Origin of the sequence: Hyalangium gracile, from assembly GCF_020103725.1 — a bacterium.
Lineage (GTDB): Bacteria > Myxococcota > Myxococcia > Myxococcales > Myxococcaceae > Hyalangium > Hyalangium gracile.
Map to the genome: position 1 here is coordinate 1 of NZ_JAHXBG010000014.1, position 230,686 is coordinate 230,686.

Here is a 230,686-nt window from a genome sequence, read left to right on the forward strand (position 1 = left end):
TCGAGCCCCGTCACCGGGAAGCCGGCCTCGGCGAACGCCATGCCCAGCGGCAGCCCCACGTAGCCCAGACCCACCACACCCACCTTCGCCTCCCGCTTGCGAATCATGTCGACCAGCGGGCTCACCATCACGCGCATTGCCACACCCTCCCAATGAGACGCCGCGATTCACGGACCGCCTCAAGCCGTTCAACAACCCTCAAAGAAAGACGACCACCCACCGCAGCCAGGCCGGGGGCACACGCCGTGCCCCGTAGATGACCACGCACGCCTGCTTCACCTGCCCGTACCCGGGTGAGTACGAGGACGACTCCAACCGAGGCGCCAGCCCCGAGGCGAAGAGCACCAGCGCTCGCGCCTCGCCCTCTGGCCCCAGCTCCACCGCGAGCGGCTCGAAGGCCCGCGGCGCATCCGGCACCCGCAGGGCTCGCGTGACTTCGTCGCGCTCGGGAGCCCGAAGCCGCGCGTACGTGTCCGGCAGGTGCAGCCGGCCCACCACGTCATGCGCGCCCGTCCCGACGAGCCGATCCGTCACCGCGAGCGCCCGCTCGCGCTTGTCCAGAAAGAAGGTCCGCTCCACACCCACCGGCGAGGACAGCAGCCGGTAGCCGTCATGCCGCACCGTGAGCCGATCCAGCTGCGTGCCGGGCTGGAACACCTCCACCCGGGCGCGCGCCTCCTCGGGCAGCGCGAAGAGCCGCTCCCGCGAGAAGGGCACCTGCTCCACCCCATCCACCTGCAGCGTGTTGTGCGCGGCGGTGCCACGGAAGGTGTTTCGCAGCGACGCGTTCCGCGTATACGTGCCCGTCCCTGGATCCACGATGAGCGGCTGTCCTCTCAGGTGCAGCTCGAAGGACAGCTTGTCGTTGTGGCTGTGCCCGCCCACCCCGCGCTGTCCCTGCCGACCCGCGCTGACGGTGACCACGGCCTCGGCTCCGCGCAACACGTGGAAGCCACCTTCCGGAAAGCTGACCGAGGAAGGAGGCGCGGCGGGAGGCAGCGACTGGAACCGCTCCAGCCCCGGCCGCCCCAGCAGCCACGCCGCCTCGTCCGGGAAGTCCCCTCCCGCCAGCGACGGCTCGCCGAAGAGCGCCGCCCCGAGCGGACTCAGGTAGCCATGCTCCAGATCCGCGCGCTCCCTCAACGGGAAGACACGGCCGGAGTCGTTGTCGCCAATCTGCGGCGCCAGCCCCTGCTCGGAGCACCACGCGCGCGTGGCCTGGAACATCCGCACCAGCCGCTCCGAATAGCCCTTCCCCAGGTCCACGCCCGCCCCGAGCGCCACCACCTGCGCCAGGGTGAACAGCTCCACCGCGAGCCGGTGGTACGGCGTGGAGCCCTCGAACGAGGTGCCCTCCGCGTGCACCTGCGCCTCCATCTGCGCGCGCAGGCCCTTCACCGCGAGCCCCACCTGACGCGGCGCGCCCGGCAGCTCCGGGAAGAGCAGACCCACCAACAGCAGGCCCACGTAGTTGGAGACGAGGTGGTTGTTGGGCACGGCGCCCCGATCCTCGAGGTGCGCCTCCACCCAGTCCGCGTGCTCGGCGAGCGCGCTCAGCACGGGCACGAGGAACTCGGGGCGCTGGATCTCCGGCGCCTCCGCGAACATGGCGAGCGCCTGCGCGAGGTTGGCCGCACGCAGCGCCACCTCCATGGGACACGCCCACTGCACCCCGTGCCCCAGCGGGTTGGCCTGGAGGAAGTCGAGCGTCTGCAGCACGAAGCCCCGCGCGTAGCGGGCCCGCGCCGCCGGCTCCTGCTCCACCCAGTAGCCCTGGGCCAGCGCCACCAGGCTGTCGAGCCGCCCCAGCACCCACGGGTACTTCGGATCCGAGCCGGGCCGCAGCAGCCGCAGCTGCTCCACCGGCTCCAGCGGATAGCGGTAGCCACTCAGTGGATCCAGCGACCAGTCCACCGGCCGCCCCTCACCGAAGGCCACACGCGTACCGAAGACCATGAACTCCTGGAAGAGCGCCGCCTGGGCCCGCTCGAGGGCCCGCTCCCGCGCGCCCGGCACCGCCTCGAGCGCCTGGAGCACGGACCGTCGCTGCTGACCCTCACACCAGATGCCGGTGTTGCGCGTCTCCAGGAACCGGCTCGCCAGCTCCTGGGCGGAGGTGGCGCCGTACGCCTGGAGCAGCCGCAGCTCGTCCACCGGATACCGGCGACGGTAGAGAGCCTGCCTCGCCACGCCCTGCACCCGCCGCACCGCGCTGCGAGCCACCGCCGCGGGAGCGAGTCGAACCAGCGCTGTGTAGTAATCGAAAGTCCCCATCCGCCCCTTCCACCGTCCTGCCCACCCGTTAGCAATCGCCCGGCCACCCAGAACCCATTGATGTTGCTGGAGTCCGCTCAGCCACCGGTCGCGGATGACAGTAAAAAGTCCAGCGCTCGCGGTACCTGATGGGTAAGTCGCTTCTTTGTAGGGTGGAGATCACTCCAGAGCGTGGGAAGCGTTGCGCCCGTGAAGAGGCATGCGCATTCCTGTCGCCGTGCGTGGCCAAGCGTTGAGTGGACGGCATCCCGAGAAAATTCCAGGGACCGTAGAGGCGGAGCGGGTGATGTCGGCGGTGGCCGAGCATGCCCTCAGGGACGGTGCGCTCGCGGGGCTGGAGGCGCTGATGAACGAAGCGCTGCGGCTCACGGGCGTAGCGGGCATCGCGCTGCATGAGGGGCGCGTGCGGATCGCGGAGGCGGGCCTGCGGCCTCCTCCTCCTTCCAGGTCCCGAGCCGTTCAAGCGCTCCCCGTGGGGGACGGGCGCGCGACGCTCGCCATCCTCTCTGAGAGGATCAGCGCGGAGCAGCAGGAGCTGCTGACGCGGATCGCCCGTCTCGCGGGCACGCTCCTGGTGGCGCGCCGGCGCGAGGTCGCCACACAGACACGACAGCTCCAGCTCTGCCAGGAGCGGCGGAAGCTCGAGCGGGAGCTGACGTATCGCGAGTGCGCTCGCTCACGGGCCTCTCACGATCTCCGGACGCCGCTGCTCGTCATCAAGGGCTACCTGGAGATGATGCGCAAGGGCATGGCGGGTCCGCTCTCGCCCACCATGGAGCGCTACGCCGAGCGCATGGCCAGCTCGGCCCAGGACATGAACACGCTCATCGTGCAGCAGCTCTCGCGAGGGGGCGCTCCCGAGGACCTGCTCTGCCTGCTGACGGATGCCTTCGAGCCGCTGAAGAAGACCCAGAACATCTCCCTGAGCCTGGAGTGCGCGGCGCAGTCGGTGCCCGTGCGAGGCCCCGGCCCCGTGCTGGCGCAGCTGGCGAGGATGCTGGCACGGGATGTGAGCGCCACGCGCGCACGGGCAGTGAGCGTGAAGCTCGACCCGCAGGAGAAGCTGGGGATGTGGCGGCTGCGAGTGTCCACCGACAAGCACCGGGCCCTGCCGGCCCGGAAGGTGGCGCGGCTGGAGCACCTCGTCCTCCGCCTGGGAGGCACCCTGTCGATCCAGGACGAGACCCCGTTCGAGCTGCGGGTGCACCTGCCCGCCGTGGGCTTCACCTCGGTCCATCGCTAGCCGGCGCGGCGGCGCTCGGTGGCTGTCGAGCTGCCCTGAGCAGGTCGAGCCTCAGTCCCGGTAGCGCTCGGCCACGCGGTAGAGCTGGGTGAGGGAGCAGTCCAGCAGGGACTGGCACGAGCGCAGGTATTTGTAGGCGCGCACGAAGGGGAGCCAGACCCGCTGGCCCACGCGCACCTGGGCCTCCTCCAGCTTCTTGCGTGGAATCCACTGGCCGCCCAGGTGGCGCACCAGCACCTGCCCCAGGTAGGCGCCCACGCTGGGCACCGCGCGCTGATCGATGAGCTGGCGCTCGAAGATGCGGGGGAAGTCCTCGAACCAGAACTGGAAGTCCAGGTCGGTGAGCGACTCGGGGGTCTGTTTGAAGAGAGCGGGCACCTCGACGTGCCGCATGGCCACCATGTACTCGGCCAGTAGCGCGTAGTGCTCCAGCGCGGCCTGGGGGTCCGGCACGTCCGAGGGCAGAGCGGCGTGCGCGGGCAGCCACTCCTCCGGCTCGGGGGGCGGGTGGGCGTTGAGCTCGGCAATCATCCGCTGGCGCCTGGCCACACTCCTGTGAGCCACCAGGCGCGAGAACAGCGGAGCCACGTCTGGAGAGAAGCGCGGCTCCACCGGGACGAGGGCGGCGTCGCGCGCGTGCAACGAGCGCAGCACGGCGTCGAAGTCCAGCTCCGGGCGTAGGTGTACCAGGGCGCGCGCCTGAGCCTGTCGGGATTCCTCGCTCGTGAAGTCCGCGGCGATGGGCCAGGTCACCAGCAGGATGGAGCCGTTGGGAAGTTCCTCCACCCGGTGGGCCGGCGTGGACAGCATGCGCTCGCGCCCCACCGTCTCTATCAACTGCGGACCGAACACGTTCAGCCAGCACACCTCGTAGATCTTGTCGAACCCATCGCGCCGTGCGGTCTGCTGGTCACGGCCGTAGTAGGGCGCATCCGCCAGTTGCGCATCCGCCCCGCTGTGGGCCGTGCCATGGGACACGGGGTAGTGCGAGGACCAGGCACGCACGAGCTCCACGAACTTCCGGCAATGTTCCTCCTTGCTGAAGAAGGTGAGCGGCTGCACATGGAGGACGACACTCAGCTCCCGCGGCGACGGCTGAACCAAGCAATCGATCGTCATCGCCGCATACGGAGGCGTCGCGTGATTGAGCCCGATGAGCGTCCCGTATTTGTCGCTCTTCTCCGCCCAGGACTTCCAGAGGGCAGCGCGGGTGTACCTGCGGCGGCGCTTGCCCTTGACGAAGTCCGGCATCCACTCCCCGGCGTACTCCTCGAGCGTCTCGAGGAAAGGCGTCAACGCGCGCTCGACATCCATCTGGGAGTCGAAGGTCCCGTTCCAGAAGAGGTCGAGGGTGTCCTCCGTCTCCAGGTCTTTCATCGTCAGAAACTTCATTGAATCCGCGCCTCCACGCCACGAACCTTCGCCGGCAATTGCTTCAGGGCCTTGTCCAAAACCCCGCGTTTCTCCGGCAAGAGTTTCCCACCCTCATAGATGAGGTGGACGCGCTGTACCGCCACACGCTGCCTGAGCGAAGGCCGCCGAATGTCTACCGTCCCCCCGTAAGAGTCCAGGGCTGCCTGGGCATCCGTCCTCACCTGTTCGCCCAGAGGCTCTTCCTCCAACAGGCTGAGGTTGCGGCTCTTGAAGCTGAAGGTGTCCACACGAGGAGCCTGGCCAGCGGGGGGCCGCTCCTCAATGACGAGCACGTCCGCGTAGCGCAGGCCCGGCACGTCTGGCTTGGACACACCCACGTGTGTCTCGATGCGCGGCTGGTGGAAATTCTGGAGCCACTGACGCCGCGCCCGCGGCAGGCGAGCATCCGCGCGCAGCAGTTCCACCATGGCACGCTCGAAGGCCAGCCCCCGGGCGAACGCCCCACGCATCCGCTCGTAGGATTCCCACCGCAGCGGCCCTTTCGTGGCCTGGACCTGCTCCAACTCGACCAGCCGTGACTGGCGGTAGGCTCGGTAGTCCTCCCACAGCGCGTAGCCCTCGGGCACTCCCGGTGGCGGTGAGGACAGTGTGGCGTGCAGTCTCTTCAACAGCGCCACGTCTGCCGGCAGGCGCGGGCCGGAGGCTTCCAGCTCGGCTTCGCGCAGCTTCGCTTCCAGCACCTCCACTCTGAGCCCAGCGGCCTCGTCCACCAGCGAGGCCACTCCGCTCAGAGTTCCACCCGCGGTTCGCTTCGGCTCGGGGGCTGCCGGGTGCTCGGGCCGAGCCTCGGACAGCCACGCCTGCGCCCTGGCCACGTTGCCCTTCGCCTCGTACAGCGCCACTGCGGCTCGCTCGCCCCCGGCTCCCACCAGCACCCCCGCTTCCCGGCTGGCGCGCATGTAGCGAGCCAGCTCTCCCACCCCCTCCCGTCCCAGCCGCTCCGTCAGCTGCCACGCGACGTTCCGCAGTACCTCCAGTCTCAGCTCTGGCAGAGACAGCCGCGCTCCGGCTCCTTCCGTCCGAGCCAGGAACCGGGCTCCCTTGCCACCGGCGTACAGCGCCGCCAGCAGTGCCGCTGGCGCCAGCTCCCGCGTGGCCTGCTCGTACTGCCCCTTCACCAGCTCGCCCAGCCCGTGCGCCGTGCCCGCCGCCAGGTGGTAGAAGCCCAGCGGCACTCCGAAGCTCAGCTGATCGAAGGCGCCCAGCGCCACGTTGCCTGGAGCAAAGTGCTCTCGTGCCAGCACGCGTTCCAGCTCCCACTGCGCCTGCTGGTACGAGGGCGGCAACTGCTGGAGCTGCTCGGACATGGTGGCGTAGCGAGCCCCATCACTGCTCTGGGTGCCGTTGAGCGCGTCCGTGGCGGCCAGCCTCAGCCCTCGCAGCACGTCCGAGCCCTGCTCATGGCGCTCCGGGTAGTCGGAGAGCCTCAGGCCGCGCCGCTCCAACTCCTGGCACACTGCCTCCATGCGCCCCAGTGTCTGGCCCAGCTGCTTGTCCCGAGCCAGCAGCCGCAGTAGCGCGTCCAGCTCATCATCGAAGCTGGTGTGGACGATGAAGAGGGCGAACACCTGGGCGTAGGCGCCGTAGTCCCGCGTGGCCTTCAGCAGGAAGGAGGCCCGCCTGGCGACGAGGACCTGCGAGGCCTTGGCATCCACCAGCGGTCCCAGCGCGCCCAGCCGCACCGCGCCCCAGTCCCCCAGCCGCTCCACCAGCCGCGCCATGCCCACGCCGCGCTGCAGCGCCAGGTACTCCCTCAACGAGGGGCACGCCAACAGCGGCGCGAGCAGTTCCTCATCCCCGTCTGCCTCCCGTGGCCAGCCCTCGGGCACGAGCGCACAGCTCTGGGCCTCAGCCTCCTCCGGCTCAGCCGCCAGCGGAGCCCTTGAGGTTGCTGACCGCTGCACCGCCCCCCAGGAGAGGGCCAGTTCGCGGCGCTGGGCCCGCTGCCGGTAGAAGTCTCCCGAGCCGGGAAACGCCGGCACCGTGGCGCAGCCGGTGGCCAGCACCAACGCAAACAGCCCCAGCGCCCCCATGACGCGCCCCAGGCGCGGTAGGGCCCAGACCCGACTCATCCACATGAGAAGCCCCCCCTCACTCCGTGGAGGACCTCACGTTAGAGCAGCGCAGCCCTCAGCGGCGACGACGCTCCATGTCGGTCAGGCTGCCTCGAGCGAAACCCGGGCGCCATGCCCGGGCGCCGGGCTCACCCAGGCAGCAGCTGGCGGACGAGCTCCAGCAGCTTGCCGCGCTCCACCTCGCGCTTGACGATGTAGCCGTCCGCGCCAGCCTCGAGGCCCTCGGCCCGCTCCTCGGGGCTGTCGAGCGAGGTGACGAGGATGACGGGCGTCCGGTTGAGCGTCGGGTGCGCGCGGATGCGCCGCGTGAGCCCCACGCCATCCAGCCGCGGCATCTGCCAGTCGCTGACCACGAGCTGGCAGGGCGTGCGCTCCAGCACCTCCCAGGCCTCCTCGCCGTCCGAGGCGGTGACCACCGGATAGCCGGCGATCTCCAGCAGGGACTTCATGGCGAAGCGCGTGGTGAGCGCGTCGTCCGTCACCAGGATGCGCGGGCGGCGGATCTCGCCCGTGACGGAGCGCGTGCTCGGCGAGGCGGCGCGCAACAGCTCGGGCGCGTTGAGCACCGGCACCAGGCGGCCATCGTCCAGCACGGCCGCTCCGGCCAGGTGCGCCACACCCTTGAGGTGCGGCCCCAGCGCGCGGACGACGATCTCCTGCTGCCCCACCACCTCGTCGATGGCGAAGAGCACCCGGTCCTTACCGAGCGTCAGCAGCATCACCGTCTGCATCTTCCCGTTCTCGAGCGCCAGCGGCAGCCGGGGCAGACCGATGGCCTCCGCCAGCGAGAGGAAGACGAGCTGTTCGTCATCCACCCGCGCCATCACGCGGCCCGCCACCGTGCCCACGGCATCCGGGGCCAGGCGGAACACGCGCTGCACCATGTCCGAGGGGACGGCGACGATGGAGGTGCCCACGCGCACCAGCAGCCCCAGCGCGGAGGCCAGCGAGAGCGGCAGATCGACGACGAAGCGCGTGCCCTGCCCCGGCGTATACGTGACGTCCACCGCGCCCTGGAGGCGCTGGGCCGTGGCCAGCACCACGTCCAGGCCCACGCCGCGTCCGGACGTCTCCGTCACCTGATCGCGGGTGGAGAAGCCGGGCTGGAAGATGAGCCGCGCCGCCTGCGCGTCCGTGAGCTTGGCCGCGGCGTCCGCCGTCAGCAGCCCGCGCTTGACGGCCGTGGCCCGCACCCGATCCGGGCTCAGCCCCCCGCCGTCATCCTCCACGATGACCGCGACGCGGGTGCCCCGGGACTCCACGCGCACCCACAGCCGGCCCTTCTCGGACTTGCCCGCCTGACGCCGGTCCTGCGGCGACTCGATGCCGTGGTCGATGGCGTTGCGCACCAGGTGGAGCAGCGGATCCTTCAGCGCGTCCAGGATGCGGCGATCCAGCCGCACGTCTCCGCCCACGACGAACAGATCCACCTGCTTGCTCAGCCGCGCGCTCACCTCGCGCACCGTGCGCCGCAGCGGCTCGAGCACCTGGAGGGCCGGCACCATGCGCAGATCGCGCAGATCGTCGCGCACCACCTGGGCCACCAGGTTGAGCTGCTCACCCTCGCGAGTGCTGTCCTTCAGCAGCTCCACCAGTCGCTTCTGCATGCCGCGCAGATTGACGACGCCGGCCCGCAGCGGCTCCAGCGCCTCGCCGCCGCCCGTCAGGGACAGCTGCGACGCGGAGCGCTCCAGGTGCACGATGGTGTCGTGCGTGTTGTCGAGCAGATCCCTCAGGGCGTCGGTCCGGCGCGCCTGCAGGGCACGGCCCGCGATCAGGTGCTCCACCTGGAGCCCCAGCGACTCCAGCGTCTTCACCGAGACGCGCACCGCCTGATCGACGCCACCCTTGGCCTCGGCCGCCGCCGCGGGCGCTCCGGCCGCCTCACTGGCCGCGCGCAGCGCATTGGCCGCCTTCTTCGTCGGCTCGGGGACGGGCTCGGGCTCCGGCTCCCGGGGCGGGGGCTCGGGCGCCTTGGGCGCGGCGGCGGGAGGCTCGGGCGTCGCCGGGGTGAGCGCGCCCCGCAGCTCCACCAGCAGGCCGGTGAGATCCGACGCCGCGATGCTCGCGCCATCCCCCGGCTGCTCCATCTTCGCGAAGCCCGCCACCATCCGGTCGGCGAGCGGCGAGATGTGTGTCTCCTGGGCCGCCTCGGCGGTGATCTTGATCGAGCGCGCCAGCGCCACCGCCGTCCGCACGGTGTCCTCGCGGTCCGGCACGTTCGGCGAGCACAGCGCGATCAGCGCCGCCTCGAGCTTCTCCAGCACGCCCAGCGCGTCCTTGCGGAAGCGCTCGCCCGGCGACGGCTTCGTCTTGCCACTGGCCTGGTGCCCGAGCGCGGCCAGCAGCGACTCCAGGCCGTCGATGGCCGGCTCCTCGCCCGCGTCCCCCAGCCCCAGCGCCAGCTCGATGGAGGACAGCCCGCGCAGGGTGACTTCCACCACCTCGCGCGGCAGCCGATCGTCCGGGCGATACTTCGCCAGCCCATCCTCGATGGCGTGGACGACCTGCTCGATCTCCGAGAGGCCCAGGCTCGCGGCGGAGCCCTTCAGGCTGTGCACCAGCCGCTTCAGCGACGGGAGCAGATCCGGGTCCCGCCCGTCTGGCTCTTCCTCGAGCCCGAGCACCTTCGTGCCGATGGCCTGGATCTGCTCTCGCGTCTCCGCGGAGAAGATGGGCCAGATGCTCTTGAGCACCTGCGGGTCCATACGCCGTGCCTATCCTCGCCTCTCGGCGGACGGAGTGCCGAGCTGGGCCACATCGAGCACCGTCAGCCGGTCCGGAGTGAGGTGGAGGAAGGGGCCCGCGGGAGGCGCGGACAGCGTGGCGCGCAGCAGCTCCTGCCGCCCGTCCACCTGCTCCGCGGCGATGCCAAAGGCATCCCCCAGCAGATCCACCACCACCACCTTGCCCAGGTCGGACATGCCGCCGCCTTCCAGCCCGAGCAGCTGGCGCAGATCCAGCACCGGCACCACGCGCGAGCGAGAGACGAGCGCCCCCATCACGTGGCGGGGCGCGCCGGGCAGCGCGCACAGCCCGCGCGACTCCAGCACGTGATCCACCTGCTCGATGGGCACCGCGTAGCGCTCGCCACCCACGCGGAAGGTGAGCACGGTGATGACCGCGGGGCGAACCTCGTCGCGAGAGCTCGCCAGCCCGCGCGCGCGGGCCGACAGCACCTCGCGGCGCTTCTCGGGCGACACCTGCGCGTTCTCGATGAGCGCGCGCGCGTCATCCAGCCGCTGGAGGAGGCCGGAGTAGTCGATCTCGACCTTGGCGTCTTCCGTGGACATCCGTCGCTCAGCGGCCCGAGGGGCTCTTCACGGGGAGTTTCAGCAGCTCGCGCACCCGCTCACGCAGCTCGTCCACCGAGACGGGCTTGTTGAGGAAGGCGCTGGCGCCCACCAGCCGTCCGCGCTGCCGGCTGGCCTCGTCCTTGAGCGAGGTGAGCAGGAGGAAGGGCGTGGCGTGCAGCGTGGAGTCGGCCCGCACCGCCGCGCACAGCGCGAAGCCGTCCATCTCCGGCATCTGCACGTCGGAGATGACCAGATCCGGCTTGATCTCGCGCGCCTTGGACAGGCCCTGCACGCCGTTGCCCGCTTCGAAGAACTGGAGCCCCCACCCCATCAGGTACACCTGCAGGAGGTTCGTGATCGTCTTGGTGTCCTCGACGATCAAGACCTTCAGTGGTGCTCCCTTGGTCCCGGCCGTGTTCATACTCATAGCTGATATCTACCTACGAGCTCCGAGAACTTCTTGGAGAGGTTCGAGAGGTTACCCGCAACCTGTTCAATCTGACGCGTCCCATTGACGCTGTCAGCCATGGCCACCGACAGCTCGCTCATCGCCGTGGCGATCTGTTCGACGCCGATCGTCTGCTGCCGCGTGTTGCCCGCGATCTGCCGGGCGGCCGCGGAGGACTCCTTGATGACCTCGGCCAGGCCGAGGATGGCAGAGCCCGCGCTCTGCGCCAGCGCCATGGCGGCCTGGGCCCTGCGGCTGCCCTCGTCGGTGGCCGCCACCGCCGCCTTGGTGCCCTTCTGCACCTCGCCCAGCAGGCCGCGCACCTGGTTGGCGGCCACCTTGGACTGCTCGGCCAGCGCGCGCATCTCCATGGCCACCACCGCGAAGCCGCGGCCATGCTCGCCCGCCTTGGCCGCCTCGATGGAGGCGTTGAGCGCCAGCAGGTTGGACTGCTCGGCCACGTCCCTCACCGTGGTGATGATGTCGCCGATCTGCAGGGTGCGCTCGTTCAGCTCGGTGATGGCCACGGCGATGGCGCGCACCTGCTCACCCAGCTTCTCCATGCCGGCCACGCTCTCGGCCACCACCTTCTGGCCCTCGGTGGACAGCGCCTCGGAGCGCTGGGTGCCGCTGATCACCGAGTCCGCGTAGCTGGTGGCCTGCTTGGCCGTCTGGGCGATCTCCGCCACCGTAGTGCTCGTCTCGCTGATGGCGGAGGCCTGCTCGTGCGCCATGGCGGACTGCTGCGAGGAGGTGGTGAGCGCGCTGTTGGCCTCGCGCTCGATGTCCGCCGCCGCGGCGCGCAGGTCCGCCACCAGGTGCGTCACCGTCTGCGCCATCTGCCCGAAGCTCAGCGCCACCTCGCCGATCTCGTCGCTGGAGCGCACGTCGATCTGCTGGCGGAGATCTCCCGAGGCGATGCCCGCGGCCGCCTGCGTCAGCCGCTCCAGCGGCACCGTCACCAGCCGCGACAGCAGGGCCGCGGCGATCATGCACACCACCAGGGCCAGCACCCCGATGCCCACGGCCCGCAGCGCGCTCTGGCGCACCGACAGGGCCAGCGTGTCCATCTGGATGCCCACCTGGACCGTGCCCACCTGCGTCTGGCTCGCGCCCGCCGCGGGCTGGCGCGGATCCTCGGCGCGGCCGAAGAAGATGGGCGCCGAGGTCTCCAGCACCAGCCGGCCGCCGACCGTCTGCTCGCGCTCCACGGCCTGCAGCCCCTTGGCGGGGGCCACCTTCTCGGCCGCCGCGTAGGTCTTCCCGGTGGCGATCGCCAGCACCTCGCCCTGGGCGTCGCGCACCACCACGTACGCCACCTCCGGCACGTCGCGCAGCGTGGCGTCCGCGGCCTGCTGCAGGCTGACCTGGGAGTTGGCGGCGGTGTGGGCCGCCAGGTTGGTGGCCAGCTGGATGCTGACCACGCGTGCCCGCGAGGCCAGCTCCTGACGCAGGGCGCCTCTCATCTGCACGGTGAAAACGGCCGTGAGCAGGCCTGCCACCAGGCCGCCCGTCAGCCCGGTGATCAGCAGAATCTTCGTGCGCAGGCTGAGCCGTCCCACCGACCGACGCCCCGGCATGGACAGCTTGGTGCCTTGGACTTCCACATTGCCTCCCAGCTATCGCGAGCGCCCTACTGCGCCCCCTGCCAGCCCATCCGGTTCCTCGCGGCCAGCGCCTGACGCAGGCCTCCCGCCGTCATCGTCTCCACTCCCCGGAGCTGATGCTCGTCATCCAGTCCATCCAGCGCGCGCAGCGCGTTCTGCCGAGCCCGCTCCGCCTCCTCCCGCCGATTCAACCGCGTATAGAGCGTGACCAACGTAGCGTGGCCGAGCGCCATCTGCGGATCCAGATACAGTGCCTTTCGCACCAAATCCACCGCCCCGTTGAGGTTGCCCTTCGCCTCGGCGACCATCGCCAGCAGCAGGTAGGCCTCGGGCGACAGCTTGCGCGCCGCTTCCCGGGCCAGCTCCTCCGCCTTGTCGAACTTGCCCTCCCGCGCCGCCACCAGCGCCTGACGCAGCACGTCATCACCGCCCGTGGAGGGAGTGGGACTGGGGGCGGGAGGAGGCTCGGGCGCCCTGGCCGGGGGAGCCGGCGCGGGCCGGGGCGGAGGCGGCGCCGGCTTGAGCTTGCGCAGCAGCTCCAGCTTCGCGCTCGACGTGGGCTCGGCGGGCAGCTCCGGGGCCGGCGCCGGCTTGACACGGGGGACACGCAGGACGGGAGAGCCCTGCACGTCGATCTGCTCCAGGCCCATGCCGTTGGTGAGGGGGATCTCCGCGGGCGCCAGGAAGAGCAGCCCGCCCGGGACGAGCGCGCTGATGAGCTTGGCCAGCACCTGCCGCACCAGCTCATGGGGGAAGTAGATGAGGACGTTGCGGCAGAAGACGGCGTCCTGCTCGCCCACCGGCGCCGCGTCGAGCACCAGGTTGTGGCGCTGGAACTCCACCGGCCGGCGCGCCTGGGAGTTGACCATCACCAGATCGCCCTGCGGCGTCAGGAAGCGCCGCTCCATGGAGGGCTCGATGCGCCGCACCGACCAGGGGCCATAGGTGGCGGCGCGAGCGCGCTGCAGCGAGCGCGCGGAGATGTCGCTGGCCGTCACCCGGATACGCTCCACCGGCAGGCCCGCGGCCAGCAGCGTCATCGCGATGCTGTAGGCCTCCTCGCCCGTGGCGCAGCCGGCGCTCCACACCCGGAACAGCCCGTCTTCCTTCTGGGCGGCGGCGCGCGCCAGCTCGCGCAGGTGCTCGGGGTGGCGGAAAAAGTACGTCTCTCCGATGACGGCGTACTCGATGAACGACTCGACGATGGCCGCCTCGCGCGCCAGCAGCTTCTGGAGGAAGGCGGCGATCTCCATCCCCCGAGCCTCGGCCGCCCGGGTGAGCGCGGTGCTCAGCGAGCGCCGCACACTGGAGGCCAGCGTCATGCCGCTGGCCTCGCGCAGCACGTTCTCGACCCGGCTGAGCGTGGCCTCATCGAGCGCGTCCGCTCGCGCTACCTCGCTCACGTCTCCTCCGAGATCGCCAGGATGGCCGAGGTGCGCAGCAGCGGCCGCAGCCCGCCATCCGCCGTGCGACACAGGCCCGCCATCAGGCCCGTCGTGTCCCACGGGGAGCGCTCCTCGCCCTCGGCCCGATCCACCAGCAGCGGCGCCTCGACGATGTCCTGGACGTGGTCCACCAGCAGCGCCACCGTCCGGCTGCCGGAGCAGACCACCAGGTGCGCGTCCAGCGAGGGCTCGCGGCGCACGCCCATCAGCACCGCCAGATCCACGGCCAGGGCGGACACGCCCCGGTAGGTGAAGGCCCCCATCACCTGGGGAGGCGCGCCCGGCAGGGGCTGCATCTCCACCAGGCGGACCACCTCCTGCACGGAGTCGGAGGGCAACAGCACTTGTGTGCCAGCCACCTCCACGGTGAGGAAGAGCCCGGGGAGCCGGTGCTCACCTCCCAGGTGGACCAGTTCACGCCGCAGGCGCGTCAGCTCGTTCTCCAGCGAGAGCAGCCGCTGCTGGACCGACGCACGACGCGCCAGGGCTTCCGCCGGAGTTGTAGGAGTTTCTGCCATCGGGGAGACCCCCCGGCGCACACGCACGGGTTGGCTCGAAACGTAGTCTGCCCGAAGGAGGACCGTCAATGCGGGCGAGAGGGCCTCTCTGCTTCCTCGCCTGCTCCAACCCCCCCGTCCGACCTGTTACGGTGGGTCCGCGAGCCCGATCGCGGAGTGCTCGCGGTTGTGGTTTGATGGGACGTGGGACAGCGGATGGAGGCCAGATGTCGTTTGGAGTCAGGGGGATGGAATGATCAAGAGTGATGCTCCAGGCCCTGAGGCATCCGGGACACCGGGGGTGGATCCCCTCATCGGTCGTACCCTCAATGGTCGCTTCAGCATCACCGAGCCTATCGGCGTCGGCGGCATGGGCAAGGTGTACCGCGCCATGCAGGCCCCGCTGGATCGCGTCGTGGCCCTCAAGGTCCTCAACCCCAGCTTCCCGAGCACCAGGGACCCGGGCTTCCAGCAGCGCTTCCTGCGCGAGGCCTCCCTCACCTCCAAGTTGCGTCACCCCAACACGGTGACGGTGATCGACTACGGGCAGACCGACGACGGCATCTTCTACATCGCCATGGAGTACCTGGAGGGTAGGACGCTGGCCCAGGTGCTCGCCCAGACCGGTCCCCTGCCCTGGAGCCGGGTGATCGCGATCGTCCAGCAGGTGTGCCGCTCGCTGCGCGAGGCCCACGCCATGGGCATCGTCCACCGGGACCTGAAGCCGGCCAACATCATGCTGCTCAACGAGGCCGATCAGGATCTGGTGAAGGTCCTCGACTTCGGCCTGGTGAAGTCCATCGGCCCGGGGGCGGAGGGCGAGAACGCCCCGCTCAGCCCGGAGATCACCCAGAGCGGCACCTTCCTGGGCTCGCCGCAGTACATGGCGCCGGAGCAGGCGCGCAACGTGGCGGACGTGCGCAGCGACATCTACTCGCTGGGCGTGGTGATGTACCAGATGCTGCAGGGGCGCCCGCCGTTCGTCGCCCGCGATCACCTGGAGCTGATCTTCTCGCACTGCAAGGAGCCGCCTCCGCCCTTCAACTCGCTGCGGCCGCACATCCCCGTGCCGCACGACATCGAGGCGGTGGTGATGCGCTGCCTGGAGAAGGATCCGGCGCGGCGCTTCCAGTCGATGGACGAGATGCTGGAGGCGATGCGCACGGCCAACATGGCGGCCGGCGGCCACAGCGGCCTCTTCAAGCGCCCGGGCGGAGGCACGACGGGGCCGCACGCCTCGCCCCTGTTCGCCAGCGCTGGCGCGCCCGACACCAACGCCTCCACCCTGGCGCTGGACATCAGCGTGGAGGTGCCCGAGGCGGTGGCCAAGGCCCGCCGTCGCAGGCTGATGGGCATGGGGGCTCTCGCCGTCGGCGCGGTGGTCGTCGGGCTGACGGCGACCGTGCTGCTGCTGAAGTCGCGAGATGCGGCGGTGCCGGCGCCGGTGACCGAGACCGTGGCGGTGGCTCCGGCCCCCGCGACGCCTCCGCCCGCCACGCCCGAGCCCGCGCAGGCCGCGCCGCAGCAGGTCCGCTTCCGCCTGATGAGCGAGCCCACCGGCGCGCGCGTCTACTACCAGGGCAAGGAGCGCGGCACGACGCCGTTCGTGCTGGAGATCCCCGCGGGCGGAGACGGCACCGTCACCGCCGAGCTCACCTTCGCGCTCGAGGGCTACCAGACCGAGAAGGTCATCACCGGTGGCTCGGGGGACGTGGTGCTCTCGCAGAAGCTCCAGAAGCGCCGGGGCGGCTCGGGCGGAGGCTCGTCCAAGGTCGAGTTCGCCAGCGCGCGCGGCACCGACAGCCTGGAGCCCGCCACCGCGATGCTGGATCCGGCCGAGTCCCTCGTCCCCTCGAGCCCTCCTCCGGGGAAGGCCTCGGCGTCGCCGGGGAAGGCCTCGGCGGCGGATGATGGCGCGGACTCGGGTGGAAAGCTCACGGTGCCAGGGCTGCCGGCGGGCGTACTGGCCGCGGCGAACAGCAACATGCCCATGCCCTACGGCCAGGGTATGAGCCGTCCGGAGCAGCTCGAGGGCAAGGAGATCACCTATACCCGCGAGGCGCTCGCGGCGAAGGTGCAGGGCATGATGGTGGTGAAGTGCACCATCACCCGCCAGGGCCGGGTGGAGAACTGCCGCACCATCAAGCCGGTGCCGCACATGGAGACGGCCGTGCTGGATGCGCTGAGGTCGCGCGTCTACAAGCCCATCCTCTACAAGGGCCAGCCGGTCGCCGTGGACTACGTCTTCAACATCAAGCTGCAGCTGCCGCGGCGCTGATCGCCGTGAGCCCGGCGCCGGCTCACCTCGCCTGACTCAGGGCGAGGGGGACGAGCCGGCGGCCGGGATGCCCGCGGAGGGCACGCCCCAGTCCACCACCGGCCAGCCCCTGCGCACCGCCTCGCGGCGCAGGCGGTAGTCGGGGTGGACGACGACGGGCCGCCCCACCACCTCCAGCACCGGCAGATCCGAGTACGAGTCCGTATAGAAGGAGCACGCGGACAGGAGCACTCCTGCCTCGCGCGCATAGGCCTCCGCGTGGGTGCGCTTGCCGGCCCCAAAGCACACCGCGCCCAGCGGCCGGCCGGTGTGCAGCCCCCGCTCATCCACCTCGAAGCGGTTGCAGAGGATGGCGTCCAGGCGCAGCTCCCGGGACACCAGCTCGGAGAGGTAGCCCGAGGAGGACGTGAGGAGCACGAGCCGATCTCCCGCGCCGCGGTGCTCCTCGAGCGCGCGCAGGGCCCCCGGGCGGTAGAGCGGGCGCACCTGCTCCTCATAGAAGGTGGCGGTGCGCTCCTGGAGCGCCTGGGCTGGAGTGCCCGCCAGGTGGCCGATGGCCGCGAGCACCGCGTCCTCCATGGAGACGAAGCCCAGGTGGTAGCGGGCGATCCACAGGCTGGCGCGGAGCGCCTGGAGCCGGGTGATGTGGCCCAGGGCCAGCTCCCGGCGGATCCACAGCGTCCCGGAGTTCACCGCGAGGAGCGTCTTGTCGAGATCGAAGAACGCGACGCTCATGGAGCTCTCCTCACGTACGGCAGGCCCGGGCCCGCCGCCGCGCCCGGAACATCCACATGGACAGCAGCACGCCGGGCAGGAACGAGCCAGGGGCCGCCGCGCAGTTCGTCCCCGCGCTCTGGCCGGACAGGTTCTTGCTGGACACGCCGATCTCGGTGCACTGGGTGGGCGGAAGGCCCCGCGGATAGGTGTCGCAGAAGCCCGCGGCGCTGCCGGCGTCGATGACGCGCTTCTGGGTCTCTCCGATGGGCGCGGAGGCCTCCATGGTGGACAGCGGCTCGAACACGTGGTCCAGCCCCATGGCGTGGCCGATCTCGTGGGTCATCGTGTTCTGGATGTCCGTGGCCACGCACTCCGTCGAGGGCAGCCCCTCGCAGATCGGCGAGCTGACGACGGTGAAGAGGAAGCCCAGGTTGCCGCCCGGCTGCGAGGCGTTGAGCTCGATGTCCGCGTCCAGGATGATGCCGTTCTTGAAGCTGAACGTGGTGGTGGTGAGCCCGATCGTCAGGTCGCCGTGCTCCCAGCAGGAGTAGTCATTGGCGCACGTCTCGGCCTCGATGCAGGGATCGTCATAGGGGACGACGTCCGAGCAGGCCGTCTCCCGGAAGGTGACGACGTTCTGGTTCTCCCCGTCCACGACGTAGCCCACGGCGGGGCGGCTCACGTCCGGGCCACGGACGAAGGTGAAGTCGCTGCACGTGGCCGACAGCGTGCGCCACGTGTCGAAGGAGGCGTCGATCGCGGGGAACTCGGTGTCCCGCGGCGTGCGGAGGCTGCCGGCCGAGTCGATGTGGTAGACGAACTCTCGACTGAGCCAGTTGAGGCACAGGGGCTTTCCGGGGACCACGGTGCGCCGGTACACCTGGGCGCTCGCGGCGGGCGCCACGAACAGGACGGCCAGCAGGAGCAGCCCGCGCGGGCTCACGAGCGCCCTCCCCGACGGCGACGGGCGAGCAGCAGCGCCCACCCGGCCAGCGCTGGCAGCCACGCCTCGGCCCCGACGGAGGCGCACCCGACCTGGGCCTTGCGGCCGAGGTTCGCGTCCGACGTGGGATGGACGCAGGCCTGGCTGGCCATGCCCTTCGGGTAGGCCTCCGAGCACACGAAGTCGCGCGAGCCCGGGTCGATGCTCCGCTTGGAGATCTCACCTGTCTGCGCCCGAGGGTTCATCGTGGAGCCCACGGCGTTGGTGTGGTCCAGGCCGACGAAGTGGCCGATCTCGTGCGTCATGGTGTTCTGCACGTCCGTGGACACGCAGTTGGTGGTCAGCGCCGGCGGGTTGCAGAGCGGACCATCCGAGGTGGTGAAGTAGAAGGCCACCGAGTTCAGCTCGATGTCCGAGTCGTAGATGATGCCGGACTTCTCGTCGTAGGTGGTGAGGGTGACGGCGATCGTCCCGAGATCGTTGTCCCAGCAGTCATACTCGTTGGCGCACGACTCCTCTTCCCAGCACGGATCATTGGCCGGCACGATGTTGGTGTCGCCGCAGCGCCGGGTGCGGAAGAGCACCAGGTTCCGGTTGTCGCCGTTGACCACGTAGCCCACCTTGCGGTCGTCGACGACGCCCCCCTCCTCGAGGGACAGGTTGCCGCACTGGTCGAAGATCGTCCGCCAGCCCTGGAACGAGCGCCGGACGGCGTCGAACTCGGAGGCCTGGGGCCTCGTCTGCGGGTTGCCCGCGCTGCTCTGGTACCAGGTGATCTTCGGCACCGTCCAATAGAGGCACTGCGTCGAGGGATCTCCCGCCTCGACGCGGCTGCGGACATAGGGAGCCGACTGGCCCAGCGAGAGGGCCAGCATCAACGCCGCGATCTTCACTGGCGCTTCTCCTTGCCCGGCTGCTGGAGGGCATTCCGGATGGCGGCCTTCAGCTCATCCAGCGGGAGCGTCCGCGCGGTGGAGGCGGTGGGCTTGCGCGTCGTCGGCTCCAGCAGGAGCACATCCCCCGTGCTCTCCGGCACCGCGAGCGCCGAGCGGGTGTCCGCCGAGCGCTGCACCTGGTACTTGCCCTGCGCCATGCCCGTCACCCGAAAGGCGCTCGGGCCCTTGCGCTCCAGGAAGACCACCACCTCCTCGCCCGGCGTGAAGGTGGCAAGGCCGTGGACCATCTGTCCGATATCCCCCACCCGACCACCGGGCTGGACGATGACGACGGTGCTGCCCGCCTGGCCCTTGAGTGTCTCCGTCACCTCGATCTCCACGTCGGTGACGATGCGGCGGCGGTCGCCGCTCCACCGGCTCTCGGCGCGGCGGACGGTGCCGTGCACCACGGTGTCGGCCGTCTGGGCCAGCCCGGTCAGGTCGAATCGGAGCATCGTCGTGGCGGCGGCCGGCAGCCCGATCAGCAAGGCAGCGGCCAGGACAGCGGAGAGCGCGGAGCGCAGTGTCATCAGGTCACCTCGGTTCCCCTCAGTGTAGCCCACGGGCCCCAGAGGTGCTCGAAGCACTGCGGGCTCACGTTGACCACCTATCCGCTGCTTGCTATCCGCGCCCCTCTCATGGCCTCCGCACCCCGAGTCCGTTTCGCACCCTCTCCCACCGGCTACCTCCATATCGGCGGTGCCCGGACGGCGCTCTTCAACTACCTCTATGCCCGGCGCTTCGGCGGCACCTTCATCCTGCGCATCGAGGACACGGATCTGGAGCGCTCCACCGAGGCCTCGCTGCAGGCCATCCTCGACGGCCTGAAGTGGCTGGACATCGACTGGGACGAGGGCCCCGGGAAGGGCGGGCCCTTCACCCCGTACTTCCAGACGCAGCGGCTGGACACGTACCGCCAGCACGCCGAGCAGCTCATCGCCGCGGGCAAGGCCTACCGCTGCTACTGCACGCCCGAGGAGATCAAGGAGCGCCGGGCCCGCGCCGAGAAGGAAGCCGGCGTGGCCGGCGTCTACAAGTACGAGGGCACCTGCCGGGACCGGAAGGACATCCCCGAGGGCCGGCAGTCCGTCGTGCGCTTCAAGATGCCGTCCAAGGAGGGCTCCGTCTCCTTCGACGACTTCGTGCTCGGGAAGATCACCAAGGAGTACTCGGACCTGGATGACTGGGTCATGCTCCGGGCGGACGGCATCCCGCTCTACAACTTCGGCTGCGTCATCGATGACCACCTGATGGACATCACCCTGGTGGCGCGCGGGCAGGAGCACGTCAACTCCACCTTCCCGCAGCTGATGCTCTACCAGGCGTTCGGCTGGGAGCCGCCGCGCTTCGCCCACCTGCCGCTCATCCTCGGGCCGGACCGCGAGAAGCTGTCCAAGCGCAAGCACAAGGAGGCGGACGTCATGCTGCACAAGGCCAACGGGATCCTCCCGGAGGCCCTGCTCAACTTCGTCATCCGCCTGGGCTGGAGCCACGGCAACGACGAGGTCATCTCCCGCCAGCAGATGATCGAGTGGTTCGACTTCAAGGACGTGGGCAGCACCTCCGGCGTGTGGAACCCGGAGAAGCTGCTGTGGCTCAACCAGCACTACCTGAAGACGCTGCCCCCAGCCGACATCGCCCGGCGCCTGGGGCCCTTCCTCGCGGACAAGGGGCACGCACTGCCCGCGGGCGACTCGCGCCTGGAGCGCTTCGTCGTCGCCTTCCGCGAGCGCGCCAAGACACTCGAGGAGATGGCCACCATGGCCGTGCCGTACCTCGCCTCGGGCGTGACGCTCGACGAGAAGGCCGCCGCCAAGCACCTCACGGCGGACTCCCTGAAGCTCGTCCGGCAGGTGCGGGACGACGCGGCCGCCCTGCCCGAGTGGAGCGTGCCGGCCCTGGATGCGGTCATCAAGACGGTGAGCGAGCGGGCAGGCGTGGGCATGGGCAAGGTGGCCCAGCCCGTCCGGGTGGCCATCACCGGGAACACCACGAGCCCGGGCATCGGCGAGACGCTCCTCCTGATGGGCAAGGACGAGGCGCTGCGCCGCCTGGATGCCGCCCTGGCTCGCGGCTGACACACGCCCCGGGCCCTCGCGAAGTCGGTGGACGACACCGCGCCAGGGCCCTATCTTGTCGCCCCATGACGCGAGCGCTTGACAGCCTGAGAGGCCATTTCTATAAGGCGCGCCCGCTCTGGGCGGCGGTGGCGGTGTTGTGGGTGACGGCGGCGGGGGCAGAGACGGTCAGCGGAGCACAGCTGCCCGATGGCGCACAGAAGGTGGGCGAGAATCGGTACCGGGCGCCACGCGACTTCGAGGAGACGCTGAAGTACTACCGGACGGTGTACCCGGTTCAGGCGTATCCTCGGAAGTCGATCGTCAACCAGCCGGGCGTGAAGGCCGTGCACATCACCAACCCCTCTGGGAAGAACTTCGAGGGGTTGAACATTTATGAAGCAAACGACGAGGTCCGTATCTACGTCGTTCCGGTTCCGGCTCCCGCCAAGCCCGTCAGGAAGGCGCCCGAGCCCAAGTCGGGGAAGAAAACTCGGTAGTTCACGAGCCCCAGCGAGTTGTGGTAGTAGAAGTCCCGAAGTCAGCAGCACGCAGCACGGCGGTTCTTGGGGAATCGTCTAACGGCAGGACAGCAGACTCTGACTCTGCTTATCTAGGTTCGAATCCTAGTTCCCCAGCTTGAAATCTTCGGTTGACGTGAGCACACCGAAGAGATACTTGAAGTCGCAGTCGCAACGGCCCTGTCGTCTAGTGGTTAGGACGGTGCCCTCTCACGGCACAAACTCGGGTTCGAATCCCGGCAGGGTCACTGAGACGCCCGCTCTCCTCACGGAGGGCGGGCGTTTCGCTTTTGCGTGCTCGAGCGCCCCGAACAGGCGGCGCCCCGGCTCGGCGACTCCCCCACTCAGCGGCGGGTGATGCTCCGGTGGAAGAGCAGCAGCGCGTTGGCCAGCCGCGTCTGCGCCCGCTGGATCGTCCGGCGCACCAGCAGCATCCGCACGCGCTCCGGCAGGCTCTGCGTCCCCGAGGAGGAGCCGAAGCCCACCAGGTCCAGCCTCAGGCCGATGGCCTCCAGCAGGTCCGCGAGATCCGCCTGCGGGTTGGCCAGCAGCAGCACGTCCGGCGCCCGGGACTGGAGGATCTCCGCCAGCATCCGCCAGCGCGGCTCGCCCGTCTCCAGGATGACGACGTCGCAGTGCTCCAGCTCCGGAGAGGTGGCCGGCAGCTCCACCACCTGGAAGCCCTCGGAGTTGAGCACCTGCACGGCCTCGGGGCTGCCGACCACGGCCACGCGGCCCGTCATCGCCCCGCTCTTCACCGCCTGCTCGTAGTTGCGCAGCTCGTCCTCGAGCGCCTGGTGCGCCGGCTCGGGCGCGTCCTGTCCGCTCTCCAGCAGCGCGGCGGCCTGCCGGGCCACATCCCGGGCCTGCTCTCGGCCCTTGATGCGCTCGGAGCGCCGCTCGAGCGCGGCCCTCACCTTGGCCCGCAGCACGCGCAGATCATCGAAGGGCTTGAGGATGTAGTCGCTCGCCCCCGCCGCGAAGGCGGCGATCACCGACTCCGAGCTGGCATAGCCGGTGATCATCATCGCCTCGAGCGCGGGTTGCAGGCGCCGCGCCTCGGCGATGAGCTCGATGCCGCTCATCTGCGGCAGGTTCTTGTCGGTGATGAGCACGTCGATGCGCTGGTTCTGCAGCAACGGCAGGGCCTCCTCGGCGCTGGTGGCCTGGATGACGACCAGGTCCGCCTCACGCGCCAGGAGCCGACCGCATACGTCCAGCACGACGGGCTCGTCGTCCACTACCAGCAGGGTCGAGGCGAGCGTTCCCCCCGTTCCTCCCTCGCTCTCCTCGGTCTCGAACGGCAGATCCATTGGACGGGAGGATCTCACAGCTCGAAGGTAACTTCGAGCGAAGCGAAGAGCCGACCTATGCTGTAGGCTGTGAGCTTCGCCGACGCCTTGGTGGAGAACCGTATCCCCCCCCCGGGTTGGAGACGTGCGCCTGAGGTATGACGAGGGGCGCATGGTCGGGGAGTCCCTCCCCCCCACCTTCGGGCAGCGCCTGGTCCCGGAGCTGTGCCTGCTCCTGGCCGCCGCCTGCGGTCTGGGTAGCCTGTCACTCCTGGTGCTCACCCCCAGCCACTATGGCACCCCCGCCGCCCTGGCCCTGGCGGCGGCGGCCTTCATCGGGTACGCCCTGCGGACGGAGGCCCGGCTGGGGCGCCGGCGCTTCGTCCTCCACTTCTCCACCGAGACGTTCCGGCTGGAGCGCCTGAGCTGGGCGCCCTCGGCCACCCGCACCGAGACGGTCCCCTTCGACGACGTGACGGCCGTCGAGGTGGTCCAGCGCCCCTCGGGGCACTACGCCATCGTCGTCGTCTGGAAGGCCGGCCCCCCGGACAAGCGCCAGGAGCGACGCGCGGCGGTGGTGGAGCACGTCCGCCCCAGCGAGGCGGAGACGCTCCACCGCGTCTGGCGCATGCTCCACAACGCCTTCGGACTCAAGGCATCGGCGCCCGAAGCAGGGTGATCTCGATGTCCGTGCCCTCGCCCGGCACGGAGGACAGCTTGAGCTTGCCTCCGTACTGCGTGACGAGATCCTTGCAGATGGACAGCCCCAGCCCCGTGCCGATGCCCACCGGCTTGGTGGTGAAGAGCGGCTGGAAGACCTTCTCCTGCAGCTCGACGGGGATGCCGCAGCCGTTGTCCGAGACGGTGAGGATCACGTTGTGGTCCTGCATCGTCCAGCGCACGTCGATCTTCCCCTGGCGGCCGATGCCCTCCATGGCCTGCGCGGCGTTGACGATGAGGTTGAGCACCACCTGGCAGAGCTTCACCGGCCCGAACAGCACCCGCGCCGCCTCGCCGCTGCTCGTCAGGCGCGCCCTGTCCCGCACCTCGGCGCGCGCGAGCTTCACCGCGAAGGAGACCACTTCGGAGATCTCCGCCGCCTGCTCCGTCTCGTCGCCGCGCGCCTGCGCCTTCAGGCCGTGCGCCACCTGCCGCAGGTGCTCGGTGCCCGTGGACAGATCGCCGATCAGCGAGGGCAGATCCTTCACCGTCTCGGCCACCGCACGGTCCGGATCACTCGCCAGGTGCTTGTTCACGTACTCGATGACCTGATCGATGTCCCGGCGCAGCGCGGACACGTTCTGCGAGAGGTAGCCCACCGGCCCCATCAGCTCGTGGGCGATGCCGGCCGTCACCTGTCCCAGGGTGGCCAGACGCTCGGCCTTCATCATCCGGCTCTCGACTTCGCGGATCTTCAGCTCCAGGCGCGCGATCTTCAGCGCGTCCTCGAGCGCGGCCAGCATCTCCGCGCGATCCCACGGCTTGACGAAGTAGCGCGTCACCTGGCCGCGGTTGACGGCGTCCACCACCGCCTGCAGGTCCGCGTAGGCGGTGACGAGCATGCGCTTGGCGTCGGGCGCCAGCGTGCGGGCGCGCTCCAGCAGCTCCACGCCGCTCATGCCCGGCATGCGCTGATCGGAGATGACGACGCCGATCTCTCCGCGCCGCTGCTCCAGCAGGGCCAGCGCCTCGTTGGGCGAGGAGCAGCGGAAGATGCGGAAGCGCTGGCCGAAGTTGGCGTCGAACACCCGGAGGTTCAGGGCGTCGTCGTCACAGTAGAGGACTGCGGGAAGATCGTACGGGCTCATGAAGGGGATCCAGGCCGAGGAGGGAGGCGTCCTGGAATGACCCCAGGATAACGCCACCCGCCGCCACCGCATCTTCATCCCGAGCAAAGCCGCTCAGAGAGCGAGCGCACTCGTGACGCACCGCGTCTCAAGACCTGCATACCCTGTCGGGTTCGCGCGGAGTTCCTATCTCGCGCGAGCCCTGTCCTGCGCTTCTCCCTCGAGGGCGAACTCCACCGCGTCGAGCGAGCGGAACTCTCCGCGAGGCAGGCCGCTCAACAAGGTGAGGACCTCCGCCGGAGCGGCGTTTTCCCGAGCCACACGGCTCAGCTGCTCCATGGAGAGCGGGTAGACCGCGCCCTGGAGCGCCTGCCGCAGCAGGGATGCGAGCGAGAGAGGCGGCTTCGCACGTGCCTCCGGCCCACCATCGCCGAGGGTGGACCGGGCTCGTGTCATGTCGTCGTTCATTTGAGGAGAAGTTAAGCAGGCGACGGGGACATTGCGGGCTTTTTTCATCGTCCGCTGAGCGAGCAAGAAGCCAGGCGCCCTCCTGCTCAGCCTATGGCTACCTCCACCTCCACACCTCACCGTATCTCCACGGACACGAAGAGGAGGCAGAGGATGGAGAAGAAGGACAAGGGCTACGTGGAGCACATCGAGCACGCGCAGGACACCCGGCCGGAGCCGTGGCCCGGCATCCAGGGCCGCTCGAAGGAGCACGAGGAGGAGCTGCCCACCGGCACCCCGCGCGAGGCGCAGGCCGAAGTCACCGAGGCCCAGCGCCGGCTCGAGCAGGACATGGACGAGGAGAAGGAGTGAGTCTCCCGGCCTCGCCCTCGTTCATCGGGGGCGAGGCCTGGGGCTCGCGAGGCGACTAGAACAGCAGCCGCATCGGGTGCTCGAGCAGCGTCTTGAACTCGCGCAGGTACTCCGCGCCGATGGCACCGTCGATCACCCGGTGATCGCACGAGAGCGTCACCGTGAGGATCTTCCGCGCGACGATCTGTCCGTCGCGCACCACCGCCTTGTCCGCCACCGAGCCCACCGCGAGGATGGACGCCTGCGGCGGGTTGATGACGGCGACGAACTGGTCGATGCCGTACATGCCCAGGTTGGACACCGTGAGCGAGCCGCCCGTGTACTCGTCCGGCTTGAGGGCCCGCTTGCGCGCGCGCTCGGCCAGCTCGCGGGACTCGGCGGAGATGGCCGCCAGCCCCTTCTGATCCGCGTCCCGGATGATGGGCGTGATGAGCCCCTCCTCCAGCGCCACGGCGATGCCCACGTCCGCCGTCGCGTACTGCAGGATGTGATCGCCCTGCAGCGACACGTTGATCTTCGGGTAGCGCCGCAGCGCGATGGCCGCCGCCTTCACGATGATGTCGTTGACGGAGACCTTGGACTCCAGCGCCTTGGCCTCCTCGCGGATCTTCATCGCCGCGTCCATCTCCACGTCCACCGTCAGGTAGAAGTGGGGCACGCCCGGCTTCACCTCCGTCATGCGCTGGGCGATCACCCGGCGCATCGACGAGATGGGCACCGACTGGGGCTCGGGCCTGACACCCGCCCGGGCCGCCGCCGCAGGAGCCTTCGCGGGCTTCTGGGCCGCGGGCGGCCCCTTGGCCAGCGCCGCCTCGATGTCGCGCTTCACCACGCGGCCGAGCGGACCGGAGCCCTGCAGCGCCGAGAGATCCAGGCCTCGGTCCCGCGCCATCCGCTTCGCCAGCGGGCTGGCACGGACACGGCCTCCAGCGGGCGCGGCGGCCTTGGGAGCCTCCGCCTTCGGAGCGGAAGGAGCCGGCGCCGGAGCAGCGGCCTTGGGAGCCTCCGCCTTCGGAGCGGAAGGAGCCGGCGCGGGAGCCGCCTTGCCTGCCTTGCCGGCGATGTACGCGATGGGAGCCCCCACCGTCGCCACCTGGCCCTCGCCCACGACGATCTTCGACAGCGTGCCGTCGTCGTAGGCCTCGATCTCGAGGTTGGACTTGTCCGTCTCCACCTCGGCGATGGGCTCACCGGAGGAGACCTTGTCCCCCTCCTTCTTGAGCCACTTGACGATCTTCCCCTCCTTCATGGTCGGGGAGAGCGAGGGCATGGGGATGGCGATCCCCTCCCCTCCTCCCGCGGCCGGAGCGGCGGCGGGAGCCGGAGCGGGCGCGGCGGCCTTCGGAGCCTCGGCCTTCGGAGCCTCGGCCTTCGGAGCCTCGGCCTTCGGAGCGGAGGGAGCCGGCGCGGCGGCCTTGCCGGCCTGGACCTTCTCCCCCTTGGCGCCGATATGGGCGATGGGAGCGCCCACCTGGGCCATCTCTCCCTCGCCGACGACGATCTCCAGCAGGACGCCGTCGTCGTAGGCCTCGATCTCGAGGTTGGACTTGTCGGTCTCGACCTCGGCGATCGCTTCACCGGACGAGACCTTGTCCCCTACCTTCTTCAGCCACTTGATGATCTTGCCCTCCTTCATGGTCGGGGAGAGCGAAGGCATCGGGATGGGCGTGGACATACGGCTCAGGCTCCCTCGCGGTAGAGGACCTTCTTCACGGCGTCGATGATCTTGGGCGCGTCCGGCTGGGTCGCGTTCTCCAGGTTGGCCGCGTAGGACATGTTCACGTCGAGCCCCGTCACGCGCACCACCGGCGCGTCCAGGTCGTCGAACGCCTTGGACTGGATGATGTCCACCACCGAGGCGCCCACACCCGCCAGCGCCCAGCCCTCCTCCACGATGACGACGCGGTTCGTCTTGCGCACCGTGGCCAGGATGGCCTCCTCGTCGAGCGGCCGCAGCGTGCGCAGGTCCAGGATCTCCACCGAGATGCCCTCCTGCTCCAGCTGCTTCGCGGCCTCCTCGCAGAAGTAGTACATGCGGCTCCACGTGATGATGGAGACGTCCTTGCCCTCGCGCTTCACGTCCGCCTTGCCGATGGGGACGACGTGCTCACCCTCGGGCACCTCGCCCTTGATGGCATAGAGCCGCTCGCCCTCGAACATGATGACGGGGTTCTCGTCGCGGATGGCCGACTTGAGCATGCCCTTGGCGTCCGCGGGCGTGGCCGGCGCGATCACCTTCAGGCCCGGGAAGTGGGCGTAGTTGGCCTCGAGCGCCTGGCTGTGCTGGCTGGAGAGCCGGCCGCCCGCGCCACCCGGGCCGCGAAACACGATGGGGCAGCGCAGCTGGCCGCCGGACATGTGCCGCAGCTTGGCCGCGTTGTTGACGATCTGGTCCATCGCCAGGATGGCGAAGTTCCACGTCATCATCTCCACCACCGGACGCAGGCCCACCATCGCCGCGCCCACGCCCAGGCCCGCGAAGCCCAGCTCGGAGATGGGCGCGTCGATGATGCGCGCGCTCCCGAACCTGTCCAGCAGCCCCAGCGACACCTTGAACGCGCCGTTGTAGCGGCCCACTTCCTCACCAATCAGGAAGACGTTGGCGTCGCGCTCCATCTCCTCGGCGAGCGCCTGGTTCAGCGCCTCGCGGTACATCAACTCGGCCATGATTTTGGCTCCGACTCTCTCAGTAAAGGGTTGCGAGGCGGCTCGCTAGCGAGCCAGACCGGCCTTCTTGTCCTCTCGCTCGGCGTGCTCGCGAGGCTCCAGATCCCACGTCACCTTCAGCTCCTGGCCGGAGGGGTACGAGGGCCACTTCACCTTCATGCCCAGCACGCGCTCGCGCGGGCGCACGTCCTCCTCGCCCGGCTCCACGATGGTGTCGCGCCACAGCTCGTCCAGGCTGGGCTCGGGCGACTCGTCGGCGAACTTCACCGCCGCGTCCACCTGCGCCTTCACCTCCTCGTCGATGGCCTCGAACTCCGCCTCCGTGGCCAGCTTCTTCTTGAGCGTGTACTCGCGCAGCTTCGGGATGGGGTCGTTCTTGCGCTCCTCCTCGACCTCCTCCTTCTTGCGGTAGCTGGCCGGGTCCACCACCGAGTGGCCGCGGAAGCGGTAGGTGTTGGCCTCCAGCAGCACCGGGCCCTTGCCCGCGCGGCAGTACTCGGCCGCGTCCTTCACCGCCTCGTACATCTTCAGGCAGTCCATGCCGTCCACGGCCTCGCCGCGCATGTTGTAGGCCGCCGCGCGCTTGTGGATCTCCGGCACCGCCGCCACGCGGCCGATGGCCGTGCCCATGCCGTAGCGGTTGTTCTCGCAGATGTAGATGACCGGCAGCTTCCACTTGGCCGCCATGTTGAACGTCTCGTGGAAGGAGCCCTGGTTGGCCGCCGCGTCGCCGAAGTAGCAGACGGTGACGCGATCCTCGTTGCGGTAGCGGCTGGCGAACGCCATGCCGGCCGCCAGCGGGATCTGCGCGCCGACGATGCCGTAGCCTCCGTAGAAGTGGTGCTCGATGTCGAAGATGTGCATCGAGCCGCCCTTGCCCTTGCTGTAGCCGGTGCTGCGGCCGAACAGCTCCGCCATCACCATGCCCGGGTCCGAGCCACGCGCCAGCGGCTGACCGTGATCGCGGTACGCCGAGAGCATGTAGTCATCCGGCCGGATGGCCTCGTTGGGGCCCACCGCCACGGCCTCCTGGCCGATGTAGAGGTGGCAGAAGCCGGCGATCTTCCCCTGCTTGTACTGCTGGTCCGTGCGCTCCTCGAAACGGCGGATGAGGTACATCTTCCGGTACATCGTCAACAGCAGTTCCTTCGAGTACTGGCTGGCCACCGCGAGCTGCCTCCTGAAGAGGTCGCCCCGCCCTGTGCCGGCGAGGCGTCAAACGCCGTGCGCCTCATAGCGCGCGGCTGGGGGACTTCAAAGCCAAACTGTTGCCTGGCCGCACTGCGTCAAGACACGCCCGTGAAGTGAGGAATGGAGATCACGGCCTCCAACAGTTCCACCGGCCGGCCCGAGTGATCGGTGGCCAGGTGGATGACTGTCGCCTGGGGGAAATTTCGCTGATAGTCATTGACGTGGGTGGGCTCGTTGTCGAACGCGGCGATCACCTGCCCCAGCATCCCCAGCCGCGCGTGGGCCTCGCGCTTGAAAGCGTCATCGCTCTCGCGCGGCGTGGGCTTCATGAGGAGCTGGGTGGAGCGCTCGCCCGGGAGCGCCAGGCCGCAGCGCTGCATGGCCTCCACCGTGCCGGCCCGCATGCCCTCGTGGCGGCCCGTCACGTAGACGAGCTGGGCGCCGGTGCCCACCACGGCGTGCGTGAAGGCGGCCGCCCCCTCGATGGCAATGTCTTCCACGCAGTACTCGCTGGTGAAGAAGCGCTCCAGCCAGAACGCGCGGGCCTCCGGGTAGTGGGCCTCCACCTGCTCGGGGTCCAGGCCGCAGTTGCGCATGGCCGTCTTCATGTCCCACCCGCTGCTCCAGTGGGCCACCACGCACTGTCCGAGCGGCGTCAACCCACGCGCCGCTCCGAACTCCCGGAGGATGCGCACCTGGCGCGGGCGGTTGTCGAAGAGCGTGGAGTCCAGGTCGAACGCCAGCACGGCCTCCGTCCCGAGCGAGCGGGCTCGCTCCAGGATGTCACGCAGGGTGTCCTGCCAGCCTTCCCGGATGCGGCTCTTGAGGTCGTCGTAGGCCATGGGGGACGCGAGGATATACGCGGCCCTCGCATACCAGGACAGGGGATGACATGGATGTGGCACCACCGCCTACATCCACAACGAAATTTTGACGTCCGGTTGACGCAACTCCGCGAGTGAAACCCCGAAAATCCAGACGTCAATTCCCTTTCTGGAAAATCACACCATGGCCAAGATCACCTCTTCCGTCGCGAGCCCCCCCCCTGCCCGCCACGACTGCGACCCCGGCGCAGCCGAAGCCCGCCCTGACCCTGCCCAAGCCGCAGGTGCCGGTGAAGCCGGGCGCCCTGGACAAGTTCCTCACCCCGGTGCGCTCCGAGAAGATCGCCAGCACCCAGGCCCGGCAGCTCGACACCATCCAGAAGGGCATCAAGAGCGGCGCCGTCACCGAGACGGAGGCCGCCAAGCTCCTGGCCCAGCAGGCGAAGATCGCCGAGGCCACCAGCAAGGCGTCCGCGGACGGCGTGATCTCCGCCCGCGAGGCCCTCAGCATCCAGCTCCAGCAGGCCAAGGCCGGCCTCGACGTGTTCCTGGCCAGCCACAACCGCACGCAGGCCTCCCCCCGCGATCCGGCCGTCGCCAAGGCGCAGGCCTCGCAGATCGGCAGCATCGCCCAGGGCATCCGCAACGGCTCGCTCACCGGCGCCGAGGCGAACACGGTGCTCGCCGATCAGGCCGACATCGCCCAGACCGTGGCTGACGCCCAGGCCGATGGCGAGGTGGACTTCATCGAGCAGCAGATGGTGAACATCCGCCAGGACGCGGCCTCCTTCGAGATCGGCCTGGAGAAGGGCGACGCCGAGAAGGCCCCGCACGCCAGGCGCTCCAGCTTCCCGGTCGTCTACTGACGCGTCCGGCGGTCCCCGCGCACCACGAGGCCATCCTCGCTCCGAGCGGGGGTGGCCTTCGTCGCTTCAGGGCTTGATGCGTGAGCGCCAGCCGGAGTCGATCTCCCGCTCGACCCACAGGATGCTCTTCACGTCCTCACGGGCGGCCAGCTCGGCCTCCGCGCGCGGCAGCCCGCCCAGGAACTCGCGGATGGCCGCGCGCTCCTCGAAGAGCGCCTGCTCGACCTCGGACGAGGGCAGGTCCATCGCGGGACGTGGCTTCTTGTGGCCCATGCAGCCCCTGGTCTAGCCCGAGGGTCTGACAGCCGGGAAGCCACGCGGGGAGCGCATCCACCCTCGCGGCGGCCATGCTCCGGGTCCGTGGACCTGACGCGTCCTCCCGCGGATTCCCATCTCGCGGGTAGTCCCGCCACGCTCAGCGCCGGAAGCGAGCGCTGGCCTCCGCCTCGAAGGCCGCGACATCGCGGTAGTAGCGCTCCACCTCGGCCTGGGTGATCGGGTTGGTGTAGGCCTCGGGCCGAGGCTGCTCGATGACGTCGACGATGGCCTTCGTGGCGTCCTCGACGCCCTGCGCCCCGGGCAGCACCCGCGAGTCGGGGCCCCCGCCCAGCGCGTTGCTGCCGAACTCGGTGGCCACCACGCCCGGCATCACCACCGTCACCATGATGCCCGGATGCGTCTGCCGCAGCTCCATGCGCAGACACGCACTGAGCGCGTTGAGCGCGTGCTTGGCCGCGCTGTACGCCGAGCGGAAGGCCACCAGGGGCACCCGCCCCAGCCCGCTGGAGATGTTGACGAGCTGCCCGGCGTTGCGCGACTTGAAGTGCGGCAGCACGGCCTGCATGCCGTAGAGCGCGCTCTTCACGTTGTCCCGCATCATCACGTCGAGCTCCTCGTCCGTGAGCTCCGACACCGAGCGGGTGATGCCTCGCCCGGCGTTGTTCACCCAGACGTCGATGCGGCCGAAGCGCTGGAGCGCGGCGTCCCGCAGCTTCTCCATGTCACCGCGCACCGTGGCATCCGCGACGACCGCGATCGCCTCCGTCCCCGAGCGGGCCGCCACGGCCTCCAGCTCCGGCTTCCGGCGCGCCGACAGCACCAGCTTCGCGCCCTTGCCTCCCAGCTGGCGCGCCAGCTCCGCCCCGATGCCCGCGCTCGCTCCCGTAATCACGATGACCTTGTCCATGCACGCTCCCCGTCAGGCCCGTCGCGCGCTGCGCGAGGGCTCGGTCCTCTTCCTCCAACGCCTGCCGCCGCACGCCCAGTCCCCGCCGACGAATGTGTCTCCGAGGGGACACGGCGTCACAGGGGCTCGAGCGTGAAGCGCTGCACCACCTCGGGCGGGATGCGGAGGGGCCGCCCGGTGGTCGTGGAGACATACGCCCACTGCGTCTGCGCCTGCACCAGCACCTGCCGGTCCGACGCCCGCCGGATGAAGTTCTGCCGCGTCGCCGTCACCGCGCTCAGCCCCACCACCCGCGTCTCCACCTCGATGTCCTCGCCGAGGAGCGCCGGCCGCAGGTAGTCCACCTCGTGGCGGCGCACCATGAAGACGCCGCCCAGCTGCCGATAGGCCTCCAGCGTCAACCCCACCGAGATGGAGTGCGCCACGGCCACATCCTGGATCCACCGGATGTAGACGATGTTGCTCACGTGGTGGAGCTCATCGAGCTCCTGCGCGGTGACCTGCACTCGGATGGTGAATGGCACGGCGGCACCTCCCCACCGGGAGCATAGGAAATCCCATGCCCCCGAAGGGAGAGGTCTGTCAGTCACCCCGCTCGGCGACTCAGGGCTTGAAGCGACCGGTCACCGCCATCGCGGTGTGGTGCACCGGCCCGCTCATGTACGGCTTGTTCGGATCCGACACGGGATCGAAGATCGCCGTCACCTGGAGGTAGTAGCTCTTGCCCTGCACCACCAGCCCGGGCGGCAGCCGGAGCTGCGTCTGGGTCGTCGTGAGGTTCGTCAGCTGGAGCCGGTTGGTGCCGCCGCTGCTCGTGATGACCAGCTCGTACAGGCGCAGCGAGTAGGAGGTCGGCACGCCCAGGCTCGGCGGCGTCCAGCTCACCAGCGGCGCCAGCCCCACGTTCGCCAGGTTCCCCGTGGCCACCACCCCGTTGATCCGCAGCTCCCTCGGCGGTCCCACCCGAGGAATGACCGGCTGGCTCGACAGCGGCTCCTGGGCGAACGTGAAGACCGAGAACGCGCGAGGCGTGGTCGTGCTGCCATCCTCGCGCTCCACCGAGTAGCTGACCCGGGAGGACGTCTGGGCGGTGACGAACCGCGGCCACGTCGCCGGGTAGGGGTTGCCGTACGTGAACATGGGAACCAGGTCCCCCTGCCCCGCCACGCTGCGCGCGCCGGCGAGATCCGGCCAGCCCGCGTACTCACCGTACTGCCCGTGGCCCGGCAGGGTGCCGATGTACAGCAGGGTGTCGTACGCCGTCGCGGTGGGGTGCGCGGCCATCGACAGGGCCTCGAACGAGGAGGCGCGGTAGTCCACCGGCTGGGTTGTGGTGGGCAGCGGCTCCAGCGTTCCGCTCAGCAGCAGCGAGCCGTCCTCCGACGTCGCGCCGTTCAGGGTGTTGGTCTGGAAGCTCCGGCGCAGTTCCCGGATCTGCATCCCCACCGGGTCGGTCCGGGACACCATCTGGGAGGCGTAGAACACGTCTCCCCGGTTCGGGTCGATCCGGGCCGGTGGGGACCCGCAGTTCCGCATGGAGGTCACGTAGTCCATGGAGCCCACGAAGCTCGTGTCGCCCATCTGCGGCGCCTCGAAGACGGGCGCAGCGCAGTCCCAGGCGGAGAAGTAGCCGATGCCCGTGCTCGGCGAGTGGAACTCGAGGTCATCGGTGTCCTGCCAGGGAGCCAGGCCGCTGATCTGCACGGCGAGCTGGGTGCCCGTCGGCTCGCTCTCCACATCCGGACGGCCTAGCTCGGCGCGGCTCAGATCGAGCGACCGGCTGGTGGCCCACAGGTACGCGTTGCCGAACTTGAGCAGGTACGGAGTGCTCTCCACGTTGGGAATCGTGAACGAGCCGTTGCTCTGGCCGCTCCCCGGACGCCAGCTGTAGCTCAGGCCATCCGCGGTGGGCACCCAGGCGCCGATCGACACCGCGCTCAGATCGGCCGGAACCATGAAGACGGACCCGTCCGCCTGGACGCGGTGGGAGAGGCGCGTGCCGGTCACCGCCAGCCCGCCGCACGCGGCGCCCCCGCGTGGAGCGATGGAGAACTGCTGGCGCGTGGTGGCCCCGCCCCCGTCGGTGATGACCGCCGTGAGGACGACCGTGCCGTCGATGCAGGCCGGCGCCCGCCAGTCGATCTCGCTCGAGGTGCTCGTGCTCCGCGTGGTGAGGATGACGCCCTGGTTCGCGCTCCAGGTGAAGGTCAGCGGCGTCGACTCCGGATCATGCGCCGTGAGGCCCACCGTGGCGACCTCGCTGCCGCCCACCTGCTCGGAGCTCTTGAAGGTGCTGTCGACCTGGGGCGCCACATTGGCGCTCGGGTCGGACCCCACCAGGAGCGAGAGCGTGCCCGTGGTCTGCCCCCCGCGCCCATCCGTGACGGTGACGGTGAGGTTGCAGCGGTTGCCAGAGGCCGGCTGCGCCAGCACGGCGAACGAGGGCGTGGCCGTGTTGCTCCGGCCGAACACGCCCTGGCAGTTGGAGGTCCAGGAGAAGCTCAGCGTGTCCGCGTCCGGATCGAAGACCACCGCGGCGATCTGGGAGTCCCGGTTGGGGACGAGGACGGACGGCGCCGCCATCATGGCGGTGATGCGGGGCCACGTGTTGAAGCCCACCGTCACCGTGGCATTGCCCGTCGAGCCGGAGCGCTGCACGCTGATGTCGACCGTCAGGGTGGCGCTCGTGCCCTTCGAGTCCGTCACCTCGAGCCGCAGCACCTGCACGCCCTCGGTGGTGGGAGCCACCCAGTTCGTCACCGCCGCGGTCGACGCGCTGAAGCTGCCCGCGGACGAGGTCCACGCGTAGGTGATCGTGTCCTCCGGGTTGTCGTCATGCGCGGTGGCCGTCAGCGTGATCGTGCCCCCGGGCGACACCTGGTTGGAGGACACCACGACCGAGTCGATCGTCGGCGCCACGTTGTTGTACTGCGGCGGAGGGTTCACCTGCTGCAGCAGGATGAGGATGTTGACCGTGCTGCCCGCCGCGACCGTCGTCGGCCCCGCCTGCCCCTGGTAGAGGAGCGTCGAGGCCGCGTCGAAGGCCTGGGCCTCGAAGACGCGATCCAGCCCCGCCGGAATGTCGGCCAGGGTGCCCTGCCAGGTGCCGCCCTGCAGCGTCAGCTCCGTGCCGATGGGCGTGGGGATGCCAGGCCCCCGCACCGCCACATGGACCCGAGCCACCCCCTCGGCCGCCAGCTCCCGCGGGAGCATGACCTTGATCTCCGCGCGACCTGGCTGCGGAGCGTTGTTCCCATTGCCGCCACAGCCGGCGAGCACCACCATGGCCAGCGCCGCGATGGCATGCGCCACCGCCCGCCGGCTCCCATTCAGAAATGACACGAAGCAACCTCCCCCACTGCGTGGAATCGATTTCGCCGAAGCGTAACGAGACGCCCGACACGCCCCGGGAGCACACGGCCCATCCCGGAGACAGAGGACTCTCCGGTGCGCTCACTGGGGACGCGGCGCGCACCCTACCATGCTCAGGGCCGGAGCGTCGCCACCAGCCGCGCCTCGTGCCGTCCTTCCTCGGTCCAGCCCTCGGTGTAGGAGACGACTTCCAGTCCTCGGAGCAGCCCGGGCAGCTCGCCGTCCTCGAGCAGGAACCGCGCGGACGGGTGCGGGTTGCGCTGGAGGTTGCTGCGCGTCGGCTGGGCGAACACGAGCAGCCCGCCCGGCGCGAGCACCCTCGGGAACGCCGCGAACAGCGGGCGCCAGAGGAAGTTCAGGCAGAGCACGAGCGCATGAGGCCCGCTCGGCAGCGGCTCCGTCTCCAGATCCACCCGCTCGCACCGCAGCGGGAGTCCTGCCTCTCGCGCGACGGCCGCGGCGCGCTCCAGCGCCACGTCCGAGACATCCACCAGCGTCACCTCCAGGCCGCGCCTCGCGAGCCACAGGGAGTCATGCCCCGGCCCTCCCGCCACGTCGAGCGCCCGGCCGCCACTCGGGAGCCGGTCCGCGAGCGACTGGAGGAAGCGCGAGGGCTCCGAGGCCCCCGCCTGCTCCCGGTAGCGGCCATTCCACCTCTCACGATCGGCTTGGGACATTCCGCCTGCTCTCCGCTCACGGGCGCCGGGTGGTGGCGCTGAACTGCTGGTCCAGCCAGCGGGAGACTTCCTGGCTCCGAGGCTTGTTGCCGATGGAGCGGTAGTGCTCCAACGCCTCCCGGGCCAGGCGCTGAGCCTGTTCCCCCGACTGGCCCGCGGCCACGAGCGCGCGCGCCAGGGTGAACTGGAGCTCCGCGGGCTCGGGGGGCCGCACCTCCTCCAGGGCTCGCCGCAGCGGGGCCAGGGCCTCCCCGGGCCGGCCTCGCGCCAGGGCCACCTCGGCCAGGCCCAGCAGCGACTCGGCGACCTGATGGTGTTTGTTGCCCAGCGCCTTCTCCGAGATGGTCAGCCCTCGGAGCAGGTGGCGCTCGGCATCATCCAGCGCCCCCACCCGCACCAGCGCGCGGCCCAGGCCGGTGAGCGTGTTGCCCATCTCCGGATGCTCGGGCCCCAGCGCCTTCTGCGTCATGAGCAGGGCGCGCTCGTAGCTGGTGCGCGCCTCCTCGAAGCGCCCGAGCTCCGTGAGCACCACCCCCATATTGTTGTGCATGGCAGCCACGAAGGGGTGCCCGGGCCCCAGCACCTTCTCCATGTGGACCGCGGCCTGCTGGAAGCGGCTGAGCGCATCCTCGAGCCGCCCCACCTTGTAGAACATGCCTCCCAGGATGTGGAGCGACTCGGCCCGCGCCAGCGCGTCCCCTGAGCGCTCGACGGCCGTCTCCAGGAGCACCGTCTCGGTGGACAGCGCGTCCGGAGGCCTCGACATGCGGACCTCCGCGTTCCAGATGAGCATGTTCCACAGCCGGGCCATCAGCACGTCATCCTTCGAGCGGGCGGCCTGCACCAGCGCCTGACGCAGCAGCGCGTCCGCCTGCTCGAAGTGGCCCATCGCCCCGTTCAGCCTTCCCAGGTGGTACAGCGCCTGGGCGCGCAGCGGCGCATGGTCCAGCGCCTCCACCTCCGGGAGCACCTCGCGGCCCAGCACCACGCCCTCCTGGTACTTGCCCGCCATCCACATGGACTCCAGGCGGTCCACCTTCGCCTGCAGCGCCTCGGCCCGGGCGCGCGCCGCGGGCTCCCGGGGCAGGGGCACCGCCGCGGTGAGCGCCTGCGTGTTCGCGCACTCCTCCAGCGGCGGCAGCAGGCCCACGGCCTGGAGGGACTGGGACACCATCTCCGGGTTGGAGTCCGCCGAGAGCAGCTTCACCACCGCGCCGAGCTGGGCGCGGCGGCGCTCCAGGCAGGACACCTGCAGCGTGATGAGCTCGAGCTGCCCCTCGTCGCTGCCCCGGCCAGCCTCGCACACCTCGGTGCGCAGCCGGCTCCACTCGCCGGCATAGCCGTCCAGCGCCGCCTGCACGCGCTCCGCGGTGCCCTCCGCGTACGAGAGGCCCGTGGCCAGCAGTGCCTTGCGCAGCTGCTGGCGCAGCGGCGCGTCCCACACCCCGGACAGCCGACGCTCCATCTGCTGGCAGTCCACCCGCTCCCGCGTCCCCCAGGTGAACGCCAGCGCCACCAGCGCGCCCGTGCCCACCACCAGCCCCGCCACGCGCAGCCGGGCCCGCCGCTTCTGCTCGGGGTCCGCCTCCAGCGCGGCGATGAGCTCCTGCATGGAGGCGGGCCGCTGCAGTGGATCCGCGCTCAGGCCCCGGCACACCACCGCCCTCACCCAGGCGGGCACCGGGGAGGACTCGGGCGGAGGGTTGATGCGGCCCTGGCGCTGCGCCTCCCAGCGCTCGGAGATGCCCTCGCCCGGGAAGGCGGGCTGCTGATAGAGGGCCTCGTAGAGCGCCACGCAGAAGGAGAACAGATCGCTGCGCGTGTCCACCGGCTGCCCCGACAGCACCTCCGGAGCCATGTAGAGCGGGGTGCCCACCAGCAGGCCGTGATCGGTGTCCGGGCCGTTGACCTGCTGCCCCACCGAGGCGGGATCCACGCCTCGAGGCGCGGCCGCCCGGGCCAGGCCGAAGTCCGTCACCCGCGGCCGGCCCTCCTTGCCCACCAGCACGTTCTCCGGCTTGAAGTCGCGGTGCACCAGCCCGGCCGCGTGGGCGGCCGACAGCCCGCGCGCCGCCGCCAGGAACATCCCCAGCACCTCACGCCACGGGCGCGAGCCATGGCACCACTGGCGCAGGGTCTGCCCCTCCACCAGCTCCATGGCGATGAAGACGGTGCCGTCATCCAGCGTGCCCGCGTCGTAGACGGCCACCACGTTGGGGTGGCTCAGGCGCGCCATGGACTGCGCCTCGCGCAGCATGCGCACGTGGAGCGAGGAGCCGCGCTCGTCCTGCTCCAGGCGCATCAGCTTGAGGGCCACCCGCCTGTCCAGCCGCGTGTCATAGGCGGCCCGCACCGTGCCCATACCGCCCCGGCCCAGCTCGTCCAGGACGATGTAGCGGCTGGCCAGCGAGCGCCACTCGGGCGTCGCGGCGATGGCGGGCACGCTCCCGGGGGTCTTCAGCTCCACGACAGGCAGCTGGCCATCAGGCCCCCGCCGGGCGACGAGCGTATCGTCGAGCGACTCGGGGACCTGCTCCGCGCTGGTGCCACTGCTGCTCTTCGGGTCGCCGCTCACGTCCGCTCATTCTAGGCGAATGAAGCGGCCTGTCCCCAGCGACACCACGGCAGGCGCGAGCGCCCGTCAGCGGCAGGGGCCGCAGTCGATGCCGCAGTTGTCGGGCCGGCGCGCCACGCCTGCCCCCTGGCCGCAGTGCTCGGTCGCCTGGCAGATGCCATCGCCACAGACATGCAGGGCCGCCGGCTGGATGCGTGTGGTCACCGGGCGGTACCGCACCCCATTGTAGGTACACTCGCTGTAGTAGAGGCCCGACGCATCCAACGTGCAGTGATGGTGCTCACACGCACCGACCCGGAGGATGGGCTCGCACTCGGGGTTCGTCCCGATCTGCGTCCTCGACAGCCCGCAGCCCCGCACGGAGCTCTCGTCACAGGCCAGCATGTTGCGATCGTTGCCGGCGTACAGCCCCTCGTTCCGGAAGAGGTTGCCGAAGAAGCACGCCTCCCTCACACCGTAGTCCGAGAGCTCCTGCGCCGTGTAGGGGATCTCCGCGCCCAGGGCGTCGCGCCCCAGCAGCGAGAAGTTCACGTGCAGTCCGTACGGGTTGGCGTGAGCGGCCAGGCACGCCGAGACGAGCTGCTCCTCCAGCTCGGTGGCGGCCTGCCCCGACGCCCAGCCGGGAGCCAGCCCCACCTGGCCGTACCACGTGTGCGTCACCCCCGTGCCGGGGATCGAAAAGGTGCGCGTCTCACCGGCCGGCACCGCGCAGGCGACGATGTACTTCATCAGCTCGGCGCGCACCTGGGGATCGGCGTTGAGCCAGGTGGCGAAGGCGCCATTGGTGGCCAGCCCGTTGGTGGCCAGCCCGTTGGTGGCCAGCCCGTTGGTGGCCAGCCCGTTGGTGGCCAGCCCGTTGGGATCCTCCAGCGCCTGGGTGTGCTGGCCCAGCGAGGACTCCTCAGGGAGCACAGCGTCACACATGCTCCCCAGCCCCTCAGCCTCATCCGAGAGCGAGGAGCCGCCGCACGCGCTCCCCAGCAAGGTGATTCCCAGCAGCCCTACCGCCCATGCCGCCCTCTTGCCTACGCAGTGCGTGCTTCCGCCCCAGGACAAGCTCATGGAATCACCCCCACCTCGGTTGTTTTTTTCCAGTGTACTCAAACTCACAAGGTATGACACTGGTTTTTTGTCGAAAGGGGGACATCCAGAGTTGCTTTGAGTCCCTCGCCTGGAGGGGAATTCCGGGCCTCAGGCGGCGGTGCGGTAGGGCTCGGGGCGCGGGGGCATCCCCGGCGCATCCGGCACTACCCGCAGCATCCGCTTGATGCCGTTGCGGTCCAGCACCAGCCGCACCATCTGCACGGAGACCTTCTCCTGGTCTGCCTCGTCGGTGGTGAAGCGGAAGGCCAGATCGATCTGGTAGCTCTTGGTGGCCTTCACCCGGCCCACGGTGAAGTCCTCCAGGTCCACGTACTCCAGCGCCAGCTCCGGGTCGTCCATGTCGCGCAGGAAGCGCTCCACGTTGAAGCGGATGATGTCCGTGACGCCCTCCAGCCCGCGCTGCGTCTGCGGCAGCAGCTCCGCGTCCAGGACGATCTCCTTCTGGTAGCGGATGACCGTCTCGGCCAGCTCGCCCTGGGACACGGTGATGAAGTCATCCAGCCGGCGCAGGGCGGCGATCTCGGGCGGCACCTTCACCGTGCGCCCGTAGTCCACGCGCTCCTCGAGCGTACCCAGGCACTTCTTCGTCACCGGATCGACGATCTCCGCCATGCGATCGAACAGGTGCATGGAGGCGAACTTGCTGAAGATGCGGCGCAGGCCCTCCTTGATGCGGTCCTTCACCATGTAGCCGACCACGGCGATGAGGAAGAAGTTGAGGCTCACCTGGGTGAAGCGCGCCTGCGCCCAGATGGCCACCGCGGTGGCGAACGCCATGGCCAGGCCCGCGGCGATGGCGAACAGCACCTCCTCCCAGCCCTGGCGCTTCTGCTTCCGGCGCGCCGAGAGGAAGAGGATGTTCATGCAGAACTTCTTCAGGAAGCCGATCCGGAAGATGTACTCCTCGTTGTCTCCGGTGGGGCTCAGCACGCTGCGCAGCTGGTTCTCCTTGCGGTAGGACTCCTCGCGGATGACGGTGCCCATCAGCGCCTTGCGCGGCTCGATGTAGACGCCCGAGCGCGGCAGCGAGTCCATGTCCGCCACGGCCTTGCGGAAGTACTGCTCCACCGTGAGGCTCATGTACTCGTCCACCAGGCGCAGCGAGGCGCGCGTCTTCTCCTGGAGCCGCTGCACGGCGTCGGCCTTGGCCCACGCGCGGAAGCGCCCCAGCACCTGGACCACCGCCTCCTGGGTGCCGAGCACCAGCCGCTGCAATTCGGCGCAGTCGGCCTCGCTGAGCGTGGAGGCGGCGGGCGGCTCGCACCGCCCATCCACCAGCTTGCCGAAGCGGCGCAGCGCCCCGCGGAAGATGCAGCACAGGAGCTTGGCCTGGTAGACGAGCTCCGCCTCCGTCCCCTCCCCCGTGCGCAGCCACGCCTCCAGCTTCGCCAGCGGAGAGGTGTCCGAGCTGAGCACCTCCTCCAGGCCCATCACCGGCGTGGTGAAGCGCACGTAGTTGTGGATGTCCGCGTAGAAGTCCGCCCGCGGGTACGTCTCCGCGTCGATGTTCAGGCTGTTGGGCAGGAACAGGAACATCTCCACGAGATAGCGCGTCTCGTCGTCGGCACCCGACGGCTGATACTCGAGCTTGATCTCGAACTGCTTCCGGTCGTGGACCTCCAACCGGTTCTGAAGCAGTGGAGCGGGTTCCTGACGCACACCCGCAGTCTACGTCACACGACTGTCACAAATGAAGCCAGGGGCCAGCCCCCCGGGCGCCGGGGAGGAACGCCGTCCACCGATGAACGGCGTCTCTTCCCTCAGGTGCTATCCGTGGGTGCCGGTCCGTGGAGCCCCAACTTCCGTGGGCGGCTGGGCCGGGGGGCCTCCCGCCTTGTCGCGCGAGGGCCCGACGTGGGCCTTGGGGCGCGCGTTCCAGAGCACCAGCATCAGCACGGCGCCGATGGCGGAGAAGCCGATCATGCTCGGGCCCCAGACGCCCCAGCCGAAGCGGTCCAGCAGCGAGCCCATGCCCGCGCCCACCGCCGCGCCGCCCACGTACTGCATGCCGTCGAACATGCCCGCCGCCGTGGCCGCGGCCTTCTTCCCGCCGAAGTCCATGGAGGCGGTGCCCGACAGCATGGAGTGGACGATGCTGATGGCGAACGAGTTGAGGACGAAGGCAATCACCACCGCGTTGAGGCTGGGGGCCATCCACACCACGCCCAGGCACGCCACCTGGATGAGATAGCCCAGGAAGGCCACCGGCGGCCGGCGCGACTTGAAGAGCAGGTCCGACAGCAGGCCGGCGGCGAAGGCGCCCAGGATGCCGGCGATGACCACCGCCATGGCGCCCTTCTTGAAGACGGCGCTGTCCAGCGACAGCTTCTGCGCCTCCTGCATGTAGCGGGGGAACCACTGCTCGAAGCCGTGGCGCACGAAGCCGGTGCAGAACTCCGCCACGGCGATCGTCAGCGTGACGGGGTTGGTGAAGACCACCTTCGCCACGTACTTGAGGTCCACCTTGCCGGTGTAGCCGGAGGAGGCATCCCCGGTGTCCAGCGCGGGCAGGCCCGCCTCGTCCGGCCCGTCGCGGACCACGAGCCACGTCAGCAAGCCCATGCCCGCGATGATGAGGGCGGGCACGAAGAAGACCCACTGCCAGGGCAGCGCCAGCACCACCAGCGGGCCGATGGCGTAGATGAGCGCGCGGCCGCTCTGGATCATCGAGCCGAAGATGGCGGAGAACACGCCGCGCTCGCCCACGTGGAACCAGCCCGAGTTCACCTTGATGAGCGCCAGGGCCGAGTAGGACTGGAAGTACATGTTGAGCGACCAGACCGTGGCCAGGTAGCCCAGCAGCACCGTGCCGGTGCCCACCATGCCCAGGTAGGCGCCCAGGCCGAAGGCGAAGTTGAACACCACCGAGCCCACCGCGCCCACCAGCATGGCCTTGCGGCCGCCGATGCGATCGGCGATGGGGCCGTTGAAGAGCGCCGACAGGCCGTAGATGAGGGTGGCCGCGCTGATGATGGCGCCCACCTCCGTCTTCGTCCAACCGTACGTCTCCGACAGCTTGGCGTTGGCGAAGGAGAAGTTGTAGCGGCCCATGTACATCGCCGCGTAGGTGAAGCCGAGCGTCAGCCAGTTCTGCGCCCGGCGGAAGCGGAAGGCCCGGGAGTGCTCGGGCCGAGGCACCGGGGATGAAGTCGGGGCGTCGTGCATGCGGGGCGCACCCTACCCGGTCCCTCTCCGCTGGCCAACCTGCGCGGTGTGGCTACGGCTGCTCGGCCAGCAGCCGGGTGATGGCGATCTCCAGCTTCGCGTCCGGCACCTCGCCCCGCCGGCACGCGGCGAGCACCTCGGGCAGCGGGCGCCACCGCAGCCGCGTCCCCTCCTCCAGGGGCGAGCCATCTCCCCGCGGCTCGTGGGCCGGCTTGCCCGTCACATCCACCGCCGTGGGGAACACCTTCTCCGACAGGATGCCGGGCGCCACGAAGAAGGCGCCGCCCAGCAGGCGGATCTCCTCGGGGCGCACCTCGTAGCCGGCCTCCTCGCGCACCTCCTCCACCGCGCGGCGCCGCAGGCCCTCCTCCCCCTTGTCCTCCACCTCCATCACCCCCGCGACGAGCTCCTCCACCAGCAGGTAGCTCACCGGGTCCGGCACCACCATCTCCTTGCCCTTGCGGAAGTAGGCCGCGGGCCGGAGGTTCTGCCGCGTGAGCACCTCGAGCCCCGACGCACCGCGGCGATAGACGAGCACCGCCACCGCGTCCAGCCGGGGGCGATCCACCACGTCCACCCGATACACCGGCGATGTGGTTCCATCCGCACGCCGGTTGCGACAGCGCAGCCGCCGCAGCCTCAGAAAGCCCTCGTCACAGCGGGCGGTTGCCGAGAAATCCTCGATGATCTCGATATCCGTCACGGTGGTCTGCTCCGTGCGCATGCCTGCCTCCCTGGCGGGTGAGTTCTCCACTCCTGCGTCGCTTGCCCGTGATTCCCTGATCCCGTACCTTGCGCCGTCTCCTGCTGAGTTCCTTCACATCAGCCCCCCGGAACCACCTGATGAGTCGTGCCCTGATCGGCCTCCTGTGCGCCCTGGTTTCCGCCTCGTGCATGCCCGTGCTGGACGGCGAGGAATACAACCTGGCGGGCCAGGAAGTTCGCCTCTCCCTGCTGCATACCGCGGACATCCACTCGCGGCTCGTTCCTTATGACTTCGCGCCGCTGAAGACGGACACGGACCTGGGGCTCATCCCCGAGGCCGGCCCCTTCGGAGGCGCCACGCGCATCGCGGCGATCATCAAGCGCGAGCGCGCCAAGGCCGACCGCATGATCCACCTGGACTCGGGAGACTGCTTCCAGGGCGCGCCCATCTTCAACACCAACCTGGGCGAGGTGGAGTTCCGCTTCCTCTCGGACGTGCGGCTGGACGCGGCGGTGATCGGCAACCACGAGTTCGACGCGGGCGCGCCCAACTTCGTGCAGAAGGCGCGCGACTTCGCCACCTTCCCCCTGCTGGCCGCCAACTACGCCTGGGACGTGCCCGCCGACAGCAGCAACAACGGCGCCGCCCAGGTGTCCTCGCCCTACACCATGCGCGTCATCAAGGGCCTGCGGGTGGCCATCATCGGCATGGCCAACCTCTCCTCGCTCAACTCGCTGGTGGAGGGCGGCAACTCCCTGCAGGCCACGCCGCTGGAGCAGAACGAGGTGGCGCGCGCCTACGTGGATCTGCTGCGCCCCGTCTCGGATCTGATCCTCATCACCAGCCACCTGGGCCTCGTGGAGGATCAGCAGATCCTCCTGGGCTACGAGGCCTTCTACGAGTACGAGCGTGCCAGGCCCTTCATCGAGCGCGAGAAGAACCCGTGGAAGATCCTCGAGTGGTCCGGCGAGGAGGGCAACCCCAAGTCCGTGGTCCGCGTGCAGATCCCCGGCGTGTCCGGCATCGACGCCATCTTCGGTGGCCACCTGCACGTGGTGCTCAACCCGCCGCAGCAGGTGACGGACCCCAGCGGCCGCAAGGTGCTGCTGGTCCACTCCGGCGCGTTCGCCAAGTACGTGGGCCGCGTGGACCTGGTGGTGAAGGTGCCCGAGGAGCCCCAGCTGGACGGCGCGGAGCTCGTCACCCACGACTTCCGCGTCTTCCCGCTGGACTCGCTCTGGTGCGATGACGCCATGCGCTCCTACTACACCTCGCGGTTCTGGGACGCGGGCCAGTTCTCCTCGCTGCCGCAGGTGCGCGCGGCCATCGAGGCGTGCCGCAACCAGGAGGACCGCAGGACGACGGGCCTGCTCCAGGAGTACATCCTGGGCATGGACTTCAACCTCCAGCTGACGTCCATCTTCTCGTACGCGCCGCAGGACGTGGCGCGCCGCAACAACTCCACGGGCGGAGACTCGCCGCTGGGCAACGTCGCCGCGGACTCCATGCGCAAGCGCCGCCGCGTGGAGGCGGAGATGGCCATCACCAACTCGCTGGGCATCCGCGACAACCTCTACGCCGGCGTCATCACCCAGGAGTCCATGTTCAACGTGTTCCCCTTCGAGAACACGATCAACATCATGTACCTGTCCGGCGTGGAGATGCAGGAGATGTTCGACTTCGTCGCCGAGCGCTCCGCCGAGCGCGGCTGCGTCAGCCAGGCGCAGATCTCCGGCGCGCGCTTCACCATGGACTGCGCCCAGGTGCAGCTCAACGAGCTGCGCATCCCCTGCGATCCGGACGATGGCGGCGCCGAGAAGTGGTGCCCCAAGGAGGGCCGCGAAGGCCACGCCCCCTACCAGTGCCTGGAGGACATCAACGGCAGCCGCTGCTGGGCCCACCCGGCCATCGACATCGAGGTCAACGGCAAGCCGCTGGACTCCAACGGCACCTACCGCATCGCCGTCAACGACTACATCGCCAAGGGCGGCTCGGGCTTCCGGGTGCTCAAGCGCAACACCACGCGCATCGAGACGGGCATCAGCCTGAGAGACTCGCTCATCGGCTACATGCAGGGCTTCTGCACCTGCGACGACATCAACAACCCGGACATCCCCGACGAGCAGAAGGTCTCCAGCACGGGCGAGTACTGCGGCTCCCTGGTCAACGGCCGGCGGGTGATCGACGAGCAGCTGAAGGGCTTCTGCCGACAGGCGGCCGCCTTCAAGACGATGCTGACGGAAGGGACGTTCGGCACCTGCGCCTGCCGCGACCTGCTGGACAAGCCCCTGAACGACACGCTCGCGAAGAGCTGCGACACGTCGAACAGGGCCGTCACCGAGAAGGTCAAGGAGCTGCAGGCGACGTGCGGCGCGGTCGGCCCCTACACGGGCCGCTGCAGCTGTCGTGACGCCCTGGCGGGCACCAACCCCATCTGCGGCACCATCACGCCGCAGCTCCGCAGCTTCTGCGAGAACCCCACCTCCCGGGCTATCGCCAACGCGAACGAGGACGGCCGCATCGGCCGGAGGGTGAAGTGATGAAGCGCCTGCTCCTGGTGACGGCCCTGGCGGCCGCTGGCTGCTACTCCGAGGATGGGAGGATTGGCACCACGGGGAACACCTCGGGGATCAGCACCTTCCGCGTCGAGGCCCGGGAGCTCATCGGCGTGGAGTACGAGAAGAACTCCGCCGGAGACGTGATCGGAGAGATCCGCTCGCCGCTGAGCGTGGTGAGCGCCTGCCTGGCGAAGTACGGCAACGACGCGGCCAAGGTGCCCGCCGCGGTGAAGGGGACGACGGAGTGCCCCTACTCCATCCCCAAGCACATGGTGGACGTCACCCTGGCCATCACCGCGCTGGACGGGCAGGGCAAGCCGCTCGAGTCCTTCAATGGCCCGGTCTCCTATCGCGTCACGCCGGGCGACATCACCGGCATCTACCCCCTGCGGTGGACCCAGCTCACCCACGGCGTGGGCACGGGCACCGTCCGGGTGGCCCACATCTACGGCCCGGTCCGCATCTGGGTGCAGGACGAGCCGCCCCAGGTGGAGTTCTCCGACGGCGGGGTGAAGGACGCAGGCGCGCTGCCGCCCTCGAGCAGCGGCCCGTACAGCTACGCCACGGGCCTCACGGCGCCCATCTACTTCGAGGAGCCCACGCTCGGGCGCGTGCAGGAGCCGGAGGCCTACAACAACAACCGCCTGTCGCCCTTCGCCGGCCAGTTCCTCACCGTCGGCCGGCCCCCCGAGTCCGGCCCACCGCTCGTGCAGAGCTGCCCGCCGGGGTACACCGCGAGCGACGGGGGCGTGGACGGAGGGGTGGACGGAGGGATGAAGGATCCCAATGACGGCAAGCTCGTCACCATGGTGGTGACGGGGCTGGATCCGGGCGGCTTCTTCGTCACGGACATGACGGCCTGCCGCGTGAGGGAGTTCACCGGCACCGGCGCCAACGTCCGCACACCCGAGCCGGACGGCTACCTGCCCGGCACGTATGCCTCGCTGTACGTCTACAACTACTCGTTCCCCGAGGGGCTCTACCCCGGGGATCTGCTCTGGTCGCTGTCCGGCTCGGTGCAGGAGTTCACGGGCACCACGCAGCTGACGTTCCCGGCGTGGATCATCCGCGAGCGGGTGCGCGAGGGGCCGCCCGAGACGTGGGGCAAGTACCTCGATCAGGTGCCGGTGCCGGAGCTGAACCTGCGCCACTGCGGCCTGGACAACGTGGTGACGCCCTACGTCACCGACGCGCTGTGCGGCCAGAGCTACGGCAACATGAAGATGGAGAGCCTGGAGTCCGCGCTGGTGAAGCTGCGGCGGGTGCGCTTTCCCCAGGCCTTCAAGAGCTGTGACGCCAACGGCAACGGCGCCGTCCCCTTCTTCTGCCAGGGCCCCAGCGGTGGCGCGTGGCAGAGCTGCGCCGACGAGCCCCCCAGCGCCGCGGACGCGGCCGAGATGCAGTGCAACATCGACTGCACGGTGGGCCTGGGCGAGTTCGCGGGCAAGGTCTGCGCCGAGCGCACCTCGTACCTGGGCTTCGGCCAGTTCCCCGTGGAGCTGTCCGGCCCGGGTCCGCGCGTGGCGGGGCTGGATGAGGCGCTGGACAAGCGGACCCAGATCATCAAGGTCTCCGACATCAGCGCGCGGACGACCACGGCGCTCACCACGGGCGTCAACGGCCAGGGCCAGGTGCGCGTGTGGTGCGACACGCCGGTGCGGGTGAAGTTCGGCCCCTCCAGCGTGGAGGCCACCACCGCGGATCAGCCGCTGGCGGCCCGGGCGCGCCTGGATCACGTGCTGACGGGCAACGAGGTGCACGTGGCCTTCCTCGCGGACGGCCCCCTCCAGGGCAAGGGCGAGTGCCACGTGGCGCTCAACAGCCGCACCCGCGTCAACATCATCACCCGGGACGCGGTGCCGGAGCTCCGGGTGGACTGCAGCGAGACGGACCCGGACGCCGAGCGCGCCCGGCAGTGCCGGCTGCTGCGCGCGGCCACCTACAACGTGACGGGCCACGTGCGGCAGGTCACGGCCGCCCGCCCGCGGTGGATGATCATGCCGCGAGACGCGGATGACATCTGCTGCTTCCCGGGGCCGGAGGCCGAGTGCCCCCGTCCCATCAAGCAGTGCCCGCCGGAACCGCAGCCGTAGTAGAGAAGCTCGCCCCGGCGACGGGGCATTGGGAGGCGCGGCCCCCGCCGCGTCCTTGGAGGGTAGTTTGAAAACGTTGCGCACCCTGGCCCTGACCGGGCTGTTGTCCCTCTCCGCGCCCGCGTGGGCCGGGGACTACGTCGACACCCGCCTCTCCTTCGTCTTCGCGGACGACAACGTGCTGGCCGGCGCGGGAGAGACGACGCCCAACAGCCCCAATGCCCGCTTCGGCGCGGGCAACCAGAACACCCAGTTCTACGACAACTTCAACACCCGGTTCTCCGGCTTCGAGACGCTGTCGAACGTGGTGCTGTACAAGCGGATGCCCGCTTTCTTCGAGGGGCTCACCACGGAGGCGGCCCTCACCATCCTGGTGCTGGAGCAGCCCTCGGGTGGCGTGACGCTGCGGGACAACTCCAGCTACATCCGGCTCAACTACCAGCCGCCGGGCTGGGGCGAGCGCGAGGGCATCTCGCTCACGGGCTTCCCGGTGTCGGCGGACCGCTTCCGGCTGGGCTACGCCTACCGCATCTCCTGGGGCGGCAGCGGCGTCTTCACCAACCGCGCCAACGCGGCCGGTGTGCCGGGCGTGAAGCTGCAGGTGACGCGGGACCGGTGGTACGCGTACCTGGGCGGCAAGACGTCGCTGGTGCTCAACGATCTGATCCTCGAGCAGGAGACGCTGTATGGTGCCATGGCGGGCGCGGGCGTGGACGTGCTGGAGACGCTGCGGCTGGAGGTGGGCGGCGGCTTCTTCCAGAAGGGCCTCATCCCGGGCCTGGCGAACCAGGGCATCCGCGCGCCGGTGAACTCGGCGGGCGCGTCCGCGCAGGCCGTGTACCACGTGGGTCTGCCGGTGGGCACGAGCATCGACTTCCGGCTGTACCGGAATGATCCGGACGTGTACCAGCGCTTCTTCGCTCCGGAGACGTACCCGGGCGGGCTCAGCTACTCGGTGTCGCTCGAGGGCAGCTACCTGGTGCAGACCCTGGAGGATCCGGACGTGTTCGCCCAGACGGTGCAGCAGAGCGCCACGGCGGTGGCGCTGCAGGCGCGGGCGAAGCTGAACTACTGGCGCTTCCACCTGCTGGGGCTCTACCGCAGCCTGTCCTTCATCCAGTTCGAGGTGCCGGGCCTGCCGCCGTTCCGCGACTTCCCGGACGGCACGGAGCTCAAGCCGGAGATGTTCATCGCGGCCGGCGTGGACTACTACCTGCCCAGGCTGCACCTGACGCCGGGCTTCATCATCGGCGTGCAGCAGCCGGCCTCGTACCGCAGCCCCGAGTTCACCGGCGGAGGCAACAACCCGCCGCCTGGCCTGACGGGCACGCGCACGGTGGTGGTGCGCGACGTGAACCAGCTCAGCATCCTGCCGACGACGTGCGGCGGCTCCACCACCACGTGCAATCCGGAGCCCATCCTCTCCGCCAAGGCCACCTTCCGGTGGGATCTCTCGGAGACGGTGGCCGCGGTGGGCGAGGTCTATTACACGTTCGACAACAACCGGACGACGTTCCGGGACGACGTGACGGGCGTGGCGCAGCCGCGCTTCGAGGAGCCCAACGCCTTGGGCTTCAACACGCTGCTCCAGGCGCGCTTCTGAGCCCCGAAGTCCTCGAGGAGCCCGGCCCGCTCAGGCGCCGGCCACGGGCTCCCGAGGCAGCCGCACGGTGAAGGTGGTGCCGCGCTCCGCGGTGGACTCGAAGGTGACGGTGCCTCCGTGGGCCGTCACGATCTCCCGGACGATGTAGAGCCCCAGGCCCAGGCCTTCCCTCGCATGGGCCCGCGCCTGCTCCCCTCCCCGGAACGGCTTGAAGAGCTGGGCCTGCACCGCCTCGGGGATGGGCGCGCCCTCGTTGTGCACCTCGAACGTCACCGCGCCCTCCTCGCCCTGGCAGCTCACCCTCACGGGCGCCTCCGGCTGGCCGTGGCGCAGCGCATTGGTGAGCAGGTTGCCCATCACCTGCATCAGCCGCCCCGGATCCCACGCTCCCCTCGTGTCCCCCGTGACGGTGAGCTCCACCCGGGCCCGAGGCGAGGCCCCGCGCACCTCGTCACAGACCTGCTCCGCCAGCGTGCCCAGCACCACGCGCTCGTACTGGAGCGGCAGGGGCTGACCGAACTGCACGCGGGTAAAGTCCAGCAGGGTGGCGACGAGCTTCTCGATCCGATCCGCGCTGCTGGCGATGCGCTGCAGGGGGCGCAGGTAGCCCTGCGGCAGTCCCTCCTGCTTGAGCAGCGTGACGGCGCTCAGGCTGATGGCGGAGATGGGGTTGCGGATGTCGTGCCCCACGATGCCCAGCAGCCGCTGCTGGAAGTCCTGGGTGCGCTTGCGCTCCGTCACATCCAGCGTCAGCCCCATGGCCCCTTCCACCACTCCCGCCGCGCTCCGGTGGGGAATGTAGTGGACCTCGAACCAGCGGCCCTCGCCCTCCTCCTCGGCGACGAACTCCTCGCCGGCCAGCGCCCTGCGCACGTTGGTGACGACCCAGGACATGCCCTGGAACAGCTCGAAGAGCGACTGCCCCACGAAGGTGTCGGCCTTCAAGCCCGCCCGCTCCACCCCCTTGCCCTCCATCAGGGTGACGACGCCCCGCGCATCGATGGCCCAGAGGATGACGGGCAGGTGGCTCAGCACCGTGCGGAGCCGCTGCTGCGTCTCTCGCAGCGCCTGCTGCGCCTGGATGCGCTCGGTGATGTCGGTGGAGATGCCGCCCACGGCGTTGGGCCTCCCCTCGGCATCGTGGAGCGGGAACTTCAGGGAGATGTACGTATGCAGGCCGTCCGCCTGGGGAATCACCTCCTCCACCTGCAGGGGCCGGTTCTCCGCCAGCACGCGCCGGTCATTGCCCCGGGTGACGTCCGCTACCTCCTTCGGGAGGCGCTCGTAGTCCGTCCTGCCCAGGATGGCCTCCTTGGACAGGCCGAAGATGCTCTCCAGCCGGCGGTTGGCCACCAGGCAGCGCCCCTCCACGTCCGTCACGTAGATGGCGGCCGGGGCGTTGTCGATGATGGCCTGGAGCCGCTCCTCGCCCTCGCGCTGGCGGCCCTGGCTGTAGGCCACGTACTGCGTCACCGAGTCGGCGGTGGCGGCGGACACGCAGTCCGAGAGGATGCGCAGTTCCCGGAGTGAGGGCATCACCCCCTGCTCCTCGAGCAGCTCGAAGATGCAGTCGCGCAGCAGGCCGTACTCGCGGGTGAGCGCGTCCAGGTCGAAGCCCACCCGCAAGCGCTGGCGCCCATGCTGTTCCGCCGTGGCGTCGTGGGCGAAGACTCGCGCCGGAGGCCAGGCGTCGTCCCGGATGGCCTCGGTGACCGCCTCCAGGAAGTCGGGCAGGTGGTCCTCCAGCTCGCTCGAGGAGAGCCCTCGCGGCGCCAGCGTCTGCTCCACGCGCGCCTTGAAGCGCTCCACGAGCGCGTCTCTGTGGACCGACAGGAAGTCAGCCAGGGATGTCATCAGCCGCATCGTCGGGAGCGTGCCTCACAGCCCTCCCTGAGTCCCGCTCGATCCACCCTGTGAGTCCGCCACGAAGACTCGCCTCGGCACCTCCGGCGCACCGGACGCCATGGCCGTCGGCTTGCTCGCCATCACGTCCGGCATCAGGGCCGGCAGGCTGATGCGGAAGGTGCTGCCCTTGCCCGGTGTGCTCCGGGCCGTAAGGCTGCCGCCGTACCCCTCGATGATGTTGCGGGAGGTGGACAGGCCCAGCCCCGTGCCCTGCCCCACGGGCCGGGTGGTGAAGAAGGGCTCGAAGATGCGCTGGAGCACCTCCGGAGGCATCCCCGTGCCCGTGTCGCTCACCTCGATCACCACGAAGCCGACCGTCCCCGAGCGGTTCGTCCCCATGGACGTGGTGATGCGGACCTCGTTCTCGTGGGCGTGCCCCTCCGGCATGGCCTGCGCCGCGTTGACGAGCAGGTTGATGAAGACCTGGACCAGCCGGGCCTCGTTGGCCAGCACCGCGGCCGTCTGCTGGAAGTCACAGGTGACGCGCGCCCGATGCCGCAGCGTGTTGGAGACGATCTTCAGGGCCGTCTCGATGACGGGGCGGATCGACAGCGCCTGCTTCTCCTCCTGATGATCGGAGCGGGCGAAGGCGCGCAGCTCCTTGACGATCCGGCCCACGCGCTCGGCCCCATCCTGCGCCTCCTCGAGCGCCTGGGAGACCTCCTGGAGCCGCGCTGTCACCTCGAGAGGCAGGGGCTGCGCGGGCGCGCTCTCCGCCGTGCCGCTCAGCTCCGCGAGCGTCTCGCGGGCGAAGGTGATGTTGGCCCCCACGTAGGACAGCGGATTGTTGATCTCGTGCCCCACCCCGGCGGCGAGCTGACCGATGGCGGCCATCTTCTCCGAGTGCGAGAGCTGGAGCTGCGTCTCCCTCAGCTTCTCCACCATCACGTTGAAGTCATGGGAGAGCTGGCCCAGCTCGTCCTTGCGCTTCACGGGGAGCTCGCACTCCAGGTCCCCCTCCGCCACCCGAGCCGTCATCTCCCCGAGCATCGCGATGGGCTTCATGAAGCTGTTGACGAGCCTCCAGACGATGAACCCCAGGAATGGCAGCAGCAGCAGGCAGCTGAAGGCGATCATCGTCAGCGTGCTGTAGAACGCCCCGATGTCCAGCGTCTCCGAGGGCACGAGGAGCACGGCCCGGACAGGCACCTCGGGCTGACTCGCGAGCAGCGGGACGACATACAGGTAGCTGGAAACCACGGACTCGCCCACCGCCAGCGGCTGGCTGCCAGCCAGGTAGCCCCGGTAGCCAGGCACGCCCACCCGGTACTTGCCGAAGTGGCCGGCCTCGGCCCACAGCCGCTCGGCGGGCACCGCCCCGAGATCGGGCGTGAGGCGCTGGCCCTTGGAGTCCAGGAAGGTGCTGACCAGCGTCCCCTGCCGGTCGATGAGCACCACCTCCGCCCCGCCCGCGGAGTAGTAGGCATCCGCGTAGGCCTCGTTGGCCGGGGCGCCCAGGACGAGCCAGCCCTCGAACCTCTCCCCCGCCATCACCGGCGCCGTCACCGCGAACACCGGGACGCGGCCACACATCAGCACCCGCCGCACGGGCTTGACGGTGGAGTCGGGCCTGCCGCGCACTCCCGTCAGGATGCAGGAGGGGTGGCTGGTGGCGATCACCGCGCCGTCCTCGCCCACCACGGCCCAGAAGTCCTCCTCCTGGAGCCCTCCGAGCACCTCCAGCTGCGACTGCAGCTCCAGCAGGTGCCGGGTCGAGATGGCCTCCTGGACGGCGGGCACGCGCGCCAGGAGCCGGGCCTGCGCATCCAGCCGCTCGAAGAGCTGCCGGTGGAAGGAGCCGATGGCGTTGCGGTAGATGCCGTCCAGCCACTCGTAGGCGCCTCTCGAGGCGCCATAGAAGCTGATCCGGGAGCTGGCCAGGGTGATGATGGCCATGCCGACGAACACCACCCCCAGCATGCTTGCGAGCCACCGTGCCTTGAGCGACATGCTCGAGTCTCGTTTCACGGCCCAGACACCGGCCCGTCAGTCACGAGCTCGATTCTAGGGTTCCTCCCTGTCCCGGGAATACAGGAGATGACGGACGATGATGTTTCACGCGTCCACACGGGGGGGAGGAGGGCGTGAAGGGGACGACACTTCACACCGAGGTCATCCTCATCACCTCGTCAAACGTGGTAAGGCCCTGGGCCAGCTTGCGCACCCCGGCTTCACGCAGTGTGCGCATTCCCGCACGGCGGGCGGCCTCCACCAGCTCGTGATGAGGGGCCTGCTGGGTGATGAGCTCCTTGAGCTCCTGCCCGATGCTGACGATCTCGAACACGCCGGTGCGGCCGAAGTAGCCCGTGCCGCGGCAGCGCACGCACCCGGTGCCCTTGCGCAGCTTCACCCCGCCAGGCAGCAGCGGGATGGGCACCATCAGCGCCGTGAGCTCGTCCGGGGTGAGCGAGGCCTCCTGCGCGCAGTGCACGCAGATGCGCCGCAGCAGGCGCTGGGCCATCAGCCCCACCAGGCTCTGCGAGAGCAGGAAGGGCGGCACGCTCAGGTCCTTCATGCGGGCCACCGCGCCGATGGCATCGTTGGTGTGCAGCGTGGAGAGCACCAGGTGGCCGGTGAGCGCGGACTGGATGGCGTTCTCCGCCGTCTCCGAGTCGCGGATCTCGCCCACCATGATGACGTCCGGGTCCTGGCGCAGGATGTGGCGCAGCGCCCCGGCGAAGTCCAGCCCCACCTTGGGCTGCACCTGCACCTGGTTGAAGCCCTCCCACACCATCTCGATCGGATCCTCGATGGTGGTGACGTTCACGTCCGGGCCGGCCACCGCCTTGAGCGCCGAGTACAGCGTCGTCGTCTTGCCGCTGCCCGTGGGGCCCGTCACCAGGATGAGCCCGTGCGGCTGGTCGATCCAGGACTCGAAGGCGTCCTTCTCGTCTGGCTCGAAGCCCAGCTGGGCGATGTCCTGCACCAGCGTGTCCGGATCGAAGATACGGATGACCACCTTCTCGCCGAAGGCGGTGGGCAGGGTGGACACACGCAGCTCCACCTCGCGGCTCTCGCGCTCCGTCTTGATGCGCCCGTCCTGCGGCTTGCGCTTCTCGGAGATGTCCATGCGCGAGAGCATCTTCACGCGCGAGACGATGGGCGGGTGCACACCGGCCGGCAGCGTGTAGACGGTGTGCAGCACGCCATCGATGCGCAGGCGCACGTGGGACTGGGCGCGCTTGGGCTCGATGTGGATGTCCGAGGCGCGGTTGTCGAAGGCGTAGCGCAGCAGGTAGTCCACCGCCTGCACCACGGGCTTGTCCGCGGCATCCAGCTCCTGGGTGCCGCTGAGCGACACCAATTGCTCGAAGTTGGTGAGCTGCGGCGAGGCGGCGAAGTCGTCCGCGGCCCGGGCCAGCGTCTTCTTGAAGCCGTAGATCTCCGCGATGGACTTGAGGATGTCCGACTTGGCCGACAGCACCGGCTCGATGGGCAGGCCCGCCAGCCGGTAGAGGTTCTCGAACAGCTCGCGATCGAACGGGTTGGCCACCGCCACCACGAGCCGCCCCTGCTGCGTGCGCTCCAGCGGCAGCAGCGCGTGCTTCAGCGCGAAGGGGCGGGACACGGTGCGCGTGGCCAGCGCCATGTCCAGCTTGAGCGGGTCGATCTTCCGGTACGGCATACCGGCGGCGCGCGCGGCGGCCTCCGTCACCCGGTCCTCGTCGAGCACGCCCCGGTTCTCCGGCATCGGCACCTGGAAGGCCGCGACGATCTCCACCGGCGACACGTCATAACGTGCCGCCTCCTTGGAGCCGGCCTGGGACTTCGCCTTGAGGACGCGCGCGCGAGCGGCCGGCTCGCGCGCCAGGATCTCCTGGGCCTGCTGCGGGTTGAGCAGGCCCTGGGCCACCAGGGCCTCGAGCACGAAGGTGGTGCTGAAGTCCGACTGGCTCCGGGTGACGTTGCTTACGGGCGCTGCCAAGTGTCCCGCCTCCGGGAGAAGAAGACCAACGCGAGCACGCCGAAGAGCACCAGGGCCGTGGCCGGCGCCTGGCCGCAGCCGCACCCGCTCGGCTCACCGTTACCGCCTCCGCCGCTGCCACCGTCGGTGGGAGGAGGAGGAGGCGGCGGCGGGGTGCCGCCATCGTTGCAGAGCGAGCAACCCCCGTCCGGACGGTTCAGGGGATCCTCGCAGCGACCGCCGTAGCACTCGGTGCCGCTGGGGCAGTCCGCGCGGTTGCGGCAGGCCGGCGTGCACGAGTAGGTCTCCCCCACCGGGTTGCACTGGAGCGGCGAGGAGCAGGTGCCGGCGGCGCAGTTCTTCATGCACACGCTCTGGGCGCCCACCCGCTTGCAGGAGCTGCCCGGCGGGCAGCCGCACTGAGCCGTGGTGCACGGCTCCGCGCAGACGCCCTGCGGGTGGTCATTGAGGAAGAGGCAGATCTGCCCCGTGCCGCACTGCGAGGCGTTGGAGCAGGGCTCGCCCACCGCGCCTCCGGCCGGCCGCTTCTCGACGCAGACGCGATCGCACACGCGGCAGGTGAAGGCGGAGGAGCTGGGCTCATTGCAGTCCGCGTCCGAGTAGCAGCTGGGGACGCAGACGTTGCCCTCGGGGAGCGGGGAGCAGGTGTAGCCATCGCGGCAGTCACCCGAGCCCGGACGGCAGGGTTTGAAGCACCGGTCCGAGGCCCCCAGCTCCACGCACACCGAGCCCGCGGGGCACGAGGAGGCCGAGGGGCCGGCGACGCACTCCTCCTGGCAGTAGCCCCCCACCCAGGCCGTCCCGCCCGAGGGCAGCGCCACGGGCCCCTGGCAGAGGGAGCGCGGCGAGCCGCAGTCCACGCCCGCGTCGATGGTGCTGTCGCAGGGCTTGCCCACCTGGGTGATGGCCTCGCCGGGCACCGCCAGACAGGCCTTGGTGAAGCCGGAGATCAGGGTGGAGTCCCGGCACACGAAGGGGCTGGGGCACTCGCCGTTGGTGATGCCGGCGCAGCCCTTCGAGCAGTAGTCGTAGAGCTTGATGCCGTTCGCGTTCCGGAAGGGGATGCAGCTCAGCCCTCCCGTGCAGGGATCACTCGCCGAGCAGGGCGAGCCAACCGCGCCATTCTCCGGGTAGTAGGTGCACAACTGCTCCACGTCCGACGGGTCCAACACGCGCCGGCTGCCGCCCACCGGGAAGTTGGTGTCCATCACCGCCGTGTCGGGGAAGTAGGCATCCCCGAGGCCCAGGCAGTGGCCCACCTCGTGGGTGAGCACCGTCTGGAGATCGCGCAGCTTCTCGCGCTCCGGTGTGTCCGGCAGCGTGGTCCAGCTGACGTTCACCGCGTTCACGAAGATGTCGCACTGGTAGAGGTAGCCGGCGTACGTGAGCGGGATGGTGCCCGCCAGCGCCTGCCCGGACTCGAGCGCCAGCTTGAAGTACGGATCGGCCGGGTTGGTGACCCAGACGGTGCTCACATTGAAGGCGTCGTAGGGGTTGCCCACGTTGCTGGGATCGATCGCGGAGTTGGTGTTGGTCCGCCCCGCGTACACGAAGTCCGGGTACGCGCAGCTCTGGTCCTCCCACGTCTGGAACGCCGCGTTGGTGGCCTTCTCCACCTCCGAGATGGCGATGCCCGCCGGGGCGTTCGAGCGCCCATCCAGGTAGTAGCGGAACGGGTAGTCCCGCGTGTTGAGCATCTTGAAGCCCAGGTACGTGTAGTTGTTGCTCTGCGCGGAGGCCGTGGCACCGAGCACCATCAGCACGAGCCCCGCGGTCCACTGCATGCTGCGGTTCATCGCTTGCCCCTCTCCTGCTGCGCCGGGGGCGGAGTCGCCCGCCGGATCTCCTCGAGGACTTCATCGAGCGGCCGCCGGACCGGTCCGCCCTTCACCTGGTGGGGCAGCTGCACCTCGCGCCGCCCGTCTGCTCCGGTCGTCACCGTCTGCTTCCCCGCGCCCTGCCCGACCAGGACACACTTGTCCGCCGCCTTCGCGTCCGGGCACCGCAGGAACATGAGCGCCGTCTCTCCCACCGTGAGCGTCGCATCCCCCGCCAGGCGGGACTCCCACTGCCCGCTGCGCCCGCCGAGCTGCACCACTTCTAGCGCGCGGGGCCCCTTGCCACGGTACTCCTCCAGCACCTCCAGCCGGGAGACGGTGGTCATCTGTCTGACGTCGCCTCCGGGCACATTGACACGCTGGTCCGCGATGCGCGCAAGGACGACGCGATCGGCGGCGAGGGTGAGCTGGGAGAGCGTCTGTCGAGGCAGGGAGCCCCAGGCGAGCGCGGGCACACAGAGCGCGAGCAGGAGCCCCAGGAGGCGGAGGGAATTCATCGGGGGCACAGCTTACCCGTGAATCGCTCGAATCGCGGCGTCCACGAGCCCTTCGGGGGTGGGACGTTCGGCCACCGCCGCTACCTCGATGCCCAGTCGAGCCAGCGCGCCGGCGGTGGTGGGGCCGATGGCCACCACGCGGGACTGCCCCAGCCGCTCGCGGCCCGCGGACTCCAGGAAGACTTCAGCGGTACGCGGCGAGGCGAAGAGCACCACGTCTGGCGGTGAAGTCCGCAGCAGCTCCCGAGCCTCCGCCGACAGCTCGGCGGGAGAGGTGCGATAGGCCGTCACCCGGGTGACGCGCACGCCCTGCTCGCGCAGCGCCAGCTCCAGCTCTCGGCGGCCCTCCTCGGCGGCGGGCAGGAGCACCTCGTCGTCCGGGTGCAGCTCGGGGCGGAGCACCTCGTAGAGCCCCAGGCCGGTGGACTCGGCGGGCTCGGCGACCACCTTGAGGCCATAGCCCTCGGCGGTCCGCGCCGTGCGAGGCCCCACCGCGGCCACGCGGACATGGCTCAGGTGCTCCACCGTCCCGGCCTCCCGGAGCGCCTCCATGAGCGCCTCCACGGCCGAGGGGCTGGCGAACACCACCCACCGGTAGCGCTGGATGGACTCCGCCGCGGCCGCCAGGGGCCGGGGATCCTCCGGGGGCTGCAGTTCCAGCAGCGGGAGGCTGAGCACCTCCGCGCCCTCGTCCTCCAGGAGGAAGCACAGCTCCTCCACCCGCTCCTTCGGGCGGGTCACCAGCACACGCTTGCCTTCGAGTCGCTTTTCCACGGGCGCGGACTCTAGTCCAGTTCTACGCGCCGCGTCCCACCCATGAGGTATGGCGCGCGCGGGGGAACGTCCGCCTCAGGAGTTCGGCGTGTACCCGGTGCGTCCGAAGTCGCGGAGGATCTCCTGGGCGCCGCGCGAGAGCAGATCGTCCGCGAGCGCCTCCCCCAGCGCGTGGGCCTTCTCCACCGGGCCGCGGACCTCGCCCCGCACCACCTTGGAGCCGTCGGGCCGGCCCACCAGGCCGCGCAGGTGCACCACGCCGTCCGTCACCGTGGCGTGGCCCGCCAGGGGCACCGTGCAGCCGCCCTCCAGCTTCGCCAGCAGCGCGCGCTCGGCCGTCACCGCCACGCGCGTCTTCGCGTCCTCGAGCGGCGCGAGCAGGGCCCGCACCTCGGCATCGTCCACCCGGCACTGGATGGCGAGCACGCCCTGCCCCACCGCCGGCAGGCTCACGTCGGGCGACAGCACCTCGGTGATCTCCCGCTCCAGGCCCAGGCGCTTGAGGCCCGCGGAGGCCAGCATCGCGCCCGCCAGCCCCAGGTCCCGCGTCTTCTGGAGCCGCGTCTGCACGTTGCCGCGCAGGCTGACGATCTCCAGGTCCGGCCGCCGCGAGCGCAGGATGCAGCTGCGGCGCAGCGAGGAGGTGCCCACCCGCGCGCCCTTCGGCAGCGAGTCCAGCGTGAGCCCCGAGGGGCTGCAGAACGCGTCACGCGGATCCTCGCGCTCCGGCACCGTCGCGAGCATCAGGCCCTCGGGCATCACGGACGTCATGTCCTTGAGGCTGTGCACGGCGATGTCCGCGCGCCCGTCGATCAGCGCCTGCTCGATCTCCTTGACGAACAGCCCCTTGCCGCCCACGGCGGACAGGGGCGCCGAGAGGAACCGGTCCCCCTCGGTGGTCATCTCCACCAGCGCCACCTCGAGGCCCGCGTGGCGCGAGGACAGCAGCGCGCCCACGTGACGGGCCTGCCAGAGCGCCAGGGGGCTCTGCCGGGTGGCGATCCGCACGGTCCTGCTCATCGCTTGCCTCCGCTCGCGGCGGTGGCCGCGGCGCTCTCGGGCTCGGCTCCCGCGGCGGGCTCCTCCGCCAGGCCGAAGAGCTCGGCGGCGGCACCCGCCAGCCGGTGGCTCTCCTCCTTCTCGGAGCCCACGGCGCGCAGCCGCGCGGTGGGCTCGTGCAGCAGCTTGTTCACGATGGCGCGCCCCATGGCCTCGATGCTCTTGCGCTGCTTCTCGGTGAGCCCCTCGCCCATCGCCGCCAGCGTCTTCTCCACCTCGGCCTTGGCGATCTGCTCGGCCCGCTGACGCAGCCGCGCCAGCACCGGCACCCCGTCGCGCACCGCCCGGTCCCGCATGAAGCGAGACACCTCCTGGATGACCAGGACGCCCGCCTTCTGCGCCTCCTCGGCCCGCGCCGCCTCGTTCTCCGCGACGAACTTCTGGATGTCGTCCACGTCGTAGGCCGTCACCCAGTCCAGCGCGGACACGTCCGGATCGATGTCCCGCGGCACCGCCAGGTCCACCATGAACAGCGGCCGGAAGCGGCGCGCCTTGCCCACCGCGCCCACGTTCTCCTTGGTGAACAGGGCCACCGGCGAGGCCGTGGAGCACACCACCACGTCCGCCTCCTTCAGCAGCGCGTTCAGCTCCTCGAAGGGCCGGGCCGTGCCACCCACCTCCGCCGCCAGCGCCTCGGCGCGAGCCAGCGTGCGGTTGGTGACGATGAGCCGCCCCACCTTCGCCTGCTTCAGGTTCCTGGCGGCCAGCTCGCCCATCTCGCCCGCGCCCACCACCAGCGCCGTCTTGTCCGACAGCTCGTCGAACACCTTGGTGGCCAGCGCCACCGCCGCCGACGCCATGGAGGTCGCCGCCCGGCCGATGGCCGTCTCGGTGCGCACGCGCTTGGCGCAGCTGAAGGCCGCCGCGCACACCCGCGTGAGCCCGCCTCTGACCGCGCCCGCGCCCTGCCCCAGCTCGAAGGACTCCTTCACCTGGCCCAGGATCTGCGCCTCGCCCACCACCATGGAGTCCAGGCTGGAGGCCACGCGGAACAGGTGCTCCAGCGCCCCGGCGCCGTGGTGCTCATAGAGGTGATCGAGCGTCTCCGGGCCGCCCAGGTGGCTCAGCTCCTCCCGGGCGCGGGTGGCCGCCTGGGCCAGGTCCGGCGACGTGAGGTACAGCTCCACCCGGTTGCAGGTGGAGACGAGCAGCGCCTCGGTGGGCGCCTGCGCCAGCCGCTGGAGCACCTCCACCTGCCGAGGCTCCGGCAGCGCGAGCCGCTCGCGCACCGACAAGGGCGCCGTCCGGTGAGACAGGCCGATGCAGATCAGCTCCATGACTAGCGCATCCCCCCGGCGGTGAAGTCATACGACGAGAGGAACGACACCAGCACCAGCCCGAAGCCCGCCATCGTCAGCAGCGCCACCCTCCGCCCTCGCCAGCCCACGAAGACGCGCGCCGCCGCCAGTCCGGCGAACAGCCCCCACGCCACCCCGGTGGCCACCACCTTCGCGTCCATCATCCACGTGAGCCCCTGGCTGGAGCCGGCGATGAAGAAGGCGCCCGTGGCCAGGGTGATGGACAGCGCGATGAAGCCCACCACCACCAGCCGGCGGTTAAGCGTGTCCAGGAACTCCAGCGAGGGCAGCCGGGAGAAGAGCAGCCCGAAGCGCTTGCCCTTCACCTGCCGCTCCATCAGCAGGTACATGACGCCCACCCCCGCCGCGACGGCGAAGGCCGCCATCCCCACCAGCGCGATGGAGATGTGCATGCGCAGCAGCGGCTGGCGCAGCGTGGGAGACAGCGGCGTCTGGCCCGCCCGCAGCAGCAGCCCGGGCACCAGCGTGGCCACCGCCAGCGGGGTGATGAAGGCGCCAATGACGGGCTTGCGGTAGCGCAGATCCAGGATGAGCCCCAGCGCCAGCAGCAGGAAGGCCAGCGTGGAGAACCCTTGCGCCGCGCCCACCGGCATCCCACCTTGTGCGACGAGCAGCGGGAGCAGCGCCACCCCATGGAGGACCAGGCCCAGCCCCACCAGGACGCGCCCCGCCACCGCGAGCGCGTTCCACTGGCGCGCCAGGTAGGTGAGGTACACCAGCGCGGCAAAGCCGTATGCGTGGCAGGCGAGCGAGACCAGGCTTTCGTTCATGGCGGCAGCCAGATAACTCCGGGCGACCGTGCGGTCAGCCCATCTTGTTGAGGATGAAGGCGGCCAGCAGGTCCGTCTCGTTGCTCGGCTTCTTGTCGGACGAGCGTGGGGCCGTGGGGACCTCCGTGACGTAGCCGGGCACCACCTCGTAGGCCGACTCCCCGACGATGACCGAGTCCGCCATCTGCTCGGCCCCCAGGCTGGCCAGCTGGCTCTCCGTCTTCACCTTGGCCACCAGCTTGTGGGTGTCCTCGCCGGAGACGATCTGGACGAAGTGCACCGCGGGCACCGTCGGATAGCTGCCGCCACCCTCCGCCATCACCACCAGCTTGCCGTCCTTGAGATCGGCTTGGTCTCCCAGGGCCCACTCCTCCAGCTGGGTCTGGGGCAGAAAGAGCTTCATCACGTCCACCAGCTTACATCACCCCTGGCAACGAGGTCTGTCTCTCGTGGCGCCTGCCTGCTTGAAACCCCCACTGTCCGTCCGCATCTCACCGGTTGGGAACGGTCTGGACGACCGGTCCTTGCAGGCCATTGCGGTGCGTACTAGACGACGCGCCAGAGCCAGGCCCGTAGACGGCCTGTGAAGGAGTGACCCATGGCAGGACCTGAGGTGATGAACATCGGGGACGGAGACTTCTCCAAGGAAGTGCTCCAGTCCGACAAGCCAGTGCTCGTGGACTTCTGGGCCACCTGGTGCGCCCCGTGCCGGGCGATTGCCCCGGCCGTCGAGGATCTGGCCAGGCAGTACGAGGGCAAGGTGAAGTTCACCAAGCTCAACATCGACGACAACCAGGACACCCCGCAGCAGTACGGCATCCGCTCCATCCCCACGCTGCTCGTCTTCAAGGGCGGCAAGGTCGTCGGGCAGATCGTCGGCGCGGTGCCCAAGACGAAGATCGAGGACGCCATCAGCAAGGCCCTCTAGTGTGGTGCCTCCACCCGAGCGGGGCCATGCGCCTCACTCGGGTGGAGCCGTTGTAACGACAGGAACGTCCGGCCCGACGTTCGGAGTGCTCGAGCAGCCCTGGCTCGCTCTCCTGGTAGCGATCGTGTGCCTCTCCTGGTCGATGTGGATGACGACTGTACAAACACGTCATCCTCGGTGAGCCTCTACCCCCGCGGGGTGCTTGCTTCTGGCAGGTACGTGGTTCAATCCGCTCCTACACGTCTTCTCCTCCATTCGGGGGAGAGTCCCCGCTATACGAGCACGAACGAACCTGGCAGGTAGGTACCAGACACACGGTCGATACACCTGTCAGTCCCGCGGAGCAGAGTCAGGATTAACCCACCAACCGCGTGTTGACAGACTTCACGTTAAAGGCCAAATAAGCAGTTCAACTTTGTATCCAAGCTTAAACCGGCATCTAAGACTTTTAGGAGTTGTCATGAACCGTCAACGCAAGCCCGCCGTGTCCATGTCCTCTTCCGCCCTGCCCCCCGCGCTCAACCAGTGGGCGGAGGCCATCGGCGATGCCATCGGTCGAGGTGTGATGCGCGCGCTCCACAACGGTGGGCTGAGCTCCGCGTCCGGTGTGGCCGCGGCACCCATGCGGCGTCGCGGGCGGCCACCCAAGTCGGCAACGGGAGGAGCCGTCCCTCCGGAGCGGATGTGCACCGTGCCCGGCTGCGGTCGCGAGTCGCGCTCCAAGGGCCTGTGCTCGGCGCACTACCAGGCCGAGCGGCGGCGCGCGCTCGCCGCCAACAAGAACTCCTGAGGGCCGCTCACTCCCCGCGCCAGGGGTCGCCGGGGGAGGTTGCCTTGAGCAGCCCCCACGCGGCGAGCACATCCACCACCCGCTCGAGCTCGCTGGGCAGCGAGCGGGCCCGCCGCGACTGAAGGTCCTCCTCGGAGAACGTCCTCAGTCGCATGCCCAGGAAGAGCCGGGCCAGCGAGACCTCCGGCTGGCCGGTGAACTCCACGAAGCGCAGGCCGAAGCCCGAGCGCCCGCCCCCCCCGCCCGCTGCCTTCTGGCCCCTTCCCCTGCATCATCGCCGCCGCGGCTTCTCGAAAGAATCCCGTACCGGAACCGGCGCGATTCATACACCATGCGCCCGCGCCATCGCGCGCGGAGAGTGTGATGCTGGGAAACCTCCTCAAGCCCGAGTTCGACGAGCTCGTTCGAGCTCGCGACTGGAACGCCTTGCGCGAGGCGTTCACGGAGATGGATCCGGCGGACATCGCCGAGATGATCGAGGATCTGCCCGCCAAGGACAGCGGGGTGCTCTTCCGGCTGCTGCCGCGAGACATGGCGGCGCTGGCCTTCGAGTACCTGCCGCCGCACCAGCAGTCGGAGCTGGTGAGCATCCTGGGCAACGAGGAGCTCAAGAACGTCCTCAACGAGATGGCGCCGGACGACCGCACGCGCCTGCTGGAGGAGCTGCCCGCGGAGGTCACGCGCCGGGTGCTCACCACGCTGTCGCCCGCGGAGCTGAAGGTGGCCCGCGAGCTGCTGGGCTACCCGGAGCGCAGCGCCGGCCGCTACATGACGCCGGAGTTCCTCACGCTCCCGGCGAACCTCACCGCCGCCGCCGCGCTCGACTTCGTGCGCACCCACGGCCAGGGGCGCGAGACGCTCAACGTCCTCTACATCGTCGACGAGAAGGGCCGGCTGCTGGACGACGTGCGCCTGGCCTCGCTGGTGCTGGCGAAGCCGGACACGCGCCTGCCGGACATCCATGATCGGCAGCTCGTCAGCATCCCGGCCACCGCGGACCGCGAGGAGATCATCAGCTTCTTCGAGAAGTACGACCGGGTGGCGCTGCCGGTGACGGACTCGCAGGGGGTGCTGCTGGGCATCATCACCGTGGACGACGTGCTCGACGTGGCCGAGGAGGAGGCCACCGAGGACATCCAGCGCATGGGCGGCATGGAGGCCCTCGAGGCGCCCTACCTGGACATCAGCCTCGCGGAGATGCTGCGCAAGCGCGTGGGCTGGCTGACGGTGCTCTTCGTGGGGCAGATGTTCACCGCCACGGCCATGGCGCACTACCAGGACGCCATCGCCCAGGCCGTCTTCCTGGGCAGCTTCGTGCCGCTCATCATCTCCTCGGGCGGCAACTCGGGCTCGCAGGCCACCTCGCTCATCATCCGCGCGCTGGCGGTGCGGGACGTGTCGCTGGCGGACTGGTGGCGCGTGGCCATGCGCGAGAGCACCAGCGGCATCGCCCTGGGCGTGTTCCTGGGGGTGCTGGGCACGCTGCGCATCATCCTCTGGCCCGGGCGCGAGACGCTCTATGGCCCCCACTTCGTGTGGGTGGGCATCGCGGTGGGCCTCAGCGTGGTGGGCGTGGTGATGTTCGGCACGCTGTGCGGCTCCATGCTGCCGTTCCTGCTGCGCCGCCTGGGGCTGGATCCCGCCACCGCGTCCGCGCCCTTCGTGGCCACGCTGGTGGACGTCACCGGCGTGGTCATCTACTTCACCGTGGCGACCACCATCCTCACCGGCCGCGCCTTCTGAGGCCGGCTCAGAACATGTGGCGGCGCATGCTGATGTTCACCAGCAGCCCCACGCTGATCATGACGGACATCATGGAGGAGCCGCCGTAGCTCATCAGCGGCAGGGTGATGCCCGTCACCGGCAGCACGCCGATGACCATGCCGATGTTCTCGAACACCTGCCAGAAGATCATCGCGGTGATGCCCACGGCCACGAAGGCGCCGAACCTGTCTCGGGCGCTGAACCCCACCGCCAGGGACAGCGAGAAGAGCCCTCCGTAGAGCGCCAGGAGCAGCAGGCAGAACGTGAAGCCGTGCTCCTCGGCCCACACGGAGAAGATGAAGTCCGTGTGCTGCTCGGGCAGGAAGGACAGGCCCGTCTGCGTGCCCTCGCGCCAGCCCTTGCCCGTCATGCCGCCGCTGCCCACGGCGATCTTCGACTGGGCCGCGTGGTAGCCGCTGCCCTTCAGGTCCGCCTCCGGATCCAGCCACCCGGAGATGCGCTGGCTCTGGTGCTTCTTCAGGTGGTGGCGCAGCACCGTGAAGCGGGGCTCGGGCGCCTCGCGCACGTAGTCGTTCCAGATGATGCCGCCCACGGCCACCACCCCCGCCAGCATCACCGCCACCAGGTACCAGCGCACCTTGCCGAAGAGGATGACCGTCATCGACGACAGCAGGATCATCATCGCCGTGCCCAGGTCCGGCTGCACCAGCACGAGCCCGGCGGGCACCGCCACCACCAGCACCGGCTTCCACAGCCGCAGCAGCCCGTAGGACTCCTGATTGGGCCGGAAGTCGTCGTGGTAGATCTTCGCCAGCATGAGGATCACGGCGATCTTCATGAACTCGGCGGGCTGCAGGCGCAGCGGCCCCAGCACGAACCAGCTCTCGGCGCCCTTGGCCTTGTGCCCCAGGAAGCGCAGGGCAATCAGCGCCAGGATGTTGAGCACGTAGATGGGCACCGTCATCCGCTGGATCCAGCGGTAGTCCACCAGGCACACCACCAGGGCGACGACGAGCCCCACCGCCAGGTAGATGGCCTGGCTGGACCACGCGTTGGCGTGCGGCGGCCGGGCCGCCGAGGCCAGGTTCCAGATGCCCAGCCCGGAGATGGCCAGGACGCAGAAGATCAGGCCCCACGGGACGTGGGGCACCATGCGACGTTCAATGCTGAGCTGCATTCGGAGAGCCTGCGGGCGGGACGCCGCGAGTGAGCATGACGTCCTCCAGCTTCGGCGCCGGAGGCAGGGTCAGGACGTAGGGCTGGTTGGCGCGCGGCGGGGGTGAGTTGGCGTCCTGCCGCTTGAGCTCGAAGTACCTGGCGAAGACGGCCATGCCCGTGGGCGCCGCGTCCGTGCCGCCGTGGCCGCCGTGCTCGTTGAGCACCACCACCGCGATCTCCGGCTTGTCGGCCGGCGCGAAGCCGGCGAACCACGCATGGTCTCTGGTGAAGTAGTCCATCTGGTGCGTCTTGAGGCGCACCGCGCCGATGGCCACCACCTGGGCCGTGCCCGTCTTGCCCGCCACCACGACGTCCTGCAGCCCCTCCTTGTAGGTCTGCCGCGCCCGGAACGCGGTGCCACCCGGCGCGTTCGTCACCGCCACCAGTCCGTCCACGATGACCTTGCGATGCTCGGGGTTCATCTCCGTGGTGCGCACCACCTGCGGCGAGAACGCCTCGACCACCTGGCCATCGAGGTCCTCGATGCGCTGCACCAGTTGCGGCTTGTACAGCGTGCCGCCGTTGGCGATGGCCGCGTACACCCCCGCAAGCTGCAGCGGCGTCACGTTGTCGTCGCCCTGGCCGATGGCGCTGTTGAGCGCCATGCCCTTGGTGTAGCCGCCCGGCGAGAGCCGATCGTGGTACTCGGAGGTGGGCATGATGCCGGGCACCTCGCCCAGCACGCCGATGCCGGTGGGGCTGCCCAGCCCGAGCTCGCGGCCCATCTCCGCGATGGGATCGATCCCCAGGGTGTCCGCCACCTTGAAGAACCAGGTGTCGCAGGAGTACGCCATCGCCTGGTTGGCGTTCACCGGGCCGTGGCCGCTGTCCTTGTGGCAGCGCCAGGTGCGCGCGCCCAGCTTGTAGCCGCCGGGGCAGTTGATGGTCGTCTCCGGCCGGAACTGCTTGGACTTGAAGGCCGCCAGCTGGGTGATGACCTTGAAGGTGGAGCCCGGGCTGTAGTGCGCCGCGGCCACGCGGTTGATCATCGGCTGGAGCGGATCCCTCACCAGCGACGCCATCTGCGCCGGGGTGACGCGGCCCGTGAGCAGGTTCGGATCGAAGCCCGGCCGAGACACCAGCGCCTTGATGAAGCCCGTGTTCACGTCGATGGCCACCACCGCGCCGGCCACGCCGGGGAACACCCGCTCGGCCTCCTCCTGGAGCCGCATGTCGATGGAGAGCACCAGGTTGCTGCCCGCCTGGGGCTCCACGACGGAGTTCTCCCCCAGCTTGTCGTTCAGCTCCTCGATGGTCCGGCCGCGCGCGTTCACCACTTCCTTGCGCACCCCGTCCACCCCGCGCAGCTTCTGCTCGAAGTAGCGCTCCAGGCCGCGCCGGCCGATGTAGTCGCCCAGCGCGTACTTCGCCCCGTCCGCGTTGAGCCGGTCCAGCTCGTCCTGGGTGATCTCGTTCATGTAGCCCAGCACGTGCGAGAGCACCGTCTCCGAGCGGTAGTTGCGGTGCGGCACCGGCACCACTTCCACGCCATCCAGGATGTCCCGCCGCGCGCTGATGCGGTCCAGCTCGTCCCGCGTGAGATCGATGCGCACCGGCAGCGGCTGGAACGGCGCGTTGCGCTTGGCCCCGCGCACCTGCTCGTCCACCTTCTGGCGCTGATCGGCGTCCCAGCCGAGCAGCTCGGCCAGCTTGGGGATGACCACCTTGGAGCAGTCGGTGCAGAACGCCGGGGTGATGAAGGCGTCGAACGAGGGGCGGCTGTCCACCAGGATGGTGCCGCGCGCGTCCTTGATGACGCCGCGGTCGGCGCGCAGGCGAACCTCCTTGACGAAGTTGGCCACGCTCTTGGCGGCGTACTCCTCGCCGCGGATGATCTGCAGCCGGTACAGCTGCGTGGCCAGCACGGCCAGGCCGCCCACCATGGCCAGACCCAGCCAGAGGAAGCGCCGCTTGAGATCGCGGCCCGGAGTGGAGTTGCCCAGCGTCGGAGGCGTCACAGCAGCCCTCCCACCTGCGAGCGCTCCTGGCGAGCCTCGAGCTTGCGCAGGAGCGGATAGAGCGCCAGCGCGGCGACTCCCGTGAGCGCCACCTGCAGCGGCAGCCCGGGCAGCACCGCCGTCGCCGAGCCATCCTTCACCGTGAGCCAGCCGAAGAAGGCCGCCAGCAGGCCGTGGCCCACGTCCGCGCCCATGGTGAAGAGCACGAAGGCCACCGGGCCGCGCACGTCCACCAGCGAGTGCACCAGCCGCCCCACCAGGAAGGTGAAGACGCCCAGGAAGGTGAACAGGCCCGTGGGCTGGCCGCTCATCAAGTCGAGCAGGTAGCCCACCGCGAAGGCGGACAAGGCGCCCTCCATCAGCGAGGCGCGCAGCGCCAGGAAGGCCAGCAGCACCACCGTCACGTCGATGCGCGAGAGCACCAGCCCCGCCCGCTGCACCACCACGGACTCCAGCGTGAGCAGCAGCAGCGCAAGCCCCACGGTGACGAGGAACTTCATCGCGTCCCCTCCACCATCGGCGCCGCCTCCTGGTACGGACTGCCCACCACGAGCACCTCCTCCAGCTTCGTCGTGTCCACCGCGGGGATGATGTCCGCGGCCTGGAACATGCCGTGCTCTCGCTTCTGGAGATTGGCCACCCGCCCGACGATGAGGCCCGGCGGGTACACCCCGTCCGTGCCCGCGGTGATGATCAGATCGCCGTCCTCCACGTCCTCGGTGCGCAGCATGTTCTCCAGCTTGAGCGGCCCGCTGCCCGCTCCGGCCGCCGTGCCGCGCGCCCGCGAGCGCTGCACGCGCACGCCCACCCGGCTCTGGGGATCCGTCACCAACGCCACGTCCGCGTAACCTCCCGTCGTCCTGATCACCTGGCCGACGATGCCATCCGGCGTCACCACGGACATGCCCTGGAACACGCCCTGTCGCTCTCCACTGCTGATCCGCACCGACAACAGCTTCGCCACCGGGTTCACCCCCACCACTCGCGCGGGAATTTCCGGCCCGGGTGCCTTCTCGGCGTACTGCAACAGCTGCTTGAGCCGGTCATTCTCCGCCCGAGCCTCTCCGAGCGCCTGCACGGCCGCTCGCAGCTGCATGTTCTCCAGCCGCAGCGCGTCATTCTCCTGCCGCACGCCGCGCAGGTCCACGTAGTGGTTCACCGCCCCCACTGCGCTGTCGATGACGCGGTTGAGCAGCGACTGCAGGGGTGACGTCATGCCGATGAGGGCGCGATCGAGCAGGTTCGGCTCGCGGCCCCGCCGGCCGGTCACCAGGAAGGCGAACAGCGGGTAGAGCAGCAGCACGCTCACGAAGAGAAAGCGGCGGTACCGCTTGAGGAGCGACAGCACTGGGGCGAGGTCCCCGTGTAGGGAAAGAGGGGCAGGAAGGAGAGGGAGCGGCTAAACACTGTAAATCGCTTGCATTTTCTGGGGCCTTGTCCTAGGCAGTCAAGGCCCTGAATGGGGGGTGGTGCGGAACTGTCCACCCACCGACCGGGCATCCAACAAACCCGCGCCGCGAGTCCTTCCACGAAGGCAGCTTCTGCGGCGCCTTGCACGAAGAAACGACAGCAACATGGAAGGTCTGAACCTCCGGAAGGTCGTCTCGCTGGTGTTCATCATCGGCATCGCCGTCGTGTTCACGCTGAACTTCGGTCCCGGAAGCTTCAGCAAATCGAGCGGCCAGCTGACGGAGGCGAGCGCCGCGGCGGTGGTCAACGGCAAGGAGATCCCCCTGCGGGACTTCAGCCGGGCCTACGCCATGCAGATCAACAGCCTGCGCAACCGCGGCAACCCCATCCCCGAGTCCGCCGCGCGCCAGTTCCTGGCCCCGCAGGTGCTCCAGCAGCTGGTGGATGTGGAGCTGCTGGCCCAGGCGGCCAACCGCAACGGCATCGTCCCCGCGGACTCCGAGCTGGTGGACATCATCCACCGCAACACGGACTTCCAGAAGGACGGCGACTTCGACTTCGAGCGCTACCGCCAGGTGCTGCGCGACTTCTACCGGCTGACCGAGGCCCAGTATGAGGAGGACCTGCGCCACCAGCTGGCCGCCCAGAAGATGCTCGAGGTGGTGCGCAACGGCGCCGTCGTCTCCGAGGACGAGGTGCGCGCCCGCTACGACAAGGACGCCAACCAGGCCAAGCTCGTCTTCGCCCGCTTCCTGCCCACCATGTACGCGGACAAGGTGCCGGCCCCCACGCCCGCGCAGCTGGACGAGTTCAAGAAGGCGCACGCCAAGGAGATCTCGGACTATTACGAGACCAACCGCTTCATGTACCAGCAGCCCGAGCGCGTCCGGGCGCGGCAGATCCTCGTGACGCTGCCGGCGGACGCCACCGCGGCGCAGAAGGAAGAGGCGAAGAAGCGCGCCAGCGCCATCCGCGATGAGGTCACCTCGGGCGCGAAGGACTTCGCGGCGGTGGCCCGGGAGAAGAGCGAGGATCCGGGCACCAAGGCGGCGGGTGGAGACCTGGGCCTGGTGGAGCGCGGCAGCCTGGATCCGGCGCTGGCGGACGCCATGTTCGCCCTTTCGCCCAACAGCGTGTCGGAGCCCATCGAGACGAAGCTGGGCTACCACGTGGTGAAGGTGGAGGAGAAGCAGGCGGCGTCCGACAAGAAGCTGGCGGACGCGGAGAACGAGATCGCCACCACGCTCTACAAGCAGCAGCAGGCCAAGGAGCTGGCGAAGGCGGAGGCGGAGAAGGCGCTGGCCGAGCTCAAGGGCGGCAAGACGATCGCGACGCTCTTCCCGCCGGAGAAGGAGGGCCAGCCGGCGCTGCAGCGCTTCGAGACGGAGACGCGCCCGGAGGCGGTGGAGACGGGCAGCTTCACGGCCGGTGGCGAGTCGGTGCCCTACCTGGGCCCGGCGCCCCAGCTCATCTCCGCGGCCTTCGCCGCGCAGGCCCCGCAGGCGCTGGACCAGGTGTTCCCGGTGGGCGAGGGCTTCGTGGTGGCCCAGGTCACCGAGCGCCAGAAGCCCAGCGACGAGGAGTTCACCAAGAAGAAGGACGAGCTGCGCGAGCAGGCCCGCCGCGCCAAGCAGATCGAGCTCGAGGACTCCTTCATCAAGGCGCTGCGCAAGCAGGGCACGGTGGTGACCAACAACGAGGCCGTGCAGACGGTGATCGGCACCGGGTGAGCCCGGTCCGCCCAGGACTCTGGCTCCCCTCCTTCCGGGAGCCAGGGTCCTCCCCCTGATTCACCCACCGAGCGCCGAGGCGGGCCTCAGGCCTGATCGCCCTCGGTGGGCATCTGGTCCGGATAGACGATCGACTGACGCAGGCTCCGGGCGACCCCGGGGACGAGCTCGTCGACGCTGTCAGCGGACTGCTCCGCCAGGGCGCTCTCTCCGCCGATGCTCTGCTCGAAGTTGAAGACGGACGTCGGATCGTACTTCCGCTTCACGAACACCAGGACGGGGTAGTACTCGGCCCAGTACCGCCGCTGCCAGTGGGTGATGTAGGGCTTGGGGTAGTTCTGGTACGCCTCCTGGTTGGTCCACGGCTCGCCGATCTCGAGCCAGCGGTTCATGAAGGCGAAGGCCTTGGGCTTCTCCTCCTCACTGTCCCAGTAGGTGTTGAGGTAGGTGTTGAAGTCGGCGCGACGGTGGATGTACGCGTTCTCGCCGCGGTGCTTCTCGTTGATGGCCGCGCCCGCCGCCTCGATGACCATCTGCGGGCCGATCTTCATCACCGTCGGCGCGCCGCGGATGTGGTCCACCATCTGGCGCCACCCGGCCACGCCCAGGTGCTTGTCGAAGTAGCGCGTGTTCTTCTCCTGGCGCGGCGCCAGGGCCAGCGGCGTCATCAGCGCCGGCAGGATGTCCGGCTCCTGCGCGTAGCCCATGAGCTTGTTGTTCATCGAGTAGTAGGAGCCCATGTCCTCCCACTGCACCTGGCAGCCGGGGGTGGCGATGAGCTCGGCGAGCAGCTGCTGCCACAGGCCGCGCTGCCCGCGGTACATGGCGCGGACGATGAGGAAGGGGCCGTCGAAGTTCGCCCCATGCTGGATGAGCGCCAGGTAGCCCAGGCGCCGGTCGTGGTTGGAGCCCATGTAGCGCCGCTGCAGGATGTCGAGCGCGTGAGCCCCCTGCGCCGCCTCCGCGTCGGTCCCCAGCCGCCACTGCATGACGACGGCGCCGACCTCCTGGAGCGGATAGAGCTTGTAGGTGGCCCGCGTGAGGATGCCGAACTGGTTGCCCGTGCCGCCGCGTACGGCCCAGTAGAGGTCGGCGTTGTGGATGGCGTTGGCGACCACCTGCCGGCCGTTGGCCAGCACCATCTCCACCTCGGTCACGGCGTCGCAGCTCATCCCGAACATGCGCGAGCCGAAGCCGAAGCCACCGCCCTGCATCATCCCGCCGATGCGGACGTCCGGGCAGATGGCGGCCGGAGCGAACAGGCCGTAGTCGTCGATGGTGCGGTAGAAGTCGCGCATCTGGACGCCGGGGCCCACGTGGACGAGCCGGCGCTGGGGCTCGACGAAGATGTTGTCCAGGCCGCGCACGTCCAGCATCAGCCCGCCCTCGACGGTGGAGTAGCCGGCGGTGCTGTGTCCGCCCGCGCGAGGCACCCAGCGGAACGCGGGGTTGGTCTCCCGCTGCCTGCGGATGAAGCGCATGAAGGTGCGCACGTCGTGCAGGGACTCGCAGACGCCAATCGCGGACGGACGGACGTCCTCGAAGTTCGCGTAGGCCACGCGGCGCAGGGCGTCGTAGTCCGCGTCCCAGGGGAAGACGAGCCGGCCACTGGTGTCCCACAGGAGCTGGGTGGCCTGCTCGCGAGTCATCTGAAACCGCTCGAAGTCCGCATCCGGCCGCTTGGCCCACCCCGCGAGGCGTTGAACGATCTCGATTCTCTTGGCGTCGTAGTTGAGTTCCATGGAGGAGCGCCCCTGCTCACGGCCGGGGTCGATCCCAGGCCTGAGAGACATCGTACCCAGCACTCCTGACGCCTTTGTTGGCTGGACGACAAGTAGGGAAAATGACGTGCCAGGCCCCCTGCTGCTCAGGAAGCCGAGGCATCGACGCAGCGCGACACCGTCCGCTTGACGCGGAGGGACAACGCGTCAGCGCGCCGGCGGAGCCACGTTGGGATCGGGAGGCATGCGCTCGGCGAGGCAGACCTCATCGCGGCCCTGGGCCTTGGCGGCGTACATGGCGAAGTCCGCGGCACGGACGAGATCCGTGGCGGTGCGCGCGTGGTCCGGGAAGGTGGCCACGCCCAGGCTGGCGGTGAGGCGCAGCTCGAGCCCATGGCTCTGCATGAAGCGCCGGGCGCGGAAGGCGTCGCGGATGCGCCGGGCGATGGTCATCGCGCCGTCGGGGTCGGTCTCCACCAGCATCAGCGCGAACTCGTCGCCGCCGTAGCGGAACACCATGTCGAGCTGGCGGCTGGAGGCAATGAGCAGCTCACCCACCTCCTTGAGCAGCGCGCTGCCCACCAGGTGGCCGTGCGTGTCGTTGACGTTCTTGAAGCGGTCCAGGTCCAGGAACACCAGGGACAGCGGGTGGTGGAAGCGCTGCGAGCGCCGCACCTCGTGCTCGAGCTGCGAGCGCATGTGCCGGGCATTGAAGCAGCCGGTGTGCTCGTCGGTGATGGTCAGCTCCTGCACCCGGCGGAAGTTGCGCGCGTTCTCGATGGCGATGGCCGCGTAGTCCGCGATGGCCGTCAGCGTGGTGAGGTCGTCCTGGGTGAAGGGCGGATCCTTGGGTCCGTTCACCAGCTCGATGATGCCCAGCACCCGCCCGCGGGCGATCAGCGGCACGGCCAGGATGGAGCGCGTGCGGAAGGCGGAGGCCTGATCGAAGCGCGGCGCGAACGCCGGGTCGCCGCCCACGTCATCCACCAGCCGCGCCGAGGCCGTGGAGAACACCGTGCCGGCGATGCCCTCGCCCGGGAGGATCTGCAGCGACTTGAGGGCCTCGGCCCCATCTCCCACCGCCACCTCGAAGTAGAGCTTCCCGGTGCGCTCGTCCTGGAGGATGAGGGACCAGTTTCGAGGGTGGAGCAGATCGCTCACCTTCTGCATCACGAGGTTGAGGACCTCCTTCAGCTCCAGGGTGGAGGTGAGCGCCTTCGCCATCTCGTTGAACGCGGCCAGCTGCTCCACCGTCCGCTTCATGGCCGACAGGAGATCCGCGGGATTCATCCGAGGTCCACTCCGAGACGCAGTTCTGCTAAGGGCTTCCGACCTTTCACCATGCGCACTCTAGAGGATCCCTCGTCCCTCGTCCTTGCTTCTGCCTCGCCCCGGCGGCGCGATCTGCTTTCGCAGCTCGGGATGCGATTTACCGTGGCCGCCGCCGACATCGATGAGTCTCCCTTCTCCGCCGAGGTGGCGGACGCCTACGTGCTGCGGCTGGCCCGCACCAAGGCCCAGACGGTGGCCGGGCGCTTCCCGGGCGCCTGGGTGCTGGCGGCCGACACCACCGTGGCCCTGGGCTCGCAGCTGCTCGGCAAGCCGAGCGGACCGGAGGAGGCCCGGGACATGCTCACCCGCCTCTCCGGCCGCAAGCACTCCGTCTACACCGGTGTAGCGGTCGCCGGCCGTGCCGAGGTGTCCGCGGTGGTCCACACCAGCGTCACGTTCCGAACACTCTCCGCGGGAGAGATCGACTGGTACGTGTCCACGGGTGAGCCGCTGGACAAGGCGGGGGCCTACGGCATGCAGGGCAAGGGCAGCTTCCTCGTCTCCGCGATAGAGGGCAGCCCCACCAACGTCATCGGCCTGCCGCTGGGGGAGACCCTGGAGCTCCTGACGCGCGCGGGCGTTCCTCTTCCCTGGAGGGCAGCATGAGCGAGGTGGCCGAGCGACTGGCGGGAATCCGAGCCCGGGTGGCCGCGGCGTGCGCGCGAGCGGGCCGTCCGGTGGAGTCGGTGACGCTGCTGGCGGTGTCCAAGCTCAAGCCGGCGGAGCTCATCCGCGAGGCGTACGCGGCCGGCCAGCGCGACTTCGGAGAGAACTACGCGCAGGAGCTGAGGGACAAGGCGGCCGAGCTGGCCGGGCTGGAGGGCCTGCGCTGGCACGCCATCGGGCCGCTGCAGACGAACAAGGTGAAGTACGTGGCGAAGGCGGCGCACGCCTTCCACGCCCTGGACAGGCTGGACGTGGCGCGCGAGCTGTCCAAGCGGAGGGCGGACGCGCCCCTGCCCTGCTACGTCGAGGTGAACATCGGCGGCGAGCAGAGCAAGAGCGGGCTGGCGCCAGCGGCGCTCGCGAGCTTCCTGGAGGAGGTGCGCACCCTGCCGGGACTGAAGGTGGAGGGGCTGATGGCGCTGCCCCCGCCCACCGAGGAGGTGGAGCAGGCGCGAGGCCACTTCCGACAGCTGCGCGAGCTGGCCCGCGCGCAGGGACTCGCGGGCCTCTCCATGGGGACGACACACGACTTCGAGCTGGCCATCGAGGAGGGCGCCACCGTCGTCCGCGTGGGCACGGCCATCTTCGGCGAGCGGGCCTGAGCCCCCGGGCGGCTACAGCTCCTTGAGCCTCATCTTGCCCGACTCGTTGAAGGACACCGCGAACTCGTTGCCGCAGTAGTTGCAGCGGACCTCGAAGCCGTTGGAGAGGGGCTCCTCCGTGGGGTTGTTGGCCTCGCACGTCGGACAGTCGAACTCCTTGATGGCCTTGCCCGACTTGGTCTTGGCCTTCTTCCCACCGTCGTCGTCATCATTGAAGTCGTAGCTCTGCATGGCCTCGAATCTCCTCTGACTGGCTGCGGCGCGCACCGGACGTCGCCGGGCCGCAGGCTAGCAGCGGTACCTCGGCCACGCTCGGACTCGTTCACACCTGGGGCCTGGAGCCTGGGGCGCGGGAGCCTGTGCTGTCCCGCCGCTCGGTGTGCAGGGGTGTAGGCAAGCCCTGGTGCCTCTCTGCCACCCCTGCCTACCCACGGGAGTGCCCACCGTTGAATGATGGTTTCCCCGCCTCGTCCAGGGAAGTGAACGCCAGCGGTGAGGAAGTGGCCGGAGCGGTTGGCGGCGCGGAAACTGGCTACCTACATTGGCCCGATCTTTCACCGAGGGAGGGCAGGACCCCGAGTCCAGGAGCGCAAGATGCACACGCGGTTCAACGTGGCGATCGTTGGCCTGATGTCGGCGATGCTGTCCTCCAGCGTGGCCCTGGCCCAGGAGTCGAAGGCGGCCTTCGGCCCCGGCGAGCAGTCGCTCTACCGCGTGCAGTACCTGGGAGTGACGGCGGGCACCGCGCAGATCACCGTCGGCGCGCCGATGAAGCAGTGGGGCGAGCAGGTGTGGCCCATCGTCTCGCTGGCGAAGTCGGACCCGGTGATCGGCGTGTGGCCCATCAAGGACAAGTTCGTGTCGTACTGGAACGACGCGGCGCAGCGCTCGCTGGGCAGTGACTTCTTCGTGGACGAGAACAACAAGCGGCGCCGCCAGCGTGTGCAGCTGAAGGAGGCGGGCCGCGTCGCGCACGTCGTCCGGCAGCGGGAGGGCGCCGCGCCCACCGAGGCCACCCACGAGCTGCCCGAGGGCTCGATGGATCTGGCGAGCGCCACGTTCGCGCTGCGCAACCGCGGCATCGCGGACGGCCAGGAGTACACCTACCCGGTCTTCACTGGCTCGAAGTCCTTCATGCTGCGCGCCACGGTGGACGGCCGCCAGCGCATGAAGACGGCGCTGGGCGAGCGCGAGGTGTTCCGGGTGAAGCTCCAGACGCAGTTCTCCGAGAAGCTGCAGGCCCGGCGCGACATCATCGCGTACTTCACGACGGACCCCAGCCACGTGCCGGTGCGCGTGGAGGCGGACCTGGCGCTGGGCTCCATCGTGGCGGAGCTGGCCGAGTACAAGCAGGGTCGCCTGATGGCGATGAACGACTAACGCGCGGCGAGGCCGCGGAAGGTGGTGGCATGGGAGCGGGCTGGGCGTGGGCGGTCACGGCGATGCTGGCGGCATCCCCCGGGCCGAAGGTGGTGTCATCGCTGGTGAAGGTGAGGCCGGGCGTCTCGGTGCAGGGCGCCTCCGAGGCCCGGCTGAGCGTGGCGCGCGGCGAGTGCGAGGCCGCGCAGGTGGTGCTCCCCGGCAAGGTCCGCCAGGTGACGGCGGGCCCGCTGGCGCTGAAGGGGCCGGGAGCGGCGCTGTCCGCCTCGCTGTGGCGCGAGGGCTTCCTGGACGTGAAGACGCCGTCCAACAGCCAGGGCGAGAAGGGCCCGTGGCCGGATCCGCTGCTGCCGGTGGACACGCCGGCAGAGCCCTCGCTGCCCGCGGTCCTCTACGTGGAGGTCTGCGCGCCGGAGAAGCAGGAGCCGGGAACGTACCGGGGCGAGCTGCGCGCGAAGGCGGACGGAGCGGCGGTGGCCCCGGTACCCTTCACGGTGGAGGTGCAGCCCTTCACCCTGCCGGCGACGGCCTCGCTGCCGACGAGCTTCGGCCTGTCGCTCTACAGCATGGCGCGCGGGCACGGGGTGTCCCCGGAGTCCGCCGAGGCCCGCTCGCTGCTGCGCTCCTACGCTCGCGTGCTGCTGGAGCACCGCGTCAGCGCGCATGGCATGAGCATGACGCCGCCGCCGGTGCGCTTCGAGGGCGGCCGCGCGGTGGTGGACTTCCGCACCTATGAGGAGGAGATGGCGCCCTTCTTCGAGGGGAGCCTGCTGCCCTCTGGCGCCCGCTTCACCACGGCGGAGGTGCGCGACTTCCGCCAGGCGAGCACCGAGGCGGAGAAGGTGGCGTACTACCGCGCCTTCGCCGAGCACTTCCGGAGCAAGGGCTGGTCCGCGCAGCTCTTCTTCTACGCGAAGGACGAGCCGAAGCCGGAGGATGTGCCGCTCGTGAAGGCGCAGTCCTCGCGGGTGCGCGCGGCGGGCCGCATCCCCGTGCTCGTCACCTCGCCGTTGGATGATGCGCTGCGTGGCACCGCGGACATCCTCACTCCGACGCTCAACTGCTTCTTCCCCCGGTCCGGGCCGCAGACGTGCAAGAACGTGCTGCCCATCGACAAGCTGCGCTCGCGGCTCCCGCGGGGCGCGAAGGTGTGGTGGTACCAGAGCTGCAACTCGCACGGCTGCACGGGAGGCCCGGCAGCGGATGCCTCGGTGGAGACAGTGTACAGCGGCTGGGCGTCCTATATGGTGGACCACCCTGCCCCGCTCAACCGGGCCATGGGGCCGCTGGCCTTCCTCACCGGGGTGGACGGCGAGCTCTACTTCGACACCGTCTACGCCTACAACACGAAGGATCCCTGGAAGGACATCTTCGAGTTTGGTGGCAACGGAGACGGCACCCTCTTCTATCCTGGGACTCCGGCGAGGCTGGGGACGAAGGAGCACCAGCCCGTCCTGTCGCTGCGGCTCAAGCACATCCGCGACGGCCTGGAGGATTATGAGTACCTGCACCTGCTGGCGAAGCTGGGCGACAAGGATGCCGCCCGGACGTTGGCGCGCCAGCTCGCCCGCTCGGGCTATGAGATCGAGCGGGACCCTGCGAAGTGGATACAGGTCCGACAGGACCTGACAACCCGCCTGAACCAGCGCTGGGAGTCGTCCGAATATGCGAAGCGTCCTGGCGTCCGACCGTGAAACCCGTACCCCCGCCCTTCCTGGAAGAAGGATGACCCACATGCGCTCCGTTCTCGTGGCCAGCCTCGTTCTCCTCGCCAGCGCCGCCCAGGCCCAGGCACCCGCCGCCGCGGCCGCAGCCCCGGCGCAGGAGTCCGCGGGCGCCGAGGCCCCTGACAAGGACGTCCCTCCGGCCCAGGACATGGCTCCGCCAGAGACGCCCGCCACTCCCGTGCCCACCTGCCCCAGCGCGCTGCCTCCGCTGCGCTCGCCCATCGCCTTCATGCCCGGCGAGCTGCTCGAGTTCGACCTGGACGCCATGGGCGCGCAGGCGGGGAAGATGACCATGCGCGTGCAGCGCCCCGACAACGGCGCGCTGCCGGTCCAGATCGAGGCGCAGACCAACACCTTCTTCTCCAAGGTGCGGCGGGTGAAGGGCACGGCGGTGAGCTATCTGCACCCGCGCACGCTGCGGCCCTCGCGCTACACCGAGGAGGCCACGGAGAACGAGGTGCGCCGCACCGCGGACGTGGCCTTCGTCGCCAAGGACCGCTCCGTCAAGGTGGACTATGTCGTCGGCAAGAGGCCGGGCCAGTACAACTACACCTACGACAAGGACGGGCTGGATGTGGCCGGCGCCATCTACCTGATGCGCCAGCTGCCGATGAAGGAGGGCCTGCCCGTGTGCTTCGACGTGTACGGCATCCGCCGGCTGTGGCGGCTGACGGGCACCGTGGTGAAGCGCGAGCACGTCTCGCTGCCCGTGGGCGAGTTCGATGCGTGGTACCTCACCGGCACCGCGGTGCGCCTGGACAAGCCCAAGCAGAAGCGAGAGATCCACGTGTGGATCTCCGACGACGCGCGCCGCCTGCCGCTGGTGGCCGTGGGCACCCTGGACCTCGGAGCCGTGCGCGCCACCCTCACCGCCTACACGAGGCCCGGTGAGAAGGAGAAACGCGCCAAGAAGGGCAAGGAAGAGCTCAAGTGGTAGCTGGCGGCGAGCGCTGACCGGTGGAGGACCCACTCCCCCTCACGGGGGAGCTTTTTGGCCCTCCAATTGATTTCGATTTGCAAAATCAAAAGCAGGTAGTCTAGGGTGCGCGCCATTCCGATGCGTCACCTCCGCCTGGTCTCCGTTCTGTTGTGCGCCGTCGCCGTCCTTGCCGCCTGCCCTGCTCGAGCCCAGGAGAAGGAAGAGGAGAAGGAGGCCGAGAAGAAGCGACCGGCGCTGGACGTGGAGATCGGCGGGTACGCGGATCTGCAGTTCACCTACTACAACCACGGGCTGAACCAGAACCGCGAGGGGGGCGCGCAGCGCGACTCGCGGATGACGTTCGACACCACCCGGCTGGTGCTGGAGCTGGAGGCGGAGCTGCCCGACTACGGGCTCGAGGCCGAGGTGGAGGTGGAGTTCGAGCACGGCGGCACGGGCTCCGCGCTGGAGCTGGAGTACGAGGAGTTCGGCGAGTTCGAGCAGGAGGTGGAGAAGGGCGGCGAGGTGCTGGTGGAGGAGCTCTACCTGAAGAAGGAGTTCGGGGAGCGCTTCTCGCTGTCCGTGGGGCGCTTCTACGTGGCGGTAGGCACGCTGAGCGCGTACTACCGGCCCACCGACTACCTGGCCACCATCCGCTCCGAGTCGGAGACGCTGATCATCCCCAACACGTGGGATGAGATGGGGCTGCAGGCGCAGGTGAAGCTGGACGGCGGGCTGAGCCTGACGGCGCAGGTGATCAACGGGCTGGACTCCACGGCCTTCAGCTCGCAGTTCTGGGTGGCGCGAGGGCACCAGCGCCGCTTCGAGCTGACCCGCGCGACGGACATGGCCGCGGTGCTGCGAGCGGACGTCACGCGCTTCGATGGGCTCGTGTTCGGCCTCTCCGCCTACTACGGGGACACGACGCGCAACCGCCCCAAGCCGGATCTGGTGAAGGCGTGCGAGGAGGTGAACGATCGCGAGGTGGCGCCCTGCGGCTACGTCTCCGCGCCGCTGCTGCTCACGGACGTGCACCTGTCGCTGGCGCGGGGGCCGTGGCGCGCCAAGGCGCTGGCCATGTGGGGCTACCTGCAGAACGCGGATGACATCTCCGCGCGCAACACGCGCCTGTCCAACTTCCTGAACGTGCTGCGCACGCCCGTGGCCGAGCACGCCTTGGCGCTGTGGGCCGAGCTGGGCTTCGACGTGGCCTCCCGGGTCGGGCTCGGCAGCGACCACCGGATCGAGCCCTACGTGCGCTTCGACTACGCGGACACGGTGTTCCACCCGCGCACGGAGCTCTTCGACAACCCGCGCTTCGCCCGCTCCATCTACACGGCGGGCGCGGCCTACACGCTGGCCGGGATTGCCTTCGGCAAGCTCGACTTCAGCCACCGCCGCCTCGGCGATTCCTCCCGCTTCCGTCCGGAGAACACGGTCCGTTTCTCCACCGGCTTCTCGTACTGACTCACTCCCCCAGGATGAACCTCATGACGCTCCCTCGCTTCTTCTTCCGTTCCCTTCTGCTCACCGGCGCGCTGGCCCTGGCGTCCTGTGGCGACGACGACGACAACGGCCCGACCCAGCCCACCTTCGACTCGGAGATCATCACCCACTTCGCCGACGACGTGGTGGTGCCCACCTACCAGAACCTCGCCACGCGGCTGACGGAGCTGGACAGCGCGGTGAACGCGCTCGCGACGCAGCCCACGGCCGCGAGGCTCACGGCGGCGCAGGACGCCTGGTTCGCCGCTCGTGTTCCGTGGGAGCAGAGCGAGGGCTTCCTGTTCGGCCCGGTGGACTCCTTCGGGTACGATCCGGCCCTGGACAGCTGGCCGGTGAACCGCTCGGATCTCGACGCGGTGCTTGCCAGCAGCGACGCCTTCACGCCCACGTACGTGGCCACGCTCCAGGAGACGCAGAAGGGGTTCCACACGGTGGAGTACCTCATCTTCGGCGACGGCCGCACGAAGAAGGCGGAGGACTTCACGCAGCGCGAGTTCGACTACCTCAAGGCCATCTCCGCGGAGCTGAAGAACATCGGCAGCGCGCTGGCCGACTCCTGGACGAAGGCGCAGAACGGCCGTCAGCCGTACCGCGACGTGCTGGCCAACGCCGGGCAGGCGGGCAACAGCGGCTACCCCTCCGTGGAGTCCGCGGCGCAGGAGATGGTGGGCGGCATCATCAACATCCTGGATGAGGTGGCGAACGGGAAGATCGCCGACCCCTACGACGCGAAGGATCCGCAGCTGGTGGAGAGCCAGTTCGCCTATAACTCCCTGTCCGACTTCACCAACAACATCCGGAGCGTGGAGAACGTGTACCTGGGGCACCTGCCGGGGCAGACGGCCAAGGGGCGCTCGCTGGCGGTTCTCGTGAAGGATGAGAACGCCGAGCTGGACGCGCGCATCCGCCAGGAGATCGCCGACTCGATCGCGGCGCTGGCCCGCATCCCGGAGCCCTTCCGCGCGTCGATCACGGATCCGGCCTCCGCGGATGAGATCGAGGCAGCGCAGGCCGCCATCCGCAAGCTCCAGGCGACCTTCGAGACCAACGTCAAGCCGCTCACCTCTCGCTGAGCGGGAGCGAAGGAGGCCATGCGATGCGACGGGTTCTCACGCTAGGCGCCACCACCCTGGCGCTCATGTCGGGCTGCGGTGAGGAGGAGGGGCCTCCGCGGGCGGGAGGCTCCACCACGATCGACGATCGCACCTCGCTGGCCTTCGCCCAGCCCGCGCCGAATCTCTCCGCGGAGGGGATCGCGTTCCACCGCGCGGGGGATGCGGCGTTCGCGGCGCAGTTCGTGCCCGCGCCCGCGCCCGTGAACCCCGGGCTCGGGCCGCTGTACAACAACAACTCCTGCAACGGCTGCCACCTGCGCAACGGGCGCGGCATGCCGGTGATGGGGCCTGGCCCGCAGCGCACGCAGCTCCTGGTGCGCGTCAGCCTGCCGGACGGCACGCCGAGCCACCCCAACGGAGCGGTGCCGGTGCCCGGCCTTGGCACGCAGATCGCGGACCAGGCCGTCTATGGCGCCACGCCGGAGGCCTCCGTGGTGCTGTCCTGGGAGGAGAGCGGCGGCACCTACGCTGACGGCACCGCCTACAGCCTGCGGGAGCCGCGCATCCAGATAACGCCGAGCGACGGCGCTCCCCTGTCCTCGGGGATGCTCACCTCGCTGCGCCTGCCGCCCCCCGTCTTTGGCCTGGGGCTGCTCGAGGCGGTGACGGACTCCACGCTGCGCGCGATGGAGGACCCGAGCGATCGCAACAAGGATGGCATCTCCGGTCGGCTGAACATCGTCTGGGACACCCAGGCGGGCGCCCTCGTCCCCGGGCGCTTCGGGTTGAAGGCCAATAGCCCCAGCCTGCTCCAGCAGTCGGCCGACGCCTACTTCAACGACATGGGGGTCACGAGCCCGCTCAACCCCGAGCCGGATGGCACGTACGATCTGCCGAGAGAGACGCTGGAGGCCGCCGTCTTCTACTCCCAGTCGCTGGCGGTGCCGGCGCGCGCGGCCCTCGAGGACGCGGAGGTCCAGCGCGGCGAGGAGCTCTTCAGGTCCCTGGGCTGCGAGCACTGCCACCGCGAGACGCTGGAGACCGGAATGCATGCCGTGGCGGAGCTGGCCCACCAGACGATCCACCCGTACACGGACCTGCTGTTGCACGACATGGGCGAAGGGCTCGCGGATGGGCGGCCGGATGGAGCGGCGGATGGCCAGGAGTGGAGGACTGCGCCGCTGTGGGGACTCGGGCTGACGCAGACGGTGCTGCCGTATGCGGGCTATCTCCACGATGGCCGAGCCCGGACGCTGGAGGAGGCCATCCTCTGGCATGGGGGCGAGGCGGAGCGCTCGCGGGAGCGTTTCCGGAAGCTCTCGAGCCCAGAGCGTGCCGCACTGGTGAAGTTCCTGGGCTCGCTCTGAGCGGCCGTGTCACGGAGAGAACCGGAGGCGCCGCGGACGAACCTGTAGGACAAGTCTACCGGTTCGCCCCAAGCACGCCTGGGGTGCACCTTGCGTAGCCTGGGTACGCTGGAGGCCGTGGTCAGAGGGAGAGCGGGACGCCGGGGCGGGCGGACCCGTCAGTGACGGGGGGACCCGCCCCGCAGCGAGGGACCCGCGACCTGTGTCCCCGAGCTGTGTGTCTGAGAGAGCGCTGAGCTGCCCGAGCCCCGCTCAGCTGTCGCCAAGAGGGAGCGGCAGTTGGCGCATCATCCCCGCGGCCTGGGAGAGCCGGCGGCGGACCTGGGACACCACGCCCACCAGGACCTCGAGCCGCTCGAGTACGAGCTGATCATCGCCCAGTGAGATGAGGGCGATGGGCGAAGGCCGCTCCATGCGCATCGCATCGAGCACGTCGGCGAAGTGACACTCCACGTCTCCCAGGGCATCCAGCCCCTCGCGGAGATCATCTCCCAGGAGGTCCACGAGCACCGCCGCATCCGTACGCGCGGGCAGCACGCGAGCCAGGTTCTCCATCGCCTCGCGCAGAGGATCCTCACTGGCGGAGCGCGAAGTCGCGGGGACGGCAAAGGCTGCAACGGACGTCGACATGGGCTGAACGCTACAGGCACGTAGCGAACGGTCAATTTTTCGCTCGCTACGTGCCTGGCCTCGCCTCCGCCCTCAGATCGAAGGGGGGACGCCCGTACCACCCGGCGAAGGAGAAGGCACCGCCGGAGCCGCTCCCGGAGTCACCGGAGTCGAGGTGGTGGCGCCAGGCGTGGCGTTGAGCGGAGCGGGAGTCCCGATCAGCGCAGGCGGGGGCGCGATGTTGAGCGGCGCGGGCGTGCCGAGCAGCGGCGGCGCGGGCGCGGCGGTGAGCGGCGCGGGCGAGCCCAGCAGCGGCGGCGTCGGCACCGTGCGATCCGTCCCAAGCGGAGGCGCGGTGGCGATGATGCCCGGGCTCACCTGCCCGGTCCCCGCGAAGTTGCTGAAGTTCGGCGGAGAGATCGGCACGGTGAAGCTCCCCGGAGGCAGGGACGCGGTCGGCTTTCCGAGCGACACGCCCGACTCCGCGCCACCACCGGGAGGCGGTGCGCCCGGGGGCAGCGGTGCATCGAGCGCGAGCGCGGAGCCGGGAGCCGGAGTCCCCGGGATGAAGCCCGAGATGTTCGCAGGGGGCGTCGGCGCACCCGTCGTGGGGAACGTGCCGCTGATCGTATCCGGCGTCACGGCTCCTGGCCCCACACTGCCTCCCGTCGTCACCGGCCCCGCGCCAGGCGTGCCCGGCACCCCCGGCACACCGGGAGCCGCCGTACCGCCCTGCGTGCCCTCGTTACCGACGCTCACGCCCGGAATGGCGAGCGGATCAAGAGAAGCAGGTCCGCCCAGCGTCCCAGGGCTCACCGGCGTCACCGGCCCGCCGGGAGTTCCCGTCACGGGCGCCGCCGTGAAGTCGAAGCCGCTACCACCCACGCCCTGGCTCGGCGGCGGGCCCTGCGGAGTCTGCACGAAGGTGCCACCTTGCCCGAAGCCTCCGGTCGTCGGCATGACGCCGCCCGACTCCAGGCCGAGCACGTTCGGCACCACGGCCACGGCCCTCACGGGCTGCCCCGCGAAGTCGATCTCCACATCGTCGAAGGCGAACTGGATGAAGCCGCGCGGCTCGGCGCTCAGCGGCAGGTTCCACACGAGCACCTCGAGCTCCGTGTCACCCGCTCGCGCCAGCGCGAGGGGCTGGTGCGACTCGTCATCCGCGTGCGCGCCGTGGGACAGCGCAGCCACCTGGATCACCGCGCTGTCGGTGAGCAGCTGCCCGTTGCGCCAGACGCTGCCCACCCCCCACACGGCGACGGCCGCGTGCACCTGCGTCGTAGCGGGCCAGCCCAGGCCGCTGCCTCCATGGAGGCCCCGATCCAGGATCACGCCGCCTTCGACGAAGTGGCCCGGCCGGGGAACGGCCGAGCGAGCCGCCGAGCCCCCTGCCCCCTGCGCGGGCGGGAAGCCGGGCTGGGTGAGCTCCACCCGGTATTCCACCTGTCCCAGTCGGAACTGCGCCTCCAGGCGCGCCTTGTCCCCGTACGTGGCCCCCATCGCGGAGACCCGATCCTGGCCCGTCAGGGTCGCTGACCCGAAGCCTCGCTCATACAGGTTGGGGTACGGGGTAACCCCCTGGGCGAAGAAGCCCGCCGGGGAAGTCGTCCGAGCGCTCGCCTCGCGGCCCTCGAACGAGAAGTCTCCCGCCGGCGCTGCGGCCAGGAGACCTGACACCATGATGCCTAGTAGTGAACCCGCCATCGCTGCCTCCCTTCCACACAAGGTAGGCAGCGGTGCGGGGGAATGCAGGCCCCGCTAGATGAGGCCGCGTGCTCGGCGGATCTGCTCCACCGTCTTGTTGTACTCGATGTCGAAGGCGCTGGTGCCCTCCTGCAGGTGCTTCAGGCGGGAGCGGGCCTCCTTGTCGATCTCGTCGTCCACGTCCAGGTGCTTCTTCATCACGCTGTGGATCTTCGAGCGCAGGACATTGTCGGCGGCGAACACTTCCTCGACGTTCCGGCTGATCAGCAGGAACTCGATCATCTGGTTGATGACGTACTCGATGCCCTCGTCCCCCATCTTGAAGCCGCGGACATCCGCCATCTCGCGCTTCACCTGGTTGAACTTGGAGTAGTCATAGCCGCGACGCTCGAGGGCCTCGCGCGTGGCCTGGTTCACGCGCTCCTCGTTGGCCAGGTACTCGCGCATGATGGCCGAGAGGTCCATTTCCGCGTCCGCCACCCGCATCGGCTCCACCTCGATATCCCCGTCCTGCATCAACAGCTGGATGCACTCACGCGAGATGATCGGGATCACCTTCGGATAGAGCCTCATGTGTCGCTCCCTCACCCTTTTTTGCGTAGTACTGAACGCGATCGCTATAAAACAGCGTCGCGCCCAGCCGCAATGAAAAACCCTTGGAACCTCATGGTTCCGGCGTACTTTTTCCCTCGAAATTCCCGAGCAGAAAATTAATCACGCCGAACCGGCTGGCGACCCTCCTTCGGAGGATTTTTCGTCCACGTCCGCGCCAGCGTCAGCCAGAGACGCCTCCCGGATGGGGTCTGGTTCCTCCTCTTCGGGGTGCCCGTGCAGGGCGGAATGGACCCGCTCGGCAACCGAGGGACCGACCACCTCGGCCAAGTCCTCGATGGAGGCCTCCTGGACTCGCTTGAGTGATCCGAAATGACGCAGGAGCATCTTGCGGCGGGCCTCTCCCACCCCCGGAATGTCCTCCAGGGCGGAGCGGATACGACTCTTGCGCAGATCCTTGGCCTGGTAGGTGATGGCGAAGCGGTGGGCCTCGTCCCGCATGCGGGTGAGCATGAACATCTCGGCGGAGTTCTGGGTGAGGATGATCGGATCCTTGCGCCCCAGGACGAAGACGCGCTCGGGGCTGCGGGCGCTCTCCTCGTCGCGGTCGAACACCTCCTGGTCGCGACTCTTGGCCAGACCTATGACGTCCACCTTCTCGATGCCCAGGTCCTTCATGGCGGCGTGGGCGCTGGCGAGCTGCCCCTTGCCGCCGTCGATGACGAGCAGGTCCGGCAGATCCTTCTCCTCCAGGCCGCGCTTGAGGCGGCGGGAGAGCACCTCGTACATGCTGGCGAAGTCGTCCTGCTTCTCCAGCGTCTTGATCTTGAAGCGGCGGTAGCGGGACTTGTCCGTCTCGCCATCGGTGACGGCCACCTGCGAGGCGACGATGCTCGAGCCCTGGAAGTGCGAGATGTCGAAGCACTCCATGCGGCGCGGGTAGTTGCGCAGGTTCAGCTTCTGCTGGAGCCGGGAGAGCACGGCGTCCGTCTCGTCCTTGGTGCGCTTGCGCTCGATGAAGGCCTGCTCGGCGTTCTTGGCGGCCATGAGCACCAGATCGTGCTTCTCGCCACGCTTGGGCACCATCACGCGGACCTTCTCGCCCTTGCGCTCGGACAGCAGTAACTCCAGGCCCTCCAGGCTCTCCGGCTCCAGGGGCAGGAGGACTTCCTCGGGCACGAAGCTGCCCTGGTCGTAGTAGAGGTTGACGAAGGAAGGCAGCAGTTCCTCGTCGGGGAACTCCTGGCTACCGAAGGGGAAGGCCTGGCCGCCGTTGAGCCGGCCCTGCCGCACCCAGAGGACGTAGAAGAGGATGCGATCGCCCTCGCGGTGGAAGGCGAAGACGTCCTGGTCCTTGAAGTCGGTGGTGGCCACCTTCTGGCGCTCCAGGCTGCGCTCGATGGCCAGGAGCTGATCGCGCAGGCGCGCTGCCTCCTCGAACTTCAGCTCCGAGGCGGCGCGCTTCATGCGGCCCTTGATGCCATCCACCAGCTCGCTCCCCTTGCCCTCCAGGAACAGCACCACCTCGTCCACGCTGCGGCGGTACTCCTCGGGCGGCACCGGGTAGACGCACGGCGCCGGGCAGCGGCCGATCTGGTGTAGCAGGCAGGGCCGCTTGCGGTTGGCCATCACGTGGTCGGTGCACGTGCGCAGGTGGAAGTAGCGGTTGATGAGGCGCAGCGTCTCGCGGATGGCGCCGGCGCTCGAGTAGGGCCCGAAGTAGCGCGCCCCGTCCCGCTCGTACTTTCGTACGACATCCAGCCGCGGATAGGTCTGCGTCCTATCCAGCCGCAGGGAGATGAACTGCTTGTCGTCCTTGAGCAGGACGTTGAAGCGCGGCTTGTGCTTCTTGATGAGCTCGTTCTCGAGGAGGAGCGCTTCCTTCTCGTTGTGGACGAGCACCGTCTCGATGTCCCCCAGAATGGAGTCGAGCATCGAGACGAAGACGCGCGTGTCCCCGGTCCGGGTGAAGTACGAGCGCACCCGGTTGCGCAGACTGATGGCCTTGCCCACGTAGATGACCTGACCGCGGCGGTCCTTCATCAGGTACACGCCGGGCTCGGTGGGCAGAGCGTCCAGCTTCTCCTGGAGCCGGGCGTCCATGGTGGGCTAGCGCCTCCTCCGTCCCTTGGCCGCGTGGCCCTTGCGGCCCTTCATCGGCACATCCTTCTCGGCGGGCTTCACCGGGGCGGCCAGGAGCGCGCGGCTGGGCGGCTTGAGGCCCAGGTCCATGTCCTTGAGCAGGAGGATGCGGTCGCGGAACTGAGCCGCCTTCTCGAACTCCATCTCGTCGGCGGCGCGCTGCATGTCCTTGGTGAACTCCTCGATGAGGCGCTTGATCTCCTTGGGGATGAGCAGATCGTTCGCGGCATCGGCGGCCATGGGCAGGGCCATGGGGTCGGCGTCGTAGAACTGCGCGGACAGGTCCAGGATGGCGCTCTTCACCGAGCGCGGAGTAATTCCGTGCTTCTCGTTGTAGGCGCGCTGCACCTCGCGGCGGCGGTTCGTCTCCTCGATGGCCAGCTTCATCGAGTCGGTCATCTGGTCCGAGTACATGATGACGCGGCCGTTCAGGTTGCGCGCCGCGCGGCCAATGGTCTGGATGAGCGAGACGTGGCTGCGCAGGAAGCCCTCCTTGTCCGCGTCGAGGATGGCCACCAGGGACACCTCGGGGATGTCCAGGCCCTCGCGCAGCAGGTTGATGCCCACCAGCACGTCGAAGACGCCCTTGCGCAGGTCCCGGATGATGGCGGTGCGCTCGATGGCGTCGATGTCCGAGTGCAGGTAGCGCACCTTGACGCCCACGTCCGTGAAGTACTCGGTGAGGTCCTCCGCCATGCGCTTGGTGAGCGTCGTGACGAGGACGCGCTCCTGCCGGTTGACGCGGAGGCGGACCTCCTCCAGCAGATCGTCCACCTGGTTGGCGGCGGGACGGACCTCCACGGGCGGATCCATGAGGCCGGTCGGGCGGATGATCTGCTCCACGACCACGCCCTTGCTCTTCTGCAATTCGTACTCGGCCGGAGTGGCGGAGACGAAGACGGCCTGCTGCACCATGCCCTCGAACTCGGAGAACTTGAGCGGCCGGTTGTCCAGGGCGCTGGGCAGGCGGAAGCCGAACTCCACCAGCGTCTCCTTGCGCGAGCGGTCGCCGCGGTACATGGCGCCGATCTGCGGGATGGTCTGGTGGCTCTCATCGATGAGGATGAGCATGTTGCGCGGGAAGTAGTCGATGAGGCACGGCGGCGGCTCGCCGGGGGCACGGCCCGAGAAGTGGCGCGAGTAGTTCTCGATGCCGTTGCAGAAACCCACCTGCTCGATCATCTCGAGATCGAACATCGTGCGCTGCTCCAGGCGCTGGGCCTCCAGCAGCTTGCCCTCCTTCTTGAAGAGGCTGAGGCGCTCGGCCAGCTCGTCGCGGATGGTCTGGAGCGCGCGCTTGCGGGTGTCCACCTCCGTTACGTAGTGGCTGGCGGGGAAGATGACGATCTTCTCCAGCGCGCCCAGGGTGAGGCCACGCAGCGGGTCGAACTCGGTGATCTTCTCCACCTCGTCGCCGAAGAAGCTGATGCGGACGGCGCGCTCCTCCTCGTAGGCGGGGAACACTTCCACGGTGTCTCCGCGAGCGCGGAAGGTGCCGCGATGGAAGTCGAAGTCGTTGCGCTCGTACTGGGCCTCCACCAGCCGGCGCATGAGCGCGTCACGGCCCAGCTCGGCGCCCATGTTCACGGTGATGGCCATGTCCACGTAGGAGCGCGCGGTGCCCAGGCCGTAGATGCAGGACACGCTGGCGACGATGATCACGTCATCGCGGATGCGCAGGCTGTGGGTGGCCGAGTGGCGCATGCGCTCGATCTCGTCGTTGATGGACGAGTCCTTCTCGATGAAGGTGTCCGACGAGGGGACGTAGGCCTCGGGCTGGTAGTAGTCGTAGTAGGAGACGAAGTACTCGACGGCGTTCTCCGGGAAGACTTCCTTGAACTCGCCGTAGAGCTGGGCCGCCAGGGTCTTGTTGTGGGCGATGATGAGCGTGGGCCGCTTCACGTTGGCGATGACGTTCGCCATGGTGAACGTCTTGCCCGACCCGGTGACGCCGAGCAGGGTCTGGTACTGGTCCCCGCGCAGCACCCCCTCGGTCAGCTCGCCGATGGCCCTCGGCTGGTCGCCCTGCGGCGCGTATTCGCTGTGGATCTTGAAGTCCGCCATGAGGCGGACATTTAACACCCTGCAACGAAGCAGGCTGGCACTTCCTGCATGCCTGCTCGACAGCGGACGGAGGCGGGGCTACTTCGCCCCCTTTGCCTCCAGGGCCTTGGTTGCCTTGAGGGACTCCAGCCGCGCGGCCTCGAACTCGTCCCCCTTGTTCCAGCGGGGCATCTCCGGCGCGCGAGCCACGTGAGCGCCCAGCAGGAAGCTCAGCCGCACGTCCTCCACGGCCCCGCTGAGATCCCAATCCGGGCGCAGCTCGTCGGAGGGCTGGTGGTAGTGCTTCGCCTCCCACAATTCGCGCTGCTGCTTGCCCCACCCCTCCGGCCGGCCAATGAAGTCCATGCCGCTGCCGAAGTAGGCCGCGGGGATGCCAAGCTTGGCGAAGTTGAACTGATCCGAGCGGTAGAAGAAGCCGCGATCGGAGAGCTGGTCCGCCTTCACGCTACGGCTCTGCGTCTTCGCCAGGCCGACGATGGTGGCATCCAAGGTGGACTTGCCCAGGCCGATGACGGTGACGTCCCGCGTGCGCCCGAGGATGTTGATGCCGTCGATGTTGATGTTGGCGGCGATGTGGCCCGCGGGCACGGGCAGGTGGCTGGAGAGGTACAGCGAGCCCAGCAGCCCCTGCTCCTCCGCGGCCACGGCGGCGAAGAGGATGGAGCGGCGCGGGGGCTTGGGCAGCGCGTGGAAGGCGCGCGCCGCGGAGAGCAGGGCCGCCACGCCCGCCGCGTTGTCGACCGCGCCGTTGTAGATGGCGTCCTCGCCGGGCTTCGGGTTCTCCTTCATGCCCAGGTGGTCGTGGTGCGCGGTGTAGAGCACCACCTCGTGAGCCAGCTTCGGATCGCTGCCGGGCAGCAGCCCCAGCACGTTGGCCGTGGGGCGGCGACGAACCTGGTTCGCGAAGCGCGTGGACACCTTCACCCCGAGCGGCACGGGCTTGAAGTCGCGCTTCTGCGCGGCGGCGATGAGCGTGTCGAGCTCCTGCCCTCCGAGGCGGACGATGCGCCGCGTGGCCTCCTCGGTGGTCCAGCCCTTGACCTGGACACGAGAGCCGGACGTGGCGGGCAGCTCGAACTGCTCGCCCGTCCACGAGGTCTGCACCACCTGCCAGGGGTAGCCGGCGCTCGGCGTGGTGTGGAGGATGATGGCTCCGGCGGCGCCCACCTTCGCCGCCTCCTCGTACTTGTAGTCCCAGCGGCCGTACCAGAGCCGCGTCCGGCCCGCGAAGAGGTTCGGATCGTCCGACGGATCGTTGTTGAGGATGAGGAGCGTCTTGCCCCGCAGGTCCATCCCCTTGAAGTCGTCCCAGGAGTGCTCGGGCGCGACGATGCCGTAGCCCACGAAGACCAGCTCCGAGTTGTCCAGCCGCGCCTCCGGCTCCTGCACTCCAGACACGGCGATGAAGTCGTCGTGGAACTGGAGCTCCACACGCCCGGACGCCGTGGCGAACGTCATCGTGTCGGGGTGGCCGTTGATGCCCACGAGCTCGAAGGGCTGAAACCACGTGCCGTCCGTGCCCGCTGGCTTCAGCCCGAGCCCCTCGAGCTCAGCGGCGATGTACGCCTGCGCCAGCGCGTCCCCGCGAGTGCCAGGACCGCGGCCCTCGAGGAGATCGTGCGCCAGGAAGCGCACGTGGCCTCGCAGCTGGTGGGCGTCGATGGTCTGTGCCGCGGCCTTCTCCGCGGGGGTGCTGAGAGGCACCGCCTGCGCGAAGACCGGGAGGGGCATGAGGAACAGCAGGGCCAGCAGGCGCTTCATGAGGCAGAGCCCTAACACGAAGCTCCGCTCCTCGGCAGGGCGAATCGAGACGCTGGTGGTCGGGCACGAAGGAGGGGCCCTGCCTGGGCGAATGCCAGGCGGGCGACCCGTCGCTCAGGCGGACTCCGTCGGGGGCGCCGCCACCTTCCAGGTGGTGCCTCCAGGCGTGTCCATGATCTCCACGCCCTTGGCCTTCAGCTCCGCGCGCACCCGGTCCGCCTCGGCGAAGTTCTTCGCCTTGCGCGCCTCGTTGCGCTGGACGATGAGCTGCTCCACCTGCGCCACGTCGATGCCGCGCTCACGCACCGCCCGGTCGCGCCGACGCAGCAGCCACTGCGCCGGCTCGTCCTCGAACAGTCCGAGCACGCCCGACACCTTGCCCACCACCTCCCGCAGCGCCTGCAGCGTCCGCCCCACCAGCGCCTTGTCCTTCACCGGCGGCTTGTCCACCAGCTCGTTCATCAGCGCGAACAGGCCCGACAGCCCTCCCAGCGCTCCGGCGAAGTTGAAGTCGTCGTCCATCGCCGTCTCGAACTCGCGCAGGAAGCGCTCGGGCTCGCCGTGCACGGGGCCCTTGCCGAAGTCCTTGCCCGCCACGCGCTCGTCCACCTTGCGCAGCGTCTCGTAGAAGTACTCCATGCGCTGCTCGGAGTCCGCGATCGCCTTGTCCGAGAAGTTCAGCGGGTGCCGGTAGTGCGTGGACAGGAAGAAGAAGCGCAGCGCCTCCGCGTCCACCTTCGCCAGCGCGTCGCGCAGCCGCACCACGTTGCCCAGCGACTTGGACATCTTCGCGCCTTCCATGTCCAGGAAGCCGCAGTGCATCCAGTACTTCGACAGCGTCTTGCCGCTCGCCGCCTCGCTCTGGGCGATCTCGTTCTCGTGGTGGGGGAAGATCAAATCGAGCGCGCCGCCGTGGATGTCGAACGACTCACCCAGGAAGCGCGCGCTCATCGCCGAGCACTCGATGTGCCAGCCCGGACGCCCCTTGCCCCACGGGCTGTCCCACGACGGCTCTCCGGGCTTGGCCGCCTTCCACAGCGCGAAGTCCAGCGGCTCGCGCTTCTGCTCGCCCGGCTGCACCCGCTCGCCCGCGCGCAAGTCATCCAGGTTGCGCTTGGACAGCTTCGCGTACTCCGGGTAGCGGCTCACCTGGAAGTACACGTCGCCCTGGGACTCGTACGCCACGCCCCGGGCCACCAGCTTCTCGATGATGCCGATGATCTCCGGGATCGTCTCGCTCACTTTCGGCGAGACGTCCGGCTCCTTCATGTGCAGCGCCCGAGCGTCCTCCCGGAACGCCTCCACGAAGCGCGCCGCCAGCGCCACCGGCTCCTCGCCCGTCTCGTGCGCGGCCTTGATGATCTTGTCGTCCACGTCCGTGTAGTTGCGCACGTACGTGACGCGGTACCCCCGGTACCTCAGGTACCGGACCACCACGTCGAAGGAGGTAAAGGTACGAGCATTCCCGACATGAATGTAGCTATAGACGGTCGGCCCACAGACGTAGATGCGGATGGCCCCCGGCTCGAGTGGAACCAGCGGTTCCTTCTGCATCGTCAGCGTGTTGAAGAGCGTGATCGACGGCTGAGCCACGGTAGGGGTTCCTCCCATCAGTGAACGGACGGTAGCCACTCTAGGCACCTGAAGGTGGCACAGTCAGCCACCAATCTGGGAGAATGGGCTCAGGAATGGCCCCCTCCAACCCCAAACGCCCGCCGCGCCCCCCACGCCCCCCTGGCGCGTCGGCGTCCAAGAAGGAGGACGTGGAGCTACCCTTCGACGACGACGAGGTGGCGCCGCTGCAGGAGGACGATCCGCGTCCGCAGCGCGTTCCCCAGTACCCCGCCGGCCCGCGCCGCTCGACGCGCGGTACCCGAGGCCCGCGCGAGAGCACGAAGGACCGCGAGCTGACCACGCGGTTCGACACGAACGAGTACTCGGACCCGGGCTACACGCCCGTCTTCCTCTATGTGGAGAAGGGGCCGGGCGCCGGGCAGCTGATGCCCGTGAAGCAGGGTCCGCTGGTCATCGGCCGGGCGTCCGCGTGTGACTTGCGGCTGCAGCACCCGTCCATCAGCCGCCGCCATGCCCAGATCATGCGCCAGGGCGAGCGCTTCGTCCTACGAGACCTGGGCAGCCAGAACGGCACCTTCGTCAACCGGGTGAAGATCACCTCGGATCACGACATCAAGGTCGGGGACGAGCTGTCGCTGGGCAACGCGGTGATGCGGCTGCGAGGCTCGGGAGGCCCCCTCGACAAGCTCCCCGAGGTGACCGACCCGGGCGGCGTGCCCCTGCGCAAGGGCACGAGCATGGCGCGCGTGGCCATCATCGCGGGGACCGTGGGCTCGGCGGTGGCGGCCCTGCTGACGCTGGCCTTCCTGAAGTTCTCGGGTGCGGACCAGCCGGCCCCCACCTCCCCTGCTCCCTCGACCCGGAGTGCCACTCCCGCCACGGACGAGCCCGCCCAGAAGGCCGACGACGCCTACGAGCCGCCTCCTCCCGCTGACGCGGAGGAGAGCCAGGCCGCGGACTCGGACTCGGAGCCAACGGAAGAGTCCGAGCGCGCCGTGAAGCCGATCCAGCCCTCCACGGAGACGTCGGCTCCTGGGGACGCCAAGGCCTCTGGCCCTCGGGCCGGTGCCGTCAGCGCGAAGTCCTTCGCCTCTCGCAAGGAATCCAGCTCGAAGGCGGGCGGCAGCAAGGGCTCGGCTCGCCAGGAGGCCCTCGCGGGCAACGTGGACCGCGCCGACATCCTCGCCGTCTATGAGAAGGGGGATGTGGACGGCGCGTTGAAGCTGGCGCGAGCGGCCCAGGCCGAGCCGCTCGCGGCGAAGATCTCCCAGTTCCAGGCGGCCAAGGCCGCGGGGGAGCAGGCCATCAAGGCTCAGGACACCGCCATCGCCATCCGGCAGCTCACCATGGCGCTCCTGGTGGACCAGGACCTGTCCCAGGGCTGGAGCGTGCAGGGGCGCCATCTCCGCAAGCAGCTCGGCAGGCTCTACGCCCAGTCCGGTCAGCAGCAGCTGAAGACGGGGAACAAGGGCGCGGCCCGCATCGCCTTCGAAGCGGCGCTCAAGCACGACCCGGCCAATACCGCGGCCAAGGCGGAGCTCCAGAAGCTCGATGGCAAGAAGTAGCGCTCGGCGTGAGGCTCGGGTGATGAGGCCTCACTCCTGAGCAGGCTCGATCGGCGCGGGAGCCCTGCGCAGCCCTCGCACCAGGAGCCAGCCGTTCATCGCGATGATGAACACCAGCAGCAGCGCCACCGCCAGCCGTCCGAAGTCCTCTCCCGGCCGCTGGCCCTCGATCACGATCCACAGCCGGCCCTTCAGCGGCTGCACCTCTCCCTTCGAGCGCAGCAGCTCGAACGCATCGCCGTAGCGCGACGCCTCCTCCTCGGCCAGCAGCCGTCCCCTCACCGCGAAGGGACGCTGGTTCGGCGGTGGAGGCTTCCGCCCCGGAGCCCACTCCTCCCCCGGCAGCGAGGGGCGGCGCACCACGAACGGCGAGTCCTTGAGCCCCACCAGGACGAACACCGCACTCCCGTCCCGCTCGTAGGCGGCGTGGCTCGTGGGGATGCCGTGCAGCTGCACGTAGCGGTTGGAGACCAGCTCCTCGTAGCGGTAGTCGCCCTCGGCCCCCAGCGACAGCGGCGTACGGGACGAGAAGAAGTACTGGACCTCTCGCCACTGCATCGTGAAGAGCGCCGCCGCCACGCCGATGGCCACCAGCGACACCGGCGCCCTCAGCGGGCTGCGCGGCCGCCGGGCCTGCCGGGCCTCCAGCTCCGCGATGCGCCGCTCCCGCTCCTCCCGAACGAGCTGTTCTTCGGACATGAAAAAGCCCCGGGTTCCTCTCGAGGAGCCCGGGGCCAGCATGCGCCAGCGGCGCAGCGAGTGCTAGGCGGTGATGTTGAAGATCTTCTTCAGGTCCGACTCGATCTCTTCCTCGGAGCAGTCCTTGGCCAGCGACAGCTCCTTGATGAGCAGCGAGCGCGCCGTGTCCAGCATCTTGCGCTCACCGAACGAGAGGTCCTTGTCGCCCTTCAGGAGGTAGAGGTCGCGCAGCACCTCGGCGATCTCGAAGACGGAGCCCGTCTTGATCTTCTCCATGTACTCCCGGTAGCGACGGTTCCACGTCGTGGAGTCGACCGAGATGTCCTTCTCCTTGAGGATGGAGTAGACCTGCTTGACGTCCTCCTCGCTGATGATCTCTCGGAGGCCGACCGATCCCACCTTGTTGATCGGGATCATGATTCGCATCCCGTTCTCCAGGATGCGCAGCACGTAGAACGACTGGCGCTGCCCGGCAACCTCGGTGTGCTCGATGCCCATCACCTCGCCCACGCCCTGCCCCGGGTAAACCGCCTTGTCACCAGTCTTGAAGCTGGTCTGCACTCGTTACCGCCTCCTTGAATGATCCGGCTCCGGCCTACGGAAGCACGGCACTACTACCACAAACCACACCTCCCGGCAACATTTCCCACCGGGAGTTCTTGACCGTCCCTGAACCGTCAAACTACCGTGTCGGATTTCATGCGTGCTTCCCGCTGCTGTGGGTGGCACGCCGGGGATAGGACGGGCGGGGTGGGGTTGGATCGATATCTGTGGCGCGACCTTGGAGCGCGCCCTCTCTTCTTTCCTGCATTAGGCGTGATGCTGGGCGCGGCCGCGCACGCCGAGGGAACCGTCCCTCTCAGCGGGAAATTCCTGATCATCGCAGCTGTCTTGAGTGCGGCCGTGCTGGCGCTCGCTCGCCTGCCTGGTGCCCATCTGGCGCTGCTGCTCTCGCTGGGGCTGACGGGTGCCGGGCTCGCGGGGCTCGAGGCTCGGGTGGATGTACCGCCGGAGTTGGTCCGCGGCGGCACCGCCGTGCTCGAGGGCGAAGTCGAGAGAGTGGATCATTTCGAGGATTCCACGCGCCTGCAGCTCGCCGTGGCGCGGGCCGGGCTGAAAGCGGAATCCACGGTGGAGGCGCGCTTCCGCGCCAGTGTCTACCTGCGCGGTTCGCCGGAGCTGCTCCTGCCCGGACAACGCGTCCGGGTGGAGGCGAAGCTCCAACCCCTGGAGCCTCCCAGCAATCCGGGGGAGAAGAACTTCACGGCCATCCGCAAGCGGCAGGCGTTTGCCTTCTCCGGCAGCATCACGGCGGGGCGGGTGCTGGTGCTGTCCTCCGCGTCCGGGTGGCAGCGGTACATCGCGCGAACCCAGGCGGAGCTCTCGGCGGCGGTGCGGCGCGTGGCTCCCTCGGAGGATGCCGCGGCGTTCTTCCTCACGCTCGCCGCCGGGCAGCGTGCCGCGCTCGATGACGAGCTGGAGGAGGCGTTCTCTCGCAGCGGGCTGGCGCATGTCCTGAGCGTGAGCGGGCTGCACGTGGCGGCGCTGGCGCTGATGACGCTGGCGCTGCTGCGGCGGGTGCTCGTCCGCGGCGGTGGGCGCTTTCGCGGGCTGGAGGCACGCCGGGTGGCGGCTCCCGCGTCCGTGCCCTTCGTCTGGGCCTATGTCGTCTTCACGGGCAACCAGGCTCCGGCGGTGCGCTCGGCGGTGATGGCCACCGTGGTGCTCCTGGGTCTGGCGCTGTGGCGGCGAGCCGATGGCCTCAACAGCCTGTCCACCGCCGCCCTGGTGCTCGTCATCTGGAGCCCCTCCAGCGTCGTGGACCTGTCGCTGCAGCTCTCCTTCCTCGCCGTGCTGAGCCTCCTGCTGCTCACGCCCGCGTTCCGGGCGGCCCTCCCCATCGCACCGCCGGATCCCCAGGAGGAGCGGCTGCTGATGCGCTGGCTCGGCAAGGGACGGGAGACCATCCTCGAAACGCTCTGCGCGAGCGCTGCCGTGACACTGGCCAGTGTGCCCCTCGTCGCCAGCTCCTTCGGGCGCGCGAGCCTCGCGGGCTTCGTGTCCAACATCGTGTGCCTGCCCCTGTGCGGGCTGCTCACGGGCTTCGCCGCGGGCGGCGCGGCGCTCTTCACGGTCTCTCCGCTCCTGGCCACTCCGGTGCTTTGGGGCGGTGCCTGGGTATCCGAGCTGCTGCTGATCCTCACCCGCTTCTTCGCCGCGGTGCCGTTCGCCACGGTGAAGCTGCCGCTCTTCGGGCCCTGGCTCACGGCGCTGTTTGCCATCGGCCTCGCGACCTGGGGGCTCGGCGTCGGACGCTGGCGCCTCGGTGGGCTGCTCGCGCCCCTGGCCCTGGTGGCGGCCATGCTGGTGCCGGTGTTCGCGCCCCAGGCGCCCCTGCGCATCACCTTCCTCTCCGTGGGGCAGGGGGACTCCGTGGTCCTCAGTTCGCGAGGCCATCACGCGCTCGTGGACGGCGGCGGTGCACCCGGCGGCGCCGATACGGGCACCCGCTACGTCCTTCCCTTCCTGAACCACGAGCACATCGATCGGCTGGAGCTCGCCGTCCTGTCCCATCCCCACCCGGACCATGCGCTGGGGATGATCTCCACGCTGGGCCAGGTCCCCACGCAGCGACTGTGGCTGCCCGCGGGCACCACGGAGGGAGACCTGTCCCGGAAGCTCATCGCCGCGGCGGCGGGTGCGAAGGTCGAGGAGGTCCAGGTGGGCTGGCCCACCTTCACGCTGGGCGAGGCCACCCTGGAGGTGCTGGGCCCTCCCCTCCCCGAGGATCGCGAGCTGCTCGAGGGCGTGAACGATCGCAGCATCGTGGTGCTCGTGCGCCATGGCGCCGTCACCGTGTTGCTCACCGGAGACGTGGAGGAGGCCGGTGAGGAGATGCTGCTCGATCGCCTGGGGCCCGTGACGGTGCTCAAGGCGCCCCACCATGGCTCTCGAACGTCCTCCACCGAGCCTTTCCTGGAGCGGACCCGTCCCCGATACGTCGTCTTCTGCGTGGGGCGCCGCAACCGGTTCGGCTTTCCCCATCCGGAGATCTTCGAGCGCTACCGGGAGCGCGGCACGGAGTGCTTCCGCACGGATCTGGACGGCGCCGTCACCCTTGAGAGTGATGGCCGCGACGTCCGCCTGCACGGCTACCTGCCGCGTGAGGAGGGGCCTTCTGAACCCACCCTTGCCCCTGTCGCCCGTCATCCCCAGCCTTGAAGGGATGATCTCGGAAGATCTTGACCTAAGGCAGCTGACCCAGGACCTGAAGGCCGCGTTTGCTCACGCCGAGCCCGTCGGCTACCTCCGTGGCAAATCCTTGATGCGGGACATGCTCGTGGGGATGAAGGGCTTCTCCGAGCTCGAAGCCGAAGAGCTCATCGATACCCTCGAGCTGCGCGGCTTCCTCCGCTTCCTCGGCGACCCCTCCGAACGGTCCGTCGCGGACGCTCCGTGGGAGATCACTCCCCACGCGTAGCCATCCCGGCCCGCTCGCTACTCGAAGGTGAGCCAGCCGAAGCGCGGCAGGGCGTGGAAGTCCCCCACGAAGAGCGGGGAGAAGGCCTGGCCCTCCACGTCACGCCGGTTGAGGTGCTCCAGCCGGTACAGGTTGAAGCGCCAGCGGTCGCCCTTCTTCGGCGCCACGTTCGGCACCTCCGCCAGCCGCGCGAAGGGGATCTGCATCTCCACCGTCCAGCGCTCGTCGCGGTCCGACGGGTTGTCGAGCGTCCCGCGCACCTTCACCGCCGTCTTCATCCCCGAGTCCCAGCCCGTGTCCATGCCCTGGCGCCGCGCGGGGAAGTACGCGTCGAAGATGACGTTGTGCGGAGAGACCTGCAGCTCGTTGTAGGTCCGCCCATCCGCGTTGGCGTCGAGGAACACCTCCACCACCTCTTCGTTGTAGATGGGATCGTCCCGCTTGAGCAGCGTGCCCCAGATGTCCGGGTCCTCCGCGTCGAACGAGACGTAGAGGTTCGCGTCGTCGTAGGCCAGGCGCGCCTCGGTGCGCAGGTTGACGGCCCGGCCGTCGAAGCTGCCCTGCAGCACCACCGCCGTGGCCTCCTTCCACGCCTCGTCGTCGAGCACCCCGTCCAGCACCGGCGCCTTCTTCGCGCGGTGGGCCTTGTACTCGGGCAGCTCGGGCCCCGCGCCGAGCGTTGGCCCCAGCACCCGGTTCGAGCCGTCCTGGTGGCGCGAGTCGTCCACGGCAAGGCGCTCGTCCCCTCGCCAGAAGCCGAGCACCACCCGCGCCTCCGTGCCCGGCATCGGGACGGTGTGCGTGTCCTCGAGCACCTTGCCCACCGGCCAGGCCGAGAGTGGCGCCACGCCACCCTGGAACTCGTGGTCCGCGTTCATGAGCATCTGCCCGCTGGCCGGATCGATGATGTGGACGAAGAACTGGAAGTCCGGCGGCGGCGGGCGCACCGCCTGGAAGTAGTGAGCCAGCACCACCGGCTGCCCGGCCTTGGCCTGCGCCGGAGTGACTCGCGAGCCCAGGTACACCACCGCGCCGCCTCCCAGCGTGGCCCCGCTGCGGTACGTGAGCTCGGCCGGCGCGGCGTCCAGGGTGCGCAGCTGCGTCTGCTCGGCGGGAGGCAGGCGCTGGGTGCGTGGGCGTGGGCCGGCCTGCTCGTCCCGACAGGCCACGAGGGACAGGGTCAACGTCAACAGCGCAACGGCGAATGGGCGGAAGGGGCGCATCGGCGCGGCGAATCCTAGGGAGGTCTCCCGGCAAAGTCTCGGAATGGAGACGGGCCGTCCACGGACGTGGACTGTCCGCGGAGGAGGGGCGGGAGCTGCGCGGTCCTCTGCCCTTGAAAACCGCAGAGGCGGGATTCGGCATCGCGGTTGCTCTACGTCCGCGCATGCACTTCGAATTCGAGCACCTGGGGACGACGACGCCGTTCGAGCTCGCGGAAGGCCAGCACCTGCTTGGGGGCGGCCCCGAGGATCAGGTGAGGCTGGAAGCCCTGCCCCCGGGCTTCCTGACGCTGCGCATCGAAGGTTCCCGCCTGACCGTGGAGGCGGCGCGGACCTTCACCGTGAACGACGTGCTCGTTCCCCCGGGAGTGCCTCGGCTGGTGCTCCCGGGAGAGGTGGTGGGGTTGCCTGAGGAGATGCGCCTCAAGGTCCTCCAGCCGCCTGATGGCGGGACTCGCGGCGTGGGGACCGTGGCCGTGCTCAAGCACCTGCTCACCGAGCAGGCTGGCGAGCTCCCCTCCCGCGCCCCCACCCTCACCTGCCTCACCGGCCTGGACGTGGGCCGCACCTTCCCGCTGGCCGAGGCGAAGACGGACATCGGCCGGGGCACCCAGGTGGACTTCCGCCTGAGGGATCGCGCCGTGTCCCGCTCTCACGCCCGCATCCTCCGCGAGGGCTCCGCGTTCACGCTCGTGGACCTGGACAGCCCCAATGGCGTCTACCTCAACGGCCGGCGGCTCCAGGCCACCGCGCCGCTCGCCGAGGGCGATGTCATCGAGCTGGGGAAGACGCTCCTGCGCTTCCAGGCCGCGGTGGAGGAGCCTGCGGCGCCTGCTCCCGAGCCTGCCGCGCCTGCTGCTCCCTCCGAGTCCACCCCGCCCCCTTCCGAGGCTCAGGACGCGGCCCTGCCCTCGCCAGTGGAGCCGGCTCGGGTGAAGTCCCGCGCGGAGGGGTGGTTCATCGGGCTGGGCGTGGCGACGGCCCTCGGTGGGGTCCTCATCACCTACGCCCTGCTGAGCTGAGGGCTCACGAGGTCATCGGCCGGAGCCCGGCGCGCTCCACGAGCAGCGCCGCGAGCCTGCGGTGGTGCTGGAAGAAGCTGGTGAAGTGGACGAACCCGCCGCCGGTGTCCCGGATGGCGTACACCGTCACTGGCCCCGGCAGCACATCCACCTTGCGGATGTCCTCGAAGGTGTAGCGCCGCGTGCGCACCATGCCGCGGTAGGTGATGCCTCGCGCGTCCACCACGATGCGGGTGCGCGCGTAGTACGTCAGCGACACCGCGAAGAAGACCACGAAGAAGATCACCGCCAGGAACGTCTTGACGGGGACGTCGTCGAAGCGCAGCAGGTACACCAGGACCGTCACCCAGAGCACACCCGCGGCGGCCATCAATGCCGCGAGGACCCGTCGAGGACGAAAGATCTGCCGGCTGCCCGCTTTCGAAGTGCGCCCGTCCATGCAGACAAGCTAAGGCGGGGGTGTGACATCCGCCAGCCATCCGCAGGGAATACGGACTGCATATTCACCGCAGTCGCTCGGCATTCTGGCGAGCCTCGGCCTGGAGCTCCGGCCTCACGTCCTTGGCGGTAGACGTGGCGTAGCGCTGGTAATAGGCGCGCGCCTCGGCGTTGCGGCCGAGCATCCGGTAGGACTCTCCGAGCCCGTACAGGGGTGACGCCGAGTCCGGGGCCAGACGCAGCGCGTAGTCGTAGTCCACGGCGGCCTCGGCAAAGCGGCGCAGGCCGATGTAGGCGCTGCCCCGCGCCGTGTAGGCCACCGCCAGCGTCGGCTCGAGCAGGATCGTCTGCGTAAGGCTCTGCAGCGCGCCGGCGTAGTCGCGGGCATGGATGCGCTGGACGCCCTGCTCGTAGGCGCGACGGGCCTGGGCGCGCGTGGTGTCCGCCAGCGGCCCGAAGCCCGGGGCCACCCCCTGCGCCTGCGGAGAGCCCCCCTGCTGCGCGATGCGGCCCTGCGCCTTGGCCACGTTGTCCAGCGCGCTCTGGCGGATGGTGGCGTCCGGGGTGAGCTGCGCCACGCGGTTCCAGCGCTCCACGGCCTGCGAGTAGTACCCGAGCACCGCCAGCGCGTTGCCCAGCTTGAACAGCGCCTCCACGTTGCCAGGATCCGCGTGCGTGGCATCCAGGTAGGCGAAGGTCGCCTCGCGGTACCGACGCTCCTTCATCAGCGCGTCTCCATCCCGGACGCGGGTGATGGAGAGCGTCGAGTGGGGCGTGCCTCCCGGGGACAGTGTCCCCACATTGGAGGTGGCTGGAGCCACGGGGGCGGGAGCCAGGGTGGACGCGGCGGAGGTGACAGGCGCGGGGGTGGCAGCAGCGGGCGGAGCGCCAGCGGGGGCGCGCAGGGAGGCGACCTGCTCGCGAGCCCTGGCCACCCACTTCTGCTCGCTGGGCCGCTTCTCCTTGGCGATATAGGTCTCGTAGGCGGCGATGGCCGGGGCGGACTGGCCGAGCTGCCGGAGGCTCTCCCCGAGCCCGTAGAAGCCATCCGGATCATTCGGATCGAGCTGGGTGTAGCGCTCGTAGGCCCGCGCCGCGGTGGCGTAGTCCCCGGACTTGCGCGCGGCATAGCCGAGGTTGAACCAGGCCAGCTTGAGCTCCGGGTCGGCCTCGGTGGCGGACTTGAAGAGGGCGATGGCCTCGACGGACTGGCCCTTCTTGAAGAGCGCGCTGCCCAGCCCGTTGAGCGCCGGAGCCCAGTTCGGGGTGGCCTCCAGGGCCTTGCGGTAGGCCGCGGCGGCGTCATCCAGCTTGTTCGCCGCCAGCGCCTTCTCGCCGCGCTCGAAGGCCGCCTGCGCTGGAGCGGACGGCGTCGCCGCCCCCAGGAGCGCGGCAGTGAGACCGATGAGGATGCAGCGAACCACCATGGCAGCTCCCGGACGAGTCACTGGGGAGTGCCGTAGCAGAAAACCCCCTCGGCGCGCGAGGGGCTTCCCGCGCCTCAGCTGCGGAAGGGGTTCTGCAGCAGGACCGTCTCGCCCCGGTCCGCGCCCACGGAGATGCACGTCACCGGCACGCCGCTGATCTCCTCCACGCGGCGGACGTAGCGCTTGGCGTTCTCCGGCAGCTCGTCGAAGGTGCGCACCCCGGCGAGCTTCTCGTCCCAGCCCGGCAGCGTCTCGTAGACGGGCTTGACGCGGGCCAGGTCCTCGTAGTCGCCCGGCAGCTCGGTGACGCGCTGGCCATCCAGCTCATAGGCGTTGCAGAGCTGGAGCGACTTGATCCCCGAGAGCACGTCCATCTTCGTCAGGGCCAGGCTGCTCAGGCCGTTGACGCGCACCGCGTAGCGCAGCACCACGCCGTCCAGCCAACCACAGCGCCGCGGGCGGCCCGTGGTGGCGCCGTACTCGTCTCCCACCTTGCGCAGCTGGTCGCCCAGCGCGTCGGTGAGCTCGGTGGGGAACGGGCCGCCGCCCACGCGCGTGGTGTAGGCCTTGCTGATGCCCATCACCCGGTCGATCGTCGTGGGCCCCAGCCCCGAGCCCACCGCCGCGTTGCCCGCCACGCAGTTGGAGCTGGTGACGTACGGGTAGGTGCCGTGATCCACGTCCAGCAGCGTGCCCTGGGCGCCCTCGAAGAGGATGCGCGCGCCGCGAGCCACCTGCCCGGCCAGGAAGAGCGAGGCGTCCCCCACGTGGGGCCGCAGGCGCTCGCCCAGCGCGGAGAAGTCGGAGACGAGCTTGGCGGCCTCCAGCGTGGGCACCGGCTCGTTGGCCTGCCGGCACAGCTCGCGCAGCTCCTCGAGCGCCACGGGCAGCCGCTCGTCGATGCGCTTCCGCAGGCGCTCGGGCTGGAGCAGATCCCTCACGCGGATGCCCCGCCGGGCCACCTTGTCCTCGTACGCCGGGCCGATGCCCCGGCCCGTGGTGCCGATGGCGCTGCCGCCTCGGGCCTTCTCACGGAACGAGTCCAGCAGCTTGTGCCACGGGAAGATGACGTGTGCGTTGTCCGAGATGAGCAGGTGCGAGTCATCCTTGAGGAAGCCCCGCGTCTTCAGCGCGTCGATCTCCCCGACGAGCACCGCCGGGTCCACCACCACGCCATTGCCGATGACGCAGGTCTTCCCCGGATGCAGGATGCCCGAGGGAATCAGGTGCAGGACGGTCTTCTGGCCCCCCACCACCAGGGTATGGCCGGCGTTGTTGCCGCCCTGAAAACGCACCACGACCTGGGCATGCTCGGTGAGCAGGTCGACGACCTTGCCCTTGCCCTCATCTCCCCACTGCGCTCCCACCACGACGACGTTCGGCATGGCGTCGCCTTAGCACGCACCGGGGGAGGCGTGACAGTGTTCCGCGAAGCCACAATGCAGTGCCTGGCAGGTTGGCCTCTCCCGCCCCGGCCACTCCCTCCGCAGATCGCCCTGGACGAGGGCTCGCACGGCCTCTCCCAGCCGCCCGGTGGGCTCCTCCAGCCCTCCGGGAACAGTGAGGAACTCCGGCTCCGGGGCGGGCTCACCGAGGAAGACGATTCCTACCCGTACGGTCACGCCCTCGCGCACCAGGCGCCTGGCCGCGAGCCCGTGGACCACCAGCTCATGCGCGGCGGAGGCCACGCCCAGGGGGTGACGCTTCCCCGGCCTCCAGGCCACTACCCAGGCCTCCCCTTCGGGCGTCTCCCACAACAGGTCCAGCTCTCCGCTGACCGCCGTGCGACCCTTGCCTGCCCCCGCGGGCAGCTCCAGCACGAAGGACAGCTCCCGGTGGATGTTCGCGGCCGGACTCGAGGCCAGCCCGCGGGCGAACGCAGAGGCGAGGAAGCGCTCCACCATCCCCAGGGCCTCCTCCATGCCCTCTTCGTCGGGCATCCGCCCCATGTTCCGCAGCAGCTTCTCCAGGTGCGCGCGCCGCTCCGTCGCGGGGGCCTCCGCCACGCGCAGATCCACATCCCGGAGCAGCAGCGGGACGAGCTGCGCGGAGCCTCGGGTCTCCAGCCAGGACTCGGGCTCCACCCAGGGCGGCATGGCCCGCGCGGGCAGCTCCCACGGCCGAGGGCCGCACAGCCCGAGCTGGTGCACGTAGCGGTAGCGCCGGGGGCACGCCATGAAGTCCTGGAGCGCGGCGGCCGAGGCGACGGCTTCCTCCGGCTCGGGCAGGAACTCCCGGCCGCGGACACGCTGCACGGCGGCCTCCACGCGCTCCTCCGCCTCCACGAGCTCCTCCGCGCTCGGAGGCATCGGATCCGCGGGCGGAGGGAACGCCTCCACGTCCACGTCCAGCACCCGCTCCCGGAGCGCGGCGTCCACGCCCAGCCGCTCGTCGAGCATGTGCCACCAGGAGTCCGAGGCCCCCCGCTCCGCCGAGCCGGAGAGGATGAGCAGATCCCTGGCTCGGGTGAGCGCCACATAGAGGAGGCGGCGGTACTCGGCGAACTCCCGGGACTTGAGCTCCTCCTTCACCTGCTCGAAGCGCCGCGAGCGGAAGTCCTCCAGCCGGTCCGGGAGCCAGGGCCGCAGCGCGAGCCCGTGGGTGCGCTCGAAGTGGGCGCGAGCGCTCGTGGAGCGGCGCTTGCCTCCGAGCGCGGGCACCACCACCACCGGCCACTCGAGCCCCTTGGCGCGGTGGATGGTGAGGATCTGCACCGCGCGAGGATCTCCCGCGTCCAGCAGGTCCGCCTGGGCCTCGGTGGGATCCGAGTCGGCCAGCATCCGCAGCTCCCGAGCGAACGCCGTGCACCCGCCCGTCCCGCGCTCATCGCGCCGGCCCGCGAGCGCCAGCAGCTTGTCGATGTTGGCGCTGGCCTGCTCCGCGTAGGGCGTGCCCGCCATGGCCTCGCGATAGCCCGTCACCTCCAGCGCCACCTGGAGCAAGGCGCGCACGCCGAGCCGATCCCGCTCGCGCTTCAACGAAGGCAGTGCCGCGAGGAAGCGCTCCAGCCGGACCCGCTCCCGGGGAGGAAGCTCGCAGGCGGCCAGATCCTGCCGCACCACCCCCGCCAGCGTCAGCCCGTGCTTCTCGTCGTGCCGGGCCAGCCGGAAGAGCGACGCGTCCGACAGGCCCACCAGCGGCGAGCGCAGCACGGCGGTCAAGGCCAGCGTGTCCTCCGAGTCCGACAGCAGGGCCAGCAGCGAGGCCAGATCCAGCACCTCCTGCGCGCCGTAGAAGCCGCGCCCGCGCAGCACCCGGTGGGGAACGCCGTGACGGATGAGCGCCTGCCGATACACCTCGAGGTGGGTGAAGGTTCGCAGGAGGATGGCCACCTCCCCACCCCGAGCCGGGCGCAGGCGCTGTCCATCCTCGTCCATCACGCTGGGCGCCGCGCCCGGAGCGAGCATCACCCGCAGGCGCCGGGCCACCGCATCCGCATCCTTGTTGCGCGCCTCCGCCGTGGACTCCGCCTCCCCCAGGACCAGCCGCTCCACCGCGGCCTCCTCCGAGACGGAGCGCCGCACCGGCGAGAGATCATCCTCCGCCGGGACGTACTCCACCTCGTAGGGCCGAGGCGGCTGGCTCGTCACCAGCACGCCCGCGAAGGCGCGGTTGAAGAAGTCCAGCAGCGCCGGCACCGAGCGGCGGTTGTGGCGGAGGAAGTCCTTCGCTCCGCCCTCGGACTCGAGCTTGTTCGCCAGCAGCGTGAAGACGGAGACGTCCGCGCCGCGGAACTCGTAGATGGACTGCTTCCGGTCACCCACCGCGCACAGGAACGCGGGCTCCAGCGGGAGCACGGCCCGGAGCTCCTCGTCCGGACGCACCGTCCGGGGGCCGCCCTCGCGCCGCTCCGCGAGCAGGAGCACCAGCTCGAGCTGCAGGCGGTTGGTGTCCTGGAACTCGTCCACGAGCAGCGCGCCCATGCGCTCCTGCACCTGGCGGCGGAAGCCCGGGTGGTCGCGCAGCAGATCCCTCGCCTTCACCAGCAGGGCCGTGAAGTCGAAGACGTTGCGGCGGGCGAACTCGGTCTCGTGGCGCGCCTCCACCCGGCCGAGCAGCTCGCGGAAGGTGGCCTCGAAGGGCGCGGTCCTCCACGCGGCGTACCCATCCTCCAGCCGCAGCACCGAGCCGTCGCTCTTGCCGAACACCAGCCAGTACAGCGAGCGGATGGGCCCGGCGGCGCCCTTGCTCAGCCTCGCGAAGTTGCGGCCGTCCGCCAGGAACGCGGCCTTGAGCGAGGGCAGCCGATCCGCCTCGAAGAGGTTCTCCGGCGTCATGCCCTCCAGCGCCCGCTCGCAGGCGGCGCGCAGGCGGCTCCACTCGCCCTTGGCATCCAGCTCGCGTGCCGCCGCGCAGTGCCGCAGCCCCTCCTGGAAGAGCGCCTCCAGCTCCGCGCGGGCCTCCTCCGGATTCGAGAGGGCGGCGGAGGCCGCGCGCAGGCCTTCCTCGCGCAGTTTCGCGTAGACCTGCCGCAGCGAGGCCACGAGGCCATCCGAGAACCCCGTGCCCGAGAACGTCAGCTCCTGGCACAGCTCGCGGACATTCGCATCCTCGGCCTCCAGGGCATCCAGCACCACGCGCTCGCACACATCCAGCACCAGCCCGAGCGCCTCCAGCTCATCGAGCACCTCGAAGGCGGGATCGATGCCCAGCCCTGGTGGGGCGCGACGCAGGAGCTGGCCACAGAGCGAGTGGAAGGTGCCCACCGTGGCCGCGCCCAGCTCCTCGCGCAGCGCGCGCCACATGTCCTGCGAGGGGAACGGCCGCCCGAGCCGCTCCAGCGAGGCGCGCAGCTCCGGCTCCTGGGCCTCGCCCTGCGCCAGCGCATCGAGACGGGAGCGCGTCCGCGCGCGCATCTCCGCGGCGGCCTTGTCCGTGAACGTGAGCATGCACAGCCGCGAGGGCTTGAGCGGCGCGGCCGCCTCGCGCGCTCCCGCGAACAGGTGCAGCACCATCGTCACCAGGCTGTACGTCTTGCCCGCTCCGGCGCCCGCCATGAGCGCGAGGTTGCGCTCCAGCGCCAGGGGCGACACCGCACTCATGCGATCTCCTCCACCACCCTCCGCTCCGAGATGCGGCACACCGCGCGATAGCCGCACCCGCCACAGTCCTTCGGACGCATGCCGAACCTCCCCTCACGCGTCGCCTGCACCAGCCCCTCCACCGCGTTGGCCAGGTTGAGCCCGCCCTCCTCCGCCAGCTTCGAGCGCACCACCGGATCCGTGGACAACATGCCCTCGACCTCGGCCTCGGACAGCACCTCCGTCAGGCTGATCGTCGTCCCCGTGCGCAGCGAGAACCAGGCCGCGTTCCGCGCCTCCTTGTGGCCGCTGGCGCGCGCCGCGTACAGGTAGAGCGGGAGCTGGAAGTCCGAGGACAGCAGCCGCTCACGCAGCGCCCGCTTGTCCAGCCGGCCCGACTTGTAGTCGATGACGCCCACGTCACCCGCGCCCTTGTCCAGCCGGTCGATCTTCCCCTCGAAGTAGATGGCCTCCTTGCCCGCGTAGAGGAACACGTCCTGCCATGGATCCTCGTCCGCGCCGGGGCCGAACTTCAGCTCGAAGCCCTCGGGCATGTACTGCTCGAAGGGCAGGCCGCGCCGCTCGTCCGCCAGGATGCGCCTCACCATGGCGCGCGCGCGCTCCTTCGCCAGCTGCCAGAGCACCGGGTGCCCCACGTGGTAGCGCTCCTCGAAGGAGTGCACCGCCTCATCGAGCGCCTTCTTCAGCAGCTCCTCGGGGATCTCCTCCAGCCCCTTGCCCAGCAGCCCCTGCTCTCGGAGCTTCTTGAAGACCTCCTCCACCACGCGGTGCCAGAACGTCCCGCGTCCCCGCGCGTCGAACTCCTCGCCTGGAGACTCCGGCTCGGCCACCTTCAGCCCGTACGTGAGGAAGCCCTGGAAGCCGCAGTTGCCGAAGCGCGCCAGCGCCGAGGCCGACAGCGGCTTCGTGATGTCGAAGCGGAACGTCTCTCGCAACGCCTCCCGCAGCCCCGGACCATCCACCTCGCCCGTGTAGGGCCCCACTCGGGACGACGGGTTGCTGAAGAAGTGCAGGCGCTCGTACTCCACGTGCGCCAGCTCCTTCGCGGCGGAGAACCACTCCTCGCTCTCGAAGCGCCGCCGGAGAATCGCTCCCGCCACATCCGGCTCGGTGACGCGCAGCCGCGCGGGCGCCATCGTCTCCAGCGCCACCCGCTGCCGGAGCTCGGCCTCCGTGAGCACGTCGTCCAGCGGAGGCACCGCCATCAGCGAGCGCGCCTCCCACGTCATGCCCGTGAGCCGCCGCACCTCCTCCAGGAACGCGGAGGGCACCTGCTCCTGCCCACCCACGCCCGCCACCGCGTAGGACAGGCTCACCTGCCGCTCGGCCGCCACGAGCGCGCTCGCGAAGAGCAGCCGGTCCTCGGTGAGCCGCCACGGAGACCGGTCCTCGAACTCGCCACCGGTGAGGCGGAAGGCCTCCCGCCCCAGGCGCTTGTTGAGCTCGGCGCGGTCGGCATCTCCGAGCAGCGGGTTCGGCTCCTCGTGGCCAGGCAAGCGCCCCTCCGTCATGCCCGCGAGGAAGAGGTAGTCGAACGTCCTGCCGGGCAGCTCGCGGACATCGAGCACCTCCACGGCGCCCGAGTCCGGCCCACGGGCCGGCAGGTACGTGTCCCGCATCGCGTCCGCCAGCCAGCGTCCGAAGATGCGGCGCGACATCCTCGGGCCTCCCCCTACCCTCCTCAACGCCCGCTCCAGCTCTCCCACCCGGAGTCGCAGCGCGTGACGCGCGGCATCGTCCCGGGCCCGAGCCTCCAGCGCATGCGCGCTCAGCGAGCCCTCCACGCGAGGCTCCAGCGGACCTTCCGTGTCCTGCAGCCCGAGCTGCTTCACCACCCGCCACCAGGCCCCGAGCAGCTCCAACGCGCTCCCCGACTCGGGGATGCGGCGGCACCACTCCATCAGCCTCAGGCACCGCTCGCGCAGCACGCGCACGCCATGGGCATGCTCGTCCTTGGCCACCACCATCCGCCGCGCCAGCGCCTCCAGCCGCACGTCGTACGCGCCGCGCCCCTTCTGGGCCCCGAGCCGATCGTCCCGGATAGCGGCCAGCGTGAAGAGCGTCGCCGGTGCCTCCGGAGCCCCTCGGGACAGCGAGGGCGCGTAGCGGCTGGCCACCACCTCCGCTACCCGCCGGGCCGGGAAGGCATCCTCGACGAGCAGCGGCAAATCGAGCGCCAGCCGGACCGGCCCCGTCAGCGCGAGCGGCTCGCCCCACGGCAGGCGCACCGGCACCCCCAGCTCCTCGAGCGCCTCGGCCAGCCACCGCGCCTCCGCCCCGGGCTCGCGCCAGGCGACGGCGATGCGCCCCGGAGAGACACCCTCCGTCACGAGCCGGCGCACGTCCCGGGCCAGCTGCCGGGCCTCGTCCTGGGCCGTGCCCACGCTCCACATCCGCAGCGTGCCCGCGGCCGTGGCGGACAGGGCCCCGCGCTTCACCTGCGGCGAGAAGAGGTGCCGCCCCAGCTCGGACAGGGGGCGCTTCTCGAAGGTGAGGTCCGCCTTGAAGAGGTCCACGTGGCCCACGGTCTCACCGCGGCTCTCGAAGGCCCGGAAGAGCGCCGCCAGCGCCGCGTCCGCCACCGGGGAGCCCCCCACCGGCGTCTCCATGCGCAGGGAGATCCGCCGCGCCTCGCACACCATCGCCAGCGCGAGGAGCAGGCCCAGCCCGGAGGGGCGGACGTCATACACCCCGTGGATGACGATGGACTGCACGTCCTCCCAGGCCGCCGGCCACTGCCCGCGCCCGAGCGCCTCACGCGAGCCGCGCAGCACATCCTCGCGATCCGCGAGCCCCAGCTCGGCCATGCGGCGCTCATACGTGTCGTACAGGCCCGCGAGCACGCGCGCCTTGACCCGACGCTCTGGCGGGAGCGACTCGGAGGCATCCTGCAGTTCACGCGGGGTGAGCCGCCCGGCCTTCATGTCGAGCACGAGCTCCAGGGCGGCGCGCGCGAAGGCCGGCTCGCTGACGAAGTCTCCGAAGGGCGTGTCCGCCAGGCCCTGCGCCAGCGAGGCCATGAGGACGCGGCAGGTGGGGGCCGAGCAGGGGCGTCGATTGAGCTCGCCTGCTCCACCCAGGGCGTTGACGAACTCGTCCCACGTCAGCCAACCCGAGCCCAGCACGAGGCCGCGCTTTTCCCGTGCGGCGCGCAGCACTTGCTGGCGACGCTCTGCATCGGGGAAGACCTGGAGGGTGCGGCCGGGACGCGACATTCCGTAGGTGGAGTGTAGAACGTCCGAGGTGCCGGAGTTTATGCTTCCTTCCGTGCTGCCCTCTCCCTGTGTCCTGGCGGTCGCCACCCTGCTCGCTGCATCTCCCGTGCCTCCGGCTGCTCTCCCAGCGGCCGAGGGAGCTCCCGTCGTCCGGAACCTCCGGTTCGACTGGACCCGCGACAGTGTCATCACCGGTGTGGGTGCGGTCCTCTGGATAAGCAGCGAGGCCCTCTTCAAGGAGCAGCTGGCTCCGGAGCCGTGCCGCTGGTGTGACCGGAGCGCGGACGGCACGGACACGCTCAACGGGCTGGACAAGTGGGGGCGAGGCCTCGCCGGCACCACGGAGGTCCAGCGCAAGCGCGCGGACACCTGGAGCAACATCGTGGACTTCGGGCTGCTGCCCGTGGGGGTGCTGGGGGCGCAGTACGCGCTCGTTCAGGGGAACGGAGCGCCCCGGAGCGTCTTCTTCCAGGATGCGGGCATCATCGTCGAGACGGCCGTGCTGTCGGCCGTGCTCAACCAGACGGTGAAGTTCATCGTCGGCCGCGAGCGCCCCTTCGTCCACGTGCTGCCCGAGGACCAGAAGCTCCTCACGGCCCATCCGGACGACAACAACCTCTCCTTCTATAGCGGGCACACGAACCTGGCCTTCGCGCTCGTGGTCTCCGCAGGCACGGTGGCCGAGCTACGCGGCTACAAGCACCGCATGTGGATCTGGGTGGCGGGCCTGCCCCTGGCCACCAGCGTGGGCCTGCTACGCATGGCGGCGGACAAGCACTACCTCACCGACGTGGCCACGGGCGCGGTGCTGGGCACGGCGTTCGGCCTCGCGGTTCCACTGCTCCTGCACGGGCGCGTGGACGAGGCCCCGGGCGCGGTCTCCCTCCGTGTATCGGGAGGGCCTCGCGGCGCGGTGATCTCGGGCCGCTTCTAGCCGTCCTCGCGGGACACATTGCTCGGAGCCAGACCGCGCCGCAGGGAGGCAGGGCTTCATGACCAGCACTGTCGTTCCCGAAGTCAGACCACCGCCCCCTGAAGCTCCCAGCCCTCCCCCCCCACGCTCACGGCTGATCGAATGGTTCGTGGCTCGGCTGGACTCGCTGCTCTCGAAGGAGCTGCGCCAGGGCTCCCCCTCGGAGCTCGCACGCTACCGGGTGCTGGCCGGGGCCTGCGCCCTGGTGCTCCTGTTCAGCCTCGTGGTGGTCGTGATGTTCCCGCTCTCGCGGTTCACGCTCGCCGTGGGGGGTGTCAGCCTGGGCTATGTGGCGGCCCTGGTGCTTCTCCGGCGCGTCACCACGCACACGCTGCCCGCCATGCTCCTGTGCACGACGATGGCGTTCGGCAGCACCGTCATCATCTTCTCCACGGAGGATCTCCCCCAGATCGGCACGCACGCCACGCACATGCTGGTGCCCGCGCTCTCCGTGTACCTGCTGGGGCCTCGCCGGGGCTTCGTCCCCACCCTCATCATCTGCATCAGCAGCGGCGTGCTCTACCCCCTCTACCAGGCCCATGTCCGCGCGGGCCCTCTCGGAGTTCCGAGCCCGTTCTTCTGGCCCCTCTATGTGCTCGCCGTCATCTCCTTCATCGGCGCGTGGGCGCTGGACTCGCTCCACAGCGCCTCCCGAGACGCGGCGCAGACGTCTCTCGAGCAGGCGCTGACGACCCTCCGCGACAGCGAGGAAAAGCTCAGCAGCCTCATCGAGAGCACCGACGATCTGGTGGCCTCGCTCGACACCGAGGGGCGGCTGCTCGCGCTCAACTCCGCGATGAAGCAGGCCTTCGTCCGAGCCCAGGGCCGCGAGCCCACCTTGGGAGAGCCCTTCTTCTCCGAGTCGAATCCTCAGCTGCGCGCCACCTGGATGCCGCGTCTGGCCCTCGCGCTGGCAGGACAGCGCCAACGCTACGAGGAGCCCTACGCGCGCAACGAGACCGTGCTCACGTTCGACGTCAGCGTCAATCCCTCGCACGGCACGGGCGGCCGCATCACCGGCATGACGATCTTCGCCCGCGACATCACGTCGAGGAAGCAGGCCGAGGCCCGCCTGGGAGAGCTGCACCGGACGCTGGTCGATGTCTCCCGCCAGGCGGGCATGGCCGAGATCGCCACCGGCGTGCTCCACAACGTGGGCAACACCCTCAACAGCGTCAACGTCTCCACCTCGCTCGTCATCGATCTGCTGCGCAAGTCCCGCCTCTCGGGCCTGGGCAGGGCGACCAGCCTGATGCAGCAGCACGCGGCCCACCTCTCCTCCTTCCTCACCGAGGATCCTCGAGGACAGAAGCTGCCGGACTACCTCTCGGCCCTCTTCACCCAGCTCCAGCAGGAGCACGACGCCCTGCTCCAGGAGATGCACTCGCTGAGCACCAGCGTGGACCACATCAAGTCCATCGTCAGCATGCAGCAGAAGCACGCGCGCATCGCCGGAGCCGTGGAGGAGGTGCCCGTGCCGCAACTCATCGACGAGGCGCTGCGCCTGCATGCCTCCTCCTTCGAGCGCCTGAACATCCAGATCGAGCGCGACTACGCCGACACGCCCTCCCTCCTCGTCGATCGGCACCGGCTGCTGCAGATCCTCGTCAACCTGCTCAGCAACGCCCGAGATGCCTTGATGGCCAGCGATGTCCAGGACAAGCGCCTGCGCATCTCCGTCCACCCCGTCTCGGAAGGCGAAGCCCTGCGCATCCAGGTGACCGACAACGGCAGGGGCATCGCCCCGGAGCACATGCCCCGCATGTTCTCCCAGGGCTTCACGACGAAGAAGCAGGGCCACGGCTTCGGCCTGCACATCAGCGCCCTGTCCGCCATGGAGATGAAGGGGCAGCTCACCTGCTCCAGCCCCGGTCCGGGACAGGGCGCCACCTTCACGCTCGAGCTCCCCATGCGAGACACGGGGCGCTGAGCCCCGGGGACCGCGTCTCAGTCCGAGGAGCGCGTCGCACCACGAGCCCCCTCGCGACTCGCCTCGCGTGAGGCGTGTCTCGAGGCGAGCTGCTCCGCCGCGGGCTCGGCGAGCAGCGCCGCGCCGATGGCCCCCGACAGCTCGCCCAGCTCCGAGAGCCGCACGTCCGGGGGCCGCTGGGACACGAAGAGGTGGGGGTGCATCGCCTGGGAGATGCGCTCCACATAGGGCTGGCCCAGCCGCGTGCCCAGCCCTCCGCCGATGATCACCGCCTCCACGTCGATCAGGTTCACCGCCGAGGCGATCCCCGCCCCCAGCATCCGGACAGCCCGGGCGATGAGGCGCTCGGCCAGACCGTCCTCCTGCTTCAGCGCCCGCATCCAGATGCCGCTGGTGAGCCGCTCCTTGCCGTGCGTCTCCATCAGCTCGAACAGCTTCGTCTTCTCGCCACGGCTGACGGCCTTGCGCGCCTTGCGCTCCATCGCCCCCCGTCCCGCATACGCCTCCATGCAGCCCCGCCGGCCACAGGAGCAGCGCGCGCCTCCCCGGCGCACGACGATGTGGCCGATCTCCCCCGCCGCGCCACGCCCCGTCCAGCGCCTGCCGTCCAGGAAGAGGCCGCCGCCCACGCCCGTCCCCCACCACACCCCCAGCAGCGAGCGGTACGCCCGCCCTGCTCCCAGCCGCGCCTCGGCCGCCACCGCCACCTGCACGTCATTGCCCAGGAACACCGGCACCTTCACCTGCTTCGAGAGCGCCTCGGCCAGCGGATAGGGCCCGTCCCAGCCGGGGAGATTGCCCGCCTGCAGCAGCACGCCCGCCACCGGATCCACCGCGCCCGGTGCTCCCACCCCCACTCCCGCCAGGGCCGAGGGCTCCAGCTTCAGCATCTTCGCCGCGTCCTGCAGCGTGCCGAACAGCGCGTCGACGATGGCCGGAGGGCCTCCCTTCTGCGGAGTGACGCGGCGGGCCTGGCTCACCACGTTGCCCTCCTCGTCCAGCACCACGGCCTGGATCTTCGTCCCGCCCAGATCGAGCCCTCCAAACACCTGCTTCCTGCCGCCGCCTCGCATCAGGTCTCTCTCCTCGCCGTGGCCCGAGCGCTCCGGGCGACAGGCCCCCAATCAGCACTGCGTCCCGGGCCGCCGCGACGTTAACCTGCCCCCCGAGGCGCTCGGGGCGGTGAGCCCTCGCTGTCCACCGCCGGCTGTCAGATGCCTGACCTCGCCCCGCCTGGATTGAAGAGGACCCATCATGAGCAACCTGAGCTTCATCGAGATCGCCCGCCTCGTGGAGAGCAAGCAGGCCAGGGCCGCGGCGGAGCTGGCGCGGGAGTCACACCCCTTCGCCGAGGGCTGGCTGGCCTTCGGAGGCAAGGGCTCCTACGTGAACAAGGCCTGCGGGTTCGGGCTCGGGCGGGCCATCGCGGATGACGAGCTGGATGAGCTCGTCGAGTTCTTCACCTCGCGCGGCGTGGAGCCCCGGGTGGAGCTCAGCCCCTTCGTGCAGGCCTCCGTGCTCGAAGGGCTCGACCGGCGCGGGTTCGCGCTCCAGCGGTTCGGCAACGTCCTCGCCCGGCCGCTCTCCGCCGGCGAGGCGCTCCGGGCGAGCCTGCCCCGGGGCTGGCCGAAGGAGGTCACGGTCGAGCGCGTCGATCCCCGAGACGACGCCGCGGTCCGGGAGTACGTCGAGGTCTCCGAGAGCGGCTTCCTCGCCGAGGGAGAGCCACTGCCCACCGAGTTCCTGGAGCTCGGCATCAAGGCCGTGCGAAGGCCGGTGCAGGACGCGTATGTGGCGCGCATCCGTGGCGAGGCCGTCGGCGCCGGAGGCTGCGAGTCCAGTGACGGCGTCACGGCCCTGTTCGGCACCTCGGTGAAGCCGGCCTTTCGCGGGCGAGGCATCCAGCAGGCGCTCATCGTCGCGCGGCTGGAGCGAGGGCTGGAGCGAGGCAGTCGGCTGGCCGTCATCATCTCGGGGCCAGGCATTCCTACCGAGCGGAACGCGGCGCGCCTGGGCTTCTTCATGGCCTACTCCCGCGTCTGCCTGGTGCTGCACGGCGAGGGCCTCACCCCGTCCAGCTAGGCGGCCATGTGGGGAGCAGGGCCACAGCCCTGAGCCCGCTCTCGAAGACTGGGAAAAGCAGATTCTCAGGGACTCCCCTTGAGTCCTACCAAACGCCTCCCGTACAGTGATCTCCACTTTTGCTGCTGAGGATGTGCCCAACCAGCGCAGAAGCCACCGGCCTGCTGGCCTGCTCGGGGGTTGTCGATGATCAACAAGAAGGTGCTTGGTGGCGTAGTCGGGGCTGTCGTTGCACTGAGCGCACTGCCAGCGCTCGCGCAGAGCCGCACTCCCTGGCAGATGCACAACGGGAACGAGGTGACGGCCTCCAACCCGCTGGGCCTGCTCAAGTTCAACTGCTCGCCCTCGCGGCACGGTGACATCTGCGAGTACGACGTGGCCAGCGTCCCGGCCGCCTCGGATCCGGACTGGGTGGCCGCGCCCAACGGCGAGACGATCGCATTTTCCGTCTACCCCTCGCGTGTGTGTCAGGCGCCGAATACCTGCATGGGCTACGGCGACTTCACCTACTTCCAGACCTTCGTGAACGTGCCCTCGAACGTGGCGGTGACGACGTTCACCATCACCTTCAACGGCATGGACGACGGCTCGCGGGTGACGATCTACAACTCGGCGCACCCCGGCGGCCTCGTCATCCCCGGCAGCTACGTGTACCTGGGCGGCTCGGGCACCGCCAACCTGGCGGCCTACGTGAAGTCGGGCGAGAACAACCGCGTGGTCATCACCCAGGTGGATGACTGCTGCATCGAGAACCACCTGCAGAGCGCGAAGGTGGTGCTCAACGGCGAGGTGGTGGACACCGCCTGCAGCACCTCGGCGGACTGCGAGGACGGCGATCCGTGCACCTCGGACGTGTGCCACACCGACGGCTCCTGCAGCCACCCGGCGCTGGCGTGCGTGAACAGCCAGGTGTGCGGCAACCCGAACCTGAACGCCAACACCTCCACGGCCAACTACAGCTCCGCCGCGTGCACGCCGAACCCCTCCGGCGAGCCCACCCTGCTGGCCAACGGCAGCCTGGACATGGTGCTGGAGTGCGGCGAGACGACCTGGGTGGATCCGGGCGCCGAGGCGTTCGACGCCACCTGCGCGCCCATCACGGTGCACTACTACAACTCGGGCCATGACGCGTACGGCCCCGGGCCGGCCACCTGCGCCGAGGGCCTCTACTACGTGCAGTACATCGCCTGGGACGCCATGGGTAAGACGGTCAGCGCCATCCGCAACGTGACGGTGAACGACACCAAGGCGCCCACGCTCACGCTCAAGGGCCCCACGCACATGGTCCACCAGTGCGGCTCGCAGTGGGTGGATCCGGGTTGGGCCGCCTTCGACACCTGCTACGGCGACATCACCCCCGAGGTCCACTGGACGGGCTTCCCGAACGCCTGGGTCGAGGGTGTCTACACGGTCACCTACACGCTGACGGACAGCGGCGGCAACAGCGCCGCGCCGCTCACCCGCACGGTGGAAGTGGTCAACTGCCCCTGGTAGTCGGCCCGCCGCACCGCGGCACTTGAACAGCACGGGGCCGGGCGAGCCAACGAGGGCCGCCCGGCCCTTCTGTTTTCGCGTGGAAGGCATGTGGGGAGCCGAGCCCATTGACTTGATCCAGCCCTCGGTGTCCCGCTGCGGGACATGGCCCCGGCCCGCCGCCATGTCCGCCCACCTCGCCCCGCCCCGAGCCCCTCCCGTCCGGAGCGGGCCTCGCGGGGTGCGCTCCTGCGCGTGCGGTGGCTCGCGGCGCTCGTGCTCGGGCTCGGCCTGGCCTGGGAGGCCTCGGCGCTGGACCCGGACAAAGCCCTGATCCAGTTCCCCCACCGCGCATGGCAGACGGCGGACGGGCTGCCCCAGAACAGCGTCCTGAACCTGGCGCAGACACCGGATGGCTACCTCTGGGGCGGCACCTGGGAAGGCCTGGTGCGCTTCGACGGAGTGCGCTTCACCACCTACGACAAGACGAACACCCCGGCCCTCCCCGGCCGCTCGGTCCGCGGGCTGACGACGGGCCCGGACGGCACGCTGTGGATCGCAATGACCGAGGGCATCGCGGGCTGGCGCCAGGGCGCCTTCTTCCCGGTCGTGCCACCTCCCGGGACGCTCCTGGCCGAGCCCCGGGATCTGCTGGCGGCACGGGACGGAAGCCTCTGGATCGCCACCTACGGCTTCGGCGTCTCGCGGATGTTCCAGGGCCGGTTCCAGACCTGGAGAGCCGCCGACGGGCTTGGCAGCGACAAGGTCGTCGCGCTCGCCGATGACGCGGCGGGCGCCATCTGGGCGGGCAGCGACAGCGGACTGCAGCGGTGGAATGGAAGGAGCTGGGAGGCCCCCATCTCCTTCGAGGGCCAGGAGCGAGTGTCGGTGCAGTCGCTGATGCGGGCCCCGGACGGCACGCTCTGGGCCGGCACCGAGAAGGGCGACGTCTATCGCCTCGAGGGTGGGAGCATGCGGCGGGTGCCCGAGGCGAGCATTCCGGGGGCGCCGGTCGTCTCGATTTTGGTGGACCGCGCGGGCAGCCTCTGGGTCGGCAGCCTGGGGCTGGGAGTGGTCCGACTGGCCGGCGGTCGGCGCTCGGTGCTGGACTCGAAGAACTCGCTGGCGGGCGACCAGGTGAGCGATCTGCTCGAGGACGCCGAGGGCAACCTCTGGATCGGCACCGATGCCCGGGGCCTGCATCGGCTCAAGGATGCGCCCTTCACCTCCTACGGGGCTCCGGAGGGCCTGGCGAGCGAGATGGTGCTGACCATCCGCGAGACGCGGGACGGCAGCATCTGGTTCGGCATGGTGGGCGGCGGCGTCACCCGCCTGCGCGACGGGAAGATGACGTCCTGGTCGGAGCGGGACGGGCTCATCCTGGACCGCGTCCGCGCCATCGCGGAGGGCCCCGACGGCAGCGTCTGGCTCGGGACGCGGGACGGGCTCAGCCGCTGGCAGGCCGGCAGGTTCACCTCCTATGGCACCGCCCAGGGGCTGAGCGACACGCGGGCCTACCTGCTCGACGTGGACACCCAGGGCACGCTCTGGGTGGGCACTCCGACCGGGCTCACCCGCTGGACCGGAGAGCGCTTCGAGCCGTTCACTCCGCGCGGAGGCCTGCCCGGCCAGAACCTCTCCGCGCTGCTCGCCAGCGCGCGGGGCGGCCTCTGGGTGGGCACCAACGGCGGCGGACTGGCCCGCCTCCGTGACGGGCAGAGCACCGTGCTGGCACCCGAGGGCGGTCAGCTGAACAGCCGCATCATGGCGCTCCACGAGGACGAGGCCGGCACGCTCTGGGCAGGCACCAACGACGGCCTCTTCCGGTGGAAGGACGGCCACGTCCACCGCTTCTCGGTGGCGGAGGGGCTCTTCGACAACCGCATCTTCCAGATCCTCCCCGATGAGCGCGGCCACCTGTGGATGAGCAGCAACAAGGGCATCTCCCGCGTGGCCGTGAAGGACCTGGAGGCCGTGGCCGACGGCCGCCTCCCGCGCGTCACCGCCCGCGTCTACGGCGCGGAGGATGGGATGCGCTCGGAGGAGTGCAACGCGCTCGGCTCTCCCGCAGGGTGGAGGGACCACAACGGCCGGCTCTGGTTCCCCACCATCCGAGGCGCCGTGGCCTACACGCCGGGCCCCGAGGCCACGCGTGCGCCCCCACCTCCCGTGACCATCGAGGAGCTCCGGGTGGACGACCGGACCATCCCCCGCTCGGAGCTGGACCACATCCCCCGAGGCGAGGGCAAGGTCGAGTTCCACTACACCTCCGCTGGCCTGCGCGCTCCGCAGCAGCTCCACTTCCGCTACCAGCTGGAGGGCGTGGACACGGACTGGGTGCAGGCCGGCCCCCGGCGCGAGGCCTACTACACGCGCCTGCCGCCCGGCAGCTACCGGTTCCGCGTGGCCGCCGAGTACCTGGACGGCGGAGGCGCCGCCCCCGGCGCGGAGCTGACGTTCTACCTGAAGCCCCGCCTCCACCAGACGTGGGCGTTCCGGGTGGCGTGCGCGCTGCTCGCCGTGCTGCTGGTGGCCGGCGGCGTGTGGCTGCGCCTGCACCAGGCCCGCGGGCGCGAGCAGGAGCTGCAGGCCCGCGTCGATCAGCGCACCGCCGAGCTGGCCACCGTCAATGCCGACCTGCAGGTCCGGCTCCAGGAGCTGCAGTCCACCCGCGAGCAGCTCGTCCACGCGGAGAAGATGGCGGCGGTGGGCACCCTGGCCGCGGGCGTGGGGCACGAGCTCAACAACCCCCTGGCCTTCATCATCTCCAACCTCCACTTCGTGGCCGGGGAGGTGCGCGACTCCGGCGTGCAGGCCGCGGATCCCCCGCGCTGGAAGGAGGTGCAGCAGGCGCTCTCGGACACGCTGCAGGGCACCGAGCGCATGCGCCGCATCATCCAGGATCTCAAGACGTTCTCCCGCGCGAAGCCGCGGCAGCTGAAGCCCGTGGAGCTGCACACGGTGCTGGATCTGGCGATCACCATGGCGGACGTGGAGATCCGCCACCGCGCCCGCAGGGTGAAGGACTACGGCACGCCGCCCATCGTGCTTGGGGACGAGACCCAGCTGGGCCAGGTGTTCCTCAACCTGCTGATCAACGCCGCCCAGGCCCTGCCCCAAGGCCAGGTGGATCGGCACGAGATCCGCGTCACCACCCGGAAGGACGAGCGCGGCCATGCGGTGGTGGCGGTGAGCGACACCGGCCAGGGCATCCCTCCCGAAGTCCTCCCCCGCATCTTCGAGCCCTTCTTCACCACCAAGCCGGTGGGCGTGGGCACCGGGCTGGGGCTCGCCCTCTGTCACTCGTACGTCCACGACATGGGCGGAGAGATCCGCGTGCGCAGCGAGCTGGGACGCGGCACCACGTTCGAGGTCTGCCTGCCTCCGGCGCCCCGGCACCTGCTGGGCGTCCCTTCCACCGAGCCCGGGTCCACGAGCTCGCCCTCCGGGCCGATGAGCCGGCTGATGGTCATCGACAACGAGCCCCTCATCCTCACCGCCCTCTCGCGCACGCTCGCGCCCGAGCACGAGGTAGTGCCCTTCACCAGCGCGCGCCAGGCCCTGGAGCGGCTCCGAGCCGGAGAGCACTTCGAGCTCATCCTCTGCGATCTGATGATGCCGGACATGACGGGCATGGAGCTGTACGACACGCTGGTCCGCGAGATGCCCCGGCTGGCCGAGTGCCTGGTCTTCCTGACCGGCGTCGCCTTCACCGAGGGCGCGCGCGCGTTCCTGGATCGCACGCACCTGCCCTGCCTGGAGAAGCCCTTCGAGCCCGAGGCGCTGCGCACCCGCATCCGCGAGCTGCTCATCCAGCGAGCGCACCCCGCGGCCTGAGCTCAGCCCGGCTCCATCTCCTCCATCTCACCGTCCTGCTCGGCCCCCGCGGGGCGGACGGCCGGCAGGCGCAGCAGGGACCACTGCTCCCCGGCCTTCCACGCCACCTCGCCGGACAGGCCCCAGCCGGCGCGCACGGGCTCCCGGCCCTCGTACTCCAGCCAGAACACCGCCTCGTCCGGGCGGGCGGCCTGATCCAGACAGGCGATGCGGGACACCGGACGGTGGCCCTCGCCTCCCAGCGTCACCGCGAACCCCTTGTGCGAGTGCCCACACAGCACCCAGCGCGGCCGGAGGGTGTCCACCAGCCGCCGCGTGATGGGGTTGCCAATCCAGTAGGACGGCAGGGGCCTGCCGGTGGACAGCCCCTCGTCCCGGGCGCGCTGGACGATTCCGCGCGGCCACTCGTGCACCAGCAGGATGTCCACGTCCCGGACACCGGAGATCTTCTCCACCTCGGGCGCGCGGAAGTAGCCGGCCTGCTTCGCCGTGTCCAACGACGCCGGCCGCTTCAGCGGCTGCTCGAAGAAGCGCGGCGCGTGGATGCCCGACAGGTAGGCGATGCGCAGCCCCTTCACCTGCCGCAGCCCCGCACGCCCCAGGTAGTGCACGTTGGGCGCCAGCTCGCAGCCCTCGGGCGTGTCGTGCAGCGCCTCGAAGTCCTCGTTGTTGCCGCCAATGAAGTACAGCGGCCGCTTCATCCGCTTCAGCCCGTCCGCGTACTCGGCGAACTCGGCCGGCATGGCGCGCTTGGCCGCCTTGCGCCGGTGGTCATCCGCGCGCCGGAAGGCCTCCACGTCCCCCACCGCCAGCACCAGATCCACGGGCCTACCGCGCGCCGCTTCCAGCGCATCCATCCACGCCTCCACCCGGTGGAAGCGCCCATGGATGTCTCCCACGCCGACCACGAGCTGGGATTCTGGAGGCATCGTCCGCCCTTGAACCTGCCGCGCGCGAACTCCCATGTCGAGCGGGAATTCCCTCAGGTGTACAGAAACAGTGAAAAGCGAAAATAACGATGGGGACGCCCCGGTTGGGACGCCCCCACCTCACCGCCCGTTCCAGACCCGCGCTAGCAACCCAGCGGGTAGTTCACCTCGACGAAGGCCCCCGGCGGGGGCGCGGCCCCCATGTCGAAGAGGACGGAGTTGGTGGCCGCGTCGTAGCGCCACTGGGAGGCGACCTCCACGCCGTTCACCCGCACCGTGATGGCCGCCGGGTCCGCCGGCACGTCCGAGAGCGGGAAGCTGCGCTTGGGGCCGAAGGTGCTGTCCGACAGCTTCTTGAGCGAGCTGGCCCAGTTCGGCGTGCAGATGCTCTCCACGACGCCGCCAGTGGCCTCGGCCAGCTGGATGTAGCGGCTGCCCGAGCTGCTCGCGGTGGCGCAGGAGGACAGGTCCCGAGGACCGACGATGGCGGAGACGCTCAGCTTGCTGGAGTCATTGTCCTTCAGCGACTTGAAGTACGTCTCGTAGAAGGACACCGGCTGCGAGGAGAAGTCCTCCTCGTCCGACACGAAGATGAGGGCCAGGCGCGCGTCCGAGCGGAGGAAGCCGCCGTTGCCGTCCGAGGCCTGCGGCGTGCGCGGATCATCGACGCTGTGCATCAGCGGCTCCGAGAGGGCGCGGTAGGCGCCGTCCAGGCCCTGCTCGTTCCAGTGGCACACGCCCACCTGGGTGTTGTGCGCGAAGACGCTGGCCGCGTTCGCGGTGAGCGGGGTGATGACGCGCGGCGCCGAGCCGTTCACCGGGAAGAGCCGGCCGTTCTCGCCGCCCTCCGCGCCCCCCGGGCACTGGGACCAGCCGCCCGAGGAGGGGTCCAGGCCCGTGGTGGTGACGCCGATGTGGTAGTCCACGTCGGACTCGAGCGCCGAGCTCATGAAGGCCGCGAAGTTGGCACCCAGGCTCTGCTGCTCCTCCATCATGGAGCCCGAGTTGTCGATGACGAAGAGCACGTCGACCTTGGCCCCGGACTCCTGGAGGAAGGTGTCCGTCTTGTCGGTGTTCTCGGAGGCCTCGCCCACCAGGCTGGCCGTGTAGAGGGAGCCCTGGCCCAGATCGAAGCGCAGCGCCGCCAGGTCCACGCCCTCATCCACGGGGTCGTACTTCGCCGTCACGCGGAACTGCGCCCCGGCCGCCAGCGTCAGCGGGAACGCGGGAGCGTCGGTCACCTGGAACTCCTGGCTGACGCGCTCCACCGTCATGCCGTGCACCGTGACGGGGCCCACGCAGTTGTTGTAGGCGACGAGCTCCCGGGTGCGCGGCTCGCACGTGAGCTTGGTGAGGCCGAACGCCAGGTGGGTGGGCTGCACGGCGAAGCAGCCCTGCACGCCCTTGCCCTGCACGACGACCGTGGGGTGGCCGTAGGTCGGGTGGTTCACCCACGTCTCCGCCAGGCCCCCGTAGGAAGCCTCCGCCTCCGGCTTGAAGCGCACGAGCATCGTGGCGTGCTGCCCCGGCTGGAGCACCCGGTTCTCCACCCGCGAGGAGGTGAACACCTCATCCGTGCCCGTCGCCAGCTGCATGGAGGCCAGGTAGCAGGCCGAGGAGCCGGTGTTGCGCAGGGACACCCCGAGCACCACCTCCGCGCCCACCGGCACCTGGCCGAAGTCGAGCGCCTGCGGCGACAGCGCGTACTGGCACGGCGGGAAGACCTTGCCCACCCCGGACAGCGCCACCCCGTCCGTCGCGACGGCGGTGCCCAGGCGCGTCGTCACCGCCAGCTGGCCCACGGCCTCGCCGGCCCCGGAGCGCGGGGTGAAGGTGATGCCCACGAGGGTGGAACTGCCCGGCTCGAGCGGCTGGCTGGCCGGCGCCTGCGCCAGCGTGAAGAAGCCACCGCGCGTGGTGTTGAGGTTGAGATCGCTCAGCAGCACCTGCTCACGGCAGCGGTTGATGACCTCCACCTGACGGGTGGCCGACATGCCCTCGGCCACCTCGCCGAAGTTGACGAGCCGCGGCTGCACCGCGATGCAGGACGAGCCACCGGCCCCCACCATGGCCACCTTGGGCCCGGGCGCCGTGGAGTTGGCGGCGCGGACCTGGATCTCCACGCGACCCTCGGGCACCTGGCCCTGGGCCAGCGGCGAGAAGGCCACCCGGACCTCGGCGGACTCGCCCGGCTTCAGGGTGTTGTTCGGCGGCACCTGCGCGCTCACCACCCGGAAGGTGCCGTTGCCGTTGGCGATGAGGTTGGCCCCCGTGTAGCTCATCGGCTCGGTGCCCTGGTTGCGCACCATGATGCGCTCCTCGGCGGTGGCGCCCACGGCCACCCGGCCGAAGTCCACGCGCACCGGAGAGATCTCCAGCTGGGACGCGATGCCCATGCCCGTGAGCGCGACGACGGCGGGCGCACAGCCCTCGCACACCGCCACGCGCACCTCCGCCATCGCCGTGCCCAGCCGCGTCGGCTTGAAGGCGAAGGGAATGGCCCAGTCCTGGCCCGCTTCCAGCATCACGTCCTTGTGGCTCACGCTCGAGGAGAACAGGTCGGCGTCCGCCCCCACCACCTCCAGGCGCACCGGGCTGGCCACCTTCGTGGGGTTGTGCAACACCAGGTTGCGGATCTCCACGGTGTCCAGCTGCACGTTGCCGAACTCGAGCGCCTGGCTCTTCACCTCGACCCAGGCCTTCACCCCCTGGCCCGAGAAGGCCACCTGCGAGCCCTTCCCGTCCGACTCCGCGTCGGTGAAGATCTCCACCACGCCCTGGACCGCACCCTCCACGTCGGGAGAGAAGCGCACCTCCACCTCATGCTCGCCACCCGCGCTCAGCGTGAAGGGCTCGAAGGGCAGCACCTCCACGTTGGGGACGCTGACCGTGGCGCCCTCCACCCGCAGGGTGGCGCGGCCCTCGTTGGCCAGCTTCAGCTTCACCGTCTTGGCGGAGCCCAACGCCGCCGGGCCAAACTCGAGCACCTCGGGGCGCGCCGCGAACGCGGTCCGTGCGCCTCGGTTGCTCGAGCTCGGCCGATCACACCCCGCCGCCGCCGCCGCCACGCACGCCCACGCCGCCAGGAAACACCACCGCCGTCCCCACATAAGCTCCGCCTCCCAGGACATCGACGGAGGCGACCTCTGCAACCGGAGTGCCCAGCCTGAGAAGCCGAGGAGTCAACGGGGCAAACACGCCGGCCGACGTGGGCAAAAACCCGGACTTGGGGTGGAAAGAAAGTGCCCTGTACGGAGGTCTCTGAAATTTCTTCCGGAGTGCCCGGAGGAGCACGGAAGAAAGCGCCCCTGTTTTACGGGATGGGCCGCCCTGACGGCTTGGGTGCCGCGCTGCCCCATCGCCCGAGGATCCCCGTTCCCCAGAGCACACCCACCACGCACACCACCGCACCGAGCAGGGCCAGCGGCGCCACCGGCTCCGCGAGGAAGAGGGCCCCCAGCACCCAGGAGAAGGCCGGCGTCAGCTGCGAGCCCACCCCCCCCATGGCGGTGGTGACGTAGCCCATGGCGTAGGTGAACAGCATCTGGCCGGCCACCGAGGCCAGCCCCACGCCGACCAGGAGCAGCCCCGTATGCGGGGTGAGGGGCCGCCAGTCGGCCAGTGCGAAGGGCAGGCCGAACAGCAGCCCGAAGGCGCAGAAGGAGAGGAAGACGGTGGCCGCGTCCGTGTGGTGGCGCAGGGCACGCATGGCCACCACGGCCGCGCCGCTGAAGACGGCGGACAGCATGCCCGCCCACGCGCCCACTCCAAAGGAGAGCGCCGGCGTCTCCATCGAGGTGCCCCAGATGACGAGCCCCGCGCCCACCGTGGCGGCGATGAGCCCGCCCAGCAGGTGTCCGCTGACGCGCTCGTTCAGGAAGAAGAAGCCGAGCACGGATCCATAGATGGGCCAGCACGCGTTGAGCAGCACGGCGGGCCCCACGGCGAGCCGATCGATGCAGACGAAGTAGAGGTAGACGGAGGCCCCACCGAAGATGCCGCGCATGGCCCACAGACTGAAGCTGCCGAAGCGGGGCTTGCGGCGCAGGAGGGGGAAGTAGCCAGCCAGGAACACCAGGCCCACGGCGAACCGGCCGCACACCACCTGGCCCACGGACAGCTGGCCCGAGAGCATCCGGGCGAACAGCGCCATCAGCGCGAACATCAGACTGGCGAGCAGCAGCAGCGGCATGCCCCGCCAGCGCTCGGGGAGGATGAAGCCCTTCATCGAAGTGGGCGGCACCGTAATGCAGAACGGCCCGGCACCCCAGCACCCCTTGTAAGGGCGGCCTGCCTGGCCCCTCGGGGTGGAAATCACCTTGAAATCCAGGATGTTCAGGAACACTCACGCCACAAAGGGCAGAAAGTCCGCTACCGGAACGCCCTTTCAGTGCTAGACCGCGCGCCCATTATGTCCGAGCCCGACGTCATCACCATTCGCGGAGCCAAGGAGCACAACCTCAAGAACGTCTCGCTGGAGATCCCGAAGAAGAAGCTCGTGGTCTTCACCGGGGTGTCCGGTTCGGGGAAGAGCTCGTTGGCGTTCGATACCCTCTACGCCGAGGGCCAGCGTCGCTACGTGGAGAGCCTCTCGGCCTATGCCCGGCAGTTCCTGGGGCAGATGGAGAAGCCCAAGTACGACACGCTGAGGGGACTGTCTCCCACCATCTCCATCGAGCAGAAGGCGGCCAGCAACAACCCGCGCTCGACGGTAGGCACCGTCACCGAGGTGCATGACTACCTGCGCGTGCTCTACGCCTCGGTGGGCGTGCAGCACTGCCCCAACTGCGGGCGCAAGGTGGGCAAGCAGAGCGCGCAGCAGATCGTCGACGAGATCCTCAAGGCCCCGGCCGGCTCCAAGGTGCAGCTGCTGGCGCCGCTGGTGATCAACCGCAAGGGCGAGCACAAGGATCTGCTCACCGAGGCGCAGAAGAAAGGATTCTCCCGCGCGCGCATCGACGGGAAGCTGAAGAACCTCGAGGAGAAGATCGAGCTGGACAAGAAGTCCAAGCACGACATCGCGCTGATCATCGATCGCCTGGTGCTGAAGGCGGACCTGCGCAACCGGCTGACGGACTCGGTGGAGACGGCGCTGCGCGAGGGCAAGGGCACGCTGATCGTCACCGAGGATCCGGAGACGCTCAGCGCGGACCGGGTGATGAGCGAGCTGAACGCGTGCCACGCCTGCGGCCTGTCGTTCGGCGAGCTGACGCCGGCCTCGTTCTCCTTCAACAACCCGCTGGGCATGTGCACGGACTGCAACGGCCTGGGGACGAAGGCGGAGATGGACCCGGACCGCATCGTCCCGGATCCGGGGCGGAGCGTGCGGGACGGGGCCATCGAGCCGTGGGCCAGCGGGATGAACAAGGGCGAGGGCTGGACGGCGGACTTCGTGGAGAGCCTGGCCAAGGCGTTCAAGATCGACCTGGACGTGCCCTACGGGAAGCTGTCCGAGCGGGAGAAGAAGACGCTGATGTACGGCTCGGACGGGAAGACGTTCACCGTCGAGTGGGGCGAGGGCGGCAAGTACAAGATGGAGTGGGAGGGGCTGGTCCACAAGCTGATGCGCAGCTTCAAGACGACCACCTCCGAGTCCATGCGGACGTACTACCAGAAGTTCTTCAGCGACAAGCCGTGCCCCACGTGCAAGGGCGATCGCCTGAAGCCGGAGAGCCGTGCGGTGAAGGTGCACGGGAACTCGCTGGTGGAGCTGAGCAAGCAGACCATCTCCGAGGCGCTGCGCTTCCTGTCCGAGCTGAAGCTGTCGGAGAACGAGCGGAAGATCGCCACGGAGCTGCTGAAGGAGATCCGCAGTCGGCTGTCGTTCCTGGTGGACGTGGGGCTGGGGTACCTGACGTTGGACCGGACGGCGTCCACGCTGTCGGGCGGAGAGAGCCAGCGCATCCGGCTGGCCTCGCAGATGGGCAGCGAGCTGACGGGCGTCATCTACATCCTGGACGAGCCCTCCATCGGCCTGCACCAGCGAGACAACGGCAAGCTGCTGGGCACGCTCAAGCGGCTGCGAGACCTGGGTAACTCCGTCATCGTCGTGGAGCACGACGAGGAGACGATGGAGGAGGCGGACTGGCTGGTGGACTTCGGGCCTGGGGCGGGCGAGCTGGGCGGCCAGGTGGTGGCGCAGGGCACTCCGGCGCAGGTGATGAAGGACGAGCACAGCCTCACGGGGGCGTACCTGTCCGGGCGCAAGGAGATCGAGATCCCGGAGCAGCGGCGCAAGCCTGGCAAGCAGAAGATCGTCATCCAGGGGGCTCGGGAGAACAACCTGAAGGACCTGGACGTGGACATCCCGCTGGGCGTGCTGACGGCGGTGACGGGGGTGTCGGGGGCGGGCAAGTCGACGCTGATCAACGAGATCCTCTACCCGGCGCTGGCGCGGCACCTGTACGAGAGCCGGGAGATTCCAGGCCGGCACAAGTCGATCCAGGGGATGGAGCACCTGGACAAGGTGATCGACATCGACCAGCGGCCGATCGGGAGGACGCCGCGGAGCAACCCGGCGACGTACACGAAGGTGTTCGACTCGATCCGCGAGGTGTTCGCGCTGACGCAGGAGGCGCGAGCGTTCGGCTACACGTCGGGGCGCTTCTCGTTCAACATCAAGGGCGGGCGCTGCGAGTCGTGCGAGGGCGACGGCGTGAAGCTGGTGGAGATGCACTTCCTGGCGGACGTGTACGTGCCGTGCGAGGTGTGCCAGGGCAAGCGCTTCAACGAGGCGACGCTGCGGGTGCGCTACAAGGGGAAGAACATCGCCGAGGTGCTGGAGATGAGCGTGCGCGAGGCGATCCAGCACTTCGGGGCGCACAAGGACATCATGCGCGTGCTCCAGACGCTGGAGGACGTGGGGCTGGGGTACATCCGGCTGGGGCAGAGCTCGCCGACGCTGTCGGGCGGCGAGGCGCAGCGCATCAAGCTGGCGAGAGAGCTGGCGCGAGTGGCCACGGGGCGCACGCTGTACATCCTGGACGAGCCGACGACGGGCCTGCACTTCGAGGACATCCGCAAGCTGCTGCTGGTGCTGAACCGGCTGGTGGAGGCGGGAAACTCGGTGCTGGTGATCGAGCACAACCTGGACGTGATCAAGAGCGCGGACTGGGTGATCGATCTGGGGCCGGAGGGAGGCTCGGGCGGCGGCAAGCTGCTGGCGGTGGGCACGCCGGAGGAAGTGGCCAAGGTGGAGGCGAGCCACACCGGGCGCTACCTGGCGCACGTGCTGAAGAAGGCACGGCGGCAGCGAGTGGGTCAGCGGGTGGAGACGGTGAGCCCCCTGCCCTCCTGGAGCGCGGACGGGGCGACGGCGTAGGAGGGCTAGCTCAGGCGAAGAGCTCAGCCACCTGCAGGGCCAGGCCGGGCAGAGCGGGCGACCCCAGGGGCTCGCCCGCGGCGACCGTGCGGATGCCGAGGTAGCGGCCCTGGGAGGTATCGGGCGCGATGTAGACCTCGACCGCGCGACCGGCCACATCCACCACCCAGTACTCGGGGATGCCGGCGCGGGCATACAGCCGGCCCTTGAGCATCCGGTCCACGCGCAGCGAGTCCACCGCCACCTCCACGACCAGCAGGGCGGTGCTCGGATGCTCCTGGGCGTGCTCCTCTTCCTCGCGAGTCACCACCGCGAGATCCGGCTCGGGCTCGCTGTCGGTGCCGAGCGAGAGCGGGAGCTGGACACGCACCCGGCAATCGGGCCTGCGCGCGGCCATGAAGGACTCGGACATGCGTGAAATCACCAGCGCGTGAGGCCGGCCCTGCGGTGCCATGTCGACGATGAGCCCCTCCAACAGCTCGACGTGCTCATCCTCCCCGAGCACTCCGACATGAAGCAGGCGGCGGTACTCCTCGAGCGTGAAGCGCCTTGGGACGATCAGGCTGGACTCGAGCGCATCCAGGGAACGCATGGCGGGACTCCTCGCTCGAAGAACGTAGCCCTGGGCCTTGGGCCGGGTCCATCTCGTCGGCTGACCGCTGAGGAGTAGCTGGCAACCAGGCAAGCCCGTGTTCCCCTGCCCTTTGTCAAAGGGGAATAGATGCGAGAGACACGATTCCTGCCCTCTTGTTCAGGAGACGAGATGCCGTTCTCGCTGCTCCGCTGGAGCATCGCGATCCTCATGCTGTGCCTGCTCGTCCCGTCGGTCTCGGTGGGAGCGGAGCTGCGGAAGCGTGCCGCCAAGGTGGCGAAGAAGAAGGCGCCGCCGAGGCGGCTCATCAATCCGAAGAAGCTCGTCCGCATCTCGGGTGGGAAGCAGCTTCGCCACGACGCTGCGGCAGCCTTCGAGCGGATGTACTCGGAGGCGCGTGACGCGGGGCTGTGGCTCTGGGTGATCAGCGGGCACCGCTCGTGGAAGCAGCAGAAGTACCTGTACCGCCTCTACCGGAAGGGGCTGGGTGCGCGGGCGGCACGACCTGGCAGGTCGAACCACCAGCGGGGCACAGCGGTGGACATCTCCGTGGGCAGCATGAACACGCTGACGTACGAGTGGCTCGCGGCGAACGCGTGCCGGTTCGGATTCCGGCGCACGGTGCCCTCGGAGCCGTGGCACTGGGAGTACCGGCCGCGCACCACTCGGGCACCAGACCTGGGAGAGGACTGCCTGGGTCGGCCTGTGGAGCCCGCGAACGGGGCGTCTCCAGGAGTCGCCACGCCCAGCCCGAGCTGAGCATTCTTCGCTACTGTGTCGAAGCTGGTGACGAAGGTCCCTGACAGACGCCTTCGACACACGCGAGGCCTGGAGCACAATCAGCACCCACCGTGCACCCAGAGTCCAGTGGACAGTCTCCTGCTCTTCCTCCTGCCATCCCCGCGAAGAGGAATGTGCCATGGCCGATGAATTCGCGTATGGCCTTGTTGCCCAAAGACGTAGAGAAGTCATGCTCAAGCCTGACTAGATCATCTTCCTCCTCATCAACCTTAGCGTTGATGGTAAGGTAAACTTGGGCATTGATCTTCTCCTTGATGGCGATGGCAAGATCAGAGGCTGTTCCAGTGATGCGAATGAACTTGCGATCTTCCTCGTCAGACCTTGTCCAATTGGCCGGAACAAATTCGAAGATGATGGGGGAGTTGATACCATCATTGAGAATGAACCTCTCTCCGCTGTCCAAATCGCCTGGGGCGCCAATCTCGATCCTTCCCGTGGCCTTCGCCGCGCTGCGCTCAGCAGTGCACCATGCATTGCAACTGCCGCAAGCGCTGGCATTTCTATCGTCACAGACTTCGCCTGCCTTGGCATTGATGTAGCCATCGCCACATCGCGAAATGCGGCACAGTTTTGTGCACTTGGCGGTCTCGCCCCTCGTGTCGCACTCCTCTCCAGCGGAGGCATTCACGAGTCCATCACCACACTCACGCAACGTACAGTCAAGGTCGCAGGTTGCTGACTCGCCCCCGGTATCGCACTGCTCAGGACGTGAGGCCTGTGTGGCAACGACTCCGTCCCCACACCGCGCCCGCTTACAAGTATTCAGACAATCATCTGCATCGTCGACATTGCCGTCATCACACTCCTCGCGTGGATCCAATTGACCGTCCCCACAGTCATCGTCCGTGGCAGTACAGTCGGCACTGCACCCATCGCCGCCCGTGCGATTTCCATCATCGCACTTTTCGCCTGGGTCCCGAATTCCGTTGCCACACGTCTCATCAGAACGACAATTCGCGCTACAGCCATCCCCACCCATCGCATTGCCATCGTCACACACCTCACCCTCGGTGATGTCGATATAGCTATTGCCACACACCTCTACTGACTTGCAGTCTCCACTGCAGCCGTCCCCACTGGAGGTGTTACCGTCGTCACAGACCTCGCCCTTGGCAACGTCCACATATCTGTTACCGCAGTCTTCCGTCGACTTGCAATCCGCGCTACAGCCGTCTGCGCTGACGTTGTTACCGTCGTCGCACTGCTCACCCTTGACGGCATCTAAATACTTGTTGCCGCAGACCTCTGTCGACTTACAATCAACGCTACAGCCATCCCCGCTAATTGCGTTACCATCGTCACAGACCTCACTCGAGACAACATCTTGGTATTTATTTCCACACACTTCAGTCGACTTACAGTCCGCGCTGCATCGATCTCCGCTCGCGTTATTGCCATCGTCACATTCTTCACCCGAGTCCAGCGTGTTGTTGCCGCAACGCTCGTCAGAAGTGCAGTCCTCGCTGCACCCATCATCACCTTCGACATTCCCGTCATCGCACGACTCTCCCCTGTCGACGACTCCGTCGCCACATGAAGTGCTGATGCAGATGTCCTGAGCGAGAGCACACCTCAGTCCGGGAGGGCAGATACGCCCCAGAGAGCAGATCTCGCTTTCCGCCTCGACACAGGACACGAGAGGAAAAACCATCAACGCAAGCATGGACAGAATGCGGGGGCCGCGAGCACTTAGAATCATCATTTCTCGTCTCATCCGGAACCTCAAAACTGGATAGACATCACGAGTTCAGTCGTCCCACGCCCCAAATGGATCGCGACACGACTCTCCTGATCACATTCATCAGGGGTAAGCCGATATGGCTGGGCACGGTTGATGAAGGCAAACACCCCCCCTGCGACTGCCAGCGCTCCTCCCGCACCGGAGATAACTATTCCCACCTTCTGAAGGCGCTCCCCTCGACTGCTCAGTTTAGCGAACGTAGGAGTCCCTGTGCAGCCACCAGAACCGCACTCCTTAGCTCGCGTATCGAAGGCGTGAATATCCCTGCGCCCTAGCAGAGTCATCGCGGCCCCCCCAGCTACGAGCCCCGCTCCTGCGCTAAACGCCGCCCACGGCTTCCACGTCGGCCACTTCCGGCGATACCGAGTGAGCGCACTGTCGTCATACAGATTGGAGATGTGGAGTCGGATCTCCTCGCCCTCACGAGGCGTTCGGATCCTCTCGTTGGGAGGGTACCCCTCCTTAACGACGACGAAGACATGCGAGCCCGGTAGCACCCAGCCCTTGAAGTGGTCCGGCCCCGTGAACAGCACCCGCCCATCCATCATTACCGAGGCCCCAGGGACATCGCAGGAGACGTCGACCCGAACAAGTTGCTTCTCGATGAAGGCCCTGAGCTTGCTGGCATGTTCCAGCATCTTCTTGTCCAGCGGCGCTTCTCCGTAGCGCATGGCCGCTTCCAGATGCTCACGAAGTTCCAGCTTCAAGCCAGAGTCCATCAACGCCAGCGAGAGATTGTAGTGAATGGCAGGGTGATCCCAGCGTTTGAGCGATCTCCGATACAGGTCGGCGGCCTTCAGGAAGAGGCCCTGCTCGTAATATCCGTTGCCCTCCTGGAACAGCGCAGCAGCTGCGCCCTGGTCTTCCTGAGAGACTCCCTGGGACCAAGGGCTACGAGTGCTGGTGTTGAGTTGCTGATGCAGCGGCTGCGCGGCGGCCAGAGGGGCAATGAGCAGTAGCCCAAGCGCGATGCCGAATATGGTCCGAGACATTCCCATGCGATTCCTCCCTACTCCTTCAGCTCTGTGGCATGGGTGCCGCGCTTCTTGAGTTCTTCGATCAACTTCAAGTCCTCGTCTCGTTTCTTCGTCAGCTGCTCCAAGGCCTTGCTCAATTCCTGTTGTGCTTTCATTGCTTTCGCGGCGTGCCGGTCCGACATCCACCGCATGAACTTCGCGCGTTTGTTCGCCAGCGCTTCCTTGTGCAATGTCTCTACCAACTCGTCGTTCGTTCCCTGGAGCCGGGCGTACGCAGCCTCGAGCTCCGTGCTTGCCTTCGTCTCTCGCGTCAGTGCGTCCTCGAGCTGCTTCTGGACGGCCGTCACCTCGGCAAGACTCTTCTGCGCCTTGGCCTCAGAGCTGCGCGCATGCCGCGCCTGCTGTTCCGCCTCCTCCTTGGCCATCACCGCTTCCGCCCGTGCTTTCTCGGCCGTCACCTGCGAGGTCCGAATCACCACCATCGCCACCGCGGATGCGGCCACCAGCAGCACCAGGAACACCGCCGAGCCCACCAACAGGACGCGTCTGCGCCGAACCGTTCGCGCCGCTTGGGCGAGGACCGCCTCGAGGAAGTCCTGCTGCACCTGGGGAAGTTCGTCTCGATTGCGGCGCTGAAAACGCTGCGCTTCCTCCACCATCTCACCACCCCACAGCAGCCCGCTGTCGTACTCCTTGGCTTGCCACTGCCGGGCCGCGTTGCGGAGCTGCTCCAGGAAGACCGCATCCTCCTGGTTCTCGTCCAGCCAGCGCTTCAACGTCGGCCAGCCGTGGATCAGCGACTCGTGGACGATCTCCACCGTCGCCCCGTTGGCGTCTCCGCCCGTTTGCACCACCAGCAGTCGTGCCTGCACCAGGTAGTCCGTCAGCCGCTGGAGCTCCGCAGCATCCCGTGTCAGCGCCCGCAGCTCTTCCATGGAGGCAATGGCACGGGTGCGCTCCGCCGACACCAGCCGCAGGAAGATGGACCGCACCAGGGCCAGTGCCTGCGGAGAGAGTTTGTCCAGAACGGTGTCGGCGTGCCGGGCCAGCGCGCCCTCGATGCCTCCCATGGCGTTGTAGCCCTGCACCGTGAGCAGCTTGCGCGCCGGGTCCCGCTGCTCCCAGAGTTGCGTGGCGGCGAATTGCAGCAGCGGCAGCGCTCCCTGTGCCGTCTCCAGGTGCTGGAGGATGGTCTCCACCATCTCTGGCGTCTCGAACGAGTAGCCTGCCATCTCCGCGGGCTGCACCAGCGCGTCACGTAGGCCCTCACGGCTCGGGGGTGGGAGGAAGAACAACCCCTGCCCCAGCTCGGCCATGAAGCGCTCGTCCTCGGGCACCCGGTCCAGGAAGTCGGACCGGATGGAGAGCACCACCCGGATGGGTGACGTGGCGTCGTCCGCGATGCCGGACAGGCACGCCGTGAACGCCCGGCGCTCCTGCTCGTCGGGCACCTGCGTGTAGAGCTCCTCGAACTGATCGACGAAGAGGAGGATCCTCCGCCGCTGGTGCCGAGCCCGGCTGCGCAGCACCGAGCCCACGTACCCTGGCTCGGCGCGCACCTGCTCCACCAGTTGGTGGTACTCCTTCAGGTCCTGCGCCAGCGACGCCGACGTCATCAGCGGCGCGACGAGGCTGGCCAATGCCGCCAACGGCTGCCGGCCCGGACGGACCACGAGCGTTTCCCACGCCTCGCCCGAGCGCTTGAGCACCGGCGCCACACCCGCCCGGACGAAGGAGGACTTACCCGCGCCAGAGGGCCCTACCACCGCCATCAGCGGCCGCTCATGGATCCGATGCACCAGGGCCGCGATCTCGCGAGAGCGCCCGAAGAAGCGATCGGCATCCTCCTCCTGGAACGCGCTGAGCCCGGCATAGGGCACCTCGTCGATCCGCAGCTCCCGGTTGTAACGGCCCGGTAGGAACGGCTCCAGGGCCCGGATCAGCGACACCGCATCCGGGAACCGCTCCTCCTTCCGCTTGAGCAGACACCGGTCCACCACGTCCGCCAGCGCCTGCGGCACATCCGGAGCCACCGCGCGCAACCGGGGCATCGGCTCATCCAGGAAGGCCGTCACCGCCAGCTGCGGCCCTCGCAGCGGATCGAGCGGATGCTTCCCCGCCAGCATCCGGAACAGGAGGATGCCGACTGCCCAGATGTCCGTCCGTGCGTCGACCTCCGCGCCCCCGCGCCACTGCTCCGGGGACATATAGGCCAGCGTCCCCACCAGGACGCCGCTGCGCGTGAGGTTGGACAGCTCATCCGCGCTCACGCCCGTCACCGTGGGCATCCGAGTGACACCCGTGCTCTCGGGCGAGAGGTCCGGCCCCTGGAGCACCTTCGCTATCCCGAAGTCCAGCACCTTGATGGTGCCCGAGTCCGTCACCAGGATGTTCTCCGGCTTGAGGTCCCGGTGGACGATGCCGTTCTCATGCGCCGTGGACAGCGCTCGCACCACCGGCAACATCAGCTCCACGGCCCGCGCGGGCGGCAGCCGCTGCGCACCCACCAGCTTGTGCAGCGGCTGGCCCTGCACGTACTCGAGCACCATGAACGGGCTGCCCTGGTACTCACCCACCTCGTAGATGATGACGATGTTCTCGTGGCTGCAGCGAGCCGTCGCCCGGGCCTCCAGGATGAAGCGCCGCGTGGTGTCCGAGTCCGTGCTGTGCAGGAACTTGATGGCCACGCGCCGCCCCAGCCGCGTGTCTCGCGCCAGGAAGACCGCTCCCATTCCCCCCGCCCCAACCTGGCGGATGAGCTCGTACTGATGGATTCGAGTCCCGGGCAGCAGCGCCGGGCCTGGGCCCTGCACCCCTGCGGTGGACTCGCCCCCTCCACGGGTGGTGGGCGAGGGAACTGGCTGGAGCTTGCTCATTTCCGCTTCGTCTCTGGACGCAATGGCTTCCCAATTCAGGGAAAGCGCGAACGTCCAATCAGATACATCCACGCGCGCAGACGCGGCTGTACCCCTCCAGGCGACTACCCCGACGCGGGCAGCCAGGAGTCATCCCAGGTTGTCTTGAGCCTCATCCATGCGGTAGGGACAGAGGGCTGATCGTTGGAGTCCCACCCTCCCGCCGAGACGCCCCCGAATGGCCGAGACCACCCCCGCGTCGAACAACCGCTTCCCTCCGCAGATCCCCTTCATCATCGGCAACGAGATCTGCGAGCGCTTCAGCTTCTACGGGATGCGCAACATCCTCATGGTGTTCCTCATGGACTACCTCCTGAGGAACGTGAACCCGGACCCGGCCATCCGGGAGGCGACCGCCAAGTCGCACTTCCACCTGTTCATGTCCGGGGTCTACTTCTTCCCCCTCTTCGGCGGGTACCTGGCGGACCGCTTCCTCGGCAAGTACCGCGTCATCCTCTGGCTGAGCCTCCTGTACTGCGTGGGCCAGTTCTCCCTCGCCCTCTTCGTGGACAACAAGTACGGCTTCTACACCGGCCTGCTGCTCATCTCGCTGGGCTCGGGCGGCATCAAGCCGTGCGTCTCCGCCATGGTGGGCGATCAGTTCACCGCCGAGAACAAGCACCTGGTGAAGAAGGTCTTCGCCATCTTCTACTGGTCCATCAACTTCGGCTCGTTCTTCGCCTCTCTCTTCATCCCGCTGGCGCTCAAGCACCTGGGCCCCGCCATCGCCTTTGGCATCCCGGGCGTGCTGATGCTCATCGCCACCATCATCTACTGGGCCGGCCGGCGCCACTACGTCATGGTCCCCCCCACGGGCCAGAACCCGCACTCGTTCCTCAAGGTCGTCTTCTCCGCGCTGGGCAACCTCAAGGAGCGCAAGCCTGGCGAAGGCTGGCTCTCCGCCGCCCGCAAGCAGCACCCCGAGGAGGCCATCGAGGGCGTGCGCGCCGTCTTCCGCATCAACCTGCTGCTGATGCCCACCATCCCCTTCTTCTGGATGCTCTTCGATCAGAAGGCTTCCACCTGGGTGGTGCAGGCCAAGGCCATGGATCCCCAGGTGGGCTCGTTCACCTTCCAGGCCAGCCAGATGCAGTTCGTCAACCCGGCCCTGGTGATGATCCTCATCCCGGTGCTCGCCGCCGTCGTCTACCCCGCCTTCCAGAAGGGCGGCTGGGAGCTCACCCCGCTGCGCCGCATGCCGCTGGGCCTGGTGATCGGCGCGCTCTCGTACGTCGTCGCCGGCTACTACCAGGTGGTCATCGAGGGCGGCACCCAGCTCAACATCGCCTGGCAGATCCTCCCGTACATCGTGCTCACCATCGCGGAGATCCTCGTGTCCACCACGGGGCTGGAGTTCGCCTACACCCAGGCCCCCCGCGAGATGAAGAGCGTGGTGCAGAGCCTGTGGCTGCTCAACTCCACCCTGGCCAACGTGGCGGTGGCCATCGCCGCCCAGCTCAACATCTTCACCGGCTCGGCCCAGTTCTTCTTCTACGCGGGCCTGGCAGCCCTGGCCGGCGTGGGCATGGCCCTCATGGCGCGCGGCTACAAGGTGCGCGACTACTACCAGGAGACGCAGCCGCCCATCCCCGTGGGCGAGCACGCCGCGCCCAAGCTGGCCACCGTCACCAAGAGCGCCTGAGCGGCCGCGCACTCGGAGTGCGCGTGGCGTGGCGAGCAGCGCTTGACAGGGGTGTGAGCGGACCGATTCGATGCGGCATCCATGTCCGCTTCCCCCTCCGGCGTCGAGACGCCCCCTTCGGCCTCCCCCACGGTTGAAGCGGCTCCGCCTGCCTCCCAGCCCTCGCGGGGCCACCCCAAAGGGCTCTACATCCTCTTCTTCACCGAGATGTGGGAGCGCTTCAGCTACTACGGCATGCGCGCCCTGCTCGTGCTGTACCTGCTGAACTACCTGCAGTTCCAGCCCGAGGACTCCTCGGCCGTGTACAAGTGGTACACGAGCCTCGTCTACCTGACGCCGCTGCTCGGCGGCTTCCTGGCGGACCGGTTCCTGGGCATGCGCGCCTCCATCATCCTGGGCTCGGCGCTGATGGCCGTGGGCCACTTCCTCATGGCCTTCGAGCCCCTGCCCTTCTTCTACTCGGCCCTGGCCTTCCTCATCATCGGCAACGGCTTCTTCAAGCCCAACATGTCCACCATGGTGGGCAAGCTGTACCGGCCCGGCGACGCGCGGCGAGACGGCGCCTTCACCATCTTCTACATGGGCATCAACCTGGGGGCCTTCATGGCGCCGCTCATCTGCGGCTGGCTGCGCCAGAACATGGGTCCCACCCCGGGCATGGGCTTTCACTACGGCTTCGCCGCCGCTGGCGTGGGGATGGTGCTCGGCCTGGTCATCTTCGTGCTCGGCCAGAAGCACGTGATGCGCGCCGTGGAGGAGGCCGGCAACCTGCACGAGGTGATGCCCCAGAAGCGCTCGGGTGGCGCGGGCTCCTCCTCCGCCGCCCTGGAGCCGGGCGAGAAGGTGCCGGGCATCGCCGGCCTGGGCGGGGCCATCACCCGGCTGCTGCCCCCGCTCCTCTTCGTGATCGCGGCGGCGCTGCCCGCCCGCTTCCTCTACCTGGCCGCCACGAAGCAGGCGCCGTGGACGACGGTCATCATGCCCCTGGCCTTCGCGGCGGTCAGCGCGTGGATGGGCTTCACGCTGCGCACGGTGAAGGGGGCCTCGCGAGACAAGAGCACCGTCATCTTCGTGTTCTTCGCCTTCTCCGTGCTCTTCTGGATGGCCTACGAGCAGGCCGGCAACGCGCTCAACGTCTGGGCCGAGTACAACACCCGCAAGGCGGACGCGGGCGTGGAGATCTCCGCCGAGTACTTCCAGTCCCTGCCCGCCATCTTCATCATCCTCTTCGCGCCTCCGTTCGCGCTGATGTGGACGGCGCTGGCCCGCCGGGGCTGGGAGGTCCCCACCGTGGCCAAGCTGCTGGTGGCCCTGCTGCTCATCACCGCCTCGGATGTGGTGATGGTGGGCGCCGCGACGGCGGAGGACGCCACCATCTCCCGCGTCTCGCTGGCGGGCGTGCCGCGGGAGATCAAGCTCGAGCAGCTGAACGCGGGCCGCTTCAGCTACGATCCGGCCACCCAGGAGCTGTCCGTGCGCGGCGTGCTGGCGCCCTTCGCCGTCACCAGCGCGCTGCGGCCCACGGTGGACCCGACCTACCTGAAGCAGGTGGACGCCCTGGAGGCCGCCTCGGTGGCCGCCGCTCCGGAGCACCCCGTCACCTTCCAGTTCGAGAGCCTGCCCTCCGGCTACACCTTCCCGCTCACGGGCGAGGCGGCCCAGAACCTCGTGAGCGGCTGGGACGAGCGGACACGCACGCTGACGCTGGTGGACAAGCTCAGCCCCGTGGCCAAGTCACGGCTCGTGGGCGCCGGAGCGCAGCCCGAGTGGCGCCAGGCCATCACCGCCCTCGCCGAGAAGAGCCAGGCGGCCCGCGTCAGCGGCCTGTGGCTGGTGTTCAGCTACCTGCTGGCCGTCTTCGGGGAGCTGTGCCTGTCCCCCGTGGGCCTCTCCATGGTGACCAAGCTGGCGCCGGCCCGCTTCGCCTCGCTCTTCATGGGCGTGTTCCTCATGAGCAACGCCGTCGCCCAGTACGTGGGCGGCAGCCTGGGCGAGATGTGGGGCCGCATCGTCCCCACCAGCTACTTCGCCATCTTCGTGTACGCCTCGCTGGTGGGCGCGGTGCTGCTGCTGCTGCTGCTGCGCCCGCTGCGGCGGCTCATGCACGAGGTGAAATAGCCGCCCGCCGCGCGGCGGCTCAGGCCAGCTTGCGCGTGCGGTCCGCCTGGGTGCTCTCGGCGCTCTTGAGCGGCAGGCGCACCTCGCACCGGGTGCCCTTGCCGTACTCGCTGCTCAGGTGGATCTGCCCGCCGTGGCGCAGGATGATGCGCCGGCAGAGCGCCAGCCCCAGTCCCGTGCCCTCTCCCGCGGCGCGCGTGGAGAAGAAGGGCTGGAAGAGCTTGTCCATGTCCTCCGGCTTGATGCCCACGCCCGAGTCCGACACGGACACCACCGCCATGTCCCCGTCGCGCTCGGTGGCCACCTTCACCCGCCCGCTCACGCCCACCGCGCGCAGCGCGTTGTCCAGCAGGTTCACCCACACCTGGTTGAGCGAGCCCGGATCTCCCATCACCGGCGCGTCGCACCGGTAGTCCCGCTCCACCACCACGCCGGTGGGCACCCGCCACGCCAGCACGTTGAGCGTGGAGTCCAGCGACAGATCCAGGTTCACGGGGATGGGCTTGTCGCTGGAGCGCACGAAGGACAGCAGCGACTCGGCCAGGTAGCGGATGCGCGTGCCGCACTCCTCGATGACCTCGATCATCGCCTTCGAGGTGTCCAGATCCGGCGGGCTGCCCAGGACGCTGTCCTTCAGGGGCAGCAGCGCGTTCATCAGCCCGTTGAGCGGGTTGCGCACCTCGTGGGCGAAGCCGGAGGTGAGCAGGCCCGTGGCCGCCAGCCGCTCGTTCTCCGCGGCGCGCACCGCCGCCTCGCGAAGCCGCAATTGCGCCTCGATGCGGGCCAGCAGCTCGCGCGGAGAGAAGGGCTTGCCCAGGTAGTCGTTCGCCCCGACGCCCAGGCCCTCCACCTTCTCGGACACCTCCTGCCGGGCGGTGAGGAGGATGACGGGGATGTCCGCCGTCTCCGGCATGCCGCGCAGTTGCACCAGCATCTGCAGACCCGACATCACCGGCATCATCACGTCCGAGACGATCAGATCCGGCCGCTCCTTGATGGCGCGCTCGCAGCCCTCCTCGCCGTTGACGGCCTCCAGCACCCGGTAGTCCGAGCGCAGCACGCTGGTGACGAAGGCGCGGATCTCCGGATCGTCCTCCACCACCAGCACGCGCGCCGCGTTGGGCGGAGCGTCCTCCAGCGCCGGCATCCCCGCCTCCGAGGGGACGGAGCCCGGACGGACCGCGGGCAGGCCACCCGGGTAGGAGCGCCGATCGCGGCGCACCGGCAGCTCCACCAGGCGGCGGTCGCGCAGGTCCTCGCGGATGTGAGCGGTGCCCTTGGGCAGCTGCACGTGGAAGGTGGAGCCGCGGCCCACCACGCTCCTCACGCCGATGCGGCCCGCGTGCAGATCCACCGTCTCCTTCACCAGCGCCAGCCCGATGCCCGTGCCGCCGAAGCGGCGCGTGCCGGTGGAGTCCGCCTGGGCGAAGCGGTCGAAGATGACGGGGATGTCCTGGGGCGCGATGCCGAGGCCGGTGTCCACCACCTCCACGTGCACCGACGTCTCGTCCTCCGTCAGGCGAACGGTGACGGAGCCCTCCTGGGTGAACTTGAGCGCGTTGGAGATGAGGTTCTGGAAGACGATCTCGATGCGCTCCACGTCCGCGTGGATGGCGGTGACAGTCTTGCCCTCCAGCGCCAGGCGGATGCCCTTCTTCTCCGCCATCACCTTGAAGGGCGCCAGCAGCGTGCCCAGCAGGCCGTACAGCTCCACCGGCTGGTAGCGCAGCCGCGTCTTGCCGGCCTCCATCTGCGCCAGGTCCAGCAGGTTGTTGATGAGCTTGAGCAGGCGCTGGGCGCTGCGGTCCATCGTCGCCAGGTGCTGGCGCACGGCGCCGGGGATGGTGGCCGGATCTCGCTGCAGCAGCGACTCCAGCGACAGGAGGATCAGCGTGAGCGGCGTGCGCAGCTCGTGGCTCACGTTGTCGAAGAACTCGCTCTTGAGCCGCGTCAGCTCTTTCTGCGTGTTGAGCGCCGTCTCCAGCTTGGCGTTCGCCTCGGTCAGCTCGCGGGTGCGCTCGGAGACGCGATCCTCCAGGGCCACGTTGCTCTGGAAGACTTCGTCGTAGCGCCGCTCGAGATCCCGGAGCGACTGCTCGAGGCCCTCGTTCTGCGCGGCCAGGTACTCGTCCTTGCGCTTCACCTCCTGGCGCGCGTCCATCCACGCGCCGAAGAAGGCGGTGCCCAGCGCCACCGAGGGCACCAGCACCGGCAGCGGCCCCAGGCCCATCAGCCCCATGCCCGTGCCCACCGCCACGCCGGCCAGCAGGCCCGCGCCCATGCGCCAGCCGCGCACCGGCTCGTGCCAGGTGAGCTCGTAGCGGCAGCAGTCCGCGCCGCGCACCTGGCACTGCAGCTCGATCACCCGCGCCGGAGGGATGTTCCAGATCGTCGGCAGGTAGGCGAACTGGGCCATGCGGCCCTCGCACAGGTTGCGGTTCCGCTCGGGCAAGGTGCTCTGGTACGCGAGCACCATGTGGCTGTTGCTCAGCACCTCGATGCTGAACTGGCCCACCCGGTTGAACGTGGCCCCCAGCTCCACCATCTTCCGGTAGCAGCTGGCCGGCGTGCCGAACGTGCGGAAGATGTGGAACAGGAACCCGAGCGCGTCGGGCGTGGCGATCAGCATGCTCGCCTTGCGCGGCAAGGCGGGATCCCCCGACTCGATGACGAGCGCCTCGACCAGTCGCTCCAGGAAGTCGAGCGACACGAAGTTGGTCATCGTCGAGACGTACTCGAGCGAGAGCTTGAACCCCTGCCGTGCCCAGAACTCGCGCAGGCGCTGCTCGCCATAGTGCCGCCGGAAGTACAGCAGCACGAAGGCCAGCGCGCGCACTCCGATCTGCGGGGCGTCGTCTGGGATCACCTCCGGCGGCGCGGCCAGGGCCGCTTCAGTCGCCTGAGAGGGAGGAGTGGGGTTCATTACTGCTTTTGCCCTTCCGTGATCAGAAGGACAGAATACTTCAGAGTGTCTGGATCGCCCAGCATCGCCAGGTAGCGGCGGGCGAACTCCTGGTAGGCAGCCAGGCTCCCGAAAGCGGGCGCGGCGATGGGCTCCAGCGCCTTGAAGCGGGTCGCCCAGTCCTCCATCTGCCGGGCGTCCGCCGCTCCAGCCACCACATACAGCGGCGCCAGGTGCACGCGGATCTGGCTCAGGCCCGCGCGCCGGAACAGGTGGAACATCTTCCGGCCCACCTGCACGTCCACCCCCGCGGCGGCCTTGGCGGCGGCGGCGAGCTTCTGGATGCCTTCGCGGAGCTCCTCCGGAAACGGCCAACCCAGATCTCCCGGACCATCCACGTCCGCCACCACCACCCGCCCACCGGGGCGCGTCACCCGCAGCAGCTCCGCCAGGCCTTCCTCGGGAGCCGGCAGATACTCGAAGACGAACTGGCTCCACACGTAGTCAAACGCGTTCGCCGGCAGCTCCGTCTTGCGCACATCCGCCTGCACGAAGCGACACTGCTTCAGTCCCGAGCACAACGAGCGGGCCTCGGCCAGGCGTTTGTCGCTCGAGTCCAGGCCCACGACGCTCCCACCTGGGCCTACCACGTCGGCCATCACGGCGGTGATGAGCCCGGGTCCGCAGCCGGCATCGAGCGCCGCCATGCCTGGGGCCAGCCCGGTGTTCAGCAGGTGGCCGCGGACGGGCAAGGCGCGGGCCTGCTCCAGCAGCCGCCGCGTCTCCCCCTCGGACTCCATCACGTAGGCGCTCACGCCGCCGCGTCCTCTTCCTCCTGCTGGGACAGGCGCACCGAGCGCGTCTGGAGGCGCTCGAAGACGGCGGCCATCAGCATCTGCCAGGTCCGGGCGGTGCTGCGGTGGAAGGTGTGCTCGCAGACGCGGCCGAACCAGGCGAAGCCCATGGAGATGAGGGCCTCCACCTCGTCATCCTGCACGAGCGCCAGCGCCGAGGGCTTGCCCTGCTCCCAGGCGAGCTCGATGCAGCGGGCGGCGAGCGCCTCACGCGCCGCGGCGGCCTGGGGGTGGAGGGGATCCGGCACGATGAAGCAGAAGGCGTTGTTCATCTCCGGCCAGCTCAGGCCCCGGGTGGCATCCTCGGCGAGCGCGATGGCCAGCGGCCCGTGCTCTCCATCCACCACGAAGATGGAGCGCTCGCGCTTGAGCCCGTAGTTGGCGAAGCGAGCGCCGATCGTGGGCATCCGCGCCTCGGAGGCCACCAGATCATCCGCCATCAGCCGCACCACCTCGCCGCGCGAGCGCAGGTAGCCCTCGATCCACTGGAGATCCGCCTCCACCGCGGGCCGCACCGGCAGCAGCCCACGCCGCGGCCGTGGCGCCTCGGAGAGCGGCAGGCGCATGTAGTTCAGCGTCCGCAGGCTCGTGAGGCCGTCCAGGTGCATGCTGCGGGCGATCCAGCCGAAGACGCGATCCGGCCACTTGTTCTGGATGCGCCAGTAGACGCGCACGTAGTTCACGTCCTCGAGGGACTCGGCGTAGTCCACGCTGAGCGCGGACAGGTCCCGCGAGATGCTCTCGCCCCGGCGCACCGAGGGCAGCACCATGAGGTGCTGGAGCATCCAGGTGCGCGAGTACGTCCGCACCCCGGACGCGTGGCCGATGAGCTGCAGCCCGTCGCGGTAGACGAACGAGCGGGCGATCTCGTCGCTGGCGGCGGCCAGCTTGCGGTGGGTGTCCTCCAGCACGTCCAGGTGCGGCCCATCCTCGAACGGGTAGTCGGGATAGACGTGGCGCACCGTGCGGACGATCTCCCAGATGTTCCGGAAGGGCTCGTTGGAGCCGTCCCACACCTGCGGGCAGCGGGCCTGGACGAAGGCGTTGGTGACGGCCTGGCGCGCCTCGGGCTGCACGTGGAGCAGCCGCACCCCACAGCGGAAGGGCCGGGCCATGCCGCCGGCGGTGTGATCCAGCAGCGGCGCGTTGTCGCGCACCTCGGCGCTGCAGGGCGCTCGCATCCCATCCGGCAGCACGAGGGTGAAGTCATGGATGGCCAGCCCGACCGGGAGCACCTCGCGGGCCGCGTCGTAGACGAAGGACAGCCCCACCGCGTTCAGGTCCATCACCGGGTGCTCGAGGCGCTCGCCGGTGATGGGGGACACGAAGGAGATGGCGAAGGGCTGCTCCTCTCCCGCGCGGAACCGCGCGCTGTTGCGCCGGTGGTACATGGAGAGGCTGCGCGGCACCGACAGGACCATCCCCCCATCCTCGATGCGAAGGACGGAGGCCCAGCCGCTGTAGCTCTTGCCGCTCAGATCGAAGGCCACCCGAACCACGTCTCCCCTGTTGGGGGACCAGTGCTGGGGGAGCGAGCAGCGCAGCTCGGGGTGGTAGTGCTCGCCATCCTCCACGAGCGTTGCCGTCAGCTCCTCCTGCGTCCGCACGCCCTGCACCAGGGAGCACTGGAGCACCGCGTGCTGACGCAGCGCGCGCCGCAGCACCGCGAGCACACGGACGATGTCATCCAGCGTGGCCAGCTCCACGTAGCCGATGCTGGCGCCCGCGCGCTCGATCTGGACGCCGACGCGGAAGAAGGCATCTTCCCGCGTGCGCTCCAGCCCGATGTGCCGCACGAAGCCGCCGCCGGCGCGCAGGATGACCTGGCCGGCGCGCTCCAGCCGGAAGTCGAAGAGCCGGGTGCCGGGCGGTAGCCGCTCGATGGGGGCATCCACCGGCAGCCTCAGCAGGAAGCCCTCATTGCCCACATTCAGGCACCGGGTATGCAGCTGCTGCCCGTCCACGGTGAACGAGGCCTCCAGCCCCACCGTGGGGACGCGGCGGGAGGAGCGCTGACGCATCAGCTCGCCCAGGCTTCGCGTCATCTCCTCCACGGGGATGGTGGGGTCCACGGTGTGGAACTCGTGGCCCTCGGCCGCAACGTCCACCAGTTCACGCATGGCCTCCGTCTGGGACTTGGGACACAGGAAGACGCGAAGCGCCCGTGGCGCCAGCCGATCGAGATCCCGGATGAACCGCCGCGCCTCCATGGCATCCGCGAGCACCACATCCGGCACCCGCTCCGCCAGGGTGCGCGCCGCGTCATCCCGGGAGGACACCGCGACGATCTGCCGGGGGGACAATGCCGCCACCAGCCCGGCGCGCAGCACCGGATCCGGATGGACGATCAACACCGACTGCTCTTGCGCGACCATCAGCACCTCCTGCAGCGCGCGCCTTCGGTGCTCTGCCGGGCCTGCATCATCACAGCCTCTCCATGCGCGCCAGGGAGCGCCCCGACCGCTGCCAGAGGCGCGAGCCAGGGAGCGAAGTCAGCGAAACAAAAAGGTAACCGCTTTCCTGAGTGAAGAAAAGTTGCCCCGATGGGTTCTGCCATGGAGCGGAATGAACGGAGTTGTTCCGGCTCACCCGCCTAGACGCGTCTTCCTGAAACAACCGGAGGTGTCGGTTCGTCAGAGAGAGCCCCGCTTACGGACGTTGGCCACATCCCGAAGGACCGATTAAATGAATCATGTGAGGAGGGCCGATGGGCGACGAAACCGACTACGAGGCCAGGATCCAGGAGCTGAAGAAGTCTCTCAACGCTGTCATCCTGGCGCACTATTACCAGGAGAGTGAAATACAGGACGTTGCGGACTTCGTGGGGGACAGCCTGGCGCTGGCCCAGGCGGCGGCGAAGACGACGGCGGACGTCATCGTCTTCTGCGGCGTGCACTTCATGGCGGAGACGGCGAAGATCCTCAACCCGACGAAGCAGGTGCTGCTGCCGGATCTGAAGGCGGGGTGCTCGCTGTCGGACCGGTGCCCGCCGGCGGCCTTCAAGGCCTTCAAGGAGAAGCACCCGGACGCCTTCGTGGTGAGCTACGTGAACAGCTCGGCGGCGGTGAAGGCGATGAGCGACGTCATCTGCACGTCCTCCAACGCGGTGAAGATCGTCAACCAGGCGCCCAGGGATCGGCAGATCCTCTTCGCGCCGGATCAGCACCTGGGCCGGCACGTGATGAAGCAGACGGGCCGGGACATGGTGCTGTGGCCGGGCAGCTGCATCGTCCACGAGATCTTCAGCGAGAAGAAGCTGGTGCAGCTCAAGGTGGAGCACCCGGACGCGGAGGTGGTCGCCCACCCGGAGTGCGAGCAGGCGGTGCTGCGGCACGCCGACTTCATCGGCTCCACCAAGGGCATCCTGGACTACGTGGTGGCCAGCCCGAAGCAGAAGTTCATCGTGGTGACGGAGGCGGGCATCATCCACCAGATGGAGCTCAAGGCGCCGGGCAAGACGTACATCCCGGCTCCGCCGGACAACGGGTGCGCGTGCAACGAGTGCCCGTACATGCGGCTCAACACGATGGAGAAGCTCTACCGCTGCATGAGGGACCGGACGCCGGAGCTCATCCTTCCGCTGGATCTCCAGGCGGCCGCGCGAGCGCCACTCCAGCGCATGCTGGAGTGGTCCTGACGCGCGGCGTCGACGCGCCCGGAGTGTCAGCCAGCGCAGCAAAGCCGAACTCGCAGCTTGCACCGGGAAGGCCGGGGTGAGATGGAGCACACGTGGGCTTTCGATTCCTAGCCGTCCCCGGTCACCGCCTCGTTGATCACCCGCGTGCGCTGCCGGATGAAGATCGCCTCGAGCCGGAGCTTCCTCCCATCCCGGAGGCCGTGGAGCGCGCCCTCGCGAGCGCCGAGTTCCGCGACATCCGCGCCCGAGACAAGCTGCGCTCGCTGCTGCAGAGTGACCGGCCGCCGAAGCTGGGCTCGCCGGGCGCGGGCTTTGGCCCCTCGGCCGTCTTCGCGCAGCCGCCGCAGGATCTGCCGGCGCTGCTGCGGCTGGCGGACGAGCTGGAGACGCTCGCGCGCCGCGAGGCGGGTGAGCGCGCGCTGGTGTGGAAGTGCACCGAGTGCGGTGCGCGCTACGCCGTGCCCGTGGCGCTGGTGAGGCCGGTGTCCATCCGCTGCGAGCGGTGTGGCAGCCCGGTGGAGCTCAGCGCCCCGCGCAGCCTGGGCGAGGAGGCGCTGATCGATCCGTTCCTCGGAGCGGTGAACCAGTGCCGCCGGGAGCTGGCGGCGTTCTTCCGCGAGGCGATGGCGCGCGGCTGGCCCGTGCTGGTGGCCGCGGGAGAGCGGCCGTCCATGGCGGGCGGCGAGCCGGCGCGAGAGTGACAGCCGTCCGCGGGTGCTTCAGATGAAGACGCCGGCGGACGCGTCGTAGCGCGCGTCCTCCAGCTTGAGCGCCGGGGCCTGCTTGCGCAGGGCATCCATCACCTGGCGCTTGCCGCCCTTGCACTTGGAGCACTCGCACTGGCCCTTCTTGCAGGTGCAGTCGGCCTTGCTGTCGCACTGGCACTTGGCCGTGAGCAGCTCGTCCACTTCCTTGAGCGGGTTCTGCGCCGGGCGCGCCTGGGTGTCCCCGTCCTTCTTAGCGGGGGGAGTGGACGCCTGGCCCTTGGCGGCGTGGCCATGGGCCTCGCAGGCCTGCCCCACGCTCGGTGCCAGCAGCACGCCGCCCGCCATGCACAGGGCAGCCACCGTCATACCGATGCGCTTCATCTGCTTCCTCCTTCGGGCACAGCCTGCAACAGCCCGCGACAACATGAACACACGAGTCGGGGGCGCCTATACCCCAGCCCCTCGTCTCTGCCAAGCACCTTATCACACTTCCGCCCACCCCGCAGCGTATACCCTGGCGGACTGGTAGCGGTTGCTCGCGGTGGAGAGGCGTGCCGCATACAGTCCGCCGGCGCCTGTGCCCGAACGAACCGACCGCGTCCTGTATGCCGTGGCCCTGCTGCTGGGAGTGGCGCCGCTCTGGGTAGCGCGCTCGCTGCCCATGGTGGATCTGCCGCAGCACCTCCACCTGATCTCCGTGCTGCACCGGTTGGAGGATCCGACCACGCTGTACCCGGAGTTCTTCGCGGCTCGGGGCGGGTTCACGCCGTACCTGGGCTACTACTACCTGGTCAGCGCGTTGAACTGGCTGCTGCCGCTGGAGCTGGCCAACCGCGTCTTCCTCAGCGCCTACGTGGTGGGGCTGCCGCTGTCGCTCGCCTTCCTGCTGCGCGCGCTGGGGAGGCCCGCCTGGCCGTCACTGCTCGCGCTGCCGTTCGCCTATGGGGACAGCTTCGCGTGGGGCTTCGTGAACTACTGCGCGTCGCTGCCGCTGGCCATCCTGTGCTGCGGCCTCTTCGTGCGGACGCTGACCGATGCGCCCCGGCGTCGTTCCTGGGCAGCGGGACTGGCGGTGTGCCTCGTGGGAGTGCTCGTCTTCCATGTGCAGGCCTTCTTCTTCCTGGCGCTGGGGCTGCCCTGGCTGCTGCTCACCACGCGCGTGCCCGAGGACGGTGACGCTCGGAGCTTCCGGGCCCGGCTGAGCCCGCGGCTGCCGGCGCTGGCGGGGGTGGCGCCGGGCGTGGCCCTCTTCCTGGGGTGGGCGGCGCTGCGACTGGGCCAGCCCTCGGAGATCGCGCCCGGGCAGCCGTGGAAGGCGTGGGGACCGCTCTTTTCTCCAGAGAACCTGGCCTACAAGTCCTTCGAGCAGAACCGTGACGAGTTCCTCCAGGTGCTCGCCAACCTCTTCCACGATGGCTCGGACCGGTGGCCGCTCTACGCGGTGGGTGCCGTAGCTGTCGCGGGGTTGGTGCTGGGCCTGGCGTCCGGTGGGCTTCGACCCGAGGGGCCCGTGGCCCGGTTCCGGATGCTCGGGCTGGGGCTGATCGCGCTCGCCCTGTTCTTCGCGCTGCCGTTCGACATCCGCGGCTACATCTATTACCTCAACACGCGCTACGCGCACCTGGCGGCCGCGCTCCTCATCGCCAGCGTGCCTGTCACGAAGCGTGAGCACCATCGCGTGCTGCTGTGGGCGAGCGTCGGGTGCGCGCTGCTGCTCGGTGGGGTGCTGGGCCGAGGCTTCCGCGCCTTCTCCCGCGAAGCCGCGGAGTGGGACAAGCTCGTGGCGGCCACCGCCCCGAAGCCTCGGGTGATGGGCCTTATCTTCGAGACGCGCTCCTTCGTGGTGCGCTTCCCGGTGTTCCTCCACGGCGCCGCGGTGCTCGCGAGGGCGCGAGGTGGGGTGACCAACTTCAGCTTCGCCCTGACGCCCCACTCTCCCCTGCGGTACGTGGACACGCCGCCCCCGACGTTTCCCTCCGAGTGGCGACCGCAGGAGTTCCACTACGCCTCGATGGGTGCCTTCTACGATCACTTCCTGCTGAGAGGCGTCCACCCCACCCAGGTCTTCGGGGCCCGCCTCGAGACGGAATTGGCAGTGGTGGCCCACGTAGGTGACAGCTGGCTCGTGCGGCGGCGCTGACGCGGGCCAACCTGTCCGACCAGCATACCGGTTCGGCCGAAGAGAGCCCGGAGTCCCTCCCGTAGGTCGGCGAATCCGAGCCGTGGATCCCGAGAGAGCGGGACGGCCGGCGCGGGAGGACCCATCCGCTGATGGGGGGACCCGCGCCGAGACGAGGGACCCGCGACCTGCGTCCCCAGAACGTGGACCCGTGCACAGAGCGCCCCCGTCACCCGGTCCCATTCGCGCGTCCCGCTGACGGTGAGCTAGAAGGAGCGCCCTATGCCCAATGCCCACGAGGCCCGTCCCCTGCTGGACGCACTCCGCTCCGGCGCGCCGCTCACCGGCTTCGCTCCTGAAGCCGTGGACCAGGCCCGCGCCCTGGCGAAGGACCCGGCCGCCGCCACGCTCGCCGCCGTCGAGTCCCTCCCCGCCCCGCTCGCCGAGGCCATCCTCGAGGGCGCCGTCCTCGCCGGTAGCCCCACGCTGGCCGAGGCCCTCTCCCAGTCGAGCGTGAAGCCGCTGGCCAAGGCGGCGAAGAAGGCGCTCTACCGCCTGCGCTCCAAGGGAGTCGCCGTCGCCGAGGCCCCGCGCCCCGCTCCAGAGCCCCTCCGCGTGCCCGAGCCCGAGGCCGTGTCCAGCCTCATCACCAGCGTCACGGGAGAGGGCAAGCGCGGCCTGATCATCGGCCGTCCCCTCCGTGGCGGAGGCATCGAGACGGCCCAGATCATCTTCTCGGACGAACAGGGCGTGCTGGAGGTCACCCTCAATGAGGTGACGCGTGGCACCTACCGCCGGCGCATCAAGGAAGCAACCGAGCCCCGGTATGCCATCGAGATCTCCCGCGAGGAGGCAGCGACCCTGCTCAGCGAGGCGGCCGCCCTCAACCTGAGCTCGCGCACCCCGTTCCCCAAGGATCTGGAGCCGGCCATGCGCCACCACGGCGTGCGGCCCGCCACCACCCAGCCCTCCGTGCCCGCGCCCGAGCCCGACGACGTGAAGGGAGTTCTGGAGGGCCACACCCTCCACGAGACGGAGGAGATCGGCGACTGGATGCCGCCCGAGGCCGAGCTGCGCAAGCTCGTGCAGAAGGTGGACGAGATCGCCCACAGCCCCCTGGCCCTCTCGGGTGCCCAGCGCGAGGAGCAGACCCTGCAGGCCGTGCGTGCCCAGGCCCGCGCCTTCTTCACTCCCGAGCGGCGCCGGCTCTATGCCCTGCGGCTCTGGAGGATGGCGGACTTCTTCGAGCGGACCGACCGGGCCTCCGCCGCCCGCGTGGCCCGCGCCGAGGCCCGCAGGCTCTTCCACGGACCCGAGGAGCCCTTCTCCCGGTTCGCCGAAGCCTTCTTCGAGAAGGCCCTCCGGCTCTCAGCCGCCCCGGCCCCGGCGCCAGGGGCTCCCAGTGGAGCCCACTCCGCCCAGCCTAGCTCGCCTGCTCCCGCCGCCACGGAGCGGCGCAGCCCCGGCGGCCTCATCCTCCCGTGATCCGAGGCTGACGCCCCGCGTCACGACTCGATGCGGGCGCGCAGCAGCAGATCCAGGTTCTCGTCCTCCCAGGCCTGAGCGCGCTTGAAGTCGTGGAAGCGCCGCTCGTGCTCCACGAACTCGGGCGGGTGCACGCACCGCCGCCCGTCCTCGCCCCGCCGCGCCCGGTACACGTGGTGCAGCATCTCGTGGAAGACGATCCACTCGACGAAGTAGCGCGGCACCACCGGCTGATCCAGCGCCGGGTGGATCCGGATCACCTTCGAGTCCGCCGAGTACGAGCCCATCTTGATGCTCTTGCGCGGCCCCTTCACCCGGGGCGCCGGCCCGTACGTGATCGCCGCGGTGATCCGACTCTGGAAGTAGCGCTCGTTCAGCCGCTCGAAGATCCGCCCCAGGTCGTGGTGGCGCCCCACCGGCTCCAGCCGCAGGCGCTTGCGCATCTGCGCCGGAGACACCCGGCGGATATACGCCTTGTTGCGCTCGATGAACCTGTCCAGCCGCACGCTGGCGTCCGCATCACCCATGCGCACGAAGTCCGCCAGCGCCTGGAGCACATCGTCCGGCGCCGCCAGGAACATGTGGTGCAGCCTCAGCCGGAACAACGCCCGCTGACGCTGGAACGTGAGCATCGTGTGCGTGTTGTCGTGGATCTCGATCGCTACCTTCGCCCGCAGCCGCGTGCGCAGACGCCGCTCCAACACGCGACGCCACACCTTGAGCAACCGGTTCGGCTCCGCATCCACCGGCTGCTGCCGCGCAAGCCGCGGGTAACTCCGCCTGCTGACTACGTTTTTCTTGTTCTGGCGCGCCATAGGTCAGCGCGGGATTCTAAGAGCCGGTCTGACACCGTGTAAACGGAAGGTGCGGAGCGGAAATCCTAGGAATTCCAACGACTTAGAGCCACTCAAACGCACCAGGGCCCACTTGTCCGGCGCTGGGGCAGCCCGGCAGATACGCGTGCAAGTCCGCGTTATCTGGTGCTTTTCCTACATCGGATCTCGTAGACGTACGGTTCCTTCCGTCCGGCCTTCAGGCGCTTGATGTCGCTCCCTTCCCTCCTCCTCTTGGGTGGACACGACCACTCGACCGTGATCCTGCCCGGGGGAAAGGTCAGCACCTTGTTGGGCTCGATCTTCGTACCGTCCACCCGGATCGAAGCGGTGGTCGTCTTGAAGATGACCTCCACCTCCGGGCCCTTGGGAGGATCCTCGGCCGCGGCTGTCTTCGTCGACGGCGGCGGATCCGGGTAGGCCAGCGTCCCCGTGTCATCCTCTTCCCCGGCGGCTCCAGCAGGAGCCGGCGTCCCGACCGCGTTCGCCGCGACAGCCGTCTCCCCCGTGCCGGCCGCCCCACCCGGGGAGTTGCCCGGCGGCGTCTCGGCGGTAGGACCTGGCGCCTCCGGCTTGCCCGTCTCGGCAGCGGCATTCTCGCCACCGGCCGCGGCCACCACCTCCGAGCCGTTGGCCGGCGGGGGCGCGGGGGGCGGAGGCGCGGGAGGCGGAGGCTCGACCTTGGGCGCGGGGGGGACGACCTGCGTGGGAGTCGCGCCCTTGGGAGGAAGGATGGGACCGTCCGGCTGCGTGGGCGCCACGGGCTCGCCGGAGCTCAGCGCCCAGAACAGCCCCAACCCGAGCACGAGCAGCACCGCCACCGCCACCACGGCCATGATCAGCCCGCGGTTGGGCATGGTGGAGGCCGGGGCCTCCTGCTCGTAGCCGGCGGTGGACTCATCGTCCTCCGCATCCGTCCGGATGCCCTCCGTGGGATCGGCATCCTCGTCGAGCTCGGAGAGCAGCCCGGAGTCGGTCTGGACCGGCGGATCCTCGTCCTGCACGGCCTTGCGCTGCCGGGAGGAGCGCTGATTCACCGTGGGCTGCGTCAGCGAGGGGGACTCGGAGGGCTCTTCCACGAAGCGCCGCCGCTGCCCCGTCGTGGAGGGGGCCACGGCGGGCGACGGGACGGGCGGCTCCGAGTAGCGCCGCCGCTGGCCCGTGGTGGGAGGCGTCACCGAGACGGACTCGGCCGCCTCGTCGCCCTCACCCTCATCGAACGCCTCTTCTTCCTCCTCCTCCTCGCGGCGCGGGCGCTGGTTGAGCGTCGGCTGCGTCAACGAGATGGACTGGGAGGAATCATCGTCCTCGGTGAGCGGACGGCGCGACGGCGGCGTGTGCGGCCGGCGAGCGCGCGGCTCGGTGTCCCGATCGAGAGGAGGCGCGGGAGGCGTGGCGCGCCGCGCCGGGAGCGCCGTCGACGCAGGAGAGGACGGAACACGCCCGCGGCCTCGCTCCTGCACCGTGGACTCGCCGGGCTCGGGCCGGAAGCCGGCAGGCATGGTGCCGACCGCGGTGCGCTCCTCGAACTCTTCCTCCTCCTCCACCTCGTGCGTCCGGTCGGCCTCCTCGGTATCGACGGGCTCCGTCACCCGGGTGGGCAGCTCCCGCGGACGGGCCATCTGCGTGGGCGGCTCCGGCTCGCTGGCGTAGTCCGGCGCCGCGGCCGCGCCCTCGCCCGTGGGGCGACGCGTGGGCCGGGCCGTGAGCCCCGGAGACATCGCCAGCGTGGCCTCCTTGCGCCCGGCCGGCTTGGCCACGGGGATGTGGAGGACGGTGCGCTCCTCCTCCTCGCCCATGAGCCGCGCGATGTACTCCGGAATGTCCGTGCTCTGCCTGATGACTCCGGAGGCGAGGAAGACCTCCAGGTCCGCCTGCACCTCCGAGGCGCGCTGGTAGCGCAGCGAGCGGTCCTTCACCAGGCAGCGCATGATGATGCGCGACAGCTCGGTGGGGTAGTCGTCCTTGAGCAGGTGCGGCGGCGACGGATCCTCCGAGCGAATGGCGTAGAGGATGCCCTCCGTCGTGGGCTTGGCGAACGGGCTCTTCCCGGTGGTGATCTCGTACATCATCGTGCCGAGCGCGAAGATGTCGGCGCGGTGATCCAGCTTCTCCTGCGCCACCTGCTCCGGGGACAGGTAGAGGAACTTGCCCTTGATGACGCCGGGCTTGCTGCGGTTGACGAGCGCGCCGGCCTTGGCGATGCCGAAGTCGACGATCTTCACCCGCCCGTCGTAGGCGATCATCACGTTCTGCGGGCTGATGTCGCGGTGGATGAGCTCGAGCGGACGGCCGTCCACGCCCTTGGAGAAGTGCGCGTAGTCCAGCCCCGCGGACACCTGCGAGCAGATGGCGGCGGCGACGCCATAGGGCACGGTGGCGCCGAACTTGGACTCCTCCTGCATCACCCGACGCAGGTCCACGCCCTCGACGAACTCCATCGCGATGAAGATGGTGTTGTCGAGCTTCCCCAGCTCGTACACCTGCACGATGTTGGGGTGGTGCATCTGCGCGGCGATGCGCGCCTCGTCCAGGAACATCTGGAGGAACTCCGGCTCCTCCGAGAGGTAAGGCAGGATGCGCTTGAGGACCACCAGCTCCGGCTTGGGCGGCTCCTGCGCGAGGAAGAGCTCCGCCATTCCCCCCACCGCGAGCCGCTTGATGAGGAGGTACTTGCCGAACGGGATGGCAGTCTGGGGAGAGGTGGTGGAAATGGGCGTCTCGCCGTGGCTGGATCGAGAAGGTTGGCTCAGGTCTCATCCGACCCGAGGTTTCCGGAGCTTACCCGCAAAAACGAGCTTCGTGGAGCCACTGAGGAGAAGGTGGGAGATCAGCCGTGGCCACCGGCGGGACAGGCCCCCTCCCCAGGTTGGGGAGGGGGGTGAGACAAGGTAACCCCTGGGGAGCTACGGAGTCGCCACACCCGGCAGGTCGTTCGCGCAGTCCTGCGGGTAGAGGATGTAGGTGTAGGGGTTGTTGGTGCCGGGGATGGCGCCGGCGTCCCGGGACGAGAAGGTGCAGCTGGAGTAGGTGCCGCCATCGTTCGGGTTGGTGAAGCCGCCATCCGCGCAGCCCACGAGGCTGTAGGTATCCCACACGCCGCGGATGCCGTTGGGGAAGCTGACGGTGCCGCCGTCATTGACGACGTTGCGCCAGTCGCAGCGCGGGGTGCCGCCGTCGAACGTCACGCCGAAGGTCTTGTAGTTGCTGACCAGGACGCCGCCCGACACCTCGAAGCCCAGGTGGATGGAGCTGTCCGGGTTCTCAGGGCGCTGCTTGAGGGCCGGCGGGTTGGCGTTGGTGATGGTGAGGGGGCCCGGGATGTGGATGCGGGCGCCGCCGTACTCGGGGTTGGGCTGGGCCGTGCCGCCGGCCGCGTTGCCGAAGCCCGCCGGGACGGTGCTGTCCGGCGGAACCGGCGCGGTGCCCGTCTTGGTGACGATCAGGCTGCCCTTGATGTTGGGATCACCGATCTGGAAGGCGCTCTTGAGGGACGGGCGGTACGCGTTGCGCGTCTTCTCCTGGGCGTTCGAGCTGGTGGTGTTGACGTCCGAGCCGATGGGGTTGATGCGGCGGAAGAGGCCCTCGATCGACACCGTGTCACCCACGGCCGCCGCGTAGTTCTTGGTGACGTCCGTGTAGTACTTGTCGACCCAGATGCCCTCCTTCGGGAAGCACGGATCCACCACCCAGAACTGGGAGATGTAGTCGCCCTGGCCGCCCCGGGTGTTGTCATCCACCGCGGTGACGACCACGTAGTCCAGCTTCACCGCGTCGCCCTGCTTCCCGTTGGCGCGCAGCTGCCCGATGGGGCCTCGGCCCTGGCTGTCCGCCGCCGGGCAGACGCGCGGACCGGCATCCGCCCCACCGTCCGTGCCGCCATCGTTCTGGTTGCACACGCCGGTGCAACCGTTGGGGCCGCCGTCCGGCGTGGGCTCCTCGTCGCGACCGGAACACCCCACCACCGCGACGGCCATCAGGGCCACCGCGCCCAGTGTCTTGCGCAGATGCATCACCTTTTCTCCTATGGATCTTCTGGCACCGGGCTCCGTAGAGTCCGGCACCTCCGGCCTGATACTTGATATCGGGCCTTATACCGGGGGGGTACGCGGGCCGGCAAGGAAGCCCGACCGTCCCACCGGTGACACACTCGTGAAATCCGAGGCGCGCATGAAGGCGGTGGTGTTCCACCAGCACGGAGACGAGGGAGTCCTGCAACTCGCGGAGCACCCCGAGCCCACCGTAGGCGCACGGGATGTGTTGGTGCGGGTGAAGGCCGTGGCCCTCAATCACCTGGACATCTGGACGCGCAAGGGCTGGCCGGGGCTGAAGCTGGAGTTGCCCCACATCCTGGGCAGCGACGTGGCGGGCGTGGTGGAGCGCGTGGGCGCCGAGGTGAAGGACCTGGCTCCCGGTACCGAGGTCGTCGTGAACCCGGGCCTGTCCTGCGGGGCGTGCGCGCGCTGCCTGAGCGGTGAGGACAACCTCTGCCGGAGCTACCGGATCATCGGCGAGCACGTGCGCGGGGGCTACGCGGAGCTGCTCTCCGTGCCCCGGCAGAACATCCTGCCCAAGCCCTCGCGAATCACCTTCGCCGAGGCGGCCTGCCTGCCCCTCACCTACCTCACGGCGTGGACGATGCTGGTGCGCCGCGCGGACGTGAAGCCGGGCGAGACGGTGCTGGTGCACGCGGCGGGCTCGGGCGTGGGCAGCGCGGCGGTGCAGATCTGCAAGCTGCTGGGGGCCACCGTCATCGCCACCGCGTCCACCGAGGACAAGCTCCAGCGCGCCCGGCAGCTCGGGGCCGACCACACCATCAACTACGTGGAGAAGGACTTCCTGGAGGAGGTGAAGCGCATCACCCAGCGCAAGCTGGTGGATGTCGTCTTCGAGCACGTGGGCGCCGCCACCTTCGAGAAGAGCGTGGCCTGCCTGCCCTACGGCGGGCGGCTCGTCACCTGCGGGGCCACCACGGGCCACGAGGTGAAGCTGGACCTGCGGGTCCTCTTCTACAAGCGCATCTCCCTGCTGGGCTCCACCATGGGCAGCAAGGGGGACCTGTTCCGCGTCCTCCAACTGGTGGAAGAAGGCAGGCTCAAGCCGGTGTTGGATCGGACGCTGCCGCTGGCGGACGCGGCCCTGGCCCACCGGCTGCTCAAGGATCGAGCGCAGTTCGGCAACGTCGTGCTGATTCCGTGATCGCGATGCTCCCCAGGTTCCTTCAAGGCCTCCAGCCCACCCTCCACATCTCCCACCGCGGCGGCGCCCTGCTGGCGCCGGAGAACACCCTCCCCGCCTTCCGCATGGCCGTGGAGCGCTACCGCACGCAGATGCTGGAGCTGGACGTCCACCTCACCCGCGACGGCGAGGTCGTCGTCGCCCACGACTCCACCCTTGAGCGCTGCACCGACGCCACCGGCCCCATCGCCGCCCTCTCCCTGGCCGAGCTGCGGCGCGTCAACGCCGGCTTCCGCTTCACCCCCGACGCGGGCCGCACCTTCCCCTTCCGGGATCAACACGTCTCCATCCCCACCCTGCGCGAGGTGCTGCGCGCCTTCCCCGGCCTGCGCATCAACCTGGAGATGAAGCCAGAGGCGCCCGGCACCGAGGACGTCCTCCACCAGGTGCTGCGCGAGGAGGGCGCCCTCGACCACGTGTGCATGGGCAGCGAGCACGACTCCGTGGCCGAGCGGCTCGTGGCCCGCATGCCGGACGCCTGCCACTTCTACCCGCGCGATGCCCTCACCGCGTACGTACTCTCCGTGCGAGGCGGTGAAACACCCCCGGTGGATCCGCGCTACACCGTCATCGACATGCCCCTGTACTTCGGCGAGGTGCGGCTGGTGGACGAGGAATTCCTGCGCGCCACCGCCCACCACGGCAAGTGGGTCAATGTCTGGACCGTGGATGATCCAGAGGAGATGCGGCGCCTCGTGTCCGAGCGCGTCGGCGGTATCATGACGGACCGTCCGGATCTGCTGCGTCGGATCCTGGATGAGGCCCCTCACGCGCAGTAGTCCGAGAGCCCATGCCCCGCCACGTCTCGCGCAAGCGCCCCACGCCCGCCGCTCCCGCCTCCGAGCCCGTCGCCCCCGTCACGGAGCCCGCCGCCGCTCCGGATCCCGTCCAGGCCTCCCCTGCCACCGGCTCCAAGGCCTCGCGCAACACGCTGCGCGCCCGCCTGCCCAAGGCCAAGCGCTTCGTGGCCCTGGCCGGCAACATCGGCGCCGGGAAGACGACGGCCGCCAAGCTCATCAGCCAGGCCTTCGGCTTCGAGCTCTTCGACGAGCCCGTCATCGACAACCGCTTCCTCAAGGACTACTACGCCGACATGCGGCGCTGGAGCTTCACCCTCCAGCTCGAGTTCCTCATCCGCCGCGTGGAGCACCACGAGCTCATCCACTCGGTGAAGAAGAGCTGCGTGCAGGACCGCACCCTCTACGAGGACCCGGAGATCTTCGCCAAGTACCTGCACGGCCTGGGGCACATGTCGAACAAGGAGCTGGACCTCTACTACGAGTACTTCCAGCGCCTGACCCGCAGCATCAACCCGCCGGACAAGGTCATCTGCTTCTCGGTGGGCTCGGTGGAAGTGCTGCTCGATCGCATCCGCACGCGCGGCCGCCAGGAGGAGCGCGGCATCCAGAGCCAGTTCCTCCTCGGCCTCAACGGCTACTACACCAGCTTCCCGCACGTCCTTCAGGAGAAGTACGGCGTGGACTGCCTCACCCTGGACGTCTCCAGCCAGGACATCCGCCGCGGCCGGGGACGCGAGGAGTTCCTCGATCGCATCTCCACCTTCCTGGCCTGAGCCGCCCCTGGCCCCAAGGGCTCAGCGGTCGGCCTTCGGCGGCGGCGTCACCGACGTCTGCGAGATGAGCACCCACACCGAGTCCGTCTTCTCGCTGTAGAACAGGGTGATGGCCACGTTGCGCCAGCCATGGTCGAACTTGAAGACGAAGCCGAACGTCTCGTAGAGCGAGCGCTCGCGCAGCCCCTGCACGAAGCGGCCGTAGAACTCCTTCACCTTCGTGCAGGGCGCCACTTCGTCGAAGAAGTTGAGGCCGATCTGCCGCTCGCGGTTGATCCGCGCCAGCCGCGCCTCGGTCTGGTTGAACTTCAGGATGCGCCCCGAGCGGTCCAGCTGGATGAGCCCGAACGGCAGCGTGTCCAGGTCCTGCTCCATCAGCTGGTCGACCTGCCGCAGCAGCTCATCGGGAGTCTGTGTCGGGGAAAGAGCGCTCTGCGGCAGTGGAGCGGCGAAAGGGGGCGCCATGGGTCCTCCAAGGGGGCAATCAGGCTCACAGACTGATAGGGAGTCAGCACGCACCAGGCAACCTGTAACCCGAAAACCCCGACCAAAGGGTCATCCTCAGTATCCAGCGGCGGACACATGCCCCCGCCCACCCCACCCGAGCACAGGAGCGTTGCAGTGGAAGACACAGCGGCCAAGAACCCTCGAGACTCCGAAGTGGTGATGACCCAGCTCATCCTGCCGTCGGATGCCAACAACCTGAACTCAGCCTTCGGCGGCAAGGTGATGGAGTGGATCGACATCTGCGGCGCCGTGGCCGCCCAGCGGCACTGCCGCCAGGTGGTGGTGACGGCCTCGATCGACGATCTGCACTTCCACTCACCCATCCGCGTGGGGTGGATCGCCCAGCTGCGCGCGCGCGTGCTGGCGGCCTTCCGCACCTCCATGGAGGTGGGCGTCACGGTGCACGCGGAGAACCCGCTGACGGGCGAGCGCTCCCTCACCACGAGCGCGGTGATGACGTTCGTGGCGCTCAACAAGGACGGGGGCCGGGTGATGGTGCCCCCGCTCAAGCTGGAGACGGAGGCGGAGCGCGGCGCGGCGCGCGAGGCCGAGGAGCGGCGCGGTCAGCGCCTGGCTCGCCGCAAGGAGGCCCAGGCCTGGCTGCGCGTCATGCCCGACTGAGCCGCCCGGCGCCTGGCGCCCTCACCTATGCGGCTCCGAGCGTCACCTCCGGCCCCATGGCCGACAGGGAGCCCGGGCGCTTGAACAGCACCGCGTGGTCTCGCGCGAACTGGCTGAAGGTGCGCGGGGTCCTGCCCAGCAGAGCCCCCGTCTCGCCCCGAACCTCCGAGGCGACGCCCTTGTCCACGAGATCGAAGAAGCGCACCGCGTCCAGCGCCTGCCAGGGCGGAACCCCCGACGCCAGCAGCCCCTCCTGGTACTCGGAGTAGGAGCGGGTCAAGAAGCGCACGCGGCGGTTGATGGCCAGCGAGAGCTGCTCCGCCGCGTCGTGGAAGGTGAGCGCCTCCGCGCCGCTGAGGGTGTACGCGCACCCGAGGTGGTTGCCCTGGGTGAGCACCCGCGCCGCGACGGTGGCCACATCCCGCGCATCGATCATGGAGAGCCGTGCTCCGCCCACCGGCGCGGAGAAGCTGCTGTACGCGCGGATGTCCGCAGCGAAGCGCAGCATGTTCTGCATGAAGAACAGCGGCCGCAGGAACGTGAACGGAACCCTGGAGCCGCGAATCATCTCCTCGGACTCCCAGTGCCAGCGAGAGCCCGTCAGCCCCCACATCGGCCCGATCAGCGACGTCGACAGCTTCACGATGTGCTGGACGCCCGAGGCCGCCGCCGCGGCCACCATGTTCCGATCCTTCTCCACCATCCCCTGCTCGAGCGGACTCGAGAGGAACACCCGCTCGACGCCGTCCATGGCCGCCAACACCTGATGCCGGTCGGAGGGGTCACCCTGGACGAGCTCGACTCCCAGTGCCTCCAGGTGGGCCATCCGTCCAGGGTCCCTCACGAACAGGCGCACGGGTGCTCTCAGCATCCGCAGCTCCTGCACAAGGGTGTAGCCAACGGCGCTCGTGGCCCCCGTAACCAGAATCATGTCTGCCCCCAGCCGCGGGTATGGACTGCGAGCCGGCCCCGACGCCGGCTCAACCCAGAGCGTAGAGCTTTCTCGGGCAAAGGAACATCTCGCCGTGTCGACTTCGTCGCGTGGCGGGTGGCAGCGGTTACCGCTGCAGCGAAGATACTTGGGTCCACTACAGCGCGGGGCCAGCAATGCCCTCACACGGCTGTAGTGGACGAAGCACTACAGAGGCACGGTACGTCAGGTCGTGAACGAGGTGCCGCAGCCGCAGGAGGACTTGGCGTTCGGGTTCTCGAACTTGAAGCCCGCGCCCGTCACCGTCGTGACGTAGTCCACCGTGGTGCCCAGCAGGTACTTGCTGCTCAGCGCGTCCGTGGTGATGCGCACCCCGTCCTGCTCCCACGTGAGATCGTTCTGCTTCGACTCCTTCACGAGGTTCAAGTCGTAGCCCAGGCCGCTGCAGCCGGCGGGGACCACGCGGATGGAGAAGGAGTAGCCCTCGAAGCCCTGGGCCTTGATGACCTCCTTCACCTGCTTCACGGCGGCCTCACTGAGGCGAACGGGGATGTGCGGCGTGGCCTCCCAGGCCGGAGCGGTCGTGGTAGCAGGCGTCTGGGGGGTCGTCGTGGTGTCCATGTGCGTCTGTCTCCTTGCTCGGGGCCTTATAACGCCGACCCTGTCAAAATCCATCAGAGCCCACTGTCGGGCAAGCCTCCGAGGCAACAAACCGGCCGGCACCGGGTTATACCCAGGCCTACATGGCCACCACCTTCCGAGAGCTGCTGTCGAGCGTGAAGCAGGAGATCCGGGAGATCTCCACCGAGGAGCTCAAGCGCCTGCTGGACGCTCGCTCCCCGGTGAAGCTCATCGATGTGCGTGAGGCGGACGAGCATGCGGCCGGCCGGCTCCCCGGCGCCCTGCACATCCCCCGCGGCTACCTGGAGCTGCGCATCGAGGAGCGGGCCCAGCGAGAGGAGGAGCTCGTCGTCTATTGCGCGGGCGGCACCCGCTCGGCGCTGGCGGTCCGGACGCTGCGGGAGATGGGCTACACACGCGTGGCCTCCCTGGCGGGCGGCTACAACCGGTGGAGCGACGCGGCCTACCCCGTGGAGAAGCCCTTCGTGCTCACCGCCGAGCAGAAGGAGCGCTACCGCCGCCACCTCATCATCCCCGAGGTGGGCGAGGCCGGGCAGGAGAAGCTGCTCGAGGCCCGGGTGCTGCTGCTGGGGGCGGGCGGGCTCGGCTCGCCGGCGGCGCTGTACCTGGCCGCCGCGGGCGTGGGCACGCTGGGCATCGTCGACATGGACGTGGTGGACCTGAGCAACCTCCAGCGCCAGGTCATCCACACCCGCGAGCGCCAGGGCCAGCCCAAGGTGGAGAGCGCCCGGGCCACCATCGAGGCCCTCAACCCCGACGTGAAGGTGGTGCCCTTCGCCGAGCGCCTCACGTCCCAGAACGTCCTGCGCATCCTCGAGGGCTTCGACATGGTGCTGGACGGCGGGGACAACTTCCCCACCCGCTACCTGCTCAACGACGCGTGCGTGGTGACACGCAAGCCCAACATCCACGGCTCCATCTTCCGCTTCGAGGGCCAGGTCACCACCTTCGTCCCCGGCCAGGGCCCCTGCTACCGCTGCCTCTACCCTGCTCCGCCCCCGCCGGAGCTGGCGCCCTCGTGCGCGGAGGCCGGCGTGCTGGGCGTGCTCCCCGGCATCATCGGGCTCATGCAGGCCAACGAGGCCCTCAAGCTCATCCTCGGCAAGGGCGAGCCGCTCATCGGCCGGCTGCTCACCTTCGACGCGCTCGGCACGCGCTTCCAGGAGCTCAAGCTGCGCCGCGATCCCAAGTGCCCCGTGTGCGCGGACGGCGCGAAGGTGGAGTTCATCGACTACGAGCAGTTCTGCGGCACCGCCGCCTGAGAGGCTCCGCCATGCCCGTCCCGGAGATCTCCCCCGAGGAACTCGCCGACCTGCTCGCGGGCCCCGCCGAGTCGCGCCCCGTCCTGCTCGACGTGCGCTACCCCGATGAGAACGCCTACGTGGCGCTGCCGGACTCGGTGCTCATCCCCCTGCCCGAGCTGGAGGAGCGCGCCGACGAGCTGGAGGCCTTCCGCGGCCGCCCCGTCGTCGTCTACTGCCACCACGGCGTGCGCAGCCTGCACGGCGCGGCCTGGCTGCGCTCGCTGGGGCTGGAGGCGTCATCGCTCCAGGGCGGCATCGATCTGTACTCGCGGCTCGTGGATCCGAGCCTGCCGCAGTACTGACGCGACTACTGCGCCAGCTCCTTGGAGACGTCCACCACCGTCTCCACGGTGTTGCCGGCCTTCACGGTGACCTCGACGGGCACCGGGCCCTTGAGCTGATCGCCCCGGAGCTCGAGGGTGTGGGTGCCCTCCATCAGCTCCAGGTTGATCCCCGTCCCGCCCAGCTCCTGGCCTTCACGTAGGACCTTCAGCTGGCTGGTACGCGCGGGCTTCACCTTGAGCTTGACGTAGCCCATCCTGAACTCGCGCTTGATGATCTTCGTCTCGCCGGGCTCGCCGAAGCGCAGCGCCTCCTCCTCCTCGGCGTAGACGCCCTGCTCCTTGTTCTCGAGGATGAGGGTGTCCTGGATGTGCGCGCCCGCCATGCCGCGGATCGGCGTCATGCCCAGCTCGGTGAAGGGCTCGGGGCTGCCGCACTTGTCGCTGTGGCGCACCCGCACGTTCACCTTCGGGTTGGTGTCCACCGTCACGAAGACGCCCATGCCGTCGATGGGCTTCTTCGAGAGGTTGGGCCAGAAGAGCACCATCAGGACAGCCACCGTGACGGCGGCCAGCCCCATGACGACCTTCTTGATGAGCTCCGCCTTGTTGACCGGCGCGCGCATGCGCGGCTGCGGCCGGCTCTCCACCTCGTCGTCGTCGTCCGGCTCCTCGCGCACCTGTCGCGAAACCGTGGACGCCCTGGGAGGCGGCGCCTCCTTCATCTCCACGCGGCTGGAGGTGCGCCGACGCGGAGCGGGGGCTGGCGCCTGCTCGGCGGCGGGCTGGATCCGACTGATGTGGCCCGTGCGCCGCCGAGGCGGCTGCGGCAACGTCTCGTCGAGCGAGGAATCCCGCTCCCGGGGAGGCAGCCGGGTGCGCTCGGGATCGGCGTAGGGATCCTCGTCCGGCCGTGCCCGCGCGTTCACCGCGAGCGCGCCGGTGCGCGAGGCACGGGCCCGCGTCAGCGAGGGCGGCTCATCCTCGGGCTCCACCTGGAGCGCTCGCGCCGAGGACCGACGCGGCGGCGGAGGAGGCGGATCCTCCACCTCTTCCTCCTGCTCCTCGTGGTGGATGAACTCCTCGTCGGGATCCGGCTCGGGAGCCCGGCGCATGTCCGAGCGCGAGCTGGTGCGGCCCACCGCGGTGTTCCCGGCGCTGGTGGCCCGGCGCGGAGACTCCCCGGTGCGGCGGCGCGCCACCTGCGTCCCACCGCCCGCGGGAGCGGCGTACTCCGCCATCTCCTCGGCCAGTGACATCTGCGGAGAGCCCTGCTCGCGCCCCTTGCCAGCCGCGCGCATGGCGGTGGCGGTGCCCCGGCGCTCGTTGCGCTGGGAGATCTCTCCCGGAGGCGCCTCCCACTCCATGTCCACCGCGGGCGCCCGACCGGGCCGCTCCTCGGGAGCCGGCGGAGACGAGTTGCCCGAGTGGGCCTCGGCGTCGGTGTTGGGCTGGAGGTTGCCCGTCTTCTTCTCCTCGGCGAGCCGGTCGGCGAAGAGCGTCTCCATCAGCTCGGAGATCTGCACCGAGCTGGCCACCCAGCGCTGGGCGACGAGCGTCTCCTCCAGGGCGATCTGGAACTGGCGCGCGTCCCGGTAGCGATCATCCGCCGCCTTGGCCAGCGCGCTCATCACCACCGGATCCAGCTCCGACGGCACGTCGGCCACCTCGGAGGGCGTCTGGATGGCGCACTCGAGCGCCGCCTGGAGCGTGGCCAGCTCCGAGTCCCGCTTGAGCGGGCGCACGCCGGTGAGCAGCTCGTAGAGCACCAGCCCGATGGCGAAGATGTCCGCGCGGTGGTCCAGCGGCTTGCCCGCGGCCTGCTCGGGCGCCATGTACGCGAACTTGCCCTTGATGGCGCCCGACTTCGTCAACCCCACCTGATCGGCCGCCTTGGCGATGCCGAAGTCCACCAGCTTCACCGACCCGTCGAAGCTGATCAGGATGTTCTGCGGGGAGATGTCGCGGTGGACCACCTTGAGGGGCTTGCCGTTCCCGTCGGTGCGCGTGTGCGCGTAGAACAGGCCCTCGCAGGCGCTGGCGACGATGCGGATGGCCAGGGGCCGGGCGATCCACTGCCCCGCGCTCCAGGCCTTGCGCATCACCCGGCCCAGGTCCTCGCCGTGGATGTACTCCATGGCGATGTAGTAGGTGCCGTTGGCCTCACCGAACTCGTAGACCTGGGCGATGTTCGGGTGGTTGAAGTTCGCGGCGATCAGCGCCTCGTTGCGGAACATCTCCACGAACTCGCGATCCTCCGCCAGGTGCGGAAGGATGCGCTTGACGACCACGCTCTTGGCGAAGCCCTCGATTCCGGACTGGCGCGCAAGCCACACCTCGGCCATGCCGCCCGTGGCGAGCTTCTTCAGAAGCTGGTATTTGCCGAAGGGCTGAGGGTTCGGGTTCATCCCGGGGACAGACGCCGGGGGGAGAATGCTCGAGTGGTAGGCGTCAGTACAAACCATCTTAGGCGACGGACCCTGCCGAGGCAAAGCAGTCTCCGCGCCCTCTGGACGCTCGCCCTCTGTGCCAGTCTGCTCGCTGGGCGGACGGCCGGAGCCGATGATCACTCGCTCTTCGGTCAGGCGGATCGGATCCGGGTCGAGCGGCGCAATGACGTGCTGGAGCTGGCCTGGTCCGACACCGAGGAGCGCCTGCAGGGCAGCCTGCACCCTGACACACCGCGTGAGGGCGTTCCCCTCCGGGTCCGCGTCCACGTGGGGAGCTTCGCCGGAGAGGACTTCGAGGGTCCCGTCACCCTCACCTTGCGCGAGGTGGGCGCCACGCACGGGCAGACGGCGACGGTGACGCGGGCCAAGGGCGAGGTGAACTGGGTAGCCGAGTTCACCCCCGAGAAGACGGGCCCCCACCAGCTGGACGTGAGCTTCCGCACCACCCGGCTCAAGGTGCTCCACGCGGACATCGACGTGGTGGACCGCCCCATCCCCCGCTTCTTCCTGTGGGCAATCGTAGGCCTGGCTGCGACGCTGGCGCTGGCGTACGGAATCCGGAGCGTGGTGCGCAAGGAAGCGCCCGCCGCGCCCCACCCGATCCTGGACGAGGAGCCCACGGTACCGCAGGCCGCCCCTTCGGCCCTGACCGAGGACACGAGCCCGAACAGTGCGCCCACGGACACGCCGTCCTCCACCCCGCCGGAGAAGCCGTCGACGCTGTAACCCTGTAAGGAGGGGTGCCTCCCCGGTGAGGAAAATTCCTTCCCTCGGAAGGAAAAGAACGTCCCGTTGACAGCGGCTCCCGAGCGAGCGCCTCCGCCGCTGCGTCCTGTTCCGGACACCCTCCCCCCGGGCATCCTCGTTGCAGAAGCTCCACGCGGGCTGCGGCGTGGAGGCGGGGCATGGGCGGATGGCATGGGGCGGAATGGAATTGGCGGGGCCTCCTCGCCGCGGTCCTATTGAGCGCGCCAGCACTGGCGCAGCAGCAGGTGGCGGAAGCGGAGGCGGACACCTCCTCCGAGGATCCCGTGGTGGCCACGGCCTCGACGGGGATCTCCACGGCTGGAATCTCCGCGGCTGGCGTCTCGGCGCCCGCGGTGCCCGCGCCTGGGGCTGCCGCCGAGGCCCCGGCCAAGAAGGAGAAGAAGAAGGCCAAGGCCGAGCCGCTGGGCGAGAACCCCGACGCGGTGGACGACAACACGGAGGAGGAGCGCTCGCTGCGCGTCTTCGGCCGTGTCTTCGCGCGGGCCAGCGCGGACGGGCGTGAGGAGTACTCGCGCTCGCTGTCGCTGCCGTCGGCGCGCCTGGGCGTGCAGGCGGAGTTCGGCTACGTCGAGGCGGAGGTGACCGCGGACCTCTCGTCGAGGTCGATGCTCAAGGACGCCTTCGTCCGGCTCGCGGATGCCGACAAGCGCCTGCGGCTGTACGCCGGCCAGTTCAAGGCGCCCTTCCTGGCGCGCGAGCTGGAGTCCGCGTGGGACCTGCCGCTGATGCGCCGGGGCCTGGTGAACGACTACGTGACGGAGACGCACCAGCTGGGCGGCCGGCGGATGGGCCTCATGGGCGAGGTGCGGCTCAAGGAGACGTGGAACCTGAAGGTGGCCGGCGGCCTGTTCGAGGGCGGCGAGGACGAGCTGGGCCAGCGCACCAGCGAGGACGCCTCGGCGCGCGTGTCCATGCGTCCCTTCAAGGCGCTCACGGTGGGCGCCAGCACCTACCTCACGCAGGTGATGGAGGGCACCCGGCAGTACGCGGTGGCGACGGATGGGACGCTGAAGCTGGGCGGGCTGGAGCTGACGGGTGAGCTCGTCACGGGCCAGCTGGGCGTCGGGCCCTTCACCGCGCAGCTCGGGCTGGCCAGCTACCTGCTGCCGCTCGGCAACGAGTGGGCGCTGCAGCCCGTCGCCGGCGCCGAGGCGATGCAGCTTCGTGGCGAGATGGCCGGGCGCGGCTGGGCGGCCGTGGGGGGCTTCAACCTCCTGTTCTCGGACACCTTCAAGGCGCAGCTGCAGGTCGAGCGCGCCCTGCGTCCGGGGGACGAGGGCCCGGGGACCGAGTACCTGCTGCAGCTCGCCACCCGCTTCTAGGCACGGAGATTCGACGATGCTCTCGTTCGCCGAAGGAGAAGTCACCAAGCTCCGACGTGAGTTCAAGCTCGTGCTCGACGCGGAGGCCCTGGCGGAGCTGTGCGCACGACTGTCCGCGGAGCTGGGCGGGTACCTTCCTCCGCCCACGCGCATCGTGTCCGTCTACTTCGACAAGCCGGGCTTCCCGCTGGCCCAGCGCGCCATGCACACGCCGGAGGACTGCCTCAAGATCCGCACCAAGGAGTACTCGCCGGACCTGGGCGCCGCCGGAGTCGAGCGCGTGGTGCTGGAGGTGAAGCGCGAGCGCAACGGCGTGACGCAGAAGCGCCGGGTGTGGGTGCCCCGCGCGCAGCTGCGCGGCGTGATCCACCGGAGCGCGGGGCTGCTGCCGCTGATCGCGGGAGGCCGCCTGTTGCCGGTGCTGGCAGTGACTTATCGGCGCCACGTGTACCAGGCCACGCACGCCTGGCGGGTGACGGTGGACCGGGACATCGGCTTCCACCCCGTCACCCCGCAGCTGGCGCTGTCGGAAGAGACGCTCACCGCCGAGCGGCTGGGGCCGCCGCTGTTCACGGATCGGCGCGTGGTGGTCGAGGTGAAGCACCTGGGTGAGCAGCTGCCGGCGTGGCTGGCGACGCTGCACCCTGGTGGCAGGAAGCCGGCGTACAGCAAGTTCGCCGAGGGGATGGCGAGGGTTCACACCTTCGCCGCGGATGGGGTTCTTGGGGGTTAGGGCACCGTGTTCATCGACTTCGAAGGCATCGACGGCAGCGGCAAGACAACGCTCTCCAACCTCCTGGCCGCGCGGCTGCGCCGGCTGGGCTACAAGGTGGCGCACGCGCGCGAGGGAGGCGAGCTGCAGGCACCCATCGCGCGGCGCATTCGCGAGCTGACGCGCGACTCGAAGCTGCTGGAGATGGGGGCGCGCACCGAGTTCTTCCTCAACGTGGCGCGGGACGCGCAGCAGCTCGAGGAGGTCATCGCGCCCGCGCTCTCGCGAGGCGAGGTGTGCATCAGCGATCGCTACCTGTACTCGCAGCTGGCGCTCAGCGGCGGGGGCCGCGGCCTGCCCATGGCGGAGCTGGAGCCCGTGTGCAACCTGGCCTCGCACGGCATCTGGCCGGACCTCGTGGTGCTGGTGGACGTGGAGCCGGACCTGGCGCGGCTGCGCAAGCGGCTGGGCAAGCTCAAGGAGGGGCGCACCTCGGACAGCGACAGCCGCAAGGGGCTGGCGGGCGCGGGGCTCGCGGTGCGGGTGCGCGAGGCGTTCCTGGCCATGGCGCGCAAGGATCCGACGCGCTGGCTCATCATCGAGAACAATGATCAGCCGCTGTGGGTGCTCGAGCAGCGCATCGTGGACGCGGTGGTGGCGCGGCTGCAGGGGCGCGAGCCGCAGGTGCAGCGCATCGTCCCGCAGAGCGCCGCGACGGTTCCGAGCACCGTGACGGTGGACAGCGTGGAGGAGCGCTTCTTCCAGGGGCTGGACTCGCTGGAGGCGCGCGAGCCGGCCCTGGCGGTGTGGATGCTGGGAGGCCTGCCCGGACTGGCCGCGCACCAGCGGCGGCTGGCGGCCGTGGAGCGCTTCCCCGGGCTGGCCGTGCGCACCCTCGTGGGGCTGGAGGACGAGGCCTCGTGGGCGCTGCGCGAGCTGCTGGCGAAGGTGGTGCCGGTGGACGTGGCGGCGAGCCTCGGGACGAGCCCGTCTCCGCGTGCCATGGCGCTGCGCACCCACTTGTACGCCCAGGCGCCCGCGGAGGTGCTGGCGGGCCTCAAGCGCAACGACAGCGCTGCGGCCTGGGCCCTGCGCCAGCAGGCCCTGAGGGACCGGCGGCTGGGGGACGTGCTGCTGAGCCTGGCGGGCGTGGACGACGACACGGCGTGGTCCATCCGCGAGCTGGGCGTGCAGAAGAAGCTGTACTCGGAGGTGGCGCGCAGCCTCACGGGCCTGAGCGGCGAGCGTACGGATGCGCTGCGCGAGGCGCTCCTGAAGCACGATCGGCTCGCGGTGCTGCGCAGCGTCACCGGGCTGGACTCGCCGTTCGCCAACGGCCTGCGCGAGCAGCTGGCGGACAAGGCGATGAAGCTGGTGCTGCGCTCGCTCACCGGCCTCACCACGGACGAGGCCTTCGCGCTGCGCGAGCGGGGCGCCACCCTGACCAAGGAGGCCATCGACTCGCTGGACGGGCTGGATGAGCCCCGCGCCTGGGAGCTGCGCGAGGCCTTCGCGGAGCGCTGGCCGGCCACCGTGCTGTCCTCGCTCAAGGGGCTGCCGATGACGGCTCGGGCCGAGGCCCTCATCACGCGCATCCTGAGCGCCGCGCCCGGCCGGCTGCCGCTGCTGCGCAACGCCTACTGCGTCATCGCCACGGCCCAGGAGGCCCCCGCGGAGCGGAGCGTGCGTCCGGTGGCCAGCGCCGAGTCCCAGGTCTCGCTCTAGGAACGCGCCATGGAGGCTACCTTCACGGGCATCTTCAGCGGGGTGGAAGAGGAGCTGACCACCCTGCACATGGGCGCCATCGTGCCGCGGATGCTGGCGGCGGTGCTCATCGGCGCGGCGCTGTCGCTGAGGCCCTGGCGCCTGCTCATGGGCCGCGCCCTGCCCAAGTCGGAGATGATCCAGGCCCAGGTGCTGCTGTGCGCCGCGGCCGCCGTCATCACCGTCGTCATCGGCAACAGCGTGGCCAAGGCCTTCGGGCTGGTGGGCCTGGGCGGCTTCGTGCGCTTCCGCTCGGGGCTCAAGGATCCGCGCGACGCGGCGATCCTCTTCCTGGTGATCGGCCTGGGCATGGCCTGCGGGCACGGCAGCCTGGGGGTCGCGGCCGTGGGCACGGCGTTCGTCGCGGCGCTGCTGCTGGTCATGGATCTGGTCAACAAGGACGAGGAGAAGGCGCCCAAGCAGCGCATGGTGCTGTCGGCGCAGGCCGATGACCTGGTGGGGGCGGAGGCCTCGCTGCGCAAGGCGCTCAAGGAGCGCAACGTGATGGTGAAGGGCTGCGCGCTCGACTTCGACGGGCGCCGGCTGGAGTTGGAAGTGGAGGAGAAGGAACCCGGCTCGCTCGTCTCGGCGCTGAGCAAGACGGAGGGAGCGCCCCTGCGGGGGTTGAGGTGGACGGCGGTCAGCCCCAAGGGGGCACGGGAGGATCTGGTATGAAGCGAGTGGTCGTGGCCGCGCTGGCGGCCGTGGTGTGGCTGGTGGGCTGTGGCGGAGGCGCGAGCCTGCCCACGGAGCCGGGACCTCAGAACCCGCAGCTGCCGGAGGAGCCCCTGCAGCCGGGCAATCCGAGCGGCGCCTCGACGCTCTGGCCTCTCACGCAGGGCTCGACGTGGACCTACCGCATCGATGATCCGCAGAAGGGCGTCTTCGACAAGCGCGTGGAGGTGGTCGGCCAGCAGACGGTGCCGGGCACGACGATGACGGCCACCGCGGTGCGCAGCGTCCAGCCGTATCTCGAGGAGCTGTCCTGGCAGGTCGAGCTCCAGAGCGGCCTGGTGGTGCGCCTGCGCGAGGAGGACCTCAAGGACGGCAAGGTCGTCCGGTCGACGACGTGGTCTCCCGCGACGGTGAAGTCGCTCGCGCAGCCCCAGAACGTCGGCTGGTCCTACTCGTCCTCCATCCAGGAGACCGTGCGGATGGACGACGGCACGGTGGATGAGAAGGACCGGACCTACGTGTGGCGCGTCGTCGCGGTGAATGAGACGGTGGTCGTCCCCGCCGGCACCTTCACCAACGCCATCAAGGTCCTGCGCGATCGGCCCGACAAGGCGGGCAAGGAGCGCGTCTACTGGCTCGTGCCGGGCATCGGGAAGGTGAAGGAGGATGGCGAGCGGCTCGAGGAGCTCACCTCCTACGACGTGAGGAAGTAGCCAGCCAGGGGGGCGCGCTCCTGCGGGAGCGCTCCTCCCCTCGTACGCACGGCGAGGGGCCCGGCTGAATGGGGCCACGCCGTGAACAGTTGAGCCACCGGGCCCGGGATTGTCCGGGTCGGGAGGCTCCATGCTTTTTTCGAAGTTACCCGCGCCAGGCGCCCTGCTGGCTGCCGCGCTCATGCTGACCGCGGGCGCGGCCCAGGCGGCGACCCTCACGCGTACTCCTTATCTGCAGCGCGTAGGCCCGGACACGGCAACGATCGCCTTCCGGCTGGACGCCAACTGCGCCGCCGAGGTGCGCTACGGCGCTCGAGGCGCCACGGATCAGGTGGCCCGCTCGACGGACAGTGGCCGCATCCACGCCGTGGTGCTCGAGGGCCTCACGCCGGGCACCGAGTACAGCTACGAGGTCAGCGCCTGTGGCGGCCGGACGCCCATCAAGAGCTTCAGCACCGCCCCGGTCCCGGGGACGCGGTATGTGCACTTCGCGGCCGTGGGAGACTTCGGCACCGGTGGCAATGACGAGAAGCGGGTCGCCGCCGCCATGCGCGCCGCGCAGCCCGAGCTGTTCATCGCGCTCGGAGACAATGCCTACACGTCCGGCACCGAGGCGGAGATCCAGAACAACCTCTTCGCGCCCCTGGCGGAGGTGCTCGCCGAGGTGCCCTTCTTCCCCGTGGCCGGCAACCACGAGTACGTCACCAACCAGTCGCAGCCGTACCTGGACAACTTCTACCTGCCCACCAGCCCCAGCGGCGGCGAGCGCTACTACTCCTTCGACTGGGGCCACGTGCACTTCGTCGGGCTGGACTCCAGCTGCGCCATCGGCCTGGCCTCGAAGGAGCGCTGCACGCTTGCGGCGCAGAAGGCCTGGCTGCAGCAGGATCTGGCCGCGAGCAAGGCCCCCTGGAAGGTCGTCTACTTCCACCACCCACCCTGGTCGAGCGGCTCTCACGGCTCCCAGCTCCTCATGCGCCGCGAGTTCGGCCCCCTCTTCGAGCAGTACGGGGTGGATCTCGTCCTGACGGGGCATGACCACAACTACGAGCGCAGCAAGCCCATGCTCGGGGATGCGGTCGCCCCCACGGGCAAGAAGGGCATCCCCTACCTCGTGGTCGGCGGCGGCGGCGCGAGCCTGCGCGCCTTCAGCGGGGGGGCGCCGGCCTGGAGCGCCTACCGCAACGCCACCGCGCACGGCTTCCTGGACGTCGTGGTCGATGGAGGAACCCTCACCGCGAAGCTCCTGGGGACCGACGGCAAGACGCTGGACTCCCTCACCCTGAAGAAGGAGCTCGCGCCGCAGGAGCCTCCACCCACCCTGAGCGTGATCGTGGAGGGTGAGCGGGGCACGGCTCCGCTCCAGGCCTTCTTCCGCGCCACGCCCCCCTCCGCCGACTACACCGTCCGCTGGGACTTCGGGGATGGACAGAGCGCCGAGGGCACCGAGGTGCGGCACGTCTACGCCCAGCCGGGCGATTACACGGTGACGGCCACCGCCACGTCCGGGGCCTCGAGCGTCACCACCACGAAGCAGGTCTCCGTCTCGGCGCAGGGGACCGTGGAGACGCCCGGTGAGCCCGTGACGGAGGTGCCTCAGACTCCCGGCTCCCCGGGTGTCTCGCCTGGCCTGCCGGGCGAGGACGATGCGTCCCCCAGCGCGGGCTGCTCGACCGTGCCTCCGGGCGCCCTCCTCCCGTTCGCCGCGCTGACGCTGGCCGCGCTGCTGCGGCGCCGTCGACGCTGAGCCGGACTCCCGGCTCCCCCCGGCCAGGGGCAGGCTCCGCTCTGGAGGTGTCCAGGGAACCCCACCCTGGCCCTTCTCCGCGCTTGCCACGGGGCTGCCGGGATGCGATGGGCGCCTGCACCGCAGGTTCCCCTCCCTCCCGGGGCCCTGGAGCCCGCCATGAAACGATCCGACCGTCAGGCCTCGAAGAAGTCGCCCTCGAAGAAGTCGCCCTCGAAGAACAAACCCTCCGCGAAGCCCTCGCGCCCGAAAGACTCCGCCGAGCGGGGCTCTCGCGAGAGCGCCCGGGCCCACAGCATGCGCCCGCTGCGTGAGGACCTCGTCCTCCAGGCCAGCCTCGAGGCCTACGGCATGGTGCGCCACGAGGGCCGCCTGTCCGATCGGGCGCTCGACTTCACCCTGCGGCGCAAGGCGCACCTGTACTCGACCGAGCGTCGCGCCGTCGCGGAGCGCGTCTACGCCCTGCTGCGCCGCCAGCGCACGGTGGACTATCTGCTCTCCCACGCGCGCCCCGGCTTCGAGCAGCTGCAGACCACCCGGCAGGACGTGCTGCGGCTGGCCGCCTCGCGCATCCTCCACGGCGAGGCCGCGCGGCAGGTGGCCCGGGACTCCGCGCTGACGGGCGCGGATGCCGCGGCGCTGGACGCCCTGCCGGAGGCGGCCGCCGCGCTGGACTCGCTGCCCGCGAACCAGCGCTTCCCCCTGGCGGCCTCCCTGCCCGACTTCCTGGCGGAGAAGTTCCGGGAGACCTTCGGCGAGGACGCCGAGCGCGCCGCCGAGGCGATGAACGAGCGCGCTCCCCTGACCGCCCGCGTCAACCTGCTCAAGACCACGCGCGAGGCCCTGCTGGAGCGCCTGAAGGCCGAGGGCGTCGAGTGCCAGCCCACGCCGCTGTCCCCCATGGGCGTGTGGCTGGAGACGCGCGTCAACGCCTTCTCGCTGGAGAGCTTCCGGGAGGGGCTCTTCGAGCTGCAGGACGAGGGCAGCCAGCTGCTCGGCATGCTGGTGGACGCGCCGCCCACGCGGGTGGTGGATGCCTGCGCGGGCGCGGGCGGCAAGACGCTGCAGCTCGCCGCGCAGATGAAGAACCGGGGCGATCTGCACGCGCTGGACGTGGATGAGGGCCGCATCGACGAGCTGCGCAAGCGCGCCCGCCGCGACGGCGTCCACAACGTCCGCACCCAGGTCATCCCGCCCGAGGGCCCCACCGCGGACGAGGCCCTGGTACCGCTGAAGGACAAGGCGGACCGGGTGCTGGTGGACGCCCCGTGCAGCGGCACCGGCACCTACCGCCGCAAGCCAGACGCGCGCTACCGGCTGGGGCCCGACGAGCTGGCGAACCACGTGGCCCGGCAGAAGGCGCTGCTGGAGCGCTTCTCCACCCTGGTGAAGCCGGGCGGCCGGCTCATCTACGGCACGTGCAGCATCCTCAGGGAGGAGAACGAGGCGGTGGTGGAGGACTTCCTGGCGCGCCACCCGGACTTCTCCGTGCGCCCGGTGACGGAGGAGCTGGGCCCGGAGCTGGGGGCGAAGGTGAGCCGTGGCCCCTTCCTGCGGCTGGCCCCTCATCTGCACGGGACGGACGGGTTCTTCGGGGCCATCCTGGTCCGGGCGAAGTAGTCTCTCGCAACCCGCACCACGGAGCCTTCGTAATGCCGGAAGCCGTCCAGTATCGCGTCTCGATGCCCCGCCCGCATTCGCACCTGTTCGAGGTGACGGCCGTCTTCCCCGCGGGCCCCGAGGTACTCGACGCCGTGCTGCCCGTGTGGACGCCGGGCAGCTACCTGGTCAGGGAGTACGCGCGCCACATCCAGGACGTGACGGCCACGGACTCGCAGGGCGAGCCGCTCCCGGTGCAGCGCGCGGACAAGCGCACCTTCCGCGTCCGCGCCGGCGGCGAGTCGGTGACGCTGCGCTACCGCGTCTACGCCAACGAGCTGACGGTGCGCACCAGCCACCTGGACGGCTCGCACGGCTACTTCAACGGCGCCACCCTCTTCCTCTACACGGAGGCCACCCGCAACCTGGAGCACCGTGTCCAGGTGACGGCTCCCGAGGGCTGGCGGGCGTTCAGCGCGTTGGATCAGAAGAACGGCACCTTCGTGGCGCCGGACTACGACACGCTGGTGGACAGCCCCTTCGAGGTCGGCCCCCACACGCCGCTGACCTTCGTCGCCGCGGGCGTGCCGCACGAGGTGATCGTCTGGGGCGACACGGTGCCGGATCCGGAGAAGCTGACGGCGGACCTGCAGCGCGTCTGCGAGACGGAGGCGCGGCTGTTCGGCGGGCTGCCGATGCGGCGCTACGTGTTCCTGGTGTACCTGGCGGACAAGGGGCGCGGCGGGCTGGAGCACCAGGCCTCCACGGCGCTGCTCTTCCCCCGCTCGGCGCTGCAGAGCACCCGCGGCTGGGAGGACTTCCTCACCCTGGCGGCGCACGAGTACTTCCACCTGTGGAACATCAAGCGCATCAAGCCCCGCGCGCTGGTGCCCTTCGACTACTCGCAGGAGAACTACACCACCCTGCTCTGGGCCTTCGAGGGGATGACGTCGTACTACGACAACCTCTTCGTGCGCCGGGCGGGCCTCATGTCCGCCCAGCGCTACCTCACGCGGCTGGGCGAGACGCTCACCACCCTGCACGGCACGCCGGGCCGCCGGGTGCAGACGCTGGCGGACGCGTCGCTGATGAGCTGGATCAAGCACTACCGGCCGGACGAGAACTCGGCCAACAGCGCCATCTCCTACTACCTCAAGGGCGAGGTGGTGTGCGCGCTGCTGGATCTGGAGATCCGCCGCGCCACCGGAGACGCCAAGGGCCTGGACGACGTGGTGCGCCTGCTGTGGCAGCGCTACGGGGACGGCTCGGGCGTGCCGGAGAACGGCGTGGAGGCGGCCGTCAGCGAGGTGGCGGGCAGGGACATGACGGCCTTCTTCGATCGCGCGGTGCGCTCCACGGAGGAGCTGGACTACTCCGTCTTCTCGCACGTGGGCCTCGAGGTGGGCTTCCGGGTGCGCGAGTCCACCAGCGACAAGGGCGGCACGCCTCCGCCATCCCGGAAGAGCACCGAGAAGCCCAAGGGCTGGCTCGGCCTGGGCCTCAAGGGCAGCGCCACGGTGGCCTCGGTGGCGGAAGGCTCGCCCGCGATGGAGGCCGGGCTCTACCCCGAGGACGAGGTGGTGGCGCTGGACGGCTACAAGGTGGACGGGGCGGGCCTGGTGAGCCGGTGCGAGGACCGACGCCCGGGTGAGACGGTCCGGGTGACGCTGTTCCGCCGCGACAAGCTGATGGAGCTCGTCGTGGTGCTGGGCCAGAAACCGGCGGACGTGGCGTACCTGACGCGCGCCGACAAGCCCACCGAGGCGCAGAAGGCCGCCTTCCAGGCCTGGCTGGGCACGGCGTGGGACGACGCAGTCGGTTAGAATCCCCTCTCCATGAGGGGGACCATGGAGAAGCCCACACCCACCCACTGCCAACGACACCCCGACGCCGTGGCGGGTTGGAGCTGCGACAACTGCCAGGCCTTGCTGTGCCCGGACTGCGTCGCGACGCGGCGCTCGCTGTCCACGGAGTACCTCTCCTGCGGCCTGTGCCAGGGCCGGGCGATGCCCAGGGTCGTCCACCGCTCGCGCACCCCGCTGGCCCAGCGGCTGCGCAAGGCGTGGCGCTATCCGTTCAACCAGACCGGGATGGCGGTGCTCATCGGGCTCAGCTTCCTGCTGACCGTCTGCCGGTGGGCCGCCGAAGCCACCTTCCTGCTGCTCAAGTTCCTGCCCATGGTGATCGGGCTGGGGATCTTCTGGGGCGCCTTCTTCCACATCGTCCGCACCACGGCCCGTGGCGAGCACGAGATGGACACGCCGGACTACTCGGAGGTCTTCTCCGACTGCGTGGTCCCCGCCATGCGCGGGCTGGTGGGCACGTCGCTGCTGTGGGTGCCCGGGCTGCTCTACCTGCGCTACGTCCGCCGCTGGGACGTGAGCAAGCCGATGGATGATCTGCTCTCCAAGCCGGCCTTCTACGTCACCGGCGGGCTGCCCCAGCTCGACTGGAGCCAGGTGGTGTGGGATCCGGTCCTCTGGCTGATCGTCCTCGCCGGGGCCCTCTACCTGCCCATGGTGCTGCTGCTGTCGGCGGCCGGGAAGAGCGTGTGGACGATGCTCAACCCGCTGGCGGTCCTGGGCGCCGCGCGCCGCCTGGGCCGGGACTTCCTGCTCACGCTGGGCGCGCTGGCCGTGCTCGCCGTGGCGCTCGTGGTCGGGCAGCTGGTGGCCACGGGCCTGCTGCGGCTGGAGCTGCCCCTCTTCTCGAGGTGGGCGGCCGAGCTGGTGACGTGCATCGCGCCCTTCCTCATGGCGCACGTGCTCGGGCTGCTCCTGTACAGCCGCGGGGACGAGCTCGGCTATGGCGCGCCCTCGGACTACCTGGAGCCCGTGCTGGGAGCGACCCGGCCGCGCGTGGAGGCCCCGGCCCTGCGCGTCGCCCCGGCTGCCCCGGCGGAGCCCGCGCCCGAGGCTTCCGCCTCCCTCACCGAGACGCTGTCCGCGCTGACGCAGGCGGTGGGAGCGCAGGACTCGGGCAAGGCGCTGGCGCTCTACGCCGGGCTCAGCGAGCCGCGCTTCCTCAAGCAGGTCGAGCCGGCCCACCACCTCTTCGTGGGCCAGGCCGCCGTGGCCCAGGGGCAGTACCCGCTGGCCGTGAAGGCGCTGGAGACGGCGGCGGACGTGGCGCCGGATGGCCCGGAGGCCTCGCGGGCGCTGGTGCTGCTGGCGCGCGTCTATGGCGAGCGGCTGAAGGAGCCCGAGCGCGCCGCGAGCATCTACCGCTACGTCGTTCACCGGTATCCGAACACGGACGCATCGCGGTTCGCGAGCAGGCACCTTTCGCCGACTTCCTGACGTTGCGTGTTGCCGCGCCGAGGGGCCAGTACCAGCTTCGGAGCCATGCCTCGGTTGAGAATCCTCTCGGTACTGCTGGGCCTCGCCTGCCTGCCCGCCTGTGACAACAGGCCCGTGGTGGACAGAAGTGGGGGCGTCTGCTCGGAGGGGTTGGTGTCGTTGAAGGTGGAGGTCGTCACGGCGGAGGGCGTCCGGGTCAAGGGCGCCACCATCACCGCGACGAATGAGGAGACGCTGGAGAGCATCACCGGCATCACCAACGAGCAGGGCTTCAGCAGGGCGGTGAACGAGACGCTCGCTCCAGGCGTCACGCGCCTGTACGCCACGGCGGGCTCCAAGGTATCCCCCGCCACCCAGGTGGAGTGGGTGTGCGACGACTGCCACTGTGAGCCCACTCCGGACACGGTGACGTTGCAGCTCAACCCATAGCGTCCACTACCTGTGGGGTAGGCGCTCTGGCGAGCCTCCCAATTCGGAGGTTGTTCGGCGATCGGTGGGTCGCTAGCCTTCGGGAGTCATGCCGAGCCTGGAAGAACTGCTGCAAACGCCCCTCTCGGAGCTCACCGAGCGCTTCATCGAGCGCTGTCAGCCGGTGCCGCACGGCCTGCTGGCCGCGCTGGAGGCGGACGGTCGGCAAGGGGCTCGGACGCTCGCTCGCCGCATCCGGGCCCGGCAGGAGAAGAACCGCTCGGAGGGCCAGCGGCTGCGCCACCTGCTGCGCTACGAGGTGGAGCTGTGGACGCAGGGCATGGAGCGGGTGGCCGGGGTGGATGAGGCGGGGATGGCTCCGCTGGCGGGCCCGGTGGTGGCCGCGGCGGCCATCCTGCCGAAGAACTACCGACTCAAGGGGTTGGACGACTCGAAGAAGATCCTCGACGAGGAGAAGCGCGAGGAGCTGGCCGTGGCCATCAAGCGGGACGCGGTGGCCTGGGCGGTGGGCGTGGCGGAGGTGGAGGAGATCGACCGCATCAACATCTACCACGCGGGGTTGCTGGCCATGCGGCGCGCGGTGCAGGCGCTGACGCTGGCACCGGAGTACGCGCTGGTGGACGCTCGGACGATTCCCGAGTGCCCGTGTCCGCAGAAGGGCATCGTCCACGGGGACGCGCTGTCGATGAGCATCGCGGCGGCGTCGATCATCGCGAAGACGACGCGGGATCGGATGATGGCGGAGCTGGATGCGCAGTACCCGGGCTACGGGCTGGCCTCGCACAAGGGCTACCCGACGCCGCAGCACTTTCAGGCCATCAAGGAGAAGGGCGTGTTGCCGATCCACCGGCGGAGCTTCGGGCCGGTGCGGGAGGCGCTGGGGCTGGTGCCCCTGCAGGAGGAGCTGTTCCCCCCACCACCGCCGCCTCCTCCCCGTCCGTGAGCGCCGATCGCGATATCGACGAGTGGCTGGCAGAGCGAGGCATCACGCCTCCTGACTCCCGTACAAGAGCCCGAGCGGCGCTGGAAGCAGCGAAGATCATCAACCCGAAGAAGGCTCGCATGAGCGAGCAGAAGCTGGAGCGCGCGGAGGCGGAGCTGGCCGAGCGCTTCTTCCGGGTGTGCAGCGCGGCGGCATGCGCGCAGGTGGCTGGCGCGAGCGGCCGGGAGCCGCTGTTGGTGGAGCCACGGACGTACTGCGAGAGCTGCGGAGGTTCGAACAACCGGCGCGCGGTGACGGACTTCCTGGAGGCCTGCCAGCGCAAGGGCGTGAGGCGGGTGGTGATCGTGGGCGGCTCGCCGGCGGTGCGGGAGGAGCTGGAGGATCAGCTCGCCGGGCACGTGGAGCTGCGCATGGTGGACGGCACGGAGCGACATACGGGAGAGAAGGCCCGGCACAACCTGGAGTGGGCGGACCTGGTGCTGGTGTGGGGCGCCACGGAGCTGCACCACAAGGTGAGCGCGCACTACACGGGTGGGCCGCCAGCGACGAGCCGCAAGGTGATCCACGTCACCCGTCGCGGCGTCGCCGCGCTGCTGGCCGAGGCCATCACGCACCTGAAGCGGTGACTGCCATGGCTCTGACGAGGCCAGCGTCCTTGGTGGTGGGGTTGCTCACTCTAGCGCTGGCCTCCAGCGGCTGCCGGGAGCGTGCGGAGAAGCCGAAGCAAGGCTCCACGGCCCAGGCAAGCGCCGCGGACAGCGGCTACGCGTTGCTCGAAGGACACAGCGCGCCCTTCACCAAGCCGTCGGTGTTCCTGGACGGGAAGCCGGACCTGGAGAATCGCTACCCTTCGGTCGTGCAGGTCAAGTCGGGAGCCTCGACATCAGCGCAGGAGTGCAGCGGAGTGCTCATCGCTCCACGCTTCGTACTCACCGCGGCCCACTGCGTCTGTCGCGCCCATTCAGACTGTGAGTCGACTGCTACGGTGACAGCGGTGGCCTACCTTCCGTCGACAGACGATGGAAGCGTGCGATCCCTACGCGAAGTCCACAGCGGCACGGTTCGGCCGCATCCCCAGTTCAAAGTCCCGCGTGGAGAGCCGACTCGTGCCGAGTCGAGCCATGCGGATCTCGCTGTCATCCTCCTGGATGAACCGGCCAGCTCCGACTTCCCACCCATCACGCTCTCGGACACTGAGCCCGACGCAAGTGAATCTCTCATCCTGGTGGGCTTCGGCAATGACGAGCGGCGCTTCAGCAAGCACCCGCTTCTGGAACCACTCAACCCGAAGAGCGACCTCATCGTGCTTCAGCCGCCTGCACGCGCCGCACACCAGGAAGATCTGGGTGGTCCCTGTCTGCGCGAGGCCCATGGACGTCCAGTCCTCGTAGGAATCTCCCGCAGAGGACTTGGCGTGGAGTCCACCTGCCTCCGCACGCAGACCTACAGGGCATGGCTGAACGAAGAACTCCAGCACGCAACCACAGTGCACCCTCCTCCCCATCCGTAGAGAACCAATTACGGCACCCGTGCCTGGAGTGACCTGATGCCTCGTAGCCCGTTGCTGCTAACGTTCAGCTGGTCACTCACCCTCATCCTCTTTCTCTGCGGAGGCTGCGCCTCCAGCTCCTCCCACTCAGCGACTCAAGCGCACGAACCGTTCATGGAGGCGGGCATCTCCGCTGTCTACCCGGGCCCCAGGGACACCAAGAACCGCTACCTCTCGAATGTCGCGATCCGCACCAACGCCAAGAAGGAGGACGGTTCCGAGCAGTGCAGTGGGGTGCTCATCAGCCCTCGGCACGTCCTGACAGCGGGCCATTGCGTGTGCCTGAAGAAGAAGTTCCTACCCACCGCACCCCAGCAGCACATCGCTCAAAGACTCCAGGAAGCCATGCCTTCCACTGGCAAGACCCGAGAGCAAAGAGCTGTGATCGATGCCGTGCGCAGCCGCATTCTCGAGCATGCCGCCACGATCATCGACCCATCGCTTTGTGCCACGTCTGTCAGCGTCCAGGTGGTGGAGTATCTCCCGTCAAAAGCCACGGCCAGATCCAGGCTTCTTCAAAGCGAGTACCTGGGGAGGGTCGTCCACCCTCACCCCCGCCTGCTGGTGCTCGACGACGCCAACGGTGTCTCGTGGTTCAGGGAGGCTGACCTGGCCCTCATCCACCTGGAATCCCCGGTGAGCGAACGCTTTCGCTCCATCAAGCTCCCGGAGAAGGATGTTCAGGCAGGTCATTCCATCGTCATGGTGGGTCACGGCTTCGGCGAGAACGGTGACACCACCAATGAGTTCGGTGATCGCCACTATGGGGAGAGCATCATCGACACGGTGGAGCGACTGCCTTCAGGCAGTGTGAAGTTCATTGCCCGTCTCCCGCCGCAGGGCTCCAAGCAAGCCCCCCGCGTCTATGGTGGTGACAGCGGCGGGGGAGGCTTCAGCAAGGCCGATGACCGTGTGCTCATTGGAGTCATCAGCGCCATCGGGAAGGATGGCGCGTCCTCCATCTTCACCAGCGTCTTTGCCTACGAAGACTGGCTGAAGCAGGAGCTGAACCACGAAGGTGCGGCAACCGTTGCTCCCTGATTGCCACACCCGGGTACGCCCTTCGCCGCGCCCTACTCCTCGTCCTGGCGCAGCGTCGCCAGCACGTTGAGGTCCTCGAGCGTCGTCGTGTCCTGGGTCGTCTGCTTGCCAGCGGCCACGTCGCGCAGCAGCCGGCGCATGATCTTCCCGGAGCGCGTCTTCGGCAGGCCCTCCGCGAACCGGATCTCGTCCGGCCGGGCGATCGCGCCGATCTCCTTCGCCACGTGCTGCGCCAGCTCCTTCTTCAGCTCCGGCGACGGCGCCGTGCCTTTCTTCAGCGTCACGAAGGCCACCAGCGCCGTGCCCTTCAGCTCGTCCGGGCGCCCCACCACCGCTGCCTCCGCGATGCGCGGGTGCGCCACCAGCGCGCTCTCCACCTCCGCCGTGCCCAACCGGTGGCCCGCCACGTTCACCACGTCGTCCACCCGGCCCATCAGCCAGAAGTAGCCGTCCGTGTCCGTGCGCGCCCCGTCGCCCGTGAAGTACTTGCCCGGCAGCTCGCTGAAGTACGTCTTCACGTACCGCTCCGGATCCCCGTACACCGTGCGCAACATCGAAGGCCACGGCTTCGTCACGAAGAGCAGCCCGCCCTGCCCCTTCGGCACCGCGTTGCCCTGGCGATCCAGGATCTCCGCGTGGATGCCCGGCAGCGGGAACGTCGCCGAGCCCGGCTTCGTCGGCGTCGCCCCCGGCAACGGCGAGATCATGATCCCCCCCGTCTCCGTCTGCCACCACGTGTCCACCACCGGGCAGCGCCCACCGCCAATCACCTCCCGGTACCACATCCACGCCTCGGGGTTGATCGGCTCGCCCACCGAGCCCAGCAGCCGCAGCGAGCTCAAGTCGTGCTTGCGCGGGTGCTCGTCTCCCAGCCGCATGAAGGCGCGGATGGCCGTGGGCGCCGTGTACAGGATCGTCGCCTTGTACCGCGCGATGATCTCCCAGAAGCGGTCCGGCCCCGGCTGCGTCGGCGCCCCCTCGTAGATGACCGTCGTCACCCCGTTCATCAGCGGCCCGTACACCACGTAGCTGTGCCCCGTCACCCAGCCCACGTCCGCCGTGCACCAGTAGACGTCATCCTCCTTCAGGTCGAACACCCACCGCGTCGTCAGCGAGATGACCACCGCGTAGCCGCCCGTCGTGTGCAGCACGCCCTTCGGCTTCCCCGTCGAGCCCGACGTGTACAGGATGAACAGCGGGTGCTCGCTCTCCACCCACTCCGGCTCGCACGTCTCGCTCTGCCTGGCGACCAGCTCCTCCCACGACACGTCCTTCGGCCCCAGCGGCCCCGAGTCCCCCGCCCGCTTCAGCACCACCACCTTCTCCACCGTGCGCATGTTCGGCAGCGCCGCGTCCACGTTCTTCTTCAGCGGCACCACCGCGCCCTTGCGCCAACCCCCGTCCGCCGTGAGGAGCACCTTCGCCCCCGCGTCGTTCATGCGCTCCTGCAGCGCCTCCGCCGAGAAGCCTCCGAACACCACCGAGTGCACCGCGCCAATCCGCGCGCAGGCCAGCATCGCCACCGCCGCCTCGGGCACCATGGGCAGGTAGATGCCCACCCGATCCCCCTTGCGCACCCCCAGCGACTTCAGCCCGTTCGCCAGCCGGTTCACCGCCACGGCCAGCTCGCCGTACGTCACCTGGCGGCGATCCCCCGGCTCCCCCTCGAAGAGGATGGCCGGCTTGTCCTTCAGCTTCGGCAGGTGCCGATCCAGGCAGTTGTAGGTCAGGTTGGTGCGACCCTCGACGAACCACCGAGCGTGCGGCGGCTTCCAGTCCAGCACCGTCTGGAACGGCTCCTTCCAGTACAGCTCCTCGCGCCCCCGAGCCCCCCAGTACGCCTCCGGATCCTTCGCGGCTTCGTCCCACAGCCGCCGGTAGTCCTCCATGCTCCGGATGTGCGCGCGCTGCGAGAACGCCGCGGGTGGTGGGAAGACTCGGTTCTCCGTGAGGACCGATTGAATCTCTTGCGACGGACGCTGCGGCTCAGCCATGGGCAACCCTCCCCAGCAGGACAAGCAAGATGATGCCTCCTGTCTAGGTCGCCCCGAGCCCGGGCTCAAGGCTGCTCTTCGCAGGTCTCTTCATTCTGAACGGCCTGGAAGTTCGCCCACAGCTCGCAGACGCACTGGTCCGGACGCCGCGCCTCGTAGCGCACCCGCACCACCCCATCGAACCGGGTGCGACACACCGTGGTCCCCTCCATGTGCACGCTCACCTGGTCCAGCAGGCAGATCTCCCGGTTGACCTTCACGGTGGCGTTGGCCACGCTGCCGTCCACCGAGAAGCTGTCGCCCGACTCCAGGAAGCGCCCTACCAGCTGCATCTCCAGCAGCTCGAAGTCCATGCGCACCACCTGTCCGGTAATGAGCAGAGAGCCATCCCAGAGCGCGTGGGGATCATCATCAACGGACGGAAGCAGGTTGCAGTCGTCCCGGTAGATCTCGGTGGACTGCAGCGTGTAGTGGCCCTGGTTCTGGGGGAACTCGTTGCAGCTGACACAGAGCCCCACGGAGAGCAGCAGGGCGGGCAGGAGGAAGCGGCGCGTGGACACGGGGGGACCATAACCAACCCCGCGCATCCGTGCAGTGCCCTTGCTCGGCCCGGGGTAGACTGTCCGGCCCTATGGCCGAGAAACAGTTCAAGAACCCCACCCCCACGGTGGACTGCATCATCGAGCTGCCCGGAGAGCGCATCGTCCTCATCCGCCGCGCCAACCCGCCCATCGGCTGGGCCCTGCCCGGCGGCTTCGTGGACGAGGGAGAGCCCCTCCACGCCGCCGCCGTTCGCGAGGCCAGGGAGGAGACGGGCCTCACCGTGGAGCTCGTCGAGCAGTTCTTCACCTACTCGGACCCCAAGCGCGATCCGCGCAAGCACACCCTGTCCACCGTCTACATCGGCCGCGCCCAGGGCGAGCCCCAGGGCGCCGACGATGCCGCCGAGGCCCGCTCCTTCCCCCTCAACGCCCTGCCCCCGGACCTCTGCTTCGACCACGGCACCATCCTCTCCGACTACCTGACCTACAAGCGCACCGGTCAGCGCCGGAAGCTCTGAAGCACCGCGCGGATGTACGTCCTCCTGGCCCTCCTCGCCCTCGGCCTGCTGCTGGCCGTCCACGAGCTGGGGCACCTCCTGGCCGCGCGGCTGCTCGGCGTGAGCGTGCCCCGCTTCTCGCTGGGCTTCGGGCCGCCGCTGCTGTCCTTCCACCTGCTCGGCACGGAGTATGTCGTCGCCGCCATCCCCCTGGGTGCTTCGGCCACCCTCCATGGGATGAACCCCCACGCCCCGGGGTTGGATCCCGCCGATCCCCGCAGCTACTCGGCCCAGCGCCCCTGGAAGCGCGTCGTCATCACCCTCGCCGGCTCGCTGGCCAACTACCTGTTCGCCCTGGGCGTCCTCTTCGCGCTGTACACCTCCGGCACCCACGTGGTGGTGCCACTCACGGTGGGCACGGTGACGCCGGGCTCGGAGGCGGCCCTCGCGCAGCTGCTCCCGGGGGACCGCATCCTCAGCGTGGACGGCCAGCCGGTGAAGAGCTGGTCGGACTTCGTGGAGAGCATCGGCCAGAGCCCCGGGCGCGAGCGCTCGCTCGTCGTCTCCCGCCATGGGGAGCCTCGCGTGGTGGCCGTGCGCCCCCGGCCCGATGAGCGCGGGGTGGGCCGCATCGGCGTGAGCCAGCAGTACGTCTACCGCGAGCACTCCCCCGGCGAGGCCCTGGCCCAGTCCCTGGTGCACACCCAGCGCGTGGCCGCCGAGGCCCTCACCCTCGTCTGGAGCCGGGTGGTGGGCCCCAGCCCCACCGCCGAGCCTCCCAGCTCCGTGGCCGTCGTGCGGCAGTCCTCCGGCGCGGCCTCCACCGGCTGGGACTCCTTCCTGCGCGTGCTGGTGGCCATCTCGGTGGCGCTCTCGCTGCTGCACCTGGTGCCCGTGCCAGGCCTGGACGGCGGGCGACTGGTGTTCCTCGCCATCGAGCTGGCCCGGAGACGGCCCGTGTCCCCGCGCGTGGAGACGCTGGCGAACACGGTGGGCTTCCTGGCCATCGCCGCCGCCATCCTCATCATCTCCGTCGCCGAGGTCCGCCGCGCCCTCCCCTCCTCGGAGCCGCGCGCCGCTCCAGGCCCTGGAGCCCCGGCGGGGCCTGCCCTCCTGGATGGTGGGGAGGCGTCCAGCCAGCCCCCCCTCCCCGACGCGGGGGTACAGGCGCCGGATGCGGGGGCCCAGACGCCGGATGCGGGGGGAACCTCCAGAGCCGGCCTGGTGTCAGACGCAGGGCGACCCACCCCAGCCCCGGTTCCGGATGCCGGGGTGGCGAGCGATGCGGGGCCAGCTCCGGATGGGGGACTCCCTCCCCTGGATGCTGGAGCACCGACCGGGCCGGGGAGCGCCCCCGACGCGGGCGGCCCCCTACTCGATGCGGGCGCTGCTGACGCGGGTTGAAGGCTCTATCCTCGGACGGTCCATGAATCCCTCACCCAACGCCGGCCTCTTCTGCGAGCTCTACTGGGGCGAGTCCCTGGCCGAAGCCTGGAGCGTCGGCCCCGAGCACCTCCAGGTGCACGCAGCGCCCGATGAGAAGGCGCTGGTGCCGCTCTACGGCTTCACCCTGCCCGAAGAGCCCTTCCTCCTGGCCGAGCGCACCGAGCACGGCTATCGCGTCTTCGTCCCTCCCAACGTGAAGCTGGAGCGCAGCACCAAGCGAGATGCCTTCCACGGCGTCCCCGAGTCCGCGCTCTCGCGGCGCGACGGCCGCACCAGCGTGGAGCTGCCCGAGGGCACCACGCTGCGGCTCACCGAAGGCCAGCTCCATCTGCTCGTCCAGCACTCGGTGGCCAAGGACCGGGAGAAGCAGTCCCGGCTCAAGATGGTCGTCCTCGTCGCCGCGGCCATCGCCCTCTTCGTGAGCATGCCCCTGGCGTTCCTCGCCGGAGGCCCGGACCCCGAGACGATGCAGCAGAACAATGCCCGGGCGCTCGCCGCGGCGAGGGAGAAGACGGAGGCCCGGCGCAAGGCCCTGGGCATCGACACGCCCCTGAAGCCCATCTCCCCCAGCGAGCAGAAGCCCAGGACCGACGGCGGCACCCCGCTCCCCGTGCCCTCCCACCTCGGCGTCCAGTAGCCGCGGTCGGCGAGCGCTCCGGCTACGGGCCCAGGCCGACCCAGATCTCGCCGTCCTCGAAGAACTCCTTCTTCCAGATCGGCACGTCCTGCTTGAGCCGCTCGATGGCGTGCTCGCAGGCCAGGAACGCCTCCTTGCGGTGGGGCGCCGCGGCGGCGATCACCACCGCCAGCTCTCCCGGCATCAGCGTCCCCACCCGGTGCATGATGGCCAGGCGCGTGCCGCTCCAGCGCTCGGCCACCTCCGCGCCGATGGCCGCCAGCCGCTTCTCCGCCATGGGGGGATAGGCCTCGTACTCGAGCTTCAGCACCCGCCGGCCCTCCGTCTGGTTGCGCACCGAGCCCGAGAACGTCACCAGCCCGCCGTACGCCTCGCCCGACACCGCCGCCACCACGTCCTCCAGCCGCAGCGGCCGGTCCACCACCGAGAACAGCCCCGAGCCGCCCGACACCGGAGGAATGAGCGCCAGCTCCGCCCCGGCCGGCACCTCGGCCTCCACGTCCACGAACTCCTGGTTCACCGCCACGCGCAGGTGCGGCAGCAGCGGCCCCAGCGCCGGGTGGCGCTCGGCCACCTGCCGCAGCACCTCACGCACCCGCACGCCCTCGGGCACCTCCAGCGTCTCGCGCTGGGCTCCCGCGCGCTCGCGCGCCGCGGCGAAGTAGAGAACGGAGATCGAGCCCATGTCTCAGGGAGTCCGCAGCATGATCCGGCCTCGCAGCCGGGCCCCGCCCTCCTCGGGCGAGAAGTCCAGGAAGGCATGATCGAACGGGGGGAGCTGATCCAGGAAGGCCCCGCCGATGGCCTTCGCCGCGCTGAGCTGCGCCTGGGGAATCCCCGGCACCTGCTCGGGCGCATCCATCTCCGCGCGCAGCCGCCCCATGTCCACCATCAGCGACAGGTGGCTCGGCCCGAACGCGCTGGAGCCGAAGCGCTCCTGCAGGGAGGCGCCCACGTTGCCGCGAGGCCTGGCGTCCAGCGCCTCACCCGCCTGCAGCGACAGGCGGTCCCCCGCCACGGTGAGCACCAGCGGCTGCTCCATCACCCGCATCCGGAACCGGGTGGCGCCCTTCTCCTGGCTGCGCTCCACGTTCCAGGTGCCCTTCTCGAAGGCCTTGTTGAGCGCCGCCACCACCGGCGCGGAGTTCGTCAGGCCCGCCTCCAGCAGCACCGAGCCGCGCGGCTCGGGCCGCTTGTTGCCCAGGAAGTTCCGGTAGAAGGCCGGCGCGTCGAAGTACACCAGCAGCGTCACGTCCCCTCGCACCGCGCCGAGCAGCGCCTCCGCGTCGACGCCCTGCTGCCGCCAGCTCTCCAGCGCCTCCGTCCGCTGCGGCGAGCCGGGGGCACCCAAGAGCATGGAGGCCATCTCGCTGGGAGGAATGGACATCATCGCCACCGCCACGGGGCCCAGCGGGGCCTTGTCCAGCAGCGCCGGGAGCGGCCCCTGCTTGCCATCGAGCAGCGGCTTGGTCGCGGGCATGAAGCCGTCCAGCTCCACCCGGCCCTCCGTCGTGCGCAGCGAGGACATGAACCCGGGGAACACTCCGGCCCCCTGCTTCTCCGGGAAGCGGATGAAGGTATACAGGCTGCCCTCCGCCACCTTGCCGCGCAGCTGCGTCAGCAGCGGAGACTCGGACAGGCCCGGGCCGGTGAACCCCGCCACGGCCTTGCGCAGCACCTCCGCGTCCGGCGAGGAGGTCGCCGCCTTCACAGTCTCGCCCTCCTGGGCCTCCTCCTTCTGCGGCATCGCCAGGTACAGGTAGCCCCGGTCCAGGAACGCCGTGACGGGCTCCACGCCCGCCATCTCGATGCGCGCGCTCCCGTCCGGCCTGCGCTCCACCGGGTGGCCCTTGGACTCGAGCTCCCGCACCAGACTGTCCAGGGCCGCCTGGCCCTCCGTCACCCCCAGCAGCATCACCGCGCCCTGGAAGGCCGGCACCGAGAACAGGCCGAAGCCCTCCTCGGGGTCCACCGGGGTGGCCTCCCCCTTCAGGCTCCGCAGCGCCAGGGGCAGCAGCGGCATCTCCTCGATCTGCCTGCGCGCCATGTCCTGGCCCACGAAGCGCTCGAAGAAGTCCACCAGCGGCTCCACCGAGCCGCGCAGCCGGGGCATGTAGATGGCCACCGTGGCGTCCTCGGGGATGGCGCGCAGCAGCGGCCGGGGCACCACGGTGAGCTGCGCGCGGCCGACCTCCGTCGTGCCATCGAGCGCCCGCACCGCGTACGCGCCCGAGCGCGCGAAGGCGTGGGAGACGCGGGGGCCCTTCTGGGTGGGCGTGCCGTCCCCGAAATCCCAGGTGACGTCCGGCGCGCCCTCCTGGGCCGAGCCGAACTCCACCGGTACTCCAGCCTCCACCGTGCGGTCCGGCCCCAGCTCGGGCTTGACCGCGCGGTGGCAGCCAGCGGCCAGCAGGCCCCCGGCCACCACGGAGAGGACGAACAGCGGGACTTTCAGGGACAGGCTTGGGGAAGACCGCATGGAGCGGTCTAGTAGTCCAAGGCCAGCCCGAACATCCAGTGTCGGCTGGAGAGAACCAGCCCGGGACTGCCGAAGTTGTTCACTTCAGCGTAGGTCCACTCGGCGAAGAAGTAGCTGTGGTTGACGCCGATGTCCGAGTCGAAGTCCCGGGCCAGGCGCGGCTCCAGCACGTCCAGCAGGAACGAGACGCCCGCCGTGAAGCCGTAGCCCCACCGGCCGCCCTTGCCCGAGCGGCCGCTCAGCTCCTGCGTCTCCCCGCCCTTCTCGATCCACCAGGGCATGTAGATGAGCCCCAGCTTGCCGTAGGGCACCAGCGGCACGCCCCAGCGGAAGGCCGCGTAGTCGAACTTGTAGAGGGCGTTGAGCTTGAGCGGCACCACCTTGAGCGCCGTCTTCTCCTCGGCCGGATCGCCGTCGTCGGTGAGGGTGTCGGCGTACTTCTCCGCGTAGCCCGCCGAGAAGCCCACGCCCGCCGTGCCGAAGCCCTGGTAGAAGTAGCGCTGCAGCTCCAGCTCGAAGAGCAGCAGCGACGCGTCACCGAACGTGTCCTTGTAGGGCTCGCCGTCCAGGCCCTCCTCGGTGTCGATGCGCGGCTTGTAACCACCCAGCTTGAACTCCACCGCGCCCGTGCGGGGGGAACCCACGGGCGCGCGGGGCGCGTCGGAGACCTCCAGCGCCTGGCTCGGCAGCGCGCCCAGAAGCGCGATGACGCCGAGAGCCACTGCTCGACTCATGACCGGTTTCTCCTTGAAGACAGCCAGAACCCCAGGGCGACCAGCACCCAACCACTCGCGAGACCTCCCGCCGCCGCGCCACACCCTCCCATCTCCTGCCCCTTGGCTTCCACATATCTGTCGAAGAAACCCAGGGTGTGGATCGGCGTGCCCTCCTGGGCCTCCGATGCCGCACTCTCGTTGTCCGCCGCATCCACCGCCGTCGCGGTGAGGCGGTATGTCACACCGTTCTCCAGGTTCTCCACCTTGAACAGCGACTGATCCGAGGACTGGCGCAGATCCCGACCGCCGGAGCCGTCCGTCCGCTCGATGTGGAGCTTGAGCTCGCTGGTGTCATCCGGGACGGTGACGCGCACGGACAGGGCCCCGTCCAGCGGAGAGATCCGCTCGATGGAGGGAGCCTCCGGAGGCTGGGCATCGTACGTCACGTCCACGTCGTCCTTCTGGTAGTTCTTGGAGTTGGACGAGCAGTCGCCGCTCAGGCCACCCGCGATCGGGATGGAGGCGCACAGCTTGTACTCCACCTGCCGGCCCTCGGCGGGGCACTGCGTCTCTCCGCCCTTGAAGAGCGGGAGCTCCCCCACCTCGAAGGACACCGTGCCGGAGCGGTTGGTCAGCACCTGCTCCTTGGCCACGCTGTCCACCAGCGTCGTGCCACTGGGCGGCTCATCCGAGCAGGTCTCCGCGATCCAGAACTTCAGATCGTCACAGACGAGCGTGGTGATGCCGTGGGCCCAGTTGACCGTGCGAGTCAAATCGCAGGGCCCCTTGGGCACGCGCAGCTCGTCGTCGTTGTTGGGCAGGGACAGCTGCAACGCGGTCTGGCTCCAGGCCGTGGTTGCAGTCAGCGTGAGGGCTATCAGCAGGGAACGCATGGACGGAGATGAACCTAGCAAGTGGGGGGCCAGCTGAAACGGGGGGTCGCGCCCTTCATTCCCAGAGGGAACGCCCCCGCCATTCCGCCAAATGGGCAAGCCCGGCCTGGGGCGTGTGCCAAATTGTCAGGCGGGACGCTGGAGCAGCCGCAGCCCGGCCTCCACCAGGTTGAGCGCCCCGCCTCGGCCGGCGTTGTCCACCACGGCGAAGAGGGTGAGCCACTCGGGTGCCTGGGGAAAGGTGCGCAACCTGCCGACGTGGACCGTTGGATCCCCCGCCACGAGCATGGGCATGGGGTAGACCTTCTCGCCGGGCGCATCCAGCACCTTGAGCGCGGGGGACGTCTTGAGCGCGGCGCGGGCCTGCTCCACGGGTGCGGGCACCTTGAGCTGCACGTGCAGGCTCAGCCCGTGGCCGTAGAAGGTGGGCACCTGCACGGCGGTGCCGGCGATGACGGGCGTCTCTCCCCGGGCGCCGAACAGCCGCGCCGCCTCGAGCGTCCAGCCCGCCTCCTCCTCCGTCCAAGGCGAGTTGGCCATGAAGGGGCCCACCTGCGGCACCAGGTTGAAGCCGACGCGCTGGGGGAAGGCATGGGCCTCGGGCTCTCGGCCGGAGAGCAGGCCGGCGGTCTGCTTCTCCAGCTCGTTCACCCCCGTCACGCCCGCCGAGGACACGCCCATCATCGCCGTCACCTGGACCCGGACGACGCCGCCAAATGCCTTCTGCAGCGGCGCGACGATGGAGACGAGGGCGCTGGACACCGCGGACGGCAGGCTGACGACGCGGCCCTTGAAGGTGGCGCCCAGCACCTCGGGGTTGAAGGTGGGCAGCACCAGGGGGACGTTGCCGTCCGCGCGGAAGGCGGAGCTGGCGTCCACCACCCAGGCGCCCGCGGCCTGGGCGATGGGCGCCAGCGTGCGGGACGCGCTCGCCGGGGTGGCCAGCAGCGCCAGGCCCACGCCTCGGAAAGCCTCAGGGGTGGCCTTCTCCACCTCCAGCGTGTCCTCGCCGTACTCCAGCTCGACGGCCTCGGAGCGCTCGGAGGCCAGGACGGTGAGCCGCTCGGAGGACACGCCCTGATCGAGCAGCGCGGAGAGCACCTCGCGACCCACCACTCCGGTGGCTCCCACCACGGCGATCCGTACGTTCTCGTTCATGGCGCGTCCCTTTACGCCAGCCCGGCCCCATCCTCAATCGGGCTAACAGGCCAGCCCACCCATGATCATGGGGAAGCGCGAATTCATCCAGGCACGCCAGGCGGGCTCGGCGCGGGCAACGGCGGCGGGCGCCTGCTCACCGTACAGATAGAGCTGGACGACGATCTGCACCTGCTCCCCCATGGGAAAGGCTCCCAGGGTGGCGACTCCAAGGGCTGGCGAGTCGATCCGGAGCACGAGCCCACGAATCTGCGGGTTCGTCTCGACGCTCTCGACGCTCCCGGCGAGGGGCGGTGCTTCGGGAAGCGCGCTCGTCCGCTGTCCCTGGGCGGCGTTCGCGAGCCCCAGCGGGCCCGTCAGCTTCTCCCATGCCTCGGCCAGGGCCTCCGGGCTGGTGCCCATCAACGACAGGATCGAGCAGGGCTGGCCACGGAAGTGCGCGAGGTACAGGCGCAGGATGCGGAAGAAGCCAGGCCAGCCGGCCTCGATGCTGTTGAGCTGATCGTCCCAGTCATCGGTGCTCGCGAAGAGGCTGTGGACGACCCGCACGACACAGGTGTCGCCGGAGCGGGCCTCGACGATCCACTCGGTGGCGATCGACGGAGCGTTGGGCCCCATAGCTTCGCCCTCGGCAACGAACCGGTGGGGTGCCTCCCAGACCGTCACGGTGGCCTTGGCGTCCATGCCCGGGCCGAAGTGCGAGACGACGGCGCCGCCCACCCGCCCTTCGACTTCGCTCGGGACGAACCAGGCCGAGATGCCGGGCCCTGTGGCGATGGCCTCCCAGACCTGCTCGGGGGTACCTGGGACTTCGACTTCGACCTGCACCGAGCGGCGTCCAGAGGCTTCCTTCTTCACGGTCATGATGGCTCCTGATTCGAGGGTTCGAGAGGCAACGGGTGCGCGACGATCACCAGGCGATGCGCCCGACCACCGGGAGCGGAGGCATCGTGGTAGCGCGCCACGAGCCTGGTGACGGTGTCGGCGAGCTCCTGGCTGAAGGCGGCCCGCTCCGCCGGGGAGCGGAAGCGGATCTCGGTGTCCACCGACAGGGTCGGCAGGCGCTTGCCCAGCTCCACTGAGCGGCGAACCATGGTGCTGACCTCGCGCACGATGCGGGCGGCCAGGGCGATGAGGTAGCTGGCCGAGAGCCGATCCGCGGCCCGGCCCGGATCCGTGGCCACCGGCCCCATCGCGCTGGGCGACACGAGGTAGGAAGCGGCGGTCGCCACCAGCAGGCGCTCCGTCAGCCCTCCCCACTGGCGCGTCTCCGCCACCCGCACCAGCCCGTGCTCCTCGAGGGCTCGCAGGTGGTAGTTGACCTTCTGGCGCGCGAGGCCCAGACGCGTCGCGAGGGCGGCCGCGGACGCAGGCTGAGCCAGCTCCGCCAGCAGGCGGCTCCGGACGGGCTCGAGCGCCACCGTCGCAGCCGCCGGATCCTCGATGACTTCCACGTCCAGCATGGAGCCATAGGAACATTGACAACTTTTTTTGTCAATACGGGTGTGACAATGTGCGCAGACACACGGAACCAGCCTGACGTGGCCTCAGAAGAGGACGACCATGGCGCCCTCGGGCACCCGGTCGAAGAGGCGGGAGATGTCCGGGTTGTGCATGACGACGCAGCCCCAGGAGAGCCGGCCGCCCGTCTCGTCGCGCGTCCACTGCCCCGCCCAGCCGTGGAAGCCGATGCCGCTGCCCAGGCGCGTGGAGGCGTCCGTGGGCTTGCGCTCGGCCCAGGCGCGGGCGATCCGGTCACGCACCTCGGAGGTGATGAGCCCCTGCTCCAGGCCCCGGTCCGCGTCCCAGGCGTTGGGGTAGTTGAGGCGGATCCAGTGGCCTCCGAAGAACTCCGCGTAGGGCCCGGAGAAGGAGCCCCGGTGCTTCTGCACCACGAAGTACATGCCCAGGGGGGTGCGGTTGTCGCCGCGCTTCTGCTTGCGGCCCTCGGCCTGACCGAAGCCCACCTCCACGCGGTCCACCTCGCGCCCCAGCTCGTACAGGCGCATCTCGTGGCGCTCCTGGGAGACGAGCAGCAGCACCCGCTCGCTCGCCGGCAGCATCAGGCGCGCTCGAGCCTGGGTGAAGCGTCGGGCCTCGGCGTCGGAGAGCCGCTTCCCCGTGTTCAGCGTCACCGAGAGCTTCCCCTTCGCGCCCACCCGGCCCAGCCGCTGCCCTCGTTGGACGGGCTCGCCGGGACGCAGCGTCACGGCCTCCAGCCCCGCGTACTCCGAGCGGACCCGGAGCAGCTCGTGGTTCTCGTAATAGAAGTGCTCCAGCGTGAGGGTGTGGCGCTCCGCGTCCACGGTCTCCACGCGCCCGTGCGCCAGCGCTCGCACCTCGCTCCCAGCCTGAGCTCCCTTGGAGCCCGGCAGCGGATCGAAGGCGTCCGCGGGAGGCGCGGGAGGATGGAGGTAGGCCTCGAAGACATCCGAAGCCACCGGCCCCGCGGCCATCGCGGAGAGAGGGAGCACTCCGACCAGCAGTACGCCGAGCCAGCGCGCGAGAGACAAGGACATGAGCGGCACGCGGAGTGGACACACAGGCCCGGCGAGTCGTTCCCGCTCAGCCCCACTGGAGGGTGAGCGTGGCCATCAGTCCTCTTTCAAGCGAGCCGTAGGCGCCGGCCCCGGCAGCGGAGGGAACTTCGGGTTGCGCTCGGGCTCGGAGGCCCGGACGTAGTGCGGCTCCAGCGCGAACACGGCCTCCAGCGGCTGCGTCTCAGGGAAGCGGGCCAGCCGCGCCAGCTCCACCGCCGACGGGAACACCGGCCCGGTCAGCAGTCGCCCCGGAGCGACTCCCGCCGCCTCCAGCGCGGCGCGGTAGTCCGTCAGCGCGGGCCCCAGCGCGAGCGCCTCGGGCTCGGCGGCCAGCCTCGCCGCCACCTCCTCCGGGGACATCGCCGTCTCGGGCTCCAGCGCCTCCACGGTCCGCCCGCGCCGCCGGTACGCGCCCAGGTACAGGTCATCCTTGCGCGCCACCGCGAGGCAGAACAGCGGCGGGCCTTCGGGCCCCTCCAGCGCCACCGCCGCCAGCGAGGAGGCGCCCACCACCTTCAGCCGCGCCGCGTAGGCCAGCGCCTTCACCGTGGCCAGGCCAATGCGCAGGCCAGTGAAGGATCCGGGCCCCAGCCCCACCACCAGCCCCTCCAGCTGCGCCAGCTTCACGCCATGCCGCGCGAGCAGCTCGCCCACCACTCCGGGCAGCACCTCGCTCTGCTTCCGCGGCGGCCCCACCACCACGTGCTCCAGGGAGCGCACGTCCTCCCCCACCCCTTCGACCAGGGCCAGCGACAGCGTCAGCGTGGAGGTGTCGAGCGCGAGGAACACGGCACTCCTCTACCCCGGGAGCGCCTCGAGAGGGACGGAAAAGGACGTCACCGGCTTCGCGTCCTGGCACCGGTACAGCCGCACCCGCGCCAGCCCCTTCGAGACCATGTCCAGCTTGCGCGCGGCGCCCAGCGACACGTCGATGATGCGCTCGGCCTTGAAGGGGCCCCGATCGTTGATGCGCACCTCCACGGACTTGCCGTTCTCCATGTTCACCACCCGCACGCAGGCGCCGAAGCGCATCGTACGGTGGGCCGCCGTCATCGCGTTCTGGTCGAAGCGCTCGCCGCTCGCCGTCGGCCGGCCGTGCAGGCCCGGGCCGTAGTACGAGGCCAGGCCCTCGCCCAGATAGGCACGCGAGCCCTTCTCCGGCGTGTCGCCAGACTCCTCGGAGCCAGCCCTCCCCTCGGAGCTCTCGGGCCGATCGGGCCGGGCCGCGCGCGAGGCGCAGCCCGTCAGCAGCCCCATCCCCAGCACCACCACGAGCAGCCGCGTCAACGTTCCGCTCACCGGGTGATGTCGTTGAAGAACGCCACCAGCATCAGCAGCACCAGCATCGCCAGGCCGATGACGTTGGCGACCTCCCGGACACGCACCGGGATGGGACGGCGCCGGATGCTCTCCCAGCCCGCGGCCACCAGGTGGAAGCCGTCCAGGATGGGGATGGGCAGCAGGTTCACCACGCCCAGGTTGATGGAGATGACCGCCATCAGGTTGAGGAAGTAGTCCCAGCCCAGCTCCGAGCTGCGCGCCGCCATCTGGTACATCATGATGGGCCCGCCCACGGAGCTCAGCGGCACGTCATTCGTCATCAGCCCGGCGATGGCCGCCACCGTGCTGGTGATGATCTTCGGCACCACCTTCGCGGCCTGCTTCAGCGCCTCGTTCCACTCCAGCGTCACCGTCACCCGCTCCGCCGGAGGCACCTCGCCCCGGGTGAGGTACCAGGGCCGGACTCCCAGCCCGATCGTCTCGGTGACGTTGCCCATCTCATCCGTCTGCTTGATGGGCGCCTGGGCGAGCTTCTCCTTGTGCTCGCCATCCTGGCTGCGCCACACCAGCTCGAAGGGCTCCTTGCCCCGCCCGCTCAGCTTCACCTCGAGCGTGTGGAAGGTGGTGAGCGGCTCGCCGTTGAACGACACGAGGCGATCGCCGGACTTCAGCCCCGCCGCCGCGGCCGCCGTCCCCGGCAGCACCGTGGCCACGTAGAGATCCCTCGGCTCCACGCCCAGCGCCGCCAGGCCCTCCTTGCCCTGCTGCTCCTCCAGCTGGAGCTTCACCAGCTCCGGCACCTGCATCGTCACCGCGCCCGCCTGCACCGGCCGCAGGCGCTGCACCGCCACCTCCAGCTTGCCGTCATGCCTGGCCAGCGCCTGGTACAGCGTGGCCTCGTCCGGCACCGGCGTGCCGTTGATGGACAGGATGCGGTCGAACGTCTTCAGCCCCGCCTGCTCCGCCACCGAGCCGGGCGGCACGCCCACGATCGGCACCGGCGAGTTCGCCTCCACCATCATCCGCCCCCGCTCCACCGTGTCGAACGGCGTGGAGTCCACGTACTTGAGCGGCGTCACGTTGGTGATGAACTGCTGGCCGTCGCGCTCGACGGTGAGCGGAACGGGGCGCTCGAAGCGGCCCACGAACGCGTCCGCCATCTCCTCGAAGGTGCGGACCTTGTCCCCGTCCACCGCGACGATCCGGTCCCCCGGACGCAGCCCCGCCGCCGCCGCGGGCGTGCCCTGGGGCACGTAGCCCAGCCGCGTCGAGATGGCCTCGTGCGGCCCCCAGAAGACGAAGAAGTAGATCAGGACGGGGAACGCCAGATTGAACGCCGGACCGGCGAGCACGATCAACATGCGCTTCCACGGCGGCTGCGCCAGAAAGCCCCGATGCGCCTCGTGCGGATCCAATTCCTCGCCGGGCACATCCCCCGCCATCTTCACGAAGCCGCCCAGCGGAAGCAGCGCGATCTGGTACTCCGTCTCGCCCTTGGTGAAGCCCAGCAGCTTGGGCCCGAACCCGAAGGAGAACTTGAGCACCTTCACCCCGCAGGCCTTCGCCACGAGGAAGTGCCCCAGCTCGTGCACCGTCACCAGCACCCCGAGCAGGAGCGCGAAGAACCCGATACTCGCCATGGCGGCAAGACTAATCGCGCTCTGGTCCAGGGACAACGCACATCCGTCCACACTGCTCGGCCGAGCACACAGCCGCTACGCCAGCCACCCGCGGACGAACTGCACGTAGATGAACACCAGGGGCGCGTTGAACAGCAGCGCGTCGATGCGGTCCAGGATGCCGCCGTGCCCGGGGATCAGCTTGCCCGAGTCCTTCACCCCGTAGGCCCGCTTGAGCATGGACTCGCACAGGTCCCCGATGGGGCCGAAGATGCCGCCCACCACGCCCATCACCACGCAGTCGGCCACCGTGAAGTGGGGGAAGAAGCCCGCCTTGGCGATGAACATGCCGCCCACCGAGCCCACCATGCCCCCGAAGAACCCCTCCCACGTCTTGTTGGGGCTCACCTCCACATACAGCTTGTGGCGGCCCAGGAACCGACCGGCGAAGTAGGCGGTGGTGTCGTTGGCCCAGGTGATGACGAGCGCACAGATGACCCACGACAGGCCCTCGGCGCGCAGGCGGAGCGCGGACAGGGCCAGCAGCCCCACCGCGCCATAGAGGTAGCCCGTCACCAGATGGGACGAGCGGACGGGCGCCTCGGGCAGCGGGCCGCGGATGAGGTGGTAGGTCCACACGAAGAAGAACAGGCCCGCCGTCAGCCAGAAGGCCAGCTCTCCCACGTGCTCCGAGTTGCGCAGCGGCAGCAGGGGCACCACGCCCGACAGCACGATGCCCACCCACGCCGCCGGCGACAGCTGCTTGAGGGTGATGGAGTAGTACTCGCTGGTGCACGCCGCGGCCGCCACCGCGAACAGGGCCGCGCTCCAGGCGCCTCCCTTCGCGATGAGGAAGAGGACGACCGGCAGCAACACCACCGCCGACACAATCCGGAGGACGAGGTTCTTGTTCTTCTCGTTCACGCCTTGGCCCGCTGGGTTTCCTCACGCTGCAGCTGCGCGGACGTCAGTCCGAAGCGCCGCTCCCGCTGCTGGTAGTGCGCCAGGCAACGCAGGAAGGCCTCGGTGCGGAAGTCCGGCCACAGCACATCCGCGAAGTAGAGCTCCGCGTACGCCATCTGCCACAGCAGGAAGTTCGACACGCGGAACTCGCCGCTGGTGCGCACCACCAGATCCAGCGGCGGCAGCCCGTGCGTCCACAGGCGGGACTCCATCTCCTTCTCGCCGATCTGCGCCGGATCCAACTCGCCGCGCGCCACCGCCTGCGCCATCTCCCGGGTGGCGTGGAGGATCTCCTCGCGCCCGCCGTACGAGAGCGCCAGCGTCAGCACCATGCCCTGGTTGTGCGCCGAGTCCGTCCGCAGCCGCTCGAGCGGCTCGCGCACGTAGCGCGGCAGCTTGTCCACCTCGCCGATGGTGTTCAGGCGGATGCCGTTGGTGATGATCTCCGAGTACTCGCTCTCGAGGAACTCGCGCAGCAGGCTCATCAGCCCGGCCACCTCGTCCGCCGGGCGCGCCCAGTTCTGCGAGGAGAAGGCGTAGAGGGTCAGCGCGGAGACGCCCACACGGCGGGCGGTGCGCGCCACCTCACGCACACTGGCGGAGCCCTCGCGGTGGCCTTCCAGGCGGGGCAGGCCGCGGATCTCCGCCCACCGGCCGTTGCCATCCATGATGATGCCCACGTGGCGGGGCACCGGACGGGCCTTGACCTGTTGTTCCAGCGCGTTGACGGCAGAGGGGCGTTCCATGAAGCGTCGCACCTTAGAGGCACCGCCCGGCGTCGTCCACGGGAGTGTGGGCCAACGGTCGCCAGCGAACCCTGGCTGGTCGCCCGGTGAGGGTGGGCGGCGTACATCGGCGTGGTGGCCGATGGGACAGGGGGTCCACCCGGCATGGAATCGCCCCCGAGCTTGTTTGACCCTGGAGCGACCTGCTCCGTAGGATCGGGGAATTCATGCCGCCCAAGTTGATTGGCCCCTATCGCGTCATCGAGACGCTCGGTAGCGGAGGTGTGGGGACCGTGTATCGGGCCCTGGACCGCCGTACCAATGATCCCGTGGCGCTCAAGCTGCTGTCGGCAGGCCCCGCCCTGGACACCCGGGCGGCGCGGCGGCTGGCGCGCGAGTACGAGACGCTGGCGGATCTGGCCCACCCCAACGTGGTGCGCGTGTTCGACGTGGGCGTCTTCCAGGGCTACCCCTATCTCGTCATGGAGCTCATCGAAGGGCTCACCCTGCGTAACTACCTGAATCTCCGAGGCGCGGACCTGCTCTCTCCCTCCGGCTCCATCTCCAGGCCCCGCTCGCGCTTCCTGCCGGAAGACGACTCCGACTCCTGGGGGGATGGGGATGAGGAGGAGGAGTCTGGCGCGGAGGAAGCGTCGGGCTCTTCGGAGGAGGAGTCGGACTCGGACGAGGAGGACGACGGCCCGCTGCCCTTCAACCTGTCCGCCTTCTCCGAGGAGGCGCCCAGCGAGGATGCGGGGTTCCGGGCCGGCCCCGAGTCCGTGCGTGCCCTGGCGGACGCGGCGGATGAGCCGGACACAGGTGACCCAGAAGACTTCGATGTGCCCTACGAGGTGCAGGATCCCAAGGTCCAGCTGGTCGAGCGCCGCATCCAGGAGGCCCGCACCGAGGACCTCAACCGCCCCGAGCGCATGGGTCGCTTGAAGGACGCGATGCTCCAGGTATGTGAGGCCTTGGCCTACATTCATGGCCACGGGCTGGTGCACCGGGACCTCAAGCCGTCCAACATCATGGTGGATGAGGACCGGCAGGTGCGGCTGATGGACTTCGGGCTGGCGAAGTTCCTGGCGGACGATGCGGGGCTCACGGCGGACGGGCGCATGGTAGGGACGTTCCGGTACATGTCTCCGGAACAGATCCTCGGTGAGCCGCTGGATGCGCGCGCGGACCTCTACAGCCTGGGAGTCATCCTCTACGAGCTGATGACGGGCCGGGCGCCGTTCGACGCGAAGACGCCGAGCGCGCTGTGGCAGCAGGTGCTGGAGGTGGAGCCCGCTCCCATCCTCGGCATCAACCTGAAGGGCGATCCTCAGCTGGCGCGAGTGGCCCACAAGCTGCTGCGCAAGGAGCCGGATGACCGGTTCCAGACGGCCGAGGAAGTCTACGAGGCCCTGGCCGAGTGAGCACGGACACGGTGCATACGCTCACGGTGGACGCAGCGAAGGCGGGCCAGCGGGTGGACCTCTTCATCGGAGAGGCGCTGGGCCTGTCGCGCGCGAAGCTCAAGCGGCTCTTCGAGGAGGGCGCCGTCAAGGTGAACGGGCGCGCCGCGAAGAAGGGCCTGCTGGTGACGGCCGGCCAGCGCATCACCGTGGAGTACGAGGAGGAGACGCGCGAGGCCGTTCCGGACGCGGGCTTCCCCCTGGTGGTGCTGTACGAGGACGCCACGGTGGTGGCGGTGGACAAGCCGGCGGGGCGGCCCTCGCATCCCCTGCGGCCGGGAGAGACGGGGACGGTGGCCAACGCGCTGGTGGCCCGCTACCCCGAGTGCGCCACGGCCTCCGAGGACTCGCGCGAGGGCGGGCTGTGCCACCGGCTGGACATCGAGACGTCCGGGGTGCTGCTCGCGGCGCGCACGCGCGAGGCCTGGCACACGCTGCGCGCGGCCTTCGGCGGCCGGGGCGTGGACAAGCGCTACCTGGCGCTGGTGACGGGGCCGCTGGCGGAGGAGGGAGAGATCGATCTGCCCCTGCGCCACCACCCGCGCCACCCGGACCGCGTGGAGCCGGCGCTGCCCGGCGCGGAGGGGGCTCGCGAGGCTCACTCGCTCTTCCGGGTGCTGGGGCGCTCGGGCGAGTACAGCCTGGTGGAGGTGAAGATCCTCACCGGCGTGCTGCACCAGGTGCGCGCTCATATGGCCGGCGTGGGCTCCCCGCTGGTGGGAGACACGCTCTACGGCGGCAAGGAGCAGCCCGGGCTGTCACGCTTCTTCCTGCACGCGCAGTCGCTGGGGTTCTCGCACCCGGTGACGGGCAAGGCCGTGCAGGTGGAGAGCCCCGTGCCGGCCGATCTCTCCGAGGTGCTCCAGAAGCTTGGCCTGTCGCTGGCTCCGGCGGCTACTCGCCCATCACCTTGATGATGACGCGCTTGCGCCGCTGGCCGTCGAACTCGGCGTAGAACACCTGCTGCCAGGGGCCCAGATCCAGCTTCCCCGCCGTGACGGGGATGATGACCTGGTGGTGGATGAGCAGGGACTTGAGGTGCGCGTCCCCGTTGTCCTCGCCCGTGCGATGGTGGCGGTAGTCCGGCCCCTGGGGCGCCAGTTCCTGCAGCCACTCCCAGATGTCCTCGTGGAGCCCGGACTCGTCGTCATTGACGAACACGCCCGCGGTGATGTGCATGGCCGACACGAGCACCATGCCCTCCTGGATGCCACTCTTGCGTACCAGCCCGGCCACGCTGTCCGTGAGTCGGACGAGCTCGCGCCGCGACTTCGTCTCGAACCAGAGGTATTCGGTGAGGGTCTTCATTCCCGTGCCTCGTCAGGAAGGTTCGCTACAGTGATGGACGTCATGCGCGCCATCATCCACGTCGACATGGACGCCTTCTACGCGTCCGTGGAGCAGCGGGACAACCCGTCCCTGCGAGGCAAGCCGGTGATCGTCGGCGGGCATGCACAGCGCGGCGTGGTGGTCGCCGCCTCCTACGAGGTGCGCCCCTTCGGCGTGCGCAGCGCCATGCCCATGGCTCGCGCGGTGAAGATGGCGCCCCAGGCCATCGTCGTCCCGCCCCGGTTCTCGGCCTACGCGGACGCCAGCGAGCAGGTGTTCTCCATCTTCGAGCGCTACACCCCGCTCATCGAGCCGCTCTCGCTGGACGAGGCCTTCCTGGACGTCACCGCCTCCGTGCGCCTGTTCGGCGAGCCCGCGGAGATCGCCCGCCGCATCCGCAAGGAGATCGCCCTCGAGCTGAACCTCCCGGCCTCGGCGGGGATCGCCCCGGTGAAGTTCGTGGCGAAGATTGCCTCGGACCTGGCCAAGCCCAACGGCCAGCGAGAGGTCCGCGCCGAGGAGGTGGTCCCCACCCTGGCGAAGCTGCCCGTGTCCCGCCTGTGGGGCGTGGGCCCCAAGACGGAGGAGGAGCTGACGCGCGCCGGGCTGAAGACCATCGGCGACGTGGCGGCGCGGGACGTGGGGTGGCTGGAGCAGCGGTTCGGCTCCCAGGGCCGTCACCTGTGGGAGCTGTCCCAGGGCATCGATCCGCGCGAGGTGGTGCCCGATCGCGCAGCCAAGAGCGTGGGCGCGGAGGACACCTTCGAGGAGGACCTGCGGGGCGTGGATCTGCTGCGCCCCCACGTGCACGCCCAGGCGCTGCGAGTCGCCCGGCGGCTGCGCAAGGCCGAGGCGAAGGGCCGCGTGGTGCAGCTCAAGGTGAAGTTCGCCGACTTCACCACCATCACCCGGCGCACCACCCTCTCCGCTCCGACGGATGATGGGCAGACGCTCTACCGGGCCGCGTTGGAGCTGCTGGAGCGCGCCCATGAGGGCAAGCCCATCCGGCTGACCGGTGTGTCCGTGCAGCTCGCCGAGCAGCAGGAGCCGCAGCAGCTCGGGCTCTTCGCCGCCCCCGCCCCTCCCCCACCGCGCAGCGCGAAGCTCAACGCCGCGCTGGACCGCATCGCCGAGCGCTTCGGCACCAAGGCCATCACCACCGCGGACATCGCCGAGACGGGCGGTGCCGCGGACGATGAGGATCCGTGGGGACGGCACTGAGCGTCCTATGAGAGGTGGAGGACAGTCCGCCCTCTCTCTCGGCTGAACCCTCGTGCGCTTCCGAGATGCAGAGGGTCCGCCCGCCCGCCTGCCCCACGCTTCCCCCGAAGAGCCCCCGTACACAGTGTCGACAGCGCGCCGAGGGGGCAGCGGATCCAGGGGGAGCGCGATGCGGACAGGGCTTGGAGGCCGGGTTCATGGGCGACCTGCCTCGCTCCACCGGGAGAGTCACACGTTGCCGGCGGCCACTCTCCCTCTGGAGGACACATGAAACGACTCGTGGCGGTCATCCCGGCCGTGGCCCTGGCTGTAGGGCTCGTGGCTTCGCGCGCCAGTCTCGCGGCGGACACTCCTGGAGCCTGTCCCCAGGGCGTCCCCCTCACCTCCATCCCCGCCATCCAGGGCTCCGGCGCCGGCAGTCCGCTGGCCGGGCGCACCACCTCCACCGAGGGAGTCGTCGTCGGAGACTTCCAGGCCGCCGACCAGCAGAGCGGCTTCTTCATCCAGGCGGCCCAGGGAGACGGCAACCCCGCCACCAGCGATGGGCTCTTCGTCTACGTGCCTCGGAGCAACGCCCTGTCGAGCATCGACGTGCTCCCGGGAGACCTGGTGCGCGTCAGCGGCACCGTGAAGGAGTTCCGCTCCAGCACCGGCAGCGGCACCCTCACCGAGCTCGACGCCATCACCGCGCTCAGCATCTGCGCCCGGGGTGTCACGGTTCAGCCCGCGGCCCTGGCGCTGCCCGTGGCCACCGTGGCGGACCTCGAGGCCTACGAGGGCATGCTCGTCACCTCCTCGCAGGTGCTCACCGTCACGGAGACGTACGGTCTGGGCCGCTATGGCGAGCTCCTCCTCTCCAGCGGAGGACGCCTCTTCACGCCCACCAACGGCCAGGGCGGCTCGCCCGAGGAGTATGCCCGGCGGCGGCTCCTCCTCGATGACGGCAGCTCGCGGCAGAACCCCGCTCCCATCCCCTTCCTGTCCTCGCCCGGCCCGGAGGGCACCCGCCGCGTCGGCGACACCGTGCAGGGCCTGACTGGCGTGCTCACCTACGCCTTCAACGAGTACCGCCTCTTCCCCACCGTCACGCCGAACTTCGTCAGCACGAACCCGCGCACGGACAGGCCGGAGCAGATCGCGGGCGGACTCAAGGTCGCCAGCTTCAACGTCCTCAACTACTTCACGACGCTCAACTCGCGTGGCGCGAACTCGCCGGAGGAGTTCGCTCGGCAGAAGGCGAAGACCGTCGCGGCGCTGAAGGCCATCGACGCGGACATCGTCGGCCTCATCGAGGTGGAGAACAACGGCCCGACCGCCCTGCGGGATCTGGTCGATGCGCTGAACGCCGCCTATGGCGAGCCCATGTACGCCGCGGTGCCCGACCCCGCCACGGGTGTCGGCAGCGACGCCATCAAGGTCGCCCTCATCTACAAGCCCCGGTCGGTCAGCCTGGCCGGCGCCTCCCTCAGCTCCGCGGATCCCGTCTTCGATCGCCCCCCTGTCGCCCAGACCTTCCGCACGAACAGCGCCGGGTCGGACCTCACCGTCGTCATCAACCACTTCAAGTCCAAGGGCTCCTGCCCGCCCAGCGGGGACGTGGATCAAGGCCAGGGCTGCTGGAACCTCAAGCGCATCGCGCAGGCCAACGCGCTCCTCCAGCTCATCGGCGAGCTGCAGGCGCAGTCGAACGACCCGGATGTGCTCGTCATCGGCGACCTGAACGCCTACAGCGAGGAGGATCCGGTGCAGACGCTGGTGGCTGGCGGGCTGGAGCACCTGAGCCTGCGGATGCCCGCCCCCCAGCGCTACAGCTACGTCTTCGAAGGCCAGTCGGGAGAGCTCGACCACGCCCTGGCCACCTCCAGCCTGGCCGCCCAGGTGCGAGGCATCACCGTGTGGCACATCAACGCGGATGAGCCCCCGGTGCTCGACTACAATACCGAGTTCAAGACCGACGACCGCTACACGCCCACGCCGTTCCGCTCGAGCGATCACGATCCCCTCATCATCGGGCTCGAGCTGAACGCCGTGTGCGAGGTCGACCCGGGCGCGCCCACGCTGGAGCTGCTGGGCGACAGCCCCATGACGCTGGAGTGCGGCGTGGACACCTGGCTGGACCCGGGCGCCAGGGCCTGGGATGCCTGCGGCCCCCTTGAGGTCCACACGTACAACTCGGGCAACGACGCGTCCGGGCCGGGTCCTAACACGCGCGCCGAAGGCACCTACTCCGTGCAGTACATCGCGTGGACATCGATGGGGCAGGCGGTGGGCGCGATCCGCTCGGTGCGCGTGGCGGACCGCACGCCTCCGCTGCTGAAGCTCAGGGGCGACACGGAGATGACGCACACGTGCGGCACCGGCTGGGTGGACCCTGGCGTGGAGGCCGTGGACGCGTGCTACGGGAACGTGGCCCCCACGGTGAGGACGACGGGGTACGTGAACGGGTGGGTGCCCGGCGTGTACACCGTACGCTACGACGTCCAGGACAGCGCGGGGAACTCCGCCCCCCCGCTGACTCGCACGGTGAGGGTCTCCAACTGTCCCTGGTGAGGGCTGGAGGGCTGAGCCTTCAGCGCGGTGACGGGCGACGGCGGCCCAGCAGGGCCAGGCCCAGCATCAGCAGCGGCACCACCGAAGCGCTCGAGCTCCCCGCGCCGCAGCCGCAGCCGCCCTCCGCCTCCACGTCTCCGCCGCCCGTGCCACCGTCTGGCGCGGGCTCCTGCCGCGCGAGCACCGTGATGGACACGGTGTCCTCGCCGCTATCCCCGCTCGGATCCGTCACCCGCAGCAGGAACGTGAGCACCGTCGTCGTGCTCACGTCCGGAGCCGTGAAGGTGGTGGAGAACGCACGGGGATCGCTCAGCGTCACGGCCGGGCCCGCGGTCTGGGTCCACTCGGGGCTGAGCACATCGCCGTCGAGATCCATCCCGAGGCCTTCCAGGGTCACCGTGGTGCCCTCGACGACATTGCGATCGGGCCCCGCGTCCGCCATCGGCGCCCGATTCACGGGGTACACGGAGACAGTCACGGTGTCCGTGCTCGAGTCCACCCCATCGCTTACCGTGAGCTGGAAGGTGAGCACCGTGAGCACGGTCACTTCGGGTGCGGTGAAGGCAGCCTGAGCCGTGGTTGCATCCCTCGGCGTCACGGAGGGCCCCGTTGTCTGCGTCCAGGCGTACGTCAGCGTGGTGCCGGCGTCCGGATCGGCGGAGCCCCGTCCATCCAGCGTCACCTCCGTCCGCTCCGCCACCGTCTGATCCTGGCCCGCGTTGGCCACGGGTGCGCGGTTCACCTCCTGCACGGTGACGTTCACGGTGTCCGTGCTGGAGTTCCTCCCGTCGCCCACCGTGAGCTGGAAGGTGAGCACGGTGGCCGCGGTCACCTCCGGCGCGGTGAACCCAGGCTGCGCCGAGGTGGCGCCAACCAGCGTCACCGAGGGGCCCGCCGTCTGCTCCCACGCGTAGGTCAGCGTGGTGTTCGGGTCTGGATCCGAGGAGCCTCGTCCATCCAGCGTCACCTGCGTCCGCTCCCCCACCGTCTGGTCCGGCCCCGCGTTGGCCACGGGTGGGGTGTTCTCGCAAGCGGCGGGCTGCTCGACCACCGTGGCGAAGGGCGTGTTGGTGATGCCCGTGAAGCTCACGTTATCGATGTCCCAGCCCTCATCGCCGATGCTGTTGTCCGAGCCGATCCGGAAGCGCACGCGAACCGTCCTTCCCTGGTAGGCCGTCCCGAGGCTGACGGTCTCCAGCGTCCAGTCGGGGTAGTTCTCGCTGACGTCGCTGTAGGCATCCCGGCCCGAGAGCGGGTTGCTCACCGAGGGAGAGATCGTCCCCACGTAACCCGGCGAGGCGAAGGCTCCGATGTCCGTCCACGTCTGCCCGTCATCCGTGCTGAGTTCGATGACGCCCCCGTCGTAGAAGTCGAAGGCGTCCGAGTCGAAGCTGAAGCGGTGGAGGAACGTGAAGCCGAAGTCCCCCGTGGGCGCCACCACGAGCGGCGGAGAGGTGAAGTAGATGTCCGCCTTCGCGGGCGCGTCCGGCCCGTGGAAGTAGCTGGCGAGCGGCGTCTCGGAGACGCGGCGCCAGGGCCCGAGGTTCCCCAGGGTGGTGTCTCGCGAGGCGGTCCACACCACCTGCTTGCTCTCCACGTCGTCCGTCGTGGAGCTCTGGGGCGTCTCGTCCGTGTGGATGCGCTCCTCGAAGCTCGCCGTCTGATCTCCGGGGATGGCCAGCTCCGCGTCGCGGTAGGTGACGTTGAAGCGGATGGTCCGAAGCGTCGAGGTGCTGCTCACGGAGACGGGAAGCTCGGCGGTGCCCACCCCGAGAGGCTCGATGGCGGGGAACGTGAGCAGGCCACCGTTGCCGATGACCACGCCGGGATCGTTCGAGCTGATGTGAGCGGTCGTGGCCGTCAGCGTGTCCGCCCCCGTGTTCGACAGGCTCACTCGCAGCAGGCCCGTCTCGCCGTGGTCCACCACTCCGTCGCTGTCACAGGAGCCGGAGCCCTCGACCAGCTCCGCGCCCCCGAACGCCACGTCCTTGCCGGTGGCGAAGCTCTCCACCACCCCAGCGTGGGTCGAGGACTCGCGGTCCGGCGCCACCGCCCTCAGGCCCGCCCCTCGACGCGCGAAGGCGGAGGAGAAGAGCTTGAAGTCCACCGGATCGCCCGTGTACGCGGCCATGAGCAAAGCATCCCGGGCCTCCAGGAAGGTGGGCAGCGGCGGCGTGAGCTTGTAGGCGAGCACGAGGTAGCGCTTCATCCGCTCCTGGGCCTGCGCGAAGGTCAGCCGGGGCTGGGAGCGCAGCAGCGCCGCGTAGCACTCCCAGAGCATCGTCCCCCACACCTCGCCGGAGTTGTGGATCTGGGAGTTCGACGCCCCCGCGGGCCCCGGGTTGAAGGGGGCCTCCGCCGGGAGCGGCACGCCATTCTGGATGTGCTTGAACGTGAGCGGGTTCCGGCTGAAGTCCGTCGAGTACGGATAGCGCCGCAGGCCGAAGTAGAACCCGTTGTTGCCCGCGCCGCTGGGAGCCGCGCCCCCGGCGACGTAGCCACCCACCGCGTAGGCGCCCTGGAAGCTGTCGTTGCCCGGGAGCTGCGCGTCCTCCGCGCGCACCATCATCAGCAGCGCGTGGAAGTCTCCCCAGCCCTCGCCCATGGCGCGGCCCTGGTTGTTGGACAGGCCAGCGCCGTTGGAGATGAGCCGGTTGCTGATGAAGTGGCCCCACTCGTGCGCGACCACCGTGTTGTCCACGGAGCTGTCCCGGAAGGGGGCGGCCTCGTGCAGCAGCGTCGCCTTCACTGGCGCGGAGGCGAGCTGGTTCTTGAGGAGGACTCCGTCTGCCTGGGTCACCGAGAGCGCGGGGATGGAGATGGAGGCGTCCGTCCCGGTCAGCGTGGGAGGAGGCCCCGCCGAATTGTGGGCGATGATGACGCCGAGAGCCCCCGCGTTCTGCGCGTTCTTCGTCTTGATGACCATGTTGCAGCCGACGCGATCGATCAGGATGAGCTTGCCGGTCACGTTGTTGATGAGGGCCTGACAGGCATCGGTGCGGGTGCCGTTGCCGTCATCGGCGAGGATGACGTCGGCGGTCAGGTTGAAGACCTGGGGACCGAAGGTCGCCGTGCCCGCGGCGTACTCGCCCGCGATGGCGGGCGGCTCCGTCACGGTGACGCCGTAGCGTGTGTTCGGCGTGTAGAGGAACACCTGCAGCCGCGGCCGGGCCCCGTCGGCGGGAGTCATCATGGTGGCGTTGTTCTGGCCGCTGCTGTCCTGCGCCTCGGCGCGCAGGCTGTCGTTGCCGAGCCCGCCTCGGCCGTAGTTGTCGGTCTGCGCGTTGCCCGTGGCCTCGGTGAAGCCCGCGTCGTAGTACCAGTCGTGCAGGAAGTTGTTCACGTAGAAGAGCTGCGTGACGGCCGCCATCCGCTGCTCCACGCTGGCTCCCGGCTGCAGCGAGACGTCATAGACACGGTCGAAGCTGTTGGGACTGGTGGTCGAGGCTCGGAAGTCCGTGCCGTCCAGCCCGTCCGCCCCGGAGATGTCCACGTAGGCGTCCACGTTGTTGCCTAGCGTCTCGGTGGCGCCGGAGGGCAGCCAGGGATCGTTCTGGCTGAAGGGCGCGTTCTGAAGGGTGACGAGGCCCGGCGAGACGAAGGGAGCCTGGTAGCCATCCGGCACGCCCGTGGGGTTCGGCGAACCCCCGAGCCCCTGCGGACCATCCTGGGGAACGAACGCCCCCGCCGAATCGGCCCAGACGCGATACGAGAACGTGTCCGAGGCCGTGAGGTTGTGGCGGAAGAGCAGCCGCCCATCGTCCGCGGCGATGACGTAGGCATAGGCGTCCGAGTCCTGGCCGCTCCCCTCTCCCGTGTGTAGCTCCACGTAGAAAGCCGGCACCAGCCGATCCGGCAGCGGGAAGATGACGCGCTTGACGCGAGCCGGCGTCATCATCCCCTTCGAATACCGGGCGCGCTCACCGGACGCGAAGTCGAAGGAGGTATAGGGGCCCTGAGCCTTGCCCACCGGCTCGAGGCTCGTGGCCTCCAGCCGCTCGCCATTCAAGTCCGCGTAAGCCAGGGAAATGGCTTCGCGCTCCTGGAGGCGGAAGCGCAGCCTGCCCAGACGGGACTCCGGGGTCACATGCGGGCTGAGATAGCCCGAGATGCCGATGAGCTCGTGCTGCTCGTTCAGCACCACCGTGAGCCTGTGGCGGAAGACCTCGATGCCCTCCAGGTCCTGGCCGAAGGTGACGAGGGCCGTGCCCTGCTCGGGGAGAGACTCCTCCACGCTGGCTCGTGTCGAGGCCGCCACCTGCGGCGCCAGCCCATAGAGCGGAGCGAGCCGGGACAGGTGCGCCCGTGCGGCCTGCTCGGGCCCCATCCGCTTCAGGCCGGACCGGATGCGGGGATCGACTCCGGCGGGGTTCCCCCACACGAGGGTGGGCACCCCGAGCCGGGGTTCGGTGTGCAGCACGTGCACTCCGAGGAGCCGTGAGGGGCGACGAAGCGCCTCGCGAGGTGTGGAGACGGTGCTCGATGCGAACGCATCCAGGGAAGGAAGCTCCCGCGCACCCGCAACGGTGCTCGAGAGCACCAGCACGAGGCTGGTGACCGACAGGTGCCATCGCTTCACGACATGCCCCCAGTCTGTCGAGCGCGCCGGAGCGCGGCTCGGGTGCTGACTCGTCTCCATGTCCCCGACGAACACGGAGAGACCACGGGCATCAGTGTACGGAAAGAGCTCTCCCGAGGACACCCACGAGGGGCGCGTGGGCTACGGGCGGACCTCGTCGAAGCTCCGAGCCACGGGGTGGGTCCCCGGATCCACTCGGGGACCTTCGCCTCGGATGAGGCACCACGTCCGCATTCCCGCGGTGCGGGCCGCGTCCAGCTCCTCCCGCACGTCCGAGAGGAAGAGGACATCGTCCGCCGGCAGGCCCAGTTCCCGGATGATTGCGGCGTAGGCGGAGGACTCCTTCTTGCCGCCGACGCGGGTGTCGAAGTAGCCGCTGAACAGCGGCGTGAGGTCGCCAAAGGGCGTATGCCCGAAGATGAGCCGCTGGGCGTGCTCCGAGCCCGAGGAGTAGACGTAGAGCCGGAGCCCCTGTCCGTGCCACTCGCGCAGCCGGCGCGCGGCATCCTCGTAGACGTGTCCCTGGAAGGCACCCTCGCGGTAGCCCTGCTCCCAGATGAGCCCCTGCAGGCCCTTGAGCGGAGCGAGCTTCTGGTCCGTCTCGATCCACCTCAGCAGCGTGCCCACGAGCTGCTCGTCGTCCAGCGCTCCGCCCGCCAGCTTGCGCGCCTCATCGAGCAGCTGGCGCACCTCGGGCCTGTGGCCCTGGGCGCGCACGAACGCAGCCATGTGGCGCGCGGAGTAGGGAAACAGCACGTCCTTCACGAAGGACAGGCTCGAGGTGGTGCCCTCGATGTCCGTGACGATGGCTCGAACCATGGCGCCCATCTTCGCTCGACTCGAGGCACGGCACTACTTCGAATGGAGCACCCACTCCTCGGTGGGGATGAGCTTCATGTTCGTGAAGCCGTGGCGATTGATGAACTCGGCGAATCGCCCGGATACGACGACATTCCCCTGAAGGCCACGAGGGCGGAACACGTCTTCCCCCTGCCATGTGCCGAGTTCCAAGGCGAAACCATGGATGGAGTCAAATCCGGCATAGCGGCACTCCGAGCATGTCATGGGCCTGCTGTATCGGAAGTGGCTCCGCGCCTCATCCACGGCTCCACGGCCGAAGCCAGGACTGGCGACGAAGTAGCGGGGAACGGCATCGAGCTTGGGCCCCTTGCCCTTTCTTCGCACCCGTACCACCTCGACGGGCTGCAAGCCGAGCAGGCCGGTCAGCCCTTCCGCTCGAAATGCCTCCGCCAGGCGCTCGGACACGAGCACCTCGTCGCCTGGTCCTTCCACGAAGTCTCCAAAGCCCGCCCCATGCAGTTCCAGCTCGACGCGGAAGGGGGGCAGCCACACCCTCATGCCGACGGGCTCGCTACACCGCGCACAGCGGACGGGCTCTCCTCGATTGGCAGGCTCCGCCTTGTAGAACCGGGTGTCATGAGGCCCCCATACCTCATCCTCGAGCACGAAGAAGCGCGGGTCAGGTGGCAGGTCCGAAGCCATTGGGAAACCTCTTGCGCATATCCTTGCGGCTGTAGATCTCGCGCAGCTTCGCCATGAACTCCTCAGGCGTTGCTCTGCGCTCACGCCGCAGCCACTTCATGACCTCCAGATCCACCTCGCGGTGCCATTTCTGGTAGCCACAGTGTGATTCCTGGTCCTTGGCCCTGGCCACGAAACGCTCGTCTCTCGGCTCATACAGGCCGCTGAGGGTTGGATGATCCTTCAGCACCTCGGCGATGGGGCGAGAGATGACGTGATGATTCTGGCCCTGGCAATCAGGAGGCTCGGGGGCGGCTTCTCCTCCGGCTTCGGCGGCTTCGGCGAGTTTCGCGTCCTCCGCCTCCTGGGCCTGCTCCTCGAGCGCCTCAGCCCGGGATTGCGTCGCCCCGTAGACCGTCTTCACGCTGGCGAGGACTTCGGCGATCCTTGCGGGGCTGACCATGCAGCGGTTCGCCGCCGTCAGCGGATCTCTCAAGATGCAGCAAGTCTCCGTGTCCCAGCACGAAACTTGAGCCAGGTAGACGGGCTGGCTCGCGTCCGCCAGCAGGCTCTCGTCACTCGGTCGACTCGCGATGGAATGTGTCCCCGAGGAGCATCCCGCCGTGCCCCCCGCAAGCGCGACCCACAGGCAGAGAAGGAGGGCACGCCCTCCATCATTCGTTCGCGTCATGAGTGAGCTCTGACAGGTGCGTCTTCAGGCCGCCAGGGACGGGAAGCGCGTGGCGATGTCGTTGCCCGTGAAGTGCGCCACCCACCCCTCCGTGTTCGTGAAGAGCCGGATCGCGATGAAGCGCGGCTGCGGCCCCATGTCGAACCAGTGCGGCGTCCCGTCCGGCACTCCGATCAAGTCCCCCTTCTCGCACAGCACCGCGTACACCCGCCCCTGCTTGTGGATGTTGAACAGCCCCTGCCCCTCCACGAAGAACCGCACCTCGTCCTCGCTGTGCGTGTGCTCGCTCAGGAACTTGTTGCGCAGCTCCACCTTCTGCGGGTGATCCGGCACCATCTTGATCACGTCCACCGACCGGAACCCCTGCTCCTTCATCAGCCGATCCACCGAGTCCCGATAGGCCGCCAGGATCTCCTCCTGGCTCGCTCCCGGCTGAAGCGGCTGGTTCGCCTCCCACCGCTCGAAGCGAATCCCCACCGACCCCAGCTCTCGCTGGATGAAGGCGAAGTCCGTGTAGACCCGCGCGTTACCGGGCTCGTGGTCCGCGTAGACCTTCAGCTCGCTCATCGTCCCAATCTCCTCATCTCCCATTCGCACGCAAACAGGAACTCGAGGGCCTCCACGTGCCGGCTCGCCTCCGCCACGCTCCGCCCCCAGGTGTACAGGCCATGGCCCGCGATCAGATAACCGGGCAGCCCCGCCCGCGCCGCCATGCACTCCTCCACCCGCGCCGCCAGCCGCGCCACGTCCTGATCATTCTCGAACACAGGCACCGCCACCCGCGCCTCGTGCGTCTGGATCCCCGGCAGTGCCTTGAGCACCTCGTAGCCCTCCAGCACCACCTCGTCCCGATGCAGGCGCGACAGCAGCGTCGCGCTCATCGAGTGGGTGTGCAGCACCGCCCCCAGCCCCGCGTCCCTCCGGTAGAGCTGCAGGTGCAGCGGCAGCTCCGCCGACGGCCTCCTGCCCTCCGAGCGCACCCGCCCGTCCAGGTCCACCACCAGGAAGTCCTCGGCCCGCAGCTCGCCCTTGTGGCGGCCCGAGACCGTGATGAGCACGTGGCGCTCATCCAACCGCGCGGAGAAGTTCCCGGCGGTCGCTGGCACCCAGCCGCGCTCGAAGAAGAAGCGCCCGGCGCGAATCAGCTCCTCGGCCTTGCCGTCGAAAGAGTCCTCGGGGTGCACGAACACCACTATATGCGTGTTCCCGCCCCCCGAGCCTCTGTCTCCCGGAGCCCCGGAGGAGCCTCAGTCCTCTTCCGGCCCGTCCGAATCCGAGTCCGAGTCCGAGTCCGAGTCCGAGCCACTGTCCGCCTCGGCCCCGGCCTCGTCACTCGAGGCCGCGACTGGCTCCGCTCCCGGCGCGCCAGCGGCTCCCGGCGCTCCCGCGGAACGCCCACCCCGGCGGCGACGACGACGGCGCTTCTTGCGCCCCCCGTCTCCCTCCGTGGCCGCGCCCTCGGTGCGGACCGGCGGCAGCTCCCCGCTCTTCCACGCCTCCAGCGACTCGCGGAACTCCCCCGTGGCCTCCACGGAGATCTCGAACACCGTCATCGCCTCGTTGAAGAGCGGATGCCGGCGGAAGGACGCGCTGCGCCGACGCCGCTCGCCCGTGAGCGTGCGCTGCGCCAGCAGCAGCAGCCGGCACCGCTCGGCGATCCGCCGCGGCAGCCGCGCCGTCTGCACGAACCCCGCGAGCAGATCCTCGATGGACTGCGCCACCGACGGCCGTGCGCCCGGCTCCACCGGCTCCGCGGGAGGCGGCGTCGCCCGGCTGATCGGCACCAGCAGCGTCGCCAGCAGGATGGCGTCATCCAGCGGCTCGCCCGACGCCACGCGCCGATCCAGCGCCTCGGCGAAGGAGTAGAACGTGCGCTCCGCCTCCTTGCCGCCCTGCCGCAGGTACGCATCCACCGGCGGCAGCAGGATCTTGAGCGCGTCCAGCGCGGAGAGCAGCTTGAGGCTCGGCGCCGCCACCCCACCGCGGATGAGCCGGAACGTCTCCTCCAGCAGGCGCGCGGGCGCGCAGCGCGGCAGGTCCTCCACCGCGCCCTCCATCGCCGCGTACGTGCGCGACTCGATGTCGAAGCCCAGCTTGCTCGCGAAGCGCACCGCCCGGAGGATGCGCACCGGATCCTCGCGCATCCGGATCTCCGGATCGCCGATGGTCCGGATGTACTGCTCGTCCAGATCCCTCCGGCCCCGGACGTAGTCGATCACCCGGCCCTCGGTGACGTCGTAGAACAGGCCGTTGATGGTGAAGTCCCGGCGACGCGCATCCTGCTCGGCCGTGCCGAACACGTTGTCGTGGGTGATGAGCAGATCCTCATCCCCGTTGCCGTTGCCGTTGCCGTTCTCGCCCGCCGCCTCCTCCTCGCCGGCGGGCTCCATCATCTCCAGCGGGTTGGCGCGGAAGGTGGAGACCTCGATGATCTTCCCACCCTTGAAGTACACGTGCGCCAGCCGGAACCGGCGGCCGATGAGCCGGCAGTTGCGGAAGGTGGCGCGCACCTCGCCCGGATGCGCGCTGGTGGCCACGTCGAAGTCCTTGGGCTTGCGCTTGAGCAGCAAGTCCCGCACGCACCCGCCCACCAGGTACGCCTGGTGCCCATGCGAGTGCAGCCTCAGGACGACCTTGAGGGCATCCGGATCCAGCTCCCGGGGATCGATCTCCGCGGGCTCTCCGGAGCGCGTCAGCGTCGGTGCGACCAGCTCGGGCTCGGGGGTGACGGGCTCCGCGGCGACCACCTCGGGGGGCGGCGGCTCCACGGTCTCTGCTCGGGGTTCGGGGGGTTCTGTCGGCAGCGGCAGATCCAGCGGATCCGCCTGCAGCTCCATCTCTGCGGTCATCGGTGTTGCCTCGCTCGCAGCCTCGGGGACCGGCCGAGCCTCGGACGAGGCAACCTCGCGCGCGTCATCGGGCGCAGGTTCTGGCGGTCCGCCCGCGGGCGGCGTTTCTGTGGAATCTCGCGTCATCGCGTAGACGGCCCCAGCATTGGATTTCTGGGGCAGCCGTCTATACCGCATCCTCCCTACAGGGTGTAGCGCATGACGCCATTGTTGACCGGGGCGCCTGCTCGTCCGGGATGGGAGCGACCGCGGGAGCTTCTGGAGCCTGCCTACCAGGGAGGTCCCCGGAAATCTGGTCACCCCGGCGAGCGCGACAGCCTCCATGAGCACGCCTTGCTCCGGCGGTGCCCCTGCCCGCCTGCGGCCGCGCCACTCCGGCAGTCTTGAGAAGTGAGAAGAACGTCAGACTATTGACAACTCACCTCAAGCCCTCCTCAATTACCCCGGGTTATTGAATGAATAACCCCCCTCCAGGAAGCCCCCTCAGAGCGGGCGCTTCCGGATCCCCCCCCGCTGCCACGTAGAAAGCAGGAGCCGTTAATGAAGAGTTGGGTGAAGTCGTCCGCCCTTGGGGCCCGGTACGGCATGAGGAGCTTTGCCGCGCTGGTCCTTGGGCCGATCCTGGCGCTCCAGGGTTGCACGAAGGAAGAGCCTCAGCCCCCCGCCACCACCACCACGCAGGCGCGAGCGCTCAACACCGCCGCGGTGGTGAACTACCAGAAAGCCCAGGTGCCCATCGAGTGGCGCACCTTCACGGGCACCAGCCTGGCGCTCGGAGATGACTCCGTCGGCAGCTTCACCTCGCCCTTCCCCATCCCGTTCGCCGGCGCCACGAACCTGACCAGCGTGCGCGCCAGCATGAACGGCGCCATCACCTTCGACAACGTCACCTCGCTGGCGTTCGACAACGCCGCCCTGCCGTACGCCACGCGCTCCACGCTGGTGGCGCCGTTCTGGGATGACCTGTACCCAGGCCCCAACACCGCCAGCAACGTGTTCTGGGGTGTGCTCGGCACCGCCCCCAACCGCGAGCTCGTGGTGGAGTGGCGCAACGTCCACCACCGCGACACCCGCACCGCCACGCCCGCCAACACCCTGACCTTCCAGGTGGTCTTCTTCGAGGGCACCGAGGACGTCCTCTTCAACTACAAGGACGTGCTCGTCGGCTCGGCCACCCAGGACAAGGGCCTGAGCGCCACCGTGGGCGTGCAAAACAGCAGCACCCAGGCCAACCAGCACAGCTTCAAGACGGCCTCACTGGCCGACGAGACGGCCTACCTGTGGCGCTGGTTCACCCCCAGCCAGGCGCCCGTGGTGGGCGCCGTCACCATCAACCCCACCAGCGTCAACGAGGGTGACACGCTGACGGTGGAGACCAGCTTCACCGACGCGGACGCCGCGGACGCGCCGTGGGCCGTGCAGGTCGACACCGACTACGGCACCCGGTTCAGCACCGACTTCGCCGCCACCTCCCCGACGCAGGGCCCCGTCTCCGTCTCGGGCGTGGTCCGCACCAGCGGCAACACCACCGTGGGCGTCCGCGTCCTGGACAGCGGCAACATGGCCTCGAGCGTGAGCACCGTCCCGCTCACCGTGGCCGACGTCCCGCCCGCCGCGGCCCCCATCACCCTGTCCGCCGCCGTTCGCGAGCGCATCGCCGTCACGCTGGCCTCCTCCTTCACCGACCCGGGGCTCGACGCGCCGTGGAAGGCCGAGTGGGACTTCGACTACGACGGCACCACCTTCGCCCCGGATGCCGAGAGCACCGCCAACACCCCGGGCCCGCTGAGCCAGGACCACACCTTCGCCAACGATGGCACCTTCACCGTGGCCCTGCGCATCACCGACAAGGACGGCGTCCAGGGCGCCCTCCAGACCCTCGAGGTCACCGTCGCGGACCTGGCGCCCTCGGTCAGCGGCATCTTCGGCGGCACCGAGCTCAACGAAGGCAGCCCGATCGATCTGTCCGCCGTCTTCACCGACCCGGGCGATCACTCCAAGCCGTGGAAGATCCAGTGGGACCTGGACTACCGCGATGACACCTTCGACGTGGACGAGGAGACGGAGACCGAGACGCCCGGCACCGTCTCGCTCAACCGCGAGGCCCGCGACTCTGGCGCCCTCACGTACGCGCTGCGCATCGTGGACGCCGACGGCAGCAGCTCGCCGGTGAAGGTCATCGCCATGCAGATCGCCGAGGCGAACCCCGTCCTGGACGAGCTGCACGCCACGCTGCTGTCGGGCGACGGCAAGGAGCCCTCCACGGTGACGTTCGATCTGTCTGCCTTCAGCGGCGCCGACAAGGAGGGCGCCGACCCGATCCGCGGCTTCCTGTGGGACTTCGACGGGGACGGCGCGTTCGACTACTCGAGCAGCGCGCCCATCGCCCTGCACACCTACCGGGACAACAAGGCCGGCGGCGGCGCGTTCACCGCCCGCGTGCGCGTGTTCGACGAGGACACCTTCTCGGAGACGCAGGTCGACGTCGCCATCCAGAACGTGGCGCCCACCCTGACCATCCCCACCACGGCGAGCGCCCAGGAGGGCAGCGTGATGGCCCTGCGCGCCACCGCCACGGACCCCGGTAACGACGTGCTCAGCCTCAGCGTCTCCGGCGCTCCGGCCGGGCTGACCCACACGGCCGATGGCCTGCTGCTGTGGACCCCGTCCTTCCAGCAGACCAGCCTGGCCGGCCGGCCGTACACCTTCACCGTCACCGTGACGGATGACGACGGCGGCTCCGCCAGCACCACCGTCACCGTCACCGCCCTCTCCAAGGACTCGGACCATGACGGCATGGCCGACACCTGGGAGCAGGCCAACGGCCTGGACGCGTCCGTCGACGACGCCAGCGGCGACGTGGACGGCGACGGCGTCAGCAACCTGGCCGAGTACCTCGACGAGAACGGCGGGCCGCGCCTGCCCTCGGCCGCGGTGGCCAGCACGCCGCTCACCGGCACCCAGGTGAGCGCGCCGCAGATCGTCCTCACCGCCCAGAACGTGGCGGACCGGGGCGACCTCACCGACGTGCAGTACCAGTTCCAGGTCTTCTCCGACGCCGCGCTCACCGCGCTGGTGCGCGACGTGACGGTCGACCAGTCCACCACCGGGACGACGACGTCCACCACCATCACCGACGGCAAGGAGAGCCCGACGCTGGCCGACCTGGACGACGACCACCTCTATGTCTGGCGCGTGCGCGCCGTGGGCATGAAGGGTCCGGACGCGCTGCGCGGCCCGTGGAGCGCCGCCCAGCGCATCACGTTCAACCCGAGCAACGACGCGCCGGCGGCCCCCTTCCCCGCCCAGCCCCTGTCCGGCACCCAGGTCTCCACCAGCAAGCCGATGCTCGTGGCGGACAACGCCCTGGACGTGGATGACACGGAGCTCACCTACACGTTCGACCTGGCCGAGGATGCCGCCATGTCCGTGGCGCTCACCTCGTCGCCCGCCATCCCGGCTGGCGCCAAGGGCAGCACCGCGTGGGTGGTGACGTCCCCGCTCAAGCCCTTCGCCACCTACTACTGGCGCGTCACCGCGACGGACCCCCACGGGGCCCGGACCCAGAGCGAGGTGTCCTCGTTCACCGTCTACATCGGCCGCCCGAGCAACACCGAGCCGGCCATCCCCGCGCTCTCGGCGCCCTCCAACAACGGCACCGTGGGCAGCCTCACCCCGGAGCTCGTGGCGAGCGCCGCCACGGACGCCGACGGGGACGCGCTCAGCTACATCATCGAGGTGGACACCAGCCCCACCTTCACCAGCCCGAACCGCCAGGCCTCCCCCGTGGTTCAGGCCGGCCAGGACGGCAAGGTCCGCTGGCAGCCGGCGGCCCTGCTCGAGGACCAGCGCTACTACTGGCGCGCCCGCGCGCAGGATCCGTACAGCTCCAGCGACTGGACGGTGGGCTCGTTCGTGGTGAACGCGCAGAACAACGCGCCGAACGCCCCCGTGGCGCTCAACCCGTCCGACGCCATCCTCTACAACCGCAGGCCGACGCTCCTCATCCAGAACAGCACCGACCCCGAGGGTGACGCCATCACGTACGCCTTCGAGGTGCGCAACGCGGATGGCCAGGTGGTGGCCTCGGGCAACGTGCCCGCGGGCGGCAACGGCCACACCTCCTTCAGCGTGACGCAGGAGCTGGACGAGGGCGCCGAGTACGTCTGGGTGGCGCGCGCCAAGGACGCGGCCAACGCGGTGAGCGCGGCCTCCGCCGAGGCTCGCTTCCAGGTGTACAAGGCCCCGGAGATGCCGAAGCCGGATGACGGGGGCTGCAGCACCGGCGCGGGCGCGCTGGGCGGCCTGCTGCCCCTCATCGCCATGGCGCTCGGCATGCTCCGCCGCCGTCGGAGCTGAGCCCACCCGGCACTGAGCTTCCCCGAGGAGGCGTCGCACCGAGGACAGGTGCGGCGCCTCCTTTCTTTTCAGGGCCTCAGGAGCGCGCGCCCGTGCCGCTGGGAGGCGCGGGCAGCTCCGCGGAGAGCGTGGGCAGGGTGAGGTGGAAGGTGGTGCCCTGGCCAGGCTTGCTGTCCACGGTGATGCTGCCGCCCAGCGACTCGATGATGTTGAGGCACACCGCCAGCCCCAGCCCCGTGCCCTGCCCCACCGGCTTGGTGGTGAAGAACGGATCGAAGATGCGCTCCAGGTTCTCCGGGGGAATGCCGCACCCGGTGTCGCTCACGTCCACGGTGACGCGATCCGGCGCGCTCAGCCGCGCGGTGACGCGGATCTCGTTGCGCTCCATGTCGCCCGGCGCGATGGCCTGCGCGCCGTTGACGATCAGGTTGAGCAGCACCTGCCCCAGCCGCGTCGCGTTGGCCCGCACCAGCGGCATGCCCGAGCACTCCTCCACCAGCCGCGCCCGGCCCTGGAGCTCGTGGGAGGCCATCTTCGCCACGTCTCGCAGCACCTCCGCCACGTCCACCGGGCCCGTGCTCTCGTCGTCCGCCCGCGCCAGCGTCTTGAGATCCTGCGCGATGAAGTGCACCCGCTCGGCGCCCTCGCGCGCCTCCTCCAGCGCCTCGAGCATCTCGCGCCGCTCCTCCTGGGTGAACTCGCGCGCGGTGAGGCTCAGCTCTCCGTGGACGTACGCCAGGTTGCTGATCACGTACACCAGCGGGTTGTTGATCTCGTGTCCCACGCTGGCCACCGTCCGCCCCAGCGACACCAGCCGGTCCGAGTGGATGAGCCGCGACTGCGAGGCCTTCAGCTCCCGGGCCATCTGGTTGAAGCCCTGCGCCAGGGTGGTGAGCTCGTCCCGGCCCTTCTCCGGCAGCGTGCACTGCAGATCCCCATGGCCAATCCGCCGCGCGGCCTCGAGCAGCTCCCGGAGCCGGCGGTTCATCGGCACCAGGATGGTGAGCGCCAGGGCGATCAGCACGCTCAGCGCCGCCAGCGGCGAGAGGATCGCCACGAGCCGGCTGGTGCGCAGCCCCCGCGCCGAGCAGCGCTCCAGCTCCGTCAGCTCCGCCTGCTCCATCTCCAGCGCCGCCTCCAGGATGGGCTCCACGTTCCGCCCGAACTCCTGGATGCTCACCCGCGGAGGGGCCCCGTCCGAGCCGATGCCCGAGGGCAGCCGCCGCACGCGCTCCTCGGCGCGCTCGGCCCACTGCCGCAGCTCGTGGGAGAGCCGCTCGATGTGCCGCTGCTCCTGCTCCGTGGACCGGCCGGGCCAGCCCGCCTTCTCCTCCGTGAGCGCCTGGAGCCGCGCGAGCTGCGACTCCATCCGCCGCCGGTACCCGTTGAGCACCGCCTCGGACAGCGCGCCCGAGCCGTGCACCCGCTGGAGCTCCGACAGGAAGACCAGGGCGTCCCCGCGCAGCTGGCTGTAGAGGTAGCGCTGCTCCTGGCTCTCGAGCCCCGAGTCCCGCAGCTGCTCCAGCTGGGTGGCCCCCAGGTGAAGCACCCCGCCCAGGCCCCCCACCAGGCCCACTGCCACCACCAGCAGCAGGAGCACCTTGCCCCGGATTGTCATCGCCGAAGGTGCTCCTTCATCCGGGGGACAGGCTTGAGGAGTCCAGGGCCCCGCCCCCCCTGTCTCCGGCTTGCTCGCACCTCCGCATCTTCTTGCGAAATGAGAGAAACAGGCAATAACAGAAATAAAAGTTCAACCTGAGTGTATCCTTCAGCACTTTCCGTGTGACACGCCCCCCGTGGGCGCACGAAGAGAGCACCCGCGCGGGCGAGCGGACGGCGGCGAGGCACGGCCCCGGGCGCTACTTCTTCCGGTCCTTGTGGGTCCGCGGCAGCGCGTGGGAGATGAGGGACACGTAGTCCACCGCCTGCGCGCGCGGGGGCGCCGGCGGGGTGCCGAGCGCGGCCAGCCGCTTGGTGAAGGCGGCGATGATGTCCGGCACCGGGCGGATGGCCTGGATCAGCCCGTTGGGCCCCTCCAGGGCCTGCGAGAGCGCCAGCGCCGCGTGCTGCAGCGGCAGGCCCCGGCGGATCAGATCCTGGAACGAGTTGGAGAGCGTGATGATGTTGTGCCCGGCCGTCTGCACCATCTCCACGGCGATCTTGATGACCTGGGGGGCGGTGAGGTGGCCGTCCGCGAGCAGCACCAGCGCGGCCTGGAAGTAGTTGAAGATGGGCACCACGCGCGGGCCGTAGGGCGCGAAGTGCGCGGGGGGCGTCAGCCGATCCAGGTGGATGAAGATGCGCCGCACCGGATCCGCGATGGGGATGCGCTTCCAGGCGCTGCGCACGCGCTCGGCGTCATCCGGGTAGACGCCGCCGGCCTCCAGCACCTGGGTGAGCACGCGCTCGTCCACGCGCCCGGCGATGAGGTCCGCGTAGAGCGAGTAGATGAACGCGTCCGCCTCCGCGTCGTCGCCGAAGAGCACCTCCTCGGCCTCGACGGGCGCGCCCACGCGGCTCTCGAGGATGGCGGGCAGCTTGTAGCCCACCTGCCCCCGCAGCGCCCGGAAGCGCCCGCGCAGCAGGTTGCCCACGTTGTCCTTGAGCACGAACTCGTCCCACTTCACCCCGTCCAGCTTGAGCTTCTCCTCCAGCACCGCCCGCATCTGCTTGGGGCTGCCGGAGACGATGCACAGCCGCGAGTCCCCGTTCTCCGACAGCTCCTTGATGAGCGCGGAGGCGCCCGGCACCGCCACCTTCTCGTGGGCCTTCTGGAACGCGGTGCGCACCAGATCCCGGAAGGAGTCGAAGTCCGTCCGCAGATACGTCTTGTCCAGATCCCACCGGTAGATGCGACGCGGCGGCCGGGGATCGATCCGGTCCGGCAGGCTCACTTCGGCAGACCCTCCTGGATGGAGGTGCCCAGTTGGTGGGCCACGGCCTTGGCCGCCACCTTCCCCGCGTTGGTGATGGCGCGGGCCTTGGAGCGGCCGTGCGCCTTGATGAAGATCCGATCGAAGCCGAGGATGGGCGCGCCCCCGTACTGCTCCCAGTCGGTGATGTCCTTGATGCGCTGGATCCCGCTGGAGAGCATGGCCAGGCCGGCGCGCCAGCGCAGCTTCTCCTTGTAGGCGTAGCGGGCCAGCTCCACCACCGTCTCGTGGACGCCCTCAAGCATCTTCAGGCACACGTTGCCCACGAAGCCGTCGGTGACGATGACGTCCACCGTGCCCTTGGGGATGTCCACGCCCTCCACGTTGCCGATGAAGTTGATGCCCTGCAACGAGGACAGCTTCGCGTGCGCCTCCACCACGCGCGGCGGGCCCTTCTGGGGCTCCACGCCGTTGGAGAGCAGCGCCACCTTGGGGCGCTCGTTGCGCGAGACGATGCGCGCGTACGCCGAGCCCATGACGGCGAACGTCACCAGGTCCTCCGCGGTGGCCTCCACCGTGGCGCCCACGTCGAGGATGAGCGAGAACGGATCCTCCTTCTCGCCGCGCGTGCCACGCGTGGGGTACACCGCCGCCAGCGCGGCCCGGCGCACGCCGGGGATCAGCTTGAAGTGCCGAGCGCACGCCAGCACCCCCGCCCCCGTGTTGCCCGCGGAGACCAGGGCCTGGGCCTCGCCCTCGGCCACCAGCTGCGCCGCCACGGAGACGGAGGCGTGCTTCTTGCGCGCCAGCGCCTCGCCCGGCTTCTCGTCCATGCCCACGAACTCGGCCGCGTGCTGGACGGAGATGCGCTCGGCGCGGTGCTTGGTGTCCGCCAGGGCCGCGTCGATCACCTCGCGGTCCCCCACCAGCAGCGCGTGGATGTGAGGTGCTTCCAGGGAGAGCTGCGCGGCGCCCCGCACCACCTCCTCGGGGCCGTGGTCGCTGCCCATCACATCGAAGGCGATCGTGACGTCCTTGAGCTCCTGCGAGGTCCCCGCCATATCCCCCATCTTACGAGCTTTGGCCGACACTCGCGCCCGGCATTCGCATGCGGACCGCAAGTCCCAGGGCCAGGAGGGCCCCCACGGCCATCATCGCCGCCGCCGTCCCGTAGGGCACCCCCGGGCCAAAGCCCGTGAAGAGCCACCCGCCCAGCGCCGGGCCGAGGATGCGCCCCAGCGAGCCGAAGGCCTGATAGCTACCCAACACAGCGCCCTGCCGCTCGGGCGGGGCCTGCAGGGAGACCAGGGAGGACATGGCCGGGTTGGTGAAGGCCGAGCCCACCGCGAGCAGCCCCATCACCGGGAAGAGCCACCCGTACCCGGGCGCCACCGGCAGCAGGGCCAGCCCCAGCCCCGTCACCGCGAAGCCCACCACCACCAGCCACCCCTCGCGCACCGGGCGGTAGCCCTGCTCGGAGCTGCGCTCGCGCGGCAGCAGCCGGTGGATCAGCCCTCCCTGGAGCGCGGCGGACACCACCCCCACCAGCGCGAAGAGGCCCCCGGTGCGCAGGCTGGCCTGGGACAGCATCTCCGGCGAGGCGGAGGCGGACAGGAAGAAGAGCCCGCCCTCCAGCGCCACCGGCCCCGAGGAGAGGAAGCGCGAGAGCAGGTACACCGAGAAGGTGCCCTCCATCTGAGAGAAGGCCGTGGTGAACACCAGCCCCAGCACCAGGCACACCCCCACCACCGGCAGCCGCAGCGCGAAGGCCGCCCCCTTCATGGAGCGGGTGGAGGCCGCGGAGGGGCTGCCCGGCGTGCGGGACTCCTTCAGGAAGAGGAAGGTGAACAGCAGGTTGAGCCCCGCCAGCCCCGCGGCGAACAGGCCGATGGCCCGGTTGCCGCCCCAGGCCCCCAGGAAGCCGCCCAGGGCCGGCCCCAGCACGAAGCCCAGGCCGAACGCCGCGCCGATGAGCCCCATGCCCCGCGCGCGCTCCTCGGGCCTGGTGACGTCCGCCACGTAGGCCTGCGCGGTGGAGATGTTGCCCCCGCTGGCCCCGTCGATGACGCGCGACAGGAAGAGCAGCGGCAGCGAGTGCGCGAAGGCGAACAGCACGTAGCCCGCCATGGAGCCCGCCAGGCTCAACAGCAGCACCGGCCGCCGGCCATACCGGTCCGACAGCCGGCCCAGCAGCGGGGCGAACAACAGCTGCATCAGCGAGTACACGGAGAGCAGCAGCCCCGCCGAGAACGGCGAGGCCCCGAACTTCACCCCGTACACGCCGAGCTGCGGGATGAGGATCCCGAACCCGATCAGGTCCAGCGCGACGATGCCGAAGACGACGCGCAGCGAGGCGCGTCGTGCCGCTCCCTCCTCCATAACCCCCGCGCTTACAGCGATGACGACTCGCCGCTGGCCTGGACGTCGCGGTTGGCCGAGTCACGCTCGATGCAGCCCTTGGTGAGCGTGTACTGGTAGGTGCCCAGCTCGTCTCGCCAGTACTCACCCTCGTACGGCCAGTAGAGCTGATCGTCCGCCACGGCCACGGTGTACTTGTACTTCTTGACGATCGCCGTGCGGCCACCCGCCTTGAGCTGCTCCTCGAGGAACTCCTTCTCCTTCGTCGTCGTCTCGAACTTGATGCGCAGGCCGTTGGCCAAGAGCTGCTTCAGGGCGATGAGCTCCGTCTCCAGCTTGCCCTTGGACATGATGCCCGCCTTCTCGATCAGGCCGGTGCGCTGCTCCTTCAGCCCCTCGAGCAGCGCCTTGGACAGCTCCGAGTACTTGAAGGTGTCGCCCTTCTCCGAGAAGGCATCCAGCTCGCTCTCCAGCTCGAGGATGGAGTCGTTGGTCTTCTTCAGATCCTGATCCGTGAGGGCCAGCCGGAGGATGCGCTCGAGGATGACGTCCGTGCCGTTCCTGTCCTCCTTGTTCTTCTTCTGCACGTCGGCCAGCACGCTGTAGTACTCGCCAGCCTCCATGTTCTTCTTCACCAGCGCCTCCAGCTCGTTGTGCACGGGCAGGTAGGTGCGCTCGAAGTCCTGGAGGATGAGCGAGGACTCGCGGTAGCGGCAGTTCTCGTAATAGATGACCGCCTTGAGGATGAGCGCCTCCGGGAAGTACTCCTCCCGGAAGAAGGGCGAGGACAGGGTGATGAGGTTGCCCAGCGCCTGCTCGTACTGGCCCACGCGGTAGTTGGCCCAGCTGGACTCGAAGAGCGACTCCAGCCACTGGTTGGTGCCGCGCTCGATCTTGTTGAAGTAGAAGATGGCGTAGCGGTTCTGCTGCATGCCGTAGTGCGTGCGCGCCAGCTGCATGAAGGCCAGCTCTCGCAGGGACTGATCCAGGCTGGCCTGCTCCGCCGTCTTTCCGCCCACCGGACGCGTCAGGCGAATCACTTCCTTCATGGTCTCGATGGAGGCCACCATGTTGTTGTCGCCGCGCCGGCCGTCCGCCGTCCTCACCTTGCTGCCGTTGCGGAAGTGCGCCAGGCCCTCGAGGAACTTCACGCGCGGGTAGAAGGCATCCGTGCGCGGAATCAGCGTGGCCAGCCGCTTCACCTCCTCGAAGCTCTTGTCCGCCTGGTCCGCCTGCCCCACCTGATCCAGCGCCTTGCCGCGCACGAAGTGGTAGCGCGCCAGCAGGTAGTGGAACTCGCTGCGGAACTTCTCGGGGAACTCGTAGTTCGCGTAGCGGGCGATCTCGTCCAGGATGACCGTCTCGTTCTTCGTCTTGCGGCTGATGAAGAACAGCCACTCCAGGCTCGTCTTGAAGAACTTCGTCTGCGGGCCCACCGCGAGGATCTTCGAGAACTCACCCAGCGACGAGTGGTACAGCCCCATGCGGTACAGGGCCTTGGCCACCACGTAGCGGGCCTCCACGTGGAGGCCGGCCATCTGCGGATCCTTGAGGATCTCGTAGCCGGCCATGGCGGCCTGCTCGTACTCGTCGTTCTTGAAGAGCGACACGGCCACGTCCAGCTTCTGGCGATCGGCCGTCTTGCCGGACACGTCCACCGCGTCGAACGTCATCGTCGGCGCGGTGCCCTTGGGCCCGGCCCCGGTGAGATCCAGCCCCAGGCCGCCGGAGTCCTGCGCCGCGGGCGCCGCGACGGGATCAGGCGCGGCGGCGGGCGACGGCGTGGGCGCCTCGGAGCCGGTGCCGCTCGCCGCGGGCACGGTGGGCGCCGTCTCGGACGGCGTCGGCAGCGTCAGGGGAGAAGCCTCGGGCGCGGGCGTGGGAGCAGCCTCCTCCTCCGCGCCCTTCTTGCCGCGCTGCTTCTTCTTCTTGGAGGAGGTGGCCTTGCCACGCTTCTTCTTCTTCGAGGAGGAGGAATCCAAGCCCTCGAAGCTCTGGGCTGGAGCCGGCATGGCCCAGCAGAGCGCGAGCCCGAGGAGCGCGAAGCGGAGGAGTCGGAGGGAGCGGTTCATGACTCGGGAAGGGCGGTAGGGAGGAAGAAGGAGAAGCCCAGCTCGAACAGCAGCTGGTTGCGCAGCGAATTGTCGGACTCGCCCTTCTCCACGTAGACGAGATCCCTCACCTCGGTGCGCAGCGTCATGTAGCGGTTGAGGAAGAAGCGGAAGCCGATGCCCACGTTGCCGCCGGCCGTCATCCGGGAGGTGCTCCGCACGTCCGCGCTGTCCGGCGGCCCCTTGTACTGGATGGCCGTGGCGCCCAGCACGCCGTACATGTCGAAGTGGGCGAAGCTCTCGGCCAGCAGGGAGATCTTCCCGTAGATGGGAGCCCACTGCACGTCCACCCCGGCCATCAGCGTGAGCTGCCCCGGAGCGCGGCCATCCAGCGCCTCGAAGGTGGGCGCGCTGCAGCCGCGGGTGACGCTGCCGTCGTCGCCGCCGGTGAAGTTGCAGATCTGCGCCGCCCCCGACACCGTGGGGATGGAGTAGCCGGCGCGCAGGCCCACGCCCAGCG

General features: G+C 69.6%; 179 protein-coding genes, 2 tRNA genes and 2 pseudogenes (1 of these 183 cut by a window edge). 70 read left to right on the forward strand and 113 right to left on the reverse strand.

Features of this window, described 5'->3' with window-relative positions:
- Window positions 1-137, reverse strand: a pseudogene (locus KY572_RS26660) (nucleotide sugar dehydrogenase); the annotation flags it as partial.
- A 61-nt stretch (window positions 138-198) separates the two neighbouring features.
- Entirely contained in the window at window positions 199-2,274 is a 2,076-nt protein-coding gene (locus tag KY572_RS26665) for a heparinase II/III family protein (RefSeq protein WP_224245795.1), read from the reverse strand.
- A 286-nt stretch (window positions 2,275-2,560) separates the two neighbouring features.
- Between KY572_RS26665 and KY572_RS26670 the strand changes: the two genes are divergently transcribed.
- Window positions 2,561-3,517 carry a histidine kinase dimerization/phospho-acceptor domain-containing protein gene (locus tag KY572_RS26670; protein WP_224245796.1) on the forward strand — a complete coding sequence of 319 codons (957 nt, stop codon included), beginning with the start codon at window positions 2,561-2,563 and terminating at the stop codon, window positions 3,515-3,517.
- Between the two features lie 51 nt (window positions 3,518-3,568).
- Here the strand turns inward: KY572_RS26670 and KY572_RS26675 are convergent, their stop codons facing one another.
- The 8 genes from KY572_RS26675 to KY572_RS26710 all read right to left on the reverse strand — a co-directional run bounded on the left by KY572_RS26675 (window position 3,569) and on the right by KY572_RS26710 (window position 14,340).
- Complete coding sequence (locus KY572_RS26675; RefSeq protein WP_224245797.1) at window positions 3,569-4,909, reverse strand: hypothetical protein; 1,341 nt, start codon at window positions 4,907-4,909, stop codon at window positions 3,569-3,571.
- Window positions 4,906-7,023, reverse strand: coding sequence for a hypothetical protein (locus tag KY572_RS26680; RefSeq protein ID WP_224245798.1), 2,118 nt, complete (start codon window positions 7,021-7,023; stop codon window positions 4,906-4,908). Before KY572_RS26680 ends, KY572_RS26675 begins: the two co-directional genes overlap by 4 nt.
- Window positions 7,024-7,154: 131 nt before the next feature.
- Window positions 7,155-9,734 (reverse strand): hybrid sensor histidine kinase/response regulator, encoded by a 2,580-nt coding sequence (locus KY572_RS26685; RefSeq protein ID WP_224245799.1) that lies wholly within the window; start codon window positions 9,732-9,734, stop codon window positions 7,155-7,157.
- 9 nt (window positions 9,735-9,743) lie between these two features.
- Complete coding sequence (locus KY572_RS26690) at window positions 9,744-10,319, reverse strand: chemotaxis protein CheW (protein WP_224245800.1); 576 nt, start codon at window positions 10,317-10,319, stop codon at window positions 9,744-9,746.
- Between the two features lie 7 nt (window positions 10,320-10,326).
- Entirely contained in the window at window positions 10,327-10,743 is a 417-nt protein-coding gene (locus tag KY572_RS26695) for a response regulator (RefSeq protein ID WP_224246013.1), read from the reverse strand.
- Window positions 10,744-10,745: 2 nt separating this feature from the next.
- On the reverse strand, window positions 10,746-12,377 hold the full coding sequence (locus KY572_RS26700) for a methyl-accepting chemotaxis protein (RefSeq protein ID WP_407660001.1): 1,632 nt from the start codon (window positions 12,375-12,377) through the stop codon (window positions 10,746-10,748).
- A gap of 26 nt (window positions 12,378-12,403) precedes the next feature.
- On the reverse strand, window positions 12,404-13,780 hold the full coding sequence (locus KY572_RS26705; RefSeq protein ID WP_224245801.1) for a CheR family methyltransferase: 1,377 nt from the start codon (window positions 13,778-13,780) through the stop codon (window positions 12,404-12,406).
- The gene (locus KY572_RS26710; protein WP_224245802.1) at window positions 13,777-14,340 is read right to left on the reverse strand and encodes a chemotaxis protein CheW; all 564 of its coding nucleotides are present in this window, start codon (window positions 14,338-14,340) and stop codon (window positions 13,777-13,779) included. Before KY572_RS26710 ends, KY572_RS26705 begins: the two co-directional genes overlap by 4 nt.
- Before the next feature lie 232 nt (window positions 14,341-14,572).
- Between KY572_RS26710 and KY572_RS26715 the strand changes: the two genes are divergently transcribed.
- Window positions 14,573-16,597: a TonB family protein gene (locus KY572_RS26715; RefSeq protein ID WP_224245803.1), complete on the forward strand. Its 2,025-nt coding sequence runs from the start codon at window positions 14,573-14,575 to the stop codon at window positions 16,595-16,597.
- Between the two features lie 36 nt (window positions 16,598-16,633).
- Here the strand turns inward: KY572_RS26715 and KY572_RS26720 are convergent, their stop codons facing one another.
- The 4 genes from KY572_RS26720 to KY572_RS26735 are packed head-to-tail and all read right to left on the reverse strand — an operon-like array spanning window position 16,634 to window position 19,722.
- On the reverse strand, window positions 16,634-17,332 hold the full coding sequence (locus tag KY572_RS26720) for an HAD family hydrolase (protein ID WP_224245804.1): 699 nt from the start codon (window positions 17,330-17,332) through the stop codon (window positions 16,634-16,636).
- 10 nt (window positions 17,333-17,342) lie between these two features.
- Window positions 17,343-18,257 (reverse strand): myxosortase-dependent metalloprotease, MXAN_2677/MXAN_2678 family, encoded by a 915-nt coding sequence (locus KY572_RS26725; RefSeq protein ID WP_224245805.1) that lies wholly within the window; start codon window positions 18,255-18,257, stop codon window positions 17,343-17,345.
- Entirely contained in the window at window positions 18,254-19,132 is an 879-nt protein-coding gene (locus tag KY572_RS26730) for a myxosortase-dependent metalloprotease, MXAN_2677/MXAN_2678 family (RefSeq protein ID WP_224246015.1), read from the reverse strand. The genes KY572_RS26725 and KY572_RS26730 overlap by 4 nt, the downstream gene beginning before the upstream one ends.
- Before the next feature lie 14 nt (window positions 19,133-19,146).
- Window positions 19,147-19,722 carry a hypothetical protein gene (locus KY572_RS26735; RefSeq protein WP_224245806.1) on the reverse strand — a complete coding sequence of 192 codons (576 nt, stop codon included), beginning with the start codon at window positions 19,720-19,722 and terminating at the stop codon, window positions 19,147-19,149.
- A 108-nt stretch (window positions 19,723-19,830) separates the two neighbouring features.
- On the opposite strand from KY572_RS26735, the gene gltX reads away from it, so the two are divergent.
- From gltX to KY572_RS26755, 4 genes are all read left to right on the forward strand, one after another.
- Window positions 19,831-21,270, forward strand: coding sequence for a glutamate--tRNA ligase (gltX, locus tag KY572_RS26740; protein WP_224245807.1), 1,440 nt, complete (start codon window positions 19,831-19,833; stop codon window positions 21,268-21,270).
- A 65-nt stretch (window positions 21,271-21,335) separates the two neighbouring features.
- Entirely contained in the window at window positions 21,336-21,749 is a 414-nt protein-coding gene (locus KY572_RS26745) for a hypothetical protein (protein ID WP_224245808.1), read from the forward strand.
- 67 nt (window positions 21,750-21,816) lie between these two features.
- Window positions 21,817-21,887, forward strand: a tRNA-Gln gene (locus KY572_RS26750).
- A gap of 59 nt (window positions 21,888-21,946) precedes the next feature.
- Window positions 21,947-22,018: transfer RNA gene (locus tag KY572_RS26755), tRNA-Glu, on the forward strand.
- A gap of 96 nt (window positions 22,019-22,114) precedes the next feature.
- On the opposite strand, the gene KY572_RS26760 is transcribed toward KY572_RS26755, so the two are convergent.
- Window positions 22,115-23,083 (reverse strand): response regulator, encoded by a 969-nt coding sequence (locus KY572_RS26760; RefSeq protein WP_224245809.1) that lies wholly within the window; start codon window positions 23,081-23,083, stop codon window positions 22,115-22,117.
- 151 nt (window positions 23,084-23,234) lie between these two features.
- On the opposite strand from KY572_RS26760, the gene KY572_RS26765 reads away from it, so the two are divergent.
- Window positions 23,235-23,741, forward strand: coding sequence for a hypothetical protein (locus KY572_RS26765; protein ID WP_224245810.1), 507 nt, complete (start codon window positions 23,235-23,237; stop codon window positions 23,739-23,741).
- On the opposite strand, the gene KY572_RS26770 is transcribed toward KY572_RS26765, so the two are convergent.
- Window positions 23,713-24,870: a sensor histidine kinase gene (locus KY572_RS26770; RefSeq protein WP_224245811.1), complete on the reverse strand. Its 1,158-nt coding sequence runs from the start codon at window positions 24,868-24,870 to the stop codon at window positions 23,713-23,715. The two genes, KY572_RS26765 and KY572_RS26770, sit on opposite strands and share 29 nt — an antisense overlap.
- A gap of 165 nt (window positions 24,871-25,035) precedes the next feature.
- Window positions 25,036-25,305, reverse strand: coding sequence for a DUF2795 domain-containing protein (locus KY572_RS26775; RefSeq protein WP_224245812.1), 270 nt, complete (start codon window positions 25,303-25,305; stop codon window positions 25,036-25,038).
- A gap of 165 nt (window positions 25,306-25,470) precedes the next feature.
- Here KY572_RS26775 and KY572_RS26780 point away from each other — a divergent pair, with 165 nt between their 5' ends.
- Entirely contained in the window at window positions 25,471-25,668 is a 198-nt protein-coding gene (locus KY572_RS26780) for a hypothetical protein (protein ID WP_224245813.1), read from the forward strand.
- 55 nt (window positions 25,669-25,723) lie between these two features.
- On the opposite strand, the gene KY572_RS26785 is transcribed toward KY572_RS26780, so the two are convergent.
- The 4 genes from KY572_RS26785 to KY572_RS26800 all read right to left on the reverse strand — a co-directional run bounded on the left by KY572_RS26785 (window position 25,724) and on the right by KY572_RS26800 (window position 30,368).
- Window positions 25,724-27,343 carry a pyruvate dehydrogenase complex dihydrolipoamide acetyltransferase gene (locus KY572_RS26785; protein WP_224245814.1) on the reverse strand — a complete coding sequence of 540 codons (1,620 nt, stop codon included), beginning with the start codon at window positions 27,341-27,343 and terminating at the stop codon, window positions 25,724-25,726.
- 5 nt (window positions 27,344-27,348) lie between these two features.
- Complete coding sequence (locus tag KY572_RS26790; protein ID WP_224245815.1) at window positions 27,349-28,335, reverse strand: pyruvate dehydrogenase complex E1 component subunit beta; 987 nt, start codon at window positions 28,333-28,335, stop codon at window positions 27,349-27,351.
- A 45-nt stretch (window positions 28,336-28,380) separates the two neighbouring features.
- Entirely contained in the window at window positions 28,381-29,502 is a 1,122-nt protein-coding gene (gene pdhA / locus KY572_RS26795) for a pyruvate dehydrogenase (acetyl-transferring) E1 component subunit alpha (protein WP_224245816.1), read from the reverse strand.
- Between the two features lie 119 nt (window positions 29,503-29,621).
- A complete protein-coding gene (locus tag KY572_RS26800; protein ID WP_224245817.1) occupies window positions 29,622-30,368 on the reverse strand; it encodes an HAD family hydrolase in 747 nt (248 codons plus the stop codon).
- Between the two features lie 272 nt (window positions 30,369-30,640).
- Here KY572_RS26800 and KY572_RS26805 point away from each other — a divergent pair, with 272 nt between their 5' ends.
- Window positions 30,641-31,216 (forward strand): hypothetical protein, encoded by a 576-nt coding sequence (locus tag KY572_RS26805; protein WP_224245818.1) that lies wholly within the window; start codon window positions 30,641-30,643, stop codon window positions 31,214-31,216.
- Between the two features lie 66 nt (window positions 31,217-31,282).
- On the opposite strand, the gene KY572_RS26810 is transcribed toward KY572_RS26805, so the two are convergent.
- From KY572_RS26810 to KY572_RS26855, 10 genes are all read right to left on the reverse strand, one after another.
- Window positions 31,283-31,489: a hypothetical protein gene (locus KY572_RS26810; protein ID WP_224245819.1), complete on the reverse strand. Its 207-nt coding sequence runs from the start codon at window positions 31,487-31,489 to the stop codon at window positions 31,283-31,285.
- 142 nt (window positions 31,490-31,631) lie between these two features.
- Window positions 31,632-32,402: an SDR family oxidoreductase gene (locus tag KY572_RS26815; protein ID WP_224245820.1), complete on the reverse strand. Its 771-nt coding sequence runs from the start codon at window positions 32,400-32,402 to the stop codon at window positions 31,632-31,634.
- Between the two features lie 116 nt (window positions 32,403-32,518).
- Complete coding sequence (locus KY572_RS26820; RefSeq protein ID WP_224245821.1) at window positions 32,519-32,926, reverse strand: acyl-CoA thioesterase; 408 nt, start codon at window positions 32,924-32,926, stop codon at window positions 32,519-32,521.
- 79 nt (window positions 32,927-33,005) lie between these two features.
- A complete protein-coding gene (locus tag KY572_RS47395; RefSeq protein WP_263452039.1) occupies window positions 33,006-35,744 on the reverse strand; it encodes a PKD domain-containing protein in 2,739 nt (912 codons plus the stop codon).
- A 143-nt stretch (window positions 35,745-35,887) separates the two neighbouring features.
- Entirely contained in the window at window positions 35,888-36,451 is a 564-nt protein-coding gene (locus tag KY572_RS26830; protein WP_224245822.1) for a class I SAM-dependent methyltransferase, read from the reverse strand.
- Window positions 36,452-36,467: 16 nt separating this feature from the next.
- Window positions 36,468-39,026 carry a serine/threonine-protein kinase gene (locus KY572_RS26835; RefSeq protein ID WP_224245823.1) on the reverse strand — a complete coding sequence of 853 codons (2,559 nt, stop codon included), beginning with the start codon at window positions 39,024-39,026 and terminating at the stop codon, window positions 36,468-36,470.
- Window positions 39,027-39,092: 66 nt separating this feature from the next.
- Window positions 39,093-40,088, reverse strand: a complete 996-nt coding sequence (locus KY572_RS26840) for a hypothetical protein (protein ID WP_224245824.1) — start codon at window positions 40,086-40,088, stop codon at window positions 39,093-39,095.
- A 129-nt stretch (window positions 40,089-40,217) separates the two neighbouring features.
- On the reverse strand, window positions 40,218-41,789 hold the full coding sequence (locus tag KY572_RS26845; RefSeq protein WP_224245825.1) for a hypothetical protein: 1,572 nt from the start codon (window positions 41,787-41,789) through the stop codon (window positions 40,218-40,220).
- Window positions 41,790-41,897: 108 nt separating this feature from the next.
- Window positions 41,898-43,295: an MFS transporter gene (locus tag KY572_RS26850; RefSeq protein ID WP_224245826.1), complete on the reverse strand. Its 1,398-nt coding sequence runs from the start codon at window positions 43,293-43,295 to the stop codon at window positions 41,898-41,900.
- Between the two features lie 52 nt (window positions 43,296-43,347).
- Window positions 43,348-44,019: an NUDIX hydrolase gene (locus KY572_RS26855; protein WP_224245827.1), complete on the reverse strand. Its 672-nt coding sequence runs from the start codon at window positions 44,017-44,019 to the stop codon at window positions 43,348-43,350.
- A 119-nt stretch (window positions 44,020-44,138) separates the two neighbouring features.
- Here KY572_RS26855 and KY572_RS26860 point away from each other — a divergent pair, with 119 nt between their 5' ends.
- The 3 genes from KY572_RS26860 (at window position 44,139) to KY572_RS26870 (ending at window position 50,255) form a co-directional block, all read left to right on the forward strand.
- Window positions 44,139-46,541: a bifunctional metallophosphatase/5'-nucleotidase gene (locus tag KY572_RS26860; RefSeq protein WP_224245828.1), complete on the forward strand. Its 2,403-nt coding sequence runs from the start codon at window positions 44,139-44,141 to the stop codon at window positions 46,539-46,541.
- Window positions 46,541-48,652 (forward strand): single stranded DNA-binding domain-containing protein, encoded by a 2,112-nt coding sequence (locus KY572_RS26865; RefSeq protein ID WP_224245829.1) that lies wholly within the window; start codon window positions 46,541-46,543, stop codon window positions 48,650-48,652. The genes KY572_RS26860 and KY572_RS26865 overlap by 1 nt, the downstream gene beginning before the upstream one ends.
- 67 nt (window positions 48,653-48,719) lie before the next feature.
- On the forward strand, window positions 48,720-50,255 hold the full coding sequence (locus KY572_RS26870; protein ID WP_224245830.1) for a hypothetical protein: 1,536 nt from the start codon (window positions 48,720-48,722) through the stop codon (window positions 50,253-50,255).
- 30 nt (window positions 50,256-50,285) lie between these two features.
- Here the strand turns inward: KY572_RS26870 and KY572_RS26875 are convergent, their stop codons facing one another.
- The 10 genes from KY572_RS26875 to KY572_RS26920 form a co-directional block, all read right to left on the reverse strand.
- Window positions 50,286-52,109 carry a PAS domain-containing protein gene (locus KY572_RS26875; protein WP_224245831.1) on the reverse strand — a complete coding sequence of 608 codons (1,824 nt, stop codon included), beginning with the start codon at window positions 52,107-52,109 and terminating at the stop codon, window positions 50,286-50,288.
- 24 nt (window positions 52,110-52,133) lie between these two features.
- Complete coding sequence (locus tag KY572_RS26880; RefSeq protein ID WP_224245832.1) at window positions 52,134-54,110, reverse strand: sensor histidine kinase; 1,977 nt, start codon at window positions 54,108-54,110, stop codon at window positions 52,134-52,136.
- Between the two features lie 151 nt (window positions 54,111-54,261).
- The gene (locus KY572_RS26885) at window positions 54,262-56,085 is read right to left on the reverse strand and encodes a GspE/PulE family protein (RefSeq protein ID WP_224245833.1); all 1,824 of its coding nucleotides are present in this window, start codon (window positions 56,083-56,085) and stop codon (window positions 54,262-54,264) included.
- Window positions 56,070-57,881, reverse strand: coding sequence for a zinc metalloprotease (locus KY572_RS26890; protein WP_224245834.1), 1,812 nt, complete (start codon window positions 57,879-57,881; stop codon window positions 56,070-56,072). Before KY572_RS26890 ends, KY572_RS26885 begins: the two co-directional genes overlap by 16 nt.
- A complete protein-coding gene (locus KY572_RS26895; RefSeq protein ID WP_224245835.1) occupies window positions 57,878-58,420 on the reverse strand; it encodes a hypothetical protein in 543 nt (180 codons plus the stop codon). The genes KY572_RS26890 and KY572_RS26895 overlap by 4 nt, the downstream gene beginning before the upstream one ends.
- A gap of 12 nt (window positions 58,421-58,432) precedes the next feature.
- Window positions 58,433-59,194: a uroporphyrinogen-III synthase gene (locus KY572_RS26900; protein WP_224245836.1), complete on the reverse strand. Its 762-nt coding sequence runs from the start codon at window positions 59,192-59,194 to the stop codon at window positions 58,433-58,435.
- A gap of 75 nt (window positions 59,195-59,269) precedes the next feature.
- Window positions 59,270-60,214, reverse strand: a complete 945-nt coding sequence (gene hemC / locus KY572_RS26905) for a hydroxymethylbilane synthase (protein ID WP_224245837.1) — start codon at window positions 60,212-60,214, stop codon at window positions 59,270-59,272.
- A complete protein-coding gene (gene hemA, locus KY572_RS26910) occupies window positions 60,211-61,530 on the reverse strand; it encodes a glutamyl-tRNA reductase (RefSeq protein WP_224245838.1) in 1,320 nt (439 codons plus the stop codon). Before hemA ends, hemC begins: the two co-directional genes overlap by 4 nt.
- A gap of 2 nt (window positions 61,531-61,532) precedes the next feature.
- Window positions 61,533-62,342: a cytochrome C assembly family protein gene (locus KY572_RS26915; RefSeq protein ID WP_224245839.1), complete on the reverse strand. Its 810-nt coding sequence runs from the start codon at window positions 62,340-62,342 to the stop codon at window positions 61,533-61,535.
- A 34-nt stretch (window positions 62,343-62,376) separates the two neighbouring features.
- Window positions 62,377-62,745 (reverse strand): hypothetical protein, encoded by a 369-nt coding sequence (locus KY572_RS26920; protein WP_224245840.1) that lies wholly within the window; start codon window positions 62,743-62,745, stop codon window positions 62,377-62,379.
- Window positions 62,746-62,940: 195 nt separating this feature from the next.
- Here KY572_RS26920 and trxA point away from each other — a divergent pair, with 195 nt between their 5' ends.
- Window positions 62,941-63,270, forward strand: a complete 330-nt coding sequence (gene trxA, locus KY572_RS26925) for a thioredoxin (protein ID WP_224245841.1) — start codon at window positions 62,941-62,943, stop codon at window positions 63,268-63,270.
- Between the two features lie 460 nt (window positions 63,271-63,730).
- Window positions 63,731-64,060 carry a hypothetical protein gene (locus KY572_RS26930; RefSeq protein WP_224245842.1) on the forward strand — a complete coding sequence of 110 codons (330 nt, stop codon included), beginning with the start codon at window positions 63,731-63,733 and terminating at the stop codon, window positions 64,058-64,060.
- A gap of 7 nt (window positions 64,061-64,067) precedes the next feature.
- Here KY572_RS26930 and KY572_RS26935 read toward each other — a convergent pair whose 3' ends face one another.
- The gene (locus KY572_RS26935) at window positions 64,068-64,265 is read right to left on the reverse strand and encodes a hypothetical protein (protein WP_224245843.1); all 198 of its coding nucleotides are present in this window, start codon (window positions 64,263-64,265) and stop codon (window positions 64,068-64,070) included.
- 158 nt (window positions 64,266-64,423) lie between these two features.
- Here KY572_RS26935 and mgtE point away from each other — a divergent pair, with 158 nt between their 5' ends.
- Window positions 64,424-65,803: a magnesium transporter gene (gene mgtE / locus KY572_RS26940; protein ID WP_224245844.1), complete on the forward strand. Its 1,380-nt coding sequence runs from the start codon at window positions 64,424-64,426 to the stop codon at window positions 65,801-65,803.
- Between the two features lie 7 nt (window positions 65,804-65,810).
- On the opposite strand, the gene rodA is transcribed toward mgtE, so the two are convergent.
- The 4 genes from rodA to mreC are packed head-to-tail and all read right to left on the reverse strand — an operon-like array spanning window position 65,811 to window position 70,309.
- Window positions 65,811-66,938, reverse strand: coding sequence for a rod shape-determining protein RodA (gene rodA, locus KY572_RS26945; RefSeq protein WP_224245845.1), 1,128 nt, complete (start codon window positions 66,936-66,938; stop codon window positions 65,811-65,813).
- Between the two features lie 7 nt (window positions 66,939-66,945).
- Window positions 66,946-68,961: a penicillin-binding protein 2 gene (mrdA, locus tag KY572_RS26950; protein WP_224245846.1), complete on the reverse strand. Its 2,016-nt coding sequence runs from the start codon at window positions 68,959-68,961 to the stop codon at window positions 66,946-66,948.
- Window positions 68,958-69,461: a hypothetical protein gene (locus KY572_RS26955; RefSeq protein ID WP_224245847.1), complete on the reverse strand. Its 504-nt coding sequence runs from the start codon at window positions 69,459-69,461 to the stop codon at window positions 68,958-68,960. The genes mrdA and KY572_RS26955 overlap by 4 nt, the downstream gene beginning before the upstream one ends.
- Window positions 69,458-70,309 carry a rod shape-determining protein MreC gene (gene mreC / locus KY572_RS26960; RefSeq protein WP_224245848.1) on the reverse strand — a complete coding sequence of 284 codons (852 nt, stop codon included), beginning with the start codon at window positions 70,307-70,309 and terminating at the stop codon, window positions 69,458-69,460. The genes KY572_RS26955 and mreC overlap by 4 nt, the downstream gene beginning before the upstream one ends.
- A 226-nt stretch (window positions 70,310-70,535) precedes the next feature.
- On the opposite strand from mreC, the gene KY572_RS26965 reads away from it, so the two are divergent.
- On the forward strand, window positions 70,536-72,101 hold the full coding sequence (locus tag KY572_RS26965) for a peptidylprolyl isomerase (protein ID WP_224245849.1): 1,566 nt from the start codon (window positions 70,536-70,538) through the stop codon (window positions 72,099-72,101).
- Window positions 72,102-72,187: 86 nt separating this feature from the next.
- On the opposite strand, the gene KY572_RS26970 is transcribed toward KY572_RS26965, so the two are convergent.
- Together KY572_RS26970 and KY572_RS26975 are read right to left on the reverse strand one after the other, a co-directional pair.
- Window positions 72,188-73,843, reverse strand: a complete 1,656-nt coding sequence (locus tag KY572_RS26970) for an FAD-dependent oxidoreductase (protein WP_224245850.1) — start codon at window positions 73,841-73,843, stop codon at window positions 72,188-72,190.
- Between the two features lie 186 nt (window positions 73,844-74,029).
- Window positions 74,030-75,112, reverse strand: coding sequence for a sensor domain-containing diguanylate cyclase (locus KY572_RS26975; protein ID WP_224245851.1), 1,083 nt, complete (start codon window positions 75,110-75,112; stop codon window positions 74,030-74,032).
- A 51-nt stretch (window positions 75,113-75,163) separates the two neighbouring features.
- Between KY572_RS26975 and KY572_RS26980 the strand changes: the two genes are divergently transcribed.
- Both KY572_RS26980 and KY572_RS26985 read left to right on the forward strand, forming a co-directional pair.
- Complete coding sequence (locus KY572_RS26980) at window positions 75,164-75,760, forward strand: Maf family protein (RefSeq protein ID WP_224245852.1); 597 nt, start codon at window positions 75,164-75,166, stop codon at window positions 75,758-75,760.
- The gene (locus tag KY572_RS26985; protein WP_224245853.1) at window positions 75,757-76,422 is read left to right on the forward strand and encodes a YggS family pyridoxal phosphate-dependent enzyme; all 666 of its coding nucleotides are present in this window, start codon (window positions 75,757-75,759) and stop codon (window positions 76,420-76,422) included. The genes KY572_RS26980 and KY572_RS26985 overlap by 4 nt, the downstream gene beginning before the upstream one ends.
- Before the next feature lie 12 nt (window positions 76,423-76,434).
- Here KY572_RS26985 and KY572_RS26990 read toward each other — a convergent pair whose 3' ends face one another.
- Complete coding sequence (locus tag KY572_RS26990; RefSeq protein WP_224245854.1) at window positions 76,435-76,653, reverse strand: hypothetical protein; 219 nt, start codon at window positions 76,651-76,653, stop codon at window positions 76,435-76,437.
- 363 nt (window positions 76,654-77,016) lie between these two features.
- Here KY572_RS26990 and KY572_RS26995 point away from each other — a divergent pair, with 363 nt between their 5' ends.
- From KY572_RS26995 to KY572_RS27020, 6 genes are all read left to right on the forward strand, one after another.
- Window positions 77,017-77,802 carry a DUF3108 domain-containing protein gene (locus KY572_RS26995; RefSeq protein WP_224245855.1) on the forward strand — a complete coding sequence of 262 codons (786 nt, stop codon included), beginning with the start codon at window positions 77,017-77,019 and terminating at the stop codon, window positions 77,800-77,802.
- Window positions 77,803-77,831: 29 nt separating this feature from the next.
- Window positions 77,832-79,496: a DUF4091 domain-containing protein gene (locus KY572_RS27000; RefSeq protein WP_224245856.1), complete on the forward strand. Its 1,665-nt coding sequence runs from the start codon at window positions 77,832-77,834 to the stop codon at window positions 79,494-79,496.
- Window positions 79,497-79,527: 31 nt separating this feature from the next.
- Window positions 79,528-80,466, forward strand: a complete 939-nt coding sequence (locus KY572_RS27005) for a DUF3108 domain-containing protein (RefSeq protein WP_224245857.1) — start codon at window positions 79,528-79,530, stop codon at window positions 80,464-80,466.
- A 120-nt stretch (window positions 80,467-80,586) separates the two neighbouring features.
- The gene (locus KY572_RS27010; protein ID WP_224245858.1) at window positions 80,587-81,915 is read left to right on the forward strand and encodes a hypothetical protein; all 1,329 of its coding nucleotides are present in this window, start codon (window positions 80,587-80,589) and stop codon (window positions 81,913-81,915) included.
- Between the two features lie 23 nt (window positions 81,916-81,938).
- Window positions 81,939-83,027, forward strand: coding sequence for an imelysin family protein (locus tag KY572_RS27015; protein ID WP_224245859.1), 1,089 nt, complete (start codon window positions 81,939-81,941; stop codon window positions 83,025-83,027).
- A 23-nt stretch (window positions 83,028-83,050) separates the two neighbouring features.
- Window positions 83,051-84,376, forward strand: coding sequence for a di-heme oxidoreductase family protein (locus KY572_RS27020; RefSeq protein ID WP_224245860.1), 1,326 nt, complete (start codon window positions 83,051-83,053; stop codon window positions 84,374-84,376).
- A 252-nt stretch (window positions 84,377-84,628) separates the two neighbouring features.
- Here KY572_RS27020 and KY572_RS27025 read toward each other — a convergent pair whose 3' ends face one another.
- The 7 genes from KY572_RS27025 to cysS form a co-directional block, all read right to left on the reverse strand.
- Window positions 84,629-85,006, reverse strand: a complete 378-nt coding sequence (locus KY572_RS27025) for a hypothetical protein (protein WP_224245861.1) — start codon at window positions 85,004-85,006, stop codon at window positions 84,629-84,631.
- Window positions 85,007-85,078: 72 nt separating this feature from the next.
- Complete coding sequence (locus tag KY572_RS27030; RefSeq protein ID WP_224245862.1) at window positions 85,079-86,668, reverse strand: elastin; 1,590 nt, start codon at window positions 86,666-86,668, stop codon at window positions 85,079-85,081.
- 78 nt (window positions 86,669-86,746) lie between these two features.
- On the reverse strand, window positions 86,747-87,265 hold the full coding sequence (locus tag KY572_RS27035) for a DUF507 family protein (protein WP_224245863.1): 519 nt from the start codon (window positions 87,263-87,265) through the stop codon (window positions 86,747-86,749).
- Window positions 87,266-87,406: 141 nt separating this feature from the next.
- Window positions 87,407-89,347 carry an excinuclease ABC subunit UvrC gene (uvrC, locus tag KY572_RS27040; protein WP_224245864.1) on the reverse strand — a complete coding sequence of 647 codons (1,941 nt, stop codon included), beginning with the start codon at window positions 89,345-89,347 and terminating at the stop codon, window positions 87,407-87,409.
- Between the two features lie 6 nt (window positions 89,348-89,353).
- A complete protein-coding gene (gene uvrB, locus KY572_RS27045; protein ID WP_224245865.1) occupies window positions 89,354-91,450 on the reverse strand; it encodes an excinuclease ABC subunit UvrB in 2,097 nt (698 codons plus the stop codon).
- Window positions 91,451-91,528: 78 nt separating this feature from the next.
- Complete coding sequence (locus tag KY572_RS27050; protein WP_224245866.1) at window positions 91,529-93,211, reverse strand: M28 family peptidase; 1,683 nt, start codon at window positions 93,209-93,211, stop codon at window positions 91,529-91,531.
- A 114-nt stretch (window positions 93,212-93,325) separates the two neighbouring features.
- On the reverse strand, window positions 93,326-94,804 hold the full coding sequence (gene cysS / locus KY572_RS27055) for a cysteine--tRNA ligase (RefSeq protein ID WP_224245867.1): 1,479 nt from the start codon (window positions 94,802-94,804) through the stop codon (window positions 93,326-93,328).
- 170 nt (window positions 94,805-94,974) lie between these two features.
- Between cysS and KY572_RS27060 the strand changes: the two genes are divergently transcribed.
- Window positions 94,975-96,351, forward strand: a complete 1,377-nt coding sequence (locus KY572_RS27060; RefSeq protein ID WP_224245868.1) for an FHA domain-containing protein — start codon at window positions 94,975-94,977, stop codon at window positions 96,349-96,351.
- A gap of 30 nt (window positions 96,352-96,381) precedes the next feature.
- Here KY572_RS27060 and KY572_RS27065 read toward each other — a convergent pair whose 3' ends face one another.
- Window positions 96,382-97,050, reverse strand: coding sequence for a hypothetical protein (locus KY572_RS27065; RefSeq protein WP_224245869.1), 669 nt, complete (start codon window positions 97,048-97,050; stop codon window positions 96,382-96,384).
- Between the two features lie 63 nt (window positions 97,051-97,113).
- Entirely contained in the window at window positions 97,114-97,611 is a 498-nt protein-coding gene (locus KY572_RS27070) for a CarD family transcriptional regulator (RefSeq protein ID WP_044193521.1), read from the reverse strand.
- Between the two features lie 342 nt (window positions 97,612-97,953).
- On the opposite strand from KY572_RS27070, the gene KY572_RS27075 reads away from it, so the two are divergent.
- Together KY572_RS27075 and KY572_RS27080 are read left to right on the forward strand one after the other, a co-directional pair.
- Window positions 97,954-100,272, forward strand: coding sequence for a DNA internalization-related competence protein ComEC/Rec2 (locus tag KY572_RS27075; protein ID WP_317987906.1), 2,319 nt, complete (start codon window positions 97,954-97,956; stop codon window positions 100,270-100,272).
- Window positions 100,273-100,276: 4 nt separating this feature from the next.
- A complete protein-coding gene (locus KY572_RS27080; protein WP_224245870.1) occupies window positions 100,277-100,531 on the forward strand; it encodes a hypothetical protein in 255 nt (84 codons plus the stop codon).
- A 17-nt stretch (window positions 100,532-100,548) separates the two neighbouring features.
- Here the strand turns inward: KY572_RS27080 and KY572_RS27085 are convergent, their stop codons facing one another.
- Window positions 100,549-101,754 carry a carbohydrate-binding family 9-like protein gene (locus tag KY572_RS27085; protein WP_224245871.1) on the reverse strand — a complete coding sequence of 402 codons (1,206 nt, stop codon included), beginning with the start codon at window positions 101,752-101,754 and terminating at the stop codon, window positions 100,549-100,551.
- 164 nt (window positions 101,755-101,918) lie between these two features.
- Here KY572_RS27085 and KY572_RS27090 point away from each other — a divergent pair, with 164 nt between their 5' ends.
- A complete protein-coding gene (locus KY572_RS27090) occupies window positions 101,919-102,776 on the forward strand; it encodes an FHA domain-containing protein (protein WP_224245872.1) in 858 nt (285 codons plus the stop codon).
- A gap of 4 nt (window positions 102,777-102,780) precedes the next feature.
- On the opposite strand, the gene KY572_RS27095 is transcribed toward KY572_RS27090, so the two are convergent.
- The 5 genes from KY572_RS27095 to KY572_RS27115 form a co-directional block, all read right to left on the reverse strand.
- Window positions 102,781-103,146, reverse strand: coding sequence for a PH domain-containing protein (locus KY572_RS27095; RefSeq protein WP_407660002.1), 366 nt, complete (start codon window positions 103,144-103,146; stop codon window positions 102,781-102,783).
- Between the two features lie 133 nt (window positions 103,147-103,279).
- A complete protein-coding gene (locus KY572_RS27100; protein ID WP_224245874.1) occupies window positions 103,280-104,641 on the reverse strand; it encodes a tetratricopeptide repeat protein in 1,362 nt (453 codons plus the stop codon).
- A 74-nt stretch (window positions 104,642-104,715) separates the two neighbouring features.
- On the reverse strand, window positions 104,716-106,026 hold the full coding sequence (locus tag KY572_RS27105; protein ID WP_224245875.1) for an adenylosuccinate synthase: 1,311 nt from the start codon (window positions 106,024-106,026) through the stop codon (window positions 104,716-104,718).
- Window positions 106,027-106,035: 9 nt separating this feature from the next.
- On the reverse strand, window positions 106,036-109,683 hold the full coding sequence (locus tag KY572_RS27110) for a UvrD-helicase domain-containing protein (protein ID WP_224245876.1): 3,648 nt from the start codon (window positions 109,681-109,683) through the stop codon (window positions 106,036-106,038).
- Complete coding sequence (locus KY572_RS27115; protein ID WP_224245877.1) at window positions 109,680-112,898, reverse strand: PD-(D/E)XK nuclease family protein; 3,219 nt, start codon at window positions 112,896-112,898, stop codon at window positions 109,680-109,682. Before KY572_RS27115 ends, KY572_RS27110 begins: the two co-directional genes overlap by 4 nt.
- 40 nt (window positions 112,899-112,938) lie before the next feature.
- Here KY572_RS27115 and KY572_RS27120 point away from each other — a divergent pair, with 40 nt between their 5' ends.
- The gene (locus tag KY572_RS27120; protein ID WP_224245878.1) at window positions 112,939-113,832 is read left to right on the forward strand and encodes a phosphatase PAP2 family protein; all 894 of its coding nucleotides are present in this window, start codon (window positions 112,939-112,941) and stop codon (window positions 113,830-113,832) included.
- A gap of 148 nt (window positions 113,833-113,980) precedes the next feature.
- Window positions 113,981-115,801, forward strand: a complete 1,821-nt coding sequence (locus KY572_RS27125) for an ATP-binding protein (RefSeq protein WP_224245879.1) — start codon at window positions 113,981-113,983, stop codon at window positions 115,799-115,801.
- Between the two features lie 17 nt (window positions 115,802-115,818).
- Here the strand turns inward: KY572_RS27125 and KY572_RS27130 are convergent, their stop codons facing one another.
- Window positions 115,819-116,874: an ROK family protein gene (locus tag KY572_RS27130; RefSeq protein ID WP_224245880.1), complete on the reverse strand. Its 1,056-nt coding sequence runs from the start codon at window positions 116,872-116,874 to the stop codon at window positions 115,819-115,821.
- A gap of 181 nt (window positions 116,875-117,055) precedes the next feature.
- On the opposite strand from KY572_RS27130, the gene KY572_RS27135 reads away from it, so the two are divergent.
- The 3 genes from KY572_RS27135 to KY572_RS27145 all read left to right on the forward strand — a co-directional run bounded on the left by KY572_RS27135 (window position 117,056) and on the right by KY572_RS27145 (window position 123,193).
- Window positions 117,056-117,883: a GNAT family N-acetyltransferase gene (locus KY572_RS27135; RefSeq protein WP_224245881.1), complete on the forward strand. Its 828-nt coding sequence runs from the start codon at window positions 117,056-117,058 to the stop codon at window positions 117,881-117,883.
- A gap of 186 nt (window positions 117,884-118,069) precedes the next feature.
- Complete coding sequence (locus KY572_RS27140; RefSeq protein ID WP_224245882.1) at window positions 118,070-119,377, forward strand: DUF5011 domain-containing protein; 1,308 nt, start codon at window positions 118,070-118,072, stop codon at window positions 119,375-119,377.
- A gap of 234 nt (window positions 119,378-119,611) precedes the next feature.
- Window positions 119,612-123,193, forward strand: a complete 3,582-nt coding sequence (locus KY572_RS27145) for a two-component regulator propeller domain-containing protein (protein ID WP_224245883.1) — start codon at window positions 119,612-119,614, stop codon at window positions 123,191-123,193.
- Between the two features lie 2 nt (window positions 123,194-123,195).
- Here the strand turns inward: KY572_RS27145 and KY572_RS27150 are convergent, their stop codons facing one another.
- The 3 genes from KY572_RS27150 to KY572_RS27170 form a co-directional block, all read right to left on the reverse strand.
- Entirely contained in the window at window positions 123,196-124,122 is a 927-nt protein-coding gene (locus KY572_RS27150) for a metallophosphoesterase (protein ID WP_224245884.1), read from the reverse strand.
- 143 nt (window positions 124,123-124,265) lie between these two features.
- A complete protein-coding gene (locus KY572_RS27155) occupies window positions 124,266-127,232 on the reverse strand; it encodes a choice-of-anchor D domain-containing protein (protein WP_263452041.1) in 2,967 nt (988 codons plus the stop codon).
- 203 nt (window positions 127,233-127,435) lie between these two features.
- Entirely contained in the window at window positions 127,436-128,350 is a 915-nt protein-coding gene (locus KY572_RS27170) for a DMT family transporter (protein ID WP_224245885.1), read from the reverse strand.
- A gap of 183 nt (window positions 128,351-128,533) precedes the next feature.
- Here KY572_RS27170 and uvrA point away from each other — a divergent pair, with 183 nt between their 5' ends.
- Window positions 128,534-131,443, forward strand: coding sequence for an excinuclease ABC subunit UvrA (gene uvrA / locus KY572_RS27175; RefSeq protein ID WP_224245886.1), 2,910 nt, complete (start codon window positions 128,534-128,536; stop codon window positions 131,441-131,443).
- 10 nt (window positions 131,444-131,453) lie between these two features.
- Here the strand turns inward: uvrA and KY572_RS27180 are convergent, their stop codons facing one another.
- Complete coding sequence (locus tag KY572_RS27180) at window positions 131,454-132,035, reverse strand: Uma2 family endonuclease (protein ID WP_224245887.1); 582 nt, start codon at window positions 132,033-132,035, stop codon at window positions 131,454-131,456.
- 171 nt (window positions 132,036-132,206) lie between these two features.
- Between KY572_RS27180 and KY572_RS27185 the strand changes: the two genes are divergently transcribed.
- Window positions 132,207-132,794: a M15 family metallopeptidase gene (locus KY572_RS27185; RefSeq protein WP_224245888.1), complete on the forward strand. Its 588-nt coding sequence runs from the start codon at window positions 132,207-132,209 to the stop codon at window positions 132,792-132,794.
- 10 nt (window positions 132,795-132,804) lie between these two features.
- On the opposite strand, the gene KY572_RS27190 is transcribed toward KY572_RS27185, so the two are convergent.
- The 4 genes and pseudogenes from KY572_RS27190 to KY572_RS27205 form a co-directional block, all read right to left on the reverse strand.
- Complete coding sequence (locus KY572_RS27190) at window positions 132,805-133,464, reverse strand: hypothetical protein (protein WP_224246018.1); 660 nt, start codon at window positions 133,462-133,464, stop codon at window positions 132,805-132,807.
- Window positions 133,465-133,599: 135 nt separating this feature from the next.
- Window positions 133,600-134,550: pseudogene (locus KY572_RS48210) on the reverse strand (DUF4215 domain-containing protein); the annotation flags it as partial.
- An 8-nt stretch (window positions 134,551-134,558) separates the two neighbouring features.
- Entirely contained in the window at window positions 134,559-135,575 is a 1,017-nt protein-coding gene (locus KY572_RS27200; RefSeq protein WP_224245889.1) for a tetratricopeptide repeat protein, read from the reverse strand.
- A gap of 11 nt (window positions 135,576-135,586) precedes the next feature.
- Window positions 135,587-138,430 (reverse strand): serine/threonine-protein kinase, encoded by a 2,844-nt coding sequence (locus tag KY572_RS27205; protein ID WP_224245890.1) that lies wholly within the window; start codon window positions 138,428-138,430, stop codon window positions 135,587-135,589.
- Between the two features lie 217 nt (window positions 138,431-138,647).
- On the opposite strand from KY572_RS27205, the gene KY572_RS27210 reads away from it, so the two are divergent.
- Both KY572_RS27210 and KY572_RS27215 read left to right on the forward strand, forming a co-directional pair.
- Window positions 138,648-140,111: a POT family MFS transporter gene (locus KY572_RS27210; RefSeq protein WP_224245891.1), complete on the forward strand. Its 1,464-nt coding sequence runs from the start codon at window positions 138,648-138,650 to the stop codon at window positions 140,109-140,111.
- A gap of 81 nt (window positions 140,112-140,192) precedes the next feature.
- The gene (locus KY572_RS27215; RefSeq protein ID WP_224245892.1) at window positions 140,193-142,229 is read left to right on the forward strand and encodes a peptide MFS transporter; all 2,037 of its coding nucleotides are present in this window, start codon (window positions 140,193-140,195) and stop codon (window positions 142,227-142,229) included.
- Between the two features lie 19 nt (window positions 142,230-142,248).
- On the opposite strand, the gene KY572_RS47885 is transcribed toward KY572_RS27215, so the two are convergent.
- From KY572_RS47885 to KY572_RS27235, 3 genes are read right to left on the reverse strand one after another with little or no spacing between them, the layout of a single operon-like run.
- The gene (locus KY572_RS47885; protein ID WP_317987907.1) at window positions 142,249-145,152 is read right to left on the reverse strand and encodes an ATP-binding protein; all 2,904 of its coding nucleotides are present in this window, start codon (window positions 145,150-145,152) and stop codon (window positions 142,249-142,251) included.
- The gene (locus KY572_RS27230; protein ID WP_224245893.1) at window positions 145,152-145,946 is read right to left on the reverse strand and encodes a methyltransferase domain-containing protein; all 795 of its coding nucleotides are present in this window, start codon (window positions 145,944-145,946) and stop codon (window positions 145,152-145,154) included. Before KY572_RS27230 ends, KY572_RS47885 begins: the two co-directional genes overlap by 1 nt.
- Window positions 145,943-148,360: a helix-turn-helix domain-containing protein gene (locus KY572_RS27235; RefSeq protein ID WP_224245894.1), complete on the reverse strand. Its 2,418-nt coding sequence runs from the start codon at window positions 148,358-148,360 to the stop codon at window positions 145,943-145,945. Before KY572_RS27235 ends, KY572_RS27230 begins: the two co-directional genes overlap by 4 nt.
- 332 nt (window positions 148,361-148,692) lie before the next feature.
- On the opposite strand from KY572_RS27235, the gene nadA reads away from it, so the two are divergent.
- Together nadA and KY572_RS27245 are read left to right on the forward strand one after the other, a co-directional pair.
- Window positions 148,693-149,622: a quinolinate synthase NadA gene (nadA, locus tag KY572_RS27240; protein WP_224245895.1), complete on the forward strand. Its 930-nt coding sequence runs from the start codon at window positions 148,693-148,695 to the stop codon at window positions 149,620-149,622.
- Window positions 149,623-149,714: 92 nt separating this feature from the next.
- The gene (locus KY572_RS27245) at window positions 149,715-150,323 is read left to right on the forward strand and encodes a zinc-ribbon domain-containing protein (RefSeq protein WP_224245896.1); all 609 of its coding nucleotides are present in this window, start codon (window positions 149,715-149,717) and stop codon (window positions 150,321-150,323) included.
- 18 nt (window positions 150,324-150,341) lie between these two features.
- On the opposite strand, the gene KY572_RS27250 is transcribed toward KY572_RS27245, so the two are convergent.
- Complete coding sequence (locus KY572_RS27250; RefSeq protein WP_224245897.1) at window positions 150,342-150,710, reverse strand: metallothionein; 369 nt, start codon at window positions 150,708-150,710, stop codon at window positions 150,342-150,344.
- A gap of 196 nt (window positions 150,711-150,906) precedes the next feature.
- On the opposite strand from KY572_RS27250, the gene KY572_RS27255 reads away from it, so the two are divergent.
- Complete coding sequence (locus tag KY572_RS27255; protein ID WP_224245898.1) at window positions 150,907-152,469, forward strand: hypothetical protein; 1,563 nt, start codon at window positions 150,907-150,909, stop codon at window positions 152,467-152,469.
- A gap of 261 nt (window positions 152,470-152,730) precedes the next feature.
- On the forward strand, window positions 152,731-153,933 hold the full coding sequence (locus KY572_RS27260; protein WP_224245899.1) for a hypothetical protein: 1,203 nt from the start codon (window positions 152,731-152,733) through the stop codon (window positions 153,931-153,933).
- 20 nt (window positions 153,934-153,953) lie between these two features.
- Here KY572_RS27260 and KY572_RS27265 read toward each other — a convergent pair whose 3' ends face one another.
- The 3 genes from KY572_RS27265 to KY572_RS27275 all read right to left on the reverse strand — a co-directional run bounded on the left by KY572_RS27265 (window position 153,954) and on the right by KY572_RS27275 (window position 158,779).
- Window positions 153,954-154,748, reverse strand: a complete 795-nt coding sequence (locus KY572_RS27265) for a hypothetical protein (protein WP_224245900.1) — start codon at window positions 154,746-154,748, stop codon at window positions 153,954-153,956.
- Window positions 154,749-154,906: 158 nt separating this feature from the next.
- A complete protein-coding gene (locus KY572_RS27270) occupies window positions 154,907-157,519 on the reverse strand; it encodes a protein kinase domain-containing protein (RefSeq protein ID WP_263452058.1) in 2,613 nt (870 codons plus the stop codon).
- 153 nt (window positions 157,520-157,672) lie between these two features.
- A complete protein-coding gene (locus tag KY572_RS27275; RefSeq protein WP_224245902.1) occupies window positions 157,673-158,779 on the reverse strand; it encodes a hypothetical protein in 1,107 nt (368 codons plus the stop codon).
- A 139-nt stretch (window positions 158,780-158,918) separates the two neighbouring features.
- Here KY572_RS27275 and KY572_RS27280 point away from each other — a divergent pair, with 139 nt between their 5' ends.
- From KY572_RS27280 to KY572_RS27290, 3 genes are read left to right on the forward strand one after another with little or no spacing between them, the layout of a single operon-like run.
- Entirely contained in the window at window positions 158,919-159,965 is a 1,047-nt protein-coding gene (locus tag KY572_RS27280; RefSeq protein WP_224245903.1) for a zinc-binding dehydrogenase, read from the forward strand.
- Window positions 159,966-159,970: 5 nt separating this feature from the next.
- On the forward strand, window positions 159,971-160,783 hold the full coding sequence (locus tag KY572_RS27285; RefSeq protein WP_224246020.1) for a glycerophosphodiester phosphodiesterase: 813 nt from the start codon (window positions 159,971-159,973) through the stop codon (window positions 160,781-160,783).
- 11 nt (window positions 160,784-160,794) lie between these two features.
- On the forward strand, window positions 160,795-161,577 hold the full coding sequence (locus KY572_RS27290; RefSeq protein ID WP_224245904.1) for a deoxynucleoside kinase: 783 nt from the start codon (window positions 160,795-160,797) through the stop codon (window positions 161,575-161,577).
- A 21-nt stretch (window positions 161,578-161,598) separates the two neighbouring features.
- Here KY572_RS27290 and KY572_RS27295 read toward each other — a convergent pair whose 3' ends face one another.
- Entirely contained in the window at window positions 161,599-162,042 is a 444-nt protein-coding gene (locus tag KY572_RS27295; protein ID WP_224245905.1) for a PAS domain-containing protein, read from the reverse strand.
- Between the two features lie 156 nt (window positions 162,043-162,198).
- On the opposite strand from KY572_RS27295, the gene KY572_RS27300 reads away from it, so the two are divergent.
- The gene (locus tag KY572_RS27300) at window positions 162,199-162,705 is read left to right on the forward strand and encodes an acyl-CoA thioesterase (RefSeq protein ID WP_224245906.1); all 507 of its coding nucleotides are present in this window, start codon (window positions 162,199-162,201) and stop codon (window positions 162,703-162,705) included.
- A gap of 25 nt (window positions 162,706-162,730) precedes the next feature.
- Here the strand turns inward: KY572_RS27300 and KY572_RS27305 are convergent, their stop codons facing one another.
- Both KY572_RS27305 and KY572_RS27310 read right to left on the reverse strand, forming a co-directional pair.
- The gene (locus KY572_RS27305; RefSeq protein ID WP_224245907.1) at window positions 162,731-163,636 is read right to left on the reverse strand and encodes an NmrA family NAD(P)-binding protein; all 906 of its coding nucleotides are present in this window, start codon (window positions 163,634-163,636) and stop codon (window positions 162,731-162,733) included.
- Between the two features lie 225 nt (window positions 163,637-163,861).
- Window positions 163,862-164,257, reverse strand: a complete 396-nt coding sequence (locus KY572_RS27310; RefSeq protein ID WP_224245908.1) for a HesB/IscA family protein — start codon at window positions 164,255-164,257, stop codon at window positions 163,862-163,864.
- A 122-nt stretch (window positions 164,258-164,379) separates the two neighbouring features.
- Between KY572_RS27310 and moeB the strand changes: the two genes are divergently transcribed.
- Window positions 164,380-165,540: a molybdopterin-synthase adenylyltransferase MoeB gene (gene moeB / locus KY572_RS27315; protein WP_224245909.1), complete on the forward strand. Its 1,161-nt coding sequence runs from the start codon at window positions 164,380-164,382 to the stop codon at window positions 165,538-165,540.
- 11 nt (window positions 165,541-165,551) lie between these two features.
- The gene (locus KY572_RS27320; RefSeq protein ID WP_224245910.1) at window positions 165,552-165,884 is read left to right on the forward strand and encodes a rhodanese-like domain-containing protein; all 333 of its coding nucleotides are present in this window, start codon (window positions 165,552-165,554) and stop codon (window positions 165,882-165,884) included.
- 5 nt (window positions 165,885-165,889) lie between these two features.
- Here KY572_RS27320 and KY572_RS27325 read toward each other — a convergent pair whose 3' ends face one another.
- Window positions 165,890-168,271 (reverse strand): serine/threonine protein kinase, encoded by a 2,382-nt coding sequence (locus tag KY572_RS27325; RefSeq protein WP_224245911.1) that lies wholly within the window; start codon window positions 168,269-168,271, stop codon window positions 165,890-165,892.
- A 210-nt stretch (window positions 168,272-168,481) separates the two neighbouring features.
- Between KY572_RS27325 and KY572_RS27330 the strand changes: the two genes are divergently transcribed.
- The 15 genes from KY572_RS27330 to KY572_RS27400 all read left to right on the forward strand — a co-directional run bounded on the left by KY572_RS27330 (window position 168,482) and on the right by KY572_RS27400 (window position 184,874).
- Window positions 168,482-169,039 (forward strand): hypothetical protein, encoded by a 558-nt coding sequence (locus KY572_RS27330; protein WP_224245912.1) that lies wholly within the window; start codon window positions 168,482-168,484, stop codon window positions 169,037-169,039.
- A 236-nt stretch (window positions 169,040-169,275) separates the two neighbouring features.
- A complete protein-coding gene (locus KY572_RS27335; protein WP_224245913.1) occupies window positions 169,276-170,403 on the forward strand; it encodes an OprO/OprP family phosphate-selective porin in 1,128 nt (375 codons plus the stop codon).
- A gap of 16 nt (window positions 170,404-170,419) precedes the next feature.
- Window positions 170,420-171,136: a VTC domain-containing protein gene (locus KY572_RS27340; protein ID WP_224245914.1), complete on the forward strand. Its 717-nt coding sequence runs from the start codon at window positions 170,420-170,422 to the stop codon at window positions 171,134-171,136.
- Window positions 171,137-171,142: 6 nt separating this feature from the next.
- Entirely contained in the window at window positions 171,143-172,840 is a 1,698-nt protein-coding gene (gene tmk, locus KY572_RS27345; RefSeq protein ID WP_224245915.1) for a dTMP kinase, read from the forward strand.
- Between the two features lie 9 nt (window positions 172,841-172,849).
- A complete protein-coding gene (locus tag KY572_RS27350) occupies window positions 172,850-173,554 on the forward strand; it encodes a DUF4956 domain-containing protein (RefSeq protein ID WP_224245916.1) in 705 nt (234 codons plus the stop codon).
- Window positions 173,551-174,267 (forward strand): hypothetical protein, encoded by a 717-nt coding sequence (locus KY572_RS27355; protein WP_224245917.1) that lies wholly within the window; start codon window positions 173,551-173,553, stop codon window positions 174,265-174,267. The genes KY572_RS27350 and KY572_RS27355 overlap by 4 nt, the downstream gene beginning before the upstream one ends.
- 130 nt (window positions 174,268-174,397) lie before the next feature.
- A complete protein-coding gene (locus KY572_RS27360; protein WP_224245918.1) occupies window positions 174,398-176,014 on the forward strand; it encodes a metallophosphoesterase in 1,617 nt (538 codons plus the stop codon).
- A 297-nt stretch (window positions 176,015-176,311) separates the two neighbouring features.
- The gene (locus tag KY572_RS27365; RefSeq protein WP_407660006.1) at window positions 176,312-177,634 is read left to right on the forward strand and encodes an RsmB/NOP family class I SAM-dependent RNA methyltransferase; all 1,323 of its coding nucleotides are present in this window, start codon (window positions 176,312-176,314) and stop codon (window positions 177,632-177,634) included.
- 32 nt (window positions 177,635-177,666) lie between these two features.
- The gene (locus KY572_RS27370) at window positions 177,667-179,436 is read left to right on the forward strand and encodes a M61 family metallopeptidase (RefSeq protein WP_224245920.1); all 1,770 of its coding nucleotides are present in this window, start codon (window positions 177,667-177,669) and stop codon (window positions 179,434-179,436) included.
- Window positions 179,437-179,460: 24 nt separating this feature from the next.
- Window positions 179,461-180,912 (forward strand): tetratricopeptide repeat protein, encoded by a 1,452-nt coding sequence (locus tag KY572_RS27375; protein WP_224245921.1) that lies wholly within the window; start codon window positions 179,461-179,463, stop codon window positions 180,910-180,912.
- Window positions 180,913-180,957: 45 nt separating this feature from the next.
- Window positions 180,958-181,341, forward strand: coding sequence for a carboxypeptidase-like regulatory domain-containing protein (locus KY572_RS27380; protein ID WP_224245922.1), 384 nt, complete (start codon window positions 180,958-180,960; stop codon window positions 181,339-181,341).
- Window positions 181,342-181,429: 88 nt separating this feature from the next.
- On the forward strand, window positions 181,430-182,284 hold the full coding sequence (locus KY572_RS27385; protein ID WP_224245923.1) for a ribonuclease HII: 855 nt from the start codon (window positions 181,430-181,432) through the stop codon (window positions 182,282-182,284).
- Window positions 182,285-182,403: 119 nt separating this feature from the next.
- Window positions 182,404-182,910 carry a hypothetical protein gene (locus KY572_RS27390; protein ID WP_224245924.1) on the forward strand — a complete coding sequence of 169 codons (507 nt, stop codon included), beginning with the start codon at window positions 182,404-182,406 and terminating at the stop codon, window positions 182,908-182,910.
- A 5-nt stretch (window positions 182,911-182,915) separates the two neighbouring features.
- Window positions 182,916-183,794, forward strand: a complete 879-nt coding sequence (locus KY572_RS48215) for a trypsin-like serine protease (protein WP_224245925.1) — start codon at window positions 182,916-182,918, stop codon at window positions 183,792-183,794.
- A 153-nt stretch (window positions 183,795-183,947) separates the two neighbouring features.
- Window positions 183,948-184,874: a trypsin-like serine protease gene (locus tag KY572_RS27400; protein ID WP_224245926.1), complete on the forward strand. Its 927-nt coding sequence runs from the start codon at window positions 183,948-183,950 to the stop codon at window positions 184,872-184,874.
- A 32-nt stretch (window positions 184,875-184,906) separates the two neighbouring features.
- Here the strand turns inward: KY572_RS27400 and acs are convergent, their stop codons facing one another.
- Both acs and KY572_RS27410 read right to left on the reverse strand, forming a co-directional pair.
- Entirely contained in the window at window positions 184,907-186,868 is a 1,962-nt protein-coding gene (acs, locus tag KY572_RS27405; protein WP_224245927.1) for an acetate--CoA ligase, read from the reverse strand.
- Window positions 186,869-186,933: 65 nt separating this feature from the next.
- Window positions 186,934-187,428, reverse strand: coding sequence for a hypothetical protein (locus tag KY572_RS27410; RefSeq protein ID WP_224245928.1), 495 nt, complete (start codon window positions 187,426-187,428; stop codon window positions 186,934-186,936).
- A gap of 71 nt (window positions 187,429-187,499) precedes the next feature.
- Here KY572_RS27410 and KY572_RS27415 point away from each other — a divergent pair, with 71 nt between their 5' ends.
- From KY572_RS27415 to KY572_RS27425, 3 genes are read left to right on the forward strand one after another with little or no spacing between them, the layout of a single operon-like run.
- Entirely contained in the window at window positions 187,500-187,928 is a 429-nt protein-coding gene (locus KY572_RS27415) for an NUDIX domain-containing protein (protein WP_224245929.1), read from the forward strand.
- A gap of 12 nt (window positions 187,929-187,940) precedes the next feature.
- Window positions 187,941-189,311 (forward strand): M50 family metallopeptidase, encoded by a 1,371-nt coding sequence (locus KY572_RS27420; RefSeq protein WP_224245930.1) that lies wholly within the window; start codon window positions 187,941-187,943, stop codon window positions 189,309-189,311.
- 22 nt (window positions 189,312-189,333) lie between these two features.
- Window positions 189,334-189,990: a hypothetical protein gene (locus KY572_RS27425; RefSeq protein ID WP_224245931.1), complete on the forward strand. Its 657-nt coding sequence runs from the start codon at window positions 189,334-189,336 to the stop codon at window positions 189,988-189,990.
- Window positions 189,991-190,012: 22 nt separating this feature from the next.
- On the opposite strand, the gene moaD is transcribed toward KY572_RS27425, so the two are convergent.
- The 13 genes from moaD to KY572_RS27490 form a co-directional block, all read right to left on the reverse strand.
- Window positions 190,013-190,675: a molybdopterin converting factor subunit 1 gene (moaD, locus tag KY572_RS27430; RefSeq protein WP_224245932.1), complete on the reverse strand. Its 663-nt coding sequence runs from the start codon at window positions 190,673-190,675 to the stop codon at window positions 190,013-190,015.
- A gap of 3 nt (window positions 190,676-190,678) precedes the next feature.
- Complete coding sequence (locus tag KY572_RS27435) at window positions 190,679-192,469, reverse strand: PKD domain-containing protein (protein WP_224245933.1); 1,791 nt, start codon at window positions 192,467-192,469, stop codon at window positions 190,679-190,681.
- Between the two features lie 8 nt (window positions 192,470-192,477).
- Window positions 192,478-193,203, reverse strand: a complete 726-nt coding sequence (locus KY572_RS27440; protein ID WP_224245934.1) for an MXAN_2562 family outer membrane beta-barrel protein — start codon at window positions 193,201-193,203, stop codon at window positions 192,478-192,480.
- Window positions 193,200-194,078: an MXAN_2561 family MXYO-CTERM-anchored protein gene (locus KY572_RS27445; protein WP_224245935.1), complete on the reverse strand. Its 879-nt coding sequence runs from the start codon at window positions 194,076-194,078 to the stop codon at window positions 193,200-193,202. Before KY572_RS27445 ends, KY572_RS27440 begins: the two co-directional genes overlap by 4 nt.
- A gap of 126 nt (window positions 194,079-194,204) precedes the next feature.
- The gene (locus tag KY572_RS27450) at window positions 194,205-195,236 is read right to left on the reverse strand and encodes an aspartate-semialdehyde dehydrogenase (protein WP_224245936.1); all 1,032 of its coding nucleotides are present in this window, start codon (window positions 195,234-195,236) and stop codon (window positions 194,205-194,207) included.
- Window positions 195,237-195,278: 42 nt separating this feature from the next.
- Window positions 195,279-196,100, reverse strand: coding sequence for an SRPBCC family protein (locus tag KY572_RS27455; RefSeq protein WP_224245937.1), 822 nt, complete (start codon window positions 196,098-196,100; stop codon window positions 195,279-195,281).
- On the reverse strand, window positions 196,097-196,699 hold the full coding sequence (locus tag KY572_RS27460) for a winged helix-turn-helix domain-containing protein (RefSeq protein ID WP_224245938.1): 603 nt from the start codon (window positions 196,697-196,699) through the stop codon (window positions 196,097-196,099). Before KY572_RS27460 ends, KY572_RS27455 begins: the two co-directional genes overlap by 4 nt.
- An 84-nt stretch (window positions 196,700-196,783) precedes the next feature.
- A complete protein-coding gene (locus KY572_RS27465; protein WP_224245939.1) occupies window positions 196,784-197,755 on the reverse strand; it encodes a L,D-transpeptidase family protein in 972 nt (323 codons plus the stop codon).
- 75 nt (window positions 197,756-197,830) lie between these two features.
- Entirely contained in the window at window positions 197,831-198,565 is a 735-nt protein-coding gene (gene tsaB / locus KY572_RS27470; protein ID WP_224245940.1) for a tRNA (adenosine(37)-N6)-threonylcarbamoyltransferase complex dimerization subunit type 1 TsaB, read from the reverse strand.
- Window positions 198,566-198,574: 9 nt separating this feature from the next.
- Window positions 198,575-199,075 carry a septal ring lytic transglycosylase RlpA family protein gene (locus KY572_RS27475; protein WP_407660003.1) on the reverse strand — a complete coding sequence of 167 codons (501 nt, stop codon included), beginning with the start codon at window positions 199,073-199,075 and terminating at the stop codon, window positions 198,575-198,577.
- Window positions 199,072-200,697: an RIP metalloprotease RseP gene (rseP, locus tag KY572_RS27480; RefSeq protein WP_224245941.1), complete on the reverse strand. Its 1,626-nt coding sequence runs from the start codon at window positions 200,695-200,697 to the stop codon at window positions 199,072-199,074. Before rseP ends, KY572_RS27475 begins: the two co-directional genes overlap by 4 nt.
- 75 nt (window positions 200,698-200,772) lie before the next feature.
- On the reverse strand, window positions 200,773-201,600 hold the full coding sequence (locus KY572_RS27485) for a phosphatidate cytidylyltransferase (protein WP_224245942.1): 828 nt from the start codon (window positions 201,598-201,600) through the stop codon (window positions 200,773-200,775).
- A complete protein-coding gene (locus KY572_RS27490; protein ID WP_224245943.1) occupies window positions 201,597-202,385 on the reverse strand; it encodes an isoprenyl transferase in 789 nt (262 codons plus the stop codon). Before KY572_RS27490 ends, KY572_RS27485 begins: the two co-directional genes overlap by 4 nt.
- A 206-nt stretch (window positions 202,386-202,591) precedes the next feature.
- On the opposite strand from KY572_RS27490, the gene KY572_RS27495 reads away from it, so the two are divergent.
- Both KY572_RS27495 and KY572_RS27500 read left to right on the forward strand, forming a co-directional pair.
- On the forward strand, window positions 202,592-203,785 hold the full coding sequence (locus KY572_RS27495) for a serine/threonine-protein kinase (RefSeq protein ID WP_224245944.1): 1,194 nt from the start codon (window positions 202,592-202,594) through the stop codon (window positions 203,783-203,785).
- Complete coding sequence (locus KY572_RS27500) at window positions 203,782-204,738, forward strand: RluA family pseudouridine synthase (RefSeq protein ID WP_224245945.1); 957 nt, start codon at window positions 203,782-203,784, stop codon at window positions 204,736-204,738. Before KY572_RS27495 ends, KY572_RS27500 begins: the two co-directional genes overlap by 4 nt.
- Here KY572_RS27500 and KY572_RS27505 read toward each other — a convergent pair.
- Window positions 204,719-205,132, reverse strand: coding sequence for a secondary thiamine-phosphate synthase enzyme YjbQ (locus KY572_RS27505; protein ID WP_224245946.1), 414 nt, complete (start codon window positions 205,130-205,132; stop codon window positions 204,719-204,721). The genes KY572_RS27500 and KY572_RS27505 overlap by 20 nt on opposite strands.
- Before the next feature lie 42 nt (window positions 205,133-205,174).
- On the opposite strand from KY572_RS27505, the gene dinB reads away from it, so the two are divergent.
- Window positions 205,175-206,374, forward strand: a complete 1,200-nt coding sequence (gene dinB, locus KY572_RS27510; protein ID WP_224246022.1) for a DNA polymerase IV — start codon at window positions 205,175-205,177, stop codon at window positions 206,372-206,374.
- Window positions 206,375-206,641: 267 nt separating this feature from the next.
- Window positions 206,642-208,924 carry an ExeM/NucH family extracellular endonuclease gene (locus KY572_RS27515; RefSeq protein ID WP_224245947.1) on the forward strand — a complete coding sequence of 761 codons (2,283 nt, stop codon included), beginning with the start codon at window positions 206,642-206,644 and terminating at the stop codon, window positions 208,922-208,924.
- Between the two features lie 19 nt (window positions 208,925-208,943).
- Here the strand turns inward: KY572_RS27515 and KY572_RS27520 are convergent, their stop codons facing one another.
- The 7 genes from KY572_RS27520 to pcnB form a co-directional block, all read right to left on the reverse strand.
- Window positions 208,944-213,503, reverse strand: coding sequence for a myxosortase-dependent M36 family metallopeptidase (locus KY572_RS27520; protein ID WP_224245948.1), 4,560 nt, complete (start codon window positions 213,501-213,503; stop codon window positions 208,944-208,946).
- A 141-nt stretch (window positions 213,504-213,644) separates the two neighbouring features.
- A complete protein-coding gene (mtnC, locus tag KY572_RS27525) occupies window positions 213,645-214,322 on the reverse strand; it encodes an acireductone synthase (protein ID WP_224245949.1) in 678 nt (225 codons plus the stop codon).
- Window positions 214,323-214,355: 33 nt separating this feature from the next.
- Window positions 214,356-214,862 carry a hypothetical protein gene (locus KY572_RS27530; RefSeq protein WP_224245950.1) on the reverse strand — a complete coding sequence of 169 codons (507 nt, stop codon included), beginning with the start codon at window positions 214,860-214,862 and terminating at the stop codon, window positions 214,356-214,358.
- Window positions 214,863-214,983: 121 nt separating this feature from the next.
- Window positions 214,984-215,481, reverse strand: coding sequence for a Wall-associated protein precursor (locus KY572_RS27535; RefSeq protein ID WP_224245951.1), 498 nt, complete (start codon window positions 215,479-215,481; stop codon window positions 214,984-214,986).
- Window positions 215,482-215,700: 219 nt separating this feature from the next.
- Window positions 215,701-216,243, reverse strand: a complete 543-nt coding sequence (locus KY572_RS27540; protein ID WP_224245952.1) for a 1,2-dihydroxy-3-keto-5-methylthiopentene dioxygenase — start codon at window positions 216,241-216,243, stop codon at window positions 215,701-215,703.
- Window positions 216,240-216,860 carry a methylthioribulose 1-phosphate dehydratase gene (locus tag KY572_RS27545; protein WP_224245953.1) on the reverse strand — a complete coding sequence of 207 codons (621 nt, stop codon included), beginning with the start codon at window positions 216,858-216,860 and terminating at the stop codon, window positions 216,240-216,242. Before KY572_RS27545 ends, KY572_RS27540 begins: the two co-directional genes overlap by 4 nt.
- A 63-nt stretch (window positions 216,861-216,923) precedes the next feature.
- The gene (gene pcnB, locus KY572_RS27550; protein ID WP_224245954.1) at window positions 216,924-218,651 is read right to left on the reverse strand and encodes a polynucleotide adenylyltransferase PcnB; all 1,728 of its coding nucleotides are present in this window, start codon (window positions 218,649-218,651) and stop codon (window positions 216,924-216,926) included.
- 459 nt (window positions 218,652-219,110) lie between these two features.
- Here pcnB and KY572_RS27555 point away from each other — a divergent pair, with 459 nt between their 5' ends.
- Window positions 219,111-222,884: a PKD domain-containing protein gene (locus KY572_RS27555; protein ID WP_224245955.1), complete on the forward strand. Its 3,774-nt coding sequence runs from the start codon at window positions 219,111-219,113 to the stop codon at window positions 222,882-222,884.
- 76 nt (window positions 222,885-222,960) lie between these two features.
- On the opposite strand, the gene KY572_RS27560 is transcribed toward KY572_RS27555, so the two are convergent.
- The 6 genes from KY572_RS27560 to KY572_RS27585 form a co-directional block, all read right to left on the reverse strand.
- On the reverse strand, window positions 222,961-224,502 hold the full coding sequence (locus KY572_RS27560; RefSeq protein ID WP_224245956.1) for a sensor histidine kinase: 1,542 nt from the start codon (window positions 224,500-224,502) through the stop codon (window positions 222,961-222,963).
- 241 nt (window positions 224,503-224,743) lie between these two features.
- Window positions 224,744-225,778: a phosphatase domain-containing protein gene (locus KY572_RS27565; RefSeq protein ID WP_224245957.1), complete on the reverse strand. Its 1,035-nt coding sequence runs from the start codon at window positions 225,776-225,778 to the stop codon at window positions 224,744-224,746.
- Window positions 225,775-226,818, reverse strand: coding sequence for a phosphate acyltransferase PlsX (plsX, locus tag KY572_RS27570; protein WP_224245958.1), 1,044 nt, complete (start codon window positions 226,816-226,818; stop codon window positions 225,775-225,777). Before plsX ends, KY572_RS27565 begins: the two co-directional genes overlap by 4 nt.
- 10 nt (window positions 226,819-226,828) lie before the next feature.
- A complete protein-coding gene (locus KY572_RS27575; protein ID WP_224245959.1) occupies window positions 226,829-228,136 on the reverse strand; it encodes an MFS transporter in 1,308 nt (435 codons plus the stop codon).
- Window positions 228,137-228,147: 11 nt separating this feature from the next.
- Window positions 228,148-230,187 carry an adventurous gliding motility protein GltC gene (gene gltC / locus KY572_RS27580; protein WP_224245960.1) on the reverse strand — a complete coding sequence of 680 codons (2,040 nt, stop codon included), beginning with the start codon at window positions 230,185-230,187 and terminating at the stop codon, window positions 228,148-228,150.
- Window positions 230,184-230,686, reverse strand: the 3' portion of a protein-coding gene (locus tag KY572_RS27585) for an outer membrane beta-barrel domain-containing protein (protein WP_317987909.1). Its footprint extends 346 nt past the window's final position; the window shows 503 of its 849 coding nt (coding positions 347-849); the start codon falls outside the window, past its right edge; its stop codon occupies window positions 230,184-230,186. Before KY572_RS27585 ends, gltC begins: the two co-directional genes overlap by 4 nt.

What these genes read in the sequence shown, in the direction of transcription:
- KY572_RS26665 (WP_224245795.1), bottom strand. Translation starts at nt 2,274, where the DNA reads ATGGGGACTTTCGATTACTACACAGCGCTGGTTCGACTCGCTCCCGCG.
- KY572_RS26670 (WP_224245796.1), top strand. Translation starts at nt 2,561, where the DNA reads ATGTCGGCGGTGGCCGAGCATGCCCTCAGGGACGGTGCGCTCGCGGGG.
- KY572_RS26675 (WP_224245797.1), bottom strand. Translation starts at nt 4,909, where the DNA reads ATGAAGTTTCTGACGATGAAAGACCTGGAGACGGAGGACACCCTCGAC.
- KY572_RS26680 (WP_224245798.1), bottom strand. Translation starts at nt 7,023, where the DNA reads ATGAGTCGGGTCTGGGCCCTACCGCGCCTGGGGCGCGTCATGGGGGCG.
- KY572_RS26685 (WP_224245799.1), bottom strand. Translation starts at nt 9,734, where the DNA reads ATGGACCCGCAGGTGCTCAAGAGCATCTGGCCCATCTTCTCCGCGGAG.
- KY572_RS26690 (WP_224245800.1), bottom strand. Translation starts at nt 10,319, where the DNA reads ATGTCCACGGAAGACGCCAAGGTCGAGATCGACTACTCCGGCCTCCTC.
- KY572_RS26695 (WP_224246013.1), bottom strand. Translation starts at nt 10,743, where the DNA reads ATGAACACGGCCGGGACCAAGGGAGCACCACTGAAGGTCTTGATCGTC.
- KY572_RS26710 (WP_224245802.1), bottom strand. Translation starts at nt 14,340, where the DNA reads ATGGCAGAAACTCCTACAACTCCGGCGGAAGCCCTGGCGCGTCGTGCG.
- KY572_RS26715 (WP_224245803.1), top strand. Translation starts at nt 14,573, where the DNA reads ATGATCAAGAGTGATGCTCCAGGCCCTGAGGCATCCGGGACACCGGGG.
- KY572_RS26720 (WP_224245804.1), bottom strand. Translation starts at nt 17,332, where the DNA reads ATGAGCGTCGCGTTCTTCGATCTCGACAAGACGCTCCTCGCGGTGAAC.
- KY572_RS26730 (WP_224246015.1), bottom strand. Translation starts at nt 19,132, where the DNA reads ATGCTGGCCCTCTCGCTGGGCCAGTCGGCTCCCTATGTCCGCAGCCGC.
- KY572_RS26735 (WP_224245806.1), bottom strand. Translation starts at nt 19,722, where the DNA reads ATGACACTGCGCTCCGCGCTCTCCGCTGTCCTGGCCGCTGCCTTGCTG.
- gltX (WP_224245807.1), top strand. Translation starts at nt 19,831, where the DNA reads ATGGCCTCCGCACCCCGAGTCCGTTTCGCACCCTCTCCCACCGGCTAC.
- KY572_RS26745 (WP_224245808.1), top strand. Translation starts at nt 21,336, where the DNA reads ATGACGCGAGCGCTTGACAGCCTGAGAGGCCATTTCTATAAGGCGCGC.
- KY572_RS26760 (WP_224245809.1), bottom strand. Translation starts at nt 23,083, where the DNA reads ATGGATCTGCCGTTCGAGACCGAGGAGAGCGAGGGAGGAACGGGGGGA.
- KY572_RS26765 (WP_224245810.1), top strand. Translation starts at nt 23,235, where the DNA reads ATGGTCGGGGAGTCCCTCCCCCCCACCTTCGGGCAGCGCCTGGTCCCG.
- KY572_RS26770 (WP_224245811.1), bottom strand. Translation starts at nt 24,870, where the DNA reads ATGAGCCCGTACGATCTTCCCGCAGTCCTCTACTGTGACGACGACGCC.
- KY572_RS26775 (WP_224245812.1), bottom strand. Translation starts at nt 25,305, where the DNA reads ATGACACGAGCCCGGTCCACCCTCGGCGATGGTGGGCCGGAGGCACGT.
- KY572_RS26780 (WP_224245813.1), top strand. Translation starts at nt 25,471, where the DNA reads ATGGAGAAGAAGGACAAGGGCTACGTGGAGCACATCGAGCACGCGCAG.
- KY572_RS26785 (WP_224245814.1), bottom strand. Translation starts at nt 27,343, where the DNA reads ATGTCCACGCCCATCCCGATGCCTTCGCTCTCCCCGACCATGAAGGAG.
- KY572_RS26790 (WP_224245815.1), bottom strand. Translation starts at nt 28,335, where the DNA reads ATGGCCGAGTTGATGTACCGCGAGGCGCTGAACCAGGCGCTCGCCGAG.
- KY572_RS26800 (WP_224245817.1), bottom strand. Translation starts at nt 30,368, where the DNA reads ATGGCCTACGACGACCTCAAGAGCCGCATCCGGGAAGGCTGGCAGGAC.
- KY572_RS26810 (WP_224245819.1), bottom strand. Translation starts at nt 31,489, where the DNA reads ATGGGCCACAAGAAGCCACGTCCCGCGATGGACCTGCCCTCGTCCGAG.
- KY572_RS26815 (WP_224245820.1), bottom strand. Translation starts at nt 32,402, where the DNA reads ATGGACAAGGTCATCGTGATTACGGGAGCGAGCGCGGGCATCGGGGCG.
- KY572_RS26830 (WP_224245822.1), bottom strand. Translation starts at nt 36,451, where the DNA reads ATGTCCCAAGCCGATCGTGAGAGGTGGAATGGCCGCTACCGGGAGCAG.
- KY572_RS26840 (WP_224245824.1), bottom strand. Translation starts at nt 40,088, where the DNA reads ATGAGCTTGTCCTGGGGCGGAAGCACGCACTGCGTAGGCAAGAGGGCG.
- KY572_RS26850 (WP_224245826.1), bottom strand. Translation starts at nt 43,295, where the DNA reads ATGCACGACGCCCCGACTTCATCCCCGGTGCCTCGGCCCGAGCACTCC.
- KY572_RS26855 (WP_224245827.1), bottom strand. Translation starts at nt 44,019, where the DNA reads ATGCGCACGGAGCAGACCACCGTGACGGATATCGAGATCATCGAGGAT.
- KY572_RS26860 (WP_224245828.1), top strand. Translation starts at nt 44,139, where the DNA reads ATGAGTCGTGCCCTGATCGGCCTCCTGTGCGCCCTGGTTTCCGCCTCG.
- KY572_RS26865 (WP_224245829.1), top strand. Translation starts at nt 46,541, where the DNA reads ATGAAGCGCCTGCTCCTGGTGACGGCCCTGGCGGCCGCTGGCTGCTAC.
- KY572_RS26875 (WP_224245831.1), bottom strand. Translation starts at nt 52,109, where the DNA reads ATGACATCCCTGGCTGACTTCCTGTCGGTCCACAGAGACGCGCTCGTG.
- KY572_RS26880 (WP_224245832.1), bottom strand. Translation starts at nt 54,110, where the DNA reads ATGTCGCTCAAGGCACGGTGGCTCGCAAGCATGCTGGGGGTGGTGTTC.
- KY572_RS26890 (WP_224245834.1), bottom strand. Translation starts at nt 57,881, where the DNA reads ATGAACCGCAGCATGCAGTGGACCGCGGGGCTCGTGCTGATGGTGCTC.
- KY572_RS26895 (WP_224245835.1), bottom strand. Translation starts at nt 58,420, where the DNA reads ATGAATTCCCTCCGCCTCCTGGGGCTCCTGCTCGCGCTCTGTGTGCCC.
- hemC (WP_224245837.1), bottom strand. Translation starts at nt 60,214, where the DNA reads ATGAGCAGGACCGTGCGGATCGCCACCCGGCAGAGCCCCCTGGCGCTC.
- hemA (WP_224245838.1), bottom strand. Translation starts at nt 61,530, where the DNA reads ATGGAGCTGATCTGCATCGGCCTGTCTCACCGGACGGCGCCCTTGTCG.
- KY572_RS26915 (WP_224245839.1), bottom strand. Translation starts at nt 62,342, where the DNA reads ATGAACGAAAGCCTGGTCTCGCTCGCCTGCCACGCATACGGCTTTGCC.
- KY572_RS26920 (WP_224245840.1), bottom strand. Translation starts at nt 62,745, where the DNA reads ATGAAGCTCTTTCTGCCCCAGACCCAGCTGGAGGAGTGGGCCCTGGGA.
- trxA (WP_224245841.1), top strand. Translation starts at nt 62,941, where the DNA reads ATGGCAGGACCTGAGGTGATGAACATCGGGGACGGAGACTTCTCCAAG.
- KY572_RS26930 (WP_224245842.1), top strand. Translation starts at nt 63,731, where the DNA reads ATGAACCGTCAACGCAAGCCCGCCGTGTCCATGTCCTCTTCCGCCCTG.
- mgtE (WP_224245844.1), top strand. Translation starts at nt 64,424, where the DNA reads ATGCTGGGAAACCTCCTCAAGCCCGAGTTCGACGAGCTCGTTCGAGCT.
- rodA (WP_224245845.1), bottom strand. Translation starts at nt 66,938, where the DNA reads ATGGTGCCCCACGTCCCGTGGGGCCTGATCTTCTGCGTCCTGGCCATC.
- KY572_RS26955 (WP_224245847.1), bottom strand. Translation starts at nt 69,461, where the DNA reads ATGAAGTTCCTCGTCACCGTGGGGCTTGCGCTGCTGCTGCTCACGCTG.
- KY572_RS26965 (WP_224245849.1), top strand. Translation starts at nt 70,536, where the DNA reads ATGGAAGGTCTGAACCTCCGGAAGGTCGTCTCGCTGGTGTTCATCATC.
- KY572_RS26970 (WP_224245850.1), bottom strand. Translation starts at nt 73,843, where the DNA reads ATGGAACTCAACTACGACGCCAAGAGAATCGAGATCGTTCAACGCCTC.
- KY572_RS26975 (WP_224245851.1), bottom strand. Translation starts at nt 75,112, where the DNA reads ATGAATCCCGCGGATCTCCTGTCGGCCATGAAGCGGACGGTGGAGCAG.
- KY572_RS26980 (WP_224245852.1), top strand. Translation starts at nt 75,164, where the DNA reads ATGCGCACTCTAGAGGATCCCTCGTCCCTCGTCCTTGCTTCTGCCTCG.
- KY572_RS26985 (WP_224245853.1), top strand. Translation starts at nt 75,757, where the DNA reads ATGAGCGAGGTGGCCGAGCGACTGGCGGGAATCCGAGCCCGGGTGGCC.
- KY572_RS26990 (WP_224245854.1), bottom strand. Translation starts at nt 76,653, where the DNA reads ATGCAGAGCTACGACTTCAATGATGACGACGACGGTGGGAAGAAGGCC.
- KY572_RS26995 (WP_224245855.1), top strand. Translation starts at nt 77,017, where the DNA reads ATGCACACGCGGTTCAACGTGGCGATCGTTGGCCTGATGTCGGCGATG.
- KY572_RS27000 (WP_224245856.1), top strand. Translation starts at nt 77,832, where the DNA reads ATGGGAGCGGGCTGGGCGTGGGCGGTCACGGCGATGCTGGCGGCATCC.
- KY572_RS27005 (WP_224245857.1), top strand. Translation starts at nt 79,528, where the DNA reads ATGACCCACATGCGCTCCGTTCTCGTGGCCAGCCTCGTTCTCCTCGCC.
- KY572_RS27010 (WP_224245858.1), top strand. Translation starts at nt 80,587, where the DNA reads ATGCGTCACCTCCGCCTGGTCTCCGTTCTGTTGTGCGCCGTCGCCGTC.
- KY572_RS27015 (WP_224245859.1), top strand. Translation starts at nt 81,939, where the DNA reads ATGACGCTCCCTCGCTTCTTCTTCCGTTCCCTTCTGCTCACCGGCGCG.
- KY572_RS27020 (WP_224245860.1), top strand. Translation starts at nt 83,051, where the DNA reads ATGCGACGGGTTCTCACGCTAGGCGCCACCACCCTGGCGCTCATGTCG.
- KY572_RS27025 (WP_224245861.1), bottom strand. Translation starts at nt 85,006, where the DNA reads ATGTCGACGTCCGTTGCAGCCTTTGCCGTCCCCGCGACTTCGCGCTCC.
- KY572_RS27030 (WP_224245862.1), bottom strand. Translation starts at nt 86,668, where the DNA reads ATGGTGTCAGGTCTCCTGGCCGCAGCGCCGGCGGGAGACTTCTCGTTC.
- KY572_RS27035 (WP_224245863.1), bottom strand. Translation starts at nt 87,265, where the DNA reads ATGAGGCTCTATCCGAAGGTGATCCCGATCATCTCGCGTGAGTGCATC.
- uvrC (WP_224245864.1), bottom strand. Translation starts at nt 89,347, where the DNA reads ATGGACGCCCGGCTCCAGGAGAAGCTGGACGCTCTGCCCACCGAGCCC.
- uvrB (WP_224245865.1), bottom strand. Translation starts at nt 91,450, where the DNA reads ATGGCGGACTTCAAGATCCACAGCGAATACGCGCCGCAGGGCGACCAG.
- KY572_RS27050 (WP_224245866.1), bottom strand. Translation starts at nt 93,211, where the DNA reads ATGAAGCGCCTGCTGGCCCTGCTGTTCCTCATGCCCCTCCCGGTCTTC.
- KY572_RS27065 (WP_224245869.1), bottom strand. Translation starts at nt 97,050, where the DNA reads ATGTCCGAAGAACAGCTCGTTCGGGAGGAGCGGGAGCGGCGCATCGCG.
- KY572_RS27080 (WP_224245870.1), top strand. Translation starts at nt 100,277, where the DNA reads ATGATCTCGGAAGATCTTGACCTAAGGCAGCTGACCCAGGACCTGAAG.
- KY572_RS27085 (WP_224245871.1), bottom strand. Translation starts at nt 101,754, where the DNA reads ATGCGCCCCTTCCGCCCATTCGCCGTTGCGCTGTTGACGTTGACCCTG.
- KY572_RS27090 (WP_224245872.1), top strand. Translation starts at nt 101,919, where the DNA reads ATGCACTTCGAATTCGAGCACCTGGGGACGACGACGCCGTTCGAGCTC.
- KY572_RS27095 (WP_407660002.1), bottom strand. Translation starts at nt 103,146, where the DNA reads ATGGCCGCCGCGGGTGTGCTCTGGGTGACGGTCCTGGTGTACCTGCTG.
- KY572_RS27100 (WP_224245874.1), bottom strand. Translation starts at nt 104,641, where the DNA reads ATGGTGGTTCGCTGCATCCTCATCGGTCTCACTGCCGCGCTCCTGGGG.
- KY572_RS27105 (WP_224245875.1), bottom strand. Translation starts at nt 106,026, where the DNA reads ATGCCGAACGTCGTCGTGGTGGGAGCGCAGTGGGGAGATGAGGGCAAG.
- KY572_RS27110 (WP_224245876.1), bottom strand. Translation starts at nt 109,683, where the DNA reads ATGAGTGCGGTGTCGCCCCTGGCGCTGGAGCGCAACCTCGCGCTCATG.
- KY572_RS27115 (WP_224245877.1), bottom strand. Translation starts at nt 112,898, where the DNA reads ATGTCGCGTCCCGGCCGCACCCTCCAGGTCTTCCCCGATGCAGAGCGT.
- KY572_RS27120 (WP_224245878.1), top strand. Translation starts at nt 112,939, where the DNA reads ATGCTTCCTTCCGTGCTGCCCTCTCCCTGTGTCCTGGCGGTCGCCACC.
- KY572_RS27130 (WP_224245880.1), bottom strand. Translation starts at nt 116,874, where the DNA reads ATGCGAGGCGGCGGCAGGAAGCAGGTGTTTGGAGGGCTCGATCTGGGC.
- KY572_RS27135 (WP_224245881.1), top strand. Translation starts at nt 117,056, where the DNA reads ATGAGCAACCTGAGCTTCATCGAGATCGCCCGCCTCGTGGAGAGCAAG.
- KY572_RS27140 (WP_224245882.1), top strand. Translation starts at nt 118,070, where the DNA reads ATGATCAACAAGAAGGTGCTTGGTGGCGTAGTCGGGGCTGTCGTTGCA.
- KY572_RS27150 (WP_224245884.1), bottom strand. Translation starts at nt 124,122, where the DNA reads ATGCCTCCAGAATCCCAGCTCGTGGTCGGCGTGGGAGACATCCATGGG.
- KY572_RS27155 (WP_263452041.1), bottom strand. Translation starts at nt 127,232, where the DNA reads ATGTGGGGACGGCGGTGGTGTTTCCTGGCGGCGTGGGCGTGCGTGGCG.
- KY572_RS27170 (WP_224245885.1), bottom strand. Translation starts at nt 128,350, where the DNA reads ATGAAGGGCTTCATCCTCCCCGAGCGCTGGCGGGGCATGCCGCTGCTG.
- uvrA (WP_224245886.1), top strand. Translation starts at nt 128,534, where the DNA reads ATGTCCGAGCCCGACGTCATCACCATTCGCGGAGCCAAGGAGCACAAC.
- KY572_RS27180 (WP_224245887.1), bottom strand. Translation starts at nt 132,035, where the DNA reads ATGCGTTCCCTGGATGCGCTCGAGTCCAGCCTGATCGTCCCAAGGCGC.
- KY572_RS27185 (WP_224245888.1), top strand. Translation starts at nt 132,207, where the DNA reads ATGCCGTTCTCGCTGCTCCGCTGGAGCATCGCGATCCTCATGCTGTGC.
- KY572_RS27200 (WP_224245889.1), bottom strand. Translation starts at nt 135,575, where the DNA reads ATGGGAATGTCTCGGACCATATTCGGCATCGCGCTTGGGCTACTGCTC.
- KY572_RS27205 (WP_224245890.1), bottom strand. Translation starts at nt 138,430, where the DNA reads ATGAGCAAGCTCCAGCCAGTTCCCTCGCCCACCACCCGTGGAGGGGGC.
- KY572_RS27210 (WP_224245891.1), top strand. Translation starts at nt 138,648, where the DNA reads ATGGCCGAGACCACCCCCGCGTCGAACAACCGCTTCCCTCCGCAGATC.
- KY572_RS27215 (WP_224245892.1), top strand. Translation starts at nt 140,193, where the DNA reads ATGTCCGCTTCCCCCTCCGGCGTCGAGACGCCCCCTTCGGCCTCCCCC.
- KY572_RS47885 (WP_317987907.1), bottom strand. Translation starts at nt 145,152, where the DNA reads ATGAACCCCACTCCTCCCTCTCAGGCGACTGAAGCGGCCCTGGCCGCG.
- KY572_RS27235 (WP_224245894.1), bottom strand. Translation starts at nt 148,360, where the DNA reads ATGGTCGCGCAAGAGCAGTCGGTGTTGATCGTCCATCCGGATCCGGTG.
- nadA (WP_224245895.1), top strand. Translation starts at nt 148,693, where the DNA reads ATGGGCGACGAAACCGACTACGAGGCCAGGATCCAGGAGCTGAAGAAG.
- KY572_RS27250 (WP_224245897.1), bottom strand. Translation starts at nt 150,710, where the DNA reads ATGAAGCGCATCGGTATGACGGTGGCTGCCCTGTGCATGGCGGGCGGC.
- KY572_RS27260 (WP_224245899.1), top strand. Translation starts at nt 152,731, where the DNA reads ATGCCCAATGCCCACGAGGCCCGTCCCCTGCTGGACGCACTCCGCTCC.
- KY572_RS27265 (WP_224245900.1), bottom strand. Translation starts at nt 154,748, where the DNA reads ATGGCGCGCCAGAACAAGAAAAACGTAGTCAGCAGGCGGAGTTACCCG.
- KY572_RS27275 (WP_224245902.1), bottom strand. Translation starts at nt 158,779, where the DNA reads ATGCATCTGCGCAAGACACTGGGCGCGGTGGCCCTGATGGCCGTCGCG.
- KY572_RS27285 (WP_224246020.1), top strand. Translation starts at nt 159,971, where the DNA reads ATGCTCCCCAGGTTCCTTCAAGGCCTCCAGCCCACCCTCCACATCTCC.
- KY572_RS27290 (WP_224245904.1), top strand. Translation starts at nt 160,795, where the DNA reads ATGCCCCGCCACGTCTCGCGCAAGCGCCCCACGCCCGCCGCTCCCGCC.
- KY572_RS27295 (WP_224245905.1), bottom strand. Translation starts at nt 162,042, where the DNA reads ATGGCGCCCCCTTTCGCCGCTCCACTGCCGCAGAGCGCTCTTTCCCCG.
- KY572_RS27305 (WP_224245907.1), bottom strand. Translation starts at nt 163,636, where the DNA reads ATGATTCTGGTTACGGGGGCCACGAGCGCCGTTGGCTACACCCTTGTG.
- KY572_RS27310 (WP_224245908.1), bottom strand. Translation starts at nt 164,257, where the DNA reads ATGGACACCACGACGACCCCCCAGACGCCTGCTACCACGACCGCTCCG.
- moeB (WP_224245909.1), top strand. Translation starts at nt 164,380, where the DNA reads ATGGCCACCACCTTCCGAGAGCTGCTGTCGAGCGTGAAGCAGGAGATC.
- KY572_RS27320 (WP_224245910.1), top strand. Translation starts at nt 165,552, where the DNA reads ATGCCCGTCCCGGAGATCTCCCCCGAGGAACTCGCCGACCTGCTCGCG.
- KY572_RS27325 (WP_224245911.1), bottom strand. Translation starts at nt 168,271, where the DNA reads ATGAACCCGAACCCTCAGCCCTTCGGCAAATACCAGCTTCTGAAGAAG.
- KY572_RS27340 (WP_224245914.1), top strand. Translation starts at nt 170,420, where the DNA reads ATGCTCTCGTTCGCCGAAGGAGAAGTCACCAAGCTCCGACGTGAGTTC.
- KY572_RS27350 (WP_224245916.1), top strand. Translation starts at nt 172,850, where the DNA reads ATGGAGGCTACCTTCACGGGCATCTTCAGCGGGGTGGAAGAGGAGCTG.
- KY572_RS27355 (WP_224245917.1), top strand. Translation starts at nt 173,551, where the DNA reads ATGAAGCGAGTGGTCGTGGCCGCGCTGGCGGCCGTGGTGTGGCTGGTG.
- KY572_RS27360 (WP_224245918.1), top strand. Translation starts at nt 174,398, where the DNA reads ATGCTTTTTTCGAAGTTACCCGCGCCAGGCGCCCTGCTGGCTGCCGCG.
- KY572_RS27365 (WP_407660006.1), top strand. Translation starts at nt 176,312, where the DNA reads ATGCGCCCGCTGCGTGAGGACCTCGTCCTCCAGGCCAGCCTCGAGGCC.
- KY572_RS27370 (WP_224245920.1), top strand. Translation starts at nt 177,667, where the DNA reads ATGCCGGAAGCCGTCCAGTATCGCGTCTCGATGCCCCGCCCGCATTCG.
- KY572_RS27375 (WP_224245921.1), top strand. Translation starts at nt 179,461, where the DNA reads ATGGAGAAGCCCACACCCACCCACTGCCAACGACACCCCGACGCCGTG.
- KY572_RS27380 (WP_224245922.1), top strand. Translation starts at nt 180,958, where the DNA reads ATGCCTCGGTTGAGAATCCTCTCGGTACTGCTGGGCCTCGCCTGCCTG.
- KY572_RS27385 (WP_224245923.1), top strand. Translation starts at nt 181,430, where the DNA reads ATGCCGAGCCTGGAAGAACTGCTGCAAACGCCCCTCTCGGAGCTCACC.
- KY572_RS27390 (WP_224245924.1), top strand. Translation starts at nt 182,404, where the DNA reads ATGAGCGAGCAGAAGCTGGAGCGCGCGGAGGCGGAGCTGGCCGAGCGC.
- KY572_RS48215 (WP_224245925.1), top strand. Translation starts at nt 182,916, where the DNA reads ATGGCTCTGACGAGGCCAGCGTCCTTGGTGGTGGGGTTGCTCACTCTA.
- KY572_RS27400 (WP_224245926.1), top strand. Translation starts at nt 183,948, where the DNA reads ATGGAGGCGGGCATCTCCGCTGTCTACCCGGGCCCCAGGGACACCAAG.
- acs (WP_224245927.1), bottom strand. Translation starts at nt 186,868, where the DNA reads ATGGCTGAGCCGCAGCGTCCGTCGCAAGAGATTCAATCGGTCCTCACG.
- KY572_RS27415 (WP_224245929.1), top strand. Translation starts at nt 187,500, where the DNA reads ATGGCCGAGAAACAGTTCAAGAACCCCACCCCCACGGTGGACTGCATC.
- KY572_RS27420 (WP_224245930.1), top strand. Translation starts at nt 187,941, where the DNA reads ATGTACGTCCTCCTGGCCCTCCTCGCCCTCGGCCTGCTGCTGGCCGTC.
- KY572_RS27425 (WP_224245931.1), top strand. Translation starts at nt 189,334, where the DNA reads ATGAATCCCTCACCCAACGCCGGCCTCTTCTGCGAGCTCTACTGGGGC.
- moaD (WP_224245932.1), bottom strand. Translation starts at nt 190,675, where the DNA reads ATGGGCTCGATCTCCGTTCTCTACTTCGCCGCGGCGCGCGAGCGCGCG.
- KY572_RS27435 (WP_224245933.1), bottom strand. Translation starts at nt 192,469, where the DNA reads ATGCGGTCTTCCCCAAGCCTGTCCCTGAAAGTCCCGCTGTTCGTCCTC.
- KY572_RS27440 (WP_224245934.1), bottom strand. Translation starts at nt 193,203, where the DNA reads ATGAGTCGAGCAGTGGCTCTCGGCGTCATCGCGCTTCTGGGCGCGCTG.
- KY572_RS27445 (WP_224245935.1), bottom strand. Translation starts at nt 194,078, where the DNA reads ATGCGTTCCCTGCTGATAGCCCTCACGCTGACTGCAACCACGGCCTGG.
- KY572_RS27450 (WP_224245936.1), bottom strand. Translation starts at nt 195,236, where the DNA reads ATGAACGAGAACGTACGGATCGCCGTGGTGGGAGCCACCGGAGTGGTG.
- KY572_RS27455 (WP_224245937.1), bottom strand. Translation starts at nt 196,100, where the DNA reads ATGACCGTGAAGAAGGAAGCCTCTGGACGCCGCTCGGTGCAGGTCGAA.
- KY572_RS27460 (WP_224245938.1), bottom strand. Translation starts at nt 196,699, where the DNA reads ATGCTGGACGTGGAAGTCATCGAGGATCCGGCGGCTGCGACGGTGGCG.
- KY572_RS27465 (WP_224245939.1), bottom strand. Translation starts at nt 197,755, where the DNA reads ATGTCCTTGTCTCTCGCGCGCTGGCTCGGCGTACTGCTGGTCGGAGTG.
- rseP (WP_224245941.1), bottom strand. Translation starts at nt 200,697, where the DNA reads ATGGCGAGTATCGGGTTCTTCGCGCTCCTGCTCGGGGTGCTGGTGACG.
- KY572_RS27490 (WP_224245943.1), bottom strand. Translation starts at nt 202,385, where the DNA reads ATGGAACGCCCCTCTGCCGTCAACGCGCTGGAACAACAGGTCAAGGCC.
- KY572_RS27495 (WP_224245944.1), top strand. Translation starts at nt 202,592, where the DNA reads ATGCCGCCCAAGTTGATTGGCCCCTATCGCGTCATCGAGACGCTCGGT.
- KY572_RS27505 (WP_224245946.1), bottom strand. Translation starts at nt 205,132, where the DNA reads ATGAAGACCCTCACCGAATACCTCTGGTTCGAGACGAAGTCGCGGCGC.
- dinB (WP_224246022.1), top strand. Translation starts at nt 205,175, where the DNA reads ATGCGCGCCATCATCCACGTCGACATGGACGCCTTCTACGCGTCCGTG.
- KY572_RS27515 (WP_224245947.1), top strand. Translation starts at nt 206,642, where the DNA reads ATGAAACGACTCGTGGCGGTCATCCCGGCCGTGGCCCTGGCTGTAGGG.
- mtnC (WP_224245949.1), bottom strand. Translation starts at nt 214,322, where the DNA reads ATGGTTCGAGCCATCGTCACGGACATCGAGGGCACCACCTCGAGCCTG.
- KY572_RS27530 (WP_224245950.1), bottom strand. Translation starts at nt 214,862, where the DNA reads ATGAGGGTGTGGCTGCCCCCCTTCCGCGTCGAGCTGGAACTGCATGGG.
- KY572_RS27540 (WP_224245952.1), bottom strand. Translation starts at nt 216,243, where the DNA reads ATGAGCGAGCTGAAGGTCTACGCGGACCACGAGCCCGGTAACGCGCGG.
- pcnB (WP_224245954.1), bottom strand. Translation starts at nt 218,651, where the DNA reads ATGACGCGAGATTCCACAGAAACGCCGCCCGCGGGCGGACCGCCAGAA.
- KY572_RS27555 (WP_224245955.1), top strand. Translation starts at nt 219,111, where the DNA reads ATGAGGAGCTTTGCCGCGCTGGTCCTTGGGCCGATCCTGGCGCTCCAG.
- KY572_RS27560 (WP_224245956.1), bottom strand. Translation starts at nt 224,502, where the DNA reads ATGACAATCCGGGGCAAGGTGCTCCTGCTGCTGGTGGTGGCAGTGGGC.
- plsX (WP_224245958.1), bottom strand. Translation starts at nt 226,818, where the DNA reads ATGGCGGGGACCTCGCAGGAGCTCAAGGACGTCACGATCGCCTTCGAT.
- KY572_RS27575 (WP_224245959.1), bottom strand. Translation starts at nt 228,136, where the DNA reads ATGGAGGAGGGAGCGGCACGACGCGCCTCGCTGCGCGTCGTCTTCGGC.
- gltC (WP_224245960.1), bottom strand. Translation starts at nt 230,187, where the DNA reads ATGAACCGCTCCCTCCGACTCCTCCGCTTCGCGCTCCTCGGGCTCGCG.